The sequence below is a fragment of the Streptomyces sp. enrichment culture genome (genome assembly GCF_964272855.1).
Lineage (GTDB): Bacteria > Actinomycetota > Actinomycetes > Streptomycetales > Streptomycetaceae > Streptomyces.
This window is the reverse complement of record NZ_OZ186847.1, coordinates 171021-401706: the sequence shown is the minus strand read 5'-3', so window position 1 is coordinate 401706 and position 230686 is coordinate 171021. Positions and strand designations below refer to the sequence as shown.

Here is a 230686-nt window from a genome sequence, read left to right as displayed (position 1 = left end):
CTGCCCAGACGGCCGCGGTGTGGTACGCGTGCTCGGAGACGCCCACCGCCTCGGTCCACGAGGCGGGAACGGCGAGCCCCACGACATGCCCGGCGATCACCATGAAGGCGCCCAGGTGGAACAGGGGACTGCCCCAGCGCAGCCGGCGGTGTTCCAGGAGCTGGGTGGTGCGGGACGTCCAGCCGAACTGGTCCTGCCGGTAGCGCCAGACGTGCCCGACCGCGAACACGGCGAGGCAGATGTAGGGGACGGCGACCCACAGGAGCAGATCGGCGCCGCTCGCTGCGGCAAGGGAAGAAGGCGCGGCGCTCATCGGGGACCTTCCGGGGTCGGGAGGGGCGGCATGCGGGTGGGAGGGGCCTGCTCGGGCGGGACGAAGGTGCCGGGCGGGGCGAACTCCCCGGCGCCGTACGGGTCGAGGCCGACGTCCTCGTCGGGAGGTCCCTGTGCCGCCAGTTCGGCCACAGCCCTCAGATCGGCCTCCGTGGGCGGCGGCAGGAGGGTCAGCAGCGCGGCGAGGACGTGCCGGTAGGGGGAGCCGGCGTCGGTCAGGGCGCGGCGGATCAGTTCCAGGCCGCGTCGGTGCTGACGCAGAGGCGCCTCGCCCGCTCGCGGCCCGGCGAGGGCGGCGAACTCCAGGACGACCGGGAGGTGGTCGGGGAGTTCACCGCCGTCGGTGTCCCAGCCGGCGGCGCGGTAACGCTGGGCGAGACCGAGCAGGGCCATGCCCCGGCGGCGGGTGTCGCCGTGCAGGTAGTAGGTGAGGTGGAGGCCGCTCTTGCGGCGCAGGTCGAACACCTCGACGTAGTGGCGCTCCAGCGTCTCCGGCTCCTGCCCGGTGAACCAGGTGGTGAAGGCGGCCAGGTGCCCGGCGGCGGGCGAGGACGGAAGCGCCTCGACGGTGGCGGTGAGCTCCGGCCGGGCGTCGGCGAGTTCGGCGTCCGGGTACTGCAGCAGCAGCGACAGCAGCCGCAGCAGCAGTGCCCGGTCCCGGGTCTCCTCCGGCGTGAGCGGGGCCGGACGCCCCGGGCGGGCCGCGCGGCGCACGGCGGCCCGGACGCGGCAGCGGATGACGGCGGGGACGGTCGTGGGGAGCGGGCTCACGGGTGGCCTCCGGCGGGTGCCTCGGACGTACGGCGGCGCAGGGTGGGGATGCCGAGCATGACCTCGCGGGGTTCGGCGGTGCCGGAGGTCTCGACCGGGCAGCGGTTCTCCATCGCGGTCAGCGCGGCGGCGTCCTCCTTGTGCGCGGCGGGGACGACGTACCGGTCGGCGTACTTGGCGACGGCGAGCAGCCGGTGCAGGTCCTCCGCCTCGCGCGCCGTGAGACCCACGGCCTCGAGCACGCTCTCGTCGCCGGCCTCGCCGAGGGCGCGTCGGCGCATGTGCGAGCGCAGCGCGGTCAGCTTCATCAGCACCCCGGCGACCACCTCGCTGTCCCCGGCGGTGAACAGCTGTGCCAGGTACTCCAGTGGGATGCGCAGCCGGGTGACGGCGGCGAAGACGTGGTCGGGGTCGTCCTGGTCGCCGCCCGCCGCGTCGACGGCGTCGAGGACGGGTGAGAGCGGGGGCACGTACCAGACCATGGGCAGGGTGCGGTACTCAGGGTGGAGCGGCAGGGCCACCTTGTACCTGGAGACCAGCGCGTGGACCGGTGACCGCCGGGCGGCGTCCAGCCAGTCCTCGGGGATGCCGGACTCCCGTGCCACCGCGACGACCTGAGGGTCGTGCGGGTCGAGGAAGACGTCGCGCTGGGCGTCGAGCAGGTCCTTCTCGTCCGGGGTGGCGGCGGCCTCGCCGACACGGTCGGCGTCGTACAGCAGCAGCCCCAGGTAGCGCAGGCGTCCCACGCAGGTCTCGGAGCAGACGGTGGGCTGGCCGGCCTCGACGCGGGGGAAGCAGAAGGTGCACTTCTCGGCCTTGCCGGTGGCGTGGTTGACGTAGACCTTCTTGTACGGGCACGCCGTCACGCACATGCGCCAGCCGCGGCAGCGGTCCTGGTCGACTAGGACGATGCCGTCCTCGACCCGCTTGTACATCGCGCCCGACGGGCAGGCCGACACACAGGCCGGGTTGAGGCAGTGCTCGCACAGGCGGGGCAGGTGGAAGAGGAAGGTCTGCTCGAACTCGAACTTCACCTTCTCGGCCCACTCACCGGTGAGGTTGGGGTCGCCCCCGGCGTGCTCGGGTGCGCCGCCGAGGCCGTCCTCCCAGTTGGCACCCCAGGTGATGGCGGTGGGCTCGCCGGTGAGGACGGAGCGGGGGCGGGCGACCGGCAGGTCCTTTCCGGCCGGGGCGCCGACCAGGTTGTCGTAGTCGTAGGTGACCGGCTCGTAGTAGTCCTCGATGCCCGGCAGGTCCGGGTTGGAGAACAGGGACAGCAGGCGCTTGACCCGGCCGCCGGAGCGCAGCACCAGGCGGCCCCGCCGGTCGAGCGTCCAGCCGCCCTTCCACTGCTCCTGGTCCTCGTAGCGGCGCGGGTAGCCGACGCCGGGCTTGGTCTCGACGTTGTTGAACCAGGCGTACTCGACGCCGGGACGGTTGGACCACGTCTGCTTGCAGGTGACCGAGCAGGTGTGGCAGCCGATGCACTTGTCGAGGTTCATCACCATCGCGAGCTGCGCCATGACTCTCACGTCAGTACTCCACATCCTGCGAGCGACGGCGGATGACGGTGACCTCGTCGCGCTGGTTGCCGGTCGGGCCGTAGTAGTTGAAGGCGTAGGTGAACTGGGCGTAGCCGCCCGCGAGGTGGGTGGGCTTGAGCAGGAGCCTGGTCAGGGAGTTGTGCATGCCGCCGCGCCTGCCGCCGACCTCGGTCCTCGGGACGTTCACGGTGCGGTCCTGGGCGTGGTACATGTACACGGTCCCCTCCGGCATGCGGTGGGTGACCACGGCCCGCGCGGCGACGACGCCGTTGCGGTTGTACGCCTCGATCCACTCGTTGTCCTTGACGCCGATCTTCTCGGCGTCCGCACCGGACATCCAGATCACCGGGCCGCCGCGGGACAGGTCGAGCATGTATCTGTTGTCCTGGTAGTTCGAGTGGATGGACCACTTCGAGTGCGGAGTCAGGTACCGGACGGTGACCTCGGCACGGCCGTCGCCGAGGTGTTCGTCGCCGAAGTGCCGGGGCATGTTCAACGGCGGCCGGTAGACCGGCAGTTGCTCGCCGAGTTCGGCGATCCAGTCGTGCTGGACGAAGAAGTGCTGGCGGCCGGTCAGGGTGTGCCAGGGCTTCTTGTGCTCGGTGTTGATGACGAAGGGGGAGTAGCGGCGCCCGCCGGTCTCCGAGCCCGACCACTCGTAGGAGGTCATCACGGAGCGCGGCTGGGTGCGGGTGTCGGCGAAGGTGATCCGTTCCGCCTCGCGCTCGGCGGCCAGTGCCACCAGACCCTCGCTGCCGGTCTGCCGCTCCAGCTCCCTGAAGCCCTCGGTGGCCAGCCGCCCGTTGGTGGTGCCGGACAGCGCGAGGATCGCCTCGCACATGTCGCTCGCGGTGGCGAGCGAGGGCCGCCCGGCGGCGACTCCTTCCCGGACGGTGCCGTTGCGGTGCCGCAGGTCGTCGATCTCCTGGTCCGGGTGGACGGTGACGCCCTTGGTGGTGGTGCCCAGGGTGTCCAGCAGCGGGCCCACGGCGCGCATCTTCTGCGCGATCGCGCCGTAGTCCCGTTCGATGACGACGAGCTTCGGCATGGTCCGTCCCGGCACCGGCTCGCACTCGCCTGCCTTCCAGTCCCGTACCGTCCCGCCCGGCTGGGCGAGTTCGTCGGGGGTGTCGTGCAGCAGCGGCACGGCGAGGACGTCGGTGCGGGTGCCCAGGTGCCCGGCGGCCAGCTCGCTGAAGCGGTCGGCGATCGTGAGGAACGTGTCGTAGTCGGTGCGGGCCTGCCAGGGCGGGGCGATGGCCGGGGTGAAGGCGTGCACGAAGGGGTGCATGTCCGTACTGGACAGGTCGTCCTTCTCGTACCAGGTGGCGGCCGGGAGGACGACGTCGGCGAGCAGACCGGTCGAGGTCATCCGGAAGTCCACGGTGACCAGCAGGTCGAGCTTGCCCTCCGGGGCCTCCTCCCGCCACACCACGTCCTTCGGGCGCCCCTCCGGCGGGGTCTCCGCGGAGCGGACCGCCGCGTCCGTGCCCAGCAGATGCCGCAGGAAGTACTCGTTGCCCTTGCCGGAGGAACCGAGCAGGTTGGCCCGCCACACCGTCAGCACCCGGGGGAAGTTGGCCGGGTCGTCCGGGTCCTCGGCGGCGAACCGCAGCCGGCCGGACTTCAGCTCGTCGACGATGTGCTCGGCGACCGGCCGGCCCGCCCGCGCCGCCTCGTCCGTCAGGTCGAGCGGGTTGCGGTTGAAGCCGGGGTGACCGGGCGTCCAGCCCAGCCGCACGGCCTGCGCCAGACAGTCGGCGAACCCCTTGCCCCGGAACCGCCCCCGGCCGAGCGGGGAGGCCAGCTCCTCGGGCCCGAACGCCTCGTACCGCCACTGGTCGGAGTTCAGGTACCAGTACGAGGTGCCCGCCATGTGCCGGGTGGGCCGCTGCCAGTCGAAGGCGAACGACAGGTGCTGCTGTCCGGTGACCGGGCGGACCTTCTCCTGGCCGACGTAGTGTGCCCAGCCGCCCCCGTTGACGCCCTGGCAGCCCGTCATGGTGGTCAGCGCCAGGAAGGCGCGGTAGATGGTGTCGGAGTGGAACCAGTGGTTGGTGCCGGCGCCCAGCGCGATCATGGACCGGCCGCCGGTGCGCTCGGCGTTGCGGGCGAACTCGCGGGCGATACGGGCCGCCTGAGCGGCGGGGACCGAGGTGATCGTCTCCTGCCAGGCCGGGGTGTGCGGCTCGGACGCGTCCTCGTACGACGACGGCCAGCGTCCCGGGAGACCGGGACGCCGCACCCCGTACTGGGCGAGCATCAGATCGAAGACAGTGGTGACGAGCCGTCCGCCGATCCTGCGGACGGGAACGCCCCGGACCATGACGGAACCGCCTTCGGTGCCGCCCTCGTCGAACCGGGGCAGCGCGACCTCGGCGGTGTCCTCGGCCCGCTCCAGCAGGCTCAACTCCGGTACGACACCGCCCAGATCCAGGTTCCAGCGGCCTCGCCCGGCTTCCCCCCACCGGAAGCCGAGCGAGCCGCCCGGGACCACCGGATCACCGGTGGCCCGGTCCAGGAGGACCGTCTTGGACTCGGCGTGCTCCTCCGCACGGCCGAGGTCGGCGGCGGTCAGGAACCCGTCGGGGACGAGTCCGCGGTCGTGCTCGCGCAGGGTGACCAGGAAGGGCGCGTCCGTGAACTTCCGCAAGTAGTCCTGGAAGTAGGGAACTTCTCGGTCGACGAGGAACTCCCGCAGGATCACGTGGCCCATGGCCATCGCCAGCGCGCCGTCCGTGCCCGGGTGCGGGGCCAGCCACTCGTCGGCGTGCTTGACGTTGTCGGCGTAGTCGGGGCTGACCGCGACGACCTTGGTGCCGTTGTAGCGGGTCTCGGTCAGGAAGTGCGCGTCCGGTGTGCGGGTGACGGGAATGTTGGAGCCCCACATGATCAGATAGCCCGCGTTCCACCAGTCCGCCGCCTCCGGCACGTCGGTCTGGTCGCCGAAGACCTGCGGCGAGGCGATCGGCAGGTCGGCGTACCAGTCGTAGAACGACAGCAGTGTGCCGCCGATCAGCGACATGAAGCGGGCGCCGGCCGCGAACGACGCCATCGACATCGCCGGGATCGGGGAGAAGCCGGCGACACGGTCCGGGCCGTACGCCTTGACGGTGTGCACATGGGCGGCGGCGATCAGCTCGCTCACCTCGTCCCAGTCGGCGCGCACCAGCCCGCCCTTGCCGCGGGCCCGCTTGTACGCTCGCGCCTTCGCCGGATCGGACGTGATCTCGGCCCACGCCGCGACCGGGTCGCCCAGGCGTCGCCGGGCCTCGCGCCACAGCTTCAGCAGGGCGCCGCGCACATACGGGTAGCGGACCCGGCTGGGCGAGTAGGTGTACCAGGAGAACGAGGCCCCGCGCGGGCAGCCGCGCGGCTCGTACTCGGGGCAGTCCGTGCCGATCGACGGGTAGTCGGTGGCCTGGTGCTCCCAGGTGATGATGCCGTCCTTGACGTACACCATCCACGAACACGAGCCGGTGCAGTTCACGCCGTGCGTCGAGCGCACCACCCTGTCGTGGGCCCACCGGTCCCGGTAGAAGCCCTCCCACCGCGGATCACCCGTGCCGAACACGGCACGGCCGTCGGCCGACACCTCACGGCGCGTCAGCAGCCGACGGGCGGCCAGCGGCCAGCCCTCACCGGCGCGCGACCCCGGCCGCCGTGCGTTCTGATCGTTCTCCATGGCCGGAACGCTAGGCGGCGCACCGCGTCCCCACCCGGGGCCGGCGGTCCCCGGCGGCCGGCCTTGCGGCCCAACTCCGCTGGACACAAGAGGGCCTGACGGCCCCTGCGGAGGAGTCCGGTCGGCCGGGAGCTGGTACGGCCGACATCCGTTGAGGCCGTACGGCCCTCGGCCCGGGGCCGGCCAACCCTCCCCCGGAGAGGGGGCGCCACGCAGGGTTGACGGAACGGAGGACAGCTTCGGGAAGGAGCCGTGATGCAGACCCGGGAACTCGACGCCACAGCCGTGCGGGCCCTGCTGGCCGCCGCGGTGGCGGCACCGTCGATCCACAACACGCAGCCCTGGCGGTTCGGCCTGGACCCGGACAGCCGGTCGATCGAGGTCCGTCTCGACCGGCGGCGGCAGCTGCCGACGGCCGACCCCGAGCTGCGTGCCCGGCACCTGTCGGTGGGCGCGGCCGTCCTCAACCTCCGGGTGGCCGCGGAGCACCTGGGCTGGGATCCCGTCGTCCGGCTGCTGCCCGCCGCGGGCGATCCGGACCTGCTGGCCACGGTGCGACTGGCCGGGCCCGCCGCGGACGCGCGGTCGCCCTTGCGCCACCTGTACGAGGCGGTCGAGCGGCGCCACACGAGCCGGATGCCGTTCACCGGGCGCCCGGTCCCGGATCCGGTCGTGGCCGAGATGATCGGCTCGGCCCGCGCCGAGGGCGCCCACCTGGACGTGCCCGGCATCCCCGGCACCCGCCACCTGCTGCGTCTGACCCAGGCGGCGGAGGCACGCAACGCCGTCCACCCGGCCCGCGCGGCCGAGGCGCGTACCTGGGTCACCGCTCCGGGAACGGACGCCTCCTACGGCATTCCCCTCACCGCCCTGGGCCCGCGGGACGCGTCCGGGCGGATGCCGGTGCGGGACTTCACCGGCCGACTGCCCGCTCCCCACCTGCCCGCCCTGCGTTTCGAACGCCACGCCCAGGTGGCCCTGTTGTGGACCGCCCAGGACCGGCGGGAGGACTGGCTGGGGGCGGGTCAGGCACTGGAGCGGGTGCTGCTCACGGCGACCCGGCACGGGGTGCGTACGTCGATGCTGCACCAGGCGATGGAATGGCCGGACCTGCGCGAGGCGATGGCCGGATCGAGGCGGCGGTGCCGCCCGCAGCTGCTGATCCGCTTCGGCTACGGCCCGGAGGGCGGCCGCACGCCCCGTGCGCCCGCGGATCCCGTGCCCGCTCCCGCGTCCGTCACGGGTCCGTAGGCGTCTCTTCAGCGCGTGCCGCGCGTGCCCTTGAGTTCGCGTCCGGTGACCATCTCCGACTCGATCCGGACGAACACCGGATCGTGCAGGGGCATCCAGGACGTGGGGCCGGCCTGCGACAGCCGCTCGTGCTCGTCGGGGTCGGTCACCACGGTGGCCCGGCCGGTGACGACGACGCTCCAGCCGGACTGGGTCGCGGCGTCGAACTCGTCCGCCTCGAAGGCGACGACGACGCCGTCGATGGCGCGGACGAGGTCCGCGTCCGGTGAGGTACGCAGCAGGACGGAGGCGTCCGTGTCCAGGGCGAAGTTGATGGGCAGCACCGCGGGCAGTGCCTGCCGGGTGTAGACCACGCGGCCGACCGGCACCTTGGCGAGCAAGCGCAGGCACTCCTGCCGGTCGAGTGCGCGGAAGCCGTCGTTGTGGAACATCAGTCCATCGTCTCCGCGGTCGGGGCACGGGGGTAGGGCCGGTCGGCCCTACCCCCTTGGGGCACGAGGACGGCCGGGTCCGAACCCGGGGACCGTCCGTCCGTCTGCCGGGACCCATGGCCCATGTCTCCGGTGATCCCGGACGCGGACAGTGGCTACGGGATGCCGTTCCGCAGGCAAGGGGCCCCTGGCCCGCGACGCACGGCGATTCCCGTGACGCGGTACCACCAGGAGACGAAAGGGACGGACAACATGGTCCAGCCGTTGAAGGCGAAGAGCGGCGGTTCACCGTCGGGCGCGCGGGCGTCCGGCCGGGCCTGGCTGATGCTGGCCCTGGCCACGGCCGGGTTCGCCGTGAACTTCTGGGCGTGGGCGCTGCTCAGCCCGCTCGGCCCGCGGTTCAAGGACAGCCTCGCCCTCTCCTCGTTCGAGCAGTCGCTGCTGGTGGCGGTGCCGGTCGTGGTCGGCTCCCTGGGCCGGATCCCGGTGGGCGCGCTGACCGACCGGTTCGGCGGGCGGGTGATGTTCCCGATCGTGTCGGCGGCCACCATCGTGCCGGTGCTGTACCTCGGACTCGCCGGGCACTCCTCGCTCGCCGCCCTGCTGGTCGGCGGGTTCTTCCTCGGCATCGGCGGCACCGCCTTCGCCGTGGGTGTGCCGCTCGTCAACGCATGGTTCCCGCCCGAGCGGCGGGGCCTCGCCATCGGCGTCTTCGGCGCCGGCATGGGCGGCACCGCGATCAGCGCCCTGACCACGGTGAAGCTGGTCGACGCGAACAGCATGTCCACGCCGTTCCTGATCACCGCGGCGGTGCTGGCCGGGTACGCCGTGGCCGCCGCGCTGCTGCTGCGCGACGCACCCGGCCGGACGGTTCCGACCGAGCCACTGGCCCGCCGGCTGGCCGCCACCGTCCGGCTGCCCATCACCTGGCAGGCGTCCGCGCTGTACGCGGTGGCCTTCGGCGGGTACGTGGCGTTCTCCGTCTACCTGCCCACCTACCTCAGGACCGGCTACGGCCTCACCCAGGCCGACGCTGCGAACCGCATGGCCGGGTTCGTGCTGCTGGCCGTGGCGATGCGTCCGGTCGGCGGCTGGCTGTCGGACCGGCTGGGCCCGGTACGGGTGCTGGCCGGCTCGCTGGCCGTTGTCGTGGCGGGGGCGGTGGCACAGTCGTTCACCCCGGCCCTGGCGCCGGTGGCCACCATCGCCTTGCTGTCGATGGCCGCCGCGCTCGGCGCCGGCAGCGGAGCGGCCTTCGCCCTGGTGGCCCTGCTCACCCCGGCCGACCGGGTCGGCTCGGTCACGGGCGTGGTCGGAGCCGCGGGCGGCCTGGGCGGCTTCCTGCCGCCACTGATCATGGGCTCGCTGTACGGCGAGTACGGGACGTACGCGGCCGGTCTCGCTCTCCTCGCGATCGTGGCCGCGGCCGCGCTGGCCTACACCCTCACCGGAGTGCGCGCCGCGGCCGACGGCGGCGAGCGCGACCGGCGCACCGGCCCCCGGCCCCCGGCCCGGGCACAGCACCGCGCGCACCACCGCGTGAAGGCACCCGGGCCGAGGAGCACGGCCCCTTTCCCGCCCTCGGTGCGAGGCCAGGCTCAGGCTTCGGCCTGATCGGGAAGGGGGACCGTCCACTCCACGACGGTGCCGGTCGGGTCGTTCGGCTCGAGTGTGAAGCTGCCGCCGAGGTCGGTGGCTCGCCGACGGAGGTTGTCGAGGCCGCTGCGCCGGGTGACGGCGGGGTCGATGCCGGTGCCGTTGTCCGCGACCCGCAACCGGAGTCGGACACCGTCGGTCTCGGCCGTGACCTCCACCTGGGTGGCGTGCGCGTGCCGGGCGGCGTTCGACAGCGTCTCGCGCAGCACGGCCAGCAGGTGCCCGGCATGCTCGGCGGGTACGCCGGTGTCCAGCAGGCCGGTCATGCGCAGGGCGGGGGTGAAGCCCAGCACGCCGGCGGCCTGGTCGGTCTCGGCCAGCAGCTGCGCACGCAGCCCGCCCCGGGCCCCGGAACGGTCGCGCTCACGCAGCGCGTAGATCGTGCCCCGCACCGTCTTGATGGTGTCGTCGAGATCGTCGACCACCCGCTGGACCCGCTCCGCCACCTCGGGCCGGTCGGCGATGCGGCCGAGTACCGAGTTCAGGGTCAGACCGGAGGCGAACAGCCGCTGGATGGCCAGGTCGTGCAGGTCACGGGCGATACGGTCACGGTCCGACAGGACCATCAGCTGATCGGCCTCGCGGCGGTGCTCGGCGATCTCGAGGGCGAGCGCGGCCTGGTCGGCGAATCCGCTGATCATGGCCATGGTGGCCTCGGAGAACTCCTGCCGACCGGGCAGGTTCGCGACCTGCAGCACCCCGCGGGCGTCCTCGTTGCCGCCCAGCGGGAGCAGGAACCCAGGCCCCAGACCGATCCGCCCGGCGGAGCCGCCGCCCCCCTGCGGTTCCTCCGACAGCGCGCCGCTGCTGATCCGCTCGTTGGAGCGGTACACCTTCGCGGCCAGCGTGGTGGGCGGCAGCACCAGCCCGCGCACCCGCTCGGCGCCCTCCCCGTCGGCCGCCTCGATCACCAGCTCGTCGCCACCGTCGAACGGCACCGCCACCGTCACCAGATCGGCCCCGGCCAGACTCCGGACGGTGGCGGCGATCCGGTGCAGCACCTGGTCCGGGTCGGTGCCCGAGAGCAGGCTGCGGGTCAGGTCGCTGCTCGCGGCCAGCCACTGCTCCCGGCGGCGCGTGTCCTCGTACAGGCGGGCGTTGTCGATGGCCACACCGGCCGCGGCGGCGAGCGTGCGCAGCACCGCCTCGTCCTCGTCGTCGAACTGCGCCCCGCCGCGCTTGTCGGTCAGGTACAGGTTCCCGAAGACCCTCTCGCGCACGCGCACCGGCGCCCCCAGGAACGTGGTCATCGGCGGATGCCCCGCGGGGAAGCCCACCGACTCGGGATGGGTGCCGAGGTCGGCGAGGCGGAGCGGCTCCGGCTCCCTGATCAGCAGCCCCAGGATGCCCTGGCCCTCGGGATAGTGGCCGATCGCCTTGATCGTGTCCTCGTCGACACCGACGGTGATGAACTGCTTGATCCGCCCTTCCTCGCCCAGCACCCCCAGCGCCCCGTACTCGGCGTCCACCACGGCCACCGCGGACTCGGTGATCCGCCGCAGCACCACGTCCAGATCCAGGTCGGAGCCGATGGTGAGGACCGCGTCCAGCAGCGTGTGCACCCGGTCCCGGGTGGCGCGCACCTGGGCGACCTGCGCCTGCAGGCCCTCCAGCAGCTCGTCCAGCCGCAACCGGGGCGCCGCCGGACTGTTCCGCCGCCCCGCTGCCGGACCGTCAGCCATTCCCGCTCCCTCCGGAAAGGTGCAACCGGCACCTCGACCATCATGCCCGGACAGCGTCGTCGCAACGCGAGACATGTTCACGCGCGACCGTCCCGGCAGCCCACCCAGATCCTATGACCAGGGCCACCGGGGCCGGCGGCGCCTCCGGTGTGACGAGCACCGCCGGTTGGAGGGCGTGGATCGGGAAACGCGGAGAGGCGGATGACAACGACACCGACGAGCCGCGCCGCGACGCGACAGGGAGGAAGTCATGGGCGACCCGGACCGCACGCCCGAACCGATGGCGGACGACGCCTACCAGCCCACCGGCACCAACGAGGAGCAGGAGGACGCCGCACCCCTCGACCTGCAGGACGCGGTCGACGAACGGACCTACGACGACACTCTCGACGAGGGCTACTCCCCGCCGGAGAAGCCGCTCGGCGTCACCAAGTACGGCACGACGGCCGCCGAGCAGCACGAGGGCGAGACCCTCGACCAGCGGCTCGCCCAGGAGGTGCCCGACGCCCCCGAGGTCGCCGGCGACGACATCGGCGACCTGCCCGGCGGCGAGGGGGAACCCGTCGACCCGGAGGCGGGCGGCGACCGCGCCGGACGCCTGGTCGCACCGGACGAAGGCGCGCACGCCGACGCGACGAAGGAGGAGATCGCCGAGGACGTGGGGATCGACGGGGGTGCCGCCAGCGCCGAGGAGGCGGCCATGCACATCACGTCCGACGACATGACGACGCCGTCGGACGAGGAGGCGCCCTGACGCACCCGTCCTTACGGGATCCCCCTGACACGGAGGCCCCCCGATGCGGAACGGACCCGCGTCGGGGGGCGGTTTTCGCCGGGTGGCCGGCTCAGGGCAGGAGCTTGTCGAGGGCGGCGGGCCCTTCCTGCGCCAGCTTGCGCTTGGCCCACTCCAGGTTGTGCGGGGTGAGGTCCTTGCCGGAGGCCAGCACCAGGTCCTCCGGCGACACGTCGGTGCCGGTGCGGGCGTGGAGCAGGCTGTCCGGGGTGGCGCGGTCCTGGGACGGCCGGGACGCGCCGGATTGTGACGTCGACATGATCTCCGCTCCTCGGTCCGGTTCGTTCTTGCGGCCCCGGTGGTGTCAACGGGACTGATAACACCATTCACCCAGGGAGCGCACAGTGCATCCGGAAGCGCCGGGCCAACCGCCTCGCGGCGGCGCGCGCCAGGGATTCCAGATGGGGGATCTCAGGGATTTCAGATGGGCGGTCTCAGGGATTCCAGAGGGCGACGCCGAAGGCTATGAGCCGAGCAGGGCCTCCGCCTCCGCCAGGATCTCCGTGACGCGGAGGGCGAACGCCGCGTCGCAGGCGTGCGGGCGGCCGGTGTCGGCGGCCTCGCGCAGGGCGTCCACGGCGCGGGCGAGCGTCTGGACGATCCCCTCGTCGCCGTCCGGGAGGACGGCCACCCCGGCGCTGCCGCGCAGTTCGACGGTGGCGCCCGCCGCCTCCGGCGGAGCGGTCAGGCTCAGCGTGACGGTGCTGGACGCGCCGCCGGTGTGGTCGAGGACCAGGTGCACGGTGTCGCCGGGGCCGGGTGCCGCGGCCGCCACCCGCCGTGCGTCGCCGAGCACGGGCAGCAGCACGGACAGGGCGTGCGGACCGATGTCCCACAGGGCGCCGTTCTCCCGCCGCCACGGAGACGCCGCGAACGGGCTGTCACCGGCGGGCCGGCCACCGGACCCGGGGGCGAACAGTGCCGCGAGCCACTGGGCGCGGGCCGTGAACCAGCCGTCGGTTCCCGCCTGTTCGGTGATCCAGGACTCGGTGTCGGCGCCGAACCGGGTCGTGAAGAACACGACGGAGGCCACCCCGGTCTCCCCGGCGGCCTCGACCACGGCACGCGCCCGCTCCGGCGCGACGGCGAGCGGTTTGTCCAGCAGCAGATGGCGGCCCGCCCGCGCCGCCCGCACCGCCAGTTCCGCCTGCACGTCCGGCGGCAGTGCCACGGCCACCGCGTCCACCTCGGCCAGCAGCGCGTCCACGTCGTCGTAGGCCCGCACGCCGTAGTGGTCCGCGAGTTCCTTCGCGGCGTCCGGCCGCCGCCCCCACACCCCCACGAAGTCGACCGCGTCATGCCCGGCGAGGGCGGGTGCGTGGGCCATCCGGGCCCAAGGGCCGGTACCGAGCAGTCCGATGCGCATGCCGCCGCCTCTCCGCAGTGTCGAATCCACTGCCGAATCTGCCGAATCTGCCGAATCTGCCGAATCTGCCGATCTGCCGAATGTACTGCCGAGTCCACTGCCCAATCTGCAGTCGAACTCACTGTCGAATCCGCTGCCGAATCCCCTGCCGAGTCCGCTGCCGAGTCCTCTGCCGAGCGTCCTCATGGCCGGTGCCGTCGGCGCCCGGCCCGGCGAACGTGCCACACCGACCGGGCCTGTGCGCAACCCGATCGGCTGAAGCGCCGACCCGGTCCGGGCGGGATCCGGCTGCACCACGAGGCCGGTGATTTTGCCGGTGCCCACCGCGCGGTGCCGCGTCGACAGTGGGCGAGCCGTCCCCGACGGCAGACCCCACACCCCGAACGCGCACGACAGAGAGGACGACTCGACGTGCAGCAGCACCCGCAGCACCGCGCCGACTCCCCAGCCCCCCGCCGGCACCGCCGCACCGGCCGCCTCACCGGACTCGCCGCGGCGACCGCGGCCCTGATCGGACTCAGCACCCTCAGCGGCACCGGCGCCCACGCCGCCGACAACCCCTACGAGCGCGGCCCGGCGCCGACCGAGGCCAGCATCGAGGCCCTGCGCGGCCCGTACGCCGTGTCGCAGACCTCGGTCTCGTCGCTGTCGGTGACCGGCTTCGGCGGCGGCACCATCTACTACCCGACCAGCACCGCGGACGGCACCTTCGGCGCCGTGGCCATCTCGCCCGGTTTCACCGCCTACGAGTCCTCGATCGCGTGGCTGGGCCCGCGACTGGCCTCCCAGGGCTTCGTGGTCTTCACCATCGACACCAACACGACGGTGGACCAGCCGGACTCCCGGGGCGACCAGCTGCTCGCCGCGCTGGACTACCTCACCCAGCGCAGCTCCGTCCGCAGCCGCGTCGACGCCACCCGGCTCGGCGTGATGGGCCACTCGATGGGCGGCGGCGGCAGCCTGGAGGCGGCCAAGACCCGACCCTCCCTGCAGGCCGCGATCCCGCTGACGCCGTGGAACCTGGACAAGACCTGGCCCGAGATCAAGACCCCCACCCTGATCTTCGGTGCCGACGGCGACACCATCGCACCGGTCGCCAGCCACGCCGAGCCCTTCTACACCAACCTGCCGTCGTCCCTGGACAAGGCGTACCTGGAGCTGAACGGCGCCACCCACTTCACGCCGAACACCTCCGACACGACGATCGCGAAGTACAGCATCAGCTGGCTGAAGCGCTTCATCGACAACGACACCCGCTACGAGCAGTTCCTGTGCCCGCTGCCCCGCCCGAGCCTGACCATCGAGGAGTACCGCGGCAACTGCCCGCACACCTCCTGACCCCGCCGCATCCACGCCACCACGGCGGTCGCGCCCACCGGCGCGGCCGCCGTGGCCGTTGTGCGGGCGCACGTGGCGCGGGCCTCCGCGTTGGGCGGCGGCACAGACGGCCGCCGGGACGCGGATGTCCGCCTTCCGGCTGCCGTTACCCACGCGTAACGTTGCGGGAATGACCGGACACACGACCGTGCCGACGGCCTCGCCGATCCACGGGCGGAGCGCGGAGCGGCGCATCGTGGCCGCGCTGGCGGACCGGCTGGGGACGGGCAGCGCCGTGCTCGTCCTGACCGGCGAGCCCGGACTCGGCCGCACCACACTCCTCGACGAGACCGCCCGCTCCCACCGGGCCGGGCCGGTGCTGTACGTCCGCTGCGACGCGGCGGACGCCGTGCCGTACGGCGGTGTGCACGCGCTCGCCACGGCCGCGGGCCGCCCGCCCACGGGTGCCCTGGACTCGCGCACCGCCCCGCAGGCGCTGCTGGACGCGTTCCGCGTCGCGGCCGGGAGCAGGCCGCTGCTGGTGTGCCTGGACGACGTCCACATGTGGGACGCCCCGTCGCGCACCGCCCTGGCCCGTGCCGCCCGCCGCCTGTCCACGGCCGGACGGATCGGCCTGCTCGTCACCGCCGCCGGGCCCGGGCCGGCAGACCGGGACCTCGCCGGACTGCCCGCCCTCCCGCTGCACCCGCTGCCGCCGCCCGCCGCCGCGGCCCTCCTCGACGAGGTGACCGGCGGAGCCGTCGACCCCGTCCTCCGCGACGACCTGCTGGAGGAGGCCGAGGGCAACCCGGCCCTGCTGCTCGCGATGATCCGCCGCCTCACCCCCGCCCAGCTGTCCGGCGGCCAGCACACGCCGCGCCCGCTGGCCGACGCCCGGATCCTCACCGGCGTGACGGACGAATGGCCGCTCGCGCCCACCCCCGCCGCCGACGACCTGCTGCTCCTCACAGCCGCCGCGATGAGGGGTGCGGAGCGCCCCGAGGCCGACGCGGCACTCGTACGGGCCGCGTGGCAACGGCTGTCGGCGGGCGCGGACGGTTTACGGGGCGACGCGGGTCGGGTGGGGGAGGCGGCCCCGGTGGGGGAGGCAGGGCGGTGCTCGGCTTGGGGCGCGGACTGCTCCCGTGCCGACGTGTCTCTCGTGCCGGAGCGGTCCGAAGCCCGTGCCGCGCTGGTGCGGGCAGCGTGGGAGCGTTTCCCGGCGGGCGGTGCCGGCAGGGCCGGCGGTGTCAGCGGGGCTGACGGTGCTGGTGCTGGCGGGGCCGACAGTGCCGGCGATGCTGCCGGTGCAGGCGGTGCGCCCGGCGGCGCCGAGGTCGGCGTATCCGTCCTCCACAGGGGCCGGGAACCTCTGCCGACGGGATGCGGGCACCCGGCGGCCGCCGACCCGCCCCTCCCCGACGCCGTCCCCGCCTCCCTCCCTGACGCCCTTCCCGGCCCTCTCCCCGACACCCTCGTCCTCACCGAAGGCCGCCTCCGCTTCACCGGCCCCCTCTCCCGAAGAGCCGTCTACGCCCGAGCCGCCCCCGACCGGCGCCGCGTGGCGCACCGAGCCCTCGCACAGGTGTTGCGCGCCGACGGGCAGGAGCCGTCGGCATCGCTGCACGCCGCGTGGGCCGTACCCGCCCCGGCGCCCGCGCACGCGGCACGGCTGGCGGCGGTCGCGGCGACCACGTCCTCGCACCGGCTCAGCGCCACCGCGTTCGCCCGAGCCGCCGAACTGACCCCGCACGGTCCGGCCCGCCGCGAGCGGTACACGGCCGCCGCCGAGCAGGCGCTGCTGGCGGGGCGCCCGCGGCGGGCCCTGCGGCTGCTGGCCGAGGCCGGCGGCGGCCCCGCGCCGGACGCGGTGCGCGGCCGGGCCGAGCTGGTGCGGGGCATCGCGGAGCTGCGGGACGGGCCTGTCGCGGACGCCCGCGCCTCCCTGCTGTCGGCCGCCGCGCTGCTCACCGCCGACGCGCCGGCCCAGGCCGGGGCCGCCGCCCTCGCCGCCGCCGACGCGGCCTGGGCCGCCGGCGACATCACGGCCTGCCGGGAAGCACTTGCCGGCAGCGAAGGCAGCGAAGGCAGCGAAGGCGGCGAAGGCGGCGAAGGCGGCGAAGGCAGCAAAGGCGCGGGGCCCGCCCGGACCCCGTACGGCTCCGACTACCGGCTCGGCCTCGGCGCCCTGCTCGACGCCCGCATCGACCGGGCCGGCGCGCCCCTGCGCCGCGTGGTGGAGCGGGCCCGCACCGCCGAGGAACCCGAGGAGCTGCTGCGGTCGGCGGCGGCCGCGCTGGTCCTCGGCGACATGGCCGCCGCGGTCCGCGCGGGTGCGCGGGCGCTGGCCGCGGCCCGGACCCGCGGCTCGGCCGCCCTCGTCCCGCAGGCCCTGGAATACCTCGCCTACGCCGAACTCCGCGCCGGGCACCACGCCCTGGCCCGCACGCACGCCGAGGAGGGCCTGCGGGCCGCGCGGCGCACCGGGCAGCGCAACACGGCCGCCCACCATCACGCCGTACTGGCCCTGGCGGCGTCCATCGAGGGCGAGACCGCCGTCCTCGACGAGCACGTGTCCGCCGCCCTGGCGACGGCCCGCGCGCACGGTCTGGCGCAGCCGGCCACCCTGGCCCAGTGGGCGGCGGCCCGCGCCGACCTGGGCCGGGGCCGCCCCCTGGAGGCCGCGGACCGGCTGGGCCCGCTGGTGTGCCCGGGGCCCCGGCGGGGGCACTTCGCGGTGTGGATGCTGGCCGTGCCCTGTTTCGTGGAGGCCGCGGTCCTCGCCGGTCGCCCGGAGGCCGCCCGGACCGTGGTGTCCGACTTCGCCGCCTGGGCGGGGTTCGGCGCCGATCCGCAGGCCCCCGCCCAGCTGCTGCGCTGCCACGCCCTGCTGGCCCCGCCGGAGCACGCGGGCGAGCTGTACGACCGGGCGCTGGCCCTGCACGAGCAGGCGGGCGGCGACTTCGAACGCGCCCGTACCGAGCTGCTGTACGGCAAGTGGCTGCGGCGCCGGCGGCGGCCCCGGGAGGCCCGGGACCGGCTGGGCGCGGCACTGGTCGGCTTCGACCGCTGCGGGGCCCTGGTCTGGGCGGAGCAGACCCGCGCCGAACTGCGGGCGAACGGCGCCGCGACGAACGGTCCTGCCCCGGGCGGGAGCGGGCCGGGCGGGGGCGCGCTCGCCCGGCTCACCCCGCAGCAGTGGCGGATCGCCCGGCATGTCGCCCAGGGCGCCACCAACCGGGAGGTGGCGCGGAGCCTGTCCGTCAGCACCCGCACCGTCGACTACCACCTCCGCAATGTCTTCGCCGCGCTCGGGGTACGGTCCCGGCTGGAACTGGCCCGGCTGGTCGACGGGGCGGAAAAGACCCGTGCACAGCTCTAGGGACCGACCGGACGGTATGTCATCCTTCCGGGCAGGACGAGTCAGGCGGCGGCCGTCGCACAAACCCGGGGAGCCGGCCCGGGACCGGACGCCGCCGTGAAGCCCGACCCTGGGGGAGGACCGCGATGCACCCTGCCGTACGGACCAGAACGGCGGCGCCCCGCCCGGCGGCGACCGCCGTACCGCAGCCACGCACCCGGCGCGTCCGGTCGCTGATCGACGCGGACGCCATCCATGTCCTGCACCGTGCCGCGCGCGTGCTGATGGACGACCTGGCCGAGCTGACCGACCGGCTGCTGGCCGTCGTACAGGACCAGGAACCGGCCTACCGGGCCGCGGTGGAGAGCGACCCGGTGGGCGTCTGGCAGGAGACGCACCGCTCGCTGCGGCACAGCGTGGCCTCGCTGCTCGACCCGCGCGGCGCCCGCGACGCGGCCCGCCGCTGCTCGTGGCGGATCGGCGCCGTCCGCGCCGAGCAGGGCCTGCCGCTGGACGCGGTGCTGCACGCGTTCCGGCTGGGCGGATCACTGGTGTGGCAGGGGCTGGTCGAGGAGACCTCCCGGCGGGCGCCGGAGGACGTGCGGCTGCTCGTCCATGTCGCGGCCGACGTGTGGAACTTCGTCGACGAGCACTGCACCATCGTCACCGACGCCTACCGGCAGGTCGAACGACAGCTGACCTGGCGGCGCGAGAACCGCGTCCGGCTGCTGGCCTCCGCGCTCCTCGACGGCACCAGCCGCATCGCCGACCTGCCGGAGACTGCGCGGGCCCTGGAGATGCCGGAGCACGGCCGGTACGTCGTCGTCGCGGTCGCCGACGGCGGCCTCGGCGGCACCCGGGGCGCCGCCGTGGTGCGGGGCGGGGCGCGGGTCCACTGGCACGCGGGCGTGGACGTCGACTACGGCATCGTGCTGCTCGGCGACGACGACCGCGACGGCGACGAGGGCGTGCCGGAGCCGACCGGCGGGCCGGGGACCAGGATCGGCGTCGGCGGTGCCGTGGACGGGCTGGCCTCCGTCGGCGAGGCCCGCAGACTCGCCGACACCGCGCTGCGGATGTGCCCCACGGACGGTGGCACGATCCGGCTCACCGAGCACCTGCCCGCGGCCCTCGTCGTGTCGTCCCCCGAACTCGGCACCACCCTCGCCGACCGGGTCCTCGGCCCGCTGGAGCAGGTGGAGCCCGCCGACCGCGAGGTCCTGCTGGACACCGTGGCCACCTGGCTGGCCTGCGACGGCTCCGCGCAGCGCGCGGGCGAGCGCCTGTACTGCCACCGCAACACCGTCCTCAACCGCCTGCGCCGCTTCGAGCAGCTGACCGAACGTTCCCTGGCCCGCCCGTCCGACCTGGTCGAGATCAGCCTCGCCCTGACGGCCCGCCGCCTGCTCCGCCCCGGACGACCCTGACGGCGATCCGACGACGACTGACGACAACCTGACGACAACCTGACGACGACCCGACGAAACGCCTGCCCCGAGGGGCCGGGCCCGGCCGGCAGCACGCGCCGGGGCCCGGCCCCTTCGCTGTCGCCAGTCGCCAGTCGCCAGTCGCCAGTCGCCAGTCGCCAGTCAGCAGTCGCCAGTCAGCAGTCGCCAGTCAGCCGTAGGCGGTCGCCAGTCGGCAGCCGCCAGTCGGCCGTAGGCGGTCGACAGCCGGCAGTCGGCGGTCGGCCGTAGGCGGTCGGCAGTCGGCCGTAGGCCAGTCGGTCCACGTGCCCGCCCCGCCCTGGGCATCCGCACAACGCCCCGCCCCGCCGACTGGGACCGCGCACCCACCACCCGGAGAACCCTGTACCGCCCTCCGCCGCCCGTGCTGTCGTGAGCTCCCCTTCCACCGAACATCCGTGCCCGCGCGGCACGGACCCGAGGAGCCGCGATGCCTGAAAGCCCACCGGACGACGAGCCCGCGCTGCACGTCGACGGCCTCGACGTGACGTACGGCCGCGCGCTGTCCGCACTCCGCTCGGTGTCCCTGACCGTCCCGCACGGCGGCGTGGTGACACTGCTGGGCGCCAACGGCGCCGGGAAGACCACCCTGCTGCGGGCGGTCTCCGGCACGCTGCGCCTGCACCGCGGCACGATCACGGGCGGCCGGGTCCGCTACGGCGACACCGAGCTCGACGGCCAGGACCCCGTCGCCGCGGTCCGCGCCGGAGTCGTCCAGGTCCCCGAGGGCAGGCGGGTGTTCGCCGGTCTCACCGTCGACGAGAACCTGCGCGCCGGCGGGCTCGGCCTCGGCCGGCGCAGCCCCGCCCAGGTCCGCGAGTCCCGCGACCGCGTCTTCGCGCTCTTCCCCCGCCTCGCCGAACGCACCGGGCAGGCCGCCGGGCTGCTCTCCGGCGGCGAGCAGCAGATGCTGGCGATCGGCCGCGCCCTGATGGCCGCCCCGCGGCTGCTCCTGCTGGACGAGCCGTCCCTCGGCCTCGCCCCGCTGATGGTGAACCGGATCGCCGACGTGATCCGGGAGATCAACGCGCAGGGCACGGCCGTGCTGCTGGTCGAGCAGAACGCCGGCATGGCGCTGTCGCTCGCCCGGCACGCCTACGTCCTGGAGGTCGGCGAGGTCCGCCTGTCCGGCCCCGCCGACGAACTCGCCAGCACGGACGCCGTACGCCGCCTCTACCTCGGCGAGTCCGAAGACGGTCAGGGGGCCGCGTGACCGACCGCGCCACTTCGCCGCCCGAGCTGGCCGTCCAGGACGTCACCGTCCGGTTCGCCGGTCTCACCGCCCTCGACGCCGTCTCCTTCACCGTGGCCCCCGGCTCGGTGCACGCGGTGATCGGACCCAACGGGGCGGGCAAGTCCACCTGCTTCAACGTCCTGTCCGGCCTGTGCCGCCCCGCGTCCGGCACCGTCCGGCTCGGCGGCACCGAGCTGACCCGGCTCGCCCCGCACCGCGTCGCCCGCCTGGGCGTGGCCCGCACCTTCCAGAACATCGTCACCACCGAGGGCACCGTCGCCGACAACCTGATGCTCGGCCGCCACGCGCTGACCCGCGCGGGCTTCGCCACCAGTGCCCTGCGCCTGCCCGGCGCGCTGCGCGAACAGCGCGAGCACCGGGAACGCGCCCGCGAGATCGCCGAACTCACCGGCCTCGGCGACCACTTCGACACCCCCGTCGCGGTCCTGTCCTACGGCGACCGCAAGCGTGTGGAGTTCGCCCGCGCCCTCTGCCTCGAGCCGCGCGTGCTGCTCCTCGACGAGCCGGTGGCCGGCATGAACGGCGCCGAACGCGCCCGCACCGCCGAGGTGATCCGGGACGTGCGCGAGCGACTGGGCCTGTCCGTCCTGATCGTGGAGCACGACATGGGTCTCGTGATGCGGCTCGCCGACGAGGTCACCGTCCTCGACTTCGGCCGCGCCATCGCCCACGGCACCCCCGAGGAGGTGCGGCGCGACCCCGAGGTGCTGCGCGCTTACCTCGGCACCGGCGAGACGGGGGAGGACGCGGCATGACCGGCTTCCTGGACCACCTGCTCAACGGCCTCGCCCTCGGCGCGGTCTACGCCCTGGTCGCGCTCGGCTTCGTCGTCATCTTCAAGGCGTCCGGCGTGCTCAACTTCGCCCACGGCTCCCTGCTGCTGCTCGGCGGCTACCTCACCGCCGTACTCCACGACGACCTCGGCTTCGCCGGCGCCCTCGCGGCGGCCGTCCTGGTGACCGGGCTCGTGGCCGGCGCCATGGACCGGCTGCTGCTGCGCGGCGGCGACCGCGACCCGCGCGCCGCCCATGTGCAGACCATCGTGACCATCGGCGTCGACATCGTCCTGGTCACCGACCTCGCCCGGCGCATCGGCGGCGACCTGCTCACCCTCGGCGACCCCTGGGGCGACTCGGTCACCGAGATCGGCTCGGTGACCGTCGCCGACAGCCGCCTCGCCGCGATCGCGGTGTCCGCCGTCGTCATCGGCGCGGTCTTCGCCCTCTTCCGGTACACCGCCTGGGGCCTGTCGCTGCGGGCCGCGTCCGAGGACCTGGAGGCGGCGGCCCTGATGGGCGTACGGCTGAACCGGGTGCGCATGCTCGCCTGGTGCCTGGCCGGGGCGCTCGCCGCGCTCGCCGCCGTGTTCCTCGCCGCGTTCCCGGCGCCCGGCCTGGAACGCACCACCGGGCAGATCGCCCTGAAGGCCTTTCCCGCCGCGATCCTCGGCGGCATGGCCTCCCCGCCCGGCGCCCTGGCGGGCAGCCTCCTGATCGGCCTGACCGAGGCCCTGGTCGCCGGCTACCAGTCCGAACTGCACGTGCTGGGCGAGGGCTTCGGCGACGTCGCCCCGTACGCCGTGATGGTCCTCGTCCTCCTCGTTCGGCCCACCGGGCTGTTCGGCGCGAAGGGAGCGGTCCGTGTCTGACCTCCTCAAGCGCGGCCGGTTCCTGCTGCCCGCCCTGCTCCTCGCCGCCCTCCCGTTCTACCTGGACGCCTTCTGGCTGCGGATCGGCCTGTTCGCCATGGCGGCCGCCATCGGCGCGGTCGGCCTCGGACTGCTGGCGGGCACCGCCGGCCAGCTCTCCCTCGGCCACGCCTTCTTCCTCGCCGTCGGCGCCTACGGCTACGCCTGGCTGGCCGGCGAACCCGGCCCCGGCCTGCCGCCCGCGCTCGCCCTCGTCCTCGCGGTGCTGCTCGCCGGAGCCGCGGGCGGCCTGTTCAGCCCGGTCGCCGGCCGGGTCAAGGGCATCTACCTGGGCGTGGCCACCCTCGCCCTGGTCTTCCTCGGCCACCACGTCCTGCTCACCGCGGACTCCGTCACCGGCGGCTTCAACGGCCGCTCCGTCCCGCCGCTGAGCGTCGGCGGCTTCAGCTTCGCCGACACCGACCCCGAACTCGTCGTGCTGGGCGTGCCGTTCGGCGCCGAGGAACGCCTGTGGTACCTGGGGCTCGCGCTGTTCGCGCTCACCTGGTTCACCGCCCGCGGCATACTGCGCGGACGCCCCGGCCGCGCCCTGGTGGCCGTACGCGACAGCGAGACCGCGGCCGCCGTCCTGGGCGTCGACGTGGCCCGCTACCGCTCGGCCGCCTTCGTCGTCTCCTCGATGTACGCGGGCCTCGCCGGAGCGCTGCTCGCGCTCGGCTTCCGCCGCATCGTGCCCGACTACTTCGGACTCGCCCTCTCCGTCGACTACCTCGCCATGATCGTCATCGGCGGTCTCGGCTCGGTCGCCGGAGCCACCGCGGGAGCCGTGTTCGTCACCGCGCTCCCCCTGCTGATGACCCGGTACGCGGACCATCTGCCGCTGGTCGCCGCCCCCGGCAGCACCGGGGGAGCCGTCGGCCCCACCGAGGCCGCCCGCTACCTCTACGGCGCCGCGATCGTCCTGATCCTCCTGTACGCCCCCGACGGCCTGCACGGACTCGCCCGCCGGCTACGCGCCCGCACGGCGCGCCGCCGCGACCCCGCCACTCCCGCTCTCGCCTCACCCGCACGACCCAAGGAGCACACCCCGTGAACACCTCCCGCACCACCAAGACCCTGGTCGCCTCGGCCGTCGCGGCACTGCTGCTCGCGGGCTGCAGCTCCAAGGCGGACGACGGCAAGGCCGAGGCCGCCGCCGACGGCGTCAAGACCGGCCCCGGCGTCACCGACGACCGCATCCGGCTGGGCGCCCTCACCGACCTCACCGGCCCCTACGCCACCCTCGGCAAGAGCATCGTGCAGGCGCAGAAGATGTGGGCCGACGAGACCAACGCGGCCGGCGGCATCTGCGGCCGCAAGGTCGAGATCGTCGTCGAGGACCACGGCTACGACGTCCAGAAGGCCGTCACCGCCTACGCCGACCTGTCGCCCGACGTCGTCGCCCTGCCCCAGGTCATCGGCTCCCCGGTGGTCGCCGCCCTGATCGACGACATCGAGCGCGACGACCTGCTGACCTTCCCGCAGGCCTGGGCCGCGTCCCTGCTCGGCAAGGACTCCGTGCAGGTCATCGGCACCACCTACGACGTCGACATGATCGCCGCGGTCGACTTCCTCACCCGCACCAAGGGCCTGAAGAAGGGCGACACCATCGGCCACGTCTACTTCGAGGGCGACTACGGCGCCAACGCCCTGGAGGGCTCCACCTGGGCAGCGAAGCGCGCGGGTCTGAAGATCGCCGACCAGAAGATCAAGGCCACCGACACCGACCTGTCCGCCCAGGTGTCCGCGCTGCGCGAGGCCGGAGTGAAGGCGGTCCTGATCAGCGCCGGCCCCGCCCAGACCGCCTCCCTCGCCGGGGTCGCCGCCTCGCGCGGACTGCGCGTGCCCATCGTGAGCAGCGCCCCCGGCTTCGCGCCCCAGCTGATGAAGACGCCCGCGGCGAAGGCCCTGGAGGGCATGCTGAACGTAGTCAGCGCCGCCCCGGCGGTCAGCTCGGACCTGCCCGGCGTCAAGAAGATGGTGGCCGCGTACGAGAAGAAGTTCCCGGGTTCGCCGGTCGACTCCGGTGTGCTCTCCGGCTACAACGCGGCGCAGTTGCTCGGCACCGACCTGAAGAAGGCCTGCGAGGCGGGCAGCCTGGCCCGGGAGGACGTGGTGAAGGCCCACCGCGCCCGGAAGGTCGCCGACACCGGCCTCGGCACCCCGCAGAACTTCTCCGAGGTCGACCGCCCCGCCAGCGTCGAGACGTACGTGCTCAAGCCGGACGCCAAGGCGGTCGGCAACATGGTGGTCGTGGAGGAGGCGCACGCCGCGCCGGGCGTGGAGGACTACCTGAACTCGTAGGACAGGCAACGCGATTGGGAAGGTGGTCCGGTACGGATCACCTTCCCGGCGGATTCCGCCATCCACTGGCATCCGTCACCGGTGGATCCCTAGGATGTGCAGCCTGTGAGGCCATGCGGCGCGGCGCGGCACGTAGCTGGGGGAACCATGAACACCGGTAAGCAGCTCTCCACGGAGATCGACGCCAACGTCCCTACCGCCGCGCGGATGTACGACTACTACCTCGGCGGCAAGGACAACTACGCCGCGGACCGCGCGGCCTGCGAGGAACTGGACAAGGTCGTCCCCAGCACCCGCCGGCTCGCGCTGAACAACCGGCGCTTCCTCCAGCGGGTCGTCCGGACGCTCGCCGAGGAGCACGGCATCCGGCAGTTCCTCGACCACGGCTCCGGCCTGCCGACCCAGGACAACGTCCACCAGGTCGCCCAGCGCCACGACCCGAGCGCCCACGTGGTGTACGTCGACAACGACCCGATGGTGCTGGTCCACGGCCGCGCACTGCTGGAGCAGGACGAGCGCACCACCGTCATCCACGCGGACATGCGCGAGACCGAGGCGATCCTCGACCACCCGGAGACCCGGCGTCTGATCGACTTCGACCAGCCGGTCGCCGTGCTCTTCAACTCGGTCTTCCACTGCATCCCGGACAGCGACACCGACGGACCGCTCGCCGTGGTCCGCCGCGTCACCGAACGCCTCGCGCCGGGCAGCTTCCTGCTGATGTGCCAGCTGGTGAGCGAGGACCCCGAGGTCCGCGAGTTCGTCACCGACTTCATGGACCAGGTCACCCAGGGCCACTGGGGCCGCGTACGCGAGCCGAAGGACGTCGCCGAGTGGTTCGAGGGCCTTGAGATCCTGGAGCCGGGCCTGGTCGAGGTCTCCACCTGGCGCCCCGACTCGGAGGTGGCGCCCCGTCAGCTCACCCACGAGTGGATCGAGTTCGGCGGAGTGGCCCGCAAGCCCTAGGGGATGTCTCGCCGATCACGCCGGGCTCGCGGCGCCTGGCACCGCGCCTCGCCGCGTTGTCGTCGGTCCCCGATTCCCCCAACTTCTCGGCTCCGCTCGAGCAGGGGGACCTCCATCGCATCGGCTACTCCTCCGCCTTGCGATGCACGGCACCAGACGCCGCTCCCTGATCCGGCCTGATCGACGAGACACCCCCTAGCGGGATCTCCGGCAGCCGGGCCCGTCACTCGGCCGGATAGCGCCGCTCCATCGTCTCGCTGAGCAGGGTCAGCGAGTCCTTCGGGGTCAGGGCCTCGTCGGCGAGGCGGTCGAGGGCTACTCGGTACTCCTCCGTCTCGTCGCGGTCCTCGAGGAAGTTCGCGCTGCGGATGTGCTCGAGGTAGACGACGTCCGGCAGGTCGAGGCCGCCGAAGCGGAGGTAGGTGATCGGGATGGAGGGTGCCGAGGCGTTCGTGACGTCCAGTGGCACCACCTGGAGCGTGACATTCGGCCGCTGGGCCATCTCGATCAGATGCGTCAGCTGGTCGCGCATCACGGCCTTGCTGCCGAGCACCCGCAGCACCACCGACTCGTCGACGATCGCCCACAGCTGCGGGGCGTCCGGCCGGTCCAGCAACTCGGCGCGGCGGGTGCGCAGTTCGACACGCCGGAGCACTTCCTTCTCCGGCGCGACCGGCAGGCCGCGGCGGACCACGGCTTGGGCGTACGCCGGAGTCTGGAGGAGACCCGGTACGTACTGGATCTCGAAGGTACGGATCGCGGCGGCGGCCTCCTGGAGCCCGACGAGCCGGTCGAACCACTCCGGCATCAGCCGCTTGTCGTACCGCTGCCACCAGCCCGGCTCCCCGGCCCGGCGCAGCAGCTCCAGCAGGACGGACGACTCGTGCTCGTCCACCTCGTACAGCCGCAGCAGGGCCCGAACGTCCGTCTCGGTCGGAGGTTTGCGGCCCTTGCCCGCCTCGATCCTGGACAGCTTCGCCGGACTGAAGCCGAGGGCGCGGGCCGCCTGGTCCTGGGCCAGTCCGGCATCCTCCCGCAGACCCGCCAACTGGACGCCGACCAGCATCTTCAGCAGGGTGGGTGCGGGTTCGGCCCGGTCCAGATAGGGCCGGAGGCGCACCACGCGTTGCGACTCGGCGGACATCCCGACTCCCGGAAATGCAGGCAGAAGAGAGGGACAGCTTAGCGCAGTCCCGCATCCCGGCGCCGCATATGCCGGGTGAGCGCGGGGTGTTGGCGGTGGTGCGCCGCCGCGGCTCGCGCGGGTCCCGCGCCTCACACCAGGTGGTCGAACTCCCCGTCCTTGGCGCCGGCCAGGAACGCCGCCACCTCGGCCGCCGTGTACACGAGGGCGGGCCCGTCGGGGTCGCGGGAGTTGCGCAGGGCGACGGCGCCGTCGGCCAGCGGGGCGACCTCGACGCAGTTGCCCTCCGCGTTGCTGTGCCGGCTCTTGATCCACTGGGTGTCCAGCGTGCTGGCAGGTACTCCGTTCGGTACGGGTGACATCGACCTCTCCCTGGTGTCGGGGGTGCCTTCGGGTTCGCCGTGGTCTGTGCCCACGCATCGGCCGCCTATCCGGAAACGCGCGCAATTTCTTGTGCAATTGCACGCGACGGCCGACGGCGTGGATAATAGACCGCGCGTCAACCCGCTGGGAGACGCCCGACCATGACGTCGCATCAGGGAGCTGCCGTGCCCTCGTCCGCGCAGCACAGGTCCGCCGAACCGCTGGTCACCACCGGTGCGGAAGGCATGGTCGAGGCGCTGGCCGCCACCCGGGGCGGCACCCCGCGGGACTGGTCGCCCCCGGGCCGCTCGGAGGTCGGAAGCCGACCGCCGGCGGACGGGTCGCCGACCACCCCCTCGTTACTGCCATGACCGCTGCGGAAAGGCCCCACGCCATGCGCACCGCTTCGACGGGACACCCCGGCACCGAGTGCTCCGAGCACCCCGCGATCCTGGCGTCGCTCGGAGATGTGCCGTGGCACGAGATCCAGGACTCCACCGGCTCCGCCGCCGCCATCCCGGGACTGCTCGACGACATCGCCCGGGGCAGCGCCGACACGGCGACGGCCGCGCTGGGCGAGCTGCGGAACCGTATCTGCCAGTACGGCTTCGTCGTCGAGCAGGCGACGGCCGCCACCGTCCCCTTCCTGTGGGAGCTGGCCCAACTGCCCCACGTCTCCTGCCGGCCCCAGATCATCCGGCTGCTCGCCAGCATCGCCGAGGCCCGGCAGTGGGAGCACACCGCCAGCGCCTACCCCAAGCTGCTCAACCGCCGCGAGAACCCGGTGGTGTGGGAGCGCGCGGCCCGCCAGGCCGTGCGTGAGCGGCGCGGCACCCTCGGGTCCCTGATGGACGAGCAGGACACCGAGGTCGCCCGCGCCACCACCGAACTCGCTCGCTGCCTCGGCGTGTAGCGCCTCGACCGGTCTCACGCTGCGGACACTCCGACCCGACCGCCGCGCGGTGGTGTACCCCTGGCCGAACAGGGCAGAAAGCGCTTCCTGAAGGCCACCCGGAATCCACAAGGTCACCGGAGAGGAACACCACCGATGGCATCGCCGTTGGAACAACCGCTCGACCACCGCTACCGGGGCGAACACCCGATTCGCACCCTCGCCTACCTCTTCCGCGCCGACCGCCGGCGCCTGGCCGCCGCGGTCGCCGTCTTCACCTTCAAACACAGTCCGATCTGGCTGCTCCCGCTGATCACCGCGTCCATCATCGACACGGTCGTCCAGCACCAGCCCATCGGCCGGCTCTTCACCAGCACCGGGGTCATCCTCTTCATCCTGCTGGTCAACTACCCGCTGCACGTGCTCTACGTCCGCCTCCTCTACGGCAGCGTCCGCCGCATGGGCACCGCCCTGCGCTCCGCGCTGTGCACCCGCATGCAGCAGCTGTCCATCGGCTACCACTCCCGGGTCAGCGCCGGCGTCCTGCAGGCCAAGGTGGTCCGGGACGTCGAGACGGTCGAGCAGATGGTCCAGCAGACCGCGGAGCAGGGGCTCGGCGCCACCACCGTGCTCATCGGCGGCCTGGTCATCATCGCCGTCCGCACCCCCGAGTTCCTCCCCGTCTTCCTGATCGTCGTGCCCGCCGCCGCCCTCCTCGTCGCCCGGCTGCGGTCCCGGCTGCGCACCCACAACGAACACTTCCGGCACGAGGTGGAGACCCTGTCGTCCAGGGTGACCGAGATGACCCGCCTCATCCCGGTCACCCGCGCCCACGGCCTGGAGGGCAAGGCCCTGCGCCGCATGGACGGCACCCTGCGCCGGCTGCTCACCTCCGGGATGCGCCTCGACCTCGTCAACGGCCGGTTCGGCTCACTGGCCTGGGTGGTGCTCAACGTGGTCGGCGTCCTGGTGCTCGCCGGCGCCGCGCTCATCTCGTACTACGGCGTCTGGGGCGTCACCCCCGGCGACGTCGTCATGCTCAGCGCCTTCCTCACCACCCTCACCAACTCGGTGACCACGCTGGCCGGACTGACCCCGGTCATATCCAAGGGCCTGGAGTCGGTCCGCTCGGTCGGCGAAGTGCTCCAGGCACCCGAACTGGAGGACAACGAGGGCAAGGCCGAGGTCACCTCGCTGCGCGGCGCCGTCACCTTCGAGGGCGTCGGCTACGCCTACGACGGCGGACGCGCCGCGGTCCGCGACTTCACCCTCGACGTCACCCCCGGCGAGACCATCGCCCTGGTGGGCGCCTCCGGCGCCGGCAAGTCCACCGTCCTCAACCTGGTCATCGGGTTCATCCGCCCCACCTCGGGCCGGCTGCTGCTCGACGGCGCCGACATGGCCGGCCTCGACCTGCGCACCTACCGGCGGTTCGTGTCGGTGGTCCCGCAGGAGTCGATCCTCTTCGACGGCACCGTCCGCGACAACGTCGCCTACGGCATGGACGACGCCGGCGAGGAGACCGTCCGCGCGGCGCTGCGGGACGCCAACGCCCTGGAGTTCGTCGACCGGTTGCCCAAGGGCCTCGACACCCTGGTCGGGGAGCACGGGGCGCGGCTGTCAGGCGGTCAGCGGCAGCGGCTCGCCATCGCCCGCGCCCTGATCCGGGACCCGAGGGTGCTGGTCCTCGACGAGGCGACCTCCGCCCTGGACACCCGCTCCGAGGCGCTCGTCCAGGAGGCGCTCGCCCGGCTGCTGCACGGCCGTACCACCTTCGTCGTGGCGCACCGGCTGTCCACCGTGCGGGGCGCGGACCGGATCGTGGTGATGGGCGACGGCCGGATCGAGGAGATCGGCACCCACGAGGAACTGCTCCGCCGGGGTGGCGCGTACGCGGCGCTGCACAGCGGACAAGCCGCCTGAGACCGCCCCGCGACCGCCCCGCGCACGGGCGTCGGGCAACGGTATCGCGTCAATTGCGCCCGGCGCTCACCGGAGGTGATTGGTCCGGCACCTACCGGGCATACGCAGCGAAAAAGCCGAGAGAGGGGCGCCCCGTGCTTGTACCGGACCCGAAGGTCGTCAGAAAGCTGCTGACCCGGTACGCGACCCTGCAGATCGCCCAGGCGGAGCGGGAGAGTGCGGCCACAGCACGCGAGTTGGATGACGTCAGCTACACGCTCTGCGTGATGATGGGCACCACAGATATCCGTGACGCCATCGCCAAGGCGGACGCTCTGCTGACCGACGGCCGGGCGGCGGACCCGGACGAGGACAGCGGCCTGTCGCTGGCGGTCTGACCCCGCCGTACGACACCGCCGTACCCCCCGCGACGCCGGTACCACGGTCAGGGAACCGTGGTACCGGCGTCGCACGACCGCTCCGGTCGCCGCGGAGCGGGCCGGGCCAGCCACTCGGCGATCGTCCGGGCGATCGGCTGGCCCGTGTCGATCTCCACGAACCCGAACTGCCCCGACTGGTTGCACTCCAGGAACCACCACGTGCCGTCGGCGTCCTCGACGAAGTCGAAAGCGCCGTAAGCCAGTTCCGCCTCCCGCAGATACCCGTGCACCGCCTCGGCGATCCGCGGCGGGACCTCGGTCTCCGCCCAGGGCGCGGCGGGCTCGGCGAAACGTACGTCGACGTCGTCGGGGTCGGCGTCGGGCGGGGTCTCCTTGCGGGCGGCCAGCAGCCGCTCGCCCACCGCCGTGAGCCGGATGTCGGCGCGCTTGGCGATCCGCCGCTGCAACAGCGTCGGCCCGAACGCGACCGCGGCGAAGTCGGTGCCGGGCGCCACCCGGCTGGTCGGCACGGCGCGCGGCGGCTCCTGCGGATGCGCGCCCGAGACCGGCTTGACCACCAGATCCGGGAAGCGCTCGGCGAAGTCCCGCGCCGCCTGCGGGAACGTCGTGATCAGTGTGGCCGGCACGGGCAGCCCGCTGCGCTGGGCGAGGCGCAGCTGCCACGGCTTGTGGCGGGCCCGGCGGGCCGCGTCGGGATGGTTCATCCAGCGGACGCCGGTGCCGCGCAGCATGCCGTAGAGCGCCTGTGAGGACTCCTCGGTCAGCCAGGCGGACGGTGTGGCCGCGTGGGCGGCCGGAGCGCCCGGCCGCCGCACCCATACGGACCGCAGCCCGTCCATGCCCACCAGCCGCCCGGCGGACCACAGATGGCCCCGGAAGGAGCCGTGCACGAATTCCCCCGAGAGGGCGACCCCGCCGGTCAGATCGGCGGGGTCGAGCCGGACCACCGGCACTCCGGACGCGTGGAGGTGCACGACGACCATGTCGGCCGTCACGTCCTGGTCGCTGGTCAGGATCAGTACGGTCATCTCCGACGGTCCGTGGTCAGTCGTCGAAATGAGTCTTGGAGCCCGCCGTGGACGTCGTGGTCCCCAGTTCCCGGAGCAAGGCGTGATCGGTGGCGGCGATCCGGCCGTCGAACAGCACGTTCAGCTGCCGTCCGGGGTCGTAGGCATAGGGGGTGGTGACGTCCAACTCCGCCGCCGGGCGTGCGTAGTTGAGCGCGAACGGTTGCATCGTCTCTCCCTCGTCGGTGCTGCCCCGGTGAAGCCGCGGCGGGCCGACTACCTGACCGCGCCCGCTGGATCTCCAGGGCTTCCATGGACTTATACGAATCGAACGCCTGGTTGGTTTCCTTACGCTCCGTAGTTTTTCTGGGTGCGGGCGCCCTGAACCTGAGACGGTTCAGGGCGCCCCGCGGTTGAGTCCGGCGAGGATTACGGAGAGGCGACCGGCCTGAGGTCCGGCGAGTGCGCGGAGCGTAGGAACAAGTGCGTGATGGGCCGTCCACTCCTCCAATTCCCTGATACGGCTCCGGTATTGCCTCCCAGCTCCCGACCTGTCGCGCGGGCGCGGCGGAGGAGGGACCGGGTGGACACCTGGGAAAGGAGGGAGAGGAAGAAAGCGAGGAATGCGAGGATCGGGAACCGGCCGGGCGCCGATCCGTACCGTCGGCTCGCCCGGCCTGGTGTCCGCTACGGCGCTTCGGGCGGCCCGGGCGTCTCGGTCCGGTCCTCGGTGTCCGTCCGGGACTCGGGCGCGGCGGCGCGCTTGGCCTTTACGCCGCCCTTGAGGCGTTCCAGCGTGCGGGTCAACTGCTGGAACGGGGAGACGGGCTGGGTGTCCTGATTCCGCTCCTGCTCGCGCGGGGCGGGGAGGGACGCCGCGGCGGCGGACTCCCGGTAGGCGGCCAGCGCCTCGTTCGCCCGCTCGGCGGCCTCCCGGTACAGGTCACGGGACTTGGTCATGGCCTCCAGCGCCTCGGCGTACATGGCCACCAGGGCGCGCTCGCGCTCCAGCTCCTCCTCCAGCGTCAGCAGATGCCAGTCCTCGCGCAGCGCGGTCAGCACCTCGTCGGCGCCCTTCGGCAGCGGCCTGGGCGCGCGGGCGAAACGGGTCACCGCGTCGATCAGCTCGGTGGGCCGGGAGCCGTCCAGGAAGACGTTGCGCACGGCGAAGCGGCCCCGGTCGTACCCCTCCGGAGCGGGGATGCCGGGCAGGACCACGGCGCCACCGCGCGGCACCTCCACGCCGAACTCCCGCAGCGCCCAGTTCACGGCGCGCAGCTGGTGCGGGGCGGCGCGGTGCTCCACCACGCGGTGCCGCACTCCCGGCGGCAGCAGCGGGCTCAGCGGGCGCCGGCCGCTTTCGTCCGGGGTCATGGCCTCGTGCACGACGACATGGACCGTCCAGGTGTCGGGTGCGGCGTTGCGCAGGACGCGCCGCAGCTCCTTGTCGTCGGCCGGCAGCGGATTGATGTCGCGGAGCCGCAGCTCGGAACCGCTCGCCCGGTCCCAGCCGGCTGCCGGGGCGTCAGGGCTGTCCGGCGCGGGGGGGCCGTCCGGGGCGTCGGGGCCTTCGGTGGCGTCGGGCCAGAACATGGTCACGGGTGACGGCCACTGGAGGTCCCAGGCGGCCTCCGCCTCGGCGGCGAGCACCCACTCCCGGCCGCCGTCCGAGGCGTCCGCGAGGGCCAGCCGCGCCCGCACGGTCACCTCCCCGGCGACCAGCCAGCGGGCCTCGAAGACCCGCTCCCGGGCGCCCTCCGTCTCGGGCGGCTCCATGTGACCGTGGATCACACCGCGCTCTTTGAGGTCGCGCAGATTGCGTCGCAGCACCTCCTCGGCGGCGGTACCGACATGGCGGCCGCGAGCCAGCCACACCGTGGGGGGAGTCGTGGGGCGGTCGGTGGTGGAGGTCGACATGGGTCCATCTGTGAGCGGGGGCGTCGTGCAGCTGCCAGTATCGTCGCCGGGGGCGGGTGGAGATCAACCGGGGTACCCGGCGAGTTGACGTGTCGACGAGACGAGACGCCCCGTCGCCGCGCCACAGCCCCGCCTGACGCCGTGACAGGGGGCGCACACGAAAGGGCCCGGCGGCACGGCCGCCGGGCCCCTGGGCCGACACGCACTCGGCGCGCCGTACGTGCCTACGCGCCGCTCGCCTTCAGCATGTCCTCACGCTCGACGATCTTCACGCGCTCGCGGCCCTGCGGCTCACCCAGCGCCTTCTCCGCGGCGTCCAGCTTGTACCAGCCCTCCCAGGTGGTGAAGCGGATGTCCCGCTCGGCCAGGAAGGCCTCGACGGCCTCGGGCTCGGGCGCCTCAGGCGTCTGCAGACGGCCGCCCGCGAAGTCGTCCAGCAGGTTGGCGACGGTCTCGTTGGCATCACCCTTGGTGTGGCCGATGAGACCCACCGGGCCGCGCCGGATCCAGCCGGTGACGTACACCGACTGCAGGTGGGCGCCGCCCTCCTCGATGACCCGGCCGCCCTCGTCGGGCACCGTGCCGGAGTCTAGGTCCCAGGGCAGCTTCGGGAGCTTGTCGGAGAGGTAACCCACGGCGCGGTAGACCGCGTCGACGTCCCAGTCCGTGAACTTGCCGGTGCCCTTGACGTTGCCGGTGCCGTCCAGCTCGGTGCGCTCGGTGCGCAGGCCCACGACCTTGCCGTCCTCACCGAGGATCTCGGTGGGCGACTCGAAGAAGTGCAGGAAGAGCTTGTGCGGACGGTCGCCGACGTCGCGGATCGCCCAGTTCTCGAGGGTCTTGGCGACCATGTCGGCCTGCTTGTTGCCGCGCCGGGTCTCGATCGAACCCTCGTCGTAGTCGATGTCCTCGGGGTCGACGATGACCTCGATGTTGGGGGAGTGGTCCAGCTCGCGCAGCTCCATCGGGCTGAACTTCGCCTGCGCCGGGCCGCGGCGGCCGAAGACGTGGACCTCGAGGGCCTTGTTGGCCTTCAGCCCCTCGTAGACGTTCGGCGGGATCTCGGTCGGCAGCAGCTCGTCCGCCGTCTTGGCGAGGATGCGCGCGATGTCGAGCGCGACGTTGCCGACGCCGAGGACGGCGACCTTCTCCGCCTCCAGCGGCCAGGTGCGCGGCACGTCCGGGTGGCCGTCGTACCAGGAGACGAAGTCGGCGGCGCCGTAGGAGCCGTCGAGGTCGATGCCCGGGATGGGGAGGGCACGGTCGGCCGTCGCACCGGTGGAGAAGATCACCGCGTCGTAGAACGAACGCAGGTCGTCCAGGCTGATGTCGGTGCCGTAGTCGACGTTGCCGAAAAGGCGGATCTGCGGCTTGTCGAGCACCTGGTGGAGGGCGGTGATGATGCCCTTGATCCGGGGGTGGTCGGGGGCGACGCCGTAACGGATGAGGCCGAACGGCGCCGGCATCCGCTCGAAGAGGTCGATGGACACGCCGGGTTCGGCGGCCACGTCGGACTTGAGCAGGGCGTCGGCGGCGTAGATCCCGGCGGGGCCGGCTCCGACGATGGCTACCCGCAGGGGGCGGGGCATGATCAGGTTCCCTTCGAGTGACGACAAGCGACTCGTGGGGAAGCCTAAGTTAAGGCAAGCCTAAGTCGGTACGCGGGTCCTATCTATGGGCTCATAAGGCAGCCTTATGAGAGGGATAAGTCAGCCTTCAGTCACCTGGGCGGCCGCGCGGAGCCGGGCGGTTCTAGGCTGTACCGCATGCCTGCCCGCGAGCCCGCCCCACCCGCACGCGAGGCGCATCTGCGCCCACCGGACAGCGCGCGCCTCGCCGAGGCCGCCGAGGTGTTCGCGATGCTGGCCGAGCCGACCCGTCTGCACCTGCTGTGGCTCCTGGCGCAAGGGGAGTCGGACGTCGGCTCGCTGACCGAACGCTGCGGGGCGTCGCGCACGGCGGTCAGCCAGCACCTGGCGAAGCTCCGCCTCGCCGGGCTGGTCGAGTCCCGGCGCGAGGGCCGGCACATCCACTACCGCCTGCGCGACGGCCATCTGCGCCGCCTCGTCCTGGAGGCCCTCAGCCACGCCGACCACCGGGTCAGCGGGAAGGCCCCGCACGACTGACGCTGGCCGAAGCCGGCGCGCCGTGCGGGGCCGGGGATGTCCTTGATCTCCTCGTCGGAGGCCCGGCCGTCGACGAGCCGTGCCATCGCCCGCTCGTTCCTCTCTTCGCCCGCAGGGCGTCCACCCCGTGCCCCGACCGTGCCAAGTGCCTCACGACCACTCTGGCGCGTATACCCCCTAGGGGTATATAGTTCGAGGCGTGGGGCCCGGAGGAGTCATCGCCCCGCCGGACGGGATTTGGGGAGAACGTCATGGACCACACCGGTCATCACCACCACAGCGCCCACCACGCCGAGCACACCGGGCACGGCGAAGGTCACGCGCACGGACACGGGCATGGGCGCGGGTCGGCTTCCTGGAGCATGGCCGTGAAGGCGACGCTGCACTGCCTCACCGGGTGCGCCATCGGCGAGATCCTCGGCATGGTGATCGGCACCGCCCTGATGTGGGGCAATGTGCAGACCATGGTCCTGGCGATCGGGCTGGCGTTCCTCTTCGGTTACTCGTTCACCCTGTTCGCGGTCCTGAGGGCAGGGCTGGACTTCAAGAGCGCACTGAAGGTGGCGCTCGCCGCCGACACCGTCTCGATCGCGGTGATGGAACTGGTCGACAACGCGATCATCGCGCTCACCCCGGGGGCGATGGACGCCCATCTCTCGGAGGGGCTGTTCTGGTTCGCCCTGCTGGGTGGCTTCGCGGTCGCCTTCGTGATCACCACGCCGGTCAACAAGTGGATGATCGGCCGCGGCAAGGGCCACGCCGTCGTCCACGCCTACCACTGACGCACACCGGCACGGCGGTCAGGCGGACGTCCCGGCCGCGCTCGTCAGCCCTTGGCGCAGGCACCGCGTCAGACGGGCGGCGATGGTCCCGTCGGGATCGAGGCGCGGGTTGAAGATCGTGACGTCGAGCCCGACGGCCCGCTCCCCGGTCAGCGCCGTGCCCAGCACCTCCTCCAGCTCCGCCCAGGTCAGCCCGCCGGGCTGCCGGTGGTCGACCGCCGGCATCACCGCGTCGTCGAGCACGTCCACGTCGAGGTGGACCCAGTACCGGACGGTGCCGAGCCGTGCCACCGCCTCCCGGGCCGCCGCCCCGGCGCCGGCCGCCCGGACGCCGTCCACGCCGACGGCGTACAGCCCGGGCGGCAGCGGCTGCATCCCCGCCCGAGCGGATTCACCGGCGTCACGGAACCCCAGGACCACGACGTCCTCGTCCCGCAGCAGGGGACCGCGCCCCTCCAGGTCGGTCAACTGCCGTGGCCCGCGCCCCGTGGCCAGGGCCAGCTCCATGGACGCGACCTCCCCGACCGGTTCCGCCGACGGCTGGTAGAAGTCGGTGTGGCCGTCGAGGAACAGCAGGCCGTGCCTGCCCCGGCGGCGCAGGGCGAGCAGGTTGCCGAGCAGGATGCTGCAGTCGCCGCCGAGGACGACCGGGAAGCACCCCGCGTCGAGGAGACCGCCGACCACGTCCGCGAGGCGCACGGAGTACTCCGCGATGCCGGCCGGGTTGAGCACGCCGGTCTCGGGGTCGCGCCGGGCGTCGTACGGCGGCGGCTCGACCCGTCCGGCCCGCACGGACCCGGGAAGGTCCGCCAGGCCCGCGCCGAGCAGCGCGCGCGGCAGGTCCTGGACGCCGGACGGCCGCAGACCGAGTACGGACGGAGCCTCGACGATCGCCGGTACCCGCATGGCCGGACTCCCTCACGCGTGGTGTCACAGCCATCGTCCCGCGCCGCCCGGCGTCAGTCGCGCCGGGCGTACAGGAACAGATGCGGTTCCGGTACGGCCTCGGGGTGGGCCGGCGTGAACAGGGTCTGCTCCTCCCGGAGCACCGTCAGGCCCGCCGCGTCCGCCAGCGCGGTGAAGTCCCCGGCGGCGAAACTGGTCACCCGGACCGGCTGACCCATGAACACGGCGTCGACGCCCTCCACGTCGAGCGGCACGGTGGCCAGCACCATGTGCCCGCCGGGCCGCAGCGCCCGCACCAGGCGGCCGACGACCTCGGACTGCTGCGCGCGGGACATCTGCAGCAGGGAGAAGTACACGCAGACCGCGTCGTAGGAGCCGTCCGTCAGGGGCAGTTCCCGGATGTCGGCACGCCGGAACTCGGCGTCGGGCACCTGCCGCGCCGCCAACTCGACCATCACGGGGGAGAGATCGACCCCCAGTACCCGGTGCCCCGCCGCGGCCAGCGTCTCGGCGGTCGGCCGCCCCGTCCCGCTGCCCACGTCCAGCACCCGGCTGCCCGGCGCGAGCCGTTCCAGCAGCCATTCCAGCGACGCCCGATGCGCCTCGGATCCCGCGAACGCCTTCTCGTAGGCGGCGCCGAGTGCGTCGAACGCCGCCGCGGCGTCCGGCTGCCGGTCCCCGTCGGTCACTGTGCCTCCTCCGCATGGTGGTGCCGGGCATCGTCGCACCCGGGGGACGGCGATGACAACGGGCGTTAAGGTTCGGCCGTGCCCACCTTGCTGATCGTGCATCACACCCCGTCGCCCAACTGCCAGGCGATCCTCGAAGCCGTCCTCGCCGGGGCGACGGCACCGGAGATCGAGAACGTCCGCGTCGAGCGGCGCGCGGCCCTCTCCGCGACGGCGTCGGACGTGCTCGCCGCCGACGGCTATCTGCTGGGCACGCCCGCCAACCTCGGCTACATGTCCGGCGCCCTCAAGCACTTCTTCGACCAGGTCTACTACCCCTGCCTGGACGAGACCCGCGGCCGGCCCTTCGGCTACTACGTGCACGGCGGCAGCGATGTCACCGGAGCCGTCCGAGGCATCGAGTCGATCACGACCGGCCTGGCATGGCGCCGCGCGGCCGATCCGGTGACCGTGACCGGCGAACCCGGCAAGGCCGACCTCGAGGCGTGCTGGGAGCTGGGGGCGACGGTGGCGGCCGGCCTCATGTGACCACCGCGCGGCGCCCGGATCAGCGTCCGGACGGCCCCGGCCACCTAAGCCGATGCCCCCTGGACCCGCGTCCGGACAACCCCAGCCCCCCCCAGGCCCCCGGATCCGCCGCGAATGTGTTCCAGGCCACGTCCCGGAAGAGATCCACGCCACGTTCCTCCCGGCAGGTCGGCGGCTACCGTTTTGTCCGGTCCTTGTCCCCGGCAGTTCGGACGGCCCGCCAGTGCTCACCCATCTCTCCCCGCTCATAGCGGCGACCGCTCAATGGCTGACCCGTGCCTACCCGGCGTCCGGCGGCGCCCTGGCCGAGGCCCTGTGCGAGGTGCAGGCGCGGCAGGCCGTCACCGTCGCGGCACTGCTGCGCTACCCCACCCGGACCGACGCCGCCCTGGTGGCGATGGCCGGGCCGGGCGGCTCGTCCCGCCTGGACTGGGTCACCGGCGCGGACACGGCCGCCGGTGCGGACACGGCCGACACCGCCTGGCGCACCTGGGTGGACGAGGTCGTGGCCAGCTGGGCCGCCTGCCTGCTCACCGACCCCGAGCTGGCCCGCCTGGCGGTGACCGCGGTCACCGAGGCGACGGAGCCGGCCGGTACGCCGCTGGAGTACCGCCGTCTGCTGGAGCCCGGAGACCGGGACTGGCAGGCAGCGGCCCTGCTCCGCCACCCCGACCTGCTCGCTCCCGTCGCCGGCCTGCACCACGCCCACCTCGTGGCCCGGCTGGGACCGGACCAGGCGCTCATCGCCTGAGCACGGGCCCCGATAGGCCACCCCACGGGCGCCACCCCACGGGCCTCACCCGCGCCAGCCGTACCGCCGCTCCGGCCGCCCCGCCACGCCGTACCGCAGCGACACCTCGGCGCTGCCCGTCGTATGGAAGTGCTCCAGATAGCGGCGGGCGCTGACCCGTGACAGCCCGGTCAGCGCGGCGCACTCGCTCGCGGAGAGGGTGCCGTCGGCGCCGCGCAGGGCGCGTTCCACCAGCTCGGCGGTCTCGACGCTCATCCCCTTCGGCAGGGCGCACGCGGCGATCGGCGCCGGTGCGGCCGCCCCCGCCAGCACCCGGTCCACGTCCGCCTGGCCGCGCACGACGGCGCTCTCCAGCCGACCCCGCTGGGCCACGTACCGCTCAAGCCGAGCCCGCAGGTCGGCGAACTCGAACGGCTTGAGGAGATAGTCCACGACCCCCTGGCGCACGGCGCCGCGCACCGCGTCCACCTCCCGCGCGGCGCTGATCACCATCACGTCGCAGTCGTGCCCGGCGGAGCGCAGCCGGGGGATGACGTCGAGGCCGAAGACGTCGGGCAGGTACAGGTCGAGCAGCACCAGGTCGGGGCGCAGCTCGTCCACCGCGCCGGCGGCCTCCTCACCGCTGCCCGCGACGCCCACCACCCGGAACGGCCGGACGCGTTCCACGTAGGCGCGATGCACCTTCGCCACCCTGAAGTCGTCGTCGACGACCAGGACGCCGATCGTGTCCATGGCCGCACCGGACGCATCGGGGACGGCAGTCGTACGGGACGCCGCAGTGATCATCGGTCCGCTCCTTCCGCCACCGCGTCGACGGGGTGGCTGACGGTCAGGCGTGCCGGAACCACGGCTCGGCGTGTCGTGGTCCCGCCGCCGTGACGTTCGCAGACCGGCCGGTCGGACGCCAGAGGGGCGACGTGCTCGGTCAGGGCGCCGTGACGAGCGGCGGCTCACCCCAGTCGGCCGTGAGTGCCTGCCGCAGGGCCTCGACGCCGGGGCGGCCGATGCGGTCGGCGAGGGCCGACTCGACGACCGCGATCACGGCCTGCGCGCGCTCGTGGACGCGCAGGCCCTCCGGGGTGGTGCGGATCAGCCGGCGGCGGGCGGAGCCGGGGTCGGGGGCCTGCTCCAGGAGCCCCATGCCGATCAGCCCGTGCACGGCCTGGTGGACCGTCTGCCGGTGACGCCGATCCGGCGGGCCAGCTCGGAGACTGTCGTGCCCTCGGCGTCGAGCGACGCGAAGACGGACGCCTGGGCGGTGGTCACCGGCTGCTCCCCGGCGGCCTCCATGCTGGCGAACAGCGCGTCCTCGAACCAGCGACGGGCCTCGCCGAGCAGTTGCGGGAGATTGGCGGCGCGGTGACTCATGGCTCCTCAGGGCCTCGGAGGACGACGGACGAGGGAATTATCCGCCCCCGGGCCCCGCCCACTCGCTGCCGCCCGCCCCACCCCTACACCTCCGGACGCCGCTCCGTCTCCGGGTCGCCGCATCGCGCGGCGAACTCCACGGTCGCGGCGAAGCAGCTCTCGACCTCCTCCTCCGGCAACCCGATCCACAGATGGTCGCCGCCCTCGACGGGCCGGAAGCCGACCGGGACGCCCGCCTCCCGCAGCGCCGTCGCCAGCCGTTCGCCCTGGGCGTGCGGGACGATCGTGTCGGCGGTGCCGTGCAGCACGAGGAACGGCGGCGCGTCGGCCGTCACCCGGTGCACCGGGCTGGCGGCACGCGCCCGTCCGGGAGCGTCGGCGAGCGCCGCGCCGATCAGCAGCGCCTCGAAGGAGGCGGGGTCGGCCGGGTCGAAGGCACCGGGCGGGTGGTCCTCGGCGAGCCGGGTGAGGTCGGACGGGGCGCACCGGACCGCGCAGCCGCGCACGTCGGCCGTACCGGGGCGGGCCGCGGCGGTGAGCGCGGTCAGGGCCGCGAGGTGCCCGCCGGCCGACTCGCCCCACAGCACGGTCCGGGAGGTGTCCAGGCCCAGTTCGGCGGAGCGGGTGTGCAGCCAGGCCAGGGGAGCGCAGGTCGTCGAGCTGGGCGGGGTACGGGGCCTCGCCGCTGAGCCGGTAGTCCGGGCAGGCGACGGCGAACCCGGCTCGCCCTCACGCTCCGCGCTCAGGAACCCCCGCCCGCGAAGCAGCCTCCCTTGCCGAACGCCAGCCGGGCGAAGCGCTCGCCCATGCGGCGGTGGGTGGCGGCGTCCGGGTGCAGGCCGTCCGGCAGCGGCAGCTCGGCGGCGTCGGCCTCGCCGTAGAGGGTGCGGCCGTCCAGGTAGTGCAGGTGCGGATCCTCGGCGGCGCGCTGCTCGACGATCTTGGCGAGTTCGTCGCGGATGACGTTCAGGGTGAGCTTGCCGAAGGCGCGCTCCTCGGGGTCTCCGGTCGCCCGGAACCGCAGCTGCCCCGTTTCCAGGGTGGAGAAGTCCGGGGCGCCGGGGCCCGGGGTGTCCTCGTGGATGGGGCACAGGATGGGGGAGATCACCAGCAGCGGGGTGGTGGGGTGGCCGTCCCGGAGGGTGTCGAGGAACCCGTGGACGGCGGGGGTGAAGGCCCGCAGCCGCATCACGTCGAGGTTCACCAGATTGATGCCGATCTTCAGGCTGATCAGGTCGGCGGGGGTGTCCCGCATCGCCCGCGCCGTGAACGGGTCGAGCAGGGCGCTGCCGCCGAAGCCCAGGTTGACCAGCTCCGCCCCGCCGAGGGACGCGGCGAGCGCGGGCCACGTGGTCGTGGGGCTGGCGGCGTCGGAGCCGTGGCTGATCGAGCTGCCGTGGTGCAGCCACACCGGCCGCTCCCCGTCCATGGGCACGGGCTCGACCGGGGCGTCCGTGCGCAGGGCGACGAGTTCGGTGGTCTCGTTGTGCGGCAGCCAGATCTCGACGACCTTGACCCGGTCGGGCAGTCCGTCGAAGCGGACCGTGCCGGCCGGTCCGGGCCGGGACTCGAAGGACCCGGTGGTCATGTCGATGGTCACGGTGTTGCCGCCGGCCACGGTGCCCCGCCCGGCCGGCTCGCCGTCGACGAGCAGGTCGTAGACGCCGTCCGGGCGGGGCGGGGCGCCGACGTAGACCCGCTTGGTGGGCAGCGTGTCCAGCTCCACGGCGGTGGCGCGGGTGCGGAACACCAGCCGTACGCCGGACGGCTGGGTCTCCGCCGAGGCGAGCAGCGGATCGGCGTATTGCGCGCGGGCCCGGGCGGGCAGCCGGTGCGGCAGCACCCCGTGCTCGGTGTGTTCCAGGTCGAGGGCGCCGCGCAGGAGTTCCGCGGTGAGGGGGGTCGTGATCCAGGGGGTGTTCATGATCTCCGCCGGTGGGGGGTGGTCGGGGGTCAGTGCGCGGGCCAGTTGCGCAGCAGGGCGTCGAGGGCGTCGAGGATGCGCGCCCAGGTCTCCTCGGAGCCGGGTTCGCTGTGGCTGAAGCCGCCGCTCAGCTCCAGGCTCACGTAGCCGTGGAACACGCTGCCCAGCATGCGGACCGCGTGGGTCTCGTCCGGTTCCGTCAGGTCGTAGCCGCGCAGGATCGCCCGCGTCATCCGCGCGTGCCGTACGCCCGCGCCGGCGGCCGCCGTCTCGGGGTCGAGCCGCAGCCGGGCCGCGGCATAGCGGCCGGGGTGCTCGCGGGCGTAGTCGCGGTAGACGTTCGCGAACGCGGTGAGGGCGTCCTTGCCGGCCCGCCCGGCGAGCGCGTCGGCGGCTCGGTCGGCGAGTTCCTCGAGGGCGAGCAGCGCGATCCCGGTTCTGAGTTCCTGCGAGTTGCGCAGGTGGGAGTACAGGCTCGCGACCTTGACGTCGAACCGCCGGGCGAGCGCCGAGAGGGTCACCTGGTCGAAGCCGACCTCGTCGGCCAGCTCGGCGCCCGCCTGGATCAGACGCTCGGCGGTCAGTCCCACGCGTGCCATGCCGCTCCGCTCTCTGCCTCACCGGAGCTCTGCCTGACCGGAACTCCGCCTGAATGAATTATGCGGATGCCTAAAGCCTTTAGGCAAATTCCGTTCCCTCTAGGCAGCGAGGGGGTGAGCCGCTGATCGTGTACGAGGCCGCAGGCCGCCTCCGCCCTGACCACAACGACCACAACCATCGTTGCCTCCACAAGCGCGACAGCCCGCCCGCCCCCGGGCACCATGTGGCCACCTCCCTCCCGATCCGACCGACAGGTGGTGGCCTCCGTGCGCCTGCGCACCCCCCTCGCCCTGCTCGGCGCCGCCCTGCTCGTGCTGCTGGGACCGCCGCTGCTGACCACCGGCAGCGGCGCCGAGACCGGCACGCGCATCCCCGGCCTGCGCTTCATGGTCCCCAACACGCCCGGCGGCGGCTACGACATCACCGCGCGCACCGCCGCCCGCAACGCCGAGGACGCCGGCCTCACCCCGGACATCGAGGTGTTCAACCTCCCCGGGGCGGGCGGCACCGTCGGCCTGACCCGGCTGGTGAGCGAGCACGGCAACGGCAGGCTGGCGATGTCGATGGGACTCGGCGTCGTCGGCGCCGTCCGTTCCAACGACGCGCCGAAGACCCTCGCCGACACCACCCCCATCGCTCGCCTCACCGAGGAACAGGACGTCGTGGTGGTCGCTGAGGACTCGCCGTACCGGACCGTCGACGACCTGATCGACGCCTGGAAGGCCGACCCCGGCAAGCTGCCCGTGGGCGGCGGCTCGGCCCCCGGCGGCCCCGACCATCTGGCGCCGATGCTGATGGCCCGGGCCGCCGGGATCTCCCCGAAGGACGTCAACTACATCCCCTTCGACGGCGGTGGCGAACTCCTCGCCTCCATCCTCGGCGACAAGGTCGCCTTCGGTGTCTCCGGCGTCGGCGAATACCTCGACCAGATCAAGTCGGGCGAGCTGCGCCCGCTCGCCGTCACCGGGCCCGAGCGCGTCGAGGGCCTCGACGCCCCCACCCTCCGCGAGGCGGGCTACGACGTGAACTTCACCAACTGGCGCGGCGTCGTCGCCCCGCCCGGCCTCACCGACGCCGAACGCGACAAGCTGATCCGGCTGATCGAGGCGCTGCACGACTCGCCCGAGTGGCGGCGGTCCCTGCGCGAGAACGGCTGGGACGACGCCTTCCTCACCGGCGACCGGTTCGGCGCGTTCCTCGACGCCCAGGACCGGCGCGTGGTCTCCGTGCTGAAGGAGCTGGGACTGTGACGACACCGGCCACCGGCACACCCGCGCCGCCCGCCCCGGCCCGCCGCTCCTGGCTGCGCGACCACTCCGAACTCGGCGTCTGCGCCCTGCTGCTGGCCCTCGGTGTGCTGGTCCTGACCGACGCCCTGACCATGGACGCCGACATCGCCCAGCGCGGCCCCGTCGGCCCGAGGACCGTGCCCGTCGTCGTCGGCGCCGGCCTGCTGCTGATCTCCGCCCTGCTCGCCGTCGACGTGCTGCGCGGCGGCCGCGGCCAGGCCGAGTCCGGCGAGGACGTCGACCTGTCCGAGCCCGCCGACTGGCGCACCGTGCTGCTGCTCGCGGGCGTCTTCCTCGGCTTCGCCGTCCTCATCGAACCGCTCGGTTTCCCCGCCGCGGGCGCCCTGCTCTTCTGGGGCGCCGCGTTCGTCCTCGGCAGCCGCCGCACCGACCGCGACCCGCTGATCGCTGCCGCCCTCTCCCTCGTCACCTACGTCGTCTTCGACCACCTGCTCGGAGTGCCGCTGCCCGGCGGCCCGCTGATGGGAGTCCTGTGACATGAACGCCCTCGACTCCCTCCTGGACGGCTTCGGGACCGCCCTCACCCCGCTCAACCTCCTCTGGGCCGCCCTCGGCGTACTCCTCGGCACCGCGATCGGCGTCCTGCCCGGCATCGGCCCCGCCATGGCGGTCGCGCTGCTGCTGCCGGTCACGTACGGACTCGACCCGATCGGCGCGTTCATCATGTTCGCGGGCATCTACTACGGCGCGATGTTCGGCGGCTCCACCACCTCCATCCTCCTCAACACACCCGGCGAGAGCGCGGCCGTCGTCGCCGCCATCGAAGGCAACCCGATGGCGAAGTCGGGGCGCGGCGCGCAGGCCCTCGCGGCCGCCGCCATCGGCCACTTCGCCGGCGGCATGGTCGGCACGATCCTGCTGGTCGTGCTCGCCCCGACCGTCGCGGAGCTCGCCGTCGACATCGGCGCGCCGGACTACTTCGCCCTCATGGTGCTGGCGTTCATCGCCGTCACCTCGGTCCTCGGCTCCTCCCGCGTCCGCGGCCTCGCCTCCCTGCTGATCGGGCTCACCCTCGGCCTGGTCGGCCTGGACCAGATGACCGGCCGCCAGCGGCTCACCTTCGGTTCGCTCCAGCTCGCCGACGGCATCGACGTGGTGATCGTCGCGGTCGGCCTGTTCGCCATCGGCGAGGCCCTGTGGGTGGCGGCGCACCTGCGGCGCACGCCCGGCGAACCGATCCCGGTGGGCCGCCCGTGGCTCGGCCGCGGCGATGTGAGACGCACCTGGAAGTCCTGGCTGCGCGGCCCGTTCATCGGCTTCCCGTTCGGCGCGATCCCGGCGGGCGGGGCCGAGATCCCCACCTTCCTGTCGTACGTCATGGAGAAACGGCTGTCGAAGCACAAGGACGACTGGAACAAGGGCGCCATCGAGGGCGTCGCCGGACCCGAGTCTGCCGCCTCCGCCTCGGCGGCGGGCACCCTCGTGTCCATGCTGACCCTCGGCCTGCCGACCACGGCCGTCGCCGCCGTCATGCTGGCCGCGTTCCAGCAGTACGGCATCCAGCCCGGCCCGCTGCTCTTCGAACGCGAGCCGGACCTGGTGTGGGGCCTCATCGCGTCCCTCTTCGTCGGCATGGTGCTGCTGCTCGCCCTCAACCTGCCGCTGGCCCCGCTCTGGGCGAGGCTGCTGCGCATCCCCAGGCCGTACCTCTACGCGGGCATCCTGTTCTTCGCGGCCGTCGGCGCCTACGCGGTGGGCGGCGAGGTCGTCGACCTGGTCATCCTGCTGGTCATCGGCCTCATCGGCTACGGCATGCGCCGCTACGGCCTGCCCGTCCTGCCCGCCGTCATCGGCGTCATCCTCGGCCCGAACGCCGAGCAGCAACTCCGCCGCGCCCTGCAGATCAGCGACGGCAGCGTCACGGGCCTGGTCGACACCCCGTTCGCGGTGACGGTCTACGCGGTGATCGCGGTGCTGCTGGCCTGGCCCCTCCTGCGGAGGCTGAGGCCGACGAGCACCACGACAGGGAGCTGAGGCGGGAGCACGGGAGCGGTGGCGCCGCGCCCGGCGCCACCGGGTGATCGACCGTCAGGCGACGCGGTGCACCAGCTGGCTGGTCAGCTCGTACCGCGCGCCGACGATCGACAGCCGCCCGTCCGCCTCCCGCTCGGCGAGATCCTTGTCCGCCGCGAGCCGGGACCGCACGAGCCGTATGTTGGCGTCTATCGTCGCGTCGACGCGGGCGTCTCCCCCGGTGCCGCGGTCGATCGCCGGGGCTATCTGGTCGGCCAGGTACCGGATGTGAGCGGGCAGCGGTCCACCCGACTCGTCCGCCTCGACGGCGGCCCGCACGGCCCCGCACGACTGGTGGCCCAGCACCACGATCAGCGGTATCCCCAGCTCCAGCACCCCGTAGGCGATGCTGCCGAGCACCGCCTCGTCCAGCACCTCCCCGGCGCTGCGCACGGTGATCAGGTCGCCGAGCCCCTGGTCGAAGACCAGTTCCGGCGGCACCCGCGAGTCGATGCAGCCGAGCACGATCGCGAACGGGTGCTGCCCCGACGTCAGCGCCTGCCGCACGGCCGGGGTCTCGTCCGGGTGCTGCTCCCGGTAGGTGCGCCAGCGCCGGTTCCCGGCGGCCAGCTCCCGCAGCGCCTGCCGGGCGGTGGTCGGCCGCGGCCGGGCGGCGGGCGGGGCGGCGGCCGCGGGCGAGACGTCCAGTGTGAGCCCGGCGCCGGCCACGGCGGCTCCGGTCACGGCGGCGCGCAGCAGAAGGCGGCGGGCGGGAGCCGCCTCGGCGGCTCCGAACAGGGTGTCGTCGAGAATCACGGCGAAGAACGTATGTCCGAAACCGCTGCCCGGTCGGCAGTGCTACCGAATCATGGTCGTGCGTGGGCGATTCCTGGACTGTCGTTGAGCCGTTGTTGGCACGGGCGAGGGCAGCGCTTGGCGCTGAGCCAGCCGCGTTGCCCGGCTAGCGACCGCCGCCGGGCGGATTCTCGTCGTCGTCCCAGGTGCGGGTCGAGCGGGGCTCGGTGTACGGCTCCTGCTCCGGGGGGAGGCCGCCGGCGATCGCGCGCTGGCGTGCCGTCTCCGCGTCGAACTCCAGGCCGAGGAGGATCGCCAGGTTGGTGATCCACAGCCAGATGAGGAAGATGATGACGGCCGCCATCGTCCCGTACGTCTTGTTGTACGAGCCGAAGTTCGCGACGTAGAAGGCGAACCCCGTGGACGCGATCATCCAGATCACCAGGGCGAGGAAGCTGCCCGGGGTGATCCACCGCCAGCCGCGCACCCGGGCGTTCGGGGCGGCCCAGTACAGCAGCGCGATCATGAGGGTGACCAGCACGAGCAGCACGGGCCACTTGGCGATCGCCCAGACCGTCAGCGCGGTGTCCCCGACCCCGAGGAGATCGCCCGCCCGGCGCGCGACGCCCCCGGTGAACACCACGATCAGTGCGCTGATCAGCGCCATCACCATCAGGGCCACGGTCACCCCGAGCCGCACCGGCAGGATCGCCCACACCGGCCGCCCCTCCGGGATGTCGTACACCGCGTTCGCGGTCCGCATGAACGCCGCCACGTAGCCGGACGCGGACCACACCGCCACCACCAGACCGATGACCGCCACCAGGGAACCGGTGCCCGCGTTGCCCTGAAGCTGTTCGACGGCCTGGGTGATGATGTCCCTGGCGGGACCGGGGGCCAGCGACTGCAGGTTGTCCAGCACCTTGTCCGTGGTCGACCTGCCGGAGAGGCCGAGCAGCGACACCAGCACCAGCAGGGCCGGGAACAGCGCCAGCACCCCGTAGTACGTCAGCGCCGCCGCGCGGTCGGCCAGCTCGTCGTCCTTGAACTCCCTGAGGCTGCCCTTCAGCACCGCCTTCCAGGCCCCTTTCGGCAGCTTGGCCGGCGTCTCGGGTGCCGCCCGTTCCACCTCCGGGCCGGGACCGGCCTCCTCCGGAGTCGGCCTGCGGTCGTCGAGCTGGTCGTTGTGCCCGGCACGCCCGGGAAGATGCAGCTTCGCCATGCCCCCCGAGTAACCCCGTCCGGGATTCGCTCACTCATGCAGCCAGAACCCGGTCCGCTCCAGCCACAGTCCGAGCAGGTCCCGGTCGCCGTCGACGCTCGTCCGGTCGTGCACGGGGCGCCCGTAGACCAGGAGCAGCAGGTCGGGGAGGGCCGCCCGGACGGTGACGGCGGCCTCGCCCCCGCCGCGCCGCCAGCGCGGCACGTCACCGGTGAGATCGACGAACCAGCTCCCGTCGGGAGCGTCGGCGGCCTGGAAGGCGAGGGTGCGGCCGGGACCGAGCAGGGGCCGGGCGATCGACGGGTCGTACGTCTCGGGCACGGAGCCGAACGACATCCACTCGTCGAGCGCGTCCCGCGCCACCGCCGGCTCGACCTCGTAGCGGGCGCCCACCGTCCACGCCGCGTCGGCGCGGTGGACGACGGTCTCGTGCAGCATGCGGCGCGCCCAGAAGACCAGGGGCTGATCCGGTACGACGGTCCACACGCGCGCCTCGGGCCCGGCGTCCGCCAGCGCGTCCGTGAGCCGCCGGGCGCCGTCGGCGAGCCAGGTGTCCAGCACCGCCGGGTCCTCGTCGCCGTAGTGGAAGACCTCGTCGACCAGCTCCGTGGAGACCGGTCCGGTGGCCCGGGTCCGCACGATCGTGTCGGCCCAGCGGTGGTTGCCGCCGATGTGCCGTGCGAGCTGGCCGAGGTTCCACTCGGGGCAGGTCGGCACGCGGGCCGCCGGGTCGGCGCCGCCGAGGAGGGAGCGCAGCAGGTCGGTCTGGACGAGGATTTCGGCGCGGTAGCGGTCGAGGCTCCACAGGCTCATGACGCAACGCTAGGGGGTGTCTCGTCGATCAGGCCGGATCAGGGAGCGGCGTCTGGTGCCGTGCATCGCAAGGCGGAGGAGGGAGTCGATGCGATGGGGGTCCCCCCTGCTCGAGGGGAGCCGGGAGCTTGGGGGAATCGGCGAGTGACGACAACGCGGCGAGGCGCGGTGCCAGGCGCCGCGAGCCCGGCATGATCGGCGAGACGTCCCCTAGGGCCGGTGCTCCCGCGGCGGCAGGTGGTTTTCGCCGGGTGCGCCGAACCCTTCGCCGGGTGCGGTGACCAAGCGGTCGTCGCGGTCCCGCAGCGACTCGGGCAGCCGCCGCCCGCATCAGGGGCAGAACGCGATGCCGACGCCCGCCTTGCCGCCGTCGTGGACGATCACGAACGAACGGCGGGGCACCCCCCGGGGTGCCCCGCCGTTCGTGTGCGGCCAGGTCGGCCGTCAGTCCTCGGCGACCAGCGAGGGCGTCTCCGTGGTGAGGGTCCTGCCCTGGAAGAACGCCGGGCTGCGCCACCGCATCCAGTACATGATCACCACACCGAGGAGCAGCAGCCCCACGCCGATCACGAACACCGAGCCCATGCCGAAGACCGAGGATCCGCTGCCGTACTCCGGGTTCCACATGTCCAGCAGCGTCTTGGCGAAGACCGCGCTCAGCAGCAGCCCGCCCACCAGCGGGAAGAGGCCCTTGAAGAGCAGGTCGCGGCCGGAGCGCAGCACCTCGGCGCGGAAGTACCAGACGCAGGCGAACGCGGTGAGGGCGTAGTAGAAGCAGATCATCAGGCCGAGCGCGTAGATCGTGTCGACCAGCACGTGCTCGCTGACCAGCGTCATCACCGTGTAGAACACGCCGGTCGCGACACCGGCCATGACCGTGGCGCGGCCCGGGGTGCGGAATCGCTCGTGGACCTTGGCGTAGGAGGCGGGCAGCGCCTCGTACGTGGACATCGCGAGGACGGTGCGGGCGACCGGGATGAACGTGGTCTGCAGGCTGGCCGCCGCCGAGGCGAGGACGGCCACGAAGAGCAGGATGCCCAGCGCCGAGCCCATCACCGGACCGGCCAGTGCGGCGAAGACGTTGTCGGAGGTGTCGGGGTTGGCGAGTCCCAGCCCCTTGTCGCCGGAGCCGACGACCATCTGCGCGGCCACACCGGTGGCCAGGTACGAGCCGACCAGCACCACCATGGCGAGCAGCGCCGCGCGGCCCGGGGTCTTGGCGCTGCCGCTGGTCTCCTCGTTGGCGGTGAGACAGGCGTCCCAGCCCCAGTACATGAAGATCGACAGCGACAGCCCGGCGGTGAAGGCGCCGAACGACTGCACCGCGAAGGGGTTCATCCAGGACCAGGAGAAGTCCGCCGAGGTCGGGAAGTTGGCGCTGCCGGCCTTCCCGAACGCCATCGCGACGAACAGGGCGAGCACCACCAGCTGAAGTCCGACCAGCGCGTACTGCACGCCCTTGGTCGCGGTCATCCCGCGGTAACTGATCACGGTCGCGATGGCGACCAGCGCCAGGCAGGTGACGATGTGCACCGCCTTGTTCCCGTCGAGGGCGGCCACGTCCTCGCTGCCGGTGATCTCACCGGCGAGCAGCCAGAAGTACGAGGTCGCCACACCCGCGAGGTTCGAGAGCACGATGATCGTGGCGATCACCAGCCCCCAGCCGCACATCCAGCCCACCTTCGGGCCGAACGCCTTCACCGTCCAGGTGAAGGAGGTGCCGCAGTCCGGCATGACCTTGTTCAGCTCGCGGTAGGCGAACGCGACGAGCAGCATCGGCAGGAAGCCGGCGAGGAACACCGCCGGCATCTGCAGTCCGACCTCGCCGGCGGTGGACCCGAGGGTGGAGGTCAGGCAGTAGACCGGGGCCACGGTGGAGACGCCGATGACGGCGCTGCCCAGTAGCCCGACGGAGTTGCCGCTCAGCCCTTTGGCACGCATGCCGTGGCCGGGGCCCTCGTCGCCTGTGTTTCCGGCCATGGGCCGTGCGTCCAGCTGAGTCATGAACAGGACGTTAAGTGCTGCGGTTTCCGTGTCGACCGTGCGTTACATCCTGGGCCCGGAAGGTTCATGATCCATCTATTCAAGGGTGTGGCGGGGTAACTGCCTGTGTTTCGAAGGTTGATCGAGGCAATGAAACTTGCCTTCCAAAACCGTTTGAGCTGCGTTCGATATTCGGTAATCGCAGCGGAGCCAGAAATGTCCGGTTGCAAGCTTCCCGTGTGATCTGAGTTACACATTTCGTCTGGCTGGAAACCGACGCCCTCGACCGTGTGTACAGATCTTGGTCTCCTCCGCGCCATCTACCGCCCGCAGCATCGGCATGTCCTCGACACCGATGAAGGAAGCGCTTGTGACAACGCACCGCACTCCGCGCAGAACCGCCGCCCTCGCCCTGGGCACCGCCGTGCTCACCCTCCTGGCCGTCACCCCGGCCGGGGCCGACGGCGAGGCGCTCCCCACGGTCACCCCCGTCAGCGAGACCCCCGCGCTGTACGACGACGAGGCGGGCGGCAACTCCGACGCGGACGACCCGGCGATCTGGCGCAACGCGGCCGACCCGGACCGCAGCCTCGTCGTCGCGACCGCCAAGGAGGGCGGCCTGCGCGTGTACGACCTGGACGCCCGCCTGGTGCAGTCGCTGCCCGCCCCGCGTCCGCCCGCCGAGGACGACGCCCCCGGCCGCTTCAACAACGTCGACCTCGTCACCGGACTGCGCACCTCCGTCGGCCGCGCCGACGTGGCCGTCGTCAGCGACCGCGGCAACGACCGGCTGCGGATCTACCGCATCGACCCGTCCAGGCCCGGCGCCCCGCTGACCGACATCACCGACCCGGCCGCCGCCCCGGTGTTCTCCGCCGACCAGGCCGAGATCAACGACCAGCGCACCGCGTACGGCCTCGCCACCTGGCAGGACAAGGCCACCGGACGCACCTACGCCCTGGTCAGCCAGCGGGAACGGACCCGCGTCGCCCTCGTCGAGCTGACCCCCACGGCGAACGGCACCGTCGGCTACCGCAAGGTCCGCACCCTCGACCTCCCGTCGTCCTTCCGCCTCCCGGACGGCACCAGCTGGTCGCCGTGCGCGGAACCCGGTGAGCTTCCGCAGGTCGAGGGCATGGTGGTGGACCCGGCGACCGGCACCCTCTACGCCGGTCAGGAGGACATCGGCATCTGGCGGATGCGCGCCGACCTCACCACCAAGCCGGTCCTGGTCGACAAGGTCCGCGAGTTCGGCGTGCCCGGCGTCTACGACGAGACGACCGAGGAGTGCGCGGCGGGCGCCGACCCCGGCTACGGTGGCGAGCGGCTGGCCGCCGACGTCGAGGGCCTGACCCTGTTCCAGGAGTCCGACGGCGACGGCTACCTCCTCGCCTCCAGCCAGGGCGACGACACCTTCGCCCTGTACGACCGCGAGGTGAGCGAGGACAACGAGTACGAGGGCGGCTTCCGCGTCGGTGCCGCCTCGGCGACGCTCGACGGTTCGGAGGAGTGCGACGGCGCCGCCGTCCTGAACGCCCCGCTGGGCCGCCGCTACCCGAACGGTCTGCTGGTCGTCCAGGACGGCCACGACACCCCCGAGGTCTCCGACGGCGAGGGCGGCACCCGCACCGCGACCGGCTTCAAGTTCGTCGACCTCGGCGACGTGGTGGACGCCGCCGACATGTGACCCCCGCACGGCCGCCGGGTGCCCTCCCGCGCTCCGGCGGCCCTGACGTCCCGGCGCCCCGGCGGGCGGCCGTACCCGCTAACCTCGATGATCACCGGCTCCGACCAGGCCGGACGACAATCGGACAAGGGGGGACAGGCATGGCGCGCAAGGCGGTCCGAGCCGCGGTCGGCGGCCACCACTTCGCCAACCGGGACATACGGCTCCACGAGACGGACGACGCCGCATGACGGACCACGGCGTGGACGACGACCTCGTACGGCGGCTGATCGCGGAGCAGTTCCCCCGGTGGGCGGAGCTGCCGCTGACGCGGTTCCCGTCCGGCGGCACGGTGAACGCCGTGTACCGGCTCGGCGACGAGATGGCCGTACGGCTCCCACTGGCGCGGGGCGGCGTCGCTGACGTGGCGCTCGAACAGCATTGGCTGCCGCGTCTCGCGCCGCTGCTGCCCACCCCCGTCCCCGAGATGCTGGGCGCCGGCGAGCCCGGTGAGGGGTATCCGTGGCCGTGGTCGGTGTACCGGTGGCTGCCGGGGGAGAACCCCGAGGCGGGAGCGCTGAGCGAGCCGGTGGCGCTGGCCGCGGACCTCGCCGCGTTCGTGACGGCGGTCCGCGGCGTCACCCTGCCGGGAGCGCCGACGGCCCATCGCGGCGGGCCGGTCGCCTCCCTCGACGCGGGGACCCGGGCGGCGATCGAGGAACTGCGCGCCATCCCGCAGGAAGGCGTCGACTGCGACGCCGTGGCCGCCGTATGGCAGGAGGCGCTGCGGGCCCCGGACTGGGACGGGCCGCCGGTGTGGCTGCACGCCGACCTCATGCCGGGCAACCTGCTCGTGGACGGCGGCCGGCTGACCTCGGTGATCGACTTCGGATGCATGGGCGTCGGCGATCCGGCCTGCGACCTGTTCCCGGCGTGGAACCTGCTGCCGGCCGAGGCCAGGCAGGTGTTCCGGGAGGCACTGGACGTCGACGACGCGACCTGGCTGCGCGGCCGGGCGCGGACGCTCTCGCAGGCCGTGATCGCGCTGCCGTACTACCGGGAGACGAACCCGGCGATGGCGGGCAACGCCCGGCATGTGATCCGGGAGGTGCTCGAAGAGGTCTCGAAGGCGTAGCGGTGTTCGGGTCCGGTCGCGATCAGGGCCGAACGGCCCTGGCCATCCGGCCCTGTAACGAGAAGGATCCTGAAGGGGAACCCGCGCGGCTTGGGGCCCCGCGGAACCAGGACGAGGAGTGAGCGATGGCGGACAGCGAGCGGCCCGGGCCCGACGGACCGGTACGCGTCTTCCTGCTGGACGACCACGAGGTGGTCCGGCGCGGGGTGCGCGACCTGCTGGACGACGAACCGGACATCGACGTCGTCGGCGAGGCCGCCACCGTCGAACAGGCGCTGGTGCGGGTACCGGCGCTGCGACCCGACGTCGCCGTCCTCGACGTCCGGCTCCCCGACGGCGACGGCGTCACCGTCTGCCGTGAGCTGCGCTCGCGGATGCCCGACCTGGCCTGCCTGATGCTGACCTCCTTCGACGACGAGGAGGCCCTGCTCGACTCGATCATGGCGGGCGCCTCCGGATACGTCCTGAAGCAGATCCAGGGCTCCGACCTGGTCACCGCGGTCCGCACGGTGGCGCGCGGCCAGTCCCTGCTCGACCCGAGCGCCACCAGCCGGGTCATGGCCCGGCTGCGCGGCGCCGACCAGCCGCAGCAGGAACCGGACGCCCTGCCCGCGCTGACCGAGCGGGAACGCGAGATCCTCGCCCTGGTCGGCGAGGGCCTGACCAACCGGCAGATCGGACAGCAGCTCTTCCTCGCCGAGAAGACCGTCAAGAACCACATCTCCCGCCTCCTGGCCAAGCTGGGCGTCGAACGGCGCATCCAGGCCGCCGTCATCGCCAGCCAGGCCCAGGACCGGCTCCGGCAGGACGGCCGCGGCCTCTGAGCCGCCCGTTCCCGGCCCGTTTACGGTGGCAGGAGAGGCGGCGGACGCGTCCGGGCGGAGGGCGCACACGAGACGAGGCCTGGAGGGAACACGGGTGGCGAGCGGCGCGGAGCCGGGCGAGGCACGCATCCGGCTGCCCCAGCTTCGGCTGGACGAACTGCTGGAGGAGGTCCAGGCACGCCTGGACGCCGCCCGCGGCACCCGGGACCGTGTGCACAACCTGCTGGAGGCGGTGCTGTCGGTCGGGCGCGAACTGGACCTCCAGCAGGTGCTGCGCGGCATCGTGCAGGCCGCGGCGGCACTGGTGGACGCCCGGTACGCGGCCCTCGGCGTGATCGGCCCCGACGGCAGACGGCTGTCGGACTTCTACACCGTCGGCGTCACCGAGGACCAGATCGCCGAGATCGGCAACTTCCCCGAGGGCCACGGCATCCTCGGCGAACTGATCCGGCACCCCGAGCCGCTGCGGCTGGCGAAGCTGTCCGAGCACGCCGCCTCGTACGGCTTCCCGCCGCACCACCCGCCCATGAACACCTTCGTCGGCGTCCCCATCCGGGTCCGCGACCAGATCTTCGGCAACCTCTACCTGACCGAGAAGCGGGGCGGGGCGCAGTTCGACGAGGAGGACGAGTCGGTGCTGGCCACCCTGGCCGTGGCGGCCGGCGTGGCCATCGACAACGCCCGTCTCTACGAGGAGTCCCGGCTGCGGGAGCGGTGGCTGCGGGCCAGCGCGGAGATCACCCACAGCATCATGTCCGGCAGCGGCCGGAGCGAGGTGCTGGGCCTCATCGCGGAACGCGCCCGGGAGATCACCGGGGCGGCGCTCGCGGTGGTCGCGGTGCCCATGGAGGACACCGGCTGCCTCACCGTCGAACTCGCCCTCGGCGAGGAGGCCGAGGTGCACCGGGGGCTGGTGCTGCCGGTGGACGCGAGCCTCATCGGCCGGGCCTTCGCCGACGCCGCCACCGTCACCACCCCGGACATCGCCCAGGACGACCGCGTATCGACCGGCCCCCCGAGGTTCGCCGGACTCGGCCCGGCGGTCGCGGTCCCGATCGGCAGCGGCGACGGCGTACGCGGTGTCGTCCTGCTGGTCCGCGAGGCGGGCCAGGCGGCGTTCTCCCGGCACCGGACCGAGCCGCTGGAGTCCTTCGCCGGGCAGGCCGCGGTCGCCATGGAACTGGCCGAGCGGCGCCGGGACGCCGAGCGGATCGCCGTGCTCCAGGACCGCGACCGGATCGCCCGCGACCTGCACGACCTGGCGATCCAGCGGCTGTTCGCGACCGGCATGACCCTGCAGAGCGCCGGCCGCTTCATCGAGCACCCGGGGGCCGCGGAACGGGTGACACGCGCGGTGGACGACCTGGACGAGACCATCAAGATCATCCGCACGACGATCTTCGGTCTGCGCTCCCGCGAGAACGGCGCCGGCACCGGCCTGCGCGCACGCGCGGCCCGCGTGATCGGCGAGGCCGCCCCCGTCCTGGGCTTCTCACCCAGCCTGCGGATGGACGGCCTCCTGGACACGCGCGTGCCCAAGGAGACCGCCGACCACGCCGTCGCCGTCCTCTCCGAGGCACTGGCCAACGTCGCCCGCCACGCCCGCGCGGGCCGCGCCGACGTCGTCCTGGAGACCGACGCCCGGGAGCTGCGGCTGGAGGTCTCCGACGACGGCGTGGGCATCCCCGCCGAGGGCCGCCGCAGCGGACTGCGCAACATGGCGGAACGGGCCGCCCAGCTCGGCGGCGAACTGACCTGGACGACACCGCCGTCCGGCGGCACCCGGCTGTGCTGGCGGGTGCCCGTCACGCCCTAGGGGGCGTCTCGCCGATCATGCCGGGCTCGCGGCGCCTGGCACCGCGCCTCGCCGCGTTGTCGTCACTCGCCGATTCCCGAAGCTCCCGGCTCCCCTCGAGCAGGGGGGACCCCCACCGCATCGGCTCCCTCCTCCGCCTTGCGATGCACGGCACCAGACGCCGCTCCCTGATCCGGCCTGATCGACGAGACACCCCCTGGCGCCGCGGACGGTGGTCCGCGTCGTCAGCCGGAGGTCAGGCGGCGTCCGCCTGCCACAGGTCCGGGCCGAACACCTCGTAGCGGATGCGCTGCGGGGCGACTCCCTGCTCCAGCAGCTGCGAACGGACGGCGCGCATGAACGGCAGGGGGCCGCACAGGTACACGGTCGCGTCTGCGGGGACCGTCACCTCGGAGAGGTCCATCAGACCGGTGCGGGCGTCGGGCTCGGCGGCACCGGGGCGCTCGTACCAGAACACGGACTGCGCGTGCGGCAGCCGGTCGGCCAGCAGGCGGGTCTCGGCGCGCAGGGCGTGCTCGTCGGGGGAGCGGTCGGCGTGCAGCACCTGGACGGGGCGCTCCGAGCCGGTCGCGGCGAGCCGGGCGAGCATCCCGACCAGGGGAGTGCAGCCGATGCCCGCCGACACGAGGACGAGCGGGCTGTCGGTCTCGTCGAGGACCACGTCGCCGAACGGCGCGGAGAGGGTCAGCTCGTCCCCGACCCGCACCGTGCCGTGCAGCAGGTTCGACACCTCGCCGTCCGGGGCGCCCTCGCCGCCCGCGACCCGCTTGACGGTGATACGGCGCAGCTGGCCGCCCGGGTCGGCGGACAGGCTGTACTGCCGCAGCTGGCGCACCCCGTCCGGCATGGTCGCCCGGACGCTGACGTACTGCCCGGCGCGGGCCGGCGGCGCGGGCTCGTCGTCGGCGGGCCGCAGCAGGAACGACACCACGTCCGCGGTCTCCTCGCGGCGCTCGACGACGGTCCACGGCCGCCAGATGTCGCCCGGCTCCACGCCCGCGCCCTGGTAGATCCGCGCCTCGAGGGCGATCAGCGCGCCGGCCATCAGCCAGTACACCTCGTCCCAGGCCGCCGCCACCTCGGCCGTCACCGCGTCGCCCAGCACCTCGGCGATCGCGCCGAACAGGTACTTGTGCACGACCGTGTACTGGTCCTCGGTGACGCCGACCGCGGTGTGCTTGTGGGCGATCCGCTCCAGCAGGGCGTCCGGGCGGGCGTCGGGGTTCGCGAGCAGCGCGGTCGCGAAGCCCGCCACCGCCCCGGCCAGGGCCCGGCGCTGGCTGCCGACGGCCTGGTTGCCCCGGTTGAACATGCCGTCCAGCAGCTCGGGGTGGTCGCGGAACAGGTCCCCGTAGAAACGCTCGGTGATCTCGTCGAGCGCGCCGCCCACGGCGGGCAGCGTGGCGCGTATGACGGCGGTGGACTCTGCGGACAGCATGAAGCCTCCCTGGACGGGACGGGAAACGGAGAAGGCGGCGACCGCGCCGGGTGGAGCGGTCCGCCGCCTCTGTATAGCAACCGGATCCGAGCGTTCCGGCCGGTTCCGGGGCGCTGACCGGCAACGGAGGACCACCAGCCCAGGGGATCGGGACCACCGGCCCCGGCACTCGGGACCACCGGCCCCACACATCGGGGACCTTCGGCCCCCGCGAGCAGGGACCTTCGGCCCTATGCCGCGGGGCCGACCGGACCACGCGGCGGAGCACGGGCGCACACCCGGGCCCGGTCGGCTGGGCGGCCCGGACGAGAGCCCACCGGCACGCCGGACAGGGCCGCTCGGCCCAAGCCGTCCGCCGCGCCCGTGCCCGACGCTGTCCTCAGGTGCCGTACAGCCGGGGCGACCACGCTTCGGCCGCCGTACGAGGAGGCGCAGTTCCATGACCACCACGACCACACCCCGGATGAACCGGGCCCTGCCCACCGAGCACCGGGGCACGCTGATGTCCGTCGCCCGCGGGGTGACCATCCCGCAGGGCGCCCGCCTGTTCGAAGAGGGCGGCAGGGCCGACCGCTTCTGGATCGTCCGCACCGGCACGGTCGCCCTCGACCTGCACGTCCCCGGGCGGCGCCCCGCCGTCATCGAGACCCTGGGCTTCGGCGACCTCGTCGGCTGCTCCTGGCTCTACCCGCCGCACGTGTGGCAGCTGGGAGCCGAGGCGGCCACCCCGGTGCGCGCCTGGGAGTTCGACGCCGAGGCCGTCCGGGCACTGTGCCGCACCGAGCCCGGCATGGGCGAGGCGGTCGCCCGCTGGGTCGGCCTGGTGCTCGCCCACCGCCTGTACGCCGCCCGCACCCGGCTGCTCGATCTGTACGCGCCCTACGGCAGCGGGTCGTTGTCGGTGCCGTGACGTACGGTGCGTGCTGTCCGCACCACACTCGGGGAGTTCACGTGCCGTCCCAGTCCGCCCGACTCGTCGCCACCCTGCCGACCCTGTTCACGAATCCCCGTACCCCGGCGGAGCTGGTGAGGTCGGCGGGACGGCGCGCGCTGGTGCAACGCGGCGACGACGAGCTGGTCGTGCAGCGGCTGGACGGCGACTTCCGCGCGACGGGGGATGCCCTGCGCTTCCCGGCGCCCTGGCCGCGGCGGTTCGGATCGAGCGCGGTGGCGCCGGACGCCGGCCTGGCCGTCTTCACGGGCGTGCACGCGGTGCGCGCCGTGGATGCCACGGGCGCGGTGCGCTGGGAGGTCCGGCACGGCTGCTGGTACGGCGCGTGCCGGGAGATGCACCGCTCCTTCGACGAGTACGCGGACGACCGCGACCACCTGTACCCCGAGCGGGGCTCCGCCGCCTTCTCGCCCGACGGCCGCCTGGTGTGGGCACATGTCCGCGGGCCGTTGTCCGAAGGGTCGCCGCACGACGGGACGCCGGACGACGGGGCGCTGGACGAGTGGCTGGTGCTGGACGCCCGTGACGGGCGGGTCCTCGCGCGGGCGGACGCCCGGTCGGCGGCCGCCGGGAGCGTCCACGTGCCGCATCCGGACCCGGCGCAGATGGGACTGAGCATCGGGGAGGGCCAGGACGGGGCGCCGCTGCGCTGGGGGCGCTGGGACGGCGAGCGGCTGACCGTCGACCACTTCGAGGACCAGGACCTGGTCCTGATGGACGTGAGCCCGTCCGGCGACCGGCTCCTGACCGTCGACCACGACCAGGAACGCCTCGCCGTCCTGCGCACCGAGGACGGCTCCGCCCTGGGGTGGTGGGACGCCGAGGCGAGCGTCCCGCCGCACCCCGACGCGGACCCGGACGCCGACGAGCTCTGGCTCGCGTGGGACTGGGCGGGCGGCTTCCTCGACGAGACCACCGTCCTCACCGGGACCGTCGAGACCGACGAGGAATGGGGCGAGGGCCGGCACTGGCTGCTCCGCACCGACCCGCCCCGCCCGCTCGAACCGATCACCTACCCGTTCCCGGTGTCCGGCCTCCCCACCGCCATCGGCGACGGCATGTGGTGCACCACCACGGAGTCCGCGATGCACATCTGGTCCCTGCACTGACCGGAACGGGCGGCGGCGGTGCGCTAATCGGCCCGGTCGGCGTCGACCGTCGCCCCCTCGCGCTGTACGAAAGCCACCGCGGCGCCGAGGGCGACGAGGACGGCCAGGGCGGCGTAGCCGTACGTGAGGGTGGCGACGGTGGCGACCGCCGCTACGAGGAGGGGGCCGCCGGCGTCGCCGAGTTCGCGGCCGAGTTCGGCGGCGCCCATGGTCTGCCCCATCCGTTCCTCGGGCGTGCGGGTGGCGAGTGCGGCGAAGCCGAGCGGGGTGATCAGGCCGGTGCCGGCGCCGATGAGGGCGGCGGCGAGGAGCACCCCTGTGATGCCGGGCAGCATGGCGCAGCCGAGGCCGGCGGCGGTGACGGCCAGGCCGGCGGCGAGACCGGTACCGGTGGTCAGCCGCCCGCTGTCGAGGGCGCGTCCGGCGTATGGCTGGACGAAGGCGGCGGTGGCCGCGAGGAGGGAGACGGCGGCGCCGGTGGCGATGGTGCCGAGTCCGGCGGCGGCGCCCGAGACGGGCAGGAAGCCGACGCCGACGGACAGCGCGGCGGTCGCGGCGGCGAGAGCGGCCGTGGGGCCTAGGAAGACCGGGTCGGAGAGCCGGCGCACCAGGTCGAGGACCGTCTGGCGCTGCTTGGGCAGCGGCGGCACGGCCGGCACGGCGACCGCCGCCCACACCGCGACACCGGCACCGAGCACGGCGAGCACGGTGAAGAGCAGCCGCAGACCACCGGCCCACACCAGCAGCCCGCCGAGCAGGGGGCCGAGGGTGTAGCCGATGGACTTGTGGAAGCCGTAGCTGCCGAAGGCGCGCCCGCGCTTGGCGGCCGGGTTGAGACGTGCGACGAGCGCGGAGGCGGACGGCGAGAACGCGGAGGCGGCGGCGCCCTGGCCGAGGCGGGCGGCCCAGAGCCAGCCGGGGCTGTCGGCCATGACGTACAGGGCGGAGGCGGCGGCGAACGCGACGAGGCCGCCGACGAGGACGGGCTTGGCCCCGACACGGTCGGCGAGGGTGCCGAAGACCGGTTTGAGGACGACCTCGGCGCCGTCGTAGAGGGCGAGGAGCCCGCCGAGGACGAGCAGGGAGGTGACGGCGTCGTCGGAGAAGCCGCCGAGGTTGGCGGCGATGCCGTGCGCGCCGAAGGCCGTCGTGAACCCGGCGGCGTACAGCGGCCACATCCGGCGGGCGGGCGCCGCCTGCGCGGGAGCGGTGGCGGTCATCCGAGGTCCTCCGGGGCTTCGTGCAGGACGGCGAAGACCCGCTCGGCGTAGTCCTCGCACACGGCCACGCAGGTCTTGAGGCGAGCCGCGGCCTCGGCGGCCTCCGGCGCGCCGAAGACGTCGCGGGCGGTGAGGTCGCGGTGCCAGCGGCGCAGCCGCTCCAGGGACTGCTCCTCCTCCTCGAGCTCGGCGAGGGTGAACTTGGCGTTGCGGATCTCCTTGGCGATCTCGTCCTCGAACTTGCCGCAGTCCGCCAGGAACTCGGACCAGTCGGCGGAGCGCGCCGCGGTGAACATCGCCTGGAAGCGGGCGGCGTCCTCGGGGCCGCGGCCGGAGGCGTTGAGGGTGAGCGCGAGACCGCCCGACTTGTCGGTGAGCTCCAGGGCCCGGGCGACACCGTCGGCGAAGACCGGCACGTCGGGTACCGCCCACACGCCCTGCCCGAGGGAGAGGGCGCCGATGCGGCGCAGCTCCCGCCAGACGGCCACCCGGTGACGGGAGGGCTCGGCGGGGATCCTGATCACGAGGACGAGCCAGCGCACGTCCGCTTCCATAGTCGGCACATCGGGAAATGTAGCAGGCGTTACATCCGATTGTGTGCCGACCGGGTTTGAGTACGGGTACTCATGACAGCGCCCGCCCGCCGGAGGACCGTCGCCGGGTGAGTGCAGACACCGAACGTTCAGGTCGCGGCGCCGCCACGGCCTTGATCGCCGTCGAGCTGGCGGTCCTCGCCGTGATCTGGCTGTCCTGGGCCGCGACCTACTGGTCGTGGGACCCGCAGAGCTACGGTGACCGGCCCGGCCCCTACCTGCGCAAGGCCGCTTTCGTGCCGGCCGCCGCGCTGGTCCTCGCCGTCGTGGCCGCGGTCCGCCGGGCGCGTACCGTCGCCATCAGCCAGCTCGTGCTGTCCGTCGCCGTCTGCGGGATCGTCCTCGGTGCGAAGGGCGCCGGTGAACGGGCCTACGAGTCCTCGTACCGGGACGCCTGCCGGGCGGGCGTGCTCTGCGACGCCCCTCGGTCCCCTTAGCGTCATCGCTGGTGAAGCGCCCTCTGGTGACGCCGGCGCCGGCCGGATCGGTTAAAGTCTGCTCACTTTCGAAGCAGGGGTGCGGGGGGAAGCAGTGCCACTCGGCGTATGTTCGGTCTGTCGGATGCAGCTGCCCTTGGGCAAGGGACTCATCGTCTCCCACAAAATAAAAGGGCAGGCATGCTCCGGGTCCGGCCGGGCGCCGGCGGACTCGCGCTCCTCGGAGAGCGACGCCCGAGCCGTCGGCGGTGACAAGGGCACGGCGCGGGTCTCGCCGGTGGACAACTGGGTGGCGGGGATCGAGTTGTCGCTCGTACTCGTGGCCATCGTCGCGTTCCTCGTCGCGCTCGTCGCGATGCTGTTCTCCGAGGTCGTCGCGGCGATCTCACTGGCTGTCACCGCTGTCGCGGGAATCACCGCATGGATACTCGACAGCACCCCGGCGGGCCGGCGCAACAGTGCCCGGAGCACGGCTCAAGCGGCCCGGCAGGCCAGGATCCAGGAGAGGAAGGCCGCACTCGCCGAGCGGCAGCGCGAGAGGGAGCAGCGGGAGGCCGCCGCACGTGAGGCGGCCAGAGCGGCCAAGGCACTGCGGCGCGCGGTACGTCAGCTGCTCGACGGCCTGCCGGAGCGGGGAGCGCCGCAGGAGGATGCGATCGCGTACTGCCTGTCGGGGACCGGCGCGGCACGCAACCCCCGGGTCCGGGCCGAGGCGGAGCGGCTCGCTCGACGGCATGTCGCGGTCGACGAGCGCATCCTGTGCGTCGCCCTCTCGGCGGCCGTCGGGTCCGGGAAGCGCCCGGCACTGCTGATCCTCACCGACCGCGGAGCGGCCGTGTCGGACAGAGGCACGTCCTACCGGTACGACCCCGATCCCGACGACGTGATCGAAGGCATGGGACTGGAGGTCGGGGACGTGCTCTTCTCCTTCCTCGACAACCCTTCGCTGCGGACCGCCCTCGCCGCCAGGGAAGAGGCCGCGGCCCTCCCCGCACCGGCCGCGCCTGCGGCGGGCCGGCCCGAGCCACGGCTGATCCGCACCGCGCGGGACGCCGAACTCATCGCCGTCGACTGGATGCGGTACCTGGGCTTCACCGACGCGGTGGCCACGCCCGTCGGCGCGGACGAGGGAATCGACGTCATCTCCGAGCGGGGCCTGGCCCAGGTGAAGATGGAGGGCAGCCCCACCACCCGCCCGACCGTCCAGCAGCTGCACGGCGTCGCCACCGCCAAGGAGCGGGAGGCCCTGTTCTTCTCACTGGCGGGCTACACCCCGCCGGCCGTCGCGTGGGCCTCGCAGCACGGCATCGCCCTCTTCCAGTACGACTACCAGGGGGCGCCGCAAGCCATCAACCCGCCCGCGCTGCGGCTGCTGGAGACAGCCGACGGCCGGGCGTCCCAGCCGGCCGATCACGGCACCGACGCGTAGCCCGCTCGTCCGGCGTCACCCGGCGGGCAGGGCGGCCCGGACCTCCCGGAGAAGCGTCGGGTAGTCCTCCCCGTACGCGTGCACGGCGGCGGTCACCGCGTCGACGGCGGCCCGCAGCGGTTCGGGCCCGCCCGCGCGGAACACGGCGGGAAGAGCCATGTGGGGCTGGGAGATCCGCCGTTCCGAGCGCCTGGCCGGTGCGGCGGGGGACGTGTGCGCGCCGTCACCGCCATGCCACGCACAGGACGCGCGGACCCTGGCGGCGGTATCGCCTCGCCGACGACACCGTCCGGGGCCTGGGGATCGGACCACAGGGCCTGCCGCATGCGGTCCCAGTCGTCGAACGGGGCCGGCAGTGGCCGCTCCTCGGCGAGGGCGGTGAGGGCCGGAGCGACCCACCTGAGGCCGGCCGGCCCGGCCGCCTCGCTCGCGCGCCGGGCGGCGAGCAGGGCGACCGCGCGCTGCACCTCGGGCCCGGCCGCGTCCAGGGCGTGGACGAGGCCGGCGTCTAAGCGGAGCAGATCCGACGCGCCGCCCTCCAGGGCGCGCAGGGTGTCGCTCGGCAACCGCCCGCCCTACTCCCGGCGTTCCAGTTCGACGTGCCGTTCCCGCTCGGCGCGCTTCTCCTCGGCGCGGACCCGGCGTTCTGCTTCGGCGCGTTCGGCGATCCTGGACGCGGGCACGCCGCGGGCGAAGCCGTGCCAGTAGGCGGCCGCGCTCGCCGTCTGCCGCAGGACGCGGTCCGGCTCGGGCGTAGCCGGCCAGAACTGGAGGAGGTAGCGGTCCGCCTGGGCCTCATCGATCCGGGTGTCCAGCTCGCTGCCCCGGTCCATGCCCAGCGCGCTGTAGCGCACCCGGTAGTCGGTCTCCTCCAGACCGAGCGGATAACTCGCCTCGCCGCCCCATTCGACGAGGGAGACGTCCGCGGAACGAGGCCGGTACGACACCTCGACGACGTCCTCCCACACCGGGTCGACCACGGGGGCGCGATCGTGCACCTCGACGGTGAAGCCCACGTCGCCGGTGTGCAGCCCGGTGATCAGGAACAGCATCCCGGGCACCGCGGCCCCGCACAGCCCCGACGTCTGACCGGCGAAGCAGTCGTGCAGATCGACCGAGTCCTCGTCGGCGCTCTCGACGTAGATCTGGCTGTAATGCACGGACACCTCGCCGTCGACCGGCCTGTACACCATCACGCCCTCCCCCTGTCGGCCGCCGACGGCGGCCACCGGGCCATGCTAGGAGGAGTGCCGCGTGAAGGACCGACCGGGTGGGCAGGCATTCCGGGCCGACCGAGCGCTCGCCGCACCAGAGGAGGCAGCATGACCGACGCCGCTCCCGACCGCCTGCTCGACGACGCCCGCGCGCTGCTGCCCGAGATCGTCGCCGTACGCCGCCGTCTGCACCGCGCCCCCGAAGTGGGCCTGAACCTGCCCCGGACGCAGCGCACGGTGCTCGACGCCCTCGGCGGTCTGGGGCTGACGGTGACCACGGGCGACCGGCTGACGTCGGTCACCGCCGTACTGGAGGGCGCCCGCCCCGGGCCCACCGTCCTGCTCCGCGGCGACATGGACGCCCTGCCCCAACAGGAGGACACCGGCCTGGAGTTCGCCTCCGAGGTGCCCGGCGCCATGCACGCCTGCGGCCACGATCTGCACACGGCGATGCTCGTCGGCGCCGCCCGGCTGCTCGCCGAGCGGCGGGCACAGCTGGCGGGACGGGTGCTGTTCATGTTCCAGCCGGCGGAGGAGACCGACGGAGGCGCCCGGTACATGATCGAGGAGGGGCTGCTGGAGACCCCGGACGGCGCCGGGATCGTCGCGGCGTTCGCCCTGCACGTCACCACGCGGTTCGAGAGCGGCACCGTCCGGCTGCGCCCCGGCCCGACCTTCGCCGCCTCCGACCAGATCCACCTGACCGTCCGCGGCCGTTCCGGCCACGCCTCGGCGCCGCACACGGCCCTCGACCCGATCCCGGTGGCCTGCGAGATCGTCCAGGCGCTGCAGACGCTGGCGACCCGCAGCGTGCACGTCTTCGACCCCGCTGTGATCACCATCGCCTCCGTCCACGCGGGGACGACGACGAACATCATCCCGGAGACCGCCGAACTGCACGGCACCTTCCGCACCCTGACCCCGGAGACCCGGCGCCGTGTGCGCGAGGGCGTCGAGCGTGTCGCCCGGCATGTGGCCGCCGCGCACGGGGCGGACGTCGACGTGAATCTGATCGAGGGCTATCCGCCCGTCGTCAACGACCCGGACGTCGCCGGGACCGTCCGCGACACCGCCGCGGCGCTGCTCGGCGCCGATCTGGTCGAGGAGCTGCCGGAGCCGTACATGGGCGCGGAGGACTTCTCGTACGTCCTGCGCCGCGTCCCCGGCGTGATGGCCTTCCTCGGCGCACGCCGGCCGGGCACCTCCGCCGAGGAGGCGCCCGACTGTCACTCCAACCGCGTGGTCTTCGACGAACCGGCCCTGGCGGCCGGCGCCGCCCTGCACGCGGCGGTGGCGCTGCGCCACCTGTCGAGGTAGGCACCGCGCGCGCCGGGTGCCGGGCGGGTTCACGGGCCCGTGCCCTACGGCGACACCTCCCCAGGCGCCGCCCGGCCGTCTCCTCCGCGCCCGCCCCGGCGACCAGGGCGCCGACGAGGGAGACGGCGGCGAGGGTGAGGAAGACGGTGCCGATGTGCCCGCGGGCATAGACCGCGCCGACGACGATCGGGCCGAGGATCACGCCGACCCGGTCGAGGGCGCCGCCCACGCTGCTGCCCGGCGCCCGCATCCGGGTGGGGAACAGCTCGGGCGTGTAGAGGTAGAGGCTGATGTTGGAACCGAAGAAGAACGCGGCGGCGAGCGACGTTCCGACCAGGACCTGCACCGGCGTGTCGGCGCCGAGCCAGGACAGGACGAGCAGCACGGCCGCCGAGCCGCCCAGACAGCCGGTGATGACCCGGCGGCGGCCGAGGCGGTCGACGGTGAGCGCCGCGACGAGACAGCCCGCGAGGCCCGTGCAGGAGGTGACGGTGGAGTAGAGCAGGGCGTCGGAGAGCGACAGGTCGTAGCGGTTCTGGTAGATGGTCGGCAGCCAGGACGTGATGCCGTAGTCGACGAAGTACCCGGCGAACCACAGGACGCCGACCACCAGGGTGCGGCGCCGGTAGCGGCCGGTGAACAGCCCGAGCGGGCCGGAGTGCCGGGGCTCGGCGGCGTCCGGGGCCGCGGGCCCGCCGGGCCGGCCCTCGGGTTCGGGCGGCAGCGGCGCGCCCGCACGATCAGCCCGTCCTTCTCCAGCCGGTCGATCCGCAGGGTGACACCGGCGGAGGAGATGAGCCCCGAGTCGGCGAGCTGTCCCGCGGTCAGCCGGTACGGCTTCCCGGCCCGGCGCAGCGCGGTCAGCACGTCGAACCCGGCGACCGCGAGGCCGTGCCGCTCGATGGCGGCGGTCAGCGAAGTCTGGTAGCGCAGGAAGGTGCGGTGCAGCCGGGCCAGCCCGTCCAGGGGAGAGGTGTCCAGCTCGGGCCGCTCCCGGGCCCAGTCGTCGATGATCGTCGCGACGGCATCCTGCCGGGCCGCCTTCCTCCCCGCCATCTCCTGCGCCTCCTGACCTCACCCGCACGCGCGGACCGCACAGAAATCTTGGCGAATATATGCGGGTGCGGTCGGAGAGCCGTCGTCATCTCACCCGCGCGGGCGCGACAGCACGTAGGAGTTGCCGGCGTCGGGGTCGCCGTAGAAGAAGAACAGCCGCACCTTCTCGTGCCGATCGCGGTCCACGTACAGGTCCCACGCGTACGTCTCGGGCGGGTCGAGCCGGACGGAGCCGTCGTCGGCCTCCTCGGCGTCGGCGCGCGTCTCGACGCCGGACCGGGTCGTCAGGGCGAGGTGCACCTCCTGGCCCTCTCTGTCGTCGGTCAGTTCCCAGGTCCCGGTCCCCGACAGGCGCCAGCCGTCGTCGAAGTCGAAGTCGTGGCCGTCGAGCCGCCGGACGACGGCCGTGCCGTCCCGGCGGAGGGTGACCCGGGTGTCCTCGACGTTCACCCAGCTCCCCGCGACCTCCGCCTCCGTGACGTCGTGCACCCCCGTACCCCCGTAGTACTGGTACGGCCCGCACCCGGCCGTCACGGTCAGCGCGATCGTGACGCCGCCCAGCGCGCGACCCCACCCGCGTGGCCTGAATCCGCCCATCCTCCACCCCTCCCGCACACGTCGACGCGCCAATTGAACACGTTCGAATCCGTGGTGGTGGAGGCGGGTCCGAGTGCGGGCGGTCGGGGCGTCAGGCCTGGCTCGTGTTGTGGATCATCCGCTGGAGGACCTTCAGCGCGGTGACGTAGTCGGCGTCGTCGACGCCCTCGTGGATGCGCGCCCGGATGGCCGGGGCGTGCTTCTTCAGATCGACCCGGGCCGCTTCCCCCGCCTCGGTCAGCCACCACCGCCCGTCCGTGTCACGGGTCAGCCAGCCGCGTTCCAGCAGCACCTCCGCCTCGGCCGCGAGATCGTCCTCGGGCCTCAGATAGGAGGCCATGGCCTGCCGCAGCTCCGGCACGGTCATGCCCTGGCCGTCGGCGGACAGGTCGTTGCGCGACAGGTTCCGCAGCAGCCAGAACTGCGGCTGTGTGTAGCCGAGTTCCGCCTGCCGTGCCCGGGTGAACGCGATGAGCGATTCGTAGGCGAGCCCGGTCCAGTACGCGGCGGGCTGCGCGGCGAGTTCGGCGTCGGAGAGCTGTGTGGTCGACATGGCGGGGCCTTTCGTTCCGGGTGGCGACTGCCCCGTCACCGTAGAAACACAAGTCCACTCGAGGTCAAACGTCAGGACGCCGCGGCCGGGCCGGCGTCCCGGCGGATCGAGCAGTGCAGCGAGTCCTTCACCACGTCGGCGACGATCGTGTCACCGGGCTCCGCCTCGCCGCCGAGCAGCAGGGAGGCGACGCGGTTGTCGAGCTCCGCCTGGATCGTGCGGCGCAGCGGGCGGGCGCCGAAGTCCGGCTGGTAGCCGTGCGCGACGAGCAGCTTCTTCGCCGCCTCGGTGACCTCCAGCCGCAGGCCCTGCGCGTGGACGCGGTGCTTGCTGCGGTCCAGCAGGTGCTCGACGATCTCCGAGAGATCCCGCTCGGTCAGACTGTGGAAGACGATGATGTCGTCGATGCGGTTGAGGAACTCCGGCAGGAACCGCCCCCGCAGATCCTCCATCAGGTCGTCCTTCAGCTCCGCCGCGTCGCCCTGGTGGGCGAGGATGCGGTGCGCGCCGATGTTGGACGTCATGATGACGACGCAGTGGCGGAAGTCGACGGTGCGGCCCTGCCCGTCGGTGAGCCGCCCGTCGTCCAGGATCTGCAGCAGCGTGTTGAAGACGTCCGGGTGCGCCTTCTCCACCTCGTCGAACAGCACCACGCTGTACGGCTGCCGGCGCACCTTCTCGGTGAGCTGGCCGGCCTCCTCGTAACCGACGTACCCGGGCGGCGCCCCGACGAGCCGGGCCACCGTGTGCTTCTCCTGGAACTCGCTCATGTCGAAGCGGATCATCCGGTCCTCCTCGCCGAACAGCAGCTCGGCGAGCGTCTTGGCGAGTTCCGTCTTGCCGACGCCCGTGGGCCCGAGGAAGAGGAACGAGCCGACGGGACGGTTCGGGTCGCCCATGCCCGCCCGGTTGCGGCGCACGGCCTGGGAGACCGCGGTGACCGCCTCGTCCTGGCCGACGATCCGGGCGTGCATCTCCTCCTCGAGCCTGAGGAGACGTTCCCGCTCGGTGGTGGTGAGCTGGGAGACCGGGATGCCGGTGCGGCGGGAGACGATGTCGGCGATGTCGGACGCCGCGACCGAGACGACGCCCTCGCGGCGCTCCTCGACACCCGCTAGCTCCCCCTCCGCCTCGGCGATCCGCCGCTTCAGCTCCGAGGCCCGCTCGAAGTCCTCGGCCGCGACCGCCTGGTCCTTCTCGCGGCGCAGCTCGGCGAGGCGGCCCTCCAGGCCGACGACCTCGGTGGACCGGCCGGCGGCCCGCAACCGCACCCGGGCGCCGGCCTGGTCCATCAGGTCGATGGCCTTGTCGGGCAGGAACCGGTCGCTGACGTAGCGGTCGGAGAGCTCCGCCGCGGCGGTGAGCGCCCCGTCGGCGAAGCGGACCTGGTGGTGGGCCTCGTACGCGTCCCGCAGACCCTCGAGGATCTGCACGGTCTCCTCGACCGTCGGCTCCGGGATCAGCACGGGCTGGAACCGGCGTTCGAGGGCGGCGTCCTTCTCGATGTACTTGCGGTACTCGTCGATGGTGGTGGCGCCGACGACGTGCAGTTCGCCGCGCGCCAGGGCGGGCTTCAGCATGTTGCCCGCGTCCATCGCCCCCTCGCCGGCAGCGCCCGCGCCGACCACGGTGTGCAGTTCGTCGATGAAGAGGACGATGTCGCCGCCGGCCGCCTTGACGTCCTCGATGACCTTCTTCAGCCGCTCCTCGAACTGGCCGCGGTACTGCGCGCCCGCCACCATGCCCGACAGGTCGAGGGAGACCACCCGCTTGTCCTTCAGGATGCCGGGCACCTCACCGGCCACGATGCGCTGGGCCAGCCCCTCGACGACGGCGGTCTTCCCGACGCCGGGCTCGCCGATGAGCACGGGGTTGTTCTTGGTCCGCCGCGACAGGATCTCGACCGTCTGCTCGATCTCCTCGGCACGCCCGACGACGGGGTCGAGCCTGCCCGCCCGCGCCTCCTCGGTGAGGTCCCGGCCGAACTCGTCCAGCGTCGTGGACGGCGGCTTAGCGGCGGCGGCCGGAGCGCCGTCCGGCCGGAGCGGCGCCTGCTCCGTGAGGCCGCGCAGCCCGCGCACGTCGACGTCCTCCGCGCGCAGGAACCGCCCCGCCCCGGACCCGGTGTCGTCGAGGAGGGCGCCTAGGATGTGCTCGGGGCCGATGTACGAGACACCCGCCGCCTGCGAGTGCGCGTAGGCGGCCGCGAGGGTGCGCTTGGCGGCCGGGGTCAGACCGGGCTCGGCGGACGGCTCACCGGACTCCCGGGGCAGCACCCGGGCGATCTCACCGGCCAGGGCCTCGGGGTCCACTCCGGCCTGGGACAGCACCCCGCGGGACGGTTCGACCTGGGTGGCCGCCCACAGCAGGTGCTCGGTGTCGAGGTCGGACGTACCGTCGTCGGCGGCCTTCCGGGTGGCCAGGCCGAGGAGTTCGCGCGACGACTCGGTAAGGAGCCGTCCGATCGGCACCCGCTGCACGGCCGGGGGAGAGGACGCCGGCGACATCCCGAAGAACCGGTTCAGCAGATCGCTGAAGGGATCGGCGGAACCGAAGGACGAACCGAACGCCATCGACATGGGAGCTCCTAGGTGCAAGCCTGCTTGGCCGGGTGCGGTCGACGGTCCTAGCCTGAGGGAAACGTTGTTCACCGGCCTGTGCCGTGCGGCGGAAGGGTGATTCCACTGAGCGAGCCGGACCCGGCGTCATGACGTCCGCGGTCGTCGTGGGCGGCGGCCCGAACGGTCTCACCGCAGCCGCCCTCCTGGCGAAGGCGGGCCTGGAGGTCACCGTCCTGGAGGCGGCCGACGAGGTCGGCGGCGGCACCCGCGGCCACGAGGCGATCCTGCCCGGACTGCTGCACGACCACTGCTCGGCCATCCACCCCATGGGGGTCACCTCCCCGGCGTTCCGCTCCCTCGGCCTGGAACACCACGGCCTGCGCTGGCGGTGGCCCGACGTCGACTGCGCCCACCCGCTGGACGACGGCACGGCCGGGGTGCTGCTGCGCTCCGTCGAGGACACCGCCCGCGGCCTCGGCGCCGACGGCGACCGCTACCGGGCCCTCGTCGCACCGTCGGCCCGCCGGTGGGACGCCCTCGCCGAGGACGTGATGGGACCGCTGCTGCGCGTCCCGGACCACCCGCTGCTGCTGGCCCGCTTCGGCCTGCCCACCGCCCTGCCCGCCACCGCCCTGGCCCGCCTGTTCCGCACCCCTCGCGCCCAGGCCCTGTGGGCGGGCGTCGCGGCGCACGCGTTCCGGCCGCTCTCCCACCCGTTCACCTCGGCCGTGGGCCTCGGCCTCCTCGCCTCGGGCCACGCAGCCGGCTGGGCGGTCGCCGAGGGCGGCTCCCGCTCCATCGCCCACGCCCTGACGGCCGTGCTCCGCCGGTACGGCGGCACCGTCCACACCGGCGTACGCGTCACCGACCACACCCGGCTCCCGCCCGCCGACGTGACCCTCCTCGACCTCGACCCCGGCCAGGTCGCCTGCATCTACGGCGACCGGCTCCCGCCCCGCGTGCGCGCCGCCTACCGGCGCTTCCGTCGCGGCCCCGGCGCGTTCAAGGTCGACCTCGCGGTGGAGGGTGGCGTGCCCTGGACGAACGAGCACGCCCGACGCGCGGGCACCGTGCATCTGGGTGGCCCGCTCGCCGAGGTGGCACGGGCGGAGCGGGACGTGACGGCCGACCGGATGCCCGAACGGCCCTTCGTCCTCGTCGGCCAGCAGTACCTCGCCGACCCGTCCCGCTCGGTCGGCGACGTACACCCCGTGTGGGCGTACGCCCACGTCCCGAACGGCTACGACGGCGACGCCACCGAGGCGATCCTGCGGCAGATCGAGCGGTTCGCCCCCGGCGTCCGCGAACGCGTCGTCGGGCACCATGTCACCCGCCCCGCCGACCTCGCCGCCGCGAACCCGAACTTCGCCGGAGGCGACATTCTCACCGGCGCCCAGACCGTCCGCCGGCTCGTCCTCGGCGCCCGCCTGTCACTCGACCCCTACACCACCGGCGTCCCCGGCGTCCTCCTCTGCTCGGCCGCCACCCCGCCCGGCGCCGGAGCCCACGGCATGTGCGGCGCCGGCGCGGCGGCATCGGCCCTGCGCCACCTCGGCGTCCCACCCGCCTGACACGGCCGCGTGACCGCCGGCGTCCTTTACGCACGAACCGCACACCACCCTGACCGGCAGGCGGGGCGCCCGAACGCGTGCTGAGGCCGACGCGGTCGGTGAGGCGCCCCTTCGCTGCACCGGATGCTCCCTCGTCCCTCCTCATGTGCGGCTTGCCGTTCCGGATGCTCGGAAAAGCTGTCGGCATGCGACCGGCAGAGCGCCGGAGCGGGCGACGCCCACTGCCCCCGGCCCCGCCCGCCGACCCACAGGAGGAGGAACCCCCGTGACGACCACCGAGGAACGCGAGCTGTTCGACGTAGTGCGGGAACTGCTGGCGGCGACGGTCGAGGACCTGTCCGTCGAGGACGTCGAGCTCGACAGCTCGCTGCGGGACGACCTGGGCGTCGACTCCCTGGCCCGGCTGGAACTGGTCGCCGCCATCGAGGACCACTGGCAGATCGAGGTTCCCGTGGAGGACGCCGAACGGCTCGCGACGGTGCGTCAGATCGTCGACCATCTCGCCACCGTCGTACCCGCGCCCGCCGGGGAGCCCTCGTGAGCATGCGCCACCCGCACGATCCGTCCCCCGGGAACGCGGTCGCCGCCATCACGGGCCTGGGCGCGACCACCGCCCTCGGCGGTGACGTGCCGTCGACCTGGACGGCCCTGCTCGCCGGGAAGTGCGGCATCGACCGTATCGAGATCGGCCCGCCGAACGGGCCCGCGCGGGTCCACCTCGCCGCGATCGCGGCGGTCGACCCCCGGTCGGTGCTGTCACCCGCGAAGGCCGCGCACTGCGACCGCTCGGCCCAACTCGCCCTGGTGGCCGCCCAGGAGGCGCTGCGGGACGCGGGACTCCCCAAGAGGCCCGAACTCGCCGCGGCCGGCACCCGCGTCGCCGCGACCGTGGGCGTGGGACTCGGCGGCCTCGGCACCATCGTGGAACAGAACCGGCGCCTGGAGGAAGGCGGGCCCGACCGGGTCGCTCCGCGCACGATCCCGATGATGCTGCCCAACCACCCGGCCGCCGAGGTGGGCCTGATGGTGGGTGCCAAGTCCGGGGTGCACGCTCCGGTCAGCGCCTGCGCCGCGGGCGCCGAAGCCCTCGCCCAGGCCCTCGCCATGATCCGGGCCGGCCACGCCGACCTGGTGGTCGCCGGCGGCACCGAGTCCGCTCTGGTGCCGGTCGCCTTCGCCGGGTTCGCCCGCCTGCAGGCGCTCTCCCGGCGGCACGACGACCCCAAAAGGGCCTCCCGCCCCTTCGACGCCGACCGCGACGGCTTCGTCATGGGGGAGGGCGCCGGCATCCTCGTCCTGGAGAGCGTCGCCCACGCGGCGGCCCGCGGGGCCCGCGTGTACGGCTACCTGACCGGCGCCGGCATCACCAACGACAGCCATCACGTCGCCCAGCCCGCCCCCGGCGGAACCGGCTGCGCAGCGGCGATCACCGCGGCCCTGGAGGACGCGGCGCTCGCCCCGGACGAGGTCCGGCACATCAACGCCCACGCCACCTCCACGCCGCTCGGCGACCTCGGCGAGGCGCAGGCGCTGCGCTGCGTGTTCGGGGAGGCGCTGGACGACGTACCGGTCAGCGCGATCAAGGCCGCTCTCGGGCACACGCTGGGAGCCGCGGGAGCGATCGAGGCCGTCATGACGGTGCTCGCCCTGCGCGAGCGGACCGCGCCGCCCGACTGCACCCTGGAACGCCTGGACCCGGCGATCGAACTGAACGTCGTCGGCCCGGAACCCGTCCCGCTGCCCTCCGGGCCGCTGACCGCCGTCAGCACCAGCATGGGGTTCGGCGGCCACAACGTTGCGCTGGCCTTCCGCACCGCCTCATGACCCGTCAGGATCCCGCCCCCGCCGGCGGATCACCCGGCACCGTGCTCATGTGCCCGGGACAGGGCGCCTACCTCCCGGGCGCCCTCCGCCACCTCCACCACCTGCCCGCGGTACGGGACGTGCTGCGCACCGTCGACACCCTGACCAGCACCCTGGGGCGCCCCGGACCGCCGGTGGGCCACCTCCTCACCGACCCCGCCGCCCCCGGCCCCGACGAACTCCTGGCCCGGCACCCACTCGCCTTCGACCTCGCCACCTACGCGGCGGTCGTCGCCTCGGCCGGCGCGCTGCTCGAGTCCCTGCACACACCCGTCGACGCCGTGCTCGGCCACAGCATGGGCGACCTCGCCGCCCTCACCGTGGCCGGGGCGATCAGCGTGCACCAGGGCGCGTGGCTGCTGTGCGTCCGCGACCGGATGCTGCGCGACGCGGCGCTGCCCGCGGCCGGCCTGCTCGCCACCGACATGACCACCGACCAGACCGCCCGCCTGCTCGCCGGCGGCGGCCTGCGCCAGGTGCGGATCGCCGCCCGCAACGCCCCAGCCCAGACGGTACTCGCCGGTCCCGTCGGCGAACTCGCCGCCGCCCGGCGGGCAGCCCAGGACAACGGCCACCGCGCCACCCTCCTCACCAGCCGCACCGCCTTCCACCACCCCCTCCTCACCGATGTCCACCGCGTCTACCGCCGCCTCCTGCGCGGGCGGCCGGTCGACCCGCCCGCCCTCACCGTCTACACGGCCACGTCCGGCCGCCCCGCACGGACCCCCGCCCAGCTCCGCAGCGCCGCGGCGGCCCACCTGACCACACCCATGACCCTGGACCACACCCTGCGCGCCCTGCACCGGGCGGGCTACACCACCTTCATCGACAGCGGGCCGCGTGCCCTCCTGAGCGGCCTCGCCAAAGCCAACCTGCCCGGCTGCCGCACCGCCGCACCCCTGCGCACACCCGCCGACGCGGCCCGCGTCCGCGACCGCCTCGCCACCGCGCTGGGCACGCAAACGGGCGCGGCCCCGGGCGCGGACCCGGGCACGGCGTGCCGGACCGCCTCCTGAGACCCGTGCGGCACAGGGGTCAGGCCTGTGCCGCACGGGGGCTGTGAGGTGTCTCCTGACGAGGATCCGGGCCGGGCGTGGTGATCCTGGTGACGGCCTCCAGGGTCAGCGCCCGGTCGTGCGGTTCGCGGGCCAGCGCGCGATGCAGCGTCAGACCCTCGATGAGGGCGTCGAGTTGACGTGCCGTGTCCGGGGGGAAGTGCTTCTCCAGATGCGTGCGGCTGCGGCGCATCCACTCGTGGGTGAGTTCCCGGTACGCGGGCCGGCGCGCCGCGAGCGTGTACAGCTCCTGGGTGAGGACGAGGTCGCGCCGGCTCCCCTCGGAGAGCGCGTGCACGAGATCGGCCACCGCCTCCCGGGCCTGGTCCCGGTCGCCCGGGGTGGCGAGGTAGGCGTCGAACACGCCGACGATGTGGTCCGTGAAGCGGCCGAAGGCCTCCCGGAGCAGTTCGTCCATGCCGCCGAAGTGGTACGTCATCGACCCCAGCGGCACCCCGGCGCGCGCGGCGACCTTCCGGTGGGAGACGCCGGCCAGGCCTTCCTCGGCGATCAGGTCGAGCGTGGCCTCGACGATGCGCTCGCGGCGCCGGGGATCCGCGTGTCCCGTGGCCATCGGGGGAACCTCAGAGCTCCCGGACCGGGCGGGCGGGGTTGCCGACGACCACGACGTTCGCGGGGACGTCCTTGGTGACGACCGCGCCGGCTCCGACGACGGAGTTGTCGCCGATGGTCACGCCGGGCAGGACGATGGCGCCGCCGCCGAGCCAGACGTTGTCGCCGATGGTGATCGGACGGGCCGCCTCCAGCTTGTCGCGGCGCGGCTGCGGCTCCAGGGGGTGGGTCGGGGTGAGCAGCTGGACGTTGGGGCCGATCTGGCAGTCTTCGCCGATGGTGATCGCCGCGACGTCCAGCGCGGTCAGGTTGTAGTTGACGAAGGTGCGGGCGCCGATGGTGATGTTGCTGCCGTAGTCGACGTACAGCGGCGGGCGCACCTCGACGTCGGCGCCGACCGCGCCGAGCAGTTCGGCGAGCAGCGGCCGGGCCGCGACGGCGTCCTCGGTGTAGGCGGCCTGGTAGCGGGCGGCGAGCCGCATGGCGTGCTGCTGACGCCGGGCGATCTCGGGGTCGTCGGCGATGTAGAGGTCGCCGGCCAGCATGCGTTCGAGGTTGCTGCGGGGGTCGTCCGCGAAGTGGTCCTGGGCCATGCGTACGATCGTACATTTTCGAAGCGTACGTTCGTACACTCTCGGGGGTGCCTCCGTACACTCACTTCCATGTTGGACCTCCCGCGTCAGTGCGCTGCCGCGCGCTGCCGGAGCCGGCGCAGGGCCATCTCGCCCCACTGGAGGTTCTCCCGCTCGAAGGACATGCCCCGCAGCAGGGTGAGGTAGGGGCCGATCCGCTCGGCCTCGGCGAAGAACTCGTCCTCGGTGCGCCCGTCCAGCAGACGTGCCCGCAGCCGCTCGTAGTGGGCGAGCTTGGCGGCGGCCCACTCCATCCGCTCGGTGACCGCCGCTCGTACGGCCTCCAGGTCGCCCACGTCGGCGCACTGGACCTTCACCATCAGCTCGTCCCTGATCGCCGTCGGCTTCCCGGGGAGCTCGGCGACATAGGCGCGCACGGCCTCCAGACCGGCCTCGGTGAGCCGGAAGACGCGCTTGTTGGGCCGCCGCTCCTGCTCGACGACCCGCGCCGTGATGAGCCCGTCGGCTTCCATGCGCTCCAGCTCGCGGTAGAGCTGCTGGGGGGTGGCCATCCAGAAGTTGGCGACGGCGGCGTCGAACTCCTTGGCGAGGTCGTAGCCGGACGCCTCGCCCCTGAGGAGGGCGGCCATCAGAGCGTTGCGCAGTGCCATCGGGCCACGCTATAGCACCGCGTTGACTATGGAGATCGTGGACTACTGGATCAGGTCCATGAACGTGGAGGACGGCTCCAGGAGGCTGGACCGGGTGCCGCCGGTCTCCGCGGGGAGCCCGTCGGCCGTGCCGCAGACGATCTCGTTGCGCGGCGTGTAGTGCGTGCGGAACGGCTCCCGCCGCACCTCGCGGCCGTCGTTGCGGAACACCCGCTCCACGGTCACGTCGAAGCCCTCGAGCGGCGTCTGCGGCACGCACTCCTTGTCGGTGCTCACCTTCCGCGTCGGCTCCTGCACGTTGGTGCGCGGCCCCTTGACCGACTTGATCTCGTCGTACTTCTTGGTGCCGAGGAAGGTGACGGTCACGGAGGTCTCGGTGGACTCGGCCTTGATGTAGACGGCGTTGCCGGTGTCGTTGGTGAACCTCAGGTCGAGGCTGCCCCAGGCGACCGTGGCCTCCCGGCCCTCCGGGTAGCGCTCGATGTAGAACGAGTGGGCGCCGTGCTCCACAGGCTTGACCCCGGCGAAGAACATCGCGTTGTAGACGGTGGTCGCCACGGCCGAGACACCGCCGCCGGGAGCCTTCTTGTACTGGTCGTCGAGGATCATGATGCCGTCGACGAAACCGTTGGCCGCGGTGCGCTCCCCGACGGTCCGGTTGAAGCTCCAGGTCTCGTTCGGCTTGACGAGGGAGCCGTTGATCAGCTCCACGGCCCGGCCCACGTTCTTCGTGCGGTAGTCGGCCTGCTCGAAGTTGACGGTGAACGAGGACAGCTTCTCCGTCAGCCCCAGCCGGGAGGCGTTCTCACGGGTCAGCTCTGGCTGGACCGTACGCGCGGAGACATCGCCGGTGCGGGCGGCGCCGGACTTGGTCAGCAGGGGCATGACGGCCTTGCTCAGCGACTTGTCGGTGACCTCCACGGCGGGGTGGCCGTCGGCGGTCACCACGGCCTTGTCGCCGTCGAGCCCCAGCTCGGCGTTCTCGGCCGTCCTGGGGAGCCTGGCCAGCGGCTCGGCCACCGACGGGGCGCCGAGCAGTCCCTTGCCGTCGATCTGCGGCCGCAGCGTGCCGTGGTCGTCGGGCCGCATCGAAAGGTGCTCGCCCAGGACCGCCGGGGTGACGGAGAAACGCTGCCCGCCGGCGGTGAGGGTGACGGGAGCCGACATCGCCGGCCGCGCGAACTCGCGCACCGCCCGCCGCACCTCCTCCGCGTCGACCTTCGGCTGCGTCTCGCGGGTGGGCAGGACGGTGACCGGGTCGCGCTCGGCGCGCTCGAAGGCGGAACGCAGGGTGTCGACGGCGGCGTCCACGTCCAGCGCGGACCCGGTGCGCGGGGTGACCTCCCGGACCTTGCCGTCGGCGAAGGTGACGGCGCCGTCACGCGCCGTCCGGTCGTGCGCCTTCGCCAGCTCGCCGAGCGCGGACCGGGCCTTGTCCTCGTCCACGCTCACCACGGGGTCGACGGGGCCGCCCGAGCCGAACAGTCCGCCGATGGCGCTGAACGGGTCGCGGCCGGTGTGCGCCGCCCGGTCGACGGTCCCCTCGGCGTCGAAGGCCAGCCCGGCCTGCCGCGGATCGACCGTGTCCCGGTCGTCGCCGACCTCGACGGCGATCTGCCGGGAACCGGCCGCGGACAGGTGCCGCTCCAGCTTCCGCACGGCTGCGTCGTGGTTCAGGCCGCCGATGTCCACACCGCGCACCGTCGTGCCCGCCTCGATCTCGCCGCCCGCGATCAGCAGCCCGGTGAGATACAGCCCGCCGACACCGACGGCCAGCGCGCCGCCCGCCAGGGCGACGGGCGGAAGGGAGGCGATGCGGGAGGCGGAGGGTATTCGGGGGCGCATGAGTCTCCTGGGCGAGGTGTGCGGGGGGTCACCCGACGGCGCGGCACTGGGCGCGGGCAGTCACCCAAGGTACCCAGAGGTGGGTACAGAACGGGAGCTTCCCGTCTCGGATCGGGAATATAGGGCGGAATTCACAGTCCTGACGCTCACCGGCCGAGCCGCGTCAGAAGGCCTCAGCCCCCGCGTCCGCCAGGGACACCAGTCGCGCCATCTCGGCCGCGGGCAGCGCGCGATTGGCGGCAGCGGCCTCGGCCACTTGTTCGTCGTCGTCCGTGAGGAGGTCCACGACGACCTGGGGCGGCAGAGCCGGGTGGGCGGCTGCGACGGGGCGTGCTCGTGGGTCGTCCAGGCAGGCGAGGAGCGCCGAGGCCGGGGCGGCGGGGTGCCGGGCGATCTCGCGGAGCGCTTTGGGTACCGTCGGCCGGTGCCGGGCCAGGTCGTGCAGGAGGGCCGGTGACGCGTCCGGGTTGGCCGCCACCCTGGCGATGACCCGGGCCCCGTGCCGGCCGGTCATGGCGCGGAGCCGGGACTCGGAGAGGCCGGGATGCGGGGCGATGGAGGCGAGCACCTTCGCGTCGGGGTCCTCGGCGAGCGCGTCGCGGATCTCGGGCGGCAGGTCCCGTCGTGCGGCCACGAGCATCCGCAGCGTCGGATTGGGGGACGCGGCCAGCTCCTCGACCTCCGAGGGCGAGGCGGCGACGACACGCGGCAGCGACGTCGGGCCGATCCTGGTCGCGTCGGCCAGCTCGGCGAGAACGTCCAGCGGCACGCGCGGGTGGTGCGCCAGCCTGCGCCGCACGTCATGACCGGGGTCCTCGGCCAGCGCGCGGATCAGGGCCTCGTCGGTCGCCGGGTTCTCCGCCAGCTCGGCGCGGACGGCGGGGGAGGAGTCGCGGGTCAGGCGCCGGTACACCGGTCGCGGCAGGTCGGGGCGGGCGGCGAGCAGGGAGCGCAGCACCGGCGAGGGGTGCTCGGCGAAGCCCACGACGGCGGCGGCGGGCGTGGCCGGGTTCCGCAGCGCCCGTTCGTACATGCCGTGGACGGTGGATTCGTGCCCGCCGTCGCACACGGCGCCGGACGGCAGCTCGCAGCCCGGCCGGTCGCAGTGCGGATCGTGCGCGAACGGCGTGGCCTCCCGGTCGCAGACCAGGCACCACCGCGCGGGCGGCAGCCCGTCACCTGTGACCAGCGCCCCCAGCACCGCCGACGGTGTCGCCTCGTTGGCCGCGACCGCGCTGCGCACCTCGGCGTGCGGATGCCCGGCGAGCCGGGCGGCCACCTCTGAGGACGTCGTCCACAGCGCCAGCTCCGTCACGACGCGTATCTCGCGGTCGGCGGCGAGCGCGTCCGTCACGTCCGGAGGCAGACCGGGACACGCCGCCAGCTTCTCCCGGTGCTCGACGACCGGATCGGCGGCGAGGCGCCGTGCCCACTCCGGGCTGCCCGCCCCCTCGTCCAGGAGCGTCGGCGCGGCCCCCGGCCGGGCCACCGGATCGACGTCGGCCGCGGTCAGCCCGCCCGAGTACGCGAGCCGTACCGCGATCGCCGCGTCACGCCGGGACAGCGCGACGGCCCGCGCCCGGCCGAGGTCCACTCGGCGGGCGAGGGCCCAGTCGACGTCGTCGTCCGCGAGGCCGATCAGCCGGTCGATCAGCGCGCCCGGCAGGGCGGGATTGGCGGCGAGCCCGCACAGCAGGTGATGCACGGGTGCATCCTGCCGTGTCGCGCGCACAGCGGCGCGCGAATTCCGGACCGGCGCCCGGCCCGCTCCCGGCGGGTGACGTCACTCCGACGTCACTTCACTCCGAGGACCGGACCTGTTTCCTCAGCTCCTCCTCCACCTCGCGCCGCGGCGCCCGCGTCGCGGCCGCGTACTCGGTGACCGCGCCCTGCATGTCGCGGGCCAGATCCCGCCAGGCACGCCACGCCGTCTCGTAGGTCTCGGTCTGGCGCGCGGACCAGCCGCCCGGCTGGGTCGGCGACCCGTACTGGGCCCGCAGCTCCTCGACCCGGTTGTGGGCCTGGTCGGCCGCGCGCTGCATCTCGACCAGTTCGTCGAAGGTATGTGCCACGCCGCGATCGTAAGAAGCAACGCCCGTCGGCGCGCGCCGACAGGGCGCAGGGTCATCCTCTCGGGGCGGTCGTGAACCGGAAGTGGACGTCCCGGGAACGGTCCGTCACCGGGGGTCACCTGGTCGGACGAGCGGTGGCCCGCGACCGGCCGGGGCCCCGATCGCGCCAGGTCACCCCCGCTCGCCGCACGCCGCCGACGGCTGGGCCGGCCCGCCGTCCCGGGTGCTCGCCCCGTACCGCGCGGCTACGTTGCGAGGAGCGCGCTGAGCAGGCTCGCAGCCTCCCCGCACTCCGGAAGGAGCGTGGCCGACGTGGCCCGGAACCGCCGTCTGATCCTGAGTTCGCCGTCCGAGGTCTGGAGCCTGCTGTCCGACGGCCGTCGCTACGGGGAGTGGGTGACGGGCACCAGGCAGGTGCTCGACGCGGACCCGGACTGGCCGGACGTGGGCGCCCGGCTGCGCGTCCGCGTCGGATTCGGTGCCCTGACCCTCGACGACACCTGCGTCGTGCGGATCTGCGAGCCCGAACGCCGGCTGGAACTGGAGGCGAAGGCGGACCCCTTCGGCGCGGCCCGCATCGCCATGCGGCTGGTCCCCTGGGGCGAGAACACGCTGTTCGAACTCGACTGGCACCCCCTGCGAGGCCCCGGCACCCGGATGCACGGACTCCCCGTGGACTACGTCGTCGCGATCCGCAACGGCATGATGCTCACGAAGCTGGCCAGGATCGCGGTACGCGAGCACGAGACCGCCGGCGCCGGTGTCGGCTAACCGGCCCGCAGGACCCCTTCCACGAGCCTGCGGATCTCCTGCTCCGGGACGGCGTCCCCGCCGCCGACCAGGCGGTCGAAGACCAGTCCGTCCACGCAGGTCAGCAGGGTGACGGTGCGTTCCGCAGGGTCGGGGACCCCCTGGGCGGCGAGGAAGTCGCGTACGAGGTTCAGCGCCGCGTTCTCGCGCGGTACGAGGATCTCGCGCAGTTCGGGGTGATGCACGCTCTCGATGGCGCACGCGTAGCGGGCGAGGGAGCGCCGCCGCCCCTCCCCGCTCAGCCGCCGCTCGCAGAACGCGGCGATGCGGGCGGCCAGTTCCGCCGCGTCCCGCGGTGCCGGTGTCGCGTCGCCGGCCTCCTGGAGTTCCGCCTGGTCCAGGGCGACCAGGCGCCGGACCAGTGCGGTGAGCAGCGCCTGACGGGTGCGGTAGTACGCGGAGGTGGTGCCGGGCGCGAGCCGCGCCGCCCGGTCCACGGCGCGATGGGTCAGACCCCGTATGCCGTGCTCGGCGAGCACGCTGACGGCGGCGTCGGCGAGGAGGGTGCGTCGATCGGTGGCCACCCCCCATTTCTACACCTGTAGAGAGCGGGAGTATCTTCTGCGTCCGGAGAGGCTTCTACAGGTGTAGAAACCCGGCGTGTGAAGCGCGCCCGGAAGAAGGGGGACCAGGACATGCGGGACGCGGGCGGCAGCGCGGTGGTGGTCGGTGGCGGCATCGGAGGGCTGGCCGCCGCCGTCGGCCTGCGGCTCATCGGCTGGCGGGTGACGGTGGTGGAACGCGCCGCCACCCTCGCCGACGTAGGAGCCGGCATCTCCCTGCACGTCAACGGACTGCGCGCCCTGGACGCCCTCGGCGTCGGCGCGGCCGTGCGTGCCGCGGCGCGCCCGCAGTACACCGGAGGCACCCGCACCCCCAAGGGTGCCTGGCTGGCCCGCATGGACGGAGCGGCCCTCGAACGCGAACTGGGCACCCCGATCGTCGGCATCCCGCGTGCCGAACTGCACCGTCTGCTGCGCGCCGCCCTGCCCCCGGACCGCCTGCTCGTCGGCGCCGAGGTCACCTCGGTCGGCCACACCACCCCCGACCGGCTGACGGTGACCGTCCCGGACGGCGTCCTCGAAGCGGACCTGGTCGTGGCGGCCGACGGCGTCAACAGCCGGCTGCGCGCCCGCCTGTTCCCGCACCATCCCGGCCCCGTCTACAGCGGGTCGACGGTCCTGCGCGCCATCACCGAGCACCCCGTCGACCTCGACAGCGACTTCGAGATCACCTGGGGCGGGGGCGCCGAGTTCGGGCACATCGCCTTCACCGACGGCCGGGCCGAGTGGCACGCCGTGCTCAACTCACCGCCCGGCGTACGGCACACCGACGCGCTGGCCGCGATGCGCCACCGGTTCGCCGACTGGCACCACCCGGTCCCCGAACTGCTCGACGCGACCCGCCCCGACGCCGTCCTTCACCACGACATCCACGAACTCGCCACCCCCTTGCCGTCCTTCACCACCGGCCGGATCGCGCTCCTCGGCGACGCCGCCCACGCCATGACCCCCAACCTCGGCCAGGGCGCCTGCCAAGCCCTCGAGGACGCGGTCACCCTGACCGCCGCCCTCGCCACGGAACCCACCGTGGCCGCGGCTCTGGCCCGCTACGACGCCGAACGCCGGCCCCGCAGCCAGTCCGTGGCCCGCGCCGCCCGCCGAGCCGGCCGTATGGGCCAGCAACTGCGCCACCCCCTGGCCACCTCGCTGCGTGACACCGCCATGCGGCTGGCACCGTCCGGGGCGACGCTGCGCGCCATCCTGCGGCACGCGGACTGGACTCCGCCCGCGCTCGGCTGAGGACGTCGTCTGTCGGCCGTCCGAATGAACTCGACACCGAGTCGCAGGCGCGCCGGCGGGAGGCGAGGAAAGCTCGCTCCCATGACTGCCTCGCCCACCGCCCGTGCCGTGCCGCTGTCCCTCGCCGTGGTCCTCTCGCTGGTCGCCGCCCTCCTGCTGGCCGGCGGCTCACCGGCGGCCGCGGCACCCAAGCCGGTTATCGGCGGCCCGGTGTTCAACGACCCGATGGGTACGACGGCGCAGCGGAAGGCGATCTTCACCCAGCTCGTCCGGCTGATCGCCGGGACACCGGCCGGGGCGCGGATCCGCGGCTCGGTGTACGAGTTCAACGACCGGGAGGTCGCCGACGCGCTGATCGCCGCCCACCGGCGCGGAGTCGACGTACGGCTCGTCGTCGACGACTCGACCTATGTCGACGCCGACGGCGACGAGTACGCCAACGCCCCCTACGCGTCGCTGAAGGCGGCGCTCGGCACCGACACCGCCGCCCGCTCCTGGATCGTCGTCTGCGACGACCGGTTCGAGGACCCCGACGGCGTGGACGACGTCCGGCGCGGCTGCCTGGGCGTCGCCCCGCCCGAACCGGCGTACAGCCACAACAAGTTCCTGGTCTTCTCCAGGATCGGGCCCTTCGACGACGGCAGCAGCTACTCGAAGGTCGTCTTCCAGACGTCCTCGAACCTCTCCCAGTGGTACAAGGACGAGTCCTTCAACGACGCGGTCACCTTCACGGACAGCGCCGTGTACGACGGGTACGTCACCTACCACGACCGGCTCCGGCAGGGGCGCACCCTCGCCGGAGGCGACAACAGGGCGTACTTCTCGACCCCGCCCGGCTCGGCCTACCGCGCGTACTTCTTCCCGCTCGGTGACAGCTCCTACAACAACCCGGCCTCCGACGTCATCGTCCAGGCGCTGAACGGGATCCGGTGCTCCCACACCGACGCGGGCGGGCAGCAGCGCTCGACCGACATCCGCATCGTCACGTACACCTTCTACCGCTCGCGCGCCCAGGTCGCCGACAAGCTGGCCGAGCTGCGCGGCCGGGGATGCTGGATCGACATCCTCTACGCCGAGACCGACAGCGCCGTCACCGCCGAGCTCGACGCCGCCGGCATCCAGCACCGCCGCTGCCGCATCCCCAACGGCCCGGGCATCGACGTCCGCCCGCACAACAAGCAGATGCTGATCGACGGCGACGTCGGCGGCGACCTCACCCCGCGCGTCTACACCGGCAGCGCCAACCTGACCGGGTCGTCGCTGCGCTCGGCCGACGAGGCGATGGTGCGGATCATCTCCGCCGCCCACCACGCGAGTTACCTCAGCGCGTTCTACCGCATCCGCACGGCCTGCGGCGGGTGAGGGCCGCTACGGCCGCTGCCGGCGGATCTCGGTGAGCACGGCCTCCACAAGGGGACGCACCCCCGCCCTCAGCTCCTCGGTCCAGCTCTTCTCCGAGTAGGAGGAGCCGAGATACAGCCGACGGGCGTGCTCCAGCACCGGGCGGTGCTCCGGGGGGAGCCGGGCGAGCGCCCAGTCGGCCGCGGCGTCCTTCGGCCGGATCTCGCCGGTGGCGAGCGTGGTCCAGACGCGTGCCAGCGTCAGCACGACATTGCGGGTGTCGGCGTCCAGGTCGTCCAGCAGTGCGGGCAGGCCCGCCGTCATCGCCCGGACCAGGTCGGCGTGCGGGACGGGGTCGAGGATCCGTGCGGGCGGCGGTCCGGTGACGGGGTGATCGCCGGACAGGACCATCGTGATCAGCACGGCGAGGTCCGGCATGGGCCGGCGCCGGGGCAGCGCGCCCGCCTCGAACTCGTCGCGCAGCCACTCGCCGTAGAGGAAGTCGCCGACCGGTGGCCAGCGCCACGGGCAGACCTCGGAGCGGACCACGACGGTGAGTTCGACCGGCCGGGGCCCGCCCGGCGAGCCGGCACCCGAGACGGCCAGCAGCCCGTCGAGCAGCCCCCGCCGTCGCCGGCCGTCCATGGGCCGTTCGCACACCACCAAGACGTCCAGATCGCTGGCCGGCCGCAGCCCGCCCAGCACCGCGGACCCATGGAGGTACGCCCCCACGAGCCCGGGGCCCAGCACGCCGTCGACCAGTCCCATCAGCCGCCGCAGTTGATCCATCGCACCAGTATCCGCACCGACCGCGTTGGGAGATCAGCCAAAGGCCGGGGGCTCATTCTGGCCGATGCGCGCACCGCCGCCGGCCCGTCGTTCCGCATCATCGGGGACTGTCCACGCACCTGGACCCCTGGAGCAGCCACGATGAGCCCTCACCCCGGCCCCCCGCTCGACCTCACCGCCGACGTCGTCGCCCTGACCCGCGCCCTCGTCGACATCCCCTCCGAGAGCGGTGCGGAGGCACGTCTCGCCGACGCCGTCGAGCACGCGCTGCGGCGACTGCCTTGGCTGACGGTGGAGCGCGTCGGCAACTCCGTCGTGGCCCGCACGGACCGGGGCCGCCCGCAGCGGGTGATCATCGCGGGGCACCTCGACACCGTGCCCGCCGCCGGCAACCTGCCGTCCCGCCTGGACGGGGAGCTGCTGTACGGGCTGGGCGCCTGCGACATGAAGGGCGGCGTCGCCGTCGCCCTGCGCCTCGCGGCCACCGTGCCCGTGCCCGCCGACCGCGACGTGACGTACGTCTTCTACGAGTGCGAGGAGGTCGAGGGCGACCGCAACGGCCTGCACCGCATCGCCACCGAACGCCCCAGCCTTCTCGAAGCCGACCTCGCGGTGCTCATGGAGCCCTCCGACGCCGGTGTCGAGGCCGGCTGCCAGGGCGTCCTGATGGCCGACATCACCGTACGCGGCGCGCGCGCCCACACCGCGCGGGCCTGGACCGGCGTCAACGCCGCGCACCGTGCCGCGGCCGTCCTCCAGCGGCTCGCCGAGCACACCCCGGAACGGGTCGTGATCGACGGCCTCACCTACCGCGAAGGGCTCAACGCCGTCGCCGTGCGCAGCGGGGTGGCCGGGAACGTCGTCCCCGACGAGTGCGTCGTCACCGTCAACGCCCGCTTCGCGCCGAGCCGCACCCCCGAGCAGGCCGAGGAGTACCTGCGCGCGCTGCTCCCGCCCGACCGTTTCCCCGAGCCCGACTTCCGCATCGAGGTCACCGAGGCGGTACCCGGCGCCCTCCCCGGCCTCGACCAGGACGCCGTGGCCTCCCTCGTCGAGACCCTGGGCGCCACGCCGCGCCCCAAGCTGGGCTGGACCGACGTCGCCCGCTTCACCGCACTCGGCACGCCCGCGCTCAACTACGGCCCCGGCGATCCGTCGCTGGCCCACACGGCCGGCGAGTACGTACCGGTCGCGCACCTGCGGGAGTGCGAACGGCGGCTGCGCGACTGGCTCGCCGGGACGGGGTGAACGACCGCACCCGCCGCCCGGTCAGCCACCGCCGGTCAGGCCGCCCAGCGTCCGCAACTGCAGCCACAGCACCAGCCGTTCGTCGGGGTCTTCCAGATCGATGCCGAGCTGCTGCCGGACCTGCTTGAGCCGGTAGCGGCAGGTGTTGGGGTGCACGGCGAGCAGCCGTGCGGCACCCGCCATGTCGCATCCGGCGTCCAGCCAGCAGACGAGGGTGCGGGCGTACTCGGTGCCGTGCCGCTCGTCGTACGCCAGCACCCGCCGCCACGCGCCCGCGCTCAGCTCCCGCCGCTCCGCCATGACCTCGGACAGCCGCAGCAGGGCGACCCGCGGCCGGACCTCGTCCACCGTCGCCACCGGCCGGTCGTCGCCCAGGACGCGCAGCACCAGATCGGCGTCCGCGCGGGACGCCCCGGCCTCCTCCAAGGCCACCACCTCGCCGAGCCCGGCCCGCACGGGCGCCCGCAGCGCCTGCCCCGCCTGCCGCACGACGCCCTCGGCGAACCGCCGGTGCCGCTCCGCGCCCCGCTCCCCGGCGGCCGGCAGGAGGGCGTAGACGACGCCGTCGGCGAGCACGCACGCCCGCCGCCCGTAGCGCGCCTCGCACTGCAGCCGTACGAGGTCAAGCAGCCGCAGCGCGGTCTGTTCCCCGTCCGGCGTGGCCGACGCGGCCTCCAGGGCGAACGCGGCCACCCGCACCGCACCCTCTCCGAAACCCAGCCGGTGGCCGGCCGTCGCCGGGTCCGCGGTGCCGTCGAGCAGCCGGCGCAGCAGCTCGCCGTGCTGATGCCGGGCGAGCTCCTGCGCCGCCCGCGCCCGCAGCAGCAACAGCGCCGCCGTCGAGGCACCCTGAACGAGGGCGTCCTCCGCGTCCGGCGCCAGACTCCCGTCGTCGACCACCCACAGCGAGCCCAGCGTCTCGCCTCCGGCGCGCACCGCGACCGCCAGGCGGGGCAGGCCGTCGCCGCTCAGCGCGGGCAGCCGGACGGGGCCGTCGGCGGCGAACAACAGCCGGTACTGCTCGGTGTTCTCGGGGCTGTCCGGCACCTGGAGGCCGAGGATGCCCTGACGGCGGTCCTCGTCGACGGCCTGCCCGGCCACCGTCGAGTAGGCGAGGATGCGCTGGCGCCGGTCCTCGATCGCGGTCGCGCCGCCCGCCGAGGCGGCCACGGCGTCCGCCAGGGAGAACAGGTCGCCGAGCGCCGCGTCGCTGCCCACCGGCGACGGCCGCGCCCCGACGGCGGCGGCCAGCAGCAGATGCGCCTGATGCCAGGCGATGTCCCCGGCGACGCCGAGCAGGGCCAGGCCGTGCGCCTCCGCCTCCGCGACCGGCCCCTCGTCCCCCCGCACCACCAGCCCCGCCATGCCCGCCCCGGCGGCGTCCCGCACCAGCGGCCCGGCGGCGCCCGCGCGCACGCCGACGGCCAGCAGCAGAGCGCCGGGGGAGCGGGGCAGCGGCACGTGCGGGTCGTACAGGACGACCTCGCGCACCGGGACGGCCGTCCCGCCGGCGGGCGCGACGAGCAGCCGCACGGTGGAGCCGCCGAGGGTGTCGAGCAGCTCGGCGAGCGTACAGGCTTCCACCACGGCTGCGCCCCACTCCGGATTGGCCGATCTCACCATGACCTTACGGCCGTCTTGTGCGGGAGGCCAAGGCGGACGGGGAGGGGAGATCACAGACTCTGAGCCATGACACGAGTGACGACTTCCGTCCCGGCCGCGATCCGCGACCTCGCCGCGGGCGCCGCCCGCGCGGCCGGGGTCACCCTGCGCCCCGTCGACGACGTGGCCGGCATCGCCGAGGTGGCCGACTTCTTCTGCGACGTCTGGAAGACACCCCGCAGCACCCCGCCCTACCCGGCCGAGGTGCTGCACAGCCTGGTGCACGCCGGAGGCGCGGTGCACGCGGCCCACGACGGGGCCCGGCTGGCCGGCGCGTCGGTGGTCGTCCCGGGGGAGCCCGAGCGGCGGGACTCGTACTCGCTGGTGGCCGCGGCCGCCGCCAGCGACCGCGGGGTCGGCCACGCCGTCAAGCAGGCCCAGCGGGTATGGGCACTGGAACGGGGCGCCCGCACCATGCGCTGGACGTTCGACCCCCTGGTGGGCCGCAACGCCCGCTTCAACCTGGCCAAACTGGGCGCCACCGGCACCGAGTACCTCGTCGACTTCTACGGCCCCATGGCCGACGGCGTGAACGACGGCGACGAGAGCGACCGGCTCACCGTGACCTGGGACCTCCTCACCCCCCGCCCCGCCGACCCCGGGACCCCGCTGGACACGCCGCCCTCCCGGACCACGCACCGCGCCCCCGACGGCGGACCGCTGGCCGGGCGGGACGCCGGCGACCGGCACGTCCGGTGCCGGGTGCCCGCCGACGCCGTCGCGCTCCGCGCCGCCGACCCCGCGCTGGCCCGGCGCTGGCGGCACGCCGTCCGGGAGGTGTTCACCGAGGCGTTCGCCGAGGGCTTCACCGTGACCGGGATGAGCCGCGACGGCTGGTACACCCTGACCCGAGGCGGCGAGGAGGCCGGTCCCCGATGAAGCTCGAACGCGTGGAACTCCTCCATGTGGCCGTCCCCCTCGTCACCCCGTTCCGTACCTCGTTCGGCGTCATGACCAGCAAGGACACCTTCCTGCTGCACGTCGTCACCGACGAGGCGGAGGGCTGGTCCGAGTTCGCGGCCGACCCGGAACCGCTGTACTGCTCGGAGTTCGTCGCCGGAGCCGAGATCGTGCTGCGCGACTTCCTGCTGCCCCGAGCCGCCGCCCTGCCCCGGCTCACCACCGCCGCGCTCGCCCCCGCGCTCGCGAAGATCAAGGGCCACGAGCTGGCCAAGGCCGCCCTCGAAACCGCCGTGCTCGACGCCGAACTGCGGGCCCACGACATGCCGCTGGCCACCTTCCTCGGCGCCGTCCGCGACCGGGTGCCCGCCGGGGTCTCGGTCGGCATCCGCGACTCCGTGCCCGCACTCCTCGACGAGGTCGAGGGCTACCTCGCCGAGGGCTACCTGCGCATCAAGCTGAAGATAGAGCCGGGCTGGGACGTCGAACCCGTACGGGCCGTGCGCGAACGCTTCGGCGACGGGCTCCCCCTCCAGGTCGACGCCAACACGGCCTACAACCTCGCCGACGCCGAACACCTCCGCATGCTCGACGAGTTCGGACTGCTGCTCATCGAGGAGCCCCTGGAGGAGAACAACCTCCACGCGCACGCCCTGCTGCAACAGCGGATCGCCACACCCGTCTGCCTCGACGAGTCCCTGCACTCCGCCCGGGACACCGCCTCCGCCATCGCCATGGACGCCTGCCGGGTCGTGAACGTCAAACCCGCCCGGGTCGGCGGCTACCTGGAGGCCCGGCGCGTCCACGACGTCGCGGCGGCACACGGCGTCCCCGCCTGGTGCGGAGGCATGCTGGAGACCGGCATCGGACGCGCCCCCAACCTGGCGCTCGCGGCCCTGCCCGGCTTCACCCTGCCCGGCGACACCTCGGCCTCCAGCCGGTACTTCGCCGAGGACGTCACCGAACCGTTCGTCCTGCGCGACGGCCACCTCACCGTGCCGGCCTCACCCGGCATCGGCGTACGGCCGCTGCCGGAGACCCTGCGCCGCTTCACCACCGGCAGACGGGTGCTGTTCGGCGGCTGAGCCACCGTGCGCGGCGGCTTTAGGACGCGGTGCAAGGCTCGGCTCGGCGGGCGGCGGTCCCCGGAGGACCACCGCCCGCGGCCTCCGATGACCCCGTGCCGGAAGGAACGACGCATGGCGACGCTTGAAGGCGGGACCCGCAAGGAGTTGCTCGACGCGAGCGACGAGACCATCGAGGACGCCGTCCGGTACGCCGACCCGATGGTGCTGCGGGGCCTGCTGTACCAGTTGACCGGCGACGACGAACTCGCGGCGACGAAGGTCACGACCGTGCCGGCGGGCGTGCTCGAGATGAAAGTCCCGGCCGGTGACGAGGACACCGCGCTCCTGTGGCACAAGGCGGCGCGCTTCCTCAAGGCCTACCGCGACGCCGGAGCCGGTCACATCGAGCCCGGTCCCGCCGAGCGCCTGCCGGTCAGCCTGGCCCTGGCGGCGGGCGAGGAGATCCCCGAAGAGGACATGGGGCTGTGGCTGGAGGACCTGGCCCTCGACCCGTGGGCCCGCGCCCTGCACTGGCAGGCCCCGCCGCCCCCCGAACGGCTGGCGGACTTCCACGTCACGGTCATCGGCGCGGGCATGGGCGGCCTCAACGCGGCCGTCCAGCTGAAACGGGCGGGCATCGCCTACACGGTCGTCGAGAAGAACTCCGGTGTCGGCGGCACCTGGTGGGAGAACCGCTACCCGGGCTGCCGCGTCGACTCCCCGAGCCGCGCGTACACCCACCTCTACGGCGTCGACTTCGGCTACCCGTACCCGTTCTGCCCGGCGGAGAAGAACGCCGAGTACTTCGAGTGGGTCGCCGACGAGTTCGCCGTCCGCGACGACATCGTGTTCGACACCGAGGTGCGCGCGATGGAGTGGGACGAGGACTCCGGGACGTGGACGATCCACGTGGCGGGCCCGCAAGGGGAGCGCACGCTCCGCTCGAACGCCGTCATCTCCGCCGTCGGCTTCCTCAACCGGCCGAGTGTTCCGCGGATCGAGGGAGCCGAGGAGTTCGCCGGCCCGTCCTGGCACACCGCCCGCTGGCCGGCCGGGACCGACCTGGCCGGCAAACGGGTGGCCGTCATCGGGACGGGCTGCACGGGCTACCAGCTCGTCCCGGAGCTGGCCCGGCACGCCGGGCACGTCACCGTCTTCCAGCGCACACCGCAGTGGCTGTTCCCCGTGCCCGGCTACCGCTCGCCCTTCCCCGACCAGGTCACCTGGCTCGACCGGAACATGCCGTACCACACCAACTTCACGCGGTTCAGGGCCACATACGCGACCAACGTGCTCGCGACGGCCACCGAGATCGACCCCGACTACGACGACCCGCACGCCCTCAGCGCCGTGAACAAGGCGGCGCGGGACACCGCCGTCGCCTTCCTCGAGCACAAACTCGGCGACCCCGCGCTCGTGGCGAGGATGACACCGCCCCACCCGGTGCTCGCGGCGCGACCCGTCCTGGTGGACCCCGAGTACAGCGTCCTCGACGCCATCCAGCGGGACGACGTCACACTCGTCACCGACGGCATCCGCCGGATCGGCCGCACCGGGATCGAGACGGCCGACGGCACCCGGCACGACGTGGACGCCATCGTCTACGCGACCGGCTTCCGCGCCGGGGACTACCTCTTCCCGATGAAGATCACCGGCCGCGACGGGCGCACACTGGACGAGCTGTGGAGCGAGGGCGGAGCACGCGCCTACAAGGGCTGCATGATGCCGGGCTTCCCGAACCTGTGGACCATCTACGGCCCGAACACCAGCAGTATGCTCAACATCCCCACGTACCACGAACTCATCACCGTCCACGCCCTCGAATGCGTCGAGCGGCTGATCCTCGACGGCAAGAAGGCGATCACCGTGAAGGAGGAGCCGTACCGGCGGTTCAACGAGCAGGTCGACCGCCGCAACCTCACGAAGACCTGGAGCGACCCCCGGGCGCGCAACTACTACTGGACCGAACGCGACCGCACGGCCACCCAGTGCCCCTTCTCGGCCGGGGAGGTGTGGCGCTTCCTGCGCCACGCGGACTTCGCGGACCTGGACATCCGCTGAGAGGGCCCGCCCGACACCATGAGCAGCATCGTCGAGTTCTTCGTGGCGCCGGACGACACGTCGGCGGCAGGGGCGCTTCAGCACGGGCCGGGACGGGCGTTCGAGTCGCTGTCCTTCGGCAACTTCGACGTGGAGGAGGCCGTGGTCGAGTGGGAGTGCCTGCTGGCCGGCGGCAGCTTCGACGAACTCGTCGACGCCGGTGAGCCCCGGTTCGTCGCCGAGCAGGACGACGGCGGGAGCGTCGTCTTCGCGATCTCGTCACGCCTGTCCGCCGCACTCGCCGCGGCCGAGCGCTCCCGGCTGCGGGAGGCGGCGGTGGCGTGGGCCGAACAGCGCGCCGCCGACGGCGAGGTCGTCCACACCGAGATCGCCGAGGCGCTCCTGACCGGTCTGGCTGCCCTCGTCGGCAGCGCCCGGCACCGGAACCGGGCTGTCTACTGCTGGGTCGCGTAGACATCTCCCCGGGCGGTCAGTCGTCCGCGCCGCAGCAGTGCGGTGCCGCCGCACCCGTCGGCGCCGCCGTGTCCATGCGGCAGAAGCAGGACGACTCGACGGGGACGTCCGCCAGGGCGGTCGCGAGCTTGAGCTGATGGGCGACGAGCCGGGCCTCCGCCGTCTTGCCCAGCCGGAGCAGGCACTCGTGGAAGCCGTGCAGGGACCAGACGTTCCCAGGGTGCTGGCAGGCGCGCGGCAGAGTGTCGTCCAGGCCGAGGTCGGCCCGGTAGACGGCCTCCGCTTCGGCGACCCGCCCCTGCTCCAGCAGCAGGGCGCCGTAGGCGTGCCGGGTGGGCTGCATCCAGCCCCACGGCTCGTCGTAGGGAAGGCCGTCGTCCAGGGCGATCGACCGCTCCAGGGCGGCGAAGGCGGCGTCGAAGTCGCCCTTGCGGTACTCCAGTTCGCCGTCCAGCATGGCCGACGCGATGGCGAGGATGTCGGCGCAGGTGTTGTTGAACAGCATCCGCGTCGCGGGGACGCGCGCGACCGCCGCGCGGAACAGCTCCCGCTCCTCCTCGGCCTCGCTGATCCGGCCGGTCGCGGAGAAGGCGACGCCCCGCGCGTAGTGCAGCATCGCGGTGGTCACGCAGTACAGCTCCCGGTCCGCCGGCAGCGGCAGTCCGAGGATGTCGGCCCAGCGGCCGAACCGGATCAGCACGTGCACCCGCATGGCGAGGAAGCCTTCCAGCCAGTCGGCCATGGGCGGGCTCGGCACCCGCAGCAGCTCCTCCGGGATGGACGCCTCCAGCTGGGCCGCCGTCCGCAGGGCGGTCTCGGACTGGCCGAGGAACATCGCCCCGTAGATCTTGAAGTGGTAGTTGTGCGACCGGTACAGCGTGTAGAAGTTCATCGCCCCGGCACGCTCGTGGAACTTCTCGTCGGCGGCGATCGCCAGGCTGTTGTCCGCGACGACCTGCCGGTAGTCGCCGCACAGCACTTCGAGGTGTGAGGGCATGTGCTGGAGGTGACCGGCGTCCGGGACCAGACCGCGCAGCCGGTCGGCGACCGGCAGGGCGGCCTCCGGCGTCGGGGACATCTCCATCAGATGGGTGTACATGTGCAGGACGCCCGGATGGCCGCGGCCGTCCTCCGTGGCGAGCGCACGGTCGAGCACGGCCTTGGCCTCCAGTGTGCGCGCGCCCTCGGCCTGCTCGCCGGTGCGCAGGTCCCACAGTTGCCAGGGGGTCAGGTTCATCAGGGCGTCGGCGTACAGGGTGACGACGTCCAGATCGTCGGGGGCTAGCTCGTAGACGGCGCGCATGGCGTCGGCGTACGGCGTGTTCCACACCGAGCAGTCCTCGACCGGCCGGGACTGCGGATAGCGGGCGCGCAGCGCGCCGATCAGCGCACGCTCGACGGGCGTGGCGCCGGCCGCCTTCTCGTGCGCCCGCTCCACGGCGGCATGGGCGCGCTCTACCGTTCGGGGCAGTTCCTGATCGTCGAAGAACTCCCACGGCTTGTTGTAGTTGGGGCCGAGCGCGTAGGCGATGCCCCAGTACGCCATGGCGCAGTCGGGGTCGGCCGCGGCGGCCGTCTCGTAGCAGCGGACGGCCTCCTCGTGGTGGAAGCCGTACGTCCAGGCCAGGCCGCGGTCGAACCAGAGCCGGGCCTCGGCGGACGCGGTCGTCACCGGACGGGAGTGAGTGCCGAGGTCGTAGTAGTCCATGGGGTGCCTCCCGAACTGTGCGTACGCCGCCCGGCCCGCACGCACACGGACGGTGCGCCCTCGCCGGGGCCCGACACCCAGCGTAGTGGCGTCCTCACTCGTCTGACGCGGTGGGCGGTGAACAGCCCGCCTGACGGAGCTGACAAGGTGGGCGCATGCGTCTGTACGAAGAACGTCTCGGCGTCCCGAGGTCGTGGTTCTGGTTCGCCGCGATGCTGGGTGTGATGGCCGCCGCCGTCCTGCTGCCCTTCGGCGCGGTGACCGCCGCCGGCGGATGTGTCACGGTGACGGCCCTGGCGGCACTGGCACTGCGCGTCTACGGCGCCGTCCGCATCGTCGTGACGGGCGGACACCTCGTCGCGGGCTCGCTGCGCTTCCCCCTCAGCTCGCTCGGCCTGGCCGAGATCCTGGACGCCGAGGAGGCGTTCCTGTGGCGCACCCGGCGGGCCGACGTACGCGCGCTGATGCTGCTGCGCGGCTACGTCCCGACGGCCCTGCGCATCGAGATCGACGACCCGGACTGCGCCGCGCCGTACCTGTACCTGTCCACCCGGCAGCCGACCACCCTGCTCGCCGTACTGGGCTTCGCCCGCCGCTCGCCCGCGCGGGGCGGCACGGAGGTCGGCTGACGACCGCGTACCGGTGTTGTGAGGCGGTACGCGGGGGCGCGTGACAGCGGACGCCGTTCCGCTCCGCGCGCCCGCGCTCGCTGAATCCGGCGAACAGGACTTCACGCATATGGCCTTCCAGCGGCGCGTTCGGCTGGACTACGGCACGAGTCGCACTCCGCCGTCGGCATGTCCGGGCGTCGCGGAAGTGCCGCCCGACGTGTTCATCCTGCTGTCTACGGGAGGTTGGCGATCGTGCTGTCAGAGTGGACGAGGGCGCTGGATTGGCTGGCCGCCGCGGCGAAGGACCCGCGTGCCTGCCGGGACGACTGGCAGCACGGCGTCACCGGGATCCATCTGCTGGCCGCCGGGCGGCAGTGGGACGTACTGACCGTTCCGGAACGCCTGGGACTGTACGCCGCCGACCTGCTCGAAGCCCTGCCCGGGGTAGCTCCCGGCCCGGTCCTGCTCGACGCCCGGGGCCATCGGGTCGGATTCCTGGTGCCGCCCGAGCCCGCGGCCCTCTGGGCCGGCCACGACGTCCGGTACGTGACCGAGGGCGGCTGGATCGCCGCGCCCGCCCCGCACTGTCGCTGGGGCGCGCTGCACTGGCTCGTCCCACCGGACGGCAGCGGCACCCTCACCCCGCCGTTACTGCTGGAATGTGTGCTGGACCGTGCCCTGCGCGAGCTGACGCGCGCCCATGGCGGGCCCTTGGACCGGCATCTGCCGCCCCGCCGCAGGGACGAGCCGGCGCTGAGCGCGAACGGCGGCGCGGGAGCGTCGCCCGGCTGACCCGCGTCGCCCGGCTGACCCGCGTCGCCCCCGGCCCGCGTCGTCCCCGCCGGGGACGGCCGCGTGCCGGGGGCGTGGCGGACCGCTCAGTCGTCCGAGCCGTTGCTCCGGCTGCCGCCCGAACGCCCCGCCTTGCTCAGCAGTTCACCCGCTCCCACCGTCAGCCGGGCCACCACACGTGCCCAGCGGGGGCCGCCGCGCTCCGCCCACACCACACACGCGCAGCCCCCGATCGCGAGCAGCAGGACGGCGGACAGGACGAGCACGGTCATGGCGGGGTCCCCCTTCGATGATCAACCGTGCCATCCTCTCAGCCCGCGCCCTGTGCTCCCGGCCCTCTCGGCCCTCTTGGCTGGAGCGCCCGTCAGGCCGGCGTCGAGAACCGCTCCCACACCCGGTGCGCGCCCAGCAGCCGGGTGACCTGCTCCAGCGCGGCGGTGGGGGAGTCGGCGAGGACCACGCCCGGCGCGTCCGTGGGCACGCCCGCCGCGTCGAGGGCGGCCTTGCCGTCCGCCCAGGCGCCGATGGCCTTCCCGTGCCGGAACGCCTCCGCCAGCAGCAGCCGGACCCGGGGGTCGCACGTCGCCCGCTCCGCGGCGGTGGGCGTCGACTTCGCGTCACGGGCGGTGTACGCGTCGCTGCCCACCGCGGGGGCGCCGGCCAGCAGCAAGGCGTCGAACTCCACCGAGCGCGCGGTGACATACGTGCGCTGCACCGTCACCGCGCCGTCGCCGGCCGCGAGGGTGCCGCCGACCGGCGCGACGACCAGCGGCACCATGCCCGATTCCAGCACCGCCTCGCGCACCGCGCGCACCCCCTCCAGGTCGCCGTCCGCGCCGGCGACGATGCCGACGATCCGCCCGTCGACCGGCCACGTGTCACCCACCTGGGACAGCGCCGGGCTGGGCGCGACGTCGGCGAGCGGCACGGTCGGCGACGGGGCCGGCAGGCCGAGCCCCTGGGCGACCTGCTCGCACAGCTCCGGGTCGATGTTGGCGAGCACCTGCAGCTGCCGCTCCTTGACGGCCTGCTCGTAGCACTTGCCGAGCTCGAAGACGTACGCGCCGATGATGTGCTCCCGTTCCACCGGCGACATGCTCAGCCAGAACCGGCGGGGCTGGCTGAAGTGGTCCGCGAACGACTCCGGCGCCTCCCGCACCTTCGTCGACTCCGGCACCCGCACCGGCGTCTCGATGTACGCCCCGGTGTCCGCGCCGGCCAGGAAGGGACACCCGCCGTCGAGCGAGTTCGGCCGGTAGGGGGCGGCGCCCCGGTGGACCGCCGTCTGGTGCATGCCGTCCCGCTGCATGTCGTTGACCGGCGCGTGCGTACGGTTGATCGGCAGCTGCGGGAAGTTGGGGCCGCCCAGCCGGGTGATCTGCGTGTCCAGGTAGGAGAACAGCCGGCCCGCGAGCAGCGGGTCGTCGGTGATGTCGATCCCGGGCACCAGATGGCCGACGTGGAAGGCGACCTGCTCGGTCTCCGCGAAGAAGTTCGACGGATTGCGGTTCAGGGTGAGCAGCCCGACCGGCTGCACCGGCGCCAGCTCCTCGGGGACGATGTTCGTCGGGTCCAGCAGGTCGATGCCCTCGAAGGTCTGCTCCGGGGTGTCGGGGAACGTCTGGATGCCCAGCTCCCACTGCGGATAGGCGCCCGCCTCGATGGCGTCGGCCAGGTCCCGCCGGTGGAAGTCCGGGTCCACCCCGCTCGTGATCTGCGCCTCCTCCCACACCTGGGAGTGCACCCCGAGCTTCGGCTTCCAGTGGAACTTCACCAGCGTGGTGCCGCCGTCCGCGGCCACCAGCCGGAACGTGTGGACGCCGAAGCCCTCCATCATCCGGAACGAGCGCGGGATGCCCCGGTCGGACATGTTCCACAGGGTGTGGTGGGTGGCCTCGGTGTGCAGGCTGACGAAGTCCCAGAAGGTGTCGTGCGCGCTCTGCGCCTGCGGGATCTCCCGGTCCGGATGCGGCTTCCCGGCGTGGATGACGTCCGGGAACTTGATCGCGTCCTGGATGAAGAAGACCGGGATGTTGTTCCCGACCAGGTCGAAGACGCCCTCGCTGGTGTAGAACTTCGTCGCGAAACCCCGGGTGTCGCGCACGGTGTCGGCCGACCCGCGCGACCCCAGCACCGTGGAGAAACGTACGAACACCGGCGTCTCCACGTCCTTCGCGAGGAACGCGGCCTTGGACACGGAGGCCGCCGTGCCGTAGCTCTGGAACACCCCGTGCGCCGCCGCGCCCCGGGCGTGCACCACGCGCTCCGGGATCCGCTCGTGGTCGAAGTGCATCACCTTCTCGCGCAGGTGATGGTCCTGCAGCAGCACCGGTCCGCGCGGTCCCGCCTTGAGCGAGTGGTCCGTGTCGTACAACCGGGCGCCCTGGGCGGTCGTGAGATAGGCGCCGGACTGGGCCATCCGGGCCTGGTCGGCGCCGGTGGGCTGACCGGTCGGCGACACGGTCTCCGGGCCGCTCTGGTCGGGTTTGGGCGGCAGCGGCTCCCTCGGCTCGGTCGGTTCGGCGACCGACGGCGACTCGGCCCCCGGCTTGCCGGGGATCCCTTCGGCCGGTCCGCCGTCGCCCTGCAAGCTGTCGGCGACCTTGTGGGCTACCCGCTTCAGGGGATTGGCCTCGCTCATACGTCCTGCTCCTTGGGCTCATGTCGTCTTCACCGCTGGTACCGCCCCGCGCGGGGGGCGCGCAGCGGGTACCCAGGCCCGGGCGGATCACCGGGTGCGAAACCGGGGCGCGGCGCCTGCCCGCCCGTGCCGTCCCAGCGTCGCCGCCCCGCGCCAGGCCCGCGACCGGGTCGGCACCGCCGGGCGACCGGGCTCCTCCTCGGACATCGCGCGGTGCAGGAGTGGCGTGGGTCACAGGCGAGGGTCGATGATGGGAGTACGACCGAGAAGGTGAATGATCACGAGCGACCGTGAGCCGAACAAGGCTCGTCCCCCGTCACAGCATGAGTCCGCCGAGGAACGCGTGTCCGCCCCGGAGGCGATGCGCAGTGCGATCGCCCAGCTCAGCGAGTTGTTGGGCAGGGCACCGGAGTCCGTCTCGTCGCTGAAGCCGACCGAGCGGGGCTGGGAAGCCGACGTAGAGGTCGTGGAGCTGGAACGCATTCCCGCGACGACCAGCGTGATGGCCAGCTACCGAGTGGAACTGGACCCCGCCGGACAGCTGCTGGCATACGAGCGCGGACGCCGTTACACGCGTTCGCAGATCGACCGGACGGACGGGCGGCGTTAGATCGGTTCACCCCTTCGCTGGAAGGGAAGACACCGTGACTGTGATGCCCCAGGGCAACAGTGGTGTTGCCGGAGCCGCGGGTGGCGGCGGCGGGGGAAATCTCTACGACGTGCTCGAACTCGTCCTCGACCGGGGCCTGGTGATCGACGCCTTCGTGCGGGTGTCCCTGGTGGGTATCGAGATCGCGAAGATCGACGCACGGGTCGTCGTCGCCAGCGTCGACACCTATCTGCGCTTCGCCGAGGCATGCAACCGGCTCGACCTCGAGGCGGGCCGCAAGGCTCCGGCTCAGCTGACCGATGTCGTGGAGGGCACCGTCGAGGGAGGGGCCCGCGGCAAGAGCAAGGGGGCGCTGACCGGCGCCGTCGAGGCGGTCACCGAGTCGCTCACCAAGGGGCGGCACGAGAAGGAGCCCGAGGAGCGCGGCTCCGGCCGCCGCCCCGCGAAGGAGCGCCGTCCCGCGCGGGACGAGGAGGAGTGAGCGGGCGATGGCCGTGTACGTGTACGCGATCACCAAGGCATCGCACCCGCTGCGACTGGACGGTGCCGAGGGCGTGGGCGAGCCGCCCGCCGAACTCCGTGTCATCCGTGGCGACCCCGTGTGCGCCGTCGTCAGCGAGGCGGGCGAGTCCCTTTCGGTCGGTCGCCACGACCTGATGGCGCACCACGGTGTCGCGGAACGCCTGTGGGCCGACGGCCCCGTCCTGCCCCTGGGTTTCGGGTTCGTCGCCCAGAGCGAGGACGCCGTGAGCGCCCTGCTGGAGGAGCGGGCCGACGCCTTGGCGCAGCGGCTGGACGAGCTCACCGGGCGGGCGGAGTTCAACGTCAAGGGCCTTGAGGACGAGGACGCCGCGCTGCGTGCCGTCCTGGAGGAGAACGCCCAGGCCCGGGAGCTGAACGAGCGCACCCGCGACGGCAGCGGGACCTACGACGACCGGCTGGCCCTCGGGGAGCTGGTGGCCCAGGGCCTGCAGGCCCGCGACGAGGCCCTGGCCGAGGAGGTCCTGGCCGCACTGCGGCCCCTCGCGCTGTCGGAGAAGGTCTCGCCGCCGTCCAAGCAGTACTTCGTGAACGCCTCCTTCCTGGTCGACGACGAACAGGCGGAGGAGTTCAGCCAGGCCTGCCGCGACCTGGCCGAGCGCTACGGCGAGGGCGTGGAGATCCGGCTGCGGGGGCCGCTGCCGCCGTACAGCTTCGTCTGAGCCGGGCACCGAACGGCACCCGGACGGCACGAGGAGGCGATATGGGACTGGTCGGAGAGGTGTTCCTGCTGCCGTTCGCCCCCGTGAGGGGCATCGGCTGGGTGCTCGACAAGGTGGTCAAGGCAGCCGAGGACGAGTACTACGACCCGGCCCCCGTCCAGGAGGCCCTCATAAACCTGGAGCGGGCGCGGGAGGAGGGCGGGTTGGACGAGGAGGAGTTCGCGGTGCAGGAGCAGGCGCTGCTGGACCGCCTGCAGGAGATCAGGGCCTACCACCTGCAACGTGGCGGGCAGTGAGGGCCGTGACGCACGTACCCGCGAACCGCGGTCCGCGAGGCGAGGAAAGAAGAAGGTCATGAAGAACGCCAAGATCGGCGCGGCCCTCCTGGGTGGCTATGTGCTGGGCCGGACGAAGAAGGGCAAGCTCGCGATCGGCCTGGGCTCGATGCTGGCAGGCTCGCGGATCAATCCGGCGCAGGTCGGCAAGATGCTCCAGGATTCCCCCTTCGTCGACACCCTCACCAAGCAGGTGCGGACGGAACTGGCGGGCGCGGGGAAGGCGGCGGCGACCTCGGTGCTGACGGCGAAGGCCGACAACCTGGCCGACGCCCTGCACGCACGCACGACCGGACTGCGGGACAAGGCACACGCGGCAGAGGACCAGGACACCGACGAGGAAGAGGCCGAGGACGAGGCCGAGGAGGCCGAGGAGGCTGCCGACACCGAGGAGACCGGCGGTACCGACGAGACCGAGGGGACTGACGAGGGTGACGACGGCACGAAGAAGGCGTCTTCCGCCCGCAGCCGTCCGCGCCGCGGCACCTCAAAGTCGAGGAGGCCGGACGATGGCTGAGCAGGCCATGAAGGGACGCGGCTCGGCGGCGGGCAAGCCGGACAAGGCAGGTGGCAAGGCGCGGCAGCAGCCGCAGGGCACGGACCGGCTGAAGGAGGAACTGCAGAGCTACGTCGAGGCCCGGGTCCAGCTGATGCTGGAGGGTGTGGGCCGCCGGATGGGGGAGGGCGCACGCCGGCTGGGCGAGGCGCACATCGGCCCGCGAGGGCTGGTCGGCGCGGCGGCCCGGGGCGGCGGCAAGCTGCTCCAGGGCCACATGCCGTCCAAAGGGGGAGTGCTGACCTCGCTCGCCAAGAGCACCGCCGTCCACGCCAAGGACGCCGTGGTGGACAAGGCCAAGGACGTCGGACGCCAGGGTCTCGAAGGCCTCAAGGGCGGCGGGGCGGGGGACAGGACCCCGGACGCGGCGGGGAAGGGCCTGACCATCATCGAGGACATCGACGTGGGTGTCCCCGTGCGCGAGGCGTACGACCAGTGGACGCAGTTCCAGGAGTTCGGACGGTTCGCCAAGGGCGTGGTCGGGGTGGAGCAGACGGACGACACCACCACGCAGTGGCATGTGAAGGTCGCCAAGGCGAAACGCGACTGGCGGGGCACGATCACCGAGCAGGTGCCCGACGAGCGGATCGCCTGGACGTCGGAGGGCCAGAAGGCCACCACCAAGGGCGTCGTCACCTTCCACCCGATCGGCGAGAACCTCACCAAGGTGCTCCTCGTCCTGCGGTACTACCCCAAGGGACCTGTCGAGCGGATCGGCGGCCTGGTACGGGCCCAGGGCCGCCGCACACGCCTCGATCTGAAGCTCTACCGCACCTTCGTGATGATGCGCGGCGAGGCCACCGGGGGCTGGCGCGGCGAGATCCGCGAAGGCGAGGTCGTGCGCACACCCGAGGAGGTCGAAGAGGAGGAACGGAAGGAAGCGGAGGAGAAGCCCGAGGGGCGGGACGAGGGTGAAGGGAAGGAAGAGGAGCCTGAGGGGCGGGACGAGGAGGAAGAGGAGGAAGAGGAGCCCGAGGGGCGGGACGAGGAGGAGGAACCTGAGGAGCGGGACGAGGACGAAGAGGACGAAGAGGAGGAGTACGACGACGAGGGCGAGGAGCGGTCGGCCGCCTCCGACAAGGACTACGCGTCCGACGAGGAGGACGACTGGGACGAGGAGGACGAGGAAGAGGAAGACGAAGAAGACGACGACCGGGACCGGGACGACCTTCGCGACGACAGGCCGAGTGAGTCGTGACCCAGCCCGACTCCGCCGGCTTCCCGCCCTCCCGGTCCCTCGCACCGTACGGCCAGCAGTCCGGCTCCGGCGCGAACCTCGCCGACATCCTTGAACGGGTGCTCGACAAGGGCATCGTGATCGTCGGCGACATCAAGGTCAACCTGCTCGACATCGAGCTGCTGACCATCAAACTCCGCCTCCTCGTGGCCTCGGTGGACAAGGCCAAGGAGATCGGCATCGACTGGTGGGAGCACGACCCCGCGCTGTCCTCACGCGCGGACAACCGGCCCACCATCGAGGAGCGGAACAGCCTCGAGGAGCAGAACGAGCAGCTGCGCGCCGAGGTCAGGCAGCTGCGCAAACGCGTCGAGGAGTCGGATACCCGGGCCGAGCTGCCGCCGCGCGGATCGAGCGGCACCCGCCGCTCCCGTGATGCGGAGCGGGAGCCCGGCGCCGAGCCGCGGCGCCCCCGGCGCAAGCGGAGCGCCGAAGAGGGGCGGGACCGAGAGCCGTGAGCGGTCAGCTGAGCTACGTCTACGCCGTCGTCCCCGCCTCGGCCACGGCGTCGGCGCGTACGGCACTGGCCGGGGTCCGCGGGGTGGCCGGGGCGCCGGTGACGGTGGTCGACGCCCGTGCGGTGGCCGGCGCCGTCAGCACGGTGCCCGGCGACGAGTTCTCCGAGGCCGCCCTGAGATCGCGCCTGGAGGACCTGGACTGGCTCGAGGCGACGGCCCGGGCGCACCACCTCGTCGTCGACACGCTGGCCGCGCACACCACGGTCCTCCCGCTGCGGCTGGCCACCGTGTACCGCGACGACGCCCGCGTCGAGGAGATGCTGAGCGACCGGGAGCAGACCTTCACCGCGCTGCTGGACCGGCTGGAAGGGCACCTCGAATGGGGCGTGAAGGTGTACGCCGAGGCCGCGCCCGCCCAGGCCGCCCCGTCGCCGGCGCCCGGCGGCCACGGCCCCCCCGGCGGATCCGCCGACGAGCCGGACTCCGGACGCGCGTACCTGCGGCGCCGCAGGCAGCAGTACCAAAGCCGCGAGGACGTGTGGCGGGCCGCCGAGGACGCCGTGCGGCGGACGGAGGAGCAGGCCCGCGGACTGGCGGTGGACCGCGCCCGGCACCGTCCGCAGCAGGGCGACCTGGCCGAGGGGCCCGGCCGGAACGTCGCCAACGACGCCTATCTCGTCCCGCGCCGGCTCGCCGAGGAGTTCCGCGAACGGATGCGGCACGCTGCCGACGGCCTGCCCGGCGTACGGGTGGAGGTCACCGGCCCCTGGGCGCCGTACTCCTTCACCACGCTGCCGGAGGGAGCGCGGCGGTGATGACGGAGCACCCGGCCCACCGTGACGACGACCGCCCGATCAGCGGGCGGCAGGTCGCGCTGATCGATCTCCTCGACCGGCTGCTCAGCGGCGGGGTGGTGATCACCGGCGACGTCGTGCTGTCGATCGCCGACATCGACCTGGTGCGGATCTCGCTGCGCGCGGTGCTGGTCTCCGTCCGGGCTCAGCTGGCGGAGCAGTGGGCGCCGGTCCTGCCTCCCCGGGCGTCCCCGGAACTCGACGAAGGCGGCCATGACGAGTCCGGCTGACCGTCCGCGCGCCGACCGGCTGCGGCAGGTGACCGAGGCCGCGAACCGCGCGTTCTCGCTGCTGCCCGCCCGGCCGGACGACATCACGCCGCCGGCCGCCGGCCAGCCCGCCCTGCGACGGCTGCACGCCGACCCCGACACGGTGGAACGGGACCTCGTCAGACTGGTCCTCACCCTCGTCGAGCTGCTGCGCCAGTTGATGGAACGGCAGGCCCTCCACCGGGTCGACCAGGGCGACCTGACCGAGGAACAGGAGGAGCGGCTGGGCCTGACCCTGATGCTTCTCCACGACCGGATGACCGAACTGTGCGACCGCTACGGCCTCACTCTCGAAGACCTCAACCTCGACCTCGGCCCGCTGGGGCCCCTCCTCCCTTCCGACGAGGGAGGTTTCACCTGACGGTGCTTCACTCTGCGTGAAGTAGTGATTACACTCAATCATGATTTCGTGTGATCTGGGGCGGTTGGGCATGGCACTGGTACGGAGTTCCGGCGTTCTGACGGCGACAGCGACAGCGACAGCGACGGCGACGGCGGTGGTGGCGGCGATCTGCGGTGCCCACGCCCGGACCGAAGGGCGCGTGTGATGGCGGCGCCCTCGGTCACGACCGCCGACCTCGTCGAGCCGCTGGTCTCACCGGTCAACTCCCACAACGAGTGGGACCCGCTGGAGGAGATCGTCGTCGGCCGTCTCGACGGCGCGACCATCCCCTCCAGCCATCCGGTCGTCGCCTGCAACATGCCGCCGTGGGCGGCCCGCGTGCAGGGGCTCGCCGCCGGCCGCCGGTACCCGCGCGCGATGATCGAACGCGCCCAGGAGGAGCTGGACCAGTTCATCGCCCTGCTGCGGTCGCTAGGCGTCACCGTCAGGCGCCCGGACCCCGTCGACCACCGGCAGCGTTTCAGCACGCCCGACTGGTCGTCGCGCGGCTTCTGCAACACCTGCCCGCGCGACAGCATGCTCGTGATCGGCGACGAGATCATCGAGACCCCGATGGCCTGGCCGTGCCGGTACTTCGAGACCCACTCGTACCGCCCGATCCTCAAGGACTACTTCCGGCGCGGGGCGCGCTGGACGTCGGCGCCGAAGCCGCAGCTGACCGACGCGCTGTTCGAGGAGGGGTTCCGCATCCCCCGGGACGGCGAGCCGATGCGCTACATCCTCACCGAGTTCGAGCCGGTGTTCGACGCGGCGGACTTCGTACGGGCGGGACGCGATCTGTTCGTCACGCGGAGCAACGTCACCAACCGGATGGGCATCGAGTGGCTGCGCCGCCATCTCGGGCCCGCCTACCGCATCCACCAGATCGACAGCCGCTGCCGCACACCCATGCACATCGACACGACGTTCGTGCCGCTCGCCCCCGGCAAGGTGCTGATCAACCCGGAGTACGTGGACGCCGACCGCCTGCCCGGGATCCTGGACTCGTGGGACGTCCTGGTCGCCCCGGAGCCGGAGCCCATCAAGGACCGCCTGCTCAAGGTCACCTCCATGTGCGGCCGGTGGCTCAGCATGAACGTGCTCATGATCGACGAAACGCGGGTCATCGCGGAGCGGCATCACACCGGCATGCTGCGCGCGCTGGAGAAATGGGGCTTCGAGCCGATCCCCTGCGACCTGCTGCACTACGCGGCGTTCGGCGGCTCGTTCCACTGCGCCACCCTCGACATCCGGCGCCGGGGCACGCTCCAGTCGTACTTCCCCTGAGCGGTCGGCCGCACGGCGGATCACTTTCGGGGCCGCCCCAGCCTCGATCTTCGTCCCGGCCGAGCGTAGGGTGCCCCGGAGAAGATCGTCGTGATCGTCCGGGGAGGGGAACCCGTCATGGCATTCCGCAAGTTCCTGAGTTCGCTCGGCATCAACGCCCCCGAGGTGGACACCGTGCTCGGCACCGCCGTCGTACGTCCGGGGGACGTGCTGGAGGCGACCGTCCACCTGCGCGGCGGGGGTGCGGACGTCGAGGTGGAGCGGCTGCGGCTGGACGTGGTGACGCGCGCGGAGGACCGCGAGCAGACCGAGACCGGCTGGGAGAACCCGCTGACGATCGTCTCGGCGGCCGTCGACGGCCCGCTGACTCTGCACGCGGGCGAGCACCGCACCGAGCGGATCGCCATCCAGCTGCCGTGGGAGATGCCGCTCACCCATGTGCTGGGCGGCCGGTCGCTGCGGGGCGCGCGGGTGGCGGTGCGCACCGAACTGGCCATCGACAAGTCCGTCGACAAGGGCGACTTCGACGAGTTCCAGGTGCACGCGCTGCCCGCGCAGGACGCGATCCTCCAGGCCTACGCCGACCTGGGCTTCCGCTTCGACGAGGCCGAGGTGAAGCTGGGCACGCCGAGGGGCGGGCAGAACTCGAAGGTCGGCTACTGGCAGGAGATCGAGACCTGGTTCCCGCAGCACTACGGCCGGGCCGGCCAGCTGGAGTCGGTGTTCGTGGCCCGTCCCGACTCGCTGGACCTGATCACCGGTTCGTCCGGCCCGCACCTGTTCGACTACGCGGAGCTGGACCAGGACGCCTGGACCAAGCGCATCGACGAGCACATGCGCACCACCTTCCTCCGCTGACCCCGTCATGGCGCACTGGGACATACGGCCGGCGTCGGCGTCGGACGTCGACGCCGTGGCCGAACTGCGCGCGACCGTGCTGCGAGCCGATCTGGAACGGCTCGGGCGGTACGACGCGCGGCGGGTGCGCCGAAGGCTGCGTGACGGCTTCGACCCGGCCCACACCTGGGTGATCGAGGTCGGCGGCGCCTTCTCCGGCAGCGTGGCACTGCGCCCGGCGGAGGACGCCCACTGGCTGGAGCACTTCTACCTGGCGCCGCGCCTCCAGGGCTGCGGTATCGGTACGGCCGTGCTGCGCGCTCTCCTGGAGCGGTGCGACCGCGGCGGTGTCCCCGTCCGGCTGAACGTGTTGCGGGGCAGCCCGGCCCGACGGCTGTACGAACGGCACGGTTTCACGCTCGAGAGCGAGGATCCGGTCGACGCGTTCATGGTGCGCGAGCCGGTCCGATGACCACCTCGATGGATCCGGGAGCAGCGACCGGCCACCCGGCGCCGCGGCCCCGGTGGGAGTGGCGCCGACGGCCGGGCCGGGTGCTCGCCGCGCTCTCGGTGCTGACGGCCGCGCTGCTGGCCTGCCACCGGGCGGTGCCCAACCGGATGGGCCGACTGGGCAGTCTGCTGGAGTCCTTCCTGCCGTGGCTCGGCCTGCTCGTCGTCCTGCTGTTCGTCCTGGCGTTGCTGCGCCGGTCCGCCCTCGCCCTGCTGGCCGTCCTTCTGCCGGTCGCGGCCTGGACGCACCTCTTCGGCGGCCTGATCCCGCCCGCGGCGCGGCCCGGCCCGCACGACCTGGTCGTCGTCCAGCACAACGTCAGCGACGAGAACCCCGACCCGGAGGGCACGGCCCGCGCCCTCGCCGACGCCGGGCCCGACCTCATCGCGCTGCAGGAACTGCTGCCCGAGGCGCTGCCGCACTACGAGAAGGCGCTCGCGCCGCGATACCCGTACCACGCGGTCCAGGGCACCGTCGGACTGTGGTCCAGGCATCCGATCAGCGGTGTACGCCCGCTGGACATCAAACCGGCCGCGATCGTGGAGCCGTGGGACCGCGGCCTGCGGACCGTGGTGCACACCCCGCGCGCCGACATCGCGGTCCACGTCGCGCACCTGCCCTCGGTCCGGGTCCGCGCGACCGGCCTCGCGTCCGCCCGGCGTGACGAGAGCGCCGCGCTGCTGGGCCGGGCCGTCGCCGCCGAAGAACAGCGGACCGTCGTCCTGCTGGGCGACCTCAACGGCACGGTCGACGACCGCGGGCTGTCCCCGCTGACCTCACGCATGAACATGCCGCAGCGGGGCTTCGCCCTCAGTTTCCCCGCCGCGTTCCCGGTGGCCCGGATCGACCAGGTGATGGCCCGCTCGGCGACCGTCACCGGCATCCGCACGCTGCCCGCGACCGGCAGCGACCATCTGCCGGTCGCCGCCACCCTCACCCTCGGCTGAGCCGGTCAGTACCGCCCGCCCTCCGCGCCCGCGTCCCGGGCCAGCCCGAACAACGACCCGGCCGCGCCCGCGAGCGCGCCCGCGCACTCGGCAGCGGTGCCGGACGGTACGGCCATCCGCCGCAGCACACCGGACACGGCGTCCTCCAGCAGGTCGAACCGGGCGGCCACCGACCGCGGTCCCGCCCGACCGTCCCGGCCGGGGTCGGCCATGACGGTCAGCACCTCGTGAGCACGGTGCTGCAGATCCATGAGGGGCTGCCAGGCATCGGCCTGCCGCCCGGTCGAACCCGGACCGGTCAGCAGCTCCCGCAGCCGACGGCCGAGGTCCGCGTGCCACGCCGTCAACGCGCCGGCCGTGTCCGCGGCGAGACCGTCGAGGCACAGCCGTACGACGACGGCGCCCGTGGCGAGGCCCACCGGCGCCGGACGCCTGCCTGCCGACGCCCTCGGTGCGGGCGGCCGCGCGTTCGCGCCCAGGTAGTTCCGCAGCACCACGGGCATGACCTCGGCGGGAGGCGGCTCGCCGTCGTCGGCGGGCACCAGCACCGCGCGCACGGGGATGAGGCAGCGGGCGGCCTGCTCGGCGGCCGCACGGCAGGCGTGGTCGGTGGGCACGGGACGTACCGCTCCTCTCGCCGGTCTCCGGGCCACCGGCCCGGTCGGACGTCCAGGAACACGGCCGACACCGGGGCTTGGTTCACCGGAACCCCGAACGGCCGGCCAGGCGGCCCCGCGAGCCGGGGCTCACCGCCGGTCCCACCCCTCGGCGCGGTACCGGACCGGCACGGCCGTACGGCCCACCGCGGCCGCCAGCTTCCGCAGCCGGCGCCAGTCCAGCCGGGGCGGCAGCTCGGGGACGCCGGGCCGTTCGCGGGGCACGCGGACGCGCAGCGCGCGGCGTTCGACACGGCAGCGGACCGGGGTGGGCAGGACCAGGGCCTCGCCGTCGAGACCGGCCTCCACCTCGGGCGCGTCCGCGTCGATGACCACCTCGTGGGAGGTCGTCGTACTCAGCCCGCGCGGATCCAGGATCAGCTCCGCGGCGTCGACCGCGCTGTCGACCTTCACGGTGACGACTCCGAGCCGCCCCGAGTCCAGCCGCGCGCGCCGGCCGAAGCCGAACGGGTCGTCCAGGCGGTAGGGGTTGTTGCTGACCAGGACGGCCTGCGGATCGGTGATCGTGCTGCGGCCGACGGTCGCCGTCAGGCGCGGCCCCCGCTGCCGGGACAGGAGGTCGGGCAGCAGTTGCAGCGCCGTGCCCACCTTGTCGTCGCGGTAACCGGGGCTCTGCACGACCGTCCCGTAGACCCCGAACGAGGCGTTGTTGACGAACGGCCGGTCACCCGCGAAGCACAGGTCCACGTGGACTTCGACGCCGTCATTGAGCGCGTCCAGACAGGCGGCGGGCTCGTCGCGGTCCAGGCCCAGATCCATCGCGAAGTGGTTGCGGGTACCGGCGGAGATGACCATGAACGGCAGCCTGTGCTCGGCGGCCACCGCCGCCACCAGGGCCTGGGTGCCGTCGCCGCCGCCGACGCCGAGGAGGTCGGCGCCGTCCGCGACCGCCTCCCGGGCCAGGGCGACCACGTCCTGCCGCTGCTCCGGGTCGAGCAGGATCACCCGCGCACCGAGCCGTTCGGCCTTCTCCCGCAGCCCGAACCGCTCCACCTTCCCGCCGCCGGAACGCGGGTTGAGCAACAGCACGGGCCGCTGCGGGGCCGGCGTGCGGTACTCCTTGGCGCGGCTGGACCGAAGCCCCGTGGTGCGCAGCGCGTACCGGCCGCTCCACACGGCCGCCGACCACAGCAGCGCGGACAGGATCACCACCCACCACAGGTTCGCCTGCGCGAAGAGGGTGACGACCGCGGCGGGCGTGACCAGGGCCAGCGTCGCGGCGGCCATCCGCAGGACGCCCCGGCGCGACAGCGTCCACCACAGCGCGGCGCCGGTGACGGCCAGACCCGCGACGCCCACGACGAGCAGCACCAGACCGCCGAGGCCCCCCTCCACCAGCGGCAGCAACAACGCCGCGGCGGCACACAGCAGCGCGGCCCTGGCCGCCCAGGCCTGACGTCTGTGCGCCCACTCCCTGACCACCGCCACCACTCGTCCCCTCCCGCCACGCCGCCGGACGGTACCGGCGGTCGTCGTCATCAGACCACTTCCCGCTCACTCGCGGAGCAGTCGATCACCATGCCGGAAGCGATGCCGCCTCGGGCATCGGCGGACCTCGTCCTTTGAGCATAGGGGCCCCGCTCAGGGGCGGATCCCGTCGCAGGCGATGTGCAGATGCCGTGGTCCGCGCAGCACGGCGTTCTGCCGGTACGGCGGAGGGTCCTCCACCAGTCGGGGGTTCTCCAGCCTGCGGGCCAGCTCCGACAGGGCGAGCTGCGCCTCCAGCCGGGCGAGCGGCGCGCCGAAGCAGCTGTGGATGCCGCTGCCCAGTCCCAGGTGCTGGATGTCCCCCCGGTCCGGGTCGAAGCGGTCCGGGTTCTCGAAACGCTGCGGGTCGCGGTTGCCGGACGCCAGGACCAGCCAGAGGGAGGCGCCCTTGGGGATGGTGACGCCGCGGACCTCGACGTCGGCGAGGGTGGTGCGCTGCGGCACCAGCTGCACCGGCGGCTCGAAGCGCAGCAGTTCCTCGACGACGGGCACGGCCAGCCGGGGGTCCTCGCGCAGCCGCCGCAGGACGTCGGGATTGCGCAGCAGGGTCAGCATGCCGTTGGTGACGAGGTTGACGGTGGTCTCGTGTCCCGCGATCAGCAGCAGCGCCGCGGTGCTGAGCAGTTCCATCGTGGTCATCGTGCCGTCCGGGCCCTTGGCGGTGGCCAGCTCGGACAGCATGTCGTCCCCTGGGTTCCTGCGCCGCTCCTCGATCAGACCGGCCAGATACATGCCCAGCTGCATACGGGCGTCGTGCGCGCCCTTGCCCCGCTCGGCGGGATCCGCGTCCGGATCCGGGTCCAGGCTCGCGGCGATGGTGTCCGCCCAGGTGTGGAAGCGCGCCTCGTCCTCGCGCGGCACCCCGAGCAGCCGGCAGATCACCGTTACCGGGAACGGGTACGAGAACTGGTCCACCAGGTCGATGCGCCCCGGGTCGCCGATGCCGTCGATGAGGCCGGAGACGATGCCGTGCAGTTCCTCGCGCATCCCGTCGACGCGGCGGGGGCAGCGCGGCGGGCCGAACGACCGGTTCGTCATGCGCCGCAGCCGGTCGTGCTCGGGCGGGTCGAGCCGCAGGAAGCTCGGCGGCAGGGCGCCGTCGTCCTGTGCCGGCTCGGCCAGCGGGTCGTGGGCGGTCGACGCCAGGTTCCGCGCGTCGGAACTGATCCGGGGATCGTGCAGGAGACTGCGGATCTCGTAGTAGGTGCTGACGACGTACGGCCCGTCGTCGTCGTGGTGGACGGGCGTCTTCCGCAGCTCTTCGTAGATCGGGTACGGATTCGCCCGGTTGGCGAAGTCCAGGATCCGGTGCAGCGGGGATGGTGTCATGGCGAGTCCTCGGGCCGTGCGGGTCAGTGCGCGGGAGTGAACGTCATCCGGCGGTCGGCCGGCGAGTATCCGCTGAGGGTCACAGTGGGACCGTGGGTGGGGACCGACGGGTCGGGGAAGTCCGCGGCGACCGGCCGCTGGCCGTCCGAGCGCCGGTCGACCGTCGCGAACTGCGGCGGGAACGGCGCGGTGCGCTCGATCAGCTCCTGGTAGAACGGCAGCCAGCGGGCATGGTCGAAGGCGACCGCGCCGATGACGCGGCCCTGGTAGCCGTAGACGGCGACGAACCGGTGATCCTCCAGCGACCCCTGGGTGACGAGGAGTTCCGTCCCTAGGGACGGAACCCCGACCGACTTGATGTTGACTCCGAACTGCGAGGACCAGAACGCGGGCACCTCCATGTGGGGGAGGCGGTCGGTGCTCTCGCTGAGCATGTTGTGCGCCGCGATCCCGGCCTGGGACACCGCGTTGCCCCAGTGCTCCAGCGACAGGAACTGGTAGCCGAACAAGGGGTGCGGACAGCGGGCGACGTCGCCCGCCGCGTAGATGTCGTCGGTCACGATCCCCCGGAAGTCGAAGGCGCGGCAGCCGGCGTCGCAGGCGATGCCGCGGGGCCCGGCCCCGAGCCCCGACCCGGCGAGCCAGTCGGTGTTGCGCCGGGCGCCCAGCGAGACGATCACCACGTCGGTCTCCACCGTGGAGCCGTCGGACAGCCGCGCGGCCCGCACCCGTCCCGAGGCGTCGCCCTCCAGAGCGGTCACCATGACACCGCACCGCAGGTCCACACCGTGCTCGCGCTGGAGTCCGGCGGCGACCGAGCCGACCACCCCGCCGAGCGCGCCGACCAGGGGCGCCGAGCCGCGCTCGGCGACGGTGACGGCGAGGCCGCGTTCACGGCAGGCCGACGCGATCTCCGAGCCGGTGAACCCGGCCCCGATGACCAGGACCCGTTCGGGCTCCTCGGCCAGCCGCCGCGCGAGCGCGGCGCCGTCGTCGCGGGTGCGCAGCACGAAGACCCCGTCGAGTTCCGCCTCGGCCTCGCGCGGCCAGGGCCGCGCCCGCACACCGGTGGCGATCAGCAGCCGGTCGTACGGCACCTCGTCGCCGTCGGCCAGCCGCACCCGCCTGGCCGCCATGTCCAGGCCGGTGGCCGCGACGCCGAGCCGCCAGGTCGCGTCGACGGAGCGGCGCCTGGGCAGCGCGGTGCGGTCGGCGGCAGCCCTGCCCAGCAGCACCTGCTTGGACAGCGGGGGCCGGTCGTACGGCTCGTGGGGCTCGTCGCCGATCATCGTCAGTGAGCCCGTGAAGCCCTTCTCCCGCAGGGTCTCCGCGGCGCGCAGGCCCGCGAGCGAGGCGCCCACGACGACGATGCGGCCCTCCCGCTTGAAGCGCTCCAGGGATCCGTCACCGAACACCGGACACCGCCTCGGCCGGCGCGTCCACCGAGTCGACCAGGATGGCCTGCACGGGGCAGGCCGCGGCGGCCTGCATCAGCTTGCCGCGCTGCGCCTCGTCGGCGTCCGGGTCGTAGAGCAACGCCTCCTCGCCGTGCATGGTGAAGACGCCGGGGGCGAGGAAAGCGCACTGGGCGTACCCCTGACAGCGGTTCAGGTCGACGGAAATCCGTACCAAGGGATCGGTCCTCTCCGGTGGATCGGCAGCCCCCTCGGACCACCCTCGGGTGCCGCAGGTACCGCGGCGACGCGGAGGACGCCGTTGGAGTGAGCGGCGCGTTCGGCTCAGGCCGGGCCGGCGGAGTGCCGTGGGCCCGTGGGACGCAGGCCCCGCAGGATGTGCAGGCTGACGACCAGCGCCCACGCCGGGAAGACCAGTTCGGACCAGGGCAGGCTCGACCCCACCACGAGCAGGACCAGTCCCGCCAGGTAGCCGAGGACCACGAGCGGGCGCGGCAGCACGCCGAGCCGCCGGCCGATCGTCGACGTCGTGATGACGAACACCGCCGCCATCCGCATGGCGTACGTGGTCAGCAGGGTGTACGCGAACTGGCGGCCGAAGGGCGGGTCCTGCTCGCCCTCGTCGAGTACCGTGCCGGCCGCCGCGCCACAGCCGAACAGGGTGGCCACGAAGATCAGACCGCTGCCCAGGAACACGGTGGCGACGAACGGGTACTCTCCCGCGCCGGCCTGCTCGCGCAGGGCCCCCATGAACCACAGGAAGGCGATTCCGGCGAACGGCAGCAGTTCCAGCGCCGTCCGCACGGAGTCGCGCTGCCCGCCGTCGACGGCGACGCCCTGCCCCTCGGCCCCGCCGGGCAGAGCGAGACGCACCAGAACGATCGCCGCGGCCATCAGGACCGCGAACACCACTCCGGCGATTCCGGCGGCCCGGGGGGTCCCGAGGCGCTCTCCCTGCTGTTCCATGGTCACTCGCCCTCCGGCCGCACGTCTTTCGTCCAGAGACGCGCGATCCGGCCGCTCGCGCCACCGGGGCCGCCCGAGCGGCGTATCAGCCCAGGCAGTAGAAGCCCATGGGCGAGTTCGGCCGGAAGCCGATGCGCGGGTAGACGGGCGCCCCGGCGGCGGTCGCGTGCAGGGTCGCGCGGGTCAGTCCGGTGGCCCGGGCGCCCTCGTACAGCGCCTTCCGCGTCACCGCCTCGCCGTATCCCCTGCGCTCCCACCGGGGGTCCGTGGCGACCAGCACGACGAACAGCCGGCCGTCGGCCGCCACCGTCGCGGCGCACGTCACCGGGACGTCGTCCCGCATCCCCAGATAGGCGTGCACCTCCTCCTTCCACAGCGCCGAACCGGCGAGTCCGTCGCGCCCGTCCTCCAGGGGAAAGCCGTACGCGCGTGAATTGAGGTCCGCGTACGCGCGCAGCTGTTCGTCGGTGCGCACCCGGACGAACGTGAGATCGGGGTGGGCCGGCTCGGGCAGGGGGAGCAGGTCCCCGGCCATGCCGGTGCCCGGGAACGCGTAGGCGAGGCCCGCTCGTTCGGCCGCCGCCGGGAGAGCCGCGCGCGCCTCGGTGCCGAGCAGGTCCTCGAACACCCACAGGAAGCCCGGATGCCTCTTCGCGCGCATGATCTCCGCCGCCTCGCCCAGCCGCCGCTCCATCAGGGCCGCGTCCGCCCCCACCTCGGTCAGCGTCACGCAGTTCCAGAACGCGAACCGGCAGTCCGCCCAGCGCACCGCGATGCCCGGGAGATCCCGGACGTCGGCGTCCGCATCCCGGTCCAGCACCATGGCACGCCAGACCGTCGTCAGCTGCTCCATCGATTCGACCGAGTCCGCGAGATTCGCCACCGTAACTCCTCTGATCGTCGAGTGCTCCGCACAACCGTGCAGGAGTCCTAACGACCGGGGCGGGCCCCGCGGGTGACGCGTTCCGGCCGTCAGGGGCGCAGAATCAGGCGGATCGGGTCGCCCGCCTTCTTCTCCAGCCGTTCCACCGCCTCCGCGGCCCGCGCCAGGGGCAGTACGTCGCTGACGGACCCGGAGAGGTCCAGCCGTCCGCCGTTCACCAGCCGCAGCAGCTGGGGCAGCGCCACCGGCATGTCGGAGCCGTAGTGGCCGAGGATCCGCTGCTGGAGGTAGCTGAAGCGGGTGCCGTGCGTGACGGTGAGCGGCTGGTTCGTCAGCCCCACGAGGACGAGGCGCCCCTTGGGCGCGAGGACGGTGAGCGCCTGTTCGCGCACCGCCGGCACGCCCGCGAAGTCGAAGGCGGCGGCGAGCCCGAGCCCGCCGGTCGCCCCGGCCACCGTCGTGCGCAGGTCCGGGTCGGCGGAGTCGAGCGCGAGATCGGCACCGGCGGACAGCGCCCGCTCCCGGGCGGCCGCGCTGGGGTCCACGGCGACGATCGGGCACGCCCCGACGGCCCGCAGCAGCTGCACGGCGTGCACGCCGAGACCGCCGATGCCCCACACGCCGACCGCCTCGGCGGGCCGGACCTCGCCGGTCACGGTGATCGCGCTCCACGGCGTGGACACGGCGTCCGGGATGATCGCCCCCTGCTCGAACGGGATGGTGTCGGGCAGCGCCGTCATCGCGCCCGCGGACGACAGGGCGTACTCGGCCCAGCCGCCGTCGTAGTCGACGCCGCGGGTGTGGATGACACCGTCGCGCAGCTCGCCCGCGTGCAGCACGACGCGCTGTCCCGGTGTCCACGCGGTGACCCCCTCGCCGGTCTCGGCGACGGTGCCGGACACCTCGTGGCCGAGGGTGACGGTGTCGCCGTCCAGCAGGAGGGGGCTGAGCGTGCCGTCGATCAGGTGGACGTCGGACAGGCAGACACCGGCCGCCGCCACCTTCACCAGCACCTCCCCGGGCCCCGGCCGGGGGCGCGGCACCTCCTCCAGGCGCACGGCGCGGCTCGGAAGGTGCAGGCGGGCGGCGAGCATCTGCTCCATGACGTCACTCCCTCGGTGCCGTGGCGAAGCCCGCGCGACCGTCGCGGGCCCGCCCTGCGGGGACCGTACCGGCCGGGCCCGGCTACGGCACCCCGAGTTCGAAGAGGGCGTACCCGGCGTACGAGCCCGAGGCCAGCGCCGCGACGCCGAGCAGCACGGCCAGCGACGGACGGGTGAGGCGGCGCAGGCCGACGGCGACCGGGACGAACAGCGGGAAGAGGGGGAGCAGATAGCGCGAGACGTTGGCGAAGTACTGCTGCGTGCTCATCACCATGGCGAAGGAGACGACCGTGTAGACGACGAGCACGGCCGGCGGGCGCAGTTGGAGCAGCAGCACGGTCAGCACCGGCACCAGCAGCACCACACCCACCCCGATCAGATCCGGGAAGGGCATCGCGAAAAGATAGTCGAAGTGACCCACCGGAACGGACGTGAGCACGTCGAGGGAGTGCCGGCCGTAGTCGAACTTGTGGGCCCAGGCGCCGTCCTGGAGCTTGGAGTAGCCGTTCCAGTCGCCCATGCGGTAGCCGACCCAGGCGAGATACCCGGCCAGGCCCAGCGGGGAGATCGCCACCGCGACGAGCGGGCGGACCCAGCCGTCCTTGCGGTGGCGGAGGACGGCCAGCAGCGCGGCGACGGTGAGCGCGGCGATCAGCGCGACGGCGGTGGGGCGGCTGAGCCCGGCCGTGAACGTCAGCACCCCGGCGGTGAGCCATCGGCGGGTCATCACGGCGTAGCAGGCCCAGGCGGCGAGAGCCACGTACACGGACTCGGAGTACACCGACCACTCCGACCCCGATCCGGGCCACACCGCCCACAGGCCGACGGCGATCAGCCCGGCCCGGCGGCCGGCGAGGTGGCTGGTCACGGCATAGATGCCGAGCGCCGCCACGAAGGAGGAGAGGACCGAGACGGTCATGCCCGCGCCGTACGGGCCGAGGCCGGTGCACTCGGAGACCAGGCGCATCAGCGCCGGGTACAGCGGGAAGAACGCCGCCGAGTTGCCCTCCAGAGTGATCAGTCCGGTGGCGTTGCGGACCGGTTCCAGGGCGGGGTCGTAGCCGTTCAGGACTATCTGCTGGTACCACCAGCCGTCCCAGCTGCCCAGCACGTCCCAGACGTGGGCCCCGCCGCCGAACCGCGGGTGCTTCTTGCGGAAGTCGCCCGCCGAGTCCAGCAGATACATGAAGACGGCGAAACCCGCCAGCTTCAGCACGCCGTACGTCGCCAGCACCGGCCCGTGGTGCGCCGCGGCCCGGCGCAGGCGCCGCCGCAGGTCCGGCTCGTCGGCGGGACGGCCGGGTTCGTCGCCGCCGGAGGTGTGCGGATCGGCCGGAAGGGCCGGGGCGGTGGTCATGAGGTGGTCTGTCCTGTCGTACGGCGGGAACTGCGGGCGGGGAAGACCCAGGCCCGGAAGAGGAGGAAGCGCAGCAGGGTCGCGGCCAGGTTGGCGGCGATCAGCGTGGCGGTCTCGACCCGGCGGTCGGCCCCGGGGGTGGTGTGGTGCAGCAGGGCGAGCGAACCGCTGGTGACGGCCAGTCCGAACAGGAACGCCGCCAGGCCCTTGAGCTGGTGGCGCACGGCGCCGGTACGGCCCCGGATACCGAAGGTGAGGCGGCGGTTCACGGCGGTGTTGGCGACCGCGCTGATCAGCAGGGCGAGCGCGTTGGCGGCCTGGGCCCCGGTGGCCGGCCGCAGGGCGGTGTACAGCGCCAGGTAGAACAGGGTGCTGGCGACGCCCACCGCGGCGAACCGCAGCAGCTGCGGGAGCAGTCCGGGCGGCAGCTCCGGGCCGTCGAGCGGGTCCTCGCTGCGGTGCAGCGCGGACAGCGGCAGCCGGCCGCGGGCCAGGGCCCGGCCGAGCCGGGCCATGCCCCGCAGGTCGGCCAGCGCCGTGGACACGATCCGCACCCGGCTGTCGGGGTCGTCCACCCAGTCGACCGGCACCTCGTGGATCCGCAGCCCGGCGCGCTCGGCTATGACCAGCAGTTCGGTGTCGAAGAACCACGCCTGGTCCTCCACCAGCGGCAGCAGCCGCTCGGCGACGTCCCGCCGCACCGCCTTGAACCCGCACTGCGCGTCGGAGAAACCGACGGCGAGCGTGCCGCGCAGCAGGGTGTTGTAGCAGCGCGAGATGAACTCCCGCTTCGGGCCCCGCACCACCCGGGAGCCGCGGGCCAGCCGGGTGCCGATCGCGATGTCCGAGTGGCCCGATATGAGCGGCGCGACCAGCGGCAGCAGCGCGGCGAGGTCGGTGGACAGGTCCACGTCCAGATAGGCCAGCACCGGGGCGGAGGAGCGCGACCAGGCGGCGTGCAGGGCCCGTCCTCGCCCCTTCTCGTCCAGCCGGATCCAGTCGGTGTCGGGCAGTTCCGCGACCAGCCGGGCGGCGATCCGCGGGGTCCGGTCCGTGCTCGCGTTGTCCGCGATGGTGATCCGGAACGGGTAGGGAAAGGTTTCCGCAAGGTGGGCGTGGAGGCGCCGCACGCACGGCTCCAGGTCGTTCTCCTCGTTGAACACGGGGACGACCACGTCCAGCACGGGATCCGGATGATGCGCGGGCAGCGGCGCGCGGCGCGGCAGCGCTGCCGGGGCCGGCTCGGACGTCCGGCGGTCTGTGCGGGCGGACTGCCCTGCGGTCTTCATGGCTGGTTCACAGTTTCTTTCCGGCCCGTGGCACGCCCGTGGGCGCCCAGGGGTGACGACTGGGGAGAGGTGGAGCTCGGCTTGCGCGGTGGCGTACCCACGGGCCGGTGGAACGGACGGGGCCCCTGCCGGAGCGACGCGGGGCCGTACTAGGTCGACTCCGCGTGGACACTCACCGACGGGGACGCCTCCTGCGTGCGTTCGGGGGCCGACGGCGTCGCCGTGGGCGTCGGCGGAGGCGGCGGCTCCGACGACGGGGGCGGCGCCGACACCGTCCGGCCCCCGGAGCCCGTCGACGAGGGCAGCACGGTGGCCGGGGGCGTCGTCCCCTCGGGCGTCGCGCCGCCGCTCTCGGTCACGGGCGGAGTGGTCGACGGGGGAACGGACGGGGTGACGCTCGGCTCGGGGGGCCGGCTGGCGGGTCCCGTGGTGGCCGAGGGGCGGGGACTGGTCGCCGGCAGCGGCCGGGGCTCGGCCGGCTGCGCCCGGGTCAGCATGCCGGGCAGCACCGCGAGCGCGATGCTCAGTCCGGCCACCGCCACGGCGGAGCCGCCCGCCCGCCACAGCAGCCGGACGCGGCGTTCGGTCCGGATGCCCTCGTGCAACCGCTGCCGGTGCGGGGGTTCGAAGGGGGTGTACTGCCGGGTGTCGCGCATCAGATGCGCCAGCTCCCGCTCGAAGTCGTCCATGGCGTCTCCCTTCACCCCACGGCCCTGACGGTCTCGGACAGGATCTGACGCAGCCGGGCGACTCCCCGTGAGGCGTGCGAGCGGGCGGTGCCCACCGGGCAGCCCAGCGCCTGAGCGACCTGCGAGTCGGGCAGATCCTCGCAGTAGCGCAGCACCACCGCGGCCCGCTGCTTCGGCGTCAGCAGCGCCAATGCCGCCTCCAGACGGGACCGTTCGGCGACGGCCGACGACACGTCCCCGGGGTCGGGCCGGTCGGGCAGCTCGTCGACGGGCCGCTCACCCCACCACCGCCGCCGGGCCGACCGCGCCGCCGTGCGCACGAGGACCTGGCGGACGTACGCCTCCGGGGCCTGATCCGCGACCTTCGGCCAGGCGAACCACAGCTTGACCAGGGACTCCTGCACCAGGTCCTCGGCCCGCTGCCGGTCGCCGCCGGTGAGCAGTCGCGCGACGTGGAGCAACGCCGACCACCGGGCAGCGACGAAGTCGTCGAAGCCCTCTGCTCGAAATCGCTGCATCCTCACCGTCCCACCCCTGATGAATCCTTACACCCTGGTAAAGGCGCTGGACACCGCACAGCGCTGCACCCGGGAGCTGTGATCCATCTCACGGCGGCCGGTGGGCCCGTCGGCGGTCACACGTCCTTGACGGCCGGCTCGGCGGCAGGTCCGTAGGCCGCGCGTCCCGGAGTCCTGCCGGACTCGGCGGAACCGGCGGAACCGGCGGGGCCCGCGGGATCGTTCCCGGTGGGGCGGCCCAGGAGCCGGCTCAGCAGGGGGCCCGCCATCGCGGTCGTCACCACCGCCATGACGACCATCAGCGAGTAGAGCTCCTGGCCGATGATGCCAAGTTGCAGACCCACGTTCAGGACGATCAGCTCCGTCAGGCCGCGGGTGTTCATCAGGGTCGCCAGCGCGGCGGACTGGCGCACCGGCATCCGGTTCAGGCGGGCGGCGGTGAAGGCGCCGGCGAACTTGCCGCCCACGGCCACCAGAAGGATCAGCCCGAGGTCGCCGAGCCCGCTCGCGTCGAGCCCCGACAGGTCGACCTGGAGGCCGGCCACCAGGAAGAACACCGGCAGCAGCAGGGTGTTGCTCATCTGGCCGAGGCGTTCGTGCACCGCGCCGCGGAGCCGTTCGGTGCCGGTGCGCGGGAGGATCACGCCGAAGAGGAACGCGCCGAAGATGTAGTGCAGGCCCAGCCACTCGGTGGTGGCGGCGGACAGCAGCAGGCCCGCCAGTATGCAGGCGAACAGGGTCGGCGTCAGCCCGCCGGCGGTCCGGCGGGCCATGACCCGGCGCAGCAGGGGACGCAGCACGAAGAGCATGCCCAGCAGATAGGGGAGGGCCAGCAGGATCCGCCACTGGTCGGGGCCGGCCGAGCCGCTGATGGCGACCACGGCCGCGAGCAGCGACCAGGCGAGGACGTCGTCGATCGACGCGCACGCCAGAGCCAGCACACCCAGGGGGGTGCCCGCCATGCCCCGGTCGGTGAGGATGCGGGCGAGCACCGGGAAGGCGGTGATCGACATGGCGATGCCCATGAACAGCATGAACGCCGTCCGGTCCGCGGTGCCGTGGTCTCGCATCAGATACAGCGCCAGTGCCGCGCCGAGGCCGAACGGCAGCAGGATGGAGCTGAACGACACGGTCGCGGCGAGGCTCCCGCTGCCCCGTATCAACCCGGCGTCCCATTCCAGGCCGACGAGGAACATGAACACCGCGACGCCGACCGCGGCCAGCGCGCCGAGCAGGGGCCGGACGCTGTCCGGGAAGAACACGTCGGAGACCGCCCCGTGGAACAGACTCGGCCCGAGTGCGACACCCGCCAGGACCTCACCGATCACGGCGGGCTGACCGCACCGCCTGGCCAGCGCGCCGAGCAGCCGGGCCAGCAGGACGACGACGGCGAGACTGATCAGAAGTGACGTGGTCTGATGCGCGTTCATACGATCGGTCTCCGTCCGTCGGTCCGTTGCGGCTGTGAGCCGGAAGACGATCCAGGCGCGGGTCAGCCCGAGGCGATCCTTGCCGCGGCGCCCGTGCCGCGAACGTGGAGAGACGCCACGGCCGAAGCACCGGAAGCGTGCGAGGGCGCATGTCACCCGCGCGTGCCACGCCGATGTCATGGCGGCGCCCTCCGCGCCTCCGCCCGGCGGGCGTGGATGGCCATCGAGGGGGCGCACCGGTTAATCTCCGCAAGCCCCAGCGCTACGAGGAGTCGACCCAGGTGAAGACAGCGAGAGCGGCCGTTATGCCCCGGCAGGTCCGCGCGGCCCAACTGCTGCTGTACGTCCTGGGGGTGAGCGGCCTGATCGTCGTACTCGCACTGTCGGACGGCATGTCGTCCTACGGTCTGGGCGAGTTGATGGCTCCTTGGCTGCTGGTCTGGCTGTGCGCGCTGCTCGCCCTCACCTACGAGGGCGGCGCGAAGGGCGGGGTCCGGCTGACCACCATCGTGGTGATGGTGTTCGTCCTGCTCGGCTCGGCCGGCGAGGTGGCGGACGCCGCGGCGCCCGGGGAGTTCCTGGACGCGGCACTGCGCATCGCTCTCGGGCTGCCCGTGGTCGTCTGCCTCTTCCTGCCGGAGGCGAGGGACTGGTTCGAGCGGGAGCGGTGACGTCCCTCTCCTGCGCGGATGCCGCCGGCAGGATGCCCGTCGACGAGGCGATCGACCGGTAGGTGCCCTGCCGGTGTGACGTTCCCCATTGCGCCGGGGGACCGGCACCACGAGTCTCTCGTGGAACACGCGTCCGAAGAATTGTTATCCCAGGCTCACCGAGCGGTCTCCCATGTGAAGGACAGCATCGTTCGGCGTCGAGGACAGGGAAGTTTGTGATGAGTACAGAGCGCACCACGGAGTCGGCCGCACTGGTGACCGCTGCCCGAAGCGGCGATCCCCAGGCCCAGGACGCCCTGGTCGGCGCGTACCTCCCGCTGGTCTACAACATCGTGGGGCGGGCTCTGAACGGCTCCGTCGACGTCGACGACGTGGTGCAGGAGACCATGCTGCGGGCCCTCGACGGGCTGGGCGGGCTGCGTGCTCCCGAGAACTTCCGGCCCTGGCTCGTGGCCATCGCGATGAATCAGGTACGGGCGCACTGGCAGGCCCGGCAGTCCGCCCCGGGCGGCGTGGAGGAGGCCGAGGAACTCGCGGACCCCGGCGCCGACTTCGTGGACCTGACCATGGTGCGGCTCCAGCTGTCCGGCCAGCGCCAGGAGACCGCCCGGGCGACACGCTGGCTGGAGCCCGACGACCGGGGGCTGCTGTCGCTGTGGTGGCTGGAGTGCGCCGGTGAGCTGACCCGCTCCGAGGTCGCCGCCGCCCTGGAGCTGTCGCCCCAGCACACGGCGGTCCGGGTGCAGCGGATGAAGGCGCAGCTGGAAGCGGCCCGGGTGGTCGTGCGGGCGCTCGACGCGCGGCCGCGATGCGAGGAACTGGGCGGGATGCTGGCCTCCTGGGACGGCCGGCCCTCGGCGCTGTGGCGCAAGCGAATAGCCCGGCACGCCCGTGGCTGCGCCCGCTGCTGGGGTCTGTGGACCGGGCTGATGCCCGCGGAGGGGCTGCTGGCCGGTCTGGCACTGGTCGCCGCGACGCCCGCACTGCTGGACCGAGTGCTCGCCGCGTCCGGCGGGACGGCCCCGGTCGCCTCCGCGTCCCGGCTGGGCGGCTCCGGAGGCGACGGCGGATCGGCGGCCGGGCATCGCGCCGCGTCCGGCCGGACGGCCTCCCGCACCCAGGTGCGCCGACGCCGCCGCGTACGGCGCCGGGTCGTCGCCGGGGCCGTCGTGGCGGCCTGCGTCGCCGGCGGAGGCGGCCTGTGGTACTTCGGCTCGGACTCCGACGCCGAGCCCGAGGACGTGACCGCCGCGCGCACCGCCGGCGCCCCCGCGGTCGACATCTCGGCGCCCCGGACCGCCGAGACGTCCGCGTCGCCCTCCGCGTCCCCGTCGCCTTCCGCCTCCCCGTCGAAGAAGGCGAAACCCTCCAAGAGCCCGACCCCCGCCAAGAAGGCCGAGCCGGCGCCCCGGCCGTCCTCCGCACGGCCGACCCGTACCCAGTCCAGCGCGCCGCAGACGCAGCCGGCACCGTCGGGCACCGTAGGGCAGGTGGTCGCGCTGGTGAACAAGGAGCGGGCGGCGGCCGGCTGCGGTCCGCTCACGGAGGACGCGCAGCTGAACAGGGCCGCGCAGGGCCACTCGGACGACATGGCCGCCCGGAACTTCTTCGACCACACCAACCCGGACGGCGCCGACCCCGGGCAGCGCACCACCGCTGCGGGCTACCAGTGGTCCACGTACGGGGAGAACATCGCCCGTGGCCAGCAGACCCCGCAGGCGGTGATGGAGTCCTGGATGAACAGCCCCGGTCACCGCGCCAACATCCTCAACTGCTCCTTCAAGGACATCGGCGTGGGCGTCCACGAGGGCTCGGGCGGACCTTGGTGGACGCAGAACTTCGGCGCCAAGCGGTGATGCCGCGGCGGCACCGGGGGCGTGTGAACGGGCCGGGGTGAATGGCCGAAGTCGCCCCTGGGCGGGTCGCGGGCCGCTCCCTACGATGCGACCGCCCCGGCTCTTCACAGCAATTTCATTGCTCCTTCACAGAAATGTGCCGCGGAGCCGGGCGCATCCACCCCCCACCGATCCGAACGAAGGGGAGAGACCATGACAGGTGGGCTGCTCCTGGGCGGTGCTACCGCCGCTCTCGTCGCCACCGTGCTGCCCGCGCACAACCCGTCCACCGGGTTCGTCGACCCGCCCCCGGACAAGATCGTCATCAATGTCGCCACGGTCAACGGCTCCGGCTGCCCCGCCGGCACCGCGGCCGTCGCCGTCTCCGAGGACAACACCGCCTTCACGGTGACCTACAGCGAATACCTCGCCCAGGCCGGCGGCGGCTCCGACCCCACGGCGTTCCGCAAGAACTGCCAGCTCAACCTGGTCGTGCACGTCCCGCAGGGCTTCACGTACGCCATCGCCAGCGCCGACTACCGGGGCTTCGCCTCGCTCCAGCCCGGAGCCACCGCCGTCCAGCGGGCCTCGTACTACTTCCAGGGCTCGTCGCAGACGGCGTTCAAGAACCACCCGCTGTCGGGCGCCTACGACGACAACTGGCAGGCCACCGACGTCACCGACTGGGCGCAGCTCGTCTGGGCGCCGTGCGGTGTCCAGCGCAACTTCAACATCAACACGGAGATCCGCGTCAACGCGGGCACGACGTCGGCGGACAAGGTCAGCTTCATGACGATGGACTCGACCGACGGCGACATCAGCACCGTGTACCACATGGCGTGGAAGGAGTGTCCCGGCAGGTGACACAAGGGCCGCCCGCCCACCGGGCGGCCCCCCATGGACGCGCTCAACGGAACGCCGCATCATTGGCATCGCCCGGACGGCGACCGCGGGGTCGGTCCTGGAGGCCCTGTGCGCCAACCTCCGCTCCATCGAGGACGTCACCGACGTGCACGCCGCCGCGGATCTCTTCCGCGTGATCTGACGGGCTGTGAACAATCCGTGACGGGCATTGAGTTGTTTGACCGTCAGAGACGAGTGGTCGTATTCATCTCGTCACTCTCCGCTGTTGGTCACGGGGCGATCTCGCTTGACAGTCCGGTGACGCACGGTATTAGCTAGGCGGCGAGTTGATCACGGGCACGGGGGACCTAGTGCGCCGTGCGACACGGGGGATGAAAGGTTACGTCCACAAGGACGGCCGACGGTATTTCGGTTACCGCACGCCGGCCTCTGCGACGCATTTCTCCGCATTTCCTGCTGTGCGTTGTCGACCCCCCGTCCGGTTGTAAGACCGTTGAGATATTCATCGACTACGGGGGACCAGGCATGGCTGAATCGCGTTCTTGGCGGCAGGTGGACGACGATTCGCCGACGTTGCCATGGGTCGTATCCGCATCCACCGAGGACGCGCTGCGCGCGCGGGCACGTCAGCTGCGCGCCCACCTCGCCACCCGGCCCGAATGGGCCGCCGCGGACATCGGCCACACCCTCCTCGCGGACTCCGAGGGCACGAAGGGACCGCACCGGGCCGTGCTCATAGGCGCCGGCCGGACCGAACACGACCTCGGGCTGCGGGCGCTGGCGGACGGCACCGCCGCGCCCCACCTGGTCACCGGAACGGCCCTCGACGGCACGGCACCGGTCTTCCTGTTCCCCGGGCAGGGCCCCCAGTGGCCCGAGATGGCCCGCGAACTCCGGCGGTCCTCGCCCGTCTTCCGGGACACCCTGACGGAATGCGCCGAGGCGCTGAAGCCGCACGTCGACTGGTCCCTGGAAGACGTCCTGACGAACGATCAGGACCCGGCCGTCTGGGCGCGGCCCGACGTCACCCAGCCCGCGCTCGTCGCCGTGATGATCTCCCTCGCCGCCCTGTGGCGCTCCGCCGGCGTCGAGCCCGGCGCGGTGGTCGGCCACAGCATGGGCGAGTTCGCCGCGGCCCACGTCGCCGGGGCGCTCTCCCTCCCCGACGCCCTGCACGCCGTCGCCGCCTTCAGCCGGGCACAGATGTCCCTGGTGGGCCACGGCGAGATGCTCTCCGTCCTGCTCCCCGCCGACCGGCTGCGCCCGCGACTGGAACCGTGGGGCGACCGGCTCGCCGTCGCAGGCGCCAACAGCCCGTCCTGGACCGTCGTCTCCGGCGACACCGAGGCCGTCACCGCCCTGCGTACCGAACTCGTCGCCGAAGGCGTCCGCGCCCAGCTCATCTCCGTCGGCTACGCGGCCCACTCCCCGCAGATCGAGTCCGTACGCGACCGGCTCCTGACCGACCTCGCCCCGATCACCGGCGGCCCCGCCACCATCCCCTTCTACTCGGGGCTCACCGGCGGCCGCTACGACACCACCCGGCTCGGCGCCGAGTACTGGTACCGCATGGTGCGCGGCACCGTCCTGTTCGAGACCGCCGTCCGGGCCGCGCTCACCCAGCGGCCGACCGCCTTCGTCGAGATCAGCCCGCACCCCGTGCTCACCCTCGGCGTCCAGCAGACCCTGGACGACGCCGGCAGCGACGCCGCCGTCGTCGGCACCCTGCGGCGCGCCGAGGGCGGCCGCGCGCGCTTCCTGACCAGCATGGCCGAACTCCACGTGGCCGGCGGCTCCGTGGACTGGACCGGCGCCTTCGCGGGCACCGCCCCGAGCCCCGTCGACATTCCCGCACCCGATCCCGGCACCCGTGAGGAGCCGCGGCGCGCGACCGCTGCCGCGTCCCGATTCGCCGGACTGCCCGACAGCGAACTGCCGCGCGCCCTCACCGCCCTGGTGCGCACCGAACTCGCCGCGGTCCTCGACGCCGAGGCCGCCGTCGCCGCCGGCTCCGGCCGCGCCTTCCGCGACCTCGGCATCGACTCCTCGGCGGCCGTGGCCCTGCGCAACCGGCTCGTCGCCGCCCTCGGCGTACGGCTGCCCGCCGCCGTGGTCTTCGACCACCCCACCCTCGACGCCCTGGTGCGACGGCTGCACAGCGCCGTCCGCGGCACCGACACCGAGCCGGCCGAGGAGCCGGTCGCGCCCGACACCGCCGCCGACGACGAGCCGATCGCCATCGTCGGCATGGCGTGCCGCCTCCCCGGCGACGTGCACAGCCCCGACCAGCTGTGGGAGCTGCTGCTCGCCGGCGGCGACGCCATCACCGGCTTCCCCGTCAACCGCGGCTGGGACCTCGACAAGCTCTACCACCCGGACCCCGACCACCCCGGCACGTCGTACACCCGCGAAGGCGGATTCCTGCACGACGCCGACGAGTTCGACGCCGCCTTCTTCGGCATCCCGCCCCGTGAGGCGCTGGCCATGGACCCGCAGCAGCGGCTGCTGCTGGAGACCTCCTGGCGGGCCTTCGAGGCGGCCGGCATCGACCCGGGCCCCCTCAAGGGCAGCCGCACCGGTGTGTTCGTCGGCGCCATGACGCAGGACTACGGCCCCCGCATGCACCAGGCGCCGGACGGCGTCGAGGGTTTCCTGCTCACCGGCAACACCGCCAGCGTCGCCTCCGGCCGCATCGCCTACACCTACGGCTTCGAAGGCCCCGCCGTCACCGTCGACACCGCCTGCTCCTCGTCCCTGGTGGCCCTCCACCTGGCCGGCCAGGCGCTGCGGCAGGGAGACTGCTCCCTCGCCGTCGCCGGCGGCGTCACGATCATGCCCAACCCCGGCATGTTCGCCGAGTTCAGCCGCCAGCGCGGACTGGCCCCGGACGGCCGCTGCAAGCCGTTCGCCGAAGCCGCCGACGGCACCAGCTGGGCCGAGGGCGTCGGCCTGCTGATCGTGGAACGGCTCTCCGACGCCCGCCGCAACGGCCACCAGGTGCTCGCCGTGATCCGCGGCACCGCCGTCAACCAGGACGGCGCCAGCAACGGCCTGTCCGCCCCCAACGGCCCCTCCCAGCAGCGCGTCATCCGGCAGGCCCTCGCCAACGCGCGGCTCACCGCCGCGGACGTCGACGCCGTCGAGGCCCACGGCACCGGCACCCGGCTCGGCGATCCCATCGAGGCCGAGGCGCTGCTCGCCACCTACGGGCGCGCCCACACCGCCGAACAGCCGCTGCTGCTCGGCTCCCTGAAGTCCAACATCGGACACACCCAGGCCGCCGCCGGAGTCGCCGGCGTCATCAAGATGGTGCTCGCGCTGCGCCACGGCCGGCTGCCCCGCACCCTCCACACCGACCGGCCGACCAGCCACGTCGACTGGTCGGCGGGACACGTCGAACTGCTCACCGACACGGTCGCCTGGCCCGACCGCGGCCCCGTCCGGCGCGGCGCGGTCTCCGCCTTCGGCATCAGCGGCACCAACGCGCACGTGATCATCGAGTCGGAGCCGACACCGGCCGATGCCGATGCCGACGTTGAGGGCGATGTCGATTCCGGCGCCGCCTCCGTCTCCGGCGGCGACACCCCGCTGCCCTGGTCCCTGTCCGCCCGCTCCGAGGCCGCCCTGCGCGAGCAGGCCGCACGGCTGCGCGCCCGGCTGGAAACCGGCCCCGAGCTGCGCACCGCCGACGTGGGCCACACCCTGGCCACCGGCCGGGCCCTGCTGCCGCACCGCGCGGTGCTCGTGGCCGCCGACCGGCAGGAGACGCTGCGGGCGCTGACCGCGCTGGCCGAGGGCCGCGACGCACCCGGACTGGTCCGCGGCACCACCGCCGTCGCCACCGACCGCGAGGCCGTGTTCGTCTTCCCCGGCCAGGGTTCCCAGTGGCCCGGCATGGCCGCCGAACTCCTCGACACCTCCCCGGTGTTCGCACGGCGCGTCCAGGAGTGCGCCGACGCCCTCGCCCCGTACGTCGACTGGTCTCTGACCGACGTCCTGCGCGGCGCGCCCGGCGCGCCCGCCCTGGACCGCGACGACGTCGTACAGCCCGCGCTGTTCGCGGTCATGGTCGCGCTGGCCGAGGTGTGGCGCGCCCACGGTGTGCGGCCCGCCGCCGTCGTCGGCCACTCCCAGGGCGAGATCGCCGCCGCCTGCGTGGCCGGCGCCCTCTCCCTGCCCGACGCCGCCCGGATCGCGGCGCTGCGCAGCCGACTGCTGCTGGGCCTCGCCGGCACCGGCGGCATGGTCTCCCTCGCGCTGCCCGAGGAAGGCGCCCGCGAGCTGATCACCGCCTGGTCGGGCCGGCTCACCGTCGCGGCCGTCAACGGACCGTCCTCCACGGTCGTCGCCGGTGACCCGGCGGCCCTCGACGAACTCCTCGCCCGCTGCGCCGAGCGCGACCTGCGGGCCCGCCGGGTGCCGATCGACTACCCGTCCCACACCGCCGGCGTCGAGGCCATCCGCGAGCGGATGCTGGCCGAGCTGGCCACGGTCACCCCGCGCGGCTGCGACGTGCCGTTCTACTCCACGGTGACCGGCACCCGCATCGACACCGACGGACTGGACGCCGCGTACTGGTACCGCAATCTGCGCCGGCCGGTCGAGTTCGAGCGCACCACGCGTGCCCTGCTCGCCGACGGCCACCGCGTCTTCGTCGAGGCGAGCCCGCACCCGGTGCTCAGCGTCGGACTCGAGGAGACCTTCGCCGCCGCCGACGCCGACGACGCCCTGGTCGTAGGCACCCTGCGGCGCTCCGACGGCGGCCCCGCCCGGCTGCTGACCTCGCTGGCCGAGGCGCACGTGGCGGGCGTACCGGTGCGCTGGTCCGAGGCGTTCGCCGGCCGGGACGCGCGGCCCGTGCCGCTGCCCGGCCACCCCTTCCACCGTGAGCGGTACTGGCTGCTGCCGGGCGCCGCCGACCGGAACGTCGCCGCGGCGGGCCTGCTGGACGGCGACCACCCGCTGCTGATGGCCGCCGCCGAACTCCCCGGCTCCGACGGGCTGCTGTTCACCGGCCGGCTGTCCCTGGACACCCACCCCTGGCTCGCCGACCACCAGGTACTCGGGCAGGTCCTGGTGCCCGGCACCGCCTTCGTCGAGATGGCCCTGCACGCCGCGGCCGCCGCGGGCTGCGATCACGTCTCGGAACTGACCGTCGAGGCCCCGCTGGTCCTCCCCGAGCACGGCGGGACCCGCCTGCGCGTCGTGGTCGGCGCCCCCGACGCGACCGGGCACCGACCGGTCGGCGTCCACTCGCGCGCCGAGCAGGACGACACCGACGCCCCCTGGACCCGGCACGCCACCGGCCTGCTGGGCACCGTGCCCGACCCCCTCCCCGAACCGTCCGCGCCGTGGCCGCCGCGGGACGCGACCCCCGTCGCGCTGGACGGCCTCTACGACGCGCTCGCCGACCTCGGGTACGCCTACGGGCCGGAGTTCCGCGGTCTGCGCGGCGCCTGGCGCCGGGACACCGGAGCCCCCGAGGTGTTCGCCGAGGTCGCCCTGGAAGGCGCGCAGCGCGGCGAGGCCGGCCGCTTCGGCATCCACCCCGCCCTGCTGGACGCCGCCCTGCACGCCGCGCTGCTCGACAGCGTCGGCGACGCCGCCGAGGCGTCCGGTGCGGCCCCGCGGCTGCCGTTCGCGTTCAGCGGCGTCACCCTGCGCAGGACCGGCGCCGACACCCTCCGCATCCGTATCGCCTCCGGCGACCGCGCCGACGGCGGCGGGCTGACGGTCACCGCCACCGACCCGCTGGGCCACCCGGTGGCCACGATCGACTCGCTGGTGATGCGCCCGGTCTCGGCGGACCGGCTGCGCTCCGCCGCCACCCGCTCCCTCTACCAGGTGGACTGGGCGCCGACGGGAACCACGACCCAGCGCCCGGCCCCCACGTCCTGGGCCGTCCTCGGCCCTCTCGCGGACGGCCTGGGCGCCGCCCTCGCCGACGCCGGGGCGACCGTGGCGAGCCACGCCGGTCTCGCCGCCCTGCGGCAGAGCCTCGACTCCGGCGCCCCGGCCCCGGACGTCCTGCTCACCCCGCACACCGCCGCCGATATCGACGCCGGACCCGCCGCCGCCCGCGCCGCCACCGCCGCCCTGCTGGCCCTGGTCCAGGACCTGCTGGCCGACCCCCGGCTCGCCGGCACCACCCTCGTGGTCACCACCCGCGGCGCGATCGGCACGCGCCCCGAGGAGCCCGTCACCGACCTCACGCACGCGCCCTTGTGGGGCCTGATCCGCTCCGCGCAGACCGAGCACCCCGGCCGGTTCGTCCTCGTCGACCTCGACACGGACCCCCGGTCCACCGCCTCGCTGCCCGGCGCCGTCGCCACCGGCGAACCCCAGCTGGCCCTGCGCGACGGCACGATCCTCACCCCGCGGCTCACCGCCGCCCCGCCCGCCGCCACGGACCCCGAGACGCCCCTGCTCGACCCGGACGGCACGGTCCTGGTCACCGGTGCCACCGGCACCCTCGGACGGCTGGTCGCCCGCCACCTGGTCACCGAGCACGGTGCCCGGCACCTGCTGCTCACCGGCCGCCGCGGCCTCGACGCCCCCGGCATGCCCGGCTTCCGCGACGAACTCGGCGCCCTCGGCGCCGACGTCACCGTCGCCGCCTGCGACATCGCCGACCGCGACGCGCTCGCCGACCTGCTCGCCCGCGTCCCGGCCGCGCACCCCCTCACGGCGGTCGTGCACACCGCGGGCCTGACCGACGACGGCGTCATCGAGGCCCTGACAGCCGACCGCCTCGACCAGGTCATGCGCCCCAAGACGGACGGCGCGTGGCACCTCCACGAGCTGACCCGGGACGCGAACCTCGCCGCGTTCGTGCTCTTCTCCTCCGTCAACGGCCACCTCGGCGGCCCCGGCCAGGCCAACTACGCCGCCGCGAACACCTTCACCGACGCCCTCGCCCACACCCGCCGCGCCCAGGGCCTGCCCGCCACCGCGCCCGCGTGGGGACTGTGGGAGCAGGCCTCCGGCATGACCGGCGAACTCGCCGAGGCGGACCTGACCCGGATGGCCCGCTCCGGCATCCAGCCCATCCCCACCGAGCAGGGACTCGCCCTGTTCGACGCGGCCGTTCGCCACGACCGCGCCCTGCTGGTGCCCGCCCGCCTGGACCTCGCCGGCCTCCGCGCCCAGGCCCCCGGCCGGCCCGTGCCCGCCCTGCTGCGGCACCTGGTGCGGCCCGCCGGCCCGGCGCGCCCCGCCGCCCCCGGCACCGGCGACCGCCCGGCGACCCTGGCCGGACGGCTCGCGGCACTGCCCGAGGCGGAACAGCACCGCACCCTGCTCACCCTGGTCCGCGAGCAGGTCGCCGCCGTCCTCGGCCACGGCTCGGCCGACGCCGTCGGAGCCGAGCAGGCCTTCAAGGACCTCGGCTACGACTCGCTGACCGCGATCGAACTCCGCAACCAGCTGGGCACGGCCGTCGGCCTGCGCCTGCCGCCCACCCTGGTGTTCGACCACCCCACTCCGCTCGCCGTCGCCCGCCACCTGCACGGCGAACTCCTGCGCGACCGGCAGCCCGAGACCGTGCCCGCCCGGCGCACCCCGGCGGCGGACCCGGACGAGCCGATCGCCATCGTCGGCATGGCCTGCCGCTACCCGGGTGGCGTCAACTCCCCCGAGGAGCTGTGGCGGCTCGTCGTCTCCGAGCTGGAGGGCATCGGGGAGTTCCCCGCCGACCGCGGCTGGGACCTGGACGGCCTGTACCACCCGGACCCCGACCACCAGGGCACGTCGTACACCCGCTCCGGCGGATTCCTGTACGACGCCGGGCAATTCGACGCCGGACTGTTCGGGATCTCCCCGCGTGAGGCGCTGGCGATGGACCCGCAGCAGCGGCTGCTGCTGGAGACGTCCTGGGAGGTCTTCGAACGGGCGGGCCTCGACCCGACCGCCCTCAAGGGCAGCCGGACCGGCGTGTTCGCCGGCCTGATGTACCACGACTACGCCGCCCACTCCGCCGGACTCTCCGGCGAGGCAGAGGGCTACACCGTCACCGGCACCGCGGGCAGCGTCCTCTCCGGCCGCGTCGCCTACACCTTCGGGCTCGAAGGCCCCGCGGTCACCGTCGACACCGCCTGCTCGTCCTCGCTGGTCGCCCTGCACCTCGCCGCGCAGGCGCTGCGGCAGGGCGAGTGCGAACTTGCCCTGGCCGGCGGCGTCACCGTCATGGCGACGCCCTCCACCTTCGTGGAGTTCTCCCGGCAGCGCGGCCTCGCCCCCGACGGCCGCTGCAAGTCCTTCGCCAAGGACGCGGACGGCACCGGCTGGTCCGAGGGCGTCGGCGTCCTCCTCGTGGAGCGCCTGTCGGACGCCCGGCGCAACGGCCACCAGGTGCTCGCCGTGCTGCGGGGCTCGGCGGTCAACCAGGACGGCGCGTCCAACGGCCTCACCGCCCCCAACGGCCCCTCTCAGCAGCGAGTGATCCGCCAGGCCCTGGACAGCGCGGGCCTGACCGCCGCCGAGGTGGACGCCGTCGAGGCCCACGGCACCGGGACCCGGCTGGGCGACCCCATCGAGGTCCAGGCGCTGCTCGCCACCTACGGACAGGACCGGGAACAGCCCCTGTGGCTGGGCTCGGTGAAGTCCAACATCGGACACACGCAGGCCGCCGCAGGTGTCGCCGGCGTCATCAAGATGGTGATGGCGATGCGGCACGGTGTGCTGCCGCGCACCCTCCACGTCGACGAGCCGACCCCCCAGGCCGACTGGTCCATGGGCGCGGTGGAACTGCTCACCGAGACCCGCGACTGGCCCGTCCTCGACCGGCCCCGCCGGGCCGCCGTCTCCTCCTTCGGCATCGGCGGCACCAACGCCCACGCCGTCCTCGAACAGGCACCGCCCGCCGACGAACCCGCCGCCGCCCCGGCGCGCGTCACCACCCCGGTCCTGCCCTGGCTGCTGTCGGCGGCCACCGCGCAGGGACTCGCGGACCAGGCGCGGCGCCTGCTCACCCGCGTCCGCGCCGCCGACGCCCCCGACCCGGCCGGCATCGGCCTCACCCTCGCCACCGCCCGCGCGGCGCTGGACCACCGCGCGGCCGTCGTCGCCGACGACCCGGACGCGTTCCTGACCGCCCTGACCGCCCTCGCCGAGGGCCGCGACAGCGCCGGTGTGCTGCGCGGCGTCGCCGCCGAACCGGGCAGGACGGCGTTCCTTTTCACGGGGCAGGGCGCGCAGCGCGTCGGGATGGGCCGTGAGCTGTATGCCGCGTTCCCGGTGTTCGCGGAGGCGTTCGACGCGGTGTGCGCCCGGTTCGACGCGGAGCTGGACCGGCCGCTGAAGGACGTGGTCTTCGAGGACGCGTCCGCGCTGAACCAGACCCTCTACACGCAGGCGGCTCTCTTCGCCCTCGAAGTGGCGCTGTTCCGGCTCCTGGAGTCCTGGGGCGTCACACCGGACGTCCTGCTCGGCCACTCCATCGGCGAGCTGGCCGCCGCGCATGTGGCGGGGGTCTGGTCCCTGGAGGACGCGTGCACGCTGGTCGCCGCGCGCGGCCGGCTGATGCAGGCACTGCCGTCCGGCGGCGCCATGGTGGCCGTCGAGGCGACCGAGAACGAGGTCACGGAAGCGCTCAGTGGCCTGAACACGGTGTCGGTCGCCGCTGTCAACGGGCCGTCGTCGCTGGTGATTTCCGGGGACGAGGACGTCGTACTGGAGATCGCCGCCCGTTTCGCCGAGCAGGGCCGCAAGACCAAGCGGCTGACGGTTTCACACGCATTCCATTCGCCGCGAATGGAACCGATGCTCGCGGAATTCCGTCGCGTCGCCGAGGGATTGTCCTATCAGGCGCCGCGCATTCCCGTCGTGTCGAATCTGACGGGTACGGCCGCGGGCGCCGAGGAATTGTGCGACCCGGAATACTGGGTGCGGCACGTCCGTGAAGCGGTGCGTTTCGCGGACGGCATGCGGACGCTCGACGAGCACGGTGTGCGCACCCTCGTCGAACTCGGCCCCGACGGTGTGCTGTCCGCGCTGGGCCAGGACGGCATCGACGGCGCGGAGTTCCTGCCCGCGCTGCGGTCCGACCACCCCGAGGCGCGGACCCTGACCGCCGCCGTCGCGCACGCCCACGTCCGCGGAGCCACCGTCGACTGGGCTGCCTTCTTCGCGGGACGCGGCGCACGCCCGGCGGAACTGCCGACGTACGCCTTCCAGCGGGCGCGGTACTGGCCCGAGGCCACCGCGCCCACCGACAGCGCGGACCCGGTGGACGCCGCGTTCTGGGACGCCGTCGAACGGTCCGACGCGGCAGCGGTCGCCGAGGCGCTGGAGCTGGCCGAGGACGACCGGGCGTCGCTGTCGGCGGCGCTCCCGGCGCTGGCCTCCTGGCGCAGGCGGCACCGGACCCGGCACGTCGCCGACTCCTGGCGGTACCGCGTCACCTGGCAGACCGTGGCGGACGGACCGGACCAGGTGCCGACCGGCACCTGGCTGGCGGTGCTCCCGCAGGGCCTGGAGGACCACCCGTGGGTCGCCGCCACGCTCCCGGCGCTCACCGCGCGGGGCGCCCGTGTGCTGCCGCTCGTGGTCGACCCCGCCACCTGCGAACGCGCCGCGCTCGCCGAAAGCGTCACCTCGTCGGTCGCCGAGACCGGCGGACCCATCGACGGAGTCGTCTCCCTGCTGGCCCTCGCCGACGCGCCGCACCCGCGGCAGCCGGCCGTGTCCCAGGGCCTCGCCGGCACCCTCGCCCTGATGCAGGCGCTGGGCGACGCCGAGACGACGGCGCCGCTGTGGTGCCTGACGACCGGCGCGGTCTCCGTGAGCCGCGCCGACCGCCCCGCCCACCCCGGACAGGCCCAGATCTGGGGCCTCGGCCGGGTCGCCGCGCTGGAGCACCCGGACCGCTGGGGCGGCCTCGTCGACCTGCCCGAGACCCCCGACGAGCGGTCCCTGTCCCGGCTGACCGCCGTGCTGGCGGACCCAGCCTCCGAGGACCAGCTGGCGGTCCGCGCCTCGGGCGTGGCCGTACGACGCCTCACCCGCGCCCCGCGCGAGAGCGCCGACGTGACGCCGTGGCAGCCCCGCGGAACCGTCCTGGTGACCGGCGGCACCGGCGCCCTGGGCGCCGAGGTCGCCCGCTGGCTCGCCCGCAACGGCGCCGAGCACCTGCTGCTCACCAGCCGACGCGGCCCCGACGCCGAGGGCGCCACCGAACTCCGTGACGAACTGACCGCGCTCGGCGCCGACGTGACCATCGCGGCCTGCGACGCGGCCGACCGCGATGCCCTCGCCGCACTGCTCTCCGCGATGCCGGACGGACGGCCGCTGACCGCGGTGATCCACGCGGCCGGAGTGCTCGACGACGGCGTGCTGGACGGCCAGACGCCCGAGCGGTTCGCCCGGGTGCTGCGCCCCAAGGCGGACGCCGCCCGCAACCTGCACGAGCTGACGGCGGACCTCCACCTGACGGCGTTCGTGCTGTTCTCGTCGATCGCCGGCACACTGGGCAACGCCGGACAGGCCAACTACGCCGCCGCCAACGCCTACCTGGACGCCCTCGCCGAACTGCGCCGGGCCGACGGCCTGCCCGCCACCACGATCGCCTGGGGTCCCTGGGCCGGGGCCGGCATGGCCGCCGCAGAGGACCCGGACGGCGACCGCCTGCGCCGACTCGGCCTCGCGCCGATGGACCGTGAGACCGCCGTCGAGGCCATGCGCCGGACCGTCCAGAGCGGCGCGGCGGTCACCGCCGTGGCCGACGTCGACTGGGCCCGGTTCGCCGAGGTGTTCGCCGCGCAGCGCCCGAGCGCCCTGCTGAGCGACCTGCCCGAGGTCCGTGACCACCTGACCGGCAGCGGCGGGACGGACACCGGCCAGGGCGACGAGTGGCGGCAGCGGATCGCCGCGCTGCCCGCCGACGAACGCGAAGGCGCCCTGCTGGACCTGGTCCGCGAGCAGGTCGCCCTGGTCCTCGGACACGCCTCGCCGGCGGCCGTCCCGGCCGACAAGGCGTTCAAGGACACCGGCTTCGACTCGCTGGCCGCCGTCCAGCTGCGCAACCGGCTCGGCCAGGTCACCGGGCTGAGCCTGCCCGCGACCCTGGTCTTCGACCACCCGACCCCGACCGCCCTGGCCCGCTTCCTGAACGCGGAGTCGGCCGGTTCCGCGACCGCCGAGTACCTGCCGCAGACCGCCGTCGCCGGCGCCGACACGGAACCGATCGCCATCGTCGCCATGTCCTGCCGTTTCCCCGGCGGCGTGGCCTCCCCGGAGGAGCTGTGGCGGCTCGTCGCCGACGGCGCCGACGCCATCTCCGGCTTCCCCACCGACCGCGGCTGGGACCTGGACGGGCTGTACCACCCGGACCCCGACCACCAGGGCACCTCGTACACCCGCGCCGGCGGATTCCTCCACGACGTCGCCGGCTTCGACGCCTCGTTCTTCGGCATCAGCCCGCGTGAGGCGCTGGCCATGGACCCGCAGCAGCGGCTGCTCCTGGAGACCTCCTGGGAGGTCTTCGAGCGGGCGGGCATCGACCCGACCGCCCTCAAGGGCAGCCAGACCGGCGTCTTCGCCGGCATCAGCAACCAGGACTACAGCGCCCTGTCCGGCGCCTCCGCGGACGCCGCCGAGGGCTACATCGGCATCGGCAGCGCGGGCAGCGTCCTGTCCGGCCGCGTCGCCTACACGTTCGGCTTCGAGGGCCCCGCCGTCACCGTCGACACCGCCTGCTCGTCCTCGCTGGTCGCGCTGCACCTCGCCGCGCAGGCGCTGCGGCAGGGCGAGTGCTCCATGGCGCTGGCCGGCGGTGTGACCGTCCTGTCCACGCCGGGGCTGTTCATCGAGTTCTCCCGCCAGCGCGGGCTCTCCCCGGACGGCCGCTGCAAGGCGTTCGCGGCCGAAGCCGATGGCACGGGCTGGGGTGAGGGTGTGGGCATGCTGCTGGTGGAGCGGCTGTCTGACGCCCGCCGCAACGGGCATCCCGTGTTGGCGGTGCTGCGGGGCAGCGCGGTCAACCAGGACGGTGCGTCGAACGGTCTGACGGCGCCGAACGGTCCGTCGCAGCAGCGGGTGATCCGTCAGGCGCTCGCCAACGCGCGGCTGACGACGGCGGATGTCGATGTCGTGGAGGCGCACGGTACGGGCACGACGCTGGGTGACCCGATCGAGGCGCAGGCGCTGCTGGCGACCTACGGCCAGGACCGGTCGGAGGACCGGCCGTTGTGGCTGGGTTCGGTGAAGTCGAACATCGGGCACACGCAGGCCGCGGCGGGTGTCGCGGGTGTCATCAAGATGGTGATGGCGATGCGCCACGGTGAACTGCCGCGCACGCTGCACGTGGACGAGCCGTCCCCGCACGTCGACTGGTCCGCCGGCGCCGTCGCGCTGCTGACGGAGAACATGGCGTGGCCGGAAGGCGACCGGCCACGCCGCGCGGGCGTCTCCTCCTTCGGCGTCAGCGGCACCAACGCCCACGTCATCGTCGAACAGGCCCCCGAACCGGCCGTACCCGGCGACGACCAGCCGGAGCCGGCCCCGCAGGACCGGCCCACCGCCTGGCTGCTGTCCGCCGCCGACGACACGGCGCTGCGCGAGCAGGCCGCCCGCCTGCTGGAGCGGATCGGCACCGGCCCGGCCCCCGCCGTCACCGACGTGGCGCACGCCCTGCACACCGGCAGGGCCGCCCTCGACCACCGGGCGGCGGTCGTGGCCGACCGGCACGAGGACTTCCTGGACGGGCTGCGCGCCCTCGCCGACGGCGGCACCGACCCGAACCTGGTCCGCGGCACCGCGGGCCCCGGCGGCAAGGTCGTCTTCGTCTTCCCCGGCCAGGGCGCCCAGTGGGCCGGCATGGCCCGCGAACTCATGGCCGCCTCGGACGTGTTCCGCGAGCAGCTGCTCGCCTGCGAGGAGGCGCTGGCGCCGTTCGTCGACTGGTCCCTCATGGACGTCCTCGGCGAAACCGAGGACGCGCCCTCCCTGGAGCGGGTGGACGTCGTCCAGCCGGTGCTGTTCGCGGTGATGGTGTCGCTCGCCGCGCTGTGGCGCTCCTGCGGTGTGCACCCCGACGCCGTCATCGGACACTCCCAGGGCGAGATCGCCGCCGCTCACGTGGCCGGCGCGCTCACGCTGGAGGACGCCGCACGCGTCGTGGCGCTGCGCAGCCGCGCCCTGGTGGCGCTGGCCGGGCGCGGCGGCATGATGTCCGTCGCGCTGCCCGAGGCGGACCTCGGACCGTGGCTGGCGCCCTGGGGCGACCGGCTCGCCGTCGCCGCGCTCAACGGACCCGGCTCCGTCGTGCTCGCCGGCGACCCCGAGGCCCTGGACGGGCTGCACGCCGAACTGACCGCCGCCGGCATCCGGGCCCGCCGCATCCCCGTGGACTACGCCTCGCACAGCCCCCAGGTCGAGGCGATCCACGCCGAACTGCTGGAGCTGCTGGCCCCGGTCGCGCCGGTCGCGTCGCGGGTGCCGTTCCACTCCACGGTGACCGGCGAGCGCGTCGACACCACCGGCCTGGACGCGGCGTACTGGTACACCAACCTGCGGCAGACCGTGCAGTTCGCCCCCACCACCCGCGCCCTGCTCGACTCCGGGCACCGCGTGTTCGTCGAGATGAGCCCGCACCCCGTGCTCGGCATGGCCCTCCAGGAAACCCTCGACGAGGGCGACGAGCCCGTGACCGACGGCACCGTGGTCGGCTCGCTCCGCCGCGACCAGGGCGGCCTGGACCGCTTCCTCACCTCGCTCGCCGAGGCCCACGTCCGCGGCACCGCGGTCGACTGGCCGGCCGTGCTCGGCGGCCCCGCCCGGCAGCGGGTGGACCTGCCGACGTACGCCTTCCAGCGGGAACGTTTCTGGCCCACCCCGGCCGCCGCACCGGCCCGCGTGGCCGACCCGACGGAGGCCCGCTTCTGGGAGGCCGTCGAACAGCAGGACCTCGCCGCGCTCGCCGACGCGCTGCGCGTCGGGGACACGGACGAGGACCGCTCCGCCCTCGGCGCCGTCCTGCCCGTCCTGTCGTCCTGGCGACGACAGCGCCGGGAACGCACCACCGTCGACGGCTGGCGCTACCGGATCGACTGGCAGCGCCTGCCCGAACCGTCCCGGCCCGCCCTCACCGGCACCTGGCTGCTGCTCGTGCCGCCGGGCGAGCAGGCGCGGCACACCGCCGACGCCCTCGCCGGCCTGGCGTCCCGCACCGTCCCGGTGACCGTCACCGGGGGCGACGGGAACCGCGCGGCGCTCGCCGCACGCCTGCGGGACGCGCTGCCCGAGGACGGCCCGGTCGACGGCGTGCTGTCACTGCTCGCCCTCGACGAGACCACCCACCCGCACCACCCCGAGCTGCCGCTCGGCCAGGTCCTCACCCTGTCCCTGATCCAGGCCCTCGGCGACCTGGGCATCGACGCGCCGCTGTGGTGCGCCACCCGCGGCGCCGTCCAGGCGGACCCGTCCGACCCGGTCGCCGCCCCGCTCCAGGCCCTCACCTGGGGCCTGGGCCGCGTCATGGGCCTGGAACACCCCAAGCGCTGGGGCGGGCTCGTGGACCTGCCCGACACGCTCGACGAGCGGGCCCGCACCCGGCTGCGCGGCATCCTGGCCGACCCGGGCGACGAGGACCAGCTCGCGCTGCGCGCCGCCGGCGTCCACGCCTGCCGGCTCGTCCCGGCCACCACCGCCGCAGGCGGCCGCCCCTGGCAGCCGTCCGGGACCGTGCTCGTCACCGGTGGCACCGGCGCCCTCGGCAGCCAGGTCGCCCGCCGGCTGGCCCGCACCGGCGCCGACCACGTCGTCCTGGTCAGCCGCGCCGGGCGCGCCGCCCCGGACGCCGAGGCGCTGGAGACCGAACTGACCGAACTCGGCTGCCGGATCACCGTGGCCGCCTGCGACGTCACCGACCGCACCGCCATGGCCGCGCTGCTCGCCGACGTCGAACGCGACCACCCGCTCACGGCCGTATTCCACACCGCGGGCGTCAACCGCCTGTCCACCCTGGACGAACTCGACCTGGCGGAGCTGGCGTTGGTGGTCGGCGCCAAGGTCCGCGGCGCCGCCGTCCTCGACGACCTCCTCCACGACCGCCCCCTCGACGCGTTCGTGCTGTTCTCCTCCATCGCCGGAGTCTGGGGCAGCGCCGAACACGCCGCCTACTCGGCCGCCAACGCCTACCTCGACGCGCTCGCCGGCCACCGCCGGGCACGCGGACTCGCCGCCACCTCCGTGGCCTGGGGACCGTGGGCCGAACGCGGCATGGTCGCCGACCACGTCGCCGAAGGCACCCTGGACCGGCGCGGACTGCCGCTGCTGCCGCCCAAGCTGGCCATCGAGGCACTCCAGCAGCTCCTCGACCAGGACGAGACCTGCCCCGTCGTCGCGGACGTCGACTGGGAACGGTTCGCCGCGGCCTTCACCGCCGCCCGCCCCAGCCCGCTGCTCGGCGGCATCCCCGAGGTACGCGCCCTGCTCGCCGCGGACAGCGCACCCGACGGCGACGAGGACGGCACCAGCCCGCTGCTGCGGCGCCTCACCGGGCTCACCGCCGCCCAGCGCAAGCGGGCCCTGGTCGACCTGGTCCGCGACCTCGTCGCGACCGTGCTGGGCCGCGGCGACGCCCAAGCCGTGGACGTGAACCGGCCGTTCAAGGACGTCGGCTTCGACTCCCTGACCGCGGTGGAACTCCGCAACCGGCTCAACGAGGCCACCGGCCTGCGGCTCCCGGTCACCGCGGTCTTCGACCATCCGACACCGACGGTGCTCGCGGCGTTCCTGCGCGACCAGCTCCTCGGCACGGAGACCGAACCCGACACGCCCGAGGAGCCGGCGGACGAGGCGGAGACCAGACGCGTCCTCACCTCCATCCCGCTCGCCCGCCTCCGGGAAGCCGGACTGCTGGACGCCCTGCTGGAGCTGGCGGACGGCGCCGAGACCCCCGAGGAGACGGCGCCGGAGACGGCCGAGGAGCCGGCCGACGCGATCGATCTGATGGACGTCGAGGGGCTCATCCAGCTGGCGCTCGACACCCCCGACTCTTGATGACGCTCGAAGTGTGAAGGCAAGGACATGACTGCATCCACCGACAAGGTCGTTGAAGCGCTGCGAGCGTCCCTGAAGGAGACCGAGCGGCTGCGCCGGCAGAACCTGGAACTCGCCGCGGCCGCCCACGAACCCATCGCCATCGTGGGCATGGCCTGCCGCTACCCCGGCGGGGTCGCCTCGCCGGAGGACCTGTGGCGGCTGGTGACCTCCGGCGGCGACGGGATCTCCGGGCTGCCCACCGACCGCGGCTGGGACCTGGACAACCTGTACGACCCCGACCCCGCGACCTCGGGCACCACCTACGTCCGCGAGGGCGGCTTCCTCCACGACGCCGGCGACTTCGACCCCGGGCTCTTCGGCATATCCCCGCGCGAGGCCCTGGCCATGGACCCCCAGCAGCGCCTGCTGCTGGAGACCTCCTGGGAGGCGCTGGAGCGGGCCGGGATCGATCCGGCCGCCCTCAAGGGCAGCCGTACCGGCGTCTTCGCCGGAGCCAGCCACCAGTACTACGGCCCGAGGCTCCACGAACCCGCCGAGGGCGTCGAGGGCCACCTGCTCACCGGCAGCGCTACCAGCGTGCTGTCCGGCCGCGTCGCCTACGCCCTGGGCCTCGAAGGCCCCGCCGTCACCGTCGACACCGCCTGCTCGTCCTCCCTGGTCGCCATCCACCTCGCCGCGCAGGCGCTGCGCTCCGGCGAGTGCACGCTCGCCCTGGCCGGCGGCGTCGCCGTGATGGCCACCCCCGGCCCGCTGGTCGAGTTCTCCCGCCAGCGCGGCCTCGCCCAGGACGGCCGCTGCAAGGCGTTCTCGGCGGACGCGGACGGCATGGGCATGGCCGAGGGCGTCGGCATGCTGCTGCTGGAACGCCTGTCCGACGCGCGGCGCAACGGCCACCGCGTGCTGGCCGTGGTGCGGGGCAGCGCGGTCAACCAGGACGGCGCGTCGAACGGTCTGACGGCTCCCAACGGCCCCTCGCAGCAGCGGGTGATCCGCCAGGCGCTCGCCAACGCGCGGCTGACGGCGGCCGACGTGGACGCCGTCGAGGCACACGGCACGGGCACGCGGCTGGGTGACCCGATCGAGGCGCAGGCCCTGCTGGCCACGTACGGCCAGGACCGCGAGCAGCCCCTGTGGCTGGGCTCCGTGAAGTCGAATATCGGCCACTCCCAGGCAGCCGCCGGTGTCGCCGGTGTGATCAAGATGGTGATGGCGATGCGGCACGGTGTGCTGCCGCAGACCCTGCACGCCGCCGAGCGCACCACACAGGTCGACTGGTCCGCGGGCGCCGTCGAACTGCTGACCGAAGCACGGGAATGGGCGGAGGCCGGGCGGCCCCGCCGCGCCGGCGTCTCCTCCTTCGGCATCAGCGGCACCAACGCCCACACGATCATCGAGCAGGCCCCCGCTGCTTCGGCGGCCGCGCCGGAGCCCCCGGTCGTGGCGTCGCCGGTCGTGCCCTGGACCCTGTCCGGCCGCACCGAGGCCGCCCTGCGGGCCCAGGCCGAGCGCCTGGCCGAGCACCTCCGCTCCCGGCCCGAGGACGCACCGGCCGACATCGCCCTGTCCCTGGCCACGACCCGCGCGGCCCTGGAGCACCGGGCCGCCATCGTCTCCGGCGACCGCGACGAACTCCTCGCCGGGCTCGCGGCCCTGGCCGGGGACCGGCAGACGCCCGCGCTGCGCCGCGGAGTGGCCACGGGGGAGAGCCCGCTCGGGTTCCTGTTCACGGGGCAGGGCGCCCAGCGCGTCGGAATGGGCCGTGAGCTGTATGCGGCGTTCCCGGTGTTCGCGGAGGCGTTCGACGCGGTGTGCGCTCAGTTCCGGCTGGAGCGGCCGCTGAAGGACGTGGTCTTCGAGGACGCGTCCGCGCTGGACCAGACGGTCTACACGCAGGCGGCACTGTTCGCCCTCGAAGTGGCGCTGTTCCGGCTGCTGGAGTCGTGGGGTGTCACGCCTGACGTGCTGCTGGGCCACTCGATCGGTGAGCTGGCCGCCGCGCACGTCGCGGGTGTGTGGTCGCTGGAGGACGCGTGCACGCTGGTTGCCGCGCGCGGCCGGCTGATGCAGGCGCTGCCGTCCGGTGGTGCGATGGTGGCCGTGCAGGCGACGGAGGCCGAGGTCGCCGAGGCGCTGACCGGCGACGCGGTGTCGGTCGCTGCCATCAACGGGCCTCAGTCCGTGGTGGTTTCGGGTGACGAACCCGCAGTGCTGGAGATCGCCGCCCGTTTCACCGAGCAGGGCCGTAAAACCAAGCGACTGACGGTCTCCCACGCCTTCCACTCCCCGCGCATGGAGCCGATGCTGGCCGAGTTCCGCCGGGTCGCGGAGGGGCTGTCGTACAACGCGCCGCGCATCGCGGTCGTGTCGAACGTGACCGGTGAGATGGCCACCGCCGAGGAGCTGTGCACCCCGGACTACTGGGTGCGGCACGTCCGTGAGGCGGTCCGGTTCGCGGACGGCATGCGGACGCTGGTCGCGGACGGCGTGCGGACGCTGATCGAACTCGGCCCGGACGGCGTGCTGTCCGCCATGGGGCAGGAGTGTCTGCCCGAGGACGCCGACGTCGTCGGCGTGCCGCTGCTGCGCGGCGGGCGTGCCGAGGACGAGACGCTGGTCTCGGCCGTCGCGGCCGCCCAGGTGCGGGGCGCGGCGGTGGACTGGGCGGCGTTCTTCGCGGGCCGCGCGGCCACGCCGGTCGAGCTGCCGACCTACGCCTTCCAGCACGAGCGGTACTGGCTGCGGACCCAGGCGCTGACCGGGACGGGCGAACTGCCCGGCGGCGTGGCACTGCTGGACCACCCGCTGCTCGGCGCCGCCGTCACCCTGGCCAGCGAGGACCGGCTGCTGCTCATGGGCAGGCTGGCCGTCGACGTCGAGCCGTGGCTCGCCGACCACACGGTGCTCGGCCCGGTGCTGCTGCCCGGCACGGCGTTCGTCGAACTCGCCCTGCGCGCCGGTGACCAGGTCGGCTGCGACCGGCTGGACGAACTGACGCTCGAAGCGCCGCTGATCGTTCCGGAGCAGGGATCGGTGGAGCTCCAGCTCGAAGTGGGCGCCGCCGACGCGTCCGGCCGCAGGCCGGTCACCCTGCACTCCCGGCCCGCCGCCGCGGACGAGCAGCCGTGGACCCGGCACGCCGGTGGTGTGCTGTCCGCCGGCGCGCGGACCGCGGCGCCCGCCGAGACCGTCGGCCAGGTGTGGCCGCCGGCCGGCGCCGAGCCGGTCGACCTGACCGGCTTCTACGAGCGACTGGCCGCCCTGGGCCTCGACTACGGCCCGGTGTTCCAGGGGCTGCGCGCCGTCTGGCGGGGCGACGGCGAGGTGTTCGCCGAGGTCGCGCTGGCCGAGCAGGCCACCGGGGACGCCGCCCGCTTCGGGCTGCACCCGGCGCTGCTGGACGCCGCCCTGCACGCGCTCGGCCTCGGCGACCTGGTGGCGGAACCCAACCGGGTGCAGCTGCCGTTCGAGTGGCGGGGCGTCTCGCTGTACGCCGCCGGCGCACCCGCCCTGCGGGTCCGGCTGTCCCCGGCGGGAGCCGACGCCGTCGCCCTGGACATCGCCGACACCCTGGGCCGGCCCGTGCTGGCCGTGGACCGGCTGGTCCTGCGACCGGTCACCGAGGCGCAGCTGGCCCAGGCCCGTGCCGACCACCACGACGCCCTGTTCCGGGTGGAGTGGACCGCGCTGCCCGCCACCGACGAGCCGCAGTCCGGCGCCGCCACCACCGACTGGATCGAGCTGGGAGCCGACGAGAACAAGCCCGGGGCGGAGGAGCGGTACGCCGATCTCGACGCCCTCGCCGCGGCGGTCGACGCCGGACGGCCCGCCCCCGAGGGGGTCGTCCACCGGGTCGCCACCGACGCCGCGGACGCCGGCTCCCTCGCCGACGCCGGGTACGAGGCCGCCCGCGCCGTACTGGAGCTGGTGCGGGCCTGGCTGGCCGACAGCCGGTTCACCACGTCCCGGCTGGTGCTGGTCACCACCGGCGCCGTCGCCGCGACCGGCGACGAGGACGTCCGCGACCCCGCCTCGGCGGCGGTGTGGGGCCTGGTGCGCTCGGCACAGTCGGAGCACCCCGGCCGCCTGGTGCTCGTGGACACCGACCCGGCGACCCCCGCCGCCCCGCTGCCGGCCGCCGCCGTGCGGTCCACCGAGCCCCAACTCGCCGTCCGCGACGACCGTCTGCTGACCCCCCGGCTCGCCAGGGCACCGCGCGACGAGGCCGCCACGGACCTCGCGTTCGACCCCGCCGGAACGGTCCTGCTCACCGGCGCCACCGGCGCGCTCGGCGGCCTGCTCGCCCGCCACCTGGTCACCCGGCACGGCGTACGGCACCTGCTGCTGGCCGGCCGGCGCGGCGCGCAGGCCGACGGCGCGACCGAGCTGGCGGCGGAACTCACCGCGCTGGGCGCCACGGTGACCCTCGCCGCCTGCGACGTGGCCGACCGGGACGCCGTGGCCGCGCTGCTCGACGGCGTCCCCGGCGAGCACCCGCTGACCGCCGTCGTCCACGCCGCCGGCGTCCTCGACGACGGGCTGGTCGACACCCTCACCCCGCAGCGCCTCGGCCGGGTGTTCCGGCCCAAGGCACACGGCGCGGTCCACCTGCACGAACTGACCCGCGACCGGAACCTGTCCGCGTTCGTGCTGTTCTCCTCCGTCTCGGGCGTCGTCGGCAGCGCCGGCCAGGCCAACTACGCCGCCGCCAACGCCTTCCTCGACGCCCTCGCCCGGCACCGCCGCGCCCAGGGACTCCCCGCGACCTCCCTCGCCTGGGGCCTGTGGGACGGCGACACCGGCATGACCGGCACCCTCGACGAGGGCGACCTGGCCCGGATGCGCCGCGCCGGAATGATCGGGCTGACCCCCGAGGAAGGGCTCGCCCTGTTCGACGCGGCGTGCGCCGGGGCCGACGCCGCGCCTGTGCCGGTCCGCCTCGACCTGGCCGCCCTGCGCCGCACCGGAACACCGTCCCCGCTGCTGCGCGGCCTGGTCCGCGGCCCCGTCCGGCGCACGGTGGACACCGTCGGCCAGGACACTCCCGGCGGAGCCCTCGCCGACCGCCTGGCCCAGCTGCCCGCGGCCGAGCGGGACCGCCTCCTCCTCGACCTGGTCCGCACCGAGACCGCCGCCGCGCTCGCCTTCGCCGGACTCGACGAGGTGCCGCCCGCGAAGGCGTTCAAGGAACTCGGCTTCGACTCGCTGACCGCCGTCGAACTCCGCAACCGGCTCAACGCGGCCACCGGACTGCGCCTGCCCGCCACCCTCGTCTTCGACCACCCCAACCCCACCGCCCTCGCGGACCTCCTCGCCGCCGAACTCCTCGGCGACGAACCCGACCCGACCGCCCGGCCGGGAGGCACGGCAACCCTGGCGACCGTGGACGACGAGCCGATCGCGATCGTCGGCATGGCCTGCCGCTACCCCGGCGGCGTCACCTCGCCGGAAGACCTGTGGCGGCTCGTCGCCAACGGCGACGACGGCATCGGGGAGTTCCCCGCCGACCGAGGCTGGGACCTGGAGAACCTGTACGACCCCGACCCCGCCCGGGTCGGCACCTCGTACGCCCGCGAAGGCGGCTTCCTCCACCAGGCGGGCGACTTCGACCCCGGCCTGTTCGGCATCAGCCCGCGCGAGGCGCTCGCCATGGACCCGCAGCAGCGGCTCCTCCTCGAAACCTCGTGGGAGGTCTTCGAACGCGCGGGCATCGACGCCGACGCACTGAAGGGCAGCCGCACCGGCGTCTTCGCCGGAGTCATGTACCACGACTACGGCGCCCGGCTGACCACCCTCCCGGACGAGGTCGAGGGCTTCATCGGCACCGGCACGTCCAGCAGCGTGGTGTCCGGCCGGATCGCCTACACCTTCGGCCTCGAAGGCCCGGCCGTCACCGTCGACACCGCCTGCTCCTCCTCCCTCGTAGCCCTGCACATGGCCGTGCAGGCGCTGCGCTCGGGGGAGTGCACCCTCGCCCTCGCCGGCGGCGTCACGGTGATGTTCACCCCCGGCACCTTCGTGGAGTTCTCCCGGCAGCGCGGCCTCGCACGCGACGGCCGCTGCAAGTCCTTCGCGGACGCGGCGGACGGCACCGGCTGGTCCGAGGGCGTCGGCGTACTCCTCGTGGAGCGGCTGTCGGACGCCGTGCGCAACGGTCACCAGGTGCTGGCCGTGGTGCGGGGCAGCGCGGTCAACCAGGACGGCGCGTCGAACGGTCTGACGGCGCCGAACGGTCCGTCGCAGCAGCGGGTGATCCGCCAGGCGCTCGCCAACGCGCGGCTGACGACCGCCGACGTGGACGCCGTCGAGGCGCACGGCACGGGCACCCGGCTGGGTGACCCGATCGAGGCGCAGGCGCTGCTGGCGACCTACGGCCGGGACCGGTCGGAGGACCGGCCGCTGTGGCTGGGGTCCATCAAGTCGAACATCGGGCACACGCAGGCCGCAGCCGGTGTCGCCGGTGTGATCAAGATGGTGATGGCGATGCGGCACGGTGTGCTGCCGCGGACCCTGCACGTGGACGAACCGTCCCAGCAGGTCGACTGGACGACGGGTGCGGTCGAGCTGCTGACCGAGGGACGTGAGTGGCCGGAGACCGGACGCCCCCGGCGGGCCGCCGTGTCCTCCTTCGGCATCAGCGGCACCAACGTCCACACGATCATCGAGCAGGCACCGGACACCGTCCCGGCCGAACCGGTGCGCACGGTGACCACACCGACAGTGCCGTGGGTCCTCTCCGGCTCGACCGAACCCGCCCTGCGCGCCCAGGCGGCGCGCCTCCTCACCCACCTGGACCGCCACCCCGGCCTCGAACCCGGCGACGTGGCACTGTCGCTGGCCACTTCGCGCGTCGCGTTGGAACACCGGGCAGCGGTCGTCTCCGGGGAGCGGGACGAACTCCTCGCCGGGTTGGCCGCGTTGGCCGAGGGCGACAGCGTGCCCGGGCTGGTGCGCGGGTCGGTCGGTGACGGTGGCCGGGTCGGATTCCTGTTCACCGGGCAGGGCGCTCAGCGGGTCGGGATGGGGCGTGAGCTGTACGGCGCCTTCCCGGTGTTCGCGGAGGCGTTCGACGCGGTGTGCGCCTGGTTCGACGCGGAGTTGGACCGGCCGCTGCGGGAGGTGATCTTCGAGGACGCGGCAGCGCTGGACCAGACCGTCTACACGCAGGCCGGTCTCTTCGCCCTCGAGGTCGCTCTCTTCCGACTGTTCGAGTCGTGGGGTGTCACGCCTGACGTGCTGCTGGGTCACTCGATCGGTGAGCTGGCAGCCGTGCACGTGGCGGGTGTGTGGTCGCTGGAGGACGCGTGCACGCTGGTCGCCGCGCGTGGCCGGCTGATGCAGGCGCTGCCGTCCGGTGGTGCGATGGTGGCCGTGCAGGCGACCGAGGCCGAGGTGGCCGAGGCGCTGACCGGCGACGCGGTGTCGATCGCTGCCGTCAACGGACCGTCGTCCGTCGTCATCTCGGGTGACGAATCCGAAGTGCTGGAGATCGCCGCCCGCTTCTCCGAGCAGGGTCGCAAGACCAAGCGTCTGACGGTCTCCCACGCCTTCCACTCCCCGCGTATGGAGCCGATGCTGGCGGAGTTCCGCCGGGTCGCGGAGGGGCTGTCGTACAACGCCCCCCGTATCCCCGTCGTGTCGAACGTGACCGGTGGAACGGCCACCGCCGACGAGCTGTGCACCCCGGACTACTGGGTGCGGCACGTCCGCGAGGCCGTCCGCTTCGCCGACGGGGTCAAGACCCTCGCCGGGCAGGGCGTCCGCACGCTGATCGAACTCGGCCCGGACGGTGTCCTCTCCGCCATGGGTCAGGACAGCATCGACGCGGCGCTCTTCGTGCCGACCCTTCGCGCCGACCGCCCCGAGGCGCAGACGCTGACCTCGGCCCTCGCCCAGGCCCACGTCCGCGGTGCCCGCGTCGACTGGGCGGCGTTCTTCGGGGGCCGCGGTGCCCGGCGGGTGGAGCTGCCGACGTATGCCTTCCAGCACCAGCGGTACTGGCTGGCCGGCGGTCGTTTCACGGGTGGTGCGGAACTCGCCGGTCTCGGCGCGGCCGGGCACCCGCTGCTGAGCGCGGCGGTGGAAATGCCGGACACCGGGGGTGTGCTGTTCACCGGACGGCTGTCGGCGGCGGAGCAGCCGTGGCTGGCGGACCATGCCGTGCTGGGCTCGGTCGTACTGCCCGGTGCCGCCCTGGTGGATCTGGCGGTGTGGGCGGGTGACCAGGTCGGTTGCGGCCGGATCGCGGAGTTGACGTTCGAGACCGCGCTGGTCCTGCCGGAGCGGGGCACCGTACGGATCCAGGTGGCGGTCGGTGACGCGGACGAGACGGGGCGGCGTGCGCTGACCGTGTACTCGCGTCCTGCGGACGCCTCCGACGGCGGTTCCTGGACACGGCACGCGGAGGGCCTGCTGACCCCGGACACCTCGGCGACGGCGACGGCGATCACGGCCGAGGCGTCGGCCTGGCCGCCCGTGGACGCCGAGCCGGTGCCGGTGGAGGGGCTGTACGAGGCCCTGGCTGACCTGGGTCTGGCCTACGGGCCGGTCTTCCAGGGGCTGCGGGCCGCGTGGCGTCGGGGAGCGGAGGTGTTCGCCGAGGTCGCGCTTCCGGAGGGCATGGCGGACGAGGCGGGACGGTACGGGCTGCATCCGGCGCTGCTGGACGCGGCGCTGCACACCGTCGCCCTGGCGTCCCCGGCCGAGGAGGCCGGGCGGGCGCTGCTGCCGTTCTCCTGGACCGGGGTGAGCCTGCACGCGGCCGGCGCCACCGACGTACGGGTGCGGCTGGCTCCGGCCGGCGCCGACGCCTTCGCGCTGACGGTCACCGATCCCTCGGGCGAGCCCGTCGTCACGGCCGACGCGCTGACCGTACGGCCGGTGAGCGCCGAGCAGTTCGACACGGCACGCGGCACCGGGCACGACGGGTCGCTGTTGCGGACGGAGTGGACGGCGCTGACCGTGCCGCCGTCGCCCGAGATCCTGGAGTCCGGCGCCTGGGCGGTGCTGGACGTGCAGGACGAATCCGTCGGCACGGCACAGCTGCTGGGCGTCGAGGGCATCGAGGTGTCGTCGTACCGGGACCTCGCCGAACTCGCGGCGCGGGACGGGCGCGTGCCGGACGTGGTCGTCGCGGCCGTGCCCGACCGCTCGGGCGCCCTGTCCGAGGACGGCATGCCGGGCGCCGTCCACGAGACGGCACGCTGGACGCTGGACCTGGTGCGCGGCTGGCTGTCCGAGGAGCGGTTCGCGGGCTCGCGGCTGCTCCTGGCCACCCGTGGCGCCATGGCCGTCGAGGCGGGCGAGGAGGTGTCCGACCCGGCCGCTGCCGCCGCGTGGGGGCTGGTGCGTTCCGCGCAGTCGGAGCACCCGGAGCGGTTCGTGCTGGTCGACCTCGACCCCGCCCCGGACTCCGGTGCGACGGCTGGGCTGTCGGCGGTGCTCGCCTCCGGCGAGCCGCAGGCCGCGCTGCGGTCCGGTGCCGTACGCGTGCCCCGGCTGACCCGCGACGTCTCCCCGGCCCCGGCCGCCGCCCCCGTGTGGGACGCCGACGGCACGGTCCTCGTCACCGGGGGCACGGGCGCGCTCGGCGCGCTGGTCGCCCGGCACCTCGTCGCCGAACACGGCGTACGGCACCTGCTGCTGACCAGCCGCCGAGGGCTCGATGCGCCGGGCGCGGCCGGGCTGCGGGACGAGCTGACCGCGCTGGGCGCCCGGGTGACCGTGGCCGCCTGCGACGTCGCCGACCGGGACGCGCTCGCCAGGACCCTGGCGGAGGTTCCGGCGGAGCATCCGCTGCGCGCCGTGGTGCACACCGCGGGCGTCCTCGACGACGGCGTGCTGGAGGCGCAGACCCCGGAACGCCTCGCGCGCGTCCTGCGTCCGAAGGCGGACGGCGCGTGGCATCTGCACGAGCTGACCCGCGACCTGGACCTGTCGGCGTTCGTGCTGTTCTCGTCCGTCGCCGGTGTGCTCGGCGGCCCCGGCCAGGCGAACTACGCCGCCGCGAACGCCTTCCTGGACGCGCTGGCCGCGCACCGCCACGCCGCCGGGCTGCCCGCCCAGTCCCTGGCCTGGGGCCTGTGGGAGCAGCCGGACGGCATGGCCGGCGCGCTCGACGCCGAGGACCTGGAGCGGCTGCGGCGCGCCGGGATGTCCCCGCTGTCCGCCGCGCAGGGCATGGCCCTGTTCGACGCGGCGGGCACGGCCGGAGAGCCGGTTCTCGTGCCGCTGAGCCTCGACGCCTCCGCGCTGTCCGAGGCCGTCCCCGCGCCGCTGCGCGGCCTGGTCCGCAGGCCCGCCAGGAAGCGGGCGGGCACCGGAACGGCCACCTTGAAGGGACGCCTGGCGGCCCTCGGCGAGGCCGACCGCACCCGTGCGCTGCTGGACCTGGTCCGCACCGAGGTCGCGGCCGTGCTCGGCCACGCCTCGGGCGAGCAGATCGAGGCCGACCGGGCCTTCGGCGAGCTGGGCTTCGACTCCCTGACCGCCGTGGAACTCCGCAACCGTCTCACCGCGGCCACCGAACTCCGCCTGCCCGCGACCCTGATCTTCGACCACCCGACGCCGGCCGCGCTCGCCGACCGGCTCCGCGCCGAACTGCTGGGCGAGGACGACGACACGGACACCACGGCGACGACCGTGGCCGCGGCCGACGAGCCGATCGCGATCGTCGGCATGGCCTGCCGCTACCCCGGCGGCGTCATGTCACCGGAAGACCTGTGGCGGCTGGTGGCCGACGGCGGCGACGGCATCGGCGGCTTCCCCACCGACCGCGGCTGGGACCTGGAGAAGCTGTACGACCCGGACCCCGACCACCCCGGCACGTCGTACGTCCGCGAAGGCGGCTTCCTCTACGACGCGGCACGGTTCGACCCGGGCTTCTTCGGCGTCGTCCCCAGCGAGGCACTGGCCATGGACCCGCAGCACCGGCTGCTGCTGGAGACCTCCTGGGAGGCGTTCGAGCGCGCGGGCATCGACCCCGGCACCCTCAAGGGCAGCCGTACCGGCGTCTTCGCCGGAGTCATGTACCAGGACTACGCCTCCCAGGTCGGCGTCGTCCCCGAGGGCGTCGACGGCTACCTGGGCTCGGGCAACGCCGGCAGCATCGCCTCCGGGCGCGTCGCCTACACGTTCGGGCTGGAGGGCCCGGCCATGACCGTGGACACGGCGTGCTCGTCCTCGCTGGTCGCCCTGCACCTCGCCGCGCAGGCCCTGCGGCAGGGCGAGTGCACGCTGGCGCTGGCCGGCGGTGTCTCCGTGATGTCCACGCCGAGCACCTTCGTGGACTTCTCCCGCCAGCGCGGTCTCGCCGCCGACGGCCGGATCAAGTCCTTCGCGGACGCGGCGGACGGCACCGGCTGGGGCGAGGGCGCGGGCATGCTGCTGCTGGAGCGGCTGTCCGACGCGCGCCGCAACGGCCACCGCGTGCTGGCGGTCGTGCGCGGCAGTGCGGTCAACCAGGACGGCGCGTCGAACGGTCTGACGGCTCCCAACGGTCCGTCGCAGCAGCGGGTGATCCGCCAGGCGCTGACGAACGCCCGCCTGACGGCGGCGGACGTCGACGCGGTCGAGGCGCACGGCACGGGCACCCGGCTGGGCGACCCGATCGAGGCGCAGGCGCTCCTGGCGACCTACGGCCAGGACCGCTCGGAGGACCAGCCGTTGTGGCTGGGCTCGGTGAAGTCCAACATCGGGCACACGCAGGCCGCCGCCGGTGTCGCCGGTGTCATCAAGATGGTCATGGCGATGCGGCACGGTGTACTGCCGCGGACCCTCCACGTGGACGAGCCGTCCCGCCAGGTCGACTGGACCGCGGGCGCGGTCGAGCTGCTGACCGAGGCCCGTCAGTGGCCGGAGACCGGGCGCGCGCGTCGCGCCGGCGTCTCCTCCTTCGGCCTCAGCGGCACCAACGCGCACGTGGTCCTGGAGCAGGTACCGCAGGACGTACAGGCCGCCGTGCCCGGCACCGTGACGGTCGGCTCGCCGGTCGTGCCCTGGGTGCTCTCCGGGCGCACCGAGGCGGCCCTGCGGGCCCAGGCCCGGCGCCTGGCCGAGCACGTCCGCAGCCGGCCCGACGAGTCCTCGGCCGACGTCGGCCTCTCGCTCGCCACTTCCCGGGCTGCTCTGGAGCACCGGGCCGCAGTCATCGCCGACGACCGGGACGAACTCCTCGCCGGACTGGCCGCGTTGGCCGAGGGCGAGAGCGTGCCAGGGCTGGTGCGCGGGTCGGTCGGTGACGGCGGCCGGGTCGGGTTCCTGTTCACGGGGCAGGGCGCCCAGCGGGTCGGGATGGGCCGTGAGCTGTATGCGGCGTTCCCGGTGTTCGCGGAGGCGTTCGACGCGGTGTGCGCTCAGTTCCGGCTGGAGCGGCCGCTGAAGGACGTGGTCTTCGAGGACGCGTCCGCGCTGGACCAGACGGTCTACACGCAGGCGGCACTGTTCGCCCTCGAAGTGGCGCTGTTCCGGCTGCTGGAGTCCTGGGGCCTGACCCCGGACGTACTGCTCGGCCACTCCATCGGTGAGCTGGCCGCCGCACATGTGGCGGGTGTGTGGTCCCTGGAGGACGCGTGCGCGCTGGTCGCGGCACGCGGCCGTCTGATGCAGGCGCTGCCGTCCGGCGGGGCGATGGTGGCCGTACAGGCGACGGAGGCCGAGGTCGCCGAGACGCTGACCGGCGACGCCGTGTCGATCGCCGCCATCAACGGACCGTCGTCCGTCGTCATTTCGGGTGACGAGTCCGAAGTGCTGGAGATCGCCGCCCGCTTCGCCGAGCAGGGCCGCAAGACCAAGCGCCTGACCGTCTCCCACGCCTTCCACTCGCCCCGCATGGAGCCCATGCTGGCCGAGTTCCGCCAGGTCGCCGAGAAGCTGTCCTTCAACGCGCCGCGCATCCCCCTCGTCTCGAACGTGACCGGCGGGATGGCGGACGCCGACGAGCTGTGCACTCCGGACTACTGGGTGCGGCACGTCCGTGAGGCGGTCCGTTTCGCGGACGGGGTCAGGACGCTGGACGAGCACGGCGTCCGCACGCTCGTCGAGCTGGGCCCGGACGGCGTGCTGTCCGCCATGGGCCAGGAGTCCGCCGACGCCCTCTTCGTGCCCGCCCTCCGCGCGGACCGCCACGAGGCACAGTCGGTGACCACTGCTCTCGCCCAGGCGCACGTCCGTGGAGTCCCCGTCGACTGGGCGGCGTTCCACGCCGAGCGCGGCGCCAGGACGGTCGACCTCCCCACCTACGCCTTCCAGCGCGAGCACTTCTGGCTGGGCGGCGGCCGGACCGCCGGGGACGTCGAACTCGCAGGACTCGGGGCGGCGGACCATCCGCTGCTCGGTGCGGCGGTGGAACTGCCGGACACCGGTGGTCTGCTGTTCACCGGCCGGCTGTCGCTGGAGACGCACCCGTGGCTCGCCGACCACGCCGTGCTGGGCTCGGTGCTGCTGCCGGGTACGGCGTTCGTCGAGCTCGCCGTGCGGGCGGCGCACGCCTGCGGCTGCGACGAGGTCGCGGAACTGACCCTGGAGGCGCCGCTGGTCCTGCCGGAGCGGGGCGGCGTACGGTTCCAGCTGCTGGTGAGCGGGCCCGGTGCGGACGGGCGGCGCGAGTTCAGCGTGCACTCGCGGCCCGAGCGCGCCGCCGACGAGCAGGGGTGGACCCGGCACGCGACCGGCGCGCTGCTCTCCGCCGGCGACGGCACGGTGCCGCCCGCCGCGCTGACCGTGTGGCCGCCGGCGGGCGCGACACCGCTGACCGTCGACACGTTCTACGACCGTGCCGCGCACGCCGGGTTCGGATACGGGCCGGCGTTCCAGGGGCTGCGGGCCGCCTGGCGGCTCGGCGACCGGCTGTTCGCGGAGATCGAGCCGACCGCCGGTACGGGCACGGAGCCGTTCGCGCTGCATCCGGCGCTGCTGGACGCGGCCCTGCACACCCTGGGCCTGGCGGCGGACGGTGACGGGAGAGCGCGGCTGCCGTACGCCTGGTCCGGGGTCCGGCTGCACTCCGCCGGGGCCGGCGCCCTGCGGGTGCGGCTGATGGTCGCGGAGAACGACACGGTGACGCTGGACGTCGCCGACCGCGACGGGCTGCCGGTGGCCACGGTGGACTCTCTGACGCTGCGTCCGGTGACGGAGGAACAACTCAGGGCGGCTCGCGGCGGTCACCGGGACGCGCTGTTCCGGCTCGACTGGGCCGTGGTACCCACCGGCACGGTACGGTCGGCCGCGTGTGCCGTGGCGGGCCCGGACGGGCTGGGCCTCGCCGACGCGCTGCGGGCGAGCGGCCTCGCGGTGTCCACCCACCCGGAGGCCACGCCGGACGCCCTCGCCGACGGCGCCGGGATCGTGTTCTTCGACGGCGCGGGGGACCGGCAGGGTCCGGACACGCCCCGCGCGGTCGCCGCGGCCACCGGCGCCGCCCTGGCCGTCGTACAGCGATGGCTGGCCGACGAGCGGACGGCCGGCGCGCGACTGGCGCTGGTCACCCGGGGCGCGGTCGGCACCGGTGCGCCGGGCGAGCGGGCGCCGGACCCGGTGCAGGCGGCGGTCTGGGGCCTGGTCCGCTCCGCGCAGTCGGAGCACCCGGACCGGTTCGTCCTGCTGGACATCGACGAGGACGACGCCTCCCGGCGGCAGCTGGCGGCCTGTGCCGCCGGTGACGAGCCGCAGATCGCGCTGCGGGCCGGGACGGCGTACGCGCCGCGACTGGAGCGCATGGCCGGCGTCGAGCCGGGCGACCCCGCCTGGGACCCCACGGGCACCGTGCTGGTGACCGGCGGGACCGGGGCGCTGGGCAAGCTGGTCGCCCGGCATCTCGTGGCCGAACACGGCGTACGGAACCTGCTGCTGACCAGCCGTCGGGGCGAGGCCGCGCCCGGCGCGGCCGAGCTGGTGGCCGAACTGGCGTCGGCCGGCGCGTCGGTGCGGGTGGCCGCCGTGGACACCGCGGACCGGGACGCCCTCGCGGCGCTGCTCGCGGAGATCCCCGCCGAGCGTCCGCTGACCGCCGTGGTGCACACGGCGGGCGTCCTGGACGACGGCGTGGTGTCCGCGCTGACCCCGGAGCGGCTGGCCGGGGTGCTGCGGCCCAAGGCGGACGGCGCCTGGTGGCTGCACGAGCTGACCCGCGACCTCGACCTGTCGGCGTTCGTGCTGTTCTCCTCCTCCGCCGGTGTCTTCGGCGGCGCCGGGCAGGCCGCCTACGCCGCGGCGAACTCCTTCCTCGACGCCCTCGCCCACCACCGCCGCGGTCAGGGCCTGGCCGCGACCTCCCTGGCCTGGGGGCTGTGGGAACAGGGCGGCACCGGCATGGCAGGCGGCCTCGACGAGGCGGACCTCGCGCGGATCCGGCGCCTGGGCATGACCCCGCTGCCGGCCGCGGAGGGCCTGGCCCTGTTCGACCTCGCGCACGCCGCCGGTGAACCCGCGCCCGTACCGGCCCGCCTGGACCTGGCCGGGCTGCGGGCCCGGGCCGCCCGGGGCGGCGCCGTACCCGCGCTGCTGCGGGGCCTGCTGCCGTCGGCCCGGCCGGCCGCGCCGCAGGACGGTCCGGCGGCGTCGACCGGCCTCGTCCAGCAACTGGCCGCGCTGCCGGACGGCGAACGGGAACGCACCGTGCTCCAGTGGGTGCGCAAGGAGACCGAGGCGGTCCTCGGCCACCGAGCCCCCGCAGTCTTCGATCCCGAACGCGGCTTCATGGAGTCCGGGTTCGACTCGCTGACCGCCGTCGAACTGCGCACCCGGCTCGCCTCGCTCACCGGGCTCCAGCTGCCCGCCACGCTGCTCTTCGACTATCCGGCGCCGCTCGAACTGGCCCGCCACCTGCAGGCCCTGCTCGCGCCCGCCCCGGCCGACGGCCCGTCGGTCGACGCGGAACTCGACCGGATCGAAGCCGCCCTCGCCCAGCTCGCCGACGACCAGGACGAACGGGCCCGCGTCGCCCTGCGCCTGGAGAGCCTGCTCTCCAAGCTGGGCGGCGGCCGCGGCGGCCCGACCGGCGACCCCGGACCCGCCCCCGGCGCGGTCAGCGTGGTCGACCGGCTCGAATCGGCGACCGACGACGAACTCTTCGACTTCGTCGACAAAGACCTCGGCCTCTCATGAGTCGCCAGGTGAACGAAACCCCACACCGTCCGCATGCCATGAGGAGCCAACGTCAAGTGGACAATGAGCAGAAGCTTCGGGACTACCTCAAGCGAGCCATCGCCGACCTGCACGAGACGCGGCAGCGGCTGCGCGAGGCCGAGTCCCACGAGCCGGAGCTCATCGCGATCGTGGGAATGAGCTGCCGGTACCCCGGCGGCGTGAACTCCCCGGACGACCTGTGGCGGCTCGTCGCCTCCGGCACCGACGCCGTCTCCGGCTTCCCGGACGACCGCGGCTGGGACCTCGACGCCCTGTTCGACCCCGACCCGGACAACCCCGGCACCTCCTACGTCCGGGAGGGCGGCTTCCTGCACGACGCCGCCCGCTTCGACGCCGCCTTCTTCGGCATCTCGCCGCGCGAGGCCGTGGCCATGGACCCGCAGCAGCGGCTGCTGCTGGAAAGCTCGTGGGAGGCGTTCGAACACGCCGGCATCGATCCCCGGACCGTGCGCGGCAGCCGCACCGGGGTGTTCGCCGGCGTGATGTACCACGACTACCTGGCCCGGCTGCACGACGTCCCCGAGGAGTTCGAGGGCTACCTCAGCCAGGGCAGCGCGGGCAGCATCGCCTCCGGCCGGGTCGCCTACACGCTCGGCCTCGAGGGGCCGGCCGTCACCGTCGACACCGCCTGCTCCTCGTCCCTGGTGACCCTGCACCTGGCCGCCCAGGCGCTGCGCGAGGGCGAGTGCACCCTCGCGCTCGCCGGCGGCGTCACCGTGATGTCCTCGCCCAGCACCTTCCTGGAGTTCTCCCGGCAGCGCGGCCTGGCGGCCGACGGGCGCTGCAAGGCGTTCGCCGGCGCCGCCGACGGCACAGGCTGGGGCGAGGGCGTCGGCATGCTCCTGCTGGAGAAGCTCTCCGACGCCCGCCGCAACGGACACCCGGTGCTCGCCGTGGTCCGCGGCAGCGCGGTCAACCAGGACGGCGCCAGCAGCCGCCTCACCGCCCCGAACGGGCCCGCCCAGCAGCGGGTCATCCAGCAGGCGCTCGCCGGCGCCCGGCTGACCCCGGCCGACGTCGACGCCGTCGAGGCGCACGGCACCGGCACCACCCTGGGCGACCCGATCGAGGCGCAGGCCCTGCTCGCCACCTACGGCAGGCAGCGGCGGGACGGACAGCCGCTGTGGCTGGGCTCGGTCAAGTCCAACATCGGGCACACCCAGGCCGCCGCCGGAGTCGCCGGCGTCATCAAGATGGTGCAGGCCATACGGCACGGCGTGCTGCCCCGCACCCTGCACGTCGACGAGCCCACCCCGCAGGTGGACTGGACGGCGGGCGCCGTCGAACTCCTCACCGAGAACACGCCGTGGCCGAGCACCGGCAACCCGCGCCGCGCCGCCGTGTCCTCCTTCGGGGTCAGCGGCACCAACGCCCATGTCATCCTCGAACAGCCGGAACCCGCCGAGCGGCCCGACCCCGAGGGCGGCCCGCACGGCGCGCTGCCCTGGCTCCTGTCCGCCCGCACCCCGGCCGCCCTGACCGAGCAGGCCGCCCGGCTCGCGGCCCACCTGCGCGACCACGCCGATCTGCACCCCGTCGACGTCGGTCACTCCCTCGCCACCACCCGCGCCCTGTTCGAGCACCGCGCCGTCGCCGTCGGCACCGACCGCGACGGGCTGCTCGCCGCACTCGACGGCCTCGCCACGGGCGCCGAGCCGCCCGGCGTGGTGCGCGGCACGGCCGCCGGCGCCGACGACATCGTCTTCGTCTTCCCCGGCCAGGGCTCCCAGTGGGCCGGTATGGCCGTCGAACTCCTGCACACCTCCGAGGTGTTCGCCGCCCGCATGCGGGAGTGCGCGGCCGCCCTGGAACCCCACACCGACTGGTCGCTGCTCGACGTCGTCCGCGGTACGCCCGGCGCGCCCTCCCTGGACCGGGTCGACGTGGTCCAGCCGGTGCTGTTCGCCGTGATGGTGTCCCTGGCCGCCCTCTGGGAGGCCCACGGGGTCAGGCCCACCGCCGTGGTCGGGCACTCCCAGGGCGAGATCGCCGCCGCCGCGGTGTCCGGCGCGCTCAGCCTGGCCGACGCCGCCCGCGTGGTCGCCCTGCGCAGCCAGGCCCTGACCGAGCTGTCCGGCAGGGGCGGCATGGTGTCGGTGGCGCTGCCCGTCGCCGAAGTCGAACAGCGGCTCACCCGCTGGGCGGACCGGCTTTCCGTCGCCGCGATCAACGGGCCCGCCTCCGTCGTCGTCTCCGGCGACCCGCGGGCACTGGACGAACTCATCGCCTCCTGCGAGGCCGACGAGATCCGCGCCCGCCGTGTCTCCGTCGACTACGCCTCCCACTCCGCCCACGTCGAGGCCATCGAGGAACGGCTGCTCGCGGCCCTCGCGCCGATCGCGCCGCGCACCGCCGACGTGACGTTCTGCTCCACGGTGACCGGCGAGCCCGTCGACACCGCCGGCCTCGACGCCGCCTACTGGTACCGCAACCTGCGCCGCACGGTCCGCTTCGAGGACGCGGTCCGCACCCTGTCGCAGCGCGGCCGCGCGGTGTTCATCGAGGTCAGCCCGCACCCCGTGCTGACCATGGGCATGCAGGAAGTGCTGACCGGCGTCGACGGCGCGGCCTTCGCCCTGGGCACCCTGCGCCGCGGCGAGGGCGGCCTCGAACGCTTCCTCGTCTCCCTCGCCGAGGCCCACACCCAGGGCGTCGGCGTCGACTGGCGGCCCGTGTTCGAGAGCCACGCCGCCCGGCGCGTGGACCTGCCCACCTACGCCTTCCAGCGCGAGCACTACTGGCTGCAGGGCGCCGGCCGGCCCGGCGACACCGCCGGCCTCGGCCTCGGCCCGGCCGACCACCCGCTGCTCGGCGCGGCGGTCACCCTCGCCGACGGCAACGGCTTCCTGCTGACCGGACGGCTCTCCCTGTCCACCCACCCCTGGCTCGCCGACCACGCGGTCGCGGGCACCGTCGTCCTGCCCGGCACCGCGTTCGTGGAACTCGCGGTCAGCGCCGGCGACCAGGTCGGCTGCGGCCGCGTCACCGAACTCACGCTGCACGCGCCGCTCGTGCTCACCGAATCCACGCCGGTGGACCTCCAGCTGCTGGTCGGCGCGCCCGACCCGGACGGACACCGCCGGCTGAGCGTGCACGCCCGGCCCGCGGGCGCCGCCGCCGACGAGCCGTGGAGCCTGCACGCCGACGGCGTCCTCGCCGACACCGCCGCACCGGCCCCGCACGACCCGGCCGCCTGGCCCCCGCCGGGCGCGCGGCCGGTCCCGCTCGACGACCTCTACCCGCGCCTGGCCGACGCCGGACTGCGGTACGGCCCGCTGTTCCAGGGCCTGCGCGGAGTCTGGCGGGACGGCGACACCCTGGCCGCCGAGGTGGCCCTGCCCGAGGGCACCGAGGCCGACGCCGAGCGGTACGGGCTGCACCCCGCGCTCCTGGACGCCGCCCTGCACGCCATCGCCGCCGCGGACTTCCTCCCGGCGGACGCGGAATCCGCCGGAGTGCGGCTGCCGTTCACCTGGACCGGCGTCAGCCTGCACGCCGCGGGGGCGTCGGCGCTGCGGGTACGGTTGACCCGGCTCGGCACGGACACCGTGTCCCTCACCGTCACCGACGTCACCGGCGCACCCGCCGCCACCGTCGAGTCCCTCACCCTGCGCCCCGTGGCCCCGGAGACCCTGGGCACCGCCGCCGACCGGCTGCGCGGCTCCATGTTCCGCCTGGCCTGGACGCGGGCCACGCCGCCCGCGCCCACCGAGCCGGCGGCCACGTCGTACGCGGTACTGGGCGACCGCTTCGCCCTGCCGGAACGACTGGGCGTCCCGGTCCGCTCGTACGCCGACCCGGACGCTACGAGTCTCTTCGCCGCGCCGGTCGCGGACGGTACGACCGCCTCCGCCGAGCCCTTCCCGGACGTGCTGCTCGCGCCCGTGCCCGACTGCGGCACCGGCGCCGACGCCGTCCACCGTGCCGCGCGGTGGGCGCTCGCGCTGCTGCGGTCCTGGACCGGGGCGGAGCGGACGGCCGCCTCCCGGCTGGTCCTCGTCACCCGCGGCGCGGTGACCGCCGTACCGGGGGACGCAGTGCCGGACCCGGCGGCCGCCGCCGTATGGGGCCTGGTGCGTTCCGCGCAGGCCGAGCACCCGGACCGGTTCGTCCTGCTGGACCTCGACGAGCACGCCGCGTCGCCCGCCGCGGTCCCGGCCGCGATCGCCACCGGCGAACCGCAGCTCGCGGTACGCGCCGGCACCGCCCTCGCGGCCCGCCTCACCCGCGCCACCGCACCGGCCGAGCCCACCGGCCGCCCCGCCTTCACCGCCGACGGCACGGTTCTCGTCACCGGCGGTACCGGAGCGCTGGGCAAGCTGGTCGCCCGGCACCTCGTCACCGAACACGGTGTGCGCGGCCTGCTGCTGACGAGCCGCCGGGGCGAGGCCGCGCCGGGCGCCGCCGAACTGGTCGCCGAACTGACCGAGCTGGGCGCCTCCGTGCGGGTCGCCGCCGTGGACGTGGCCGACCGGGACGCGCTGGCCGAGGCGCTGGCCGCGATACCGGCCGAGCGCCCGCTGACCGGCGTCGTGCACACCGCGGGCGTCCTCGACGACGGCGTCCTCGCCTCCCTCACCCCCGAGCGGCTGACCGGTGTACTGCGTCCGAAGACGGACGGCGCGTGGCATCTGCACGAGCTGACCCGCGACCTGGACCTGACGGCGTTCGTGCTGTTCTCCTCCGCCGCGGGCCTGCTCGGCGCCGCCGGACAGGCGGGCTACGCCGCCGCGAACGCCGCCCTGGACGCCCTGGCGGAGCACCGCCGCGCGGCCGGGCTGCCCGCCCAGTCGCTGGCCTGGGGCCTGTGGGACGAGGGCGGCTCCGACATGGTCGGCGGCCTCGACGACGCCGACCTCGCCCGCATCCGGCGCCGCGGCATGGCCCCCATCACCGCCGCCGAGGGCATGGCGCTGCTCGACCTGGCCGGCACGTGGGGCGACCCCGTCCTCGCGCCGATGCACCTTGACCCCGCCCGCCTGCCCGCCACCGAGGAACCGCCGCACCTGCTGCGCGCACTGGTGCGCCGCCCCGCCCGCCGCACGGCGGCCCGCGCCGCACAGCCGGACGGCACCCTGCCGGAGGCGGTCCGGCGGCTGGCCGGGCTGTCCCCGGCGGAACGCGCCCGCGCCCTGGAGGACCTGGTCCACACCCATGTGGCGGCGGTCCTCGGCCATGTCTCCCCGGCGATCATCGAACCGGGCCAGGCGTTCAAGGACCTCGGGTTCGACTCGCTGACCGCGGTGGAACTCCGCAACCGGCTCAGCACCGCGACCGGCCTGCGCCTGCCCCCCACTCTCGCCTTCGACTACCCCAGCCCGCGCAGCCTGGCCCGGCACCTGGACGCCGAACTGCTCGGCGCGGACGGCGAGACCACCGCACCGGCGGCCGCCACGGCCGCCGACGAGCCCATCGCCGTCGTCGCCATGGCCTGCCGCTTTCCCGGCGGCGTCCGGTCCCCGGAGGACCTGTGGCGGCTCGTCGAGAGCGGCGCGGAGGGCATCGGCGCTTTCCCCGCCGACCGAGGCTGGGACCTGGAGCGGCTGCTGCGGGACGCCGACCCCGACAAGCCCGGCACCTCCGCCACCTCCGAGGGCGGATTCCTCTACGACGCCGGCGACTTCGACCCCGCGCTGTTCGGCATCTCGCCGCGCGAGGCGGGCATCATGGACCCGCAGCAGCGCCTGCTGCTGGAGACCTCCTGGGAGACCTTCGAACGCGCCGGCATCGACACGGCCACCCTGAAGGGCAGCCGGACCGGCGTCTTCGCCGGCGTCATGTACCAGGGCTACGACACCCAGATCGCCGCCGCCGTCGACGGCGACGAGGGCTACCTCGGCACCGGCAACTCGATCAGCGCCGCCTCCGGCCGCGTCGCCTACACCTTCGGACTCGAAGGCCCCGCCGTGACCGTCGACACGGCCTGCTCGTCCTCGCTGGTCGCCCTGCACCTCGCCGCGCAGGCGCTGCGGCAGGGCGAGTGCGAACTGGCGCTGGCCGGCGGCGTCACCGTGATGGCCACGCCCGTCACCTTCGTGGAGTTCTCCCGGCAGCGCGGCCTCGCCGCCGACGGACGCGTCAAGGCGTTCGCGGACGGCGCCGACGGCACCGGCCTCGCCGAGGGCGCGGGCCTGCTGCTCCTGGAGCGGCTGTCGGACGCCCGGCGCAACGGGCACCGCGTGCTGGCCGTCGTCAAGGGCAGCGCCGTCAACCAGGACGGCGCGTCCAACGGCCTCACCGCGCCCAACGGGCCCGCGCAGCAGCGGGTCATCCGGCAGGCGCTCGGCAGCGCCCGCCTCACGCCCGCCGACGTCGACGCGGTGGAGGCGCACGGCACGGGCACGACGCTGGGCGACCCGATCGAGGCGCAGGCACTGCTGGCGACCTACGGCCAGGACCGGGAACAGCCGCTTCTGCTGGGCTCGGTGAAGTCCAACATCGGGCACACCCAGGCCGCCGCGGGCGCCGCCGGCGTCATCAAGATGGTGATGGCGATGCGGCACGGCGTGCTGCCGCCCACCCTGCACGTCGACGCGCCGACCCGGCAGGTCGACTGGTCCGCCGGGGCCGTGGAACTGCTCACCGAGGCCCGGGACTGGCCGGCCCTCGACCGTCCGCGCCGGGCGGGCGTCTCCTCCTTCGGCATCAGCGGCACCAACGCGCACGTCGTCCTGGAGCAGGCCCCCGACGAGCCGGCCACCGTCCCCGACGAGCCGGCCACCGCCCCGGACGACGACACGCACGGCCCGGCGGAGACGCTGCCGTGGCTGCTGTCCGCCCGCACCGGGACGGCACTCGCGGCCCAGGCGCGAAAGCTCCACGCCCACCTGCGGGCCCACCCCGGCGCCCGCCCCGCCGACGTCGGCCTGTCCCTCGCCGTGACCCGCACTGCCCTGGAGCACCGGGCGGCGATCGTCGCCGAGGACCGCGAGGACCTGCTCGCCGGGCTGGCCGCGCTGGCCGCCGGACGGACCGCGCCCGGCGTCCGGCTCGGCGTGGCCGGCGGCCACGGCCGTGTCGGCTTCCTGTTCACCGGGCAGGGCGCCCAGCGCGTCGGCGCGGGCCGCGAACTGTACGCCGCCTTCCCCGCGTTCGCGCGGGCCCTCGACGCGGTGTGCGAGCGTTTCGAGAGCCGGCTGGACCGCCCGCTGAAGGAGGTCCTGTTCGACGACGCCACCGCCCTCGACCAGACCCGGTACACCCAGGCCGCCCTGTTCGCCCTGGAAGTCGCCCTGTACCGGCTGGTCGAGTCCTGGGGCGTCACCCCGGACTGGCTGGCGGGCCACTCCATCGGCGAACTGTCCGCCGCCCACGTGGCGGGCGTACTCTCCCTGGACGACGCGTGCGCGCTGGTCGCCGCCCGCGGCCGGCTGATGCAGGCGCTGCCCGCCGGCGGTGCGATGGTCGCCGTCCAGGCCGGCGAGGAGGAGGTCACCGCCGCGCTGGCCGGGCGCACCGACCGGGCGTCGGTCGCCGCCGTCAACGGACCGGCCGCCACCGTCGTCTCGGGCGACGAGGACGTCGTCGTGGGGATCGCCGCCGACTTCGCCCGCCAGGGCCGCAAGACCCGACGGCTGACGGTGTCGCACGCCTTCCACTCGCCGCGCATGGAACCGATGCTCGCCGAGTTCCGCGAGATCGCCGCCGGCCTGACGTTCCACCCGCCGCGGATCGGACTGATGTCCGACGTGACGGGGGAACCCGCCACGCCCGAGGACCTGTGCTCACCCGACTACTGGGTGCGCCAGGTGCGGCAGCCGGTCCGGTTCGCCGACGCGGTCCGCGCCCTCGCCGACCAGGGCGTCACCACCCTCATCGAACTGGGCCCGGACGGCGTGCTGTCCGCCATGGCCCAGGAGACGCTGAACGAGGACGCCCCCGCCGACCGGCCCGACACGGCCTGCCTGCCCCTCCTGCGGGACGGCCGCCCGGAGGCACACACCCTGGTCACCGCCCTGGCCGACGCGCACACCCGGGGCGTACCCGTGGACTGGGCGCGCTTCTTCGCGGACCGCGACACCCGGCCGGTGGAACTGCCCACCTACGCCTTCCAGCACGAGCGCTACTGGCCGCAGGCCCCGGCGACCCCCGCCGCCGAGCCCGCCGCCGACCCGGTGGACGCCGCGTTCTGGGACGCCGTCGAACGCACCGACCTGACGGCCCTCGCCGACACCCTGGAGGTCGGTGCGGAACAGCGGACCTCGCTGGGCGAGGTGCTGCCCGCCCTGTCCGCCTGGCGGCAGCGGCGCCGTACCGACGCCACCGCGGACGCCTGGCGCTACCGCGTCACCTGGCGGCCCACGGCCGAACCCGCCGCCCCCCTGATCGGCGGACGCTGGCTGGTGATCGTCCCCGAAGGCGCGCCCGCGCCCCGGTGGACCACCGCCGCCACCGACGCCCTGCGCGCCCACGGAGCCCACACCGACCTCGTCGAGGCCGGCCCGGACGGCCGTACCGCGCTGGCCGAGCGGCTGGCCGGACACGGCGAACCGGTCGACGGCGTGCTGTCCCTGCTCGCCGCCGACGCCGAGCACGGCGCCGCCCGCACCGTCGAACTCATCCAGGCCCTGGGCGACACCGGCGTCACCGCGCCCCTGTGGTGCCTGACGGCCGGCGCGGTATCCGTGGACCGCACCGACCGCCCCGCCCACCCCGAACAGGCCCGGATCTGGGGCCTGGGCCGGGTGGCCGCGCTGGAGCACCCGGACCGCTGGGGCGGCCTCGTCGACCTCCCCGGGGAACCGGACGAGCGGACCGCCACCCGTCTCGCCGGCCTCCTCGCGGGCGGCGGCGACGAGAGCGAACTGGCCGTGCGCGCCACGGGCGTGTTCGTACGACGCCTGGTCCGCGCCCACCGCCCGACCCGGCCCGCGACACCGCCCCACCCGTCCGGCACGGTCCTGGTGACCGGCGGCACCGGCGCCCTGGGCGCCGAGGTCGCCCGCTGGCTCGCCCGCAACGGCGCCGAGCACCTGCTGCTCACCAGCCGACGCGGCCCCGACGCCGAGGGCGCCACCGAACTCCGCGACGAACTGACCGGCCTCGGCACCGAGGTCACCCTCGCGGCCTGCGACGTCGCCGACCGCGACGCGCTCGCCGAGCTGCTGGCCGGCATCCCCGCCGACAAGCCGCTGACCGCCGTCGTGCACGCGGCGGGCGTCCTGGACGACGGGGTCCTCGACGGGCTCACACCCGACCGGTTCACCGCCGTACTGCGCGCCAAGGCCGACGGGGCGCGGAACCTGCACGAGCTGACCCGCGACCTGAACCTGTCGGCGTTCGTGCTGTTCTCCTCCCTCGCCGGAGTCGTCGGCAGCGCCGGACAGGCCAACTACGCCGCCGCCAACGCCCACCTGGACGCCCTCGCCGAACAGCGCGCGGCCGACGGCCTGCCCGCCGTCTCCCTCGCCTGGGGCGCCTGGGCGGACGCCGGGATGGCCGGGTCCGAGGACACCGCGCACCGCCTCGCCCGCGGCGGCGTGACCCCCATGGACCCCGAAGCCGCCCTGGTCGCCCTGGCCCGCGGCTGGCAGCACGACACCGCCTGCACCGTGGTCGCCGACATCGACTGGGACCGGTTCACCGCCCATCTCGCCCACCCCCGGCAGCGCACCCTCCTCGCCGACCTCCCCGAGGCCCGCCAGAACACCGCGACGCCGGCCGGCACCCCGGCGAGCGGCGCCGACGACCTCGTACGGCGCCTCATGGCGCTGCCCGCCGACGAGCGGCCGCGGCTGGTCCGGGAACTGGTCCTCGACCAGGTCGCGGCCGTCCTCGGACACCGCGCGCAGGGCGCCGCCCCGGCCCGCACCCCCTTCCGCGACCTCGGCTTCGACTCGCTGAGCGCCCTCGAACTGCGCAACGCGCTGACCGCGGCCACCGGCCTCACCCTGTCCGCGACCCTCGTCTTCGACCACCCCACCCCCCGCGAGCTGGCCGCCCACCTGACCGCCGAACTCCTCGGCGCCGCACAGGCGGACGAGACCGGTACGGGCACCGCCGTACCGCACGACGAGCCGCTGGCGATCGTGGCGATGAGCTGCCGCTTCCCCGGCGGCGCGAACTCGCCCGAACAGCTGTGGCGACTGCTGCGCGACGGCGTGGACACGATCGGCGAGTTCCCCGCCGACCGCGGCTGGGACCTGGAGAAGCTGTACGACCCCGACCCCGACAGCCCCGGCACCAGCTATGTCCGCGAAGGCGGATTCCTCACCGAGGCCGCCGACTTCGACGCCTCGTTCTTCGGCATCAGCCCGCGTGAGGCGCTGGCCATGGACCCGCAGCAGCGGCTGCTCCTGGAGACCTCCTGGGAGGCCTTCGAGCGGGCGGGCATCGACCCCGACGCCCTGCACGGCAGCCGGACCGGCGTCTACGTCGGCACCAACGGCCAGGACTACGCCTCCCTGCTGCTGAACTCCGCCGAGGACCTCGCGGGATACCTGGCCACCGGCAACTCGGCCAGCGTGGTGTCCGGCCGGCTCGCCTACACCTTCGGCCTGGAAGGCCCCACGGTCACCGTCGACACCGCCTGCTCGTCCTCGCTGGTCGCCCTGCACCTCGCCGCGCAGGCGCTGCGCTCGGGGGAGTGCTCCCTGGCCCTGGCTGGCGGTGTCACCGTGATGAGCACACCCGGCCCCTTCACCGAGTTCTCCCGCCAGCGCGGCCTGGCCCGCGACGGCCGCGTGAAGGCCTTCGCCGCCGCGGCCGATGGCACGGGCTGGGGTGAGGGTGTGGGCATGCTGCTGGTGGAGCGGCTGTCTGACGCCCGCCGCAACGGGCATCCCGTGTTGGCGGTGCTGCGGGGCAGCGCGGTCAACCAGGACGGTGCGTCGAACGGTCTGACGGCGCCGAACGGTCCGTCGCAGCAGCGGGTGATCCGTCAGGCGCTCGCCAACGCGCGGCTGACGACGGCGGATGTCGATGTCGTGGAGGCGCACGGTACGGGCACGACGCTGGGTGACCCGATCGAGGCGCAGGCGCTGCTGGCGACCTACGGCCAGGACCGGTCGGAGGACCGGCCGTTGTGGCTGGGTTCGGTGAAGTCGAACATCGGGCACACGCAGGCCGCGGCGGGTGTCGCGGGTGTCATCAAGATGGTGATGGCGATGCGCCACGGTGAACTGCCGCGCACGCTGCACGTGGACGAGCCGTCCCCGCACGTCGACTGGTCCGCCGGCGCCGTCGCGCTGCTGACGGAGAACATGGCGTGGCCGGAAGGCGACCGGCCACGCCGCGCGGGCGTCTCCTCCTTCGGCATGAGCGGCACCAACGCCCACGTGATCCTGGAGCAGGCCCCCACCGGCCAGGAGCCGGCGGAACCCGGCACCGACGTGCGGGCCGACGGCACGGTCCTGCCGTGGCCCCTGTCCGCGAAGACCCCCGACGCGCTGCGCGAGCAGGCCGCCCGGCTGCGCGCCCACCTGGACGCCCACCCGGACGCCGACCCGGCGGACATCGGACACGCCCTCGCCACCGCCCGCGCCGCGTTCGCGCACCGGGCCGTGCTGCTGGCCGCCGACCGGGACGGCTTCCGCCGCGCCCTGACCGCCCTGGCCCAGGGCGACGGCGACCCCGCCGTCGTCGAGGGAACCGTCTCCGCCGAGGGCCGGACCGTGTTCGTGTTCCCCGGCCAGGGCTCCCAGTGGGCCGGCATGGCGACGGAACTCCTCGACGCCTCCCCGGTGTTCGCCGAGCGGTTCGCCGCCTGCGCGAGCGCCATCGAGGCACACGTCGACTGGTCGCCGTACGACGTGCTGCGCGGCGCGCCCGGCGCGCCCCCGCTGGAACGGGTGGACGTCGTGCAGCCGCTGCTGTTCGCCGTCATGGTGTCGCTGGCCGAGCTGTGGCGGGCCCACGGCGTGCACCCCGCCGCGGTCGTCGGCCACTCCCAGGGCGAGATCGCCGCGGCCTGCGTCGCGGGCGCTCTGTCCCTGCCGGACGCCGCCCGGGTCGTCACCCTGCGCAGCAAGGCGCTCGGCGCGCTCGCCGGCCGCGGCGGCATGCTCTCCGTCGCACTGCCGCTGGAGGAAATGACAGCCCGTCTGGAGGCGTTCGGCGGGCGGCTTTCGGTCGCCGCCGTCAACGGTCCCGGCTCGATCGTCGTCTCCGGCGAACCGGACGCGCTGGACCGGCTGACGGCCGACTGCGCGGCCGAGGAGATCCGCGCCCGCCGCATCCCCGTGGACTACGCCAGCCACTCCGCCCAGGTCGAGGCCATCCGCGACGAACTCCTCGCCGAGCTGGCCCCGATCACCCCGCGCCCCGGCGAGGTGCCCTTCCTGTCGACCGTCACCGGCGACTGGCTGGACACCGAACGCCTCGACGCCGAGTACTGGTACACCAACCTGCGGCAGCCGGTACGCCTCGACGAGGCCACCCGGCGGCTCGTGGAGGCCGGCTTCGCGCTGTTCGTCGAGGCCAGCCCGCACCCCGTGCTGACCGTCGGACTCCAGGACAGCTTCGACGCGCTCGGCAGCGACGCCGTCGCCGTCGGCTCCCTGCGCCGCGACGAGGGCGGCCCCGACCGCTTCCTGCGGTCGCTGGCCGAGGCCCAGACGCGGGGCGCCACCCCTGACTGGGACGCCGTGTTCGCGGGCCGCCCGGGCCGGCGCGTCGACCTGCCGACCTACCCGTTCCGGCGCCGGCGCCACTGGCCGCAGGCCGCCCCCGCCCCGCTGGGCGACGTGGCCGGACTCGGCCTCGGCACCACCGGCCACCCGCTGCTGGGCGCCGCCCTCGAACTGCCCGGCTCCGACCAGCTCGTGCTCACCGGCCGCCTCTCCCTGGACAGCCACCCGTGGCTGGCCGACCACCTCGTACTGGGCTCCGCGCTGCTGCCCGGCACGGCGTTCGTCGAACTCGCCCTGGGCGCCGGCCGCCAGGCCGGGTGCGAACTCGTGGAGGAACTGACCCTGGAGGCACCGCTGGTGGTGCCCGAGCGGGGCGCGGTCGTGCTGCGGCTGACCGTCGCCGCCCCGGACGAGTCGGGACGCCGGACCCTGACCCTGCACTCCCGGCCCGACGGAGCCGACCCCGACACCCCGTGGACCCGGCACGCCGAAGGCACCCTGCTCACCGCCGCCGGGCCCCGGCCCGACACCACGGGCGGCGCCTGGCCGCCCGCCGGGTCCGAACCCGTGACCGTCGACGGCTTCCACGAACGGCTCGCCGACACCGGGGTGGTCTACGGACCCGCCTTCCAGGGCCTGCGCGCCGTCTGGCGAAGCACCCCCGCCGACCCGACCGCCCACCCGGAGATCCACGCCGAGGTCGAACTGCCCGACGGCAGCCACGCCGACGGCTTCACCCTGCACCCCGTCCTCCTCGACGGCGCCCTCCAGGCAGCCGCCGCCGACGCGCTGAGCGGCACGCCGGACGGCGAACCGCGGGCGACCCGCCCGTTCTCCTGGCGCGGCATCCGCGTCCACACCCCGGGCTCCACCGGCCCGCTGCGGGTCACCCTCGCCACGGCCGGCCCCGACACCCTGTCGGTGCGCGTGACGGACACCGCCGGAACCCCGGTGGCCGAGGTCGACGCGGTGATCTCCCGGCCGGTCTCCCTCGCCCAGCTGCCCGACGCGGCGACCGGCGACGCGCTGTTCCGGCTCGACTGGAAGGCACTCGCCCCGCACACCGAAACGGCCCGGGCTCCCCACGCCCTGGCCCTGCTCGGCGCGCCCGACCCGGCGCTGACCGACGCCCTCGGCACGGCCGGCACCACCCTCGCGACCCACCCGGACCTGGCCGCCCTCACCACGGCAGCCGACAGCGGCGCACCCGTGCCACCTGTCGTCGTCGCCCCGATCCCGGCCCGCCCGGCCGGCGTCACCGACCCGGCCGAAGCGGCCCGCACGACCACCCGCCGGGCCCTGGAACTGCTCCAGGCGTGGCTGGCCGACCCGCGCCTCGCCGACTCCAAGCTGGTCGTGCTCACCGGCTCGGCCGTCTCCACCGGCCCGGAGGACGACGTCCCCGGCCTGGCCGGCGCCCCCGTGTGGGGCCTGGCGCGCTCCGCGCAGTCGGAGAACCCCGACCGGTTCCTGCTCGTCGACACCGACGGCCGGCAGGACTCCCACCGGGCCCTGCCGCGCGCCCTCGCGGCCGCCCTCGCCCAGGACGAGACCCAACTCGCCCTGCGCGCCGGGAAGACGCTGGTGCCCCGCCTGACCCGGGCGGACACCGCCGAAACCGGAACCCCGGCCGGGACCGGCACGCCCGCCGCGCTCGACCCCGACGGCACCGTCCTCGTCACCGGCGCCACCGGCGGCCTCGGCAAGCTCCTGGCCCACCACCTGGTCACCGAACACAAGGTCCGCCACCTGGTCCTGGCCTCCCGGCGCGGCCCGGCCGGCGACGGCATGCCCGAACTCGCCGCGGAACTCGGCGAACTCGGCGCCCAGGTCAGCCTGGCCGCCTGCGACATCGCCGACCGCGACGCACTCGGCCGCCTCCTCACCGGCATCCCCACCGCCCACCCGCTCACCGCCGTGATCCACACGGCCGGCGTCACCGAGGACGGCGTGATCGACACGCTGACCCCGGACGGGCTGGACCGGGTGCTGCGGCCGAAGGTCGACGCGGTGCTCAACCTGCACGAGCTGACCCGCGACCTGGACCTGGCCGCGTTCGTCCTCTACTCCTCCTTCTCCGGCACCCTCGGCAGCCCCGGCATGGCCAACTACGCCGCCGCCAACGCCTTCCTGGACGCCTTCGCCCGACACCGCGCGGCCCACGGGCTGCCCGCGACGTCACTGGCCTGGGGCCTGTGGGCGCAGAGCGACGGCATGGGCGGCCGCCTCGACGACGTGGACCGCACCCGCATGGCACGCGGCGGCGTCACCCCCATGCCCGCCGAGTTCGGCCTCGCCCTGTTCGACGCCGCCCTGCAGCGGACCGAAGCGGTCCTCGTGCCGGCGCGCCTCGAATCCGGCACCCTGCGCCGGCAGGCCCAGGCCGCCGGAGCGCCGATCCCCGCCGTGCTGCGCGACCTGGTCCGCGGCCCCGCCCGGCCGCTGCCCGAGCAGAGCCCGACCGGTACCGGCACCCTGCGCGAACGCCTCGAGGCAGCGCCGGAGAAGGAACGGGAACGCCTCGTCCTGGACGTCGTACGGACCCACGTCGCCACCGTCCTCGGCCACAGCGGACCGGAGGCGGTCGGCCCCGGCCAGACCTTCAAGGAGTCCGGCTTCGACTCCCTGACCGCCGTCGAACTGCGCAACCGCCTGAACGCCGCCACCGGCCGACGGCTCCCCGCCACCCTGGTGTTCGACTTCCCGACCCCGGCGGCACTGGCCCGCCACCTGCTGGCGGAACTCGCACCCGCGCCCGCGGAACCGGCCGTCCCCCTCCTGGAGGACATCGGAAAACTGGAGTCCGCGCTGTCCGCCCTCACCCCCGACGCACTCGCCGGGACGGACCTGGACGACGCCGCCCTGGACGACATCACGGCACGACTCCAGTCCCTGCTCGCCACCTGGCGCGACACCCGGGCCGAGGCGCTGGGCGACACCGCCCCGCACGAACTCGACTCGGCCTCGGACGACGACATCTTCGACTACATCGACAAGAAATTCGGAAAAGGGTGACCACTGCCCGGTGACCACGCGACCGGACCACCCGTCCTCACCAGTGCCCGCCGTTTTCCCCGCAAGTCTGAATGGATGCAGCTCCCATGGCGAATGAAGACAAACTTCGCGCATACCTCCTCCGAGTGACCGCCGAACTCGACGAGGCGCACGACCGGCTGCGGGAGGTCACCGACAAGGAGCAGGAGCCGATCGCCATCGTGGCGATGAGCTGCCGCTACCCCGGCGGCGTCGGCTCCCCCGAGGAGCTGTGGCGGCTCGTCGCGTCCGGCACCGACGCCATCACCCCCCTGCCCGCGGACCGCGGCTGGGACCTGGAGAAGCTGTACGACCAGGACCCCGACGCCATGGGCAAGTCGTACGTCCGCGGCGGCGGATGGCTGCACGACGCCGCCGAGTTCGACGCCGGCTTCTTCGGCATATCCCCGCGCGAGGCCCTGGCCATGGACCCGCAGCAGCGCCTGCTGCTGGAGACCTCCTGGGAGGCCATCGAACGCGCCGGGATCGACCCCGCCACCCTCAAGGGCAGCAGGACCGCCGTCTTCGCGGGCATCAGCGGCCAGGACTACGCGGCCCTCTTCGGCACCACCCCCGGCGAGGCCGAGGGCTACGTCGGCACCGGCACCTCCGGCAGCGTCCTCTCCGGCCGCGTCGCCTACACCCTCGGCCTGGAAGGCCCGGCGGTCACCATCGACACCGCCTGCTCCTCCTCCCTGGTCGCCATCCACCTCGCCGCCCACGCCCTGCGCAAGGGCGACTGCACCCTCGCCCTCGCGGGCGGCGTCACCGTCATGGCGACCCCCGGCGCCCTCGTCGAGTTCTCCCGCCAGCGCGGCGTCGCCGCCGACGGCCGCTCCAAGGCGTTCTCGGCCGACGCGGACGGCATGGGCATGGCCGAGGGCGTCGGCATGCTGCTGCTGGAACGCCTGTCCGACGCGCGGCGCAACGGCCACCGCGTGCTGGCGGTCGTGCGCGGCAGTGCGGTCAACCAGGACGGCGCGTCGAACGGTCTGACGGCTCCCAACGGTCCGTCGCAGCAGCGGGTGATCCGCCAGGCGCTGACGAACGCACGCCTGACGGCCGCGGACGTCGACGCGGTCGAGGCGCACGGCACGGGCACCCGGCTGGGCGACCCGATCGAGGCGCAGGCCCTGCTGGCCACGTACGGCCAGGACCGCGAACAGCCCCTGTGGCTCGGCTCCATCAAGTCCAACATCGGACACACGCAGGCCGCCGCCGGTGTCGCCGGTGTCATCAAGATGGTCATGGCGATGCGGCACGGAGTGCTGCCGCAGACCCTGCACGCCGCCGACCGCACCGCACAGGTCGACTGGTCCGCGGGCGCCGTGGACCTCCTCACCGAGGCCCGGGACTGGCCGCGCCTCGACCGCCCGCGCCGCGCGGGCGTCTCCTCCTTCGGCATCAGCGGCACCAACGCCCACGTCGTCCTGGAGGAAGAGCCGCAGGACGAACAGGCCGCCGCACCGCGGCCCGCGACGGTCCACACGCCCGCCGTGCCGCTGCTCATCTCCGGCCGGACCCCCGACGCCCTGCGCGCCCAGGCCGCCCGCCTGCACGCCCACCTGCTCGACACCCCCGGCCTGCGCCTCGCCGACACGGCACTCTCCCTGGCCACGTCCAGATCCGCACTGGAGCACCGGGCCACCGTCGTCACCGAGGACCGCGACCACGCCCTGACCGCCTTGGAGGCCCTGGCCGAGGGCCGGCAGGCACCCGGTCTGTGGCAGAGCGCGGCATCGGAGGACGGCCGGGTCGGATTCCTGTTCACGGGGCAGGGCTCGCAGCGCGCTGGGATGGGCCGCGAGCTGTATGCGGCGTTCCCGGTGTTCGCGGAGGCGTTCGACGCGGTGTGCGACCAGTTCCGGCTGGAGCGGCCTCTGAAGGAGGTCGTGTTCGAGGACGAGGCTGCGCTGAATCAGACGGTCTACACGCAGGCTGGTCTGTTCGCGTTGGAGGTTGCTCTCTTCCGGTTGCTGGAGTCGTGGGGCGTGACCCCTGACGTGCTGCTGGGTCACTCGATCGGTGAGCTGGCCGCCGCGCATGTGGCGGGTGTGTGGTCGCTGGAGGACGCGTGCACGCTGGTCGCGGCGCGTGGTCGTCTGATGCAGGCGCTGCCGTCCGGCGGTGCGATGGTGGCCGTGCAGGCCACGGAGGCCGAGGTCACCGAGGCGCTGAATGGTGCCGCCGTGTCGATCGCTGCCGTCAACGGCCCGTCGTCCGTGGTGATTTCCGGTGACGAGGACGCGGTCCTGGAGATCGCTGCCCGCTTCTCCGAGCAGGGTCGCAAGACCAAGCGTCTGACGGTCTCCCACGCCTTCCACTCCCCGCGTATGGAGCCGATGCTGGCGGAGTTCCGCAGCGTCGCGGAGAGGCTGTCGTACAACGCGCCCCGCATCCCCGTCGTGTCGAACGTGACCGGTGAGATGGCCACCGCCGACGAGCTGTGCACCCCGGACTACTGGGTGCGGCACGTCCGCGAGGCCGTCCGTTTCGCGGACGGGGTCAAGGCGGTCGCCGGGCTGGGCATCCGCACCCTGGTCGAGCTGGGCCCGGACGGTGTCCTCTCCGCGATGGGTCAGGACAGCGCCGACGCGCTCTTCGTGCCGGCTCTCCGTTCCGATCGTCCGGAACCGCAGGCGCTGACCTCGGCCGTGGCGCGGGCTCACGTCGAGGGTGTCGCCGTCGACTGGGCGGCGTTCTTCGCCGGGCGTGGCGCCCGGTCGGCCGACCTTCCCACCTACGCCTTCCAGCGTGAGCGCTACTGGCCCGAGATCACCGACGACGCCGGCTCCACGGACCCGGTGGACGCCGCGTTCTGGGACGCCGTGGAGCGCGCGGACGTGGCGGCGTTCGCGGACACGCTGGAGGTCGGCGAGGAGGAGCGGTCCTCGCTGGGCGCGGTGCTGCCGATGCTGGCCTCGTGGCGCAAGCGGCACCGGATGCAGTCCGCGGTCGACTCCTGGCGTTACCGGATCGTCTGGAAGCCCGTGCCGCACGGCACCGACTCGCGGCCGCTCACGGGCCGTTGGCTCGTGCTGCTGCCGCAGGACCGGCCGGCGGAGGCCGACGCGGTGCTCGGCGCCCTCGAGGCGTCCGGTGCCGAGCCGGTCCCGGTCGAGGCCGACGCGGCGGGCGGCACGGTCGCCGCGCTGCTGCCGCGGCTGCGGGCGGCGGTCACCGACGCGGCACCGGTCGCCGGAGTGCTGTCCTTCCTGGCGCTGGACGAGACCCCGCACGGCGAGCACCCCGAGGTCACCTCCGGCCTCGCCGCCACCCTCGAAGTGGTCCGGGCCCTCGGCGAGGCGGAGATCACGGCCCCGCTGTGGTGTCTGACCCGGGGCGCGGTCTCGGTCGGCCGGTCCGACCGGCCTGCGAACCCGGCACAAGCGCAGACCTGGGGACTCGGCCGGGCGGTCGCCCTGGAGCACCCCGACCGCTGGGGCGGACTGCTCGACCTGCCGGACACCCTGGACGACCGCTCGCTCTCCCGGGTGCTGCGCGCGCTGGCCGGGGACGGCACCGAGGACCAGATCGCGGTGCGCGCCTCCGGCGCGTTCGTACGGCGACTCGCCCGCGCGCCCCGCTCCGAGTCACCGGTCGCCCCGTGGCGGCCGCGCGGCACCGTCCTGGTGACCGGCGGCACCGGCGCGCTGGGCGCCGAAGCCGCCCGCTGGCTCGCCCGCAACGGCGCCGAGCACCTGATCCTCACCAGCCGCCGTGGCCTGGCGGCGACCGGCGCGGAGGAGCTGCGCCGGGAACTGACCGAGCTGGGCACGAGGGTCACCGTCGCCGCCTGCGACGTGGCCGACCGGGACGCCCTGGCGCGGCTGCTCGCCGAGATCCCCGCCGAGACGCCGCTCAGCGCGGTGCTGCACGCCGCCGGCGCCGGCCAGTTCACGCCGGTCGCCGACACCGACCCGGCCGAACTCGCCGAGGTGCTGCGCGCCAAGGTCGCCGGCGCCCGCCACCTGGACGAACTGCTCGGCGACACCCCGCTGGACGCCTTCGTCCTCTACTCCTCCATCTCCGCCTTCTGGGGCAGCGGCGGCCAGGGCGCCTACGCGGCCGCCAACGCCTACCTCGACGCCCTCGCAGAACAGCGCCGCGACCGCGGACTGGCCGCCACCTCGGTGGGCTGGGGCCCGTGGAGCGGCGGCGGCATGGCCGACGGGGAGGCCGAGGGCCATCTGCGCCGCCGCGGCCTCGCCCCGCTCGCCCCCGAACTGGGCGTCGCGGCGCTCCGCCAGGCCGTCGAGCACGACGACGTGGCCGTCGCGGTCGCCGACGTCGACTGGGACCGCTTCACCGCCGGCTTCACCGCCGTACGCCCCAGCCCGCTCCTCGGCGACCTGCCCGAGGTCCGCAGCGCCCTCGTCACCGAGGTCGCCGCCGACGACGCCGGATCCGACCTGCCGCGCCGCCTCGCCGCGCTCTCCACGGCCGAGCAGCAGCGCCTCCTCCTCGACCTGGTGCGCACCGAGACCGCCACGGTCCTCGGTCACGCCTCCCGGGACGCGGTCGAAGCGGGCCGCGCCTTCCGCGACCTCGGCTTCGACTCGCTCACCGCCGTCGAACTCCGCAACCGGCTCAACACCCAGACCGGGCTGACCCTCCCGGCGACCCTCGTCTTCGACCACCCCACCCCCGACGCCCTCGCCGGACACCTCCGCGACGAGCTGGCCGGCGGCGCGGACCAGGCCCGGAGCGCGCTCCCCGCGACCGCGGCCACCGCGCACACCGACGAGCCGATCGCGATCGTCGGAATGGCCTGCCGCTACCCCGGCGGCGTGTCCTCCCCGGAGGACCTGTGGCGGCTGGTCGTCGCGGGCGGCGACGGCATCGGCGAGTTCCCCGCCGACCGCGGCTGGGACGTCGACGGCATCTACCACCCCGACCCCGAGCACCCCGGCACCTCGTACACCCGCGAAGGCGGATTCCTCTACGACGCCGGGTACTTCGACGCCGGAATGTTCGGCATCTCGCCGCGCGAGGCCATCACCATGGACCCGCAGCAGCGACTCCTCCTGGAGACCTCGTGGGAGGCCGTGGAGCGGGCGGGCATCGACCCGACCGCGCTCAAGGGCCACCCGTGCGGCGTCTTCGTCGGCGCCGGCTACCAGGGCTACGGCATCGGCGGCGGCCAGGGCGACGACGCGGGGGACTACTCCCTCACCGACATCTCCACCAGCGTCGCCTCCGGCCGGATCGCCTACGCCCTCGGCCTGGAGGGCCCGGCCGTCACCGTCGACACCGCCTGCTCCTCCTCCCTCGTCGCCCTGCACCTCGCCGCGCAGGCACTGCGTTCGGGGGAGTGCACGCTCGCGCTGGCCGGCGGTGTCGCCGTGATGCCGACCGCCGGCACGTTCGTCGAGTTCTCCCGGCAGCGCGGCCTCGCCGCCGACGGCCGCTGCAAGTCCTTCGCCGACGCCGCCGACGGCACCGGCTGGGGTGAAGGCGTCGGCATGCTCCTCGTGGAGCGGCTGTCGGACGCCCAGCGCAACGGCCACCGCGTACTGGCCGTGGTGCGGGGCAGCGCCGTCAACCAGGACGGCGCGTCCAACGGCCTCACCGCGCCGAACGGCCCCTCGCAGCAGCGGGTGATCCGCCAGGCCCTCGCCGGCGCCCGGCTGACGACGTCGGACGTCGACGCCGTCGAGGCCCACGGCACCGGCACCACCCTCGGCGACCCCATCGAGGCACAGGCCCTCCTCGCCACCTACGGCCAGGACCGGCCCGAGGGCCGCCCGCTGTGGCTCGGCTCCATCAAGTCGAACATCGGCCACACCCAGGCCGCCGCCGGTGTCGCAGGCATCATCAAGATGGTCATGGCCATACGGCACGGCGTACTGCCGCGGACCCTGCACGTGGACGAGCCGTCCCAGCAGGTCGACTGGACCGCGGGCGCGGTCGAGCTGCTGACCGAGGCACGCGAGTGGCCGGAGACCGGACGCCCCCGGCGGGCCGCCGTGTCCTCCTTCGGCATCAGCGGCACCAACGCGCACACCATCATCGAGCAGGCCCCCGACACCACCACGACCACACCGGAAACCCCGGTCGTGGCTTCGCCGGTCGTGCCCTGGGTGCTGTCCGGCCGCAGCGACGCCGCACTGCGCAACCAGGCACGGCGACTGAAGGACTGGCTGGAGGCCCGTCCCACCGACACCCTCGCCGACGTGGGCCACGCCCTCGCCACCTCCCGGGCGGCACTGGAACACCGCGCCGGCCTCGTCGCCGGTGACCGCGACGAACTCCTCGCCGGGCTCGCGGCACTGGCCGAGGGCGAGCGGCTGCCGGGCCTCGTACAGGGGTCCGTCACCGACGGCGGACGCGTCGGGTTCCTGTTCACTGGACAGGGCGCCCAGCGGGTCGGGATGGGGCGTGAGCTGTACGGCGCCTTCCCGGTGTTCGCGGAGGCGTTCGACGCGGTGTGCGCCCGGTTCGACGCGGAGTTGGACCGGCCGCTGCGGGAGGTGATCTTCGAGGACGCGGCAGCGCTGGACCAGACCGTCTACACGCAGGCTGGTCTGTTCGCGCTGGAGGTTGCTCTCTTCCGGCTGCTGGAGTCGTGGGGCCTGACCCCTGACGTGCTGCTGGGACACTCGATCGGTGAGCTGGCCGCCGCACACGTGGCGGGTGTCTGGTCCCTGGAGGACGCGTGCACGCTGGTCGCGGCACGCGGCCGGCTGATGCAGGCGCTCCCGTCCGGCGGTGCCATGGTGGCCGTGCAGGCGACCGAGGCCGAGGTCGCCGAGGCGCTGACCGGCGCCGTCTCCATCGCTGCCGTCAACGGGCCTGAGTCCGTGGTGATTTCGGGTGACGAGGATGCAGTCCTGGAGATCGCTGCCCGCTTCTCCGAGCAGGGTCGCAAGACCAAGCGTCTGACGGTCTCCCACGCCTTCCACTCCCCGCGTATGGAGCCGATGCTGGCGGAGTTCCGCAGTGTCGCTGAGGGGCTGTCGTACAACGCCCCCCGCATCCCCGTCGTGTCGAACGTGACCGGTGGAACGGCCACCGCCGACGATCTGTGCACCCCGGACTACTGGGTGCGGCACGTCCGCGAGGCCGTCCGTTTCGCGGACGGAGTCAGGACGCTGGACGAGCAGGGCATCCGTACCCTGATCGAACTCGGCCCGGACGGTGTCCTCTCCGCCATGGGCCAGGCGAGCTCCGACGGTCTGTTCGTCCCCGCCCTCCGCGCGGACCGCGCCGAGGCGCAGACGCTGATCGCGGCGGTCACCCAGGCCCACGTGCGCGGCGTGCCCGTCGACTGGGCGCGGTTCTACACGGGCTGGGGCACTCGGCCGGTCGAGCTGCCGACGTATGCCTTCCAGCGGGAGCTGTACTGGACGGCGTCGGAGCCGGCGGGGGCCGGTGACCGGGTCGATCCGGTGGACCAGGCGTTCTGGGACGCCGTGGAGCGGGCCGATGTGGCGAGGGTCGCCGAGACCTTGCAGGTCGGTACGGCCGAGCGGGACTCGCTGAGCGCGGTCCTGCCGGTCCTGTCGGCCTGGCGCAAGCGGCACCGCACCGAGTCGGTGGTCGACTCGTGGCGTTACCGGGTCACGTGGAAGCCGGTCGCGGAGGCCGCCACCGCGGCGCCGACCGGGACCTGGCTCGCGGTGGTGCCCGAGGACCGGCGGAGCGACGAGTGGGTCGAGGCCACCCTGTCCGCGATGGACGGGCACGGGGCTCGGACCGTCGTGCTCCCCGTAGGCGCGGCGGACGCCGACCGCGCGGCGCTGGCCCGACGCCTTTCCGAACTGCTCGCGGCGGAGGGTTCCGTCGCCGGGGTGCTGTCGTTCCTGGCGCTGGACGAGACCGCCCGCCCGGAGCACCCCGGGGTGACCGCGGGCCTGTGGTCCACCCTGGAACTCGTACGGGCGCTCGGGGACGCCGAAGTCACGGCACCGCTGTGGTGTCTGACCCGGGGCGCGGTGTCGGTGGGCCGGTCCGACCGGCTGACGCGTGCCGCCCAGGCGCAGGCCTGGGGCCTCGGCCGGGTGGTGGGACTGGAGCACCCCGACCGGTGGGGCGGCCTGGTCGACGTACCGGAGACGGCCGACGAGCAGGCGCTGCGGCGGCTGCTCGGGGTGCTGGCCGGCAGCGGCGACGAGGACCAGCTCGCCGTGCGCGCGTCGGGCGTGTTCGTACGACGGCTCACCCACGCCCCCCGTCGTACGGCGGAGGGAGCCACGTGGCGGCCGCGAGGCACCGCGCTGGTGACCGGCGGCACCGGTGCGCTCGGCGCCGAGGTCGCCCGCTGGCTCGCCCGCAACGGCGCCGAGCACCTGATCCTCACCAGCCGCCGTGGCCTCGACGCCCCCGGCGCCGGGGAACTGCGCCGTGAGCTGACCGGCCTCGGCGTCGAGGTGACGGTCGCCGCCTGCGATGTCGCGGACCGGCAGGCGCTGGCCGACCTGCTCGCCGCGCAGCCCGCGGACCGCCCGGTGCGGGCCGTGGTGCACGCCGCCGGCGTCGGCCAGTACACCCCCCTCGCCGACATGGACGCCGACGAGTTCGCGCGGGTCGTGACGGGCAAGGTCGCCGGTGCCCGCCACCTCGACGAACTGCTGCGCGACACCCCGCTGGACGCCTTCGTCCTGTTCTCGTCCGTCTCCGGCATCTGGGGCAGCGGCGGCCAGGGCGCCTACGCCGCCGCCAACGCCTACCTCGACGCCCTCGCCCAGGAGCGCCGCGACGCCGGACTGCCCGCCACCGCGCTCGCCTGGGGCCCCTGGGCCGAGGTCGGCCTGGCGGCGGCGGACGTCACCGGCGAGGCACAGCTGCGCCGAGGCGGTCTGCTGCCGCTGGCACCGGAGTCGGCCATCGCCGCGCTCCAGCAGGCCATGGACGCCGACGACACCGCGCTGACCATCGCCGAGGTGGTGTGGGAGCAGTTCCTGCCCGGCTTCGCCGTCGCCCGGCCCCGGCCGCTCATCGGCGACCTGCCGGCCGTACGCGAACTGCTGGACGCGGAACGCCCGCACGACGCGGACCTCGCGGACTCCGCGCTCGCCCACCGCCTGCGCGGCCTCTCCGAGGCAGAACGCGGACGGGCGCTGCTGGAACTGGTCCGCACCGAGGTGGCCGGGGTGCTGGGGCACGCCTCGCCCGACGACGTGGCGGCCGATCGCCCGTTCAAGGAGCTGGGCTTCGACTCGCTGACCGCCGTCGAGTTCCGCAACCAGCTGAACGCCGCGACCGGCCTCACCCTGCCGTCGACCCTCGTGTACGACTTCCCCACCGCGGCCGTCCTGGCCGAGCACCTGGGCCGTGAACTGCGCGGTGTCGGCGCGGACTCCGCGTCCGACGCGCCCGCCGTCGCGGTCGGGGCGACCGACGAGCCGATCGCGATCGTCGGCATGGCCTGCCGCTACCCCGGCGGCGTGTCCTCCCCGGAGGGACTGTGGCGGCTCGTCGCCGACGGCGTGGACGGCATCGGGGAGTTCCCCGCCGACCGCGGCTGGGACCTGGAGAAGCTGTACGACCCGGACCCCGACCGGCCCGGCACCTCGTACGTCCGCGAAGGCGGCTTCCTCTACCAGGCGGGTGACTTCGACCCCGGCCTGTTCGGCATCAGCCCGCGTGAGGCGCTGGCGATGGACCCGCAGCAGCGGCTGCTCCTGGAGGCCTCGTGGGAGGTCTTCGAGAACGCCGGGATCAACCCCGCCGGTCTGCGCGGCAGCCGCACCGGCGTGTTCGCCGGATGCGGCTACCAGGGCTACGGCGCCGGCTTCGACACGGCCGCGGAGAGCGTCGAGGGCTACGCCATGACCGGCGCCTCGGCCAGCGTGGTCTCCGGCCGCGTGGCGTACACCTTCGGCCTTGAGGGCCCGGCGGTCACCGTCGACACCGCCTGCTCATCCTCCCTCGTCGCCCTGCACCTGGCGGTGCAGGCGCTGCGCTCGGGGGAGTGCGCCCTCGCCCTCGCCGGCGGTGTCACGGTCATGCCGACCGCGGGCACCTTCGTCCAGTTCTCCCGGCAGCGCGGCCTCGCCGCCGACGGCCGCTGCAAGTCCTTCGCGGACACCGCCGACGGCACCGGCTGGGGTGAAGGCGTCGGCGTCCTGCTGGTCGAGCGGCTGTCGGACGCCGAGCGCAACGGTCACCGGGTACTGGCGGTCGTACGGGGCAGCGCGGTCAACCAGGACGGCGCGTCCAACGGCCTGACCGCGCCGAACGGCCCCTCGCAGCAGCGGGTGATCCGCCAGGCGCTCGCCAACGCGCGGCTCACCACCTCCGACGTCGACGCCGTCGAGGCGCACGGCACGGGTACGACGCTGGGCGACCCGATCGAGGCGCAGGCACTGCTGGCGACCTACGGCCAGGACCGGTCGGAGGACCGGCCGCTGTGGCTGGGCTCGGTGAAGTCCAACATCGGACACGCCCAGGCCGCCGCCGGCGTCGCCGGTGTCATCAAGATGGTGATGGCGATGCGGCACGGTGTGCTGCCGCGGACCCTGCACGTGGACGAGCCGACCCACCAGGTCGACTGGACCGCGGGCGCCGTGGAACTGCTCACGGAGGCCCGTGACTGGCCGGCCCTCGACCGTCCCCGCCGCGCGGGCGTCTCCTCCTTCGGCATCAGCGGCACCAACGCCCACGTCGTCCTGGAGCAGGCACCGCCGACGGAGCCCGCCGACGAGCCGGACACGGTCACCGTCGACACGCCGGCGATCCCCTGGATCCTCTCCGGCAAGACCGCCACGGCCCTGCGCGCCCAGGCCGCACGCCTGCACGCGTACTTGCTCGACCGGCCCGAACTGCGACCGCTCGACGTGGCGCTGACCCTGTCCACGTCCCGGATGGCCCTGGAACACCGGGCCGCCGTGATCGCCTCGGACCGGGACGAACTCCTCGCCTCGCTGAACTCGCTGGCGAAGGACGGGAGTTCGTCGGCACTGTTCGACGGCGTCGCCGGCGAGGACGGACGCGTCGGGTTCCTGTTCACGGGACAGGGCGCCCAGCGGGTCGGGATGGGGCGTGAGCTGTACGGCGCCTTCCCTGTGTTCGCGGAGGCGTTCGACGCGGTGTGCGCCTGGTTCGACGCGGAGTTGGACCGGCCGCTGCGGGAGGTGATCTTCGAGGACGCGGCAGCGCTGGACCAGACGGTCTACACGCAGGCTGGTCTGTTCGCGCTGGAGGTTGCTCTCTTCCGGCTGCTGGAGTCGTGGGGCCTGACCCCTGACGTGCTGCTGGGACACTCGATCGGTGAGCTGGCCGCCGCACATGTGGCGGGTGTCTGGTCCCTGGAGGACGCGTGCACGCTGGTCGCGGCACGCGGCCGGCTGATGCAGGCGCTCCCGTCCGGCGGTGCCATGGTGGCCGTGCAGGCGACCGAGGCCGAGGTCGCCGAGGCGCTGACCGGCGCCGTCTCCATCGCTGCCGTCAACGGGCCTGAGTCCGTGGTGATTTCCGGTGACGAGGACGCGGTCCTGGAGATCGCTGCCCGCTTCTCCGAGCAGGGTCGCAAGACCAAGCGTCTGACGGTCTCCCACGCCTTCCACTCCCCGCGCATGGAGCCGATGCTGGCGGAGTTCCGCCGGGTCGCGGAGGGGCTGTCGTACAACGCCCCCCGTATCCCCGTCGTGTCGAACGTGACCGGTGGAATGGCCACCGCCGACGAGCTGTGCACCCCGGACTACTGGGTGCGGCACGTCCGCGAGGCCGTCCGCTTCGCCGACGGGGTCAAGACCCTCGCCGGGCAGGGCGTCCGCACGCTGATCGAACTCGGCCCGGACGGTGTCCTCTCCGCCATGGGTCAGGACAGCATCGACACGGCGCTCTTCGTGCCGACGCTCCGCGCCGACCGCCCCGAGGCGCACACGTTGACCTCGGCCGTAGCGCGGGCTCATGTCGAGGGTGTCGCCGTCGACTGGGCGGCGTTCTTCGCGGGCCGCGGTGCCCGGCGGGTGGAGCTGCCGACGTATGCCTTCCAGCACCAGCGGTACTGGCTGGAGGTCGGTGTCTCGGCGAGCAACGTCGAGCTGGCGGGCATGAGTGCCGCGGATCATCCGCTGCTGGGTGCCGCCGTGGAGACGCCCGCCACCGGGGGGCTGCTGTTCACCGGCCGGCTGTCGCTGGACACGCATCCGTGGCTCGCGGACCACTCCGTCATGGGTTCGGTGCTGCTGCCCGGCACCGCCTTCGTGGAGCTGGCCATCCGGGCCGGTGACCAGGTCGACTGCGGGCATCTGGAGGAGCTGACCCTGGAGGCGCCGCTGCTGCTGCCCGAACGGGGCGCGGTGCAGGTGCAGTTGGCGGTCGGCGGACCGGACGGTTCCGGTGCCCGGGCACTGAGCATCCACTCCCGTACGGCGGGCCAGGCCTGGACCCGGCACGCCAGTGGACGGCTGGCGCCGGCCGGGCCGGTGCCGTCGGCCGAGTCTGGCGCGTGGCCGCCGGCGGACGCCGCTCCGGTGGCGATCGAGGGGCTGTACGACGCGTTCGCCGCCGCGGGGCTGGAGTACGGGCCCGTGTTCCAGGGCGTACGCGCGGTGTGGACGCGGCCCGGCGAGGTGTTCGCCGAGGTCGCCCTGGACGACGGGGTCGCGGACGCGGCCGGGGAGTTCGGGCTGCATCCGGCGCTGCTGGACGCGGCGCTGCACGCGGTCGGGCTGGGAGACCTGGTCGAGGGGACCGGCCAGGCCCGGCTGCCCTTCGCCTGGTCGGGTGTCGGCCTGCACGCCGCGGGCGCGCGGGCGGTCCGGGTACGGCTGTCGCGGGCCGGCGCGGACACGGTGGCCCTGACGGTCACCGACCGGGCCGGCGTCCCGGTGGCGAGCGTCGACACGCTGTCCCTGCGGCCGGTGCACGCCGGTCAGCTGGAGACGGCTCGGGGCGGTGGCCGGGAGTCCCTGTTCCGGGTCGACTGGGTGTCGCTGCCCGAGCGGCAGCAGGCCGACCGGGACGCCGCTCGCTCGTGGGCGGTCGTCGGTGACGACGTGTTCGGCCTCGCCGCCGCGTTCGACCCGGACGGGCCGGGTCTGGACGTCCGTCCGGACCTCGCCGCGCTGGACGGGCCGGTTCCCGAGCTGGTGTTCGCCTGCGTCTCGGGAGACTCCCGTGACCTGGGTGACACAACCCAGGGCGTGCACCGGGCGGCGCTCTCCGCGCTGACCCTGGTGCAGTCGTGGCTCGCCGACGAGCGGTTCACCACCTCGCGGCTGGTCCTGGTCACCCGGGGCGCCGCCGGTGACGGGATCTCCGACCTGGCGGGCGCGGCGGTGTGGGGTCTGGTGCGCTCGGCGCAGTCCGAGAACCCCGGCCGTCTCGTCCTCCTCGACCTGGACGAGGGCACCGTCCCCGCCGGGTCGCTGACGGGGGCTCTGGACACGGACGAGCCCCAGCTGGCCGTCCGCGAGAGCACGGTCGTCGTGCCGAGGCTGGCCCGGGTGACGGCCCCCGCCGGCACCGCCCCGGCCGCGCCCGAGACCGACGGCACCGTCCTGGTGACCGGCGGTACCGGCGCCCTCGGCGCGGTGCTCGCCCGGCACCTGGTGACCGAGCGCGGCGTACGGCGGCTGCTGCTGACGAGCCGCCGGGGCGAGGCCGCGCCGGGCGTGGCCGAACTGGTCGCCGAACTGACCGAGCTGGGCGCCTCCGTGCGGGTCGCCGCCGTGGACGTGGCGGACCGGGACGCGCTGGCCGAGGTGCTGGCCGCGATACCGGCCGAGCACCCGCTGACCGGCGTGGTGCACGCCGCCGGCATCACCGACGACGGGGTGGTCGGCGCGCTCACCCCGCAGCGGATGACGGACGTGCTGCGCCCCAAGGTGGACGGCGCCTGGAACCTGCACGAGCTGACCCGGGAAGCGGATCTCGCGTTCTTCGTGCTGTTCTCGTCGGTGGCGGGCGTCATGGGCGGCGCCGGCCAGGCCAACTACGCGGCGGCCAACGCCTTCCTGGACGGGCTCGCCCGGCTCCGTACCGCCTCCGGCCTGCCCGGCCGGTCCCTGGCCTGGGGTCCGTGGGACGAGGCCGGCGGCATGGCGGACGCGCTGACCGACACCGACCGGCAGCGGATGGCCCGCTCGGGCCTGTACCCGCTGTCCGCCCGGCAGGGCACCGCGCTGTTCGACCGCGCGGCCGGCGTCGACGAGCCCGTCCTGGTGCCCATGCACCTCGACCTCGGCACCACGGGCGCCGCTCCGGACGCCTCCGAGGTCCCGGCCCTGCTGCGGGGCCTGGTGCGCGGGCCCGCCCGGCGCCGGCTCGCCGCCGACGAGCCGGCCACCGGCTCCGCCCTCACCCGGCGGCTCGCCGGACTCGACCCGGCGGAGCAGGAGCGGCAACTGCTGGAGCTGGTCTGCACCCATGTGGCCGCGGTTCTGGGCCACGCCTCCGCGGACGCCGTGGAGCCCGACCAGGCGTTCCGGGACGCCGGGTTCGACTCGCTGACCGCCGTGGAGCTGCGCAACCGGCTCACCAAGGCCTCCGGGCTGCGGCTGCCCGCGACCCTGGTGTTCGACTACCCGACCCCGCTGGCGCTGGCCCGGCTGCTGCGCGACGAACTCGTCGGCACGGAACCGGAGATCACCCAGTCCACCGGCGGGCCGGCCGCGGCCGTCGACGAGCCCATCGCGATCATCGGCATGGCCTGCCGCTACCCGGGCGGCGTGACCTCCCCGGACGAGCTGTGGCAGCTGGTGGCCACCGGCACCGACGGCGTGAACGTCTTCCCCGCCGACCGCGGCTGGGACGTCGAGTCGCTGTACGACCCGGAGCTGTCCCGCCCCGGCACCTCGTACACCAACGAGGGCGGCTTCCTCTACGACGCCGCCAAGTTCGACCCGGCGTTCTTCGGCATCAGCCCGCGCGAGGCCCTGGTGATGGACCCGCACCAGCGGCTGCTGCTGGAGACCTCCTGGGAGGCCATCGAACACGCGGGCATCGACCCGACGACCCTCAAGGGCAGCCGTACCGGCGTGTTCGCCGGCGTGATGTACCACGACTACGGCGTGCTCGTCGCGCAGGCGTCCGACGAGGACACCGAGGGCGACGTCGGCGGCGCCGGCAGCTCCGGAAGTGTCGCCTCCGGCCGGGTGTCGTACACCCTCGGCCTCGAGGGCCCGGCGGTCACCATCGACACCGCCTGCTCGTCGTCGCTGGTCACCCTGCACCTGGCCGCCCAGGCGCTGCGCTCGGGCGAGTGCTCCATGGCCCTGGCCGGCGGAGTGACCGTCATGTCCACCCCGCGCACCTTCGTCGAGTTCTCCCGGCAGCGCGCGCTCTCCCCGGACGGGCGCAGCAAGTCCTTCTCGGACGACGCCGACGGCACCGGCTGGGGTGAGGGCGTCGGCATGCTGCTCGTCGAGCGGCTCTCCGACGCCCGCCGCAACGGCCACCCGGTGCTGGCCGTCGTACGCGGCAGCGCCGTCAACCAGGACGGCGCCTCCAACGGCCTGACCGCCCCCAACGGGCCGGCCCAGCAGCGGGTGATCCGCCAGGCGCTCGATCACGCCGGACTGTCCGTGACGGACGTCGACGCGGTCGAGGCGCACGGCACCGGCACCAAGCTGGGCGACCCGATCGAGGCGCAGGCGCTGCTCGCCACCTACGGGCGGCGCGAGGCGGACGCCGAACCGCTGTACCTCGGCTCCATCAAGTCCAACATCGGCCACGCGCAGGCCGCCGCCGGCGCCGCCGGGATCATCAAGATGGTGATGGCGCTGCGGCACGGAGTGCTGCCGCGCACCCTGCACGTCGGCCGGCCCACCTCGCAGGTCGACTGGGAGTCCGGGGCGGTGGAACTGCTCACCGAGGCCCGCGACTGGCCCGCCGTGGACCGGCCGCGCCGGGCGGCGGTGTCCTCCTTCGGCGTCAGCGGCACCAACGCGCACGTCATCCTGGAGGAGCCGGCCCCCGCCGACCGCCGCCCCGCCGACGCCCGGCCCGTTGACGGTCGTCCCGCCGACGGTCGTCCCGCCGACGGCGGACGGGACCAGGACCCGGCTCCGGTCGTGCCGTGGCCGCTGTCCGCGAAGACCGCGGCGGGCCTGCGCGACCAGGCCGTCCGGCTGCGCGCCCACCTGGAGCGGCACCCGGAGCTGCGACCGCTGGACGTGGGCCACTCGCTGCTCACCGGCCGTACCGTGTTCGACCACCGAGCGGTCGTCGTGGGCGCCGAACCGGCCGAGTTCCTGGAGCGGCTCGCCGCCCTCGCCGACGGCCGGGACGTGCCCGGCGTGGTCCGGGGCGGCCTGACGGCCGCGACCCGCAACGGCCCGGTGTTCGTCTTCCCCGGCCAGGGCACCCAGTGGCTCGGCATGGGCCTCGAACTGCTCGACTCCTCCCCGGTGTTCGCCGAGCGGATGACCGAGTGCGCCGCCGCGTTCGCCCCGTACCTCGACTGGTCCCTGATGGACGTCCTGCGCGGCGTGCCCGGGGCACCGGACCTCGACCGGGTCGACGTCGTGCAGCCGGTGCTGTTCGCGGTGATGGTGTCGCTGGCCGAGCTGTGGCGGGCGCACGGCGTGCGGCCGTCGGCGGTGGTCGGCTACTCGCAGGGCGAGATCGCCGCCGCCTGCTTCGTCGGCGCGCTGTCGCTGGACGACGCGGCCCGCGTGGTCGCGCTGCGCAGCCGCATGCTGGCCGAGCGCCTGGCCGGCCGGGGCGGCGTCGCCTCCGTGATGATCTCCGCGGACGAGGCGGTCCGCCGTGTCGCCCGCTGGGACCGTGCCCTGTCGGTCGCCGGCGTCAACGGACCCAAGGCGGTCACCATCGCCGGCGACGAGCAGGCGCTGGCCGAACTCGTCGCCGAATGCGAGGCGGACGGCATCCGGGTGCGAGTCATCCCCGCCTCCGTGCCCAGCCACTGCCCCCAGGTCGAGCCGCTGCGCGAACCCCTGCTGGAGCAGCTCGCCCCGGTCACCGCCCGGTCGACGGACATCCCGTTCTACTCGACGGTGACCGGCGAACCCGTCGACACCGCCGAACTGACCGCCGAATACTGGTACCGCAACATGCGCGGCACCGTGCTGTTCGAACCGGTCGTGCGCCGGCTCCTGGCGGACGGGTACCGCACGTTCCTGGAGAGCGCCCCGCACCCGATGCTGACGGTCGCGGTGCAGCAGACCGACGGCGACGTGACCGTGATCGGCACGATCCGCCGCCGCGAGGGCGGCCTCGACCGGTTCCTCGCCTCCCTCGGCGAGGCGCACGTCGCGGGTCTGCCCGTCGACTGGGCGCCGGCCTTCGAGGACCGGGGCGCCCGCCGGGTGGCCCTGCCCACCTACGCCTTCCAGCACCAGTCGTACTGGCCGCAGCTGCCGCCCGCGACCGCCGGTGACGTCACCGCCGCCGGACTCGCCGCCGCCGACCACCCGCTGCTCGGCGCCACGGTGGAACTGCCCGACTCCGGCGGCCTGCTGTTCACCGGCCGGCTGTCGCTCGACACCCACCCCTGGCTCGCCGACCACGCCGTCGCCGGAATGGTGCTGGTCCCCGGCACGGCCTTCGTCGAGCTGGCCGTCCGCGCCGGCGACCACGTCGGCTGCGACCGGCTGGACGAGCTGACCATCGAGGCGCCGCTGGTGCTGCCCGAGCGCGGCGCCGTCCAGGTGCGGCTGACCGTCGGGGAGGCCGACGCCGCGGGCCGCCGCCCGCTGACCGTCCACTCCCGCCCCGCGGGCGACCAGGAAACCGCGCCCGGCGGACCCTGGCTCCGCCACGCCACCGGCCTCCTCGCCGCCGGCGCCGCGCCCGCCCCCGCCGGGACGGGCGTCTGGCCGCCCGCCGGTGCCGTACCCGTCCCCGTGGACGGCCTGTACGAGCGGCTGGCCGTCGACGGCGTCGACTACGGCCCTGCCTTCCAGGGCTTGCGGGCCGTCTGGCAGGACGGCGACGACGTCCTCGCCGAGGTGGCGCTCGACCAGGGCACCGGCGCCGACGCCGGCCGCTTCGGGCTGCACCCGGCACTGCTCGACGCCGCCCTGCACGCGATCGGCCCCGGCGGACTCCTCGCCGACGAGGACAGCATCCGGCTGCCGTTCTCCTGGGCCGGGGTGTCCCTGTACGCGACCGGCGCCGGAGCCCTGCGCGTCCGGCTGTCGCCGGCCGGTCAGGACACCGTGTCCCTCACCGTCGCCGACGCCTCCGGCGCACCGGTCGCCTCCGTGGAGTCGCTGGTGCTGCGCCCGGTGACGGACGACACGTTCGCGGGCGCCCGTGCCGGGCACCACGACAAGCTGTTCCGGGTGAACTGGGCGGCCCTGCCCGAGCCGTCCGCCCGTCCGGCCGTGGCGCCGGGCTCCTGGGCGGTCCTCGGCTCCGACGAACTGCGCCTCTTTGAGAACCTGAAGGCGGTGGGCAACCCGCCGGGCTCCCACCCCGGCCTGGACGCGCTCGCCGAAGCCGTCGGCGCGGGCGCCCCCGTGCCGGAGGTGGTGCTGGTCGGCGCCGGTGCGTCGCGGTCGGCCGAAGAGGGGGACGGGCAGGCACCGGACGCCGTCCACGGCGCCGCGCACGCCGTGCTGGGCCTCGCCCAGTCCTGGCTGGCCGACCCGCGCCTCGCCACCGCCAGGCTGGTCGTGGTGACCCGGGGCGCCGTCGCCGCGCACCCCGAGGACACCGTGCCCGACCTCGCCGGCGCCGCCGTGTGGGGACTGATCCGGTCGGCCCAGACCGAGAACCCGGACCGGTTCGTGCTCGTCGACCTCGACGACCGGGAACCGTCCTGGCGGGCCCTGCCCGCGGCCGTCGCCACCGGCGAACCCGAACTCGCCCTGCGCGACGGCACCGCGCACGCCGCCCGCCTCACCCGGGTCACCGCCGCACAGCCCGACCCGGCCGGGTCCGGCACGGAGACCGGCAGCGGCGGCGCGACCGACGCCACCGGCACCGGCCTCGCCGCCCGCCCCGACGGCACCGTCCTGATCACCGGCGGCACCGGCGCCCTCGGCAGCCTGGTCGCCCGCCACCTGGTGACCGCCCGCGGCGTCCGCCACCTGCTGCTCACCAGCAGGCGCGGCCGCTCCGCCGACGGCGCCGCCGAACTCGAGGCGGAACTCACCGGGCTGGGCGCCCGCGTGACCATCGCCGCCTGCGACACCGCCGACCGGGACGCGCTGGCCGCACTGCTCGCCGACATACCCGCCGAGCACCCGCTCACCGCCGTGGTCCACGCGGCAGGCGTGCTCGACGACGGCGTGATCGGCTCCCTCACCCCCGAACGGGTGGACCGAGTGCTGCGCCCCAAGGTGGACGCCGCCTGGCACCTCCACACCCTCACCCGGGACCTGGAGCTGTCGGCGTTCGTCCTGTTCTCCTCGGCGGCCGGCGTCTTCGGCGGCCCCGGCCAGGGCAACTACGCGGCCGCCAACGCCTACCTGGACGCCCTCGCCCACCACCGCCGCGCCCACGGGCTGGCGGCCACCTCCCTCGCCTGGGGCCTGTGGGCCGACGAGGCCGGCGTCAACAGCGGAATGGCGGACACCATCGGCGACGTCGACGTCCGCCGCATGGCCCGCTCCGGCATGACCGGCCTGTCGGCACCCGAGGGTCTGGCCCTGCTGGACCTCGCGGACGCCCTGGACGAGGCCCTGCTGCTGCCGACCCGCCTCGACCTCGCGCCGGGCGCGGGCGGGGGCGCCGTACCGCCGCTGCTGCGCGACCTGGTCCGCGGCCCGGCCCGGCGCGCCGCGCAGGAGCGGACCGACGCGGACGGCGGCGCGCTGCGCGAGCGGCTGCTGGGCGTGCCCGCCGAGGACCGCGTCCGGGTGCTGCTCGACGTGGTCCGCGGCCAGGTCGCCGACGTCCTCGGACACACCTCCGCGGACGCCGTCGAACCCGACCAGGCCTTCAGCGAACTCGGCTTCGACTCGCTGACCGCCGTCGAACTGCGCAACCGGCTCAACCAGGTCACCGGACTGCGGCTCACCGCCACGGTGGTCTTCGACCACCCCAACCCCAACCGGCTCGCGGCCCACCTCCTCGCCGACCTGGACCTGGAGGAGCCCACGGCGACGGCACCGCTGCTCGCCGAGCTCGCCCGGATGGAGTCGGCCCTCTCCGCGATCACCCCGGACGCCCTCGCCGAGGTCGCCCCGGACGACACCGCCTACGAGGAGGTCACCGTGCGCCTCCAGACGCTGCTCGCCAAGTGGAGCCGCTTCCGCACCGAGCCGGAGCCCGCGGAGCCCGCGCGCAGCCTGGAGACCGCCACCGCCGACGAACTGTTCGACTTCATCGACGGCGAGCTCGGGGAGCTGTGACGAGATGCCCCACACCTTTGACGACGATCCGCGAGGAGCGACGAGTACGTGATGAATGAGGAAAAGCTCCTCAGCTATCTCCGCCGTGTGACCGCCGACCTCCAGGAGGCGAAGCTGCGCGTGCGCGAGCTGGAGGCCGGCAGCCAGGAGCCGATCGCCATCGTGGGCATGGCCTGCCGCTACCCCGGCGGCGTCATGTCCCCGGAGGACCTGTGGCGACTGGTCTCCGAGGGCACCGACACCGTGTCCGGCCTCCCCAGCGACCGCGGCTGGGACGTGGACGGCCTCTACGACCCCGACCCGGACCGCATCGGCACCGCCTACACCCGCGAAGGCGCCTTCCTGTACGACGCCGGGGACTTCGACCCGGCCCCGTTCGGCATCTCCCCGCGCGAGGCACTGGCCACCGACCCCCAGCACCGCCTGCTCCTGGAGACCTCCTGGGAGGCGTTCGAACGGGCGGGGATCGCCCCGTCCGCGCTGAAGGGCAGCCGCACCGGCGTGTTCGCCGGGGTGATGTACCACGACTACGCCGCCCGGCTGCGCGCCGTGCCCGACGACGTCGCCGGCTACATCGGCAACGGCAACTCCGGCAGCATCGCCTCCGGTCGGCTGGCGTACACCTACGGGCTCGAAGGCCCCGCGGTCACCCTCGACACGGCCTGCTCGTCCTCCCTGGTCGCCCTCCACCTCGCCGTCCAGGCGCTGCGCTCCGGGGAGTGCACCATGGCCCTGGCCGGCGGCGTCTCCGTGATGGCCTCCCCGGTCACCCTGCTGGAGTTCTCCCGGCAGCGGGGCCTCGCCCCCGACGGCCGGGTGAAGGCCTTCGCGGCCGCCGCCGACGGCACGGGCCTCGGTGAGGGCGTCGGCATGCTGCTGCTGGAGCGGCTTTCCGACGCCCGGCGCAACGGCCGTCCGGTCCTCGCCGTCGTACGCGGCACCGCCGTCAACCAGGACGGCGCCTCCAACGGCATGACCGCGCCCAACGGCCCCTCGCAGCAGCGCGTCATCCGCCAGGCCCTGGCCGACGCCCGGCTTGCCGCCGACGAGATCGACGCGGTGGAGGCGCACGGCACCGGCACCCGGCTCGGCGACCCCATCGAGGCCCAGGCCCTGCTGGCCACCTACGGCCAGGGCCGGCCCGAGGAGCGGCCGCTGTGGCTGGGCTCCATCAAGACGAACATCGGGCACACCCAGGCCGCCGCCGGTGTCGCCGGTGTCATCAAGATGGTGATGGCGATGCGGCACGGTGAACTGCCGCGCACCCTGCACGTGGACGAGCCCTCCCCCCAGGTGGACTGGTCCTCGGGCGCGGTGGAACTGCTGACCGAGCCACGCGACTGGCCCCGGACCGGCCGCCCGCGCCGGGCCGCCGTGTCCTCGTTCGGCATCAGCGGCACCAACGCGCACGCCATCGTGGAGCAGGCGCCCGCCGCCGAGCCCGCGGACCCGGCCGACACCCCGGCGCCCACCGTCCGCACCAGCACGGTGCCCTGGGTGCTCACCGCCAGGTCCGAGGACGCCCTGCGCGCCCAGGCCCGCCGGCTGCGCACCCACCTCGACAACCACCCGGATGGCGCGCCGCAGGACATCGGCCTGTCCCTGGTGACCTCCCGCACACTCATGGACCACCGCGCCGCCGTCGTCGCCGCGGACCGCGACGCCCTCGCCGCCGGCCTGACCGCCCTCGCCGAGGGCGGGGACGCGCCGGGCGTCGTACGAGGCACGGTCTCCCGCCGCGGCAAGTCCGCGTTCCTTTTCACGGGGCAGGGCGCGCAGCGCGTCGGGATGGGGCGTGAGCTGTATGCCGCGTTCCCGGTGTTCGCGGAGGCGTTCGACGCGGTGTGCGCCCGGTTCGACGCGGAGCTGGAGCGGCCGCTGAAGGACGTGGTCTTCGAGGACGCGTCCGCGCTGGACCAGACCGTCTACACGCAGGCGGCACTGTTCGCACTCGAAGTGGCGCTGTTCCGGCTCCTGGAGTCCTGGGGCGTCACACCGGACGTCCTGCTCGGCCACTCCATCGGCGAACTGGCCGCCGCGCATGTGGCGGGGGTCTGGTCCCTGGAGGACGCGTGCACGCTGGTCGCCGCGCGCGGTCGGCTGATGCAGGCACTGCCGTCCGGTGGTGCCATGGTGGCGGTGCAGGCGACGGAGGCCGAGGTCGCCGAGGCGCTGACCGGCGACGCCGTGTCGATCGCGGCCATCAACGGGCCTCAGTCCGTGGTGATTTCGGGTGATGAGTCCGAAGTGCTGGAGATCGCCGCCCGCTTCGCCGAGCAGGGCCGCAAGACCAAGCGCCTCACGGTCTCCCACGCCTTCCACTCGCCCCGCATGGAGCCCATGCTGGCCGAGTTCCGCGCGGTCGCCGACAAGCTCTCCTACGACGCGCCGCGCATCCCCCTCGTCTCGAACCTGACCGGTGCGACGGCGACCACCGAGGAGCTGTGCACCCCCGACTACTGGGTGCGGCACGTCCGCGAGGCCGTCCGTTTCGCGGACGGGGTCAGGACACTCGACGAGCTGGGTGTCCGCACCCTCGTCGAACTCGGCCCGGACGGCGTCCTCTCCGCGATGGGCCAGGCCGGCTCCGACGGCCTGTTCACACCCGTGCTCCGCGCGGACCGCGCCGAGGCGCAGACCCTGACCACGGCCGTCGCCCAGGCCCACGTCCGCGGCGTGCCGGTCGACTGGCCGGCGTTCTTCGCGGGCCGCGGGGCCAGGACCGTCGACGTGCCCACCTACGCCTTCCAGCGCGAGCGGTACTGGCTGGACGACGGAACCCCGGCCGGGGACGTCGAGTTCGCCGGACTGGGGACGACGGACCACCCGCTGCTCGGCGCGGCGGTGGAACTCCCGGACAGCGGCGGCGCGCTGTACACCGGACGCCTCTCGGCCGACGCCCACCCCTGGCTGGCCGACCACACCGTGGCCGGTGCGGTGCTGCTGCCCGGTACGGCCCTGGTGGACGTGGCGCTGCGGGCCGGGGAGGGGCTGGGCTGCGGTGAGCTGAGCGAGCTGACGCTGCGGGCTCCGCTGGTCCTGCCGGAGCAGGGCGCGGTCACCCTCCAGGCGGTCGTCGGCGCGCCGGACGAGCGCGGCTCCCGGCCCGTGCGGATGTACTCGCGGGCGGCGGGCGCCGACGGCGAGGGCGAGTGGACGCTCAACGCGGAGGGTGTGCTCGGCGCGACGTCCGACGCCGTCTTCCCGTGGACGCCGGGGGAGTGGCCACCGGCCGGCTCCGAGCCGCTGCCGGCGGACGGGCTGTACCAGCGGCTGGCCGACGGCGGGCTGGAGTACGGGCCCGCGTTCCAGGGACTGCGGGCGGCCTGGCAGCTCGGCGACCAGGTGTACGCGGAGGTGGCCGCGCCGCAGGCGGTACGGGACTCCGCCGAGGGCTTCGGGCTGCATCCGGCCCTGCTGGACGCGGCCATGCACGGGCTGAACCTGGGCGGCCTGCTCGCCGACGACGGCCGGGGGCGGCTGCCGTTCTCCTGGAACGGGGTGCGGCTGCACCGGGCGGGCGCGGCCACCCTGCGGGTACGGCTGGCCCCGGCCGGGCCGGACGCGGTGTCGTTCGCCGCCGTCGACCCCTCCGGGGATCCGGTGGCGTCCGTGGACTCGCTGGTGCTGCGGCCGGTCAGCGTCGAGCAGATGCGGGCAGGCGCCTACCAGCGCTCCCTGTTCCGGCTGGACTGGACACCGGTCACGGCGGGACGGACCCGCCCCGTGCGGTGCGCGCTGCTGGGCCCCGACACCCTCCTGAGCCGGGCGTTCGAGAACGCCGGCGGCACCGTGGACCGGCACCGGGACCTGCCGGCGCTGTCGGAGTCCCTGCGGGAGCCCGGTGCCGTCACCCCCGGCGTCGTGCTGGTCGGCGTACCCGGACCGGCGGGCGACGAGACGCCGGTGGAGCGTGCGCACCGGCTGGCCGGGGACGTCCTCGGGCTGCTCCAGGCCTGGCTGGCGGACGAGCGGTTCGCCACCGCCCGGCTGGTGGTCGTCACGCGGGGCGCGGCCGCACCACCCGTGACGGATCCGGCGGCGGCCACCGTGTGGGGGCTGGTGCGCTCCGCGCAGGCCGAGCACCCCGGCCGTATCGTCCTGCTGGACCTGGACACCGCGCAGGAGTCCGCCGCCGCGGTGCCCGCCGCCCTCGGCACCGACGAACCCCAGCTGATCATCCGTCAGGGCATGGTGTCGGCGGCCCGGCTGGCCCGCGCGGCGGTGACCGCCCCGGCCGGCGCCGGCCCCCGCGCGCACGGCACCGTCCTCGTCACCGGAGGCACCGGAGCGCTCGGCGCCCTCGTGGCCCGGCACCTCGTGACCGAACACGGCGTACCGCGGCTGCTGCTCACCAGCAGGCGGGGCGAGGACGCCCCCGGAGCCGCCGAACTGGCCGCGGAACTGCGCGGACTGGGAGCGTCCGTGACCGTCGCCGCCGTCGACGTCGCCGACCGCGACGCGCTGGCGAAGGTGCTCGCCGCCGTACCGGACGAGCACCCGCTGACCGGAGTGGTGCACACGGCGGGCGTGGTCGCGGACGGCGTGATCGGCTCGCAGACCCCGCAGCGGCTGGCCTCGGTGCTGCGGCCCAAGGTGGACGGCGCCTGGAACCTGCACGAGCTGACCGCCGACGCGGACCTCTCCTTGTTCGTGCTGTTCTCCTCGCTGGCGGGCACCCTGGGCGGCGCCGGACAGGGCAACTACGCCGCCGCCAACGCGTTCCTGGACGCGCTCGCCGAGCACCGGCGGGCGAGCGGCCGGCCCGCGGTCTCCCTGGCGTGGGGCATGTGGGCGCGGCTCAGCGGCATGACCGAAGGGCTCGGCGAGGCCGAGCTGCAGCGGCTGCGGCGGGCGGGCCTCGGCGCGCTGCCGGACCAGGAGGGCCTGGCGATCCTCGACGCGGCGGGCCATGGCGAGCACGCCACGCTCGTCCCCGTCCGGCTCGACCCCAGCGGTCTCGGCGGGCAGCCGTCGGGCGACCTGCTGCCCCCGCTGCTGCGGGACCTGGTGCGGGCCCCGGCGCGCCGGGCCCGGCCCACGGCCGCCGAGACCGGCGGTCTGCGGCAGACGCTCGCCGAACTGCCGGAGGCCGAGCGTGAGCAGTACCTCGGCACGGCGGTACGCGACCACGTCGCCGCCGTGCTCGGCCACTCCTCCGGCACGGTGATCGACGCCGACCAGCCGTTCACGGACATGGGCTTCGACTCCCTGGGCGCCATCGAACTGCGCAACCGGCTCACCGCCGCGGGCGGCGTCCAGCTGCCGGCCACGCTGATCTTCGACCATCCGACGCCCGCCGCGGTCGCCGCCCACCTGCGGGAACTGCTGGCGACAGCCGCCGCCGAAGACGCCGCACCGCAGGCCCGCCCGGCGGCCGGCCGGCCCGGCACCCCGTCCCCGGCGGGCTCCGTGGAGGCGCTGTTCCGGCAGGCGTGCGAGGCCGAGCAGTACAAGGACGGCGTGGAACTGCTGATGGCGGCCTCCCGGATCCGCCCCGCCTTCACCACGGCGGACGCCTCCCGGCACGCCCCGAAGCCGGTGCGGCTCAGCCACGGACCCCAGGGGCCCGCCCTGGTCTGCTTCGCCGCCCCGGTGGCGCTGTCCAGCGCCCACCAGTACGCGCGGTTCGCGACGGCCTTCCACGACGTCCGGGACGTGTCGGTGCTGGTGCCGACCGGCTTCGCCGACGGGGAGGCACTGCCGCGGTCGGTCGAGGCGGCCGTCGCGGCCCAGGCGGACGCGGCCCTGGAGCTGGCCGACGGGGGACCGGTGGTGCTGGTCGGGCACTCGTCCGGCGGCTGGCTCGCGCACGCGGTGGCCGCGCGGCTGGAGAGCACCGGCGTCCAGCCCGCCGGCGTGGTGCTGCTGGACACCTATCTGCCCGGCAACGACGTCGTCGACGGCTTCGCCTCGGTCTTCATGGACAGCATGTTCGACCGGGAAGGGCTGGTGGACGGGGTGGACTTCACCCGGCTGACCGCCATGGGCGGCTACTTCCGGCTCTTCGCGGACTGGGAACCGACCGAGATCACGGCACCCACCCTGTTCGTCCGCGCCGGGGAACGCATAGCCCCCGGCGACGGGAACGGAACCCCCGCCCCGCAGGCCTTCTGGCAACTGCCGCACACGGCCGTCGAGGTGCCGGGGAACCACTGGTCGATGATGGAGGCACAGGCCGCCGCCACGGCTCGCCCGGTCGTCGACTGGCTCGCCCGCACCCGGCCCTGACAGCGTGAAAAGGCCCCGCCCGGCGTCCGTGAGACGCCGGGCGGGGCCTTTTCGGTCCCGGCTCGGGGCTAGACCGGGTTCACGCTGTACAGCGGGAAGTAGGACCCGATCCGGCCCTCCGCGTAGTCGTCGGCCAGCTTCGGCACCTCGTCGAAGTCGTAGACCACCGTCGACCCCTCCGGCGCCATCCAGCCGCTGGACTCCTGGAAGTCCCGGATCTCCGGCGAGTCCGGCAGCCGCCACACGTGCGTGTTCACATGGATGTGCCGGCTGATGCACTCGGCGCCCCGCAGATGGGACAGCCGCATGCCCGCCTTCCAGCCGCACGTGGTGACCACGCCCTGCCGGGCGAGGGACTTCACGGTGACGTCGTACAGCGGTTCACCGATGTTGTCCACGAAGACGGCGACGCCCTTGCCGTCGCTCAACTCGTCGACCAGACCCAGGAAGGCGTCGACCGACTGCCGGCGGCGGGCCTGCCGGTCCCGGTCCGCCCGCGCCTGGCGGGGCGGCAGGGACAGGTCCGGGTAGAGCCGGCGGTCCACCGGGACGATGCCGTGCTCGCGCAGGAAGGCGATCCGCTCGTCCGAGCCCGCCGTCATCGCCACCCGGAACCCGGCGCGCTTGGCCAGCATCAGTTCGGCGAACGCCACCCCGCCGCCCCAGCCGAACACCAGGTGCCCGGACGGGTCGTCGTCGGCGATCTGCGTCCGCCAGCAGCCGTACGCCTTCTGCCAGTTGTCCCACGCCGTGAAGTACCGGCCGTAGGTGGCCCACTGGGGCAGCGAGTAGGCGGTGTCGGCCGGGATCGGCAGCAGCACCCGGGTGTCCATCTTGGACCGCTTGGTCAGCAGACCGATGGTGTTCGGGGCGTCGTAGGCGTAGGCGAGTTCGGCGTAGCCGTAGGGGTCGCACACGCCGAACGGCAGCAGCAGGCACAGGTCGCCCTCGCGGACCCGGACGTCCCGGCCGCCCGCGTTCACCTTGAGGACGCGGACCACCCCCAGGTTGCCGAGGACCACCGCGTCCTCGCCGCGGCTGCTGCACACATCGATCGGCGAACGGGCCAGCGCGTGATCGATGTTGGCCTCCCAGGAGCCGAGGATCGGCTCCACCAGGGCCTCACCCTCCTCCAGCGGGCCGAAGGTGAAAAGGTCCCGTTGCAGAGCGCCGCCCGGGCCGCCGTCGAGCGTGCCGACGAGCGAACCGGAGCGAAGCACCCAGGCTTCAGGCGAGTAGATGACAACCTCCCAAGATCGAGAATTCTCGTGCCCGTTACCGGGCCGCCGGTATCCGGTAGCTCACCGACACGCCGCCCCAGGCCTCGCCCGCGCCGTACGCGACGGCCCCCAGCCGGCCCTCGGCGGGCAGCGAGCCCGCACCCAGCTCGTCGGCGAACGCGAGCGGGATCGACGCCGACGAGGTGTTGCCGAAGTGGGCGATGCGGTTCACGAAGGGCACGCCGAGGTCGGCGGTGAACGTCCGGACCTGCTCCAGGATGCGGCCGTTGGCCTGGTGGCCGACCAGCACCGTCGGCGCCGGGTCCCGCTCGGCGAGGTACCGCGCCGACTCCGACATCCGGCGCACCGCACGGTCGTACACCTGCATGCCGTCGAGATGGATCCCGCCGGCGTCGGTCTCCCGCATCAGCCCCTCACCGGAACCGTCGCTGCCCGCGACGTGCTGGAACCGCGCGAACTCCGGCCGCCGCTCCAGCAGTACGGCGGCGGCCCCGTCGGCGAACAGGCAGGCGGTCTGCCGGTCGCTGCGGTCCACCAGCCGCGACATGGCCTCCACCGAGCACACCAGGACCGACGACGCCTGCCCGGCCTCACACAGGGACAGCCCCGTGACCATCCCGTACACGAACCCGCAGCACGCCGCGTTCATGTCGAAGGCCATGACCGACGACGGCAGCCCGGCCAGCTCCGCCACCTTCTGGGCGATGCCCGGGACCCGTTGCCGTACGGACGTGCTGACCACGACGAGCGCGCCGACGGACGCCGGGTCGGCCATCCGGCCCACGACCGGCGCGCAGGCCTCCGCCGCCACGTCCACCAGCGAGACGTCGTCGTCGAGCCAGCCGCGGGAGGCGATCCCGCTGCGGCGCCTGATCCACTCGTCGGTCAGGCCGATCGCGTCGAAGTGCGAGTTGTCGATCGTCCGGCCCGGCTTCGCGGTGGCGATGTCGACGATGCCCGCGCTCGTCACCGCTCGGCCAGCTTCACGAAGTAGGCGGTGAAGTCCTGGAGCAGACCGAAGCCCGCGGTCTCCCGCAGATCGGCCTTGACCTGCAGCTCCCGCTCCAGCAGCTGGGTCAGCTCGACGATGTCGAGGGAGTCCAGGTCCAGGTCGCCCACCGGCCGCTCGAGGTCGTCGTAACCCAGCGACGGGTCCCGCTGCCGCAGCTTGGTGAGCATGATGTCGGCGATCCGGCGTTCGATGTCGTTCATTTCTCTCTCCTCGGAGAACATGGGTGCTCGGAAATCACGGCGGCGGCTACTCGGCCGCCAGCTGGTACAGCACGTCGCCGGACTTGAGGATGGTGCCGACCGTCGCGGACCGGGCGGCGACGCGTCCGCCCCGCTCCGCCAGGACCTCGGTGCTCGCCTTGTCGGTCTCCATCACCGCGACCACGTCCCCCCGCTCGACGTGGTCCCCGACCTCGGCGACCCACTCGACGAGCAGCGCCTCGGCGAGGCCGTGCCCGAAGCTCGGGACGTGCATGTCGATGTGCTCAACGCTCACTTCATCATCACCAGAACCTCGTCCGTGATCTCTCGCACGCCGATCAGATAGTCGTTCTCGAAGTCCGCCGGGGGATACTCGCGGCGGTCGGGCGCCAGCCGCCGGACCGGGCAGCGCAGCGAGTCGAAGCCGTGCTCGGCCACCGCGGCGGCGACCTCCGCGCCGATCCCGGCGAACTTCGTCGCCTCGTGCACGATCAGCAGCCGCCCGGTGCGGGCCACGGACTCCAGGACGGTGTCCATGTCGATCGGCGCGACCCAGCGCAGGTCCACCACCTCCACGTCCACCGTGTCGCCGAGCGCGTGCGCCGCCTCCAGGACCTCGTTGGTGACGGCACCGAAGGTCACCACGGTCACGTCGGTGCCCGGCCGGACGATCCGGGCCGCCGTCGGCGACTTCGCCGGCACATCGCTGCGCACGGGCGCCGTCCTGCGCCAGTAGAGCCGGATCGGCTCGTGCATCACCACGGGGGAGCCCAGCCCCACCGCGTACCGCAGGATCTGGTCGGCGTCCTCACCCGTGGACGGATACGCCACCGAGATGCCGGGGGCACGCGCGAACAGGGCCTCGTTGGACTCGCTGTGGTGCTCGACGCCGCGGATGCCGCCACCGGACGGGATACGCACCACCAGACCCGGACTGACCTGCCCGTTCCAGCGGTTGCCGATCCGGGCCGCCTGGGTGACCAGCTGGTTCACGGCCGGGTACACGAACCCGTCGAACTGGATCTCGCACACCGGGACCAGCCCGCTGATCGCCATCCCGACCGCCTGGCCGACGATGGTGGACTCCGCCAGCAGCGAGTCACGCACCCGGTCCCTGCCGAACCGCTCCTGGAGGCCCCGGGTCACCCGGAACACCCCGCCCAGCCGTCCGATGTCCTCGCCGAGCAGCAGCACCCGCGGGTCCTGCTCCATCAGGTCGGCGAGGGTCGCGTTGATCGTCTCCGCCATGCTGGCGGGTCGTGGGGCCATCACGCATACCTCTTCATCAGCTGGTTCCGCAGCTCCCGGACCTCCGCGTCGACGGACTCCCGCCAGGCGGCGTCCACCACCCCCTCGCCGGTCAGCCGGTCGGCGTAGGCGGTCACCGGGTCCGACTCCCGGGTGCTCGCGATGTCGTCCCGGCTGCGGTACAGCTCCTGGGCGTCGGAGGTCGAATGGCCGTGGATCCGGCCCACCGAAATCTCCACCAGATACGGCGACTTGGACTCGCGTACGTGCCGGGCGGCCTCGTGGCAGGCGGCGAAGACGGCCTCCGGGTCCTGCCCGGACAGCCTGGCCGACTCGATGCCGAAGCCCCGGGCCCGCTCGGCGACGGAGGTGCGCATCTGCTCACCGGCCGGCTTGGAGATGGCCCAGCCGTTGTTCTGGCAGACGAACAGCACCGACGCGGACTCGACGGCGGCCAGGTTCATCGCCTCGGACATGTCGCCCTCGCTGGTGGCGCCGTCGCCGACGTAGACGACGACGAAGTCCTCCCGTCCCTGCAGCCGTTGACCGAGGGAGTAGCCGACACCGTGCAGCGTCTGCGCGGCCAGCACCAGCGTGTAGGGGAAGAAGCGCTGCCCCCAGGGATCCCAGCCGCAGAACGTCCGGCCGGCCCACTGGGCCAGCAGCTCGTCCGGGGCCACGCCCCGGAACAGGGCCACCGCGTGTTCACGGTAGCTGGGGAAGATCGCCGGTTCCGGCCCCACCGCCAGGGCGGACCCCACCTGCGCGGCCTCCTGGCCCTGACACGACAGCCAGAGATCGAGCGCTCCCTGTTTCTGGAGCTGCCGGGCCTCCTCGTCGACGCCCCGTGCCACCAGCATGTGGCGCAGCAGGGACCGGCGTGTGCCGTCGTCCAGTCCTTGCTCGGATAGCGGTTTTGTGGTCATCACATTCGAACCCCCGTGTCCCTTGTGTCCCTTGGGTGTGGATGCCGGTCAGTGGGTGGCGTCGGCCGCTGCCACGATCGGACCCGCGAAAAGGGGGATGGAGAACGCGTGCCGGATCACGGCACTGGTGTTCGGTCGCGGTGCGGACAGCTTCGAAGAAGCGTTACGGCTGTCTGGGCGGCCTCACGGACACACGGCCCGCCGACGGCGGTACGGCCGGGCCCGACACCATGCACTGAACGGTCACGCAGATTCCTCCCCCGTCGCACGGGCGACTCGCACCCGTGCTGTACCGCACACTACCGAAACCGTCTCAGGCGACACAGTCAGGGTCGCCCGATGATCGCAGGTCCCTCAGACCCGCTCGGCCTCGGTCAGCCGCGCCAGCCGGTCGGCGATGATGCCGGTCACCTCGGTCTGGCGGTCCATCAGATAGAAGTGCCCGCCCGGCATGGTGAACGTCTCGAAGGCGCCGGTGGTGTGTTCGGCCCACGCGTCGGCGTCGCCCGCCGGGACCTTCGGGTCGTCCTCGCCGTTCAGCGCGATCACGGGGCAGCTCAGCGGCGGACCCGGCCGGTACTGGTAGCTCTCCACGACCTCGTAGTCCGCGCGGATCACCGGCAACGCGAGCTGTACCAGTTCCTCGTTGTCGAAGACACGCGGGTCGGTGCCGCCGAGCCGGCGCATCTGCTCGATCAGCGTCCGGTCGTCCGGGCGCCCGGCGAACTCCCGCCGGTGGCGCGACGGGGCACCCCGCCCCGACACGAACAGCGCGACCGGAGGGCGGCCCATGGCCTCCAGCCGCCGCGCCACCTCGAACCCGAGCACCGCCCCCAGACTGTGCCCGAACACGGCGAGCCCGCGATCACTCCACGGCGCCAACTCAGCGACCAGGCCCGCCGCGAGGTCGTCGACACGCGTCAGCAACCGCTCGTGCCGACGGTCCATCCGGCCCGGGTACTGCACGGCGAGCGTGTCGATCCCCGGGCCCAGCTCCTTGGCCAGCCCGGCGTAGAAGGGCGCCGAACCTCCCGCGTGCGGCAGGCACACCAGCCGGACCGGCGCACCGGGTGCGGGCGAGTACCGCCGTATCCACGCGGAGCTGGGGGAACTGTCGGCCGCGGTCATGTGACTCCTTGGTTCTGTGGTGCGGATCAAGCGCGCGGAGCACGCGGAAGGCTCGGGGGTGAGGTGTTGGTCCACCGTACTGGTCCGGCGAACTAGTGATCCACATTTTTCGAATGCGTGTCCGCTCGTGTCGCGCCCAGGCGCCTGAGCGCCCGCATGGCCTCGCGCTCGACGCGGGACAGCTCGCTCAAGACGGCGCCCGCCTGTTCGAGGCACTGAGCGTCGCCCGACTCACCGGCCTTCGCGATCAGGGCCGCGACTTCCGTCCACAGGGTGGCGGCCTCGCTGTACAGCCGGTGTCCGGTGCGCAGATCGCCGCTGTCGAGGAGTTGGACGCATTCGGCGAGGAAGTCACGGTACAGATTCCGGAACAGGGCCCCTCCGGTGCCGGCCTTCTCCATCAGGAGGGCGGCCTGGCCCAGGTCCCGTCGAGGGTCGTCGGTGCGCCGGAGCCATGTGCGCACCAGCTTGCCGGCCTTGTCGATGCCCCGGTGGCCCAGGTTGGCGATGGGCGGCTCCAGGAAGGCGTCCGCGCAGGCGGTGATGGCGGGAACGATCGTCTCCCGCGGAGAGGGCGCGTGCGTCGGAACGGTGAGGGTGAAGGACCGGTGCTTGGCGGTCATCGGGCCGCGCGCGGCTCTGGCCTCGGCGAGGCCGGTCAGGCTGGTGGACACCGCTCCGCCCTGCTGGTCGGTGTCCACCAGGTAGGCGTTGTCGTCGTCGTAGCCGTACAGGGCGACGACATGACCGCCGAAGTGCACCTTCGTGCGGAAGTAGTCCAGGTGATAGCTGTCGAGCTGCAGTCCGACGGGACGGCCGGCGTCGACGGCGGCCGCCACGTTCTCCCATGCCTTGCGGGGGGAGGTGGTCTCCTGGACCAGGAGCTCCAACCCGAGCCTGGCGGCCAGGTTCCTGGTGAGTTCGAAAGGCTTGACGCGCCCCCCGAGGAACGGGAACGGCATGTTCCTGCCGTCCCAGTAGACGAACGACAGACCGGAGCCGAGGCCGAAGAGCATCGGCTCGGACAGATCGAGTCCTTGGTGCCGCAGCAGCACCCCGAGAGCGCTTGTCTCGCAGTGCTGCGCACCGCGGGTATCGATGTCCCTCACCTGTTTCATGTCACAACCCCTCAGGCACCACCCGTAGACAACCCTGACGCATCCTCACCCTCGCCCCGGTGCTCTCCCTGATTCCCGCCCTCCACGCTTGCGGCCCCGCTCGGCTCGCTGCCACGGTCGGTCTGCGCCACCCGAACCCATGGTGCCGCGGTCCATGGACACGGCAGGAAGGCACTCCATGCATCTGATCTCCAGAGCGTTCGCAGGTGTGCTGGCACTCGGCGTGCTCGCCGCCGTGCCCGCGCACGGTGCCGAGAAGGCGGATTCCGGCCCCCGTCACCGCAACCTGACGACACCACGGACCGTCGACTGGAAACCCTGCCCGCAGGACGCCTCCGCGGAATGCGGGACCCTGCGCCTGCCCGTGGACTGGGCACACCCGGCGGGCGAGAAGTTCGACCTCGCGGTGGCGCGCCGCAAGGCGGCCGATCCAGAGCGCCGGGTCGGTGTCCTGCTGGTCAACCCGGGTGGGCCGGGGGAGTCGGGCGTCAACTTCGCCGTGCGGCGCGCCCCCGAGCACTTCAGCGCGGACATCCTGGCACGGTTCGACATCGTCGGGTTCGATCCGCGGGGGATCGGAAGCAGCCAACCGGTCAAGTGCTCGACGGAGTTGGTGAACCAGCGGCCGTCCGCGTACCCTCGCGACCAGGCGGAGTTCGATCGACTCGGCGAGTACAACCGTGCGTTACGCGAGGACTGCCGCCGCCGCAGCGGCCCGATCTTCGACCACGCCGACACCGCGAGCGTGGTCCGGGACATGGACGCGATCCGCGCCGCCCTCGGCGAGAAGAAGATCAACTACTTCGGTCACTCCTACGGCACGCTGATCGGCCAGCAGTACGCGGAACTCTTCGGCGACCGGCTCCGGTCCATGGCCCTCACCGCGAACATCGACCACAGCCTCGGCACACGGGAGTTCATGGTCTCCTCGGCGGCCACCGCGGAGGACTCCTTCCACCAGTTCGTACGGTGGTGTGAGTCCACCCGCTCCTGCGCACTGCACGGCCGGGACGTGACGGCCCTGTGGGACGACCTGCTCGCCAGGGCGGACCGCGGGGAGCTACGCGACCCGGACAACTGGGACGACCGCCTCACCGCGAACGACATATCGTTGTTCGGCTTCAAGAGCTTCTACGGCCCGAACCGGGCCGAACTGGCCGCGTACTTGCTGCGTCTCGACGCCCAGGAACCGACCGTGCCGCAACCCGGCGAACAGGAGTCCTCCGCCGGGCCGACCTCCGCGCAACCGTTCCACGCCGTGTTCTGCCAGGACTGGCGCTTCCGGCCGAGGAACCACCGGGAGTACGCCGCCCTGACCGCGGCGGAACTCCGCGCCGCACCGCACATGCGCGGCTCGACCCGCGTGCACGAGGCGGTCGCCGGATGTGTCGGCTGGCCCGACGAGGTGAACAACCCACAGCACCGTCCGCGCATCACCGAGGCGCCCAAGATCCTCATGCTGCACTCGCGGCACGACCCGGCGAACCACTACGCCTGGGCGGCCAACGTGCACCGGCAGACCCGCGGCACGACCGTCCTGCTTCCCTACGAGGGCGCGGGCCACAGTGTCTACGGCCGCAGCGACTGCACGCGTGACGCGGTCGACGACTACCTCACGGACCTGAGGCTGCCTGATCCCGGCAGCCGCTGCGCCGGCATAGCGTGAACGCCGGCGGCCGGCGAGGTCATGTGACCCCGCAGGGCCGGATCGCGACGAACTCGGTGTAGTGGTCGCGGTAGGTCTCGGTGAACGTGGAAGGAGGGCACAGCCCCGCGCGGTGGTACATGTCGGCGGCGTCCTCACGCAGGATGAAGCCGGCCTTCCGGTAGTCGCGGAGCTTGTCGGCGAATGCCTCGAGGTATGCGCGGTGGTTGCCGTAGCCGAGTTGCCGGACCGTGCGTACGTTGTCGTAACCGCCGATGAAGCCGGTGACGAAGCGGGCTTCGCCGAGTTCTACGAACGGCAGCCGGGGCACGCGCCGGCCGGTGCGGTCCTCCGTGATCGCATTGCCGGCCGCGTCCCTGACGATGGTGTTGTCGCTCCTGGCGCGCAACCGCGTGCTCGTCGGTGGCGGTGTCCCCTCGCGCACCCAGCGGTGCCCTTGCAGGAAGTGCGCGTGCAGCTGGGGCACGAAGTTCGCCGGTGTCGAACCCCGCACCGGGAACGGCACGTCCAGCGGCGCGTCCAGCGGATCGGGAACGTGCGGACTTCCCGCGACGACGTGGAACCGGTACCGCTCGGTGGCGACGCCCCGGTCGGTCAGACCGGTCGGATCCTCGGCTTCCGAGTTCACGACGAGGACCTTGCCCTTGTAGCGGCCGGCGGCGATGTCGGCCTGGGCGTCGGAGCCCTCCGTGGTGATGGGCAGCACGAGGTCGAAGGCACCTGTGGCATCACCGGAGTGGACGAGACGCACGAGCGGGTACGAGCTGTCGGAGAAGCCCGTGCCGTACCGGTGGGTCACCTTGCCGACCAGTCGACGCGCGCCGGAGGAGCGGGCGGACAGCGCCCTGGCGAAATCCGTGATGATCTCGTCGTCGACCCTGGCTCCCTCCTCGTCGAATCCGCCCTCGATGAACGTGCCGGGCACCGACGGGTCCAGGATGCGGTTGCCGAAGGTGCTCCAGCCGATGCCGGCGTGCACGAAGCCCCGGCGGAACAGGAAGTCCCTGCGCAGGTACACATCGAGGGCGCCGAGTCCCACCCCGAAGTGCGGCGGCTCCACGACTGCGGTGCCGTTGGCGCGGTCCGGATCGGCGGGGGCGCTGATCCGGTACGGCACGCGGAACCGCCCGGTCGACGTCTCGCCCTCGAACACACCGTCGTACTGCACATAGCGAATCCCGCCGAACGAACCGAGGGGCGTGACCACCGGATCGCCGAGTCGGTCTTCCGTACCGCCCTGAGGGTTGCTCACCGGGTGGCGGGAAGCCGCCCCGAGTCGCCCGCCGTGGGCGGTTGCCTGGGCGGGCGCGGCTGCCAGGGCCGACGTCAGTCCCGCCAGCAGCAGCGCACCCGTCTGGAGAAAACGCGCTCGCCGACGACGCGCGGCGCGTTGCGTGTGTCCGGGGCTCAGCCAGGGCATCGGGTGCTCCTCCTTCCGCGTCCAGAGCACTCGCCCGGTGCACTGGCGCTGGAATCAGCCGATCACCCGATGCCCGCGTCGGCCTCCGTCATTGACCCGAAGGAGCGAGGTTTCTCCCTCACTCAGCCCATCGACGACCGGACCGTCCTAGGGGGTGTCTCGTCGATCAGGCCGGATCAGGGAGCGGCGCCTGGTGCCGTGCATCGCAAGGCGGAGGAGGGAGCCGATGCGATGGGGGTCCCCCCTGCTCGAGCGGAGCCGAGAGCTTGGGGGAATCGGTGACCGACGACAACGCGGCGAGGCGCGGTGCCAGGCGCCGCGAGCCCGGCATGATCGGCGAGACGTCCCCTAGTCGGCCTGATCGGCAGGGGCCTGAGGCTGAGGCTCCTCCACGGGCGCGTCGGGAGCCGAGTAGAAGACGGAGTTTCCTTGCTTGCTCCGCTGGGCCTGGCTCTTGGCCACCAGCCCTTCGAGGGCGGTGCGCACGACGGTGGTCTTGATGCTGCGCTCGGGGTGGGCCTGCTCGAGCGCGGCGGCGACCTCCGCGGCTGAGCGGGGTTCCTTCATCTCGGTGAGGTGACCGCGCACGAGGGCGACCAGCGTGGGCTCGTCCGCCGTCTTGCCGGAGGCCGCGCTCTTGCCGGCGGCCGCCCCCTTGCCGACGGCCGGGACCTTGCCGGTCGCTTTCCTGCCGGGCTTCGTACCGCGGGGCGCGGCGGCGGTCTTCTTCGCCCGCGTCTGCCTGGCCCTGCCGGAAGCGGGGGTCTTCTTGCGGGGAGCGGGAACCGCCGCCGTACCGGCCGCCGTCGCGGTCTCACCGGACGAGGGAGGAAGGCCGAGCGCCTGCTGCATGGTCACCAGGACGGTGTGGTCGTGCCGCAGCTTGGCCAGTTGGCTCTGCAGGACCTCGATCTCCGCGCTGACGCGGTCCTGCTCCTTGACGTTGCTCTGGAGGTCGTCGGCGATCCGGGCCGCGTACTGCGCCGCCAGGTCGCTCGGGGCCGTCGTGTCATCGGACATATTGGTGAACCCTTCCTCGCTCACAACCGAAGTGCGCCTGCCCGGCCCGGAAGAGCCGAGCGAACCCAACGATGCACTGTCGGCCAGTTGGCCGAACATGCTCCCACGCCGTGAGGTGCGGCGATAGTGCGGATCAGTACGGAACAGCACGGATCAACCGAGCCGCAACCCGAAAGTGTTCCGGCCCGCCGTCGAAGCGCTCAACTGTTCCCACCACCGGCGTCGCGAAATCGGGTCATGCGCATGAGCGCGGGTTCGTGCCTGAATCCGAGCGCCTCGTACAGCGGTGCGGAACCTTCGGCGGCGTGCAACTCGTAAAGCGTGACGCCTTCTTGCTCCAGGTGATCAAGGAGAGCGGCGACGGCGGTCCTGGCATATCCCCGGCGCCGGTAGGCGGGTTCGGTGGCGACCGAGTGGATGCGGGCGGCCAGCCCCGCGGGGTACTTGGGGGCGGGGAGCAGCGGCTGCAGAAAGGCCAGCGCACAGGACGCGAGTCCACCGCCGCCCGCCTCGACGACGCAGGCCCGGGCGTCACCGCCGGGCCGCAGCCGGACGGCGAGCTGGTCACGGCACACGGCGAGCCACGCCTCGTCCAGGGGCTCGGAAAGGATCAGCTCGGATCTGAGGCGGGCGATCTCGAAGGCGTCGTCGGGGCCTGCCAGTCGAGGATCCGTCACGGTAGGGCCTTTCTCGTCTGGGAACGCGGGACCCGTGGGCCCGGCGGTGGAGGGCGTGTCCAGGCGTGCCCATTTCCTCGGACGGCGAATCCGTTGCCGCGGATGGGAACCGATTCCGGCCAGGAGCAGACATCGCCCCGAGGTTTCCCGCCCCCGTTCTGACAGACTTCTTCACCGCCACGGACGTCCTCACCACCGAGGAGAATGCATGGGCAAGGTCTTCGCCACTCTCAGCATGTCCCTGGACGGCTTCGTCGCCGGCCCCGATTCCCGTCCCGGCAATCCGCTCGGCGACGGCGGAACCCGCCTCCACGAATGGCTCTACGGTGTCGAGACCTGGCGCGCCCGCCAGAGCATCGCCGGCGGACGGACCAACCAGGACGACGACGTCGTCCAGGAGAACTTCGCCCGCACCGGCGCCTACATCATGGGGCGGCGCATGTTCGCCGAAGGAGAGGTCGGCTGGCCCGACCCGCCGCCCTTCCGCGCGCCCGTCTTCGTCCTCACCCACACCCCGCGGGACCCCGTGGCCAAGCAGGGCGGCACCACCTTCACCTTCGTGACCGAGGGGATCGACAGCGCGCTGGCCCAGGCCCGCAAGGCCGCGGAGGAGGCAGGGGACAAGGACGTCCAGATCTCCGGCGGCGCCGACACCGTACGGCAGTTCCTCGACGCGCGACTCCTGGACGAACTCCACATCCACCTCGTACCCCTCGTGCTCGGCACGGGCGTCCGGCTCCTCGACGGTGTCTCGCCCGACATCGGCCTCGCACCCACGCGGGTGATCGACTCCCCGCAGGTCACCCACCTCACGTACCGGATCACGCCGTCCTGGACGGGTGCGCCCCGACCCCGCCGCAACAGCCCGACCGGGAATGCGGAACGATGACCACGTGAACGAACAACGGGGAAGCACCGAAACAGAATCCGTCGCGGATCTCGCCCGGCGACTCGTCGCGGCCGACACCGGCGGCTGGACGCCGGACGGGGTCAGCGCCCTGGTGGCCGGGCTCGGCTGGTCCTGGAGCGGGGCGCCACAGGATCCCGTCCTGACCGGCCGGCCCTCGGGCGACGCCCGCCTCCGCCCGGTCGCCGAGTTCGAAGAGCGTTACGTCGACGGCGAGTCGTACGTGGAACTCGCGGTCCCGCTGGCGACCGCCGCGCCGGACGCCGCGGCCCAGGCCGCCGCGTTCCACGCCGCCAAGGTGGAACTGACCGAGGCGCTGGGCAAGCCGTCCATCATGGGTTCGCATGGCGACATGGGCCCCTTCTACGACAGCGGGCAGATCTGGGGCGCGCCCTTCCTGCGCTGGCGCGGCAGGCCGGACACCCTGGAACTGCGCGCGGGGAAGGCGGGGCCGGAGCTGGTCCTGCAGCCCACCGACCCGGCGGAGAACTGGTTCTGGCGTCAGGGCATCGGCGAAGAGCACGCGATCAGCGGCTACTTCGGCAGCAACCGCGCCGCGGCCAACGCCGGCCTCGGCTTCCCCGGCGGCTGGACCGCCCGCAGCTGGGAGACCGTCACCCGGTCGCTGGGCGATTTCCTGGACGCCCTGCCCGCCGAGACCACCGCCCTCGGCATCAGCATCGGAATGCCGTTCTACGGACGCACCGAGGACGGCGCACCCATCCTGTTCGACGTGTCGTGCGGCGACCGGCTGGCCATCGGCTGCTTCGCCCCGGACGACATCGATCCGGTCGCACTCGGCTGGGGCACGGTTGCCGAGTACCCGAACACGGCGTCGATCTTCAGCGACGACGACCCCGTGTGGCGCGTGGACGGGGGCGGACCCGGCGAACCGAAGGGCCGCGCCCTCGCCGAGATGCTGGTGGCCACGGCCAAGGCGGTGGGGGTGAGGAATCCGACCGATCTGATCGTCGGCGGGGAGGCCGAGTACGTGGACGGCTACGACGTCACCTACTACGGGCTGGGTCTCCCGACCGGCTAACGATGGCGAACGCCGAGGTGCCGCAGCCGCCGGCGTGCGGCTCGGCGCAGCCACCGCAGGGGGTGGGGCCCGGCATTGTCGGGGAGGGACGACGATCGCCGAGCGCCGAGCGGCGCGTAGGGGATGGGCCTGCGGTGGCCACCCACCTCCCACAGGCAGGCCGGGACCACCCCGGCCTTCTCCGACTGGCCGACGTACACGGTGAACGGTTGCGGTGGATCACCGGGCAGCTCGGCGGCCAGCGCGGTGACGTCCTTGAGCCGTGGCCGCGCGGCCACCACTTTGCCGTCGACCAGGAGCTCGATCATGCTGGACGGCGGGCCCGTCTGGACCGTGACCGAATGCCCGTCCCGGTCGAGGTGGAAACGGTGGCTGCGGGCCATGGCGCACCTCCCGGACCGGGCACCCTACGCACTGCTTCCAGTGTAGGTACCCGCAGCGGACGCGGGCGGGCCTCGGGCGGGCGCCCGGGTGTGGTGCCGCCGGGTTCCATCGAGATCCGTTCCGTACGAGAATTGCAGCGAATGCCCTAGATGGGTATGCCGCGCCACCAGTGCAGGTAATCAGGGTCAGCATGGCGTCCACCGGCACCACCTCGGATGCGCACCCCTTCGGTACGACGAGCATCGAAGCGGCGGCGGAACGTGACGATGCGCTGGTGGACGCGGTCCTGAAGGCGGTGGAGGTCACCGGGGCCCATGCCGGGAGCGTGTTCCTCGCCTCGCCCGACGGCAGCACGCTGGTGCTGACCGCGGCGGCCGGGATGCCGCCGTCGCTGCTCGGCGGATGGCGCCGCATCCCGGTCGGCAGCGCCATCCCGGTGGCGGAGGCGTTCCGTACCGGGCGTACGGTCCACCTGCCGGACGCCGAGTCGACCGTGCGGAGATTCCCCCAGCTCGCCGTCGCCGTGCCCTACCCCTTCGGCTCGGCCTCCGTACCGGTCGCCGCCGGGCGGGAGAGGCTCGGCGCCATGGCCGTGGTCTGGGCCGCCAGGGCGGGCGGGCACGGGTTGTCGCAGGCCAGGCGGCGCCAGCTGCGGTCCACGGCCGGCCGTCTGGGAGCGGAACTGGTCCGTCTGCGGGCTGCCGGCCCCGAGCCAGGGCGTGCCGCGGACGAGGCCCCGCTGCAGGTGGCGGTCCCGGCCGCCGCGGCGGTACGGGTGGGCCTGTTCGACTGGGACCTCGCCACCGGGGCCCTCACCGCGGACGACACGGTCTGCGCCGCCTTCGGACTCACCCCCGACGAGTACGACGGACGGGCGGACACGCTGGCCGCACAGGTACACCCCGGCGACCGCCCCGCCTTCCACGCCATCGCACGCACCGCCGCGAGGGAGGGCCGGGTCCTGGCCCGGTGCCTGCGCGTCCCGGAGCCGGGCGGCGGGCACCGCACCGTCGAGCTGTGGGGCCGGGTGCCCGAGCCCGGAGCCGGCCACGAGGCGCGCAGCCATCTGGTGGGCGGCGTCATCGAGCTCGGCACCGGCATGGCCGCCGGCGCCTCCCTGGAACGACTCGCGGACGGATTCTTCGGCCTGGACCGGGACGGGCGGATCACCTACGCCAACCACCGCCTGGTGCGGCTGGTCCACATCAGCCGGGCCAACCTGATGGGCCGCCACCCCTGGGAGGTCCTGCCCGGGCTGTCCGATCCCGCCTGTGAGGACCGCTTCCGCGCCGCCCAGGTCTCCCAGCAGCCCCTCTCCTTCCTCGCCAGGGGCCCGGACGGCTGGCTGGAGTTCTCCCTGCGCCCGGACGGCCAAGGGATGACCGGATGGGTGGCCCGGGCGGCGGAACCCCGCCAGGCGGCCACCGCCCCCACGACCTCGCCCGCCCCCGCCGCCGCGAGCCACGCGCCGACGCGCCCCGGCGCCCTGTACCGCGTCCTGCAGATGAGCGGCGCGCTGGCCGAGGCCGTGACCACGCAGGAGGTGGGCGAGATGGTCGCCGACCAGCTGCTGCCTGCCGTCGGCGGGCATCGCGTGGTGATCTACTCGGTGCGTGAGCGGCGCCTTCACCTGCTGGTGCAGCGCGGCTATCGCGAGAGCTTCCTGGACCGGTTCGAGGCCGCGCCACTGCAGCACGTCGGCGGACCGGTGACGGGGGCACTGACCGGCGGCACACCCCTGTTCATCGAGTCCCCCGAAGAGTTCGCGCGGACCTGTCCCGAACTCGAGGCGGCCTCCCAGTCGGTGGTGTTCCTGCCGCTGATCGCCTCCAGCCGGCCGGTGGGAGTCTGCGTCCTCGGTTTCGACCACGCGCACCCCTTCACCGATGAGGAACGCAGCATGCTGACCGCGCTCAGCGGTCTGATCGCCCAGGCACTGGAGCGGGCCCAGCTGTACGACGCCAAGTCCGCCCTCGCCCTCGGCCTGCAGAACGCGCTGCTCCCACACCGGCTGCCCACCTGGCCCGGCGTCCAGGTCACCGGCCGCTACCTGCCCGGCACGGACTGGATGGACATCGGCGGCGACTGGTACGACGCCATCCCCACCGACCAGGGCCTCGCCCTGATCATCGGCGACGTCGAGGGACACAACGTCTCCGCCGCGGCCACCATGGGCCAACTGCGCAGCGCCGTAAGAGCGTTCGCCACCGCCGGGCAGCGGCCCTCGGAGGTGCTGGCCGGGACCAACAGGGTCCTCATCGACCTCGACCCCGGCCAACTCGCCAGCTGCTGCTACGTCCTGCTCGACACCGACGCGGCCACCGCCCACGCGGTCCGCGCCGGACATTGCCCGCCCCTGCTGCGACGGCCGGAAGGCGGCACCGAGATCCTGGAGGTGCCGGGCGGCCCGCTCCTCGGCATCGACCGCACCGCCGACTTCCCGGAGTCCCGGCTGAGACTGTCACCCGGCTGCATCCTCGCCCTCTACACCGACGGACTGGTCGAGGCCCGCGACTCGGACATCACCATCGGCATCGACCAAGTGCGCACCAGCCTCGCCCACGCGGGTGCCGGATCCCTGGACGACCTCGCCGACACCCTCCTGGACAACGCCCTGCACTCCGCCGACCGCGACGACGACATCGCGCTCCTCCTCACCCAGTACACCCGCCGGGACGGTGGTTGATCATTCGCGTCTCCGCCGCACGGGCCGGCCCACGGAGCGCCATCACGTCTCAGCCGGCCTTGCGCGCCACGCGGTTCAAGGCCGCTCCCACCCGGGGATCGGGCGGGCTGCCGGACGCGTCGACGCCGAGTTCCTCGACGAGCCGCCTCAGATACACGTCGACGGTGGATTCCACGAGCTCGGCGTGGACCGTCACCGCGCGTCGGCCCCGGCGCCAGGACACCAGCCCGGTCACCACGGCGGCCACGGCCGCGGGCCACCAGACACAGCCCAGCAGGGCGTAGCAGCCGGCCCACACCGAGCCGGCCACGGCCGAGTCGAAGCGCGCCCGCGAGGTGCGCAGTTCGGTTCTGACGTCCTCGGGCAGGATCACCCACAACCGTGTCCAGCAGGAGGCGAGGTCGATCCCGTACTGGTTGCGGAGCCGGGTCTCGATCCCCGCCATGCGGTCCCCGGTGAAGGTGGGCCTGCACGGCGGGGCGAGTGCGATGCGGTCGCGTCGGGCGGCGCGCTCGTCGAGGTCCCGCCGAACCAGGTCGCCGCGCCGGTGCGCCGGGTGCCGGCCGCGCAGCTCCGCGATCTCCGCCTCGATCCCCTCCCACTGCCTGAGCCGCCGATCGGTCAGCCGGTCGGCGAGCCGACGAGCCATGCCCGGCCAGTCCCCGGCCCAGACCCGCTCCACGCCGTCGGCGCAGACCCGTACCAAGGTGCCCACGGCCACGGAGGCGAGGACGATCGCCGCGAAGAAGGCGAGCTGACCCAGGGTGGACCACTGCCCGGCCTCCGTCGCCCACTTGTCGAACCGCTCGAAGAGAACGGACCGGTCGAGCGCGGACTCGTGACCGAGCACCGCGCCGGTCGCCGCCGCCACGACGAAGAGCAGGCCGGGAACCGCCATCGCGGAGAGCCACTTCTCGGCCAGCTTCTGGCCGAGGCTGTCGAGGACCGGAGCCACCGGCTCACGCCTCGACGACGCGCAGCGGCCGGTCACGCAGCCAGCAGCGCCCACCGGCCGGAAGCTCCCCACCCGGGGTTCGCACCACGTTGAGACCGCACCACCCGTCAGGGCACCGGTACATCTCCCCGGAGGCACGCGCTTCCGGCCCGAAGGCCATGTCCCCGGGTTCCTCCCCGCGCACCGGGCCCGCCTCCTCGAAGACGTGCGGCGGGATGTCCAGTCCCGCGATCGCCTGCCGTACGGGGGTCTCCGCCAGGACGGCGCGCATGGCGTCCTGGAGTCCGGCGAGAGTGCCCTGCGCCGCCATGTCCTCCACCAGCCAGGGCAGCGCCGAGCAGAACTCGGCGCGCATCCTGCGATCGTCGCTCATCGACCTCTCCTGCCTATGAACTGCCTTGTACACAAGGCACATGACAACACGTCAGTCGCTAAGGCCCGCTGTGGACGACCGATGCCCAGAAGAACGGCTCGTTGTAGCGCTCGTGTTCGCGCAGCTTGCCGATCGCCCTGTGCAGCGCGTGCGCGACGTCAGGGGTGCCCGGCGCGTCGATGAGCCGGTAGACCTCGTGGGCGAGGAGCGGGCCCATGGCGTCCTCCACGGTCCACAGACTGCCGATCACCTGCCGGTAACCGCACAGCTGGAAGGCGGACGCGACGGAGATGATCTCGTCGGCCAGTTCCTTGCCCGGGGCGGCACTGTGGCAGGCGGACAGGTAGGCGAACTCGGCTTCCCGCAGCCGCTCGGCCGCGAGCTCACGCAGCGTCAGGTCACCGCCGTGCAGGAGCAGCCTGCTCCGTGAGGGGGCGTCCGGGTCCCGTACGCCGTGGCAGGCCAGGTGGGCGTGGGTGTGCGTACGCAGTGCGGCCAGCACCGCCTCCGGCGTGGCGTCCGCGTCCCGCAGCTCGGACCGGGGGCCGGACATCTGCCTCGTCGCGGTCAGCTCGTCGTCGAGGGCGGCGAGCCGCGGGTACGTGTCTCCGGCGTCCACGGCGACCGCGGCGAGGGACGTCCGGCCGGCCTCGGGAGCGGGCGTCTCACGGGCGTGCAGCAGCGAGCCGAGCGTTGGGGCGTAGGAGGACACCACCCGGTCGTGGGCATACACGGAACCCGGCCGCCCCGTCCCTTCCAGTAACGCCGCGTGCAGCGGCAGCAGGGAGAGGGCGCCGGTCGGACACCACCAGAGCCTGGGCAGGGCCTCACCGGGCCCTACGGGACGGTCGAGGCCCAGCCGGCTGAGGACCGGCCCCACGATCTCCTCACCCAGCCACCGCAGCGTCCGCTTCAGCACCTGGTCCTGCGCGTACTTCTCGCCGCTCGTGGTGCCCGGCGTCACCAGCTTCGTCACGGCCGTCCGCAAGTCGTCGGCCCGGCGGTCGACGTCCTCGCTGGTGACACCGGACAACGGCACCACCTCCACGACCGTGCGACCGGAACGGCGATGCAGCAAGAGGGCGTCGCAGCTCAGCGAGGAGACGTTGATGACGACGACGGGCCCGTGAGCCGCCGCCTTCCTCAGCCGTGTCCAGTCCGGCTGCCGGTGGAAGTGGCCGAACCCGGGGAGAGCGCGGATCTCCGCCACGAGCCGGTCGAACTCCGCGGCCGACGCCTTGCGCTGCTCCGGCCCGCGCCGCGGCGCGACCAGCTCCTCGCAGACCCGTTCGTAACGGTCGGCGAGTTCCGGGGAGGCGGCCTTCAGGTCGTCGTGCCGGCCGCGCAACTGCAGTCCCTGCGCCAGCAGGACACCACGTCCCTGTTCCAGCCGGATCAGCGCCTCGCGGGGCCGGCCGGCCGCGATCTCCATCGCCGCCGCGACGTTGGCCAGCGAGGACGCCTCGCGCAGCCGCACTTCCTGTGACGCCCTGCCGAGCGACCGCCCGGTCAGCTTGGGGAGCAGATCGGAGAGTGCCACTCCGAAGGCGGTGCGGGCCTGCTCCAGGTCCCCGAGCGCCACACAGCTCACGGCCCACTGGGTCGCGCTCGCCAGCCGGGTGCGTATGTCGTGGGACGGTGCGAGCGCCGTGGTGCGGGACTGCGCGGCGGCCTCGGCCAGATCCCTCACGGCACGCCGGCTCGAGCCACGCGTCCGCAGCAGCCGCCCCAGCTCAAGGCGGGCCAGCTGCTGGTTGGGTCCGGTGTCCGAGGGCTTGCCCGCCACCTGCCTCAGGATCGACTCGGCGGCGTCGATGTCCGCGTCCCGCGCCGCGTGCGTGCCGCGTTTCCAGAGCGCGACGGCCAGCTTGATCAGCATCACGGGACGGTCGTGCTGGCCTGGGGGAGTGGCTGAGACGGCGTATTCCAGGTGGCTCACCGCCTCGTCCAGTTCAGCGATGTGCCCATAGACGTCGAACCGTGCGGTCAGGACGGCGGCCAGATTGGTGAGCCGCTGGGTGTGGACGGGCGACGCGGCGGTGCGCGCGATGGACGGATGACGGACGGCCTCGGTGGCGGCCTCCAGATGGGCGACGTCCCCCGAAGACGCGTAACGGACGAGGTGGGACAGCCCGAGGAAGGCGTGGACCGTTGCCCGGTTGTCGTCGTTGAGCGGTCCCGACAAGGCTTCGGTGAGCTCGGCGACCGAGCCGTCGAGGTCGGCGAGCTCTCCCTCCATCTCGAAGCGCATCCGCAGCGTCTGGCCCAGCTCGACACGCCGGCGAGTGCGCTCGGGCTCGCCGGTCTCGGGCGCGTCGACGGCCGTTCGCAGCCGTTCGATGACCTTGTCGAGCCGGTCCAGCTGCCCGTCCCGCATGTACTGGCTCCACTCGACCGCCGCACTGTCCTCGGGGATCGGGTCCGCTGGATACCTGGCCTGGGTCCGCATGAAGGTCACCAGCATTTCCCGACGCGTCGGATCGTCAGCCGGCAGCGAGGTGATCGCCTCACGCATGAAGCGCAGCCCGGTGGCCCTCAGGTGCTCCGGATCGACATCGGTGCCGCCCGGACCGGTCAGCTCGGACAGTTCCGTCATGGCCGTACCGGTATTGAAGGTGATGGGCGGTTCGGACGCGCTCCCCCGCGCCTCCTCCCGGGCCCACAGAAAGAGCACCGTCGCGAGGGTGACCCCCTTCAGGTCCTCGGCAGGCACGCTCGCCTTGAGCAGTGCGGTGCCCACGGCGTGCACGATCTCGTACGGCGCCACGACCTGAGGCGGGCTCTGCGCGAAGTGATCGCGCAGGGGTTGCGGAACGATCTCGGGACGCAGCGCGTGCACGATGCCGAACAGGAAGTTGCACGCGTGGCGGTTCCAGTCCTTCTCCTCCTCCGGCACGTGCAGATACCGCGCGAAGTGATAGCAGGCGACGAGGTAGATCACGTCGAACGCGTCGGTCCCGGCGGCCTGTTTGGGAGTCAGCTCGTCGCGGACGTCGTGGACGAAATCGGCCAGGTTGTGATGTGTGCGGCGCGCCAGCACGCTCTCCGGCCGGTCGAACAGAAAGGGCGCGGCCCCGTCCGGGTCGGCCATCGCCTTCCTGATGGCAGCGCGAAGCTCCGGGTGTAACTCCCTCATCAACCCCCCGATCCCCCCTGATCGCGTTGACGGTGGCGCCACGTTACGACATGGGCTGAGACCGACAGGGACAAATGAGGAAAACGTCGGCGGCCGAGCGTCTCCCGGCCGGCCGCCGACGGCGGTTCGGAGCGGTGGGCTCAGTTCGGGGGAGTGCCCCAGGCCAGGGCGGTGCCGGTGTACGCGGGGACGGCCGGTGCGTCGGTGTACGCGGTCGCCGTCGTCCGGCTGTGGTCGTTCGTCTCGTCGAAGTTCGACCAGTCCGTCTTGCTCATCCGCAGCTGGATGTCGCCGGTGTCCCCGCCCGCGGCGAGTGAGCCGCCCGTGAAGGTGACCTCCAGGTACGCGTCCGCGCCCGTGACGGGCGCGGTCAGCGGAACGACTCGCAGTCCGACCCGCGCGCAGTCCACGGCCGCGTAGTCGCACCAGGCCCTGACGGAGGCCGAGCCGTCCCGCGTGAAGTAGTAGCGCATCGACACGCCGGCGAGGTCGAGGGCGGAGCCGCCGGTGTTGACCAGCCGGAGCGAGGGCCGGATGGCGTTGTCGGTCGCGGACGCGTCGTCGTTCTTGTACCGCACCTTGAGCGCTCCGGACGGAGTGCCGGCCGACTCCGTGGTCACGTTCAGCGTCGCCGAGGGGGCGGAGACGTTCCCTGCCGCGTCACGGGCCCGGACGGTGTAGCCGTACGCCGTGGACGGCGAGAGTCCGGTGTCGGTGTACGCGGTGCCGGTCACCGGCGCGGCGTTCACCTTCTCCGTGCCCCGGTAGACGTCGTACCCGGTGACGCGGACGTCGTCGGTCGACGCCGTCCAGGAGAGGGAGACGCTGGTCGACGTCTTCGCGGTGCCGGTCAGGCCGGTCGGGGCCGTCGGCGCCTGCGTGTCCGCCGGGTCCGGCGGGCCGTCGTGGACGTCGCTCACGCTGATGCCCGTGGTGCTGGACGGGCCGCCCAGCGGCACCTCGTGGTCGAGGCTGACGAACTTGCCTTCGTGCTGCCACAGGGCGGGCTTGAGCAGGGCGTACTTCTCCTCGTCCCACGACTTCCAGTCGTTCAGCAGCAGCCCGCCGGTGTCGCCGGAGTTCGGGTTGAGGCACCAGAAGGTCTGGTGGATGCGGTGTTCGACGATCAGGTCGCGCAGGGCCGTCATCCACTTCTCGTTCGGGCCGCCGTCGAGGAAGCCGCCCCACTCGCCGATCAGCAGCGGCGCCTTGTTCTCCTTGTGGAGGTAGAGCCAGTTGGGGTCCCAGACGTCGCGTTCGAGGGTGGTGCTGTTCCAGTCGCCGGTGAACCAGGGCTGGAGGTGGACCAGCGGTCCGTAGTCGTGTGGTGAGTACACCAGCTGGTCGTTCTGCGCGCCGAGGTCGACGGGGTGCTCGCGGACGCCGCGCAGGTTTCCGCCCCACCAGGTCGAGTGGTAGTCGGTCGGGGCGGTGGACGTCCAGGCGACGCCCGCCTTGGGGTGGATCTTGATGCCCTCGCAGAGCACCAGCAGATTCGGATTGACGGCGAGCATGCGCTTGCCGGCGGTCTCGCATACGTGCTTGAAGTTGTCCTGGTCCGTGGAGCCGTCCCACTTGGCGCGTGGCGTGGTGCCGGCCGTGCCGTGCGGCTCGTTCTTGACGTCCATGGCGACGACGGTGTCGTCGTTCTTGTAGCGGGCGGTCACCCACTCCCAGGCGGTGTAGAAGTCCTCGGACGTGATGGAGCCCTTCCACCAGACCGGGTACACATGTCCGGAGTTGTCGGCCTCGGCGCTGTGCACGTCCAGCATGACCTTGATGCCGTACTGCTTGCACAGGGCGAGCCAGTGGTCGAAGACCTCCAGGGAGGTCTTGCCAGCGAGCTCGGGGTTCGCGTACGCGTTGACGCCGCTCGGGACGGTGGCCTGGCCGCTCTTCCACTCCAGGAGGAGCTGGGTGGAGACGGGGACGCGGACGATGTTGATGCCCCGGTCGGCCATGGACTCGGTGATCTCGGTGATGTTGCCGGACCACAGGCCGTGGAAGACCCGCTCGGTGGCGTTGAACCCGAACCAGTTGGTGCCGGTGAGCCAGACCTCGTCGCCGTTGGCGTCGACGATCTTGTTACCTTCGGTGTGCAGCCAGTCGTCGCCGGGGGCGGCGAGGGCCGCCGACGCGGCTGCCGCTCCGGCGCGTGCGTCAGCCGGCTGTTCCGCGGCTCCGGCCGCGGCGGTACCGGTCGCCGACAGGACGCCCGCGGTCAGGATCGCGGCGAGCAGAGTTCCGAGATGCCGGAGCGGACCGCGAGGCCGTCTCCGTGCTGATGGCTGTCCCACTGTGTGCCCTTCTGTGGTTGTGCCGGACCGAGAAGCACGTACAGGGTGGGAGCGCTCCCAAATCGCGCGTTGTTCATGAAGCCAGGCGCCTCGGAAGCTGTCAACCGTTCGGGCGGGTCGGTCTCGCCGGTTGAGTGGCCGGTCCGGTGCGAGGTCGGGTCCCTGGTAACCCGCAGCAGTCGCCTGTAAAGCGGGCACAGTGCTAGAAATGGGACATGATCGGTCCTTCACGCCGGTCCCGGAGGAGAGCGGCGCCGTTCGGCGAAGGGGGCTCCTTCGACTCGTCCCGTCGCCCGGGGGCGCGGCATTCCCCCGGACGCCACCTCTCGCCGTCCCTGAGCGTCCGTACGCTCGCGGCCCAGGTCTTCCTGCTGCAGATCGTCATCATGCTGGTACTCGTCGTGGTGGCGGTCACCGCCCTCGTGGTGCAGGGGCGGTACGGGGCCGAGCGGGGCGCCGCGAACCGTTCACTCGCCGCGGCGGTGGCGTTCGCCGACGCGCCCGGCACGGCCGCCGCGCTGCAGTCGCCGGATCCGACGGTACGGCTCCAGGCGGCGGCGGAGGCGACCAGGCGAGGGTCCGGCGTCGACTTCGTCACCGTCCTCGACAAGCAGGGCGTGCGGCTCACCGACCCCCGGCCCGAGCTGATCGGCACCAGGTCGGAGGGCGTGAGCCGGGCCGCCCGGGGAGAGGCCTTCACCGAGACGTTCCACGGCGAGCCCACCGACGCCGTGCGCGCGGTGGTACCCGTGCGGGACGGCAGCGGGCGCGTGGTCGGCATGGTCAGCGCCGGCATCCAGTTCGACACCCTGGGGCAGGTGCTGAACGAGCAGATCCCGACGATGCTCGCCGCGGCCGCGGGCGCGCTCACACTCGCCACCGTCGGCACGGCCCTGGTCAGCAGGCGGCTGCGCCGGCAGACACACGGTCTGGGCCCGGCCGAGATGACACGGATGTTCGAGCACCACGACGCCGTGCTGCACGCGGTGCGTGAGGGCGTCCTGATCGTCGGCGGCGACGGGCGCCCGATGCTCGCCAACGACGAGGCCCGCCGCCTGCTCGACCTCCCCGAGGACGCCGACCGGCGAGCCGTCGAGGACCTGGGGCTCAGCTCCCGCCTGACCCGGCTGCTGATGTCCGCCGAGCCCGTCTCCGACGAGGTGATCCCCGCCGGTGAGCGGCTGCTCGCGGTCAACATCCGGCTCACCGAGCCCTACGGCGGCGCGCCGGGCCTGGTTGCCACCTTCCGCGACACCACGGAGCTGCGGGCCCTGTCGGGCCAGGCCGAGGTGGCGCGCGGACGGCTGACCCTGCTCTACGAAGCGGGTGTACGCATCGGCACCACGCTCGACATACGGCGCACGGCGGAGGAACTCGCCGAGGTCGCGGTCCCGCGCATGGCCGACTACGTCACCGTGGAACTCCTCGACTCCGTCCTGCGCGGCGAGGAGCCCACCGGTGCCGTGCGCCGGATGCGGCGCACCGCGCTGAGCGAGGCCCAGAGCGGGCATCCGCTGCAGCCGGTGGGCGACCTGATCCAGTTCGTGGTGGCCGACACGCCGATGGTGGCGGCGCTGCACCGCGGCAAGGCCGTACGGGTGGCGGACCTGCACAGCGCCCAGGACTGGCGGGCCCAGGACCCGGAAGGTGCCCGCCAGGCGCTGGAGTACGGCATCCACTCGCTGATCACCGTGCCCCTGCGAGCCCGGGACGTGGTCCTCGGCATGGTCAACTTCTGGCGGGGCGCCGACTCCCCTCCCTTCGAGGAGGAGGACGTAGCGGTCGCCGAGGAGCTGGTGGCGCGGGCCGCCGTGGCGATCGACAACGCCCGCCGCTACGCCCGCGAGCACGCCATGGCCGTCACCCTGCAGCGCAGCCTGCTGCCCCAGGACGTCCCGGACCAGGACGCGCTGGAGATCGCCTGGCGCTACCTGCCCGCGCAGGCCGCCGTCGGCGGCGACTGGTTCGACGTGATCCCCCTGCCCGGCTTCCGGGTGGCACTGGTCGTCGGCGACATCGTCGGGCACGGACTGCACGCCGCGGTGACCATGGGCCGGCTGCGGACCGCGGTGCTGAACTTCTCCTCGCTGGACCTCTCCCCGGACGAACTGCTCGGCCACCTCGACGAGATGGTGACCCTCCTGGACACACAGACGTCGAGCGCCCGCAGCGACGCCGCCCCGGTCACCGGCGCCACCTGCCTGTACGCCGTCTACGACCCGGTCGGCGGACACTGCACCTTCTCCCGCGCCGGGCACGTCGCCCCGGCCGTGATCGACCCCGATGGTCAGGTCACCTTCCCCGACATCCCTCAGTCACCGCCTCTGGGAGTCGGCGGGCACCCCTTCGAGGCCGGCAGGCTGGATCTGCCCGAGGGCAGCCGGCTCGTGCTGTTCACCGACGGACTGATCGAGGACCGCAGGCGCGACATCGACGAAGGCCTGCGGATGCTCCGCTCGGCCCTCGCCGAGCCGGACCGGACGCCGGAGGAGACCTGCCACGCCGTCATGGAGAGGATGCTGCCCGGACACCCCACCGACGACGTGGCGCTGCTGGTAGCCCGGACCCGGCTGCTCGACGCGTCCCGCGTCGCGTCCTGGGACGTGCCGTTCGACGTGATGGCCGTCTCCCAGGTCCGCACGGAGGTGAGCCGCCGCCTCGACGACTGGGGCCTGGAGGAGTCGTCCTTCACCACGGAACTCATCCTCAGCGAACTCCTCACCAACGCGGTCCGCTACGGCGCGCCGCCCGTACACGTCAGGATGCTGCTGGGCCGCACCCTCGTACTGGAGGTCTCCGACGGCAGCAACACCTCACCCCGTCTGCGCCGCGCCGCCACCACCGACGAGGGAGGCCGCGGCCTGTTCCTCGTCTCCCAGTTCGCGGACCGCTGGGGCACTCGCTACGCGACTAGGGGAAAGGTGATCTGGGCCGAACAGACACTGGACCGCACCCCCGAACCGGACGCGATCTCGCTGATCGACGAACTGGCCTGGTGATCAGCCCCCTGCGGGTCACCACGGCACTTCCCCCGCGTCCTCGAAGAACCCGCCGGTCGGGCCGTCGTCGGGCAGGGTCGCGAGCCGGATCGCGATCGCCGCGCCCTGTTCCGGCGTGCGGACGCCGCGGAAACCGTTGAGGTCGGTCGCGCAGTAGCCCGGGCAGGCGGCGTTGATGAGGATGCTGGTGTCGCCCAGTTCCCGGAACTCCTTGGCGTACTGGACGGTGACGGCGTTGAGGAACGTCTTCGACGGCGCGTAGGCCGCGGAGATCGGTCCCGTCTCGGCGCCGGGAGTGGACTGCCGGGTGAGGGAGCCGACGCCGCTCGACATGTTCACGATCCGCGGTGCCGCCGAGCGGCGCAGCAACGGCAGCATCGCGTTGGTGACGCGGATGACGCCGATCACATTGGTCTCCACGGTCGCCCGCACCGTCTCGGGGTCGACCGTGGTGGGCGTCTGAGGCATGCCGCCGGTCACTCCGGCGTTGTTGACGAGCACGTCGAGGCGTCCGGAGCGGTCCTCGATCAGCCCGGCGGCGGCGGTCACGCTCGCGTCGTCGGTCACGTCGAGGGGCACGCCGAACGCGTCGAAGCCGGCCGCACGCAGCTTCGCCACGGCGGCCTCGAGGCGTTCCTCGTTCCGGGCCCCGACCCCGACCCTCCAGCCGAGTCCGCCCAACCCGGCCGCGATCTCGTATCCGATGCCCTTGTTCGCGCCGGTCACCAGCGCGATCGTCTGTTCGCTCATGCGGACCATCCTTCTCGGGCCCCGGCGGAGCGGTCCAACACCGATCGGGTGCGCGGCGATACCGCACGGGTATCGATCCCGTCGGGGCCGGTAGCATGGCGGCGTGGAGACGCGTGAGCTGCGGTACTTCGTCGCCGTCGCCGAGGAACTGCACTTCGGGAGGGCCGCGCGGCGGCTCGGGATCGCGCAGCCCCCGCTGTCGCGGGCGATCCGCCTGCTCGAACGGCGCCTGGACGCCACGCTGCTGGAACGCACCAGCCGCGCGGTCACCCTGACCGAGGCCGGGTCGGTGCTCCTGCGGGAGGCCCGGGCGGCACTGGACGCGGTCGAGGCCGCCGAGCGCCGCACCCGCCGCGCCGCCCTCGCCGCGACCGGCCACCCCGGCGTGGTCCTCGCCGCGAAGGCCGGCGCGTCCAACGAGTTGCTGGCGAAACTGCTCGACCGCTACGCCGCCGAACCCGACGCGGTCACCGTCGACGTGCTCCTGTGCGGGATCGGCGAGCAGGAACAGCTGCTGCGTGACGGCCGGGCCGACGTGGCACTGCTGCACCGGCCCTTCGACGCGACGGCCGGGTTCGATACCGAGGAACTCCGCACGGAGGGACAGATCGTGATCCTGCCGGCCGGTCACCCCCTCGCCGGCCGGCCCCACCTGCGGATGGCCGAGGTCGCCGGGCTGCCGGACCTGCCGATGCCACGCTGGCCCGGCCGGGACGGCAGGTACCCGGACGGCCCCGGCCCGCAGGTGCGGGACCACACCCAGCTGATCCAGCTGATCCAGCTCGGTCGCGCCTGCGCGATCGTGCCCGAGTCGGGCCGGGACCATCTGCGCGACGGCCTTGTCGCCGTGCCGGTGCCGGACGCGCCGACGGTGACGACGGTCATCGCATGGCCGGCCCACAGCCGCTCCCGAGCCGTCGCCGGCCTCGTCCGGACCGCGGCACGTCTCTAGGGGGCGTCTCGCCGATCATGCCGGGCTCGCGGCGCCTGGCACTGCGCCTCGCCGCGTTGTCGTCACTCGCCGATTCCCCCAAGCTCTCGGCTCCGCTCGAGCAGGGGGGACCCCCATCGCATCGGCTCCCTCCTCCGCCTTGCGATGCACGGCACCAGGCGCCGCTCCCTGATCCGGCATGATCGGCGAGACGCCCCCTAGCAGCCCGGAACGAGATCAGAAGCGGGCAGTTGTATTCAGGGGATCCGCCTGAGTTCGCGCCAGGCCTGTGGTGGCATGCCGTAAGCGGCTTTGAACGTGCGGCTGAAGTGGGCGGCTGACTTGAAGCACCAGCGGTGGGCCAAGGCCGCGATGGTCTCGGCACTCGGGGGCACTCGCGAAAGTTCCCGGCGACACGCCTCGAGCCGGTGCGTGCGCACCCATTCGCCGAAGGTGACGCCGCTGCGTGCCAGGACGGCGTACAGGTGGCGGACGGAGATGTGGTGGGCGCTCGCCACGGACGCCGGTGTGAGCGTCGGGTCGGACAGGTGGGCCCGCATGTAGTCCAGGACGCGTACGGCGAGTGTCTCGTGCATCGGGCCCGCGGCGAGGTCCCTTCGGTCGGCCTCGGCCGCGATGGCGGCCCGGATGAGCTCCATGCTCGGACCGGCGAGCAGCCGGGAAGCCGTGCCTTCGTGCAGGGCGGGGCTCGCCGCCAGTTGGGTGAGATAGCCCGCTGTGAGTCCCCCGACCGTGCCGCTCGCTCCGAGGGTCCGGGCCATCGCCTGGCGGATCACCGTGTCGGGCAGGCCGAGGTCGCCGACCGGTATGCGGAAGAAGTGCATGTCGACACCGTGGTCGAAGAGCAGGGTGTACGGACGCCGCGTGTCGTAGAAGGCGATGTCCCCGGGGCGCAGTGTGGCGTCCCTTCCGTCCTGGAGGACGGTGCTCTCCCCGGAGACCTGCAGGCTGATGAACAGGACGGGTTCGTCGTCTGCTCGGGCAAGTCGGGGTGTGCGGTGCACGGTGGCGGGATTGGCCTGCACCGACGTGACCTGGAGCGACCCCATCTCGGTGATGGCGACGTCGGCGAAGACGAGCTCCGGTCGGCGCGGCAGCACCAGCTCGACGGGAACGACCTGCTGCCGAATGGTCTGGCGAAGTGCCTCCGCCCGGTCTTCGAGCGGCAGAGCCGACGTGGCCCAAGTCACGGTAGCCATGGTGCCCTTCCGGGTCGAGACATCACCGGCCGGTTCGATGCTCGCAGGCAGGGCGGTGCCTGACCACGACGGGTGGCGAACGCGGCAGGCACAGGACGGGAGTCCGCACTCTCAGGACATCGGCGGCCGTGGGGCGGTGGGCGCTATCCTGCGCTCGGAGCGCAGGTCCGGCATGCGCTGTCGGTGTCGGTGTCGTACCTGGGCCCGCGCCTTCGGCAGGCCTGGGACGGTCGACCGCTCCGTTGTGAGGAGTGGCGCTTTGGGGGAAGTCTTGCCGTCATCGGACACCAGTGCGCTCGTGGGACGCCGGCGGGAAATGTCCTTACTGTGCGCCGCGTTGGACAGTGCGCTGGCCCAACCTGCGGAAGGATCGGCCGTTCTCCTGCAGGGCGAGGCCGGCATCGGCAAGACCGCACTTCTCGATCGGTTGGCGACGGTCGCGCGCGACTGCGGATTCTCGGTACTGCGTGCGACGGGCTCCGAGGCCGAGGCGGAGCTGTCCTTCGGGGCGGTGCGCCAGATCGTGGGACCCCTGACGCAGCACTCCACGTCCCTGCCCCTCCACCAGCGTCAGGCGCTTCGATCCGCGCTCGGACCGGACGAGGAACCCGCTCCCGGTGGTTTCCTCGTTGGCGCCGCGGTGCTGGCGTTGATCGCCGAGGCGATCCGTGGCCGGCCCCTGCTGATCCTCGTGGACGACCTTCATTGGGTGGACTCGTCGAGCCGCACGGTGTTCGCCTTCCTGCACCGCAGGATCACCGACCTGCCGATCGTGTTCGTGAGCGCCAGCCGATCCGGAACTACGGCCACGGACGGCTGGCCCGCCCCATCGGTGCAGGTGACGGCATTGGCACGCGACGAAGCGGCCCTGCTGTTGCGCCGGTACCACGCGG

152 protein-coding genes and 3 pseudogenes (2 of these 155 only partly in view) are annotated in these 230686 nt (G+C 73.7%); 76 read left to right on the top strand and 79 right to left on the bottom strand.

Annotated elements, in window-relative coordinates; all coding sequences use genetic code 11:
* The 4 genes in view from narI to ACSU6L_RS01540 are tightly spaced (at most 1 nt apart) and all read right to left on the bottom strand, a layout consistent with a single transcriptional unit that may run on beyond the window.
* Positions 1–313 carry the start of a respiratory nitrate reductase subunit gamma gene (narI, locus tag ACSU6L_RS01555; RefSeq protein ID WP_437052742.1) on the bottom strand. Its footprint begins 464 nt before the window's first position, so 313 of the gene's 777 nt are visible here — the first part of the coding sequence; it begins with the start codon at positions 311–313; its stop codon lies off the left edge, out of view.
* Positions 310–1104 (bottom strand): nitrate reductase molybdenum cofactor assembly chaperone, encoded by a 795-nt coding sequence (gene narJ, locus ACSU6L_RS01550; protein ID WP_437052740.1) that lies wholly within the window; start codon positions 1102–1104, stop codon positions 310–312. The genes narI and narJ overlap by 4 nt, the downstream gene beginning before the upstream one ends.
* Entirely contained in the window at positions 1101–2636 is a 1536-nt protein-coding gene (gene narH, locus ACSU6L_RS01545; RefSeq protein WP_437052739.1) for a nitrate reductase subunit beta, read from the bottom strand. Before narH ends, narJ begins: the two co-directional genes overlap by 4 nt.
* Before the next feature lies 1 nt (position 2637).
* The gene (locus ACSU6L_RS01540) at positions 2638–6333 is read right to left on the bottom strand and encodes a nitrate reductase subunit alpha (protein WP_437052737.1); all 3696 of its coding nucleotides are present in this window, start codon (positions 6331–6333) and stop codon (positions 2638–2640) included.
* 255 nt (positions 6334–6588) lie between these two features.
* On the opposite strand from ACSU6L_RS01540, the gene ACSU6L_RS01535 reads away from it, so the two are divergent.
* The gene (locus ACSU6L_RS01535; protein ID WP_437052735.1) at positions 6589–7584 is read left to right on the top strand and encodes an Acg family FMN-binding oxidoreductase; all 996 of its coding nucleotides are present in this window, start codon (positions 6589–6591) and stop codon (positions 7582–7584) included.
* An 8-nt stretch (positions 7585–7592) separates the two neighbouring features.
* Here the strand turns inward: ACSU6L_RS01535 and ACSU6L_RS01530 are convergent, their stop codons facing one another.
* A complete protein-coding gene (locus ACSU6L_RS01530; protein WP_437052733.1) occupies positions 7593–8015 on the bottom strand; it encodes a pyridoxamine 5'-phosphate oxidase family protein in 423 nt (140 codons plus the stop codon).
* 324 nt (positions 8016–8339) lie between these two features.
* On the opposite strand from ACSU6L_RS01530, the gene ACSU6L_RS01525 reads away from it, so the two are divergent.
* A complete protein-coding gene (locus tag ACSU6L_RS01525) occupies positions 8340–9629 on the top strand; it encodes a nitrate/nitrite transporter (RefSeq protein ID WP_437064717.1) in 1290 nt (429 codons plus the stop codon).
* Here the strand turns inward: ACSU6L_RS01525 and ACSU6L_RS01520 are convergent.
* Positions 9614–11353 carry a GAF domain-containing sensor histidine kinase gene (locus ACSU6L_RS01520; protein ID WP_437052731.1) on the bottom strand — a complete coding sequence of 580 codons (1740 nt, stop codon included), beginning with the start codon at positions 11351–11353 and terminating at the stop codon, positions 9614–9616. The genes ACSU6L_RS01525 and ACSU6L_RS01520 overlap by 16 nt on opposite strands.
* Before the next feature lie 250 nt (positions 11354–11603).
* On the opposite strand from ACSU6L_RS01520, the gene ACSU6L_RS01515 reads away from it, so the two are divergent.
* The gene (locus tag ACSU6L_RS01515; protein ID WP_073939819.1) at positions 11604–12107 is read left to right on the top strand and encodes a DUF5709 domain-containing protein; all 504 of its coding nucleotides are present in this window, start codon (positions 11604–11606) and stop codon (positions 12105–12107) included.
* 91 nt (positions 12108–12198) lie between these two features.
* Here ACSU6L_RS01515 and ACSU6L_RS01510 read toward each other — a convergent pair whose 3' ends face one another.
* Both ACSU6L_RS01510 and ACSU6L_RS01505 read right to left on the bottom strand, forming a co-directional pair.
* Positions 12199–12405 (bottom strand): hypothetical protein, encoded by a 207-nt coding sequence (locus ACSU6L_RS01510; RefSeq protein WP_073939818.1) that lies wholly within the window; start codon positions 12403–12405, stop codon positions 12199–12201.
* Positions 12406–12609: 204 nt separating this feature from the next.
* Entirely contained in the window at positions 12610–13512 is a 903-nt protein-coding gene (locus tag ACSU6L_RS01505; RefSeq protein ID WP_437052728.1) for a Gfo/Idh/MocA family protein, read from the bottom strand.
* Positions 13513–13923: 411 nt separating this feature from the next.
* Between ACSU6L_RS01505 and bdeA the strand changes: the two genes are divergently transcribed.
* The 9 genes from bdeA (at position 13924) to ACSU6L_RS01460 (ending at position 25868) form a co-directional block, all read left to right on the top strand.
* Complete coding sequence (bdeA, locus tag ACSU6L_RS01500; protein ID WP_437052726.1) at positions 13924–14850, top strand: bis(hydroxyethyl) terephthalate hydrolase; 927 nt, start codon at positions 13924–13926, stop codon at positions 14848–14850.
* 169 nt (positions 14851–15019) lie between these two features.
* A complete protein-coding gene (locus ACSU6L_RS01495; protein ID WP_437052725.1) occupies positions 15020–18211 on the top strand; it encodes a LuxR C-terminal-related transcriptional regulator in 3192 nt (1063 codons plus the stop codon).
* Positions 18212–18336: 125 nt separating this feature from the next.
* Positions 18337–19617, top strand: coding sequence for a PucR family transcriptional regulator (locus tag ACSU6L_RS01490; RefSeq protein ID WP_437052723.1), 1281 nt, complete (start codon positions 18337–18339; stop codon positions 19615–19617).
* A 469-nt stretch (positions 19618–20086) separates the two neighbouring features.
* A complete protein-coding gene (locus ACSU6L_RS01485) occupies positions 20087–20869 on the top strand; it encodes an ABC transporter ATP-binding protein (RefSeq protein ID WP_437052721.1) in 783 nt (260 codons plus the stop codon).
* Positions 20866–21666: an ABC transporter ATP-binding protein gene (locus ACSU6L_RS01480; RefSeq protein WP_437052719.1), complete on the top strand. Its 801-nt coding sequence runs from the start codon at positions 20866–20868 to the stop codon at positions 21664–21666. Before ACSU6L_RS01485 ends, ACSU6L_RS01480 begins: the two co-directional genes overlap by 4 nt.
* A complete protein-coding gene (locus tag ACSU6L_RS01475; RefSeq protein ID WP_073939810.1) occupies positions 21663–22559 on the top strand; it encodes a branched-chain amino acid ABC transporter permease in 897 nt (298 codons plus the stop codon). Before ACSU6L_RS01480 ends, ACSU6L_RS01475 begins: the two co-directional genes overlap by 4 nt.
* Entirely contained in the window at positions 22552–23652 is a 1101-nt protein-coding gene (locus ACSU6L_RS01470) for a branched-chain amino acid ABC transporter permease (RefSeq protein WP_437052716.1), read from the top strand. The genes ACSU6L_RS01475 and ACSU6L_RS01470 overlap by 8 nt, the downstream gene beginning before the upstream one ends.
* Positions 23649–24902 (top strand): ABC transporter substrate-binding protein, encoded by a 1254-nt coding sequence (locus tag ACSU6L_RS01465; RefSeq protein WP_437052714.1) that lies wholly within the window; start codon positions 23649–23651, stop codon positions 24900–24902. The genes ACSU6L_RS01470 and ACSU6L_RS01465 overlap by 4 nt, the downstream gene beginning before the upstream one ends.
* Before the next feature lie 147 nt (positions 24903–25049).
* The gene (locus ACSU6L_RS01460; protein ID WP_437052712.1) at positions 25050–25868 is read left to right on the top strand and encodes an SAM-dependent methyltransferase; all 819 of its coding nucleotides are present in this window, start codon (positions 25050–25052) and stop codon (positions 25866–25868) included.
* Between the two features lie 223 nt (positions 25869–26091).
* Here the strand turns inward: ACSU6L_RS01460 and ACSU6L_RS01455 are convergent, their stop codons facing one another.
* Both ACSU6L_RS01455 and ACSU6L_RS01450 read right to left on the bottom strand, forming a co-directional pair.
* Positions 26092–27012, bottom strand: a complete 921-nt coding sequence (locus ACSU6L_RS01455; RefSeq protein ID WP_437052710.1) for a helix-turn-helix domain-containing protein — start codon at positions 27010–27012, stop codon at positions 26092–26094.
* A gap of 131 nt (positions 27013–27143) precedes the next feature.
* Positions 27144–27374, bottom strand: coding sequence for a DUF397 domain-containing protein (locus ACSU6L_RS01450; RefSeq protein WP_073939805.1), 231 nt, complete (start codon positions 27372–27374; stop codon positions 27144–27146).
* Between the two features lie 186 nt (positions 27375–27560).
* On the opposite strand from ACSU6L_RS01450, the gene ACSU6L_RS01445 reads away from it, so the two are divergent.
* The 4 genes from ACSU6L_RS01445 (at position 27561) to ACSU6L_RS01430 (ending at position 30567) form a co-directional block, all read left to right on the top strand.
* Positions 27561–27746 carry a hypothetical protein gene (locus tag ACSU6L_RS01445; RefSeq protein WP_437052708.1) on the top strand — a complete coding sequence of 62 codons (186 nt, stop codon included), beginning with the start codon at positions 27561–27563 and terminating at the stop codon, positions 27744–27746.
* 23 nt (positions 27747–27769) lie between these two features.
* Complete coding sequence (locus ACSU6L_RS01440) at positions 27770–28288, top strand: hypothetical protein (RefSeq protein WP_437052706.1); 519 nt, start codon at positions 27770–27772, stop codon at positions 28286–28288.
* A gap of 135 nt (positions 28289–28423) precedes the next feature.
* The gene (locus ACSU6L_RS01435) at positions 28424–30190 is read left to right on the top strand and encodes an ABC transporter ATP-binding protein (protein WP_437052704.1); all 1767 of its coding nucleotides are present in this window, start codon (positions 28424–28426) and stop codon (positions 30188–30190) included.
* Between the two features lie 134 nt (positions 30191–30324).
* Entirely contained in the window at positions 30325–30567 is a 243-nt protein-coding gene (locus tag ACSU6L_RS01430) for a DUF5133 domain-containing protein (RefSeq protein ID WP_073939801.1), read from the top strand.
* Between the two features lie 47 nt (positions 30568–30614).
* On the opposite strand, the gene tgmB is transcribed toward ACSU6L_RS01430, so the two are convergent.
* The 4 genes from tgmB to ACSU6L_RS01410 form a co-directional block, all read right to left on the bottom strand.
* On the bottom strand, positions 30615–31598 hold the full coding sequence (tgmB, locus tag ACSU6L_RS01425; protein ID WP_437052702.1) for an ATP-grasp ribosomal peptide maturase: 984 nt from the start codon (positions 31596–31598) through the stop codon (positions 30615–30617).
* A gap of 16 nt (positions 31599–31614) precedes the next feature.
* Entirely contained in the window at positions 31615–31806 is a 192-nt protein-coding gene (gene tgmA, locus ACSU6L_RS01420) for a putative ATP-grasp-modified RiPP (protein WP_437052700.1), read from the bottom strand.
* Between the two features lie 458 nt (positions 31807–32264).
* A complete protein-coding gene (locus ACSU6L_RS01415; RefSeq protein ID WP_437052698.1) occupies positions 32265–33494 on the bottom strand; it encodes a hypothetical protein in 1230 nt (409 codons plus the stop codon).
* A gap of 224 nt (positions 33495–33718) precedes the next feature.
* The gene (locus ACSU6L_RS01410; RefSeq protein ID WP_437052696.1) at positions 33719–35083 is read right to left on the bottom strand and encodes an FAD-dependent oxidoreductase; all 1365 of its coding nucleotides are present in this window, start codon (positions 35081–35083) and stop codon (positions 33719–33721) included.
* A gap of 177 nt (positions 35084–35260) precedes the next feature.
* On the opposite strand from ACSU6L_RS01410, the gene ACSU6L_RS01405 reads away from it, so the two are divergent.
* Both ACSU6L_RS01405 and ACSU6L_RS01400 read left to right on the top strand, forming a co-directional pair.
* On the top strand, positions 35261–35620 hold the full coding sequence (locus ACSU6L_RS01405) for an ArsR/SmtB family transcription factor (protein WP_437052694.1): 360 nt from the start codon (positions 35261–35263) through the stop codon (positions 35618–35620).
* Positions 35621–35871: 251 nt separating this feature from the next.
* Positions 35872–36402, top strand: a complete 531-nt coding sequence (locus tag ACSU6L_RS01400; RefSeq protein WP_437052692.1) for a DUF4396 domain-containing protein — start codon at positions 35872–35874, stop codon at positions 36400–36402.
* An 18-nt stretch (positions 36403–36420) separates the two neighbouring features.
* Here the strand turns inward: ACSU6L_RS01400 and ACSU6L_RS01395 are convergent, their stop codons facing one another.
* Entirely contained in the window at positions 36421–37308 is an 888-nt protein-coding gene (locus tag ACSU6L_RS01395; protein ID WP_437052690.1) for an arginase family protein, read from the bottom strand.
* A gap of 53 nt (positions 37309–37361) precedes the next feature.
* Positions 37362–37997 carry a class I SAM-dependent methyltransferase gene (locus tag ACSU6L_RS01390; RefSeq protein ID WP_073939791.1) on the bottom strand — a complete coding sequence of 212 codons (636 nt, stop codon included), beginning with the start codon at positions 37995–37997 and terminating at the stop codon, positions 37362–37364.
* Between the two features lie 78 nt (positions 37998–38075).
* On the opposite strand from ACSU6L_RS01390, the gene ACSU6L_RS01385 reads away from it, so the two are divergent.
* Together ACSU6L_RS01385 and ACSU6L_RS01380 are read left to right on the top strand one after the other, a co-directional pair.
* Positions 38076–38525 carry a flavodoxin family protein gene (locus tag ACSU6L_RS01385; protein WP_437052687.1) on the top strand — a complete coding sequence of 150 codons (450 nt, stop codon included), beginning with the start codon at positions 38076–38078 and terminating at the stop codon, positions 38523–38525.
* A 223-nt stretch (positions 38526–38748) separates the two neighbouring features.
* The gene (locus ACSU6L_RS01380) at positions 38749–39276 is read left to right on the top strand and encodes a hypothetical protein (protein ID WP_437052685.1); all 528 of its coding nucleotides are present in this window, start codon (positions 38749–38751) and stop codon (positions 39274–39276) included.
* A 45-nt stretch (positions 39277–39321) separates the two neighbouring features.
* On the opposite strand, the gene ACSU6L_RS01375 is transcribed toward ACSU6L_RS01380, so the two are convergent.
* The 6 genes from ACSU6L_RS01375 to ACSU6L_RS01350 form a co-directional block, all read right to left on the bottom strand.
* The gene (locus tag ACSU6L_RS01375; RefSeq protein WP_437052683.1) at positions 39322–40062 is read right to left on the bottom strand and encodes a response regulator; all 741 of its coding nucleotides are present in this window, start codon (positions 40060–40062) and stop codon (positions 39322–39324) included.
* A 139-nt stretch (positions 40063–40201) separates the two neighbouring features.
* Complete coding sequence (locus ACSU6L_RS01370; protein ID WP_437052681.1) at positions 40202–40435, bottom strand: hypothetical protein; 234 nt, start codon at positions 40433–40435, stop codon at positions 40202–40204.
* A complete protein-coding gene (locus ACSU6L_RS01365; protein ID WP_437052679.1) occupies positions 40423–40644 on the bottom strand; it encodes a hypothetical protein in 222 nt (73 codons plus the stop codon). The genes ACSU6L_RS01370 and ACSU6L_RS01365 overlap by 13 nt, the downstream gene beginning before the upstream one ends.
* An 83-nt stretch (positions 40645–40727) precedes the next feature.
* A complete protein-coding gene (locus tag ACSU6L_RS01360; protein WP_437052677.1) occupies positions 40728–41231 on the bottom strand; it encodes an alpha/beta hydrolase fold domain-containing protein in 504 nt (167 codons plus the stop codon).
* A gap of 155 nt (positions 41232–41386) precedes the next feature.
* On the bottom strand, positions 41387–42568 hold the full coding sequence (locus ACSU6L_RS01355) for a GDSL-type esterase/lipase family protein (RefSeq protein WP_437052675.1): 1182 nt from the start codon (positions 42566–42568) through the stop codon (positions 41387–41389).
* Positions 42569–42597: 29 nt separating this feature from the next.
* Positions 42598–43167: a TetR/AcrR family transcriptional regulator gene (locus ACSU6L_RS01350; protein WP_437052674.1), complete on the bottom strand. Its 570-nt coding sequence runs from the start codon at positions 43165–43167 to the stop codon at positions 42598–42600.
* 267 nt (positions 43168–43434) lie between these two features.
* Between ACSU6L_RS01350 and ACSU6L_RS01345 the strand changes: the two genes are divergently transcribed.
* Genes ACSU6L_RS01345 through ACSU6L_RS01335 form a run of 3 tightly spaced genes read left to right on the top strand, consistent with a single transcriptional unit; the run spans position 43435 to position 46452 of the window.
* On the top strand, positions 43435–44418 hold the full coding sequence (locus ACSU6L_RS01345) for a Bug family tripartite tricarboxylate transporter substrate binding protein (protein ID WP_437052672.1): 984 nt from the start codon (positions 43435–43437) through the stop codon (positions 44416–44418).
* Positions 44415–44954, top strand: coding sequence for a tripartite tricarboxylate transporter TctB family protein (locus tag ACSU6L_RS01340; protein ID WP_437052670.1), 540 nt, complete (start codon positions 44415–44417; stop codon positions 44952–44954). The genes ACSU6L_RS01345 and ACSU6L_RS01340 overlap by 4 nt, the downstream gene beginning before the upstream one ends.
* A 1-nt stretch (position 44955) precedes the next feature.
* The gene (locus tag ACSU6L_RS01335) at positions 44956–46452 is read left to right on the top strand and encodes a tripartite tricarboxylate transporter permease (RefSeq protein WP_437052668.1); all 1497 of its coding nucleotides are present in this window, start codon (positions 44956–44958) and stop codon (positions 46450–46452) included.
* 54 nt (positions 46453–46506) lie between these two features.
* Here the strand turns inward: ACSU6L_RS01335 and ACSU6L_RS01330 are convergent, their stop codons facing one another.
* The 4 genes from ACSU6L_RS01330 to ACSU6L_RS01315 form a co-directional block, all read right to left on the bottom strand.
* On the bottom strand, positions 46507–47247 hold the full coding sequence (locus ACSU6L_RS01330) for a carbonic anhydrase (protein WP_437052666.1): 741 nt from the start codon (positions 47245–47247) through the stop codon (positions 46507–46509).
* Between the two features lie 145 nt (positions 47248–47392).
* On the bottom strand, positions 47393–48448 hold the full coding sequence (locus ACSU6L_RS01325; RefSeq protein WP_437052664.1) for a YihY/virulence factor BrkB family protein: 1056 nt from the start codon (positions 48446–48448) through the stop codon (positions 47393–47395).
* A gap of 30 nt (positions 48449–48478) precedes the next feature.
* Complete coding sequence (locus ACSU6L_RS01320; protein ID WP_437052662.1) at positions 48479–49261, bottom strand: maleylpyruvate isomerase family mycothiol-dependent enzyme; 783 nt, start codon at positions 49259–49261, stop codon at positions 48479–48481.
* 444 nt (positions 49262–49705) lie between these two features.
* Positions 49706–51265, bottom strand: coding sequence for an APC family permease (locus ACSU6L_RS01315; protein WP_437052660.1), 1560 nt, complete (start codon positions 51263–51265; stop codon positions 49706–49708).
* 349 nt (positions 51266–51614) lie between these two features.
* Between ACSU6L_RS01315 and ACSU6L_RS01310 the strand changes: the two genes are divergently transcribed.
* From ACSU6L_RS01310 to ACSU6L_RS01295, 4 genes are all read left to right on the top strand, one after another.
* Positions 51615–52931 carry a phytase gene (locus ACSU6L_RS01310; protein ID WP_437052658.1) on the top strand — a complete coding sequence of 439 codons (1317 nt, stop codon included), beginning with the start codon at positions 51615–51617 and terminating at the stop codon, positions 52929–52931.
* A gap of 226 nt (positions 52932–53157) precedes the next feature.
* Positions 53158–54045 carry an aminoglycoside phosphotransferase family protein gene (locus ACSU6L_RS01305; RefSeq protein WP_437052656.1) on the top strand — a complete coding sequence of 296 codons (888 nt, stop codon included), beginning with the start codon at positions 53158–53160 and terminating at the stop codon, positions 54043–54045.
* Between the two features lie 125 nt (positions 54046–54170).
* Positions 54171–54869 (top strand): response regulator, encoded by a 699-nt coding sequence (locus ACSU6L_RS01300; RefSeq protein ID WP_437052654.1) that lies wholly within the window; start codon positions 54171–54173, stop codon positions 54867–54869.
* 94 nt (positions 54870–54963) lie between these two features.
* Complete coding sequence (locus ACSU6L_RS01295) at positions 54964–56685, top strand: GAF domain-containing protein (RefSeq protein ID WP_437052652.1); 1722 nt, start codon at positions 54964–54966, stop codon at positions 56683–56685.
* 235 nt (positions 56686–56920) lie between these two features.
* On the opposite strand, the gene ACSU6L_RS01290 is transcribed toward ACSU6L_RS01295, so the two are convergent.
* On the bottom strand, positions 56921–58123 hold the full coding sequence (locus tag ACSU6L_RS01290; RefSeq protein WP_437052650.1) for a globin domain-containing protein: 1203 nt from the start codon (positions 58121–58123) through the stop codon (positions 56921–56923).
* A 439-nt stretch (positions 58124–58562) separates the two neighbouring features.
* Between ACSU6L_RS01290 and ACSU6L_RS01285 the strand changes: the two genes are divergently transcribed.
* Both ACSU6L_RS01285 and ACSU6L_RS01280 read left to right on the top strand, forming a co-directional pair.
* Positions 58563–59033, top strand: a complete 471-nt coding sequence (locus ACSU6L_RS01285) for a Crp/Fnr family transcriptional regulator (protein ID WP_437052647.1) — start codon at positions 58563–58565, stop codon at positions 59031–59033.
* A gap of 41 nt (positions 59034–59074) precedes the next feature.
* A complete protein-coding gene (locus ACSU6L_RS01280) occupies positions 59075–60184 on the top strand; it encodes a hypothetical protein (RefSeq protein WP_437052645.1) in 1110 nt (369 codons plus the stop codon).
* A 23-nt stretch (positions 60185–60207) separates the two neighbouring features.
* On the opposite strand, the gene ACSU6L_RS01275 is transcribed toward ACSU6L_RS01280, so the two are convergent.
* Together ACSU6L_RS01275 and ACSU6L_RS01270 are read right to left on the bottom strand one after the other, a co-directional pair.
* Positions 60208–61404, bottom strand: coding sequence for an MFS transporter (locus ACSU6L_RS01275; RefSeq protein WP_437052643.1), 1197 nt, complete (start codon positions 61402–61404; stop codon positions 60208–60210).
* Positions 61401–61958, bottom strand: a complete 558-nt coding sequence (locus tag ACSU6L_RS01270; protein ID WP_073939766.1) for a Chromate resistance protein ChrB — start codon at positions 61956–61958, stop codon at positions 61401–61403. The genes ACSU6L_RS01275 and ACSU6L_RS01270 overlap by 4 nt, the downstream gene beginning before the upstream one ends.
* Before the next feature lie 107 nt (positions 61959–62065).
* Here ACSU6L_RS01270 and ACSU6L_RS01265 point away from each other — a divergent pair, with 107 nt between their 5' ends.
* Together ACSU6L_RS01265 and ACSU6L_RS01260 are read left to right on the top strand one after the other, a co-directional pair.
* A complete protein-coding gene (locus tag ACSU6L_RS01265; RefSeq protein ID WP_437052641.1) occupies positions 62066–62434 on the top strand; it encodes a DUF6234 family protein in 369 nt (122 codons plus the stop codon).
* A 124-nt stretch (positions 62435–62558) separates the two neighbouring features.
* Positions 62559–63863, top strand: a complete 1305-nt coding sequence (locus ACSU6L_RS01260; RefSeq protein WP_437052639.1) for a restriction endonuclease — start codon at positions 62559–62561, stop codon at positions 63861–63863.
* A 15-nt stretch (positions 63864–63878) separates the two neighbouring features.
* On the opposite strand, the gene ACSU6L_RS01255 is transcribed toward ACSU6L_RS01260, so the two are convergent.
* On the bottom strand, positions 63879–64022 hold the full coding sequence (locus ACSU6L_RS01255; RefSeq protein WP_437052637.1) for a hypothetical protein: 144 nt from the start codon (positions 64020–64022) through the stop codon (positions 63879–63881).
* A 416-nt stretch (positions 64023–64438) separates the two neighbouring features.
* Positions 64439–65056 carry a hypothetical protein gene (locus ACSU6L_RS01250; RefSeq protein ID WP_437052635.1) on the bottom strand — a complete coding sequence of 206 codons (618 nt, stop codon included), beginning with the start codon at positions 65054–65056 and terminating at the stop codon, positions 64439–64441.
* Positions 65057–65185: 129 nt separating this feature from the next.
* On the opposite strand from ACSU6L_RS01250, the gene ACSU6L_RS01245 reads away from it, so the two are divergent.
* Complete coding sequence (locus ACSU6L_RS01245) at positions 65186–66394, top strand: M20 metallopeptidase family protein (protein ID WP_437052633.1); 1209 nt, start codon at positions 65186–65188, stop codon at positions 66392–66394.
* A 121-nt stretch (positions 66395–66515) separates the two neighbouring features.
* Here ACSU6L_RS01245 and ACSU6L_RS01240 read toward each other — a convergent pair.
* From ACSU6L_RS01240 to ACSU6L_RS01220, 5 genes and pseudogenes are all read right to left on the bottom strand, one after another.
* Positions 66516–67037 (bottom strand): annotated as a pseudogene (locus ACSU6L_RS01240) (MFS transporter); the annotation flags it as partial.
* An 83-nt stretch (positions 67038–67120) separates the two neighbouring features.
* Positions 67121–67450: pseudogene (locus ACSU6L_RS01235) on the bottom strand (MarR family transcriptional regulator); the annotation flags it as partial.
* Positions 67451–67540: 90 nt separating this feature from the next.
* Entirely contained in the window at positions 67541–68047 is a 507-nt protein-coding gene (locus tag ACSU6L_RS01230; protein WP_437052631.1) for a hypothetical protein, read from the bottom strand.
* Positions 68048–68138: 91 nt separating this feature from the next.
* A complete protein-coding gene (locus ACSU6L_RS01225) occupies positions 68139–68600 on the bottom strand; it encodes a MarR family transcriptional regulator (protein WP_437052629.1) in 462 nt (153 codons plus the stop codon).
* Positions 68601–68671: 71 nt separating this feature from the next.
* Complete coding sequence (locus ACSU6L_RS01220) at positions 68672–71179, bottom strand: ATP-dependent Clp protease ATP-binding subunit (RefSeq protein WP_437052627.1); 2508 nt, start codon at positions 71177–71179, stop codon at positions 68672–68674.
* 128 nt (positions 71180–71307) lie between these two features.
* Between ACSU6L_RS01220 and ACSU6L_RS01215 the strand changes: the two genes are divergently transcribed.
* From ACSU6L_RS01215 to ACSU6L_RS01200, 4 genes are all read left to right on the top strand, one after another.
* Positions 71308–72732, top strand: a complete 1425-nt coding sequence (locus tag ACSU6L_RS01215) for a phytoene desaturase family protein (protein WP_437052625.1) — start codon at positions 71308–71310, stop codon at positions 72730–72732.
* A 265-nt stretch (positions 72733–72997) separates the two neighbouring features.
* Complete coding sequence (locus ACSU6L_RS01210; protein ID WP_437052623.1) at positions 72998–73273, top strand: acyl carrier protein; 276 nt, start codon at positions 72998–73000, stop codon at positions 73271–73273.
* Between the two features lie 2 nt (positions 73274–73275).
* A complete protein-coding gene (locus ACSU6L_RS01205) occupies positions 73276–74556 on the top strand; it encodes a beta-ketoacyl-[acyl-carrier-protein] synthase family protein (RefSeq protein ID WP_437064715.1) in 1281 nt (426 codons plus the stop codon).
* Positions 74553–75611, top strand: coding sequence for an ACP S-malonyltransferase (locus tag ACSU6L_RS01200; protein ID WP_437052621.1), 1059 nt, complete (start codon positions 74553–74555; stop codon positions 75609–75611). Before ACSU6L_RS01205 ends, ACSU6L_RS01200 begins: the two co-directional genes overlap by 4 nt.
* A 19-nt stretch (positions 75612–75630) precedes the next feature.
* Here the strand turns inward: ACSU6L_RS01200 and ACSU6L_RS01195 are convergent, their stop codons facing one another.
* The 6 genes from ACSU6L_RS01195 to ACSU6L_RS01170 all read right to left on the bottom strand — a co-directional run bounded on the left by ACSU6L_RS01195 (position 75631) and on the right by ACSU6L_RS01170 (position 81383).
* Complete coding sequence (locus ACSU6L_RS01195) at positions 75631–76224, bottom strand: TetR/AcrR family transcriptional regulator (protein WP_437052619.1); 594 nt, start codon at positions 76222–76224, stop codon at positions 75631–75633.
* A gap of 10 nt (positions 76225–76234) precedes the next feature.
* On the bottom strand, positions 76235–76816 hold the full coding sequence (locus ACSU6L_RS01190; RefSeq protein WP_437052617.1) for a sugar O-acetyltransferase: 582 nt from the start codon (positions 76814–76816) through the stop codon (positions 76235–76237).
* Between the two features lie 86 nt (positions 76817–76902).
* Positions 76903–77466 (bottom strand): PadR family transcriptional regulator, encoded by a 564-nt coding sequence (locus tag ACSU6L_RS01185; RefSeq protein ID WP_437052615.1) that lies wholly within the window; start codon positions 77464–77466, stop codon positions 76903–76905.
* A 42-nt stretch (positions 77467–77508) separates the two neighbouring features.
* Positions 77509–79311, bottom strand: coding sequence for a VanW family protein (locus ACSU6L_RS01180; RefSeq protein WP_437052613.1), 1803 nt, complete (start codon positions 79309–79311; stop codon positions 77509–77511).
* Between the two features lie 163 nt (positions 79312–79474).
* Entirely contained in the window at positions 79475–81016 is a 1542-nt protein-coding gene (locus ACSU6L_RS01175) for a hypothetical protein (RefSeq protein WP_437052611.1), read from the bottom strand.
* 94 nt (positions 81017–81110) lie between these two features.
* A complete protein-coding gene (locus tag ACSU6L_RS01170) occupies positions 81111–81383 on the bottom strand; it encodes a hypothetical protein (protein WP_365517753.1) in 273 nt (90 codons plus the stop codon).
* A 312-nt stretch (positions 81384–81695) separates the two neighbouring features.
* Between ACSU6L_RS01170 and ACSU6L_RS01165 the strand changes: the two genes are divergently transcribed.
* On the top strand, positions 81696–82154 hold the full coding sequence (locus ACSU6L_RS01165; protein ID WP_437052609.1) for an SRPBCC family protein: 459 nt from the start codon (positions 81696–81698) through the stop codon (positions 82152–82154).
* Here the strand turns inward: ACSU6L_RS01165 and ACSU6L_RS01160 are convergent.
* On the bottom strand, positions 82151–82717 hold the full coding sequence (locus tag ACSU6L_RS01160) for a TetR/AcrR family transcriptional regulator (RefSeq protein ID WP_437052607.1): 567 nt from the start codon (positions 82715–82717) through the stop codon (positions 82151–82153). The genes ACSU6L_RS01165 and ACSU6L_RS01160 overlap by 4 nt on opposite strands.
* A gap of 111 nt (positions 82718–82828) precedes the next feature.
* Here ACSU6L_RS01160 and ACSU6L_RS01155 point away from each other — a divergent pair, with 111 nt between their 5' ends.
* Together ACSU6L_RS01155 and ACSU6L_RS01150 are read left to right on the top strand one after the other, a co-directional pair.
* Positions 82829–83995, top strand: a complete 1167-nt coding sequence (locus tag ACSU6L_RS01155) for an FAD-dependent monooxygenase (protein ID WP_437064714.1) — start codon at positions 82829–82831, stop codon at positions 83993–83995.
* Positions 83996–84076: 81 nt separating this feature from the next.
* Positions 84077–85357 (top strand): phospholipase D-like domain-containing protein, encoded by a 1281-nt coding sequence (locus ACSU6L_RS01150; protein WP_437052605.1) that lies wholly within the window; start codon positions 84077–84079, stop codon positions 85355–85357.
* A 6-nt stretch (positions 85358–85363) separates the two neighbouring features.
* Here the strand turns inward: ACSU6L_RS01150 and ACSU6L_RS01145 are convergent, their stop codons facing one another.
* Positions 85364–86125, bottom strand: a complete 762-nt coding sequence (locus ACSU6L_RS01145) for an aminoglycoside adenylyltransferase family protein (protein WP_437052603.1) — start codon at positions 86123–86125, stop codon at positions 85364–85366.
* 141 nt (positions 86126–86266) lie between these two features.
* Here ACSU6L_RS01145 and dapE point away from each other — a divergent pair, with 141 nt between their 5' ends.
* Positions 86267–87373 (top strand): succinyl-diaminopimelate desuccinylase, encoded by a 1107-nt coding sequence (gene dapE / locus ACSU6L_RS01140; protein WP_437052601.1) that lies wholly within the window; start codon positions 86267–86269, stop codon positions 87371–87373.
* Between the two features lie 21 nt (positions 87374–87394).
* Here dapE and ACSU6L_RS01135 read toward each other — a convergent pair whose 3' ends face one another.
* Positions 87395–88960, bottom strand: a complete 1566-nt coding sequence (locus ACSU6L_RS01135; RefSeq protein WP_437052599.1) for a PucR family transcriptional regulator — start codon at positions 88958–88960, stop codon at positions 87395–87397.
* Positions 88961–89062: 102 nt separating this feature from the next.
* Here ACSU6L_RS01135 and ACSU6L_RS01130 point away from each other — a divergent pair, with 102 nt between their 5' ends.
* The 4 genes from ACSU6L_RS01130 (at position 89063) to ACSU6L_RS01115 (ending at position 93516) form a co-directional block, all read left to right on the top strand.
* Positions 89063–89914: a chorismate synthase gene (locus ACSU6L_RS01130; protein ID WP_437052597.1), complete on the top strand. Its 852-nt coding sequence runs from the start codon at positions 89063–89065 to the stop codon at positions 89912–89914.
* A complete protein-coding gene (gene menC / locus ACSU6L_RS01125; protein WP_437052595.1) occupies positions 89911–91020 on the top strand; it encodes an o-succinylbenzoate synthase in 1110 nt (369 codons plus the stop codon). The genes ACSU6L_RS01130 and menC overlap by 4 nt, the downstream gene beginning before the upstream one ends.
* A gap of 114 nt (positions 91021–91134) precedes the next feature.
* Positions 91135–93063: a flavin-containing monooxygenase gene (locus ACSU6L_RS01120; protein WP_437052593.1), complete on the top strand. Its 1929-nt coding sequence runs from the start codon at positions 91135–91137 to the stop codon at positions 93061–93063.
* 18 nt (positions 93064–93081) lie between these two features.
* On the top strand, positions 93082–93516 hold the full coding sequence (locus tag ACSU6L_RS01115) for a hypothetical protein (RefSeq protein ID WP_437052591.1): 435 nt from the start codon (positions 93082–93084) through the stop codon (positions 93514–93516).
* 16 nt (positions 93517–93532) lie between these two features.
* Here the strand turns inward: ACSU6L_RS01115 and ACSU6L_RS01110 are convergent, their stop codons facing one another.
* Positions 93533–95224: a hypothetical protein gene (locus tag ACSU6L_RS01110; protein WP_437052589.1), complete on the bottom strand. Its 1692-nt coding sequence runs from the start codon at positions 95222–95224 to the stop codon at positions 93533–93535.
* Between the two features lie 155 nt (positions 95225–95379).
* On the opposite strand from ACSU6L_RS01110, the gene ACSU6L_RS01105 reads away from it, so the two are divergent.
* Both ACSU6L_RS01105 and ACSU6L_RS01100 read left to right on the top strand, forming a co-directional pair.
* On the top strand, positions 95380–95853 hold the full coding sequence (locus ACSU6L_RS01105) for a DUF3093 domain-containing protein (RefSeq protein ID WP_437052587.1): 474 nt from the start codon (positions 95380–95382) through the stop codon (positions 95851–95853).
* 234 nt (positions 95854–96087) lie between these two features.
* Positions 96088–96627: a hypothetical protein gene (locus ACSU6L_RS01100; protein WP_437052585.1), complete on the top strand. Its 540-nt coding sequence runs from the start codon at positions 96088–96090 to the stop codon at positions 96625–96627.
* 86 nt (positions 96628–96713) lie between these two features.
* On the opposite strand, the gene ACSU6L_RS01095 is transcribed toward ACSU6L_RS01100, so the two are convergent.
* Positions 96714–96899 (bottom strand): hypothetical protein, encoded by a 186-nt coding sequence (locus ACSU6L_RS01095; RefSeq protein WP_437052583.1) that lies wholly within the window; start codon positions 96897–96899, stop codon positions 96714–96716.
* A 92-nt stretch (positions 96900–96991) separates the two neighbouring features.
* A complete protein-coding gene (locus ACSU6L_RS01090; protein ID WP_437052581.1) occupies positions 96992–99268 on the bottom strand; it encodes a catalase in 2277 nt (758 codons plus the stop codon).
* A gap of 274 nt (positions 99269–99542) precedes the next feature.
* On the opposite strand from ACSU6L_RS01090, the gene ACSU6L_RS01085 reads away from it, so the two are divergent.
* The 14 genes from ACSU6L_RS01085 (at position 99543) to ACSU6L_RS01020 (ending at position 108753) form a co-directional block, all read left to right on the top strand.
* On the top strand, positions 99543–99878 hold the full coding sequence (locus ACSU6L_RS01085; RefSeq protein ID WP_437052579.1) for a gas vesicle protein: 336 nt from the start codon (positions 99543–99545) through the stop codon (positions 99876–99878).
* Between the two features lie 34 nt (positions 99879–99912).
* Entirely contained in the window at positions 99913–100359 is a 447-nt protein-coding gene (locus ACSU6L_RS01080) for a gas vesicle structural protein GvpA (RefSeq protein ID WP_437052577.1), read from the top strand.
* Between the two features lie 7 nt (positions 100360–100366).
* Positions 100367–101080 carry a GvpL/GvpF family gas vesicle protein gene (locus ACSU6L_RS01075; RefSeq protein ID WP_437052575.1) on the top strand — a complete coding sequence of 238 codons (714 nt, stop codon included), beginning with the start codon at positions 100367–100369 and terminating at the stop codon, positions 101078–101080.
* A gap of 41 nt (positions 101081–101121) precedes the next feature.
* Complete coding sequence (locus ACSU6L_RS01070; protein ID WP_437052573.1) at positions 101122–101376, top strand: gas vesicle protein GvpG; 255 nt, start codon at positions 101122–101124, stop codon at positions 101374–101376.
* Positions 101377–101434: 58 nt separating this feature from the next.
* Positions 101435–101932 (top strand): ABC transporter substrate-binding protein, encoded by a 498-nt coding sequence (locus tag ACSU6L_RS01065; protein WP_437052571.1) that lies wholly within the window; start codon positions 101435–101437, stop codon positions 101930–101932.
* Entirely contained in the window at positions 101925–103169 is a 1245-nt protein-coding gene (locus ACSU6L_RS01060; protein WP_437052569.1) for an SRPBCC family protein, read from the top strand. Before ACSU6L_RS01065 ends, ACSU6L_RS01060 begins: the two co-directional genes overlap by 8 nt.
* Positions 103166–103666: a gas vesicle protein gene (locus ACSU6L_RS01055; protein ID WP_437052567.1), complete on the top strand. Its 501-nt coding sequence runs from the start codon at positions 103166–103168 to the stop codon at positions 103664–103666. The genes ACSU6L_RS01060 and ACSU6L_RS01055 overlap by 4 nt, the downstream gene beginning before the upstream one ends.
* The gene (locus tag ACSU6L_RS01050; protein WP_437052565.1) at positions 103663–104481 is read left to right on the top strand and encodes a GvpL/GvpF family gas vesicle protein; all 819 of its coding nucleotides are present in this window, start codon (positions 103663–103665) and stop codon (positions 104479–104481) included. Before ACSU6L_RS01055 ends, ACSU6L_RS01050 begins: the two co-directional genes overlap by 4 nt.
* Positions 104481–104750 carry a gas vesicle protein gene (locus tag ACSU6L_RS01045; RefSeq protein WP_365517586.1) on the top strand — a complete coding sequence of 90 codons (270 nt, stop codon included), beginning with the start codon at positions 104481–104483 and terminating at the stop codon, positions 104748–104750. Before ACSU6L_RS01050 ends, ACSU6L_RS01045 begins: the two co-directional genes overlap by 1 nt.
* Complete coding sequence (locus tag ACSU6L_RS01040; protein ID WP_437052562.1) at positions 104734–105150, top strand: gas vesicle protein K; 417 nt, start codon at positions 104734–104736, stop codon at positions 105148–105150. Before ACSU6L_RS01045 ends, ACSU6L_RS01040 begins: the two co-directional genes overlap by 17 nt.
* Positions 105151–105336: 186 nt before the next feature.
* A complete protein-coding gene (locus tag ACSU6L_RS01035) occupies positions 105337–106458 on the top strand; it encodes an amidinotransferase (protein ID WP_437052560.1) in 1122 nt (373 codons plus the stop codon).
* A 117-nt stretch (positions 106459–106575) separates the two neighbouring features.
* Positions 106576–107316, top strand: coding sequence for a sporulation protein (locus ACSU6L_RS01030; protein ID WP_437052558.1), 741 nt, complete (start codon positions 106576–106578; stop codon positions 107314–107316).
* A gap of 7 nt (positions 107317–107323) precedes the next feature.
* Positions 107324–107767 carry a GNAT family N-acetyltransferase gene (locus ACSU6L_RS01025; protein ID WP_437052556.1) on the top strand — a complete coding sequence of 148 codons (444 nt, stop codon included), beginning with the start codon at positions 107324–107326 and terminating at the stop codon, positions 107765–107767.
* An 8-nt stretch (positions 107768–107775) separates the two neighbouring features.
* A complete protein-coding gene (locus tag ACSU6L_RS01020) occupies positions 107776–108753 on the top strand; it encodes an endonuclease/exonuclease/phosphatase family protein (RefSeq protein WP_437064713.1) in 978 nt (325 codons plus the stop codon).
* A 5-nt stretch (positions 108754–108758) separates the two neighbouring features.
* Here the strand turns inward: ACSU6L_RS01020 and ACSU6L_RS01015 are convergent, their stop codons facing one another.
* From ACSU6L_RS01015 to ACSU6L_RS00955, 13 genes are all read right to left on the bottom strand, one after another.
* The gene (locus ACSU6L_RS01015) at positions 108759–109370 is read right to left on the bottom strand and encodes a hypothetical protein (RefSeq protein ID WP_437052554.1); all 612 of its coding nucleotides are present in this window, start codon (positions 109368–109370) and stop codon (positions 108759–108761) included.
* 129 nt (positions 109371–109499) lie between these two features.
* Entirely contained in the window at positions 109500–110861 is a 1362-nt protein-coding gene (locus ACSU6L_RS01010; protein ID WP_437064711.1) for a diacylglycerol kinase family protein, read from the bottom strand.
* 150 nt (positions 110862–111011) lie between these two features.
* A complete protein-coding gene (locus ACSU6L_RS01005) occupies positions 111012–112247 on the bottom strand; it encodes a cytochrome P450 (protein ID WP_437052552.1) in 1236 nt (411 codons plus the stop codon).
* Between the two features lie 23 nt (positions 112248–112270).
* A complete protein-coding gene (locus ACSU6L_RS01000) occupies positions 112271–113662 on the bottom strand; it encodes an NAD(P)/FAD-dependent oxidoreductase (protein WP_437052550.1) in 1392 nt (463 codons plus the stop codon).
* Positions 113652–113879, bottom strand: coding sequence for a ferredoxin (locus ACSU6L_RS00995; protein WP_437052548.1), 228 nt, complete (start codon positions 113877–113879; stop codon positions 113652–113654). The genes ACSU6L_RS01000 and ACSU6L_RS00995 overlap by 11 nt, the downstream gene beginning before the upstream one ends.
* A gap of 107 nt (positions 113880–113986) precedes the next feature.
* Entirely contained in the window at positions 113987–114628 is a 642-nt protein-coding gene (locus ACSU6L_RS00990; RefSeq protein WP_437052546.1) for a hypothetical protein, read from the bottom strand.
* An 85-nt stretch (positions 114629–114713) separates the two neighbouring features.
* Entirely contained in the window at positions 114714–115511 is a 798-nt protein-coding gene (locus ACSU6L_RS00985; RefSeq protein WP_437052544.1) for a GNAT family N-acetyltransferase, read from the bottom strand.
* A gap of 89 nt (positions 115512–115600) precedes the next feature.
* The gene (locus ACSU6L_RS00980; RefSeq protein WP_437052542.1) at positions 115601–116614 is read right to left on the bottom strand and encodes a zinc-binding dehydrogenase; all 1014 of its coding nucleotides are present in this window, start codon (positions 116612–116614) and stop codon (positions 115601–115603) included.
* A gap of 82 nt (positions 116615–116696) precedes the next feature.
* Positions 116697–117971 (bottom strand): hypothetical protein, encoded by a 1275-nt coding sequence (locus tag ACSU6L_RS00975; RefSeq protein ID WP_437052540.1) that lies wholly within the window; start codon positions 117969–117971, stop codon positions 116697–116699.
* Positions 117968–119260 (bottom strand): glycosyltransferase, encoded by a 1293-nt coding sequence (locus ACSU6L_RS00970; RefSeq protein ID WP_437052538.1) that lies wholly within the window; start codon positions 119258–119260, stop codon positions 117968–117970. The genes ACSU6L_RS00975 and ACSU6L_RS00970 overlap by 4 nt, the downstream gene beginning before the upstream one ends.
* Positions 119261–119409: 149 nt before the next feature.
* A complete protein-coding gene (locus tag ACSU6L_RS00965; RefSeq protein WP_437052536.1) occupies positions 119410–119949 on the bottom strand; it encodes a cellulase in 540 nt (179 codons plus the stop codon).
* 11 nt (positions 119950–119960) lie between these two features.
* Entirely contained in the window at positions 119961–120467 is a 507-nt protein-coding gene (locus tag ACSU6L_RS00960) for a SigE family RNA polymerase sigma factor (RefSeq protein ID WP_437052534.1), read from the bottom strand.
* 116 nt (positions 120468–120583) lie between these two features.
* Positions 120584–121897, bottom strand: a complete 1314-nt coding sequence (locus ACSU6L_RS00955; protein ID WP_437052532.1) for a cation:proton antiporter domain-containing protein — start codon at positions 121895–121897, stop codon at positions 120584–120586.
* A gap of 281 nt (positions 121898–122178) precedes the next feature.
* On the opposite strand from ACSU6L_RS00955, the gene ACSU6L_RS00950 reads away from it, so the two are divergent.
* From ACSU6L_RS00950 to ACSU6L_RS00910, 9 genes and pseudogenes are all read left to right on the top strand, one after another.
* Positions 122179–122568 (top strand): hypothetical protein, encoded by a 390-nt coding sequence (locus ACSU6L_RS00950; protein ID WP_437052530.1) that lies wholly within the window; start codon positions 122179–122181, stop codon positions 122566–122568.
* Between the two features lie 218 nt (positions 122569–122786).
* Entirely contained in the window at positions 122787–124424 is a 1638-nt protein-coding gene (locus tag ACSU6L_RS00945; RefSeq protein ID WP_437052528.1) for a sigma-70 family RNA polymerase sigma factor, read from the top strand.
* Between the two features lie 192 nt (positions 124425–124616).
* Positions 124617–125267 carry a DUF4360 domain-containing protein gene (locus tag ACSU6L_RS00940; protein ID WP_437052526.1) on the top strand — a complete coding sequence of 217 codons (651 nt, stop codon included), beginning with the start codon at positions 124617–124619 and terminating at the stop codon, positions 125265–125267.
* A gap of 61 nt (positions 125268–125328) precedes the next feature.
* Positions 125329–125448, top strand: a pseudogene (locus ACSU6L_RS00935) (VWA domain-containing protein); the annotation flags it as partial.
* A gap of 344 nt (positions 125449–125792) precedes the next feature.
* Complete coding sequence (locus ACSU6L_RS00930) at positions 125793–142265, top strand: type I polyketide synthase (RefSeq protein ID WP_437052524.1); 16473 nt, start codon at positions 125793–125795, stop codon at positions 142263–142265.
* 60 nt (positions 142266–142325) lie between these two features.
* Entirely contained in the window at positions 142326–158366 is a 16041-nt protein-coding gene (locus ACSU6L_RS00925) for a type I polyketide synthase (protein WP_437064709.1), read from the top strand.
* Positions 158363–173992 carry a type I polyketide synthase gene (locus ACSU6L_RS00920; RefSeq protein ID WP_437052522.1) on the top strand — a complete coding sequence of 5210 codons (15630 nt, stop codon included), beginning with the start codon at positions 158363–158365 and terminating at the stop codon, positions 173990–173992. The genes ACSU6L_RS00925 and ACSU6L_RS00920 overlap by 4 nt, the downstream gene beginning before the upstream one ends.
* Positions 173993–174117: 125 nt before the next feature.
* Positions 174118–194226: a type I polyketide synthase gene (locus tag ACSU6L_RS00915; RefSeq protein ID WP_437052520.1), complete on the top strand. Its 20109-nt coding sequence runs from the start codon at positions 174118–174120 to the stop codon at positions 194224–194226.
* A gap of 48 nt (positions 194227–194274) precedes the next feature.
* Positions 194275–200457 carry a type I polyketide synthase gene (locus ACSU6L_RS00910; RefSeq protein WP_437052518.1) on the top strand — a complete coding sequence of 2061 codons (6183 nt, stop codon included), beginning with the start codon at positions 194275–194277 and terminating at the stop codon, positions 200455–200457.
* Positions 200458–200525: 68 nt separating this feature from the next.
* Here ACSU6L_RS00910 and ACSU6L_RS00905 read toward each other — a convergent pair whose 3' ends face one another.
* From ACSU6L_RS00905 to ACSU6L_RS00870, 8 genes are all read right to left on the bottom strand, one after another.
* Entirely contained in the window at positions 200526–201677 is a 1152-nt protein-coding gene (locus ACSU6L_RS00905) for a zinc-binding alcohol dehydrogenase family protein (RefSeq protein WP_437052516.1), read from the bottom strand.
* A 55-nt stretch (positions 201678–201732) separates the two neighbouring features.
* Complete coding sequence (locus tag ACSU6L_RS00900) at positions 201733–202668, bottom strand: ketoacyl-ACP synthase III (RefSeq protein WP_437052514.1); 936 nt, start codon at positions 202666–202668, stop codon at positions 201733–201735.
* Positions 202665–202910 carry an acyl carrier protein gene (locus ACSU6L_RS00895; RefSeq protein ID WP_073939703.1) on the bottom strand — a complete coding sequence of 82 codons (246 nt, stop codon included), beginning with the start codon at positions 202908–202910 and terminating at the stop codon, positions 202665–202667. The genes ACSU6L_RS00900 and ACSU6L_RS00895 overlap by 4 nt, the downstream gene beginning before the upstream one ends.
* Positions 202911–202956: 46 nt before the next feature.
* Complete coding sequence (locus tag ACSU6L_RS00890) at positions 202957–203205, bottom strand: lipoyl domain-containing protein (protein WP_437052512.1); 249 nt, start codon at positions 203203–203205, stop codon at positions 202957–202959.
* Positions 203202–204179, bottom strand: coding sequence for an alpha-ketoacid dehydrogenase subunit beta (locus ACSU6L_RS00885; protein WP_437052510.1), 978 nt, complete (start codon positions 204177–204179; stop codon positions 203202–203204). The genes ACSU6L_RS00890 and ACSU6L_RS00885 overlap by 4 nt, the downstream gene beginning before the upstream one ends.
* Positions 204179–205084 (bottom strand): thiamine pyrophosphate-dependent dehydrogenase E1 component subunit alpha, encoded by a 906-nt coding sequence (locus ACSU6L_RS00880; RefSeq protein WP_437052508.1) that lies wholly within the window; start codon positions 205082–205084, stop codon positions 204179–204181. Before ACSU6L_RS00880 ends, ACSU6L_RS00885 begins: the two co-directional genes overlap by 1 nt.
* Before the next feature lie 354 nt (positions 205085–205438).
* Positions 205439–206212, bottom strand: a complete 774-nt coding sequence (locus ACSU6L_RS00875) for a thioesterase II family protein (RefSeq protein WP_437052506.1) — start codon at positions 206210–206212, stop codon at positions 205439–205441.
* 92 nt (positions 206213–206304) lie between these two features.
* Positions 206305–207330, bottom strand: coding sequence for a BtrH N-terminal domain-containing protein (locus tag ACSU6L_RS00870; RefSeq protein WP_437052504.1), 1026 nt, complete (start codon positions 207328–207330; stop codon positions 206305–206307).
* Positions 207331–207508: 178 nt separating this feature from the next.
* On the opposite strand from ACSU6L_RS00870, the gene ACSU6L_RS00865 reads away from it, so the two are divergent.
* Positions 207509–208996: an alpha/beta hydrolase gene (locus ACSU6L_RS00865; RefSeq protein ID WP_437052503.1), complete on the top strand. Its 1488-nt coding sequence runs from the start codon at positions 207509–207511 to the stop codon at positions 208994–208996.
* A 19-nt stretch (positions 208997–209015) separates the two neighbouring features.
* On the opposite strand, the gene ACSU6L_RS00860 is transcribed toward ACSU6L_RS00865, so the two are convergent.
* The 3 genes from ACSU6L_RS00860 to ACSU6L_RS00850 form a co-directional block, all read right to left on the bottom strand.
* A complete protein-coding gene (locus tag ACSU6L_RS00860) occupies positions 209016–210416 on the bottom strand; it encodes an alpha/beta hydrolase domain-containing protein (RefSeq protein ID WP_437052502.1) in 1401 nt (466 codons plus the stop codon).
* 348 nt (positions 210417–210764) lie between these two features.
* The gene (locus ACSU6L_RS00855) at positions 210765–211436 is read right to left on the bottom strand and encodes a hypothetical protein (protein WP_437052500.1); all 672 of its coding nucleotides are present in this window, start codon (positions 211434–211436) and stop codon (positions 210765–210767) included.
* A 200-nt stretch (positions 211437–211636) separates the two neighbouring features.
* Complete coding sequence (locus ACSU6L_RS00850) at positions 211637–212113, bottom strand: GNAT family N-acetyltransferase (RefSeq protein ID WP_437052498.1); 477 nt, start codon at positions 212111–212113, stop codon at positions 211637–211639.
* A 208-nt stretch (positions 212114–212321) separates the two neighbouring features.
* Here ACSU6L_RS00850 and ACSU6L_RS00845 point away from each other — a divergent pair, with 208 nt between their 5' ends.
* Both ACSU6L_RS00845 and ACSU6L_RS00840 read left to right on the top strand, forming a co-directional pair.
* A complete protein-coding gene (locus tag ACSU6L_RS00845; RefSeq protein WP_437052496.1) occupies positions 212322–213002 on the top strand; it encodes a dihydrofolate reductase family protein in 681 nt (226 codons plus the stop codon).
* Between the two features lie 4 nt (positions 213003–213006).
* A complete protein-coding gene (locus tag ACSU6L_RS00840) occupies positions 213007–214062 on the top strand; it encodes a hypothetical protein (protein ID WP_437052494.1) in 1056 nt (351 codons plus the stop codon).
* Here the strand turns inward: ACSU6L_RS00840 and ACSU6L_RS00835 are convergent.
* Positions 214059–214445: a hypothetical protein gene (locus ACSU6L_RS00835; RefSeq protein ID WP_437052492.1), complete on the bottom strand. Its 387-nt coding sequence runs from the start codon at positions 214443–214445 to the stop codon at positions 214059–214061. The genes ACSU6L_RS00840 and ACSU6L_RS00835 overlap by 4 nt on opposite strands.
* Before the next feature lie 191 nt (positions 214446–214636).
* On the opposite strand from ACSU6L_RS00835, the gene ACSU6L_RS00830 reads away from it, so the two are divergent.
* The gene (locus ACSU6L_RS00830; RefSeq protein WP_437052490.1) at positions 214637–217132 is read left to right on the top strand and encodes a SpoIIE family protein phosphatase; all 2496 of its coding nucleotides are present in this window, start codon (positions 214637–214639) and stop codon (positions 217130–217132) included.
* 49 nt (positions 217133–217181) lie between these two features.
* Here ACSU6L_RS00830 and ACSU6L_RS00825 read toward each other — a convergent pair whose 3' ends face one another.
* The 4 genes from ACSU6L_RS00825 to ACSU6L_RS00810 form a co-directional block, all read right to left on the bottom strand.
* Complete coding sequence (locus ACSU6L_RS00825) at positions 217182–218087, bottom strand: hypothetical protein (protein WP_437052488.1); 906 nt, start codon at positions 218085–218087, stop codon at positions 217182–217184.
* Between the two features lie 4 nt (positions 218088–218091).
* Positions 218092–218460, bottom strand: a complete 369-nt coding sequence (locus tag ACSU6L_RS00820) for a hypothetical protein (protein ID WP_437052486.1) — start codon at positions 218458–218460, stop codon at positions 218092–218094.
* Positions 218461–218518: 58 nt separating this feature from the next.
* The gene (locus ACSU6L_RS00815) at positions 218519–221551 is read right to left on the bottom strand and encodes a CHAT domain-containing protein (RefSeq protein ID WP_437052484.1); all 3033 of its coding nucleotides are present in this window, start codon (positions 221549–221551) and stop codon (positions 218519–218521) included.
* A 185-nt stretch (positions 221552–221736) separates the two neighbouring features.
* Positions 221737–223893 carry a cellulase family glycosylhydrolase gene (locus ACSU6L_RS00810; protein ID WP_437052482.1) on the bottom strand — a complete coding sequence of 719 codons (2157 nt, stop codon included), beginning with the start codon at positions 223891–223893 and terminating at the stop codon, positions 221737–221739.
* A 215-nt stretch (positions 223894–224108) separates the two neighbouring features.
* Here ACSU6L_RS00810 and ACSU6L_RS00805 point away from each other — a divergent pair, with 215 nt between their 5' ends.
* Positions 224109–226892 (top strand): SpoIIE family protein phosphatase, encoded by a 2784-nt coding sequence (locus ACSU6L_RS00805; protein ID WP_437052480.1) that lies wholly within the window; start codon positions 224109–224111, stop codon positions 226890–226892.
* A gap of 15 nt (positions 226893–226907) precedes the next feature.
* On the opposite strand, the gene ACSU6L_RS00800 is transcribed toward ACSU6L_RS00805, so the two are convergent.
* Positions 226908–227642: an SDR family oxidoreductase gene (locus ACSU6L_RS00800; protein WP_437052478.1), complete on the bottom strand. Its 735-nt coding sequence runs from the start codon at positions 227640–227642 to the stop codon at positions 226908–226910.
* 103 nt (positions 227643–227745) lie between these two features.
* Here ACSU6L_RS00800 and ACSU6L_RS00795 point away from each other — a divergent pair, with 103 nt between their 5' ends.
* The gene (locus ACSU6L_RS00795; protein ID WP_437052476.1) at positions 227746–228594 is read left to right on the top strand and encodes a LysR family transcriptional regulator; all 849 of its coding nucleotides are present in this window, start codon (positions 227746–227748) and stop codon (positions 228592–228594) included.
* Between the two features lie 236 nt (positions 228595–228830).
* Here ACSU6L_RS00795 and ACSU6L_RS00790 read toward each other — a convergent pair whose 3' ends face one another.
* On the bottom strand, positions 228831–229793 hold the full coding sequence (locus ACSU6L_RS00790; protein ID WP_437052474.1) for a helix-turn-helix domain-containing protein: 963 nt from the start codon (positions 229791–229793) through the stop codon (positions 228831–228833).
* A 244-nt stretch (positions 229794–230037) separates the two neighbouring features.
* Here ACSU6L_RS00790 and ACSU6L_RS00785 point away from each other — a divergent pair, with 244 nt between their 5' ends.
* On the top strand, positions 230038–230686 hold the 5' portion of the coding sequence (locus tag ACSU6L_RS00785) for a helix-turn-helix transcriptional regulator (protein WP_437052472.1). 2111 nt of this gene lie beyond the right edge of the window; the window shows 649 of its 2760 coding nt (coding positions 1–649); its start codon is at positions 230038–230040; the stop codon falls past the right edge of the window.

What these genes read in the sequence shown, in the direction of transcription:
- ACSU6L_RS00970 (WP_437052538.1), bottom strand. Translation starts at nt 119,260, where the DNA reads ATGAAGACCGCAGGGCAGTCCGCCCGCACAGACCGCCGGACGTCCGAG.
- ACSU6L_RS01375 (WP_437052683.1), bottom strand. Translation starts at nt 40,062, where the DNA reads ATGATCACTGCGGCGTCCCGTACGACTGCCGTCCCCGATGCGTCCGGT.
- ACSU6L_RS01255 (WP_437052637.1), bottom strand. Translation starts at nt 64,022, where the DNA reads ATGGCTCTTCCCGCCGTGTTCCGCGCGGGCGGGCCCGAACCGCTGCGG.
- ACSU6L_RS01415 (WP_437052698.1), bottom strand. Translation starts at nt 33,494, where the DNA reads ATGTCGACCTCCACCACCGACCGCCCCACGACTCCCCCCACGGTGTGG.
- ACSU6L_RS01505 (WP_437052728.1), bottom strand. Translation starts at nt 13,512, where the DNA reads ATGCGCATCGGACTGCTCGGTACCGGCCCTTGGGCCCGGATGGCCCAC.
- ACSU6L_RS00895 (WP_073939703.1), bottom strand. Translation starts at nt 202,910, where the DNA reads ATGAACGACATCGAACGCCGGATCGCCGACATCATGCTCACCAAGCTG.
- ACSU6L_RS01045 (WP_365517586.1), top strand. Translation starts at nt 104,481, where the DNA reads ATGACGGAGCACCCGGCCCACCGTGACGACGACCGCCCGATCAGCGGG.
- ACSU6L_RS01455 (WP_437052710.1), bottom strand. Translation starts at nt 27,012, where the DNA reads ATGTCCGCCGAGTCGCAACGCGTGGTGCGCCTCCGGCCCTATCTGGAC.
- ACSU6L_RS00930 (WP_437052524.1), top strand. Translation starts at nt 125,793, where the DNA reads ATGGCTGAATCGCGTTCTTGGCGGCAGGTGGACGACGATTCGCCGACG.
- ACSU6L_RS00980 (WP_437052542.1), bottom strand. Translation starts at nt 116,614, where the DNA reads ATGGAGCAGATGCTCGCCGCCCGCCTGCACCTTCCGAGCCGCGCCGTG.
- ACSU6L_RS01405 (WP_437052694.1), top strand. Translation starts at nt 35,261, where the DNA reads ATGCCTGCCCGCGAGCCCGCCCCACCCGCACGCGAGGCGCATCTGCGC.
- ACSU6L_RS01350 (WP_437052674.1), bottom strand. Translation starts at nt 43,167, where the DNA reads ATGGCACGCGTGGGACTGACCGCCGAGCGTCTGATCCAGGCGGGCGCC.
- ACSU6L_RS00920 (WP_437052522.1), top strand. Translation starts at nt 158,363, where the DNA reads ATGAGTCGCCAGGTGAACGAAACCCCACACCGTCCGCATGCCATGAGG.
- ACSU6L_RS01435 (WP_437052704.1), top strand. Translation starts at nt 28,424, where the DNA reads ATGGCATCGCCGTTGGAACAACCGCTCGACCACCGCTACCGGGGCGAA.
- ACSU6L_RS01305 (WP_437052656.1), top strand. Translation starts at nt 53,158, where the DNA reads ATGACGGACCACGGCGTGGACGACGACCTCGTACGGCGGCTGATCGCG.
- ACSU6L_RS01245 (WP_437052633.1), top strand. Translation starts at nt 65,186, where the DNA reads ATGACCGACGCCGCTCCCGACCGCCTGCTCGACGACGCCCGCGCGCTG.
- ACSU6L_RS01495 (WP_437052725.1), top strand. Translation starts at nt 15,020, where the DNA reads ATGACCGGACACACGACCGTGCCGACGGCCTCGCCGATCCACGGGCGG.
- ACSU6L_RS00965 (WP_437052536.1), bottom strand. Translation starts at nt 119,949, where the DNA reads ATGGACGACTTCGAGCGGGAGCTGGCGCATCTGATGCGCGACACCCGG.
- ACSU6L_RS01065 (WP_437052571.1), top strand. Translation starts at nt 101,435, where the DNA reads ATGAAGAACGCCAAGATCGGCGCGGCCCTCCTGGGTGGCTATGTGCTG.
- ACSU6L_RS01060 (WP_437052569.1), top strand. Translation starts at nt 101,925, where the DNA reads ATGGCTGAGCAGGCCATGAAGGGACGCGGCTCGGCGGCGGGCAAGCCG.
- ACSU6L_RS01475 (WP_073939810.1), top strand. Translation starts at nt 21,663, where the DNA reads ATGACCGGCTTCCTGGACCACCTGCTCAACGGCCTCGCCCTCGGCGCG.
- ACSU6L_RS01025 (WP_437052556.1), top strand. Translation starts at nt 107,324, where the DNA reads ATGGCGCACTGGGACATACGGCCGGCGTCGGCGTCGGACGTCGACGCC.
- ACSU6L_RS01220 (WP_437052627.1), bottom strand. Translation starts at nt 71,179, where the DNA reads ATGTCGATGGCGTTCGGTTCGTCCTTCGGTTCCGCCGATCCCTTCAGC.
- ACSU6L_RS01315 (WP_437052660.1), bottom strand. Translation starts at nt 51,265, where the DNA reads ATGACTCAGCTGGACGCACGGCCCATGGCCGGAAACACAGGCGACGAG.
- ACSU6L_RS01185 (WP_437052615.1), bottom strand. Translation starts at nt 77,466, where the DNA reads ATGGCACTGCGCAACGCTCTGATGGCCGCCCTCCTCAGGGGCGAGGCG.
- ACSU6L_RS01490 (WP_437052723.1), top strand. Translation starts at nt 18,337, where the DNA reads ATGCACCCTGCCGTACGGACCAGAACGGCGGCGCCCCGCCCGGCGGCG.
- ACSU6L_RS00955 (WP_437052532.1), bottom strand. Translation starts at nt 121,897, where the DNA reads ATGAACGCGCATCAGACCACGTCACTTCTGATCAGTCTCGCCGTCGTC.
- ACSU6L_RS00805 (WP_437052480.1), top strand. Translation starts at nt 224,109, where the DNA reads ATGATCGGTCCTTCACGCCGGTCCCGGAGGAGAGCGGCGCCGTTCGGC.
- ACSU6L_RS00865 (WP_437052503.1), top strand. Translation starts at nt 207,509, where the DNA reads ATGCATCTGATCTCCAGAGCGTTCGCAGGTGTGCTGGCACTCGGCGTG.
- ACSU6L_RS01515 (WP_073939819.1), top strand. Translation starts at nt 11,604, where the DNA reads ATGGGCGACCCGGACCGCACGCCCGAACCGATGGCGGACGACGCCTAC.
- ACSU6L_RS01325 (WP_437052664.1), bottom strand. Translation starts at nt 48,448, where the DNA reads ATGGCGAAGCTGCATCTTCCCGGGCGTGCCGGGCACAACGACCAGCTC.
- tgmA (WP_437052700.1), bottom strand. Translation starts at nt 31,806, where the DNA reads ATGCAACCGTTCGCGCTCAACTACGCACGCCCGGCGGCGGAGTTGGAC.
- ACSU6L_RS01320 (WP_437052662.1), bottom strand. Translation starts at nt 49,261, where the DNA reads ATGAGCCTGTGGAGCCTCGACCGCTACCGCGCCGAAATCCTCGTCCAG.
- ACSU6L_RS01410 (WP_437052696.1), bottom strand. Translation starts at nt 35,083, where the DNA reads ATGCCCCGCCCCCTGCGGGTAGCCATCGTCGGAGCCGGCCCCGCCGGG.
- ACSU6L_RS00855 (WP_437052500.1), bottom strand. Translation starts at nt 211,436, where the DNA reads ATGTCCGATGACACGACGGCCCCGAGCGACCTGGCGGCGCAGTACGCG.
- ACSU6L_RS01535 (WP_437052735.1), top strand. Translation starts at nt 6,589, where the DNA reads ATGCAGACCCGGGAACTCGACGCCACAGCCGTGCGGGCCCTGCTGGCC.
- ACSU6L_RS01260 (WP_437052639.1), top strand. Translation starts at nt 62,559, where the DNA reads ATGCAGCTGCCCTTGGGCAAGGGACTCATCGTCTCCCACAAAATAAAA.
- ACSU6L_RS00875 (WP_437052506.1), bottom strand. Translation starts at nt 206,212, where the DNA reads ATGACCGCGGCCGACAGTTCCCCCAGCTCCGCGTGGATACGGCGGTAC.
- ACSU6L_RS00815 (WP_437052484.1), bottom strand. Translation starts at nt 221,551, where the DNA reads ATGGCCGACCCGGACGGGGCCGCGCCCTTTCTGTTCGACCGGCCGGAG.
- ACSU6L_RS01120 (WP_437052593.1), top strand. Translation starts at nt 91,135, where the DNA reads ATGGCGACGCTTGAAGGCGGGACCCGCAAGGAGTTGCTCGACGCGAGC.
- ACSU6L_RS01355 (WP_437052675.1), bottom strand. Translation starts at nt 42,568, where the DNA reads ATGAACACCCCCTGGATCACGACCCCCCTCACCGCGGAACTCCTGCGC.
- ACSU6L_RS01145 (WP_437052603.1), bottom strand. Translation starts at nt 86,125, where the DNA reads ATGGATCAACTGCGGCGGCTGATGGGACTGGTCGACGGCGTGCTGGGC.
- tgmB (WP_437052702.1), bottom strand. Translation starts at nt 31,598, where the DNA reads ATGACCGTACTGATCCTGACCAGCGACCAGGACGTGACGGCCGACATG.
- ACSU6L_RS00975 (WP_437052540.1), bottom strand. Translation starts at nt 117,971, where the DNA reads ATGACCACCGCCCCGGCCCTTCCGGCCGATCCGCACACCTCCGGCGGC.
- ACSU6L_RS01020 (WP_437064713.1), top strand. Translation starts at nt 107,776, where the DNA reads ATGGATCCGGGAGCAGCGACCGGCCACCCGGCGCCGCGGCCCCGGTGG.
- ACSU6L_RS01085 (WP_437052579.1), top strand. Translation starts at nt 99,543, where the DNA reads ATGATCACGAGCGACCGTGAGCCGAACAAGGCTCGTCCCCCGTCACAG.
- menC (WP_437052595.1), top strand. Translation starts at nt 89,911, where the DNA reads ATGAAGCTCGAACGCGTGGAACTCCTCCATGTGGCCGTCCCCCTCGTC.
- ACSU6L_RS00870 (WP_437052504.1), bottom strand. Translation starts at nt 207,330, where the DNA reads ATGAAACAGGTGAGGGACATCGATACCCGCGGTGCGCAGCACTGCGAG.
- ACSU6L_RS00830 (WP_437052490.1), top strand. Translation starts at nt 214,637, where the DNA reads ATGGCGTCCACCGGCACCACCTCGGATGCGCACCCCTTCGGTACGACG.
- ACSU6L_RS01440 (WP_437052706.1), top strand. Translation starts at nt 27,770, where the DNA reads ATGCGCACCGCTTCGACGGGACACCCCGGCACCGAGTGCTCCGAGCAC.
- ACSU6L_RS01485 (WP_437052721.1), top strand. Translation starts at nt 20,087, where the DNA reads ATGCCTGAAAGCCCACCGGACGACGAGCCCGCGCTGCACGTCGACGGC.
- ACSU6L_RS00845 (WP_437052496.1), top strand. Translation starts at nt 212,322, where the DNA reads ATGGGCAAGGTCTTCGCCACTCTCAGCATGTCCCTGGACGGCTTCGTC.
- ACSU6L_RS01540 (WP_437052737.1), bottom strand. Translation starts at nt 6,333, where the DNA reads ATGGAGAACGATCAGAACGCACGGCGGCCGGGGTCGCGCGCCGGTGAG.
- ACSU6L_RS00800 (WP_437052478.1), bottom strand. Translation starts at nt 227,642, where the DNA reads ATGAGCGAACAGACGATCGCGCTGGTGACCGGCGCGAACAAGGGCATC.
- ACSU6L_RS01200 (WP_437052621.1), top strand. Translation starts at nt 74,553, where the DNA reads ATGACCCGTCAGGATCCCGCCCCCGCCGGCGGATCACCCGGCACCGTG.
- ACSU6L_RS01510 (WP_073939818.1), bottom strand. Translation starts at nt 12,405, where the DNA reads ATGTCGACGTCACAATCCGGCGCGTCCCGGCCGTCCCAGGACCGCGCC.
- ACSU6L_RS00940 (WP_437052526.1), top strand. Translation starts at nt 124,617, where the DNA reads ATGACAGGTGGGCTGCTCCTGGGCGGTGCTACCGCCGCTCTCGTCGCC.
- dapE (WP_437052601.1), top strand. Translation starts at nt 86,267, where the DNA reads ATGAGCCCTCACCCCGGCCCCCCGCTCGACCTCACCGCCGACGTCGTC.
- ACSU6L_RS01070 (WP_437052573.1), top strand. Translation starts at nt 101,122, where the DNA reads ATGGGACTGGTCGGAGAGGTGTTCCTGCTGCCGTTCGCCCCCGTGAGG.
- ACSU6L_RS01285 (WP_437052647.1), top strand. Translation starts at nt 58,563, where the DNA reads ATGACCACCACGACCACACCCCGGATGAACCGGGCCCTGCCCACCGAG.
- ACSU6L_RS01525 (WP_437064717.1), top strand. Translation starts at nt 8,340, where the DNA reads ATGCTGGCCCTGGCCACGGCCGGGTTCGCCGTGAACTTCTGGGCGTGG.
- ACSU6L_RS00880 (WP_437052508.1), bottom strand. Translation starts at nt 205,084, where the DNA reads ATGACCACAAAACCGCTATCCGAGCAAGGACTGGACGACGGCACACGC.
- ACSU6L_RS01400 (WP_437052692.1), top strand. Translation starts at nt 35,872, where the DNA reads ATGGACCACACCGGTCATCACCACCACAGCGCCCACCACGCCGAGCAC.
- ACSU6L_RS01250 (WP_437052635.1), bottom strand. Translation starts at nt 65,056, where the DNA reads ATGGTGTACAGGCCGGTCGACGGCGAGGTGTCCGTGCATTACAGCCAG.
- ACSU6L_RS00860 (WP_437052502.1), bottom strand. Translation starts at nt 210,416, where the DNA reads ATGCCCTGGCTGAGCCCCGGACACACGCAACGCGCCGCGCGTCGTCGG.
- ACSU6L_RS01275 (WP_437052643.1), bottom strand. Translation starts at nt 61,404, where the DNA reads ATGACCGCCACCGCTCCCGCGCAGGCGGCGCCCGCCCGCCGGATGTGG.
- ACSU6L_RS01095 (WP_437052583.1), bottom strand. Translation starts at nt 96,899, where the DNA reads ATGACCGTGCTCGTCCTGTCCGCCGTCCTGCTGCTCGCGATCGGGGGC.
- ACSU6L_RS01365 (WP_437052679.1), bottom strand. Translation starts at nt 40,644, where the DNA reads ATGAGTCACCGCGCCGCCAATCTCCCGCAACTGCTCGGCGAGGCCCGT.
- ACSU6L_RS01225 (WP_437052629.1), bottom strand. Translation starts at nt 68,600, where the DNA reads ATGTCGACCACACAGCTCTCCGACGCCGAACTCGCCGCGCAGCCCGCC.
- ACSU6L_RS00945 (WP_437052528.1), top strand. Translation starts at nt 122,787, where the DNA reads ATGAGTACAGAGCGCACCACGGAGTCGGCCGCACTGGTGACCGCTGCC.
- ACSU6L_RS01105 (WP_437052587.1), top strand. Translation starts at nt 95,380, where the DNA reads ATGCGTCTGTACGAAGAACGTCTCGGCGTCCCGAGGTCGTGGTTCTGG.
- ACSU6L_RS01520 (WP_437052731.1), bottom strand. Translation starts at nt 11,353, where the DNA reads ATGGCTGACGGTCCGGCAGCGGGGCGGCGGAACAGTCCGGCGGCGCCC.
- ACSU6L_RS00835 (WP_437052492.1), bottom strand. Translation starts at nt 214,445, where the DNA reads ATGGCCCGCAGCCACCGTTTCCACCTCGACCGGGACGGGCATTCGGTC.
- ACSU6L_RS01195 (WP_437052619.1), bottom strand. Translation starts at nt 76,224, where the DNA reads ATGGCCACGGGACACGCGGATCCCCGGCGCCGCGAGCGCATCGTCGAG.
- ACSU6L_RS01155 (WP_437064714.1), top strand. Translation starts at nt 82,829, where the DNA reads ATGCGGGACGCGGGCGGCAGCGCGGTGGTGGTCGGTGGCGGCATCGGA.
- ACSU6L_RS01290 (WP_437052650.1), bottom strand. Translation starts at nt 58,123, where the DNA reads ATGCTGTCCGCAGAGTCCACCGCCGTCATACGCGCCACGCTGCCCGCC.
- ACSU6L_RS01110 (WP_437052589.1), bottom strand. Translation starts at nt 95,224, where the DNA reads ATGGACTACTACGACCTCGGCACTCACTCCCGTCCGGTGACGACCGCG.
- ACSU6L_RS01460 (WP_437052712.1), top strand. Translation starts at nt 25,050, where the DNA reads ATGAACACCGGTAAGCAGCTCTCCACGGAGATCGACGCCAACGTCCCT.
- ACSU6L_RS01115 (WP_437052591.1), top strand. Translation starts at nt 93,082, where the DNA reads ATGAGCAGCATCGTCGAGTTCTTCGTGGCGCCGGACGACACGTCGGCG.
- ACSU6L_RS01030 (WP_437052558.1), top strand. Translation starts at nt 106,576, where the DNA reads ATGGCATTCCGCAAGTTCCTGAGTTCGCTCGGCATCAACGCCCCCGAG.
- ACSU6L_RS01090 (WP_437052581.1), bottom strand. Translation starts at nt 99,268, where the DNA reads ATGAGCGAGGCCAATCCCCTGAAGCGGGTAGCCCACAAGGTCGCCGAC.
- ACSU6L_RS01335 (WP_437052668.1), top strand. Translation starts at nt 44,956, where the DNA reads ATGAACGCCCTCGACTCCCTCCTGGACGGCTTCGGGACCGCCCTCACC.
- ACSU6L_RS00990 (WP_437052546.1), bottom strand. Translation starts at nt 114,628, where the DNA reads ATGGAACAGCAGGGAGAGCGCCTCGGGACCCCCCGGGCCGCCGGAATC.
- ACSU6L_RS00885 (WP_437052510.1), bottom strand. Translation starts at nt 204,179, where the DNA reads ATGGCCCCACGACCCGCCAGCATGGCGGAGACGATCAACGCGACCCTC.
- ACSU6L_RS01530 (WP_437052733.1), bottom strand. Translation starts at nt 8,015, where the DNA reads ATGTTCCACAACGACGGCTTCCGCGCACTCGACCGGCAGGAGTGCCTG.
- ACSU6L_RS00960 (WP_437052534.1), bottom strand. Translation starts at nt 120,467, where the DNA reads ATGCAGCGATTTCGAGCAGAGGGCTTCGACGACTTCGTCGCTGCCCGG.
- ACSU6L_RS01190 (WP_437052617.1), bottom strand. Translation starts at nt 76,816, where the DNA reads ATGGCCCAGGACCACTTCGCGGACGACCCCCGCAGCAACCTCGAACGC.
- ACSU6L_RS01130 (WP_437052597.1), top strand. Translation starts at nt 89,063, where the DNA reads ATGACACGAGTGACGACTTCCGTCCCGGCCGCGATCCGCGACCTCGCC.
- ACSU6L_RS00790 (WP_437052474.1), bottom strand. Translation starts at nt 229,793, where the DNA reads ATGGCTACCGTGACTTGGGCCACGTCGGCTCTGCCGCTCGAAGACCGG.
- ACSU6L_RS01270 (WP_073939766.1), bottom strand. Translation starts at nt 61,958, where the DNA reads ATGGAAGCGGACGTGCGCTGGCTCGTCCTCGTGATCAGGATCCCCGCC.
- ACSU6L_RS00820 (WP_437052486.1), bottom strand. Translation starts at nt 218,460, where the DNA reads ATGAGCGACGATCGCAGGATGCGCGCCGAGTTCTGCTCGGCGCTGCCC.
- ACSU6L_RS01150 (WP_437052605.1), top strand. Translation starts at nt 84,077, where the DNA reads ATGACTGCCTCGCCCACCGCCCGTGCCGTGCCGCTGTCCCTCGCCGTG.
- ACSU6L_RS01180 (WP_437052613.1), bottom strand. Translation starts at nt 79,311, where the DNA reads ATGCGCCCCCGAATACCCTCCGCCTCCCGCATCGCCTCCCTTCCGCCC.
- ACSU6L_RS01230 (WP_437052631.1), bottom strand. Translation starts at nt 68,047, where the DNA reads ATGGGCGGATTCAGGCCACGCGGGTGGGGTCGCGCGCTGGGCGGCGTC.
- ACSU6L_RS01205 (WP_437064715.1), top strand. Translation starts at nt 73,276, where the DNA reads ATGCGCCACCCGCACGATCCGTCCCCCGGGAACGCGGTCGCCGCCATC.
- ACSU6L_RS01035 (WP_437052560.1), top strand. Translation starts at nt 105,337, where the DNA reads ATGGCGGCGCCCTCGGTCACGACCGCCGACCTCGTCGAGCCGCTGGTC.
- ACSU6L_RS01040 (WP_437052562.1), top strand. Translation starts at nt 104,734, where the DNA reads ATGACGAGTCCGGCTGACCGTCCGCGCGCCGACCGGCTGCGGCAGGTG.
- ACSU6L_RS01300 (WP_437052654.1), top strand. Translation starts at nt 54,171, where the DNA reads ATGGCGGACAGCGAGCGGCCCGGGCCCGACGGACCGGTACGCGTCTTC.
- ACSU6L_RS01075 (WP_437052575.1), top strand. Translation starts at nt 100,367, where the DNA reads ATGGCCGTGTACGTGTACGCGATCACCAAGGCATCGCACCCGCTGCGA.
- ACSU6L_RS01005 (WP_437052552.1), bottom strand. Translation starts at nt 112,247, where the DNA reads ATGACACCATCCCCGCTGCACCGGATCCTGGACTTCGCCAACCGGGCG.
- ACSU6L_RS01395 (WP_437052690.1), bottom strand. Translation starts at nt 37,308, where the DNA reads ATGCGGGTACCGGCGATCGTCGAGGCTCCGTCCGTACTCGGTCTGCGG.
- ACSU6L_RS01450 (WP_073939805.1), bottom strand. Translation starts at nt 27,374, where the DNA reads ATGTCACCCGTACCGAACGGAGTACCTGCCAGCACGCTGGACACCCAG.
- ACSU6L_RS01215 (WP_437052625.1), top strand. Translation starts at nt 71,308, where the DNA reads ATGACGTCCGCGGTCGTCGTGGGCGGCGGCCCGAACGGTCTCACCGCA.